Origin of the sequence: Brucella pituitosa, from assembly GCF_965577835.1 — a bacterium.
GTDB classification, from domain to species: Bacteria; Pseudomonadota; Alphaproteobacteria; order Rhizobiales; family Rhizobiaceae; genus Brucella; species Brucella pituitosa.
The window spans coordinates 634,388-865,073 of sequence record NZ_OZ264094.1 but is presented as its reverse complement, the minus strand read 5'-3'; the positions used below and the strand labels follow the sequence as shown (position 1 = coordinate 865,073).

Genomic DNA, 230,686 nt, shown 5'->3' with positions numbered 1-230,686 from the left:
GCGCCAATCCTCATTGTTCTCGGCATTATATTGGGACAGGCCTTCTTTTTATGGACGCGTCGCCGCGAGGCCAACAACAGGACGCCTCTGCTGCCGCTTCAGGTTCTGGATTCTCCGCAAGAGCGCGCTGCGGTATTTGCCATGTTTGCGGTCGTGGCGCTGGAAGCTGCGCTCAATTTCTCGGTTCCACTTTACATCCAGATTGTCCAGGGACGTTCGCCGCTTGCGACTGCCGTCGCCATGCTCCCATTCAACCTAACGGTCTTCTTTGCTGCTATGCTGATTGTGCGGGCCTATGGGAAGCTTACACCAAGGCAAATTGGCCGTTTCGGGTTTGGTCTTTGCGCGGTGGCTCTTATCTGGCTGGCTTTCGTCGTCCGCAATGACTGGAGTTCAGTCCCGGTTCTTTTCGGTCTGATCCTGTTCGGTATAGGACAAGGTTCGCTGGTCACGCTTCTGTTCAATGTGCTGGTAACGGCATCCCCTAAGGAGCTTGCCGGAGACGTTGGTTCGTTGCGCGGAACCACAAACAATCTGGCCGCCGCCATAGGCACTGCTGTCGCTGGAGCCCTGCTCGTCGGCCTGCTCAGCAGCGCCGTTATGCGACAACTGGCTCAGAATCCGACCTTACCGATAGAGATACAGTCGGAAGTCAATCTAGACAGCATTACATTCGTCAGCAACGACCAACTGGAGACCGTCATAAACGCCACGTCTGCAACGCCCGAGCAGAAAGCCGAAGCATTGCGGATCAATACGGAATCTCGTCTGCTCGCTCTTAAAATCGGCTTCCTAATTATGGCCGGACTAGCTCTCATCTCAATCCTTCCGGCCGGCCGATTACCGAATTATCGTCCCGGTGAAATCCCCGAGCCATAAATGCGAAACGATGTGGGCAGTTCTGACAATTCCGCTTAAGTCAGAACTGCTCTAGCAGCCATGATTTTCCTGCGCCATTCAATCGGCATTTCGGCAAAGGTTCTGATGGGGTGTACACTCCCATCAGAACCGATGTGCCAACAAGGTTTTTTACGCGTGTCCGGATCACATGCACCGGCCACGGTGCTTCGCCGCACGCCTATGGCGATATCACTCCGGTTTCCACCGCACGCTTCGTCGGCTCGGATGCTTTCACTGTCTCCGGACTTCCGATTGCCGAAGATGCTGCCGTTATCGACGCAGGGCTTGATTTCAAGCTGACCAAGGATGCCACACTCAGCATCTCCTATAACGGGCAGTTCGCATCCGGCGCCAGACAGAACGGCCTCAATGCTAAACTTAGCGTCAGTTTTTGATCAAGTAAGTGCAGTCAATCGATGGTGCGTTGGACCAATACCGTCGACAGAGTCGGGGTCACAGAACGGACGAAATTCAAGCAACTCCCCAAATTCGCGTCTGCAATGTGGCTCCAACCGGGCATCGTTCAAAATTAACTTATTACGGTGAAGTTTTTCCCATTCAGGCGCGTTTCACATTGCGGATCATGCGCAAATTGAGTGATCACGGGATGCCTCTTGCAGAGTTCCCGGAGGCGTCGCGTGGTATCCTTGTGCACGTCATAGCTCGCTGCCACCCCGTCAACGATACCGTCGATAAGGGCGCGTTCATTATAGGCTGCATCACCTGCAATCATAACTAAGTGGTCATCCTGCTCGATCACAACAGACTGATGACCCTCAGTGTGTCCGGGGGTCGGAACGATACGCACGCGGCCGTCTTTCGTGAGCTTCGTGCTGTGATCAAAGCTCTCCCACGGACCATCCTTGTGTTCGACCCGGGCAGGATTGAAGCCCTTGGGATAGTGCATGTTCAGGAACCCGCTAATCGGACCTGACCAGGCGAGAGACGCCGCAGCCTCAGGTGCACTTAGAACGAACTCACTTTTAGGAAAATTCGGGATGCCACCCGCATGATCACCATGCATGTGAGTCATCACTACCCAGCGCACGTCGGCCGGATCGAAGCCAAGAGCACGAAGCTTTGCACCGGCTTCTTCTTCTGGTCGTACCCAACGGCGTTCGCAGGTCTGCATGAATGGGTGCCACCAAGGCTGATAGTGGTAGTAGTTCGCATGAGAACTTTCACCCGTATCTACCATGATCAAGCCCTCTGGATGCTCGATCAGCCAGCAACCAATTGGGAGGAGCGGAGTCCAGTCTTTGTCTTTCAAAACGTCCCATGTGCGGGCTGGTCGGGTAATTTTACGCGACACCGCATGCAAACTCTTAATTTGCACATCACCTGTTTGAATGTAGTGGATGTTCATGATATCACCATTATAGCAACATTTGTTGCGTTAAGATCTATAAGTAAAGGAAGACAATGTCAACTCGACCAAAAGCGGCTGAATTTGATCAGGTGAAATCAAGGCGCGGGGGACGCAGTAGCCGCGTACGCGAAGCCGTGATGGAAGCCGTGCGAAAAGAGTTGGAAATCAAGGGCTACAATGGAATCTCGCACCGAGGAGTCGCTGCTGCCGCCGGAGTTGATCATGTAACCATCTATCGTCGATGGCCGACACGCGCCCGTCTTGTGGTCGACATGGTTCTGGATATTGCCGACGGCTTCGTTCCAGTGCCAGACACTGGCACTCTAGACGGTGATTTGCGGGCTTATATGGCACACATCATCATAATGCTGGCTGATCCTGCTGCTATGCCTTTACTGCGCGCACTCTTTGCTGCATCGATGGAGGGAGATGAGGATGTCCGAACCAGCTTGGCAGAAATCTGGAACGAGCGATTCACGAATGCCTACATCATGATAGATCGCGCGATAGAGCGGCGAGAGGTAAAGCCTACCATAGAGCGGGAACGAGTTCTTGAAGCACTTGTCTCACCCATTTGGTTCCGAACCTTTGTTCGCCGAGCGCCACTGGATGAGAAGTTCATGAATCTTGTGATACGCGATATCAAGTCATTCGTGCATCAGGAGTAAGTAAGCGGCTTGATCGCGGACCGTTTCAAAGGCGCAAAGCTACGAATATCAAGATGGAAGCCCTCAACAGTCCATCAGCTATCAGAATGTCAGAAGCTACCTGAAGATCGAGATCGGGCGCAATGCGGCCATGGGCATCAATCGGCTTTGACAATAACAAGCTCGCCGTTCAGATCCACTCCGGATGCGACCTTATTTATTGAAACTCTTCTCTGGGAGACAATAGCGCTGGTCGGACGGTGTAAGCGATCAATTTCACGATCGCTGAACATGACTGCCAGTTACAACGATGGAATACTCACACCTGCGATAAGCCAGGCCATGGGAATTGATCTGCGCTCATCATACCAACTATGAGCTCGTTCTGCAGTCTCTTTAGAACGACCTCCGCCGTGAAACTCACTTTTCAACGTTCAAGTGCACTCCACCGGAGTGTTTGCGCGTGGCCCATTTCTCGTTCAAACTTGGAAGTTTCCATTTTTCGACAAAGGAAGAAGTTGTCTTTTAGAAAAAGATAAACTGACTGCTGTACGAAACAGCAAAATGACTGATAGTGAATGCGCTCGTTGTCAAAGCGCATAGTATGAACGTTTTGATATGACAACGAGCGCTTACATAATGGACGAAGATGGTTCCGCCTACACAAGTCCAAGCCGCTTACGCAGCTCTGCATTTTCTGTGCGGAGTTTCTCAGCCAATTCTTTACGAAGTCGCTTGTTTTCTGCTTCGAGTTCAACAAGATTCTTCAACTCATCACTCTGGTGAGAGACAACCGGTGTGTTTTCCTTGGCCTGATTTTTCCAGTTATAGTAAGTCTGTTCGCTGACGCCCGCTTCTTTAAGAGCGGCCTTCACTGTAGTCTTTCCACTCTGGATTTGCTTTGTTACCGCCGCAAGCAAACGAGCGCGTTCAGCTGGTGAGCGTCGAACAACTTTCGAGGACTCGGCCTTAATGATCGGCGTTTCTTCTACTTTTGCCTTCACCCGCTTGCTAGGTGTTTTGGCTTTGGATTTGGTAGCTTTAAGCGAATCTTGCACTTTTTCAGTTGCCTGGTTTTCTGTCGCTGTAAGGTTCTCGTTAGCCATGCCGATATCTCCTGAAATGAAATTAAACTCTATCATATGTACGAGTATAATATATTCCATTACTTTAAGGTTGGTTTACAACTGGAAAGGTGTATGTGCGCTCTATTCGACTGTCATTACGCTGCCACTCACAGGGTCACCAGCATTTCGGAGATAGGTTGCGTACTTCATCGGGCACCGTTAAATTACTCATAGACATAGTTGGTCGACCAACCTGATCAGGACGATAGTTTTAGCATGAAATTTCCAGGCAAACGTTTGATAGTCGAATATAAAAACCGTCGCTCGCATAAAAGCGGGAATTCGTTATGGGGGGATATCAACCTCAAGGAAATCGCGCGTGAAGTTGAAACAGATCTGTCTTTACCTGAGAACGCCGAACCGACTGACCTTGAAAAAGCAGTGACAGATCCCATCACGCACTCTGCTCATTCGACCCAGATTTCGCCAACGCAGACCGAAGAAAAATCCTCCATTTCGCAAGATAGCGCTATTGCTGAGGACGATACAGCCGTTGAACCTTTATCTGAGAATGACATCAAACCTATATCTGTAAAACAAAAAGCAGCATCTCAGCGCAAGCAGAAGATACCAAACGGCACTAAAGCAGATGCTTTGAAAATAGAACATGACAGCGTCAAACTTCATGATGCAGAAAGTGTTCGGGCTGCGAATACTCAGCCCTTATCATCATCCGGTTCAGTTTCATCGCCGCCGCAAGCCAAAGCGAGAACTATTGTAACCCGGCGCTCTAAAAAGCGAACGACGGCCGACGATATGATGCCCTTGCCAACTCCGAAGACGGCGGCAGGAAAAGTGCGTCGCACCAAGCAGCTTACCCGACTTCCAATTGCTGACTCTCATGCTCCGCTCCTGATACAAGATCCCGAGCTTAATTCATTGGAAGTGGAGAACAGACAATTGAAATTGCTGCTCGTTGAGCATTTACGGGCGGAAAATGCGCGTCTTGAACAGATGATACTTCGTGCCGTCCAAGTCTTTGATGTGGTGGATGAGAGCGCATAGAGCAGCAACGCATTGAACTGTGTCGCATAGTTTAGATCCCGAACTCACGATAAGCTGGACTAAGAGTGAATAATCAGCCACTTAACAGAGAGAATATCGATGGCGATTAAAGATACAAATATAAGCAGCGAAATTTCTTCACAATGTAGCGCTGTCGCTGCTGAGCAGGTCGAGTCAAAGGCGCGCGCACGCAAGACCTCGGCAGCGAATGAAGCTCCTTCCTCAACTAATACTGCTGGGAACGTATCGCGTAAGAAATACTCCCTCACGGACAGAGCCAAATTACTGGCCTCAATCTCCAAAAATTTGAAAAGCAGCGATACCACTGTTAAGGCGGCATTGGCGAAAGTGGGTATCAGCACACCCGAGTAATGAACTTAAAGCTTTGGTTGAACTCGAAGCCGAAAACCATCGGCTGCGTAAGGTTTTAGCAGAAAAACTTCACGCCGAGAATGCGGAGCTCCGTAAACGCCTTGGGTTGTACTGACGATCAGTTGTTCGCGCATGGGGTGAAATACGAATAACCACCCTCTTTATCGCCTTTCCATACATTGTCTGCTAACCTGTTTCGATAAAAGCGATAATGACATTCTTGAGGAACAAGTTTGTATTTTGAAATAATCACTGTTGTGCTGCTAACAATTCTTAACGGCGTACTTGCTATGTCGGAACTGGCAGTAGTTTCATCGCGCCCCGCAAGGTTGCGTGTTCTGGCAGATAAGGGCAGTCGAGGTGCCCGCATGGCCATAGCGCTGGGAGAGAACCCAGGCCGTTTTCTGTCGACTGTTCAAATTGGAATTACCCTGGTCGGAATTTTGTCAGGGGCATTTTCTGGTGCCACACTTGGCGCGCGCCTGACCGGCTGGCTCATTACTCAGGGTGTGTCCCCCTCACTCGCTGACGCCTTTGGTGTTGGTTCTGTGGTGGTCGTCATTACTTATCTGTCTTTGATTGTAGGCGAGCTGGTTCCTAAACAGATAGCACTGCGTGAACCAGAAGTTATCGCGAGCCGCGTGGCACCCAGCATGGCGGTTCTTTCAAAACTGGCCGCGCCACTGGTGTGGCTTCTGGATACGTCTGGTCGACTTGTTTTGAAATTACTTGGCCAATCGGGCAAAACAAGTGACGGCGTCACGGATGAAGAAATCAAAACCGTGCTTGCAGAGGCACACCATGCAGGAGTGATCGAGACCGAAGAATCTCGGATGATTGCCGGTGTTATGCGCCTCGCCGATCGCACTGCGCGTGGACTGATGACACCACGTCTCGATGTTGAAATGATAGACATTGAAGACAATATTGAAGCTATTCGTGATCAACTACAAAAGTCCAGCCGATCCCGCCTCCCCGTTCGGGGAGAAAATTCCGACGAAATAATTGGCGTCTTGCAAGCCCGAGATTTCTTTAATCAGCTTTCGTTAAAAGGTAGTGTCAATCTGCGTCAAATTCTAAGAGACGTACCAGTTGTCTCTGATTTTTCCGATGCTCTGGATGTCGTAGAGGCTATTCGCGGCACACCCACCCATATGGTGCTCGTTTATGATGAATACGGCCATTTTGAAGGGGTAGTCACGGCTGGCGACATCATGGAAGCAATCATTGGCGCTATGCAGGAAGATCATATTGAAGAACAAGCCATCGTGCGCCGGGCTGATGGCTCTTATTTGGTTTCAGGCTGGATGCCCATTGATGAATTTTCGGAGTTCATGCGCTTTCCCATCGAAGACGATGTCGAATACAATACAGTTGCAGGCTTCGTGCTCGAAGAATTGAAACACCTTCCCGACGTTGGTGAAACTTTCAGCAAAAATGGCTGGATATTCGAGATCGTTGATCTGGACGGTCGGCGCATAGATAAACTGCTTATTAAATCTGAAGAGCCACAAATCGAATAGTTCTTCGCGCGTGCTCTAACATCTTGTTTTAAAGTGCATCTTGCCCGAAAACCGTTTCACAATTTTCGGGCAAGATGCACTCAAATAAACACGCGCGAAGCCACTTCTCTATCTCTTATGATGGACAGTCTGCAATTGATAGACCGGTGTCTCTATCTCCTCCATACGAGCCTTAAGCTGGAGCGACAGGTATTGCGAATAATGACGGGATTGATGCAGGTTGCCTCCGTGAAACCACAGCGCTTCCTGCTGAGTGGGTTTCCACATGTTACGCTGTTCTCCTTCCCACGGCCCCGGGTCCTTGGGTGTTTCAGATCCCAAGCCCCAGACCTTACCAACCTTGTCCGCGGTCTCCTGATCGATGATATCTTCGACCCAGCCATTCATTGAACCATAGCCCGTTGCATAGACGATGAGATCGGCAGGCAATTCAGTGCCATTGGCCAGCCTGACGGACGTCTCTGTGATTTCTTCGATCTGTCCCGAGGCGAGCTTGATTTTACCGTCGATGATCAATTGAGAGGCACCAATATCAATGTAATAACCGGACCCGCGCCGCAAATATTTGAGGAAAAGCCCCGATCCATCAGAACCGAAATCCAGCTGAAAACCAGCCTTTTCGAGCGCCGCATAGAAATCAGCATCAAGCTCACGGATCTTATCATAGATGGGTTTCTGGAACTCATTCATGATACGATATGGAAGTGAAGCGAATATCAGATCAGCCTTGGCCGTAGTGACACCGTTTTGCAGAGCTTCTTCAGAATAAAGCGCGCCGAGTCCATGTTTCATCAGCGGTTCTGACCGAACGATATGGGTTGATGATCTTTGAACCATAGTTACATCAACGCCCGCCTCACAAAGTGCGGCGCAGATATCATGAGCTGAATTGTTGGAGCCAATGACAACAACATTTTTACCCTTGTAACCATCCGGGCCCGGATGACGTGATGAATGCTGTTGCTCACCCTTAAAGCGGTCCTGGCCTTTCACGCTTGGAATATTGGGCTTGCCTGACATGCCAGTTGCGAAGACGAGTTGCTTTGGGCGCAGAATGACCATCTCGCCGTCGCGATCAATGACAACAGACCATTCCTTTTCCGTTTCGTTCCATTTTGCAGATTTGACTGTGGAGCGTGTCCAGTAGTTCAGTTCCATGACTTTGGTGTAGAATTCCAACCAATCGCCGATCTTGTCCTTTGGCGCGAAAACCGGCCAATTTTTCGGGAAATCAATATAAGGCAAATGATCGTACCAGACCGGGTCATGCAGACAGAGCGACTTGTAGCGCTTGCGCCATGAATCGCCCGGACGTTCGTTGCGCTCAACGATAATTGTCGGCACTCCGAGCTGACGCAGGCGTGCGCCGAGCGCGATACCACCCTGCCCGCCGCCTATAACTAATACATAGGGCTGCGTCTCATAGCCAAGCGTTCGAGCTTCCTCTTCGCGCTCTTCCTTCCATGTCTTGGCACCAAGGTCTTGACCGTGCTTCGCCCCAAGCGGTCGGGTAAAGCCGGATTTTTCCTCATGTCCTTTCAACTCCGACATAACCGTTAGAAGGGTCCATATCTTGCCACCCTTCAAGCGAATAAGACCATATCCGCGTGCAACATCAGTCTCGAAAGTTATCCAGCTTTCCGCAACGCCATCGGCATCCGTTGCGGCTTCGCCGGGGGCCACGAGCCACTTGGTTGGTTTGACGAACTGCAGCTGTGATTGCAGCATATCACGCACTTCATCATGCCCCTCGACGGTCTTAATATTCCATGTAAAAGCAATCAGATCGCGCCAGTAACAATCATCAGCAAACATCGAAACGGCCTCATCGATCCGGTCAGCTTCAAGTGATGCGCCGAACTTATCGAGAAAGGTCTGAACCCGCACTGTTGGTGTTTTCTCAAGCATTATAATTCCTCCCATGGAAGTTGATGTCAGGCTCTCCCAAGCCCGACAGTGAAGTGATGTTATCTTTTCAGTTCGATCAGGATTTTGAGCTGGGTGCCAGCTGGATCAAGCAACCGGTCAAAGCCTTCAACAACTGCATCCTCCAACGCAATTGTTTTGGTCACGATCTTGCTTGCGGGTATCTGACCGCTTGCAATCAGACGAGCTACACGCGGCCAATAATGGGTGGGATAAGCCCACGAACCTCGAATATCGATATCCTTGAATGTGACATCAAACCAGTTGAGGGGGTTCTCATGAGGGTGCAAGCCCGTCTGCACCACCACGCCTTGTTTACGGACGGCATCAGTACAATTCTTCAATGCGTGCTCATTGCCGACGCATTCAATAGCGACGTCACAACCGACATTGCCTTCCGTTTCCGCGCGAACTACCTCACCGACATTTTCTGATTTCGGATTGATGGTGCGAACATCACCGAGTTTTTCACGTGCCAGCTGCAAACGTATATCATTGAGGTCCGAAAGGAATATTTGCGACGCCCCTGCGGCCCGCGCCGCCATCGCGGTCAAAATACCAATCGGCCCAGCACCAGTGACAAGAACGCTGTTACCAGCCGTGACGCCACCACGATCACAGGCATATACTGCCACCGCGGTTGGCTCAATAAGCGCTGCTTCTTCGTCGCTCAGATCGTCCGGGATCAGCTGTACATTGTAGCCGTTCAACAATGCCAGTTCTGCCATGCCACCCGAGTGCCAGGAAAGACCGGCCAATGCCAGACTGGTACTCAGATGATAAAGACCACGATCGGCAAAATAGTCCCCAGCGCGAGGCATGATGAGCGGCTGCACCGATACACGATCGCCAACTTTTACATGCGTTACATTACTCCCCACAGATTTGACCACGCCGCCAAATTCATGTCCCAGGATCTGGGGAGCTGTTGCCTTGGTGAAAGGATGCGGTTCGGTCGGAATAAAAATTGGTCCATAAGCGTATTCGTGCAGATCAGTCCCGCATATCCCACAGTAGCGATTTTCAATCAGCACTTGGTCTGGTTCAAGATTGGAATCGGGATCGGCTGGTGGTGGCACGTTCTCAACACGCAGATCTTTGGCAGCATAAAAGCGCAATGCACGCATACGTAACTCCTCCATTTGCATCGTCAAATGAGAAGAGCAAGCTGCATGCCAAATGCAGGTCAATATCTAAGCGATTGATTATTATTTATTTTATGTGAGACCCGATATCCATCGAGTGAATGGTGCAACAGTTGTTGTGCAACACATGTTGCAACTGTTGCATTCTCAGTGGGTGTGTTTCAAACGGCGGTGTATCGTTGAACGATTGACACCGAGTTTTCGCGCTAACGCGGAAATATTATTGCCGCATTCATCAAGCTGGCTGCGCAAGGTGTCCGCATGACTTCGAAAATTTGAGGCCGGACTATCAGCCTGAAAATGATCAGGCAGACAGTCGACCGTGATTGATGCCTCTGTTGCAACCGCTGCCGAGACACGTAACGTATTATCCAATTCCCGGAGATTTCCGGGCCAGTTATAGGCCGCCAGGGCCTTTCGTGCGATGCGATCAATCGTGATTGTTTCATCTTCCTCTTCGCCAATACGGCGCAGAAGATGATCAACTATACCGTCAAAATCCTGCCTTTGGCGCAACGGCGGCAGAACCAGTGTCGCGGCATTAAGCCGATAGAGCAGATCTTCACGAAAACCGCCTTCAGCAACCAATACGGCAAGATCACGATGAGACGCGGACAAAAGCCGGAATTTGACTGGCTTCGCTTTGAGCGCCCCAACAGGTTGGATTTCATTTTCAGAAAGAACACGCAGCAGACGACTTTGAAGGGTTAACGGCATATCCCCGATCTCGTCCAGAAACAGTGTGCCGCCGTTGGCAGCTTCAATAAGGCCGATCTTCCCCTTTTGCATCGCACCGGTAAAGGCACCAGATACATAACCAAACAGCTCGGATTCAATCAGTTGCTCTGGAATTGCAGCGCAATTTACCGCAATGAAGGGACCGGGCTTCGCACTACTATCATGAATGGCGCGGGCCAGATATTCCTTGCCACTGCCCGTTTCACCTTTGATGAGGATAGGCAGATTACGATCTGCCAATTTTGCGGCCCGGGCCTGCAGAGCTTCCATGACAGGGTCACCGAAACTCAAATGGCGCAACGCCGACGGTAACCTCACCGATGCAACGACCGGCGATGCTCTGAAACTACTGACGGGCGCAATGGCGCTTGCAAATAATGCCAGACCATTGCGCGCACGAACCAGACGTTCGCCGTTCGGACGCCCCCGCATAAGAGTTGGCAGCTGATCTATGTCGATATCAAAGACATCAGAAATCGGCTGACCAATAAAGTCTTTGGTGGCAACATTGTTGAGGTTCATCCCGCGTGCGACGACACCAAAGCCTCCATGCGTCATTCCCGTAATGAAACCATTTCCATTGATCGTAATTGCAGCATCAGGATCGACATCGAGAAAATCTGGCAATTTCGCCAATCGCAATACCCAGTCCTCGTGCGCTCTGGTCATCAGATTGGCAAGCTCGATACGCCGCGCGGTAGAAGCGACCAGATGAAGTGCGAGTTGCTGGCTTGCCTTTGCAGTCGGCGAGCGCAGTTGCGAGATATCAAGAACTGCCGACAAGTCACCAAAAGTGTCAAAAATCGGAGCTGCGGTGCAGGTCAGGCCGATGTGGCATGCATCGAAGTGGTCATCTTGGTGAATGATGACGGGCTTTCCAGACACCATGCAGGCGCCTACTGCACAAGTCCCCGCCCGGACCTCAGACCATTCCGATCCAAGATAAAGCCCAGCTTTTCGAAGTTGATTATCGAAGGTCGGGTCGCCCATAAATTCGACCGTGACTCCTCTCGCATCCGAGAGCAATAACACGTAGCTTTGATCCGCCACTTGCCTGAAAAGGGCTTCGAGGCCCGTTCGTCCGATGCGTATGAGTTCTTCTGACTGCTCGCGATGCTCCCTTAGCAGAGTATCCGGTACGATATAGGCTTCCTGCGTCTGGGCAGGGTTGAGCTGGTATTCGTTGAGGCATCGCAGCCAAGATTGGATAACAGGACGATCACGATCGGAAGCGCCGCCCATAGCGACACGCTCAATCTCTTTGATGTGCGACAGTGTCGACACCATGACCGTCCTCCTCTGCCCAAATGCTTGCATAAGAACTACGAAGACACAAGAAGTGATATGCAACTTGAAACATGAAGAAACTCACTTTGTTCCAATCATGCATTCACGACTTGCCACTCGGCATGAAGGTGATAAAATTACTCATCTTTAATGTGTTCGTTCGGTAAAGCCGAAAGACGATTTTTATTGGGACGGTCAAAACGTTGAGCTTCTGGCACTCTATGATTTGGAACGCCGACGGCATTCGTGTCACCGCGCCCGTAAAATGGCGTGTTTTGGATGGAATGGTGAGCGTTTATTGGGAAGCAGAAAGCCCCTCGGGTGCCTCAGGCTACTTTTTATCCCATGACCCCCGGATCATGATTTTCTTTCAGGATGTTTCATCCAAAATCAGGATATCAAACAAAGACGGATGGCAGTCTCTGCACCAGCGTCCCATGACGCGAGCAATCTACATTCCCGCAGGCGTTCCCCTTTGGACGAGTACAATTGCGACGCATCGTTTCTCTCATTTGAATTTGCACTTCCATCAGGATCGCTTGCTCAAGTACCTGCGTCCGTCACTGGGCATGTCGCTCGCTATGACAACGGTGCGCAGTCCTGTTGAGTTACAAGATATAGGATCGCTTGACGCCCTCGCGCGACTACTTGAAGAAGAGGTATCCAATCCAGCACAGCATTCGCTTTATGTTGAGAATCTGATTGGCACCATTCTGGCCCGCTTGCTGGTTACAGCCCGGATTGAAGACAAGCAGGGCAATGGTCGGCTCACTCAGGCACAGATGAACAAGCTCAACGCCCGCATTGGTGTTTCCAATGATGGCCGTCTTAGTGTTTCCGAGATGGCTGCGACCGTTGGGTTATCGGAGAGTTGGTTTGCGAATGTCTTCAAACAAACAACAGGTCAAACCCCACTCCAATGGCAGCTTACAAAACGTATTGATCGCGCTCAGAAATTGCTATGCCTGGGCGATGCGACAGTTGCAGGTGTCGCCGCTCAGCTTGGCTTTACCGATCAGGCTCACTTGACCAAGACATTCAGACAGATCGTTGGTGAAACACCGGCGGCATGGCGTCGATTGCAGCAAAACGGGCAATAACCATCGCAAATAGCAACGCCACAGCCCGGATTACCGGCCTGTGGCGATTTATTTTACCAGGTACGACGCAGAGTTGCTGTAATTTCGCGGCCCGGATTATAGAAATCGGCACCGAAGCCACCATACGCGACATACTTTTTGTCAAACAGATTGCTGACGTTCACTTCCAGCGTGGAATTGTCCAGGAATTCGTAACTGAAAGCAGCATCGAAGACGACATTACCACCCGCACCTGATGTATTCGCGGCCGTGAAATAATAGGCTCCCGTATAACGACCACCCAGACCAAACGTCATATCGCCAATTTTACCGCTGCCGGGCAAGGTATAATTTGCCCAAAGTGAGGCGAGATGCTGAGATACAAATTGTGGTCGATTGCCTTCGGTTCCATCCCCGCCGTTCTCGACAATTTCCGGATCCAGATAGGAATATGCTGCAGTAAGACTAAGATTATTTGTGAGTTCGGCTTTAGCTTCAAGATCAATACCGCGAACCCGCACCTCGCCAATCGTACTTGGTTGAGCCGTAATTGGATCAGTTACTGAGATGTTATTCTTGGTGAGGTTATAAACTGCGAGGCTGAACAAGGCCGGGAAAGCGTCTGGTCTGTATTTGACTCCAACCTCGTACTGATTACCACGTTCCGGATCAACTCCGATAGCTGGTGGCGCGACTGACTCCGCATAACTCGCATAAACTGCCCATTCGTCAGTGACTTTGTAAGTCAGACCAAAGCGACTTGTGAACTCGTTGAAGTCCGCTTCAGTGGTACTGTTGTTCAAATTGTTTGTTTGCTTCAGATCAAGCCAGTCATTGCGCAGACCAACGGTTGCAATCCACTGCTCAGCAATGGTGAAATCTTGCTGCAAGTAGATTGCCTTTGTCTTCTGCTTGTTTCCGATATTACTTAGAAGGGGCACGTTAACGGGCGCTCCGGTATAGACCGGGTTTGCCCAGTCAATGCTTGGCGCACTACCCCACCAGGTCGCGTTGTTGCCAGTATAATTATTATACTGGAACCCGAGCATCGTGCGACTTTTGACGTTTGCAAAATCGGTTTCGTATTGCACATTGGCATCACCGATGAAGTTTTCACCTGATGCTTCATTGCCGAAGAATGAACGCCCGGCAAGCGTTGATCCATCATTCGGGGTAGAGGAAATATAGGCATAACCGAAATCGGTATTCTGCTTGCTGTAACGCCCATTGACGCTCACGCTAAAGCCATTTCCGAAATCATGGTCGAACATCGCACTGACCGTATTTCGATCAGTACCCCGATAATTATAATCGGGCTCACCGAAGAAGCGGCTTCTTTTAAAATCAGTGCCAACCGGGTGTCCTCCGCTCCCGGGAACACCGTTCTTATGCAGATGATCAAAGACGATCGTCAAATTGGTGGCGTCATCCGGACGCCAGGTCAGACCTCCCATGATGAACTTCTCATCATCACGTGAATAATCATATTCGGCATCGGCATCTCTGAATTTGCCCGTCAGTCGATAAGACAACGTATCATCCGATGTCAGATTATCGCCGAAATCAAATCCGATTTCCTTATGGCTGAATGAGCCGCCCGTCACATAGGCCTCTCCGAAACGCTCACTCCTTGGACGCTTGGTGACGTAGTTGACTGATCCGCCCGGATCCGACACGCCAAATACCGTGGAATTGCCGCCCTTCAATACCTCGACACGTTCAAACGCGTAAGGTTCCTCGCGAATACCGCCAAACGGACGCCCCAGAGGAAGGCCATCACGATAGGTGGTGGCATCAAAACCACGAATTTTGAAGAAATCAAATCTGTCGTCCGAGCCATAGAAATCGGTTGAAACACCTGCTGTATATTGCAGGACCTGTTCCACATTCTGAGCGCCGCGTTGCTGAATTTCCTTAGCGGTGATTACTGATACGGACGCCGGAGTATCAAGGATATCGGTAGGCATCTTGCTACCGCTCGTGATTTTTGTTGCGACAATAGAGTTCCTATCGTCATCCTCTCCAGCCTTACCATCGACGGTGATTGTTTGAAGCACCACAGGTGCTGTAGAAACATCCGTCTGCTGTGCGAAGGAAAGCGTTGGCATGAACATCACCAATGCAGAGCAGCTTAAAAGAACTGTTTTCCGCGCGCACATCTCAGCTTGTCGATTGCTAACAGGAGTGGTGTTGATGTCCATTGTCTAGTCCCGGAATCTCTTTTTCAGTTACAATCGGCCAACATTCCCAGTCTTTTTGGAATGTTGAGAGGTCATTTTTGGATACGTCCCGGTCCAGATCTTATGAATGGCTGTATTCTAGAGTGCATGCCCGTTTGTATCGCAATTTTCTGAACTCGCCACTAACTTGAGATTGATTGTCCAGTATTGTAGAAATCGGCATTATTGTAAAAAACCACGGTTATTTCGCCGCAAAATTGACATGGTTTAACCGCCGCCCTTGACGGCTTTCTGTTAACCTGAAAGTGAGTGGCAACTTTTAAATGATGGGAGTACACCCATGTCACGCTTTATCCGTTCTTTGTTCATATTGGCCGTAATTTTTCTGTTCGCAGGGCGAATGGGGGCAGCTGTGGCGAATGAACATCAAACCTATCCAATTGTTATAAAACATGCTTTTGGCACAACCATCATTGAAAAGCAGCCACGGCGTATTGCAACGGTAGCGTGGGCGAACCACGAAGTGCCCCTCGCGCTTGGCGTCGTACCCGTCGGAATGGCAGCGGCCAATTTCGGAGACGATGATGGGGATGGTCTGCTGCCGTGGGTTGCTGAGCGACTGGAACAACTCGGTGCAGATAAACCCGTGCTCTTTGACGAAGGCGATGGCATCGACTTCGAAGCTGTGGCTGCAACCAATCCGGATGTCATTCTGGCAGCATATTCTGGTTTAAGCCAATCGGATTATGAAACCCTGAGCCAAATCGCTCCGGTTGTCGCCTATCCTCAGGCAGCCTGGTCAACCGACTGGCGCGAGATGATTCATCTCAACAGTGCTGGAATGGGCATGTCTGAGGAAGGTGATGCGCTTATCAGGAAAATCGACGCTGACATCACACAAACGGTCAGCAGATACCCGCATCTCAAGGGTAAAACGGCTATGTTTGTGACACATCTTGATGCGACTGATCTTAGCACAATCAATTTTTACACGACGAATGACACCAGAGTGAAATTCTTTCAGGACTTAGGCCTTGTATCACCGGAAAGCGTTGTTGAGGCATCCAAGCCGGGTCAGTTTTCCGGCTCGATTAGCGCTGAGCGTATTGATTTGTTCGATGATGTGGATATCGTTGTAACATATGGGGGTGCCCAGCTCTTCACAGCGATGCGTGCCAACCCCCTTCTCTCCAAATTGCCCGTCGTTACCAACGATGCAGTTGTGATGTTGGGCAGAGATCCGCTGGGTACCGCTGCAAATCCGACACCGCTATCAATTTCCTGGGTACTGAAGAACTATGTTTCTCTTCTGGCGAATGCTGCGGAAAAGACCAAATGATTTCCGGCAGACTTAATCGATCGGATGCGCCTGTTTATCCACGTTCCTCTAATAGTATCCGATCGCTGTGGCTTCTGATTCTCGTGATCGTTCTTATCGTTGCTTGTTTTCTTTCTGTCGCGCTCGGCACAAGGGATGTGTCGTGGACAGAAATTCTAACTGCTCTCGGCGGCCATGACGACACCATCGGGCAGGCTGCTGTAGCCACGCGAATACCTCGAACTTTGCTTGCGCTGTTGGCAGGTGCGGCCCTCGGACTTGCCGGGGCCGTCATGCAAGGCATCACGCGTAATCCGCTTGCAGACCCCGGCATTCTCGGCGTCAATATGGGAGCATCGCTTGCAATAGTCATCGCTATCGCCTGGTTCAACATTGCTTCCGCGCACGTCTATATCTGGGTCGCAATCGGTGGTGCGGCTTCAGCTGCCGTCTTTGTCTACACCATTGGCTCTCTAGGCCGCGGTGGCGCGACACCACTTAAACTCGCTCTCGCGGGCGCTGCAACTTCCGTTGCTGCTTCCTCACTTGTAATCGCTATAATATTGCCTCGAGCCGATCTGGCAGGCGGAATACGCTCTTGGCAGATCGGCGGCGTTGGCGGCGCGACCTTCGACCGCATTTCCTATGTATTACCCTTCCTGCTTGCGGGGTTTGCCATCAGTTTGCTGTCGGCAAGAAAGCTCAATTCATTGGCGCTGGGAGACGAACTCGCGGCTGGTCTTGGCGAGAATGTCGCGATTACTCGACTATTTACGGCCGTTGGTGCGATCTTTCTTTGCGGCGCTACGACTGCGATATGCGGGCCAATCGGCTTCGTTGGATTAATTGTTCCTCATCTCTGTCGCCTTCTGGTTGGTGTGGATCATCGCTGGCTCCTTCCCTTCTCTGCGATAAGCGGAGCATGTCTCCTGTTATCTTCGGACATTGTCGGGCGTCTTATTGCCAGACCTGCAGAAATCGACGTTGGTATCATAACAGCTTTCATTGGAGCTCCGTTCTTCATCTGGATCGTCAGACGTCAACGCGTGCGGGAGTTGTGATCTTGTTCTCCCCGCTGATTGAAGAACTAACGCGTGGTCGCAAGCGCAGTCATCGCAGTCGCTTGCTACTGATTGCCGCTCTGACCACCGTTTTGGTGGCTTTTTTTGCCTTAACGCTCACGTTAGGACAGTCTTTCACGCCACCAGGCGATGTGATGCGTGTTCTTTTGGGGGAAACCGTTCCTGGTGCCAATTTCACGGTCGGGCAACTACGACTACCACGAGCAATATTGTCGGTCCTCGCCGGTTTGAGTTTCGGTTTGGGCGGCGTAGCGTTTCAGACCATGTTGCGTAATCCTTTGGCCAGCCCCGATATTATCGGAATTAGCTCGGGTGCAAGTGCGGCAGCTGTCTTTGCGATTGTTGTTTTGTCTATGAGTGGCCCAGCCGTCTCAATTTTCGCGGTCGTTAGCGGGTTGGGAGTTGCTTTACTGGTCTATGCTTTATCTTCTCGAAACGGCGTTGCCGGAACGCGTCTGATTTTGGTCGGGATCGGCGTTTCGGCGATGCTGGAGAGCTTTATTGCCTACATCCTTTCCAGTGCTCCGGCATGGAACCTTCAGGAAGCAATGCGGTGGCTGACTGGCAGTGTTAACGGGGCCAGATTGGATCAGGTTGCACCGCTGTTTTTCGCTCTCATCATTTTTGGCGGTCTGCTGTTGAGCCGGACACGTGATCTGGAGTCCCTGCGTCTGGGTGACGATACCGCATCTGCACTGGGAACAAAAGTTGCTCAAACGCGCATAATTGTCGTCATAGCCGCTGTCGGAATGATCTCATTTGCGACGGCAGTTGCGGGGCCTATATCCTTTGTCGCGTTTCTGTCAGGCCCTATCGCTTCACGAGTGTTGCGCAGTAACGGATCATTGCTTGTGCCTGCAGCATTGATCGGAGCAATTCTCGTTCTGGCTGGTGACTACATCGGTCAGTTCATGTTGCCGGGGCGTTACCCTGTTGGGGTCGTCACCGGGGCGCTAGGTGCGCCTTATCTCATCTATCTCATTGTTCGCGTCAATCGAACCGGAGGCTCGCTGTGACAAATCACACGCTCAAAGTCAGCCAACTATCGTCCGGCTATGGCGATACACTAATACTTGAAGGACTTGATCTGGACGTCCCTGCCGGAAAAATAACTGTCATCGTCGGTTCCAACGCATGTGGAAAGTCGACCCTTTTGCGCAGCATGTCACGGCTTCTTACCCCTCATCGGGGAACTGTGCTGTTGGACGGCAAGTCAATTCATAAAATCCCTTCCCGCGCCCTCGCTCGGTCTTTGGGGTTGCTTCCTCAATCACCTGTCGCGCCCGAAGGCATCACGGTTGCTGATCTGGTGAGTCGGGGAAGGCATCCCTATCAGGGCATTTTCTCTCGATGGACACATGAAGATAACGAAGCAGTAGCGGCGGCTCTATCGGCAACAAAAACTGCTGAGCTTGCCGAAAAGCCGGTCGATGAGCTGTCGGGCGGTCAAAAGCAACGCGTCTGGATTGCGATGGCACTAGCGCAACAGACAAACATTTTGTTGCTCGACGAGCCGACGACGTTCCTCGATATCAGTCACCAGATTGAAGTTCTGGATCTGCTTACAGATCTTAATCGGGCGCGTGGGACAACTATTGTAATGGTGCTGCATGATCTCAATCTGGCCGCAAGATATGCCGACCATCTTGTTGCTATGGCTGACGGGTGTCTTCATATCGAGGGTACTCCTGAAACGGTGTTGACCGAACAGAATGTTCAGGAGGTTTTCAATCTTGAAAGCCGCATTATCATCGACCCCACATCAGGTCGGCCAATGATGCTGCCAATCGGCCGAAACCGGATGCGCTCGACAATACCATAAAGGTTGCTATCGCCCTTGCCTGCTGCAGTTGTTTTGATTATTCCCAAGACGGGCGTTTGTGATACCCCAAAACGCATATAACAGGCATCGGGAAGATTAGAAGCACAATGGAAGATGCAATCATTCGTGTCGCTGACCTCTCCGTCATTTATGAAGGTACGCCGGCATTAGCTACAGTCAGCGTATCGGTCGCGCCGGGGAAAATTACCGTTATATGCGGGGCCAATGGTTCGGGGAAAAGCACCCTGCTGCGTAGCATGGCGCGCCTACAAACACCCTCGCAAGGCACCGTTTTCTTTGAAGGAACGGATATCAGCCATTTACGGCGGGTTGATCTTGCCCGAAAGATTGCAGTGCTGGGTCAGATGCCAGAAGTTCCAGCAGGATTGACTGTCGAGGAGCTGGTTGAAAATGGTCGGCATCCGCACCGTCGTTTGTTTTCACGGCTGGGGCCTGAAGATCGGGAACTTATTGCGGGCGCTATAGCTCAGGTTGGTTTACAGGACTTGCGCCGCCGACATGTTTCATCGCTTTCAGGTGGGGAACGGCAACGGGCCTGGGTCGCTCTCGCGCTCGCGCAAAATCCGTCTGTTCTCTTTCTGGATGAACCAACAAACTTTCTGGACATTCGTCATCAATCCGAACTCCTGACGCTGTTGAAGAAGCTTAATCGCGAACGACAGCTGACCATCGTTGCGGTGCTCCATGATCTCAATCAGGTGATTGAACTTGCAGATCGTGTAATCCTGATGCGCAAAGGTCGTGTCATGGCATCAGGTGAGCCGGGAATGGTTTTCACGAAACTGCACCTCAAAGAGGCATTTGATTTCGATATCGATATAACGCAACATCCGGTTTTGCCGATCCCCTTCTGCCTGCCGCGCTGGGTCGATCCTGACGACGAGCAGTCAAAAAATTGAGCATGAATTCAGCCCCAACTTTGAGATCTGGTTCTTTCGCACTTCCTGCGAGCCTGATCTTTCTTGGACTTATTTCGCTGCTCTTTCTCACATTCGCAGAGCTTATTGTCGGCAGCGCCAACGTCACAATGCAAGACGTATTACAGGCTCCCTTCAGACCGCAATCTGTTGCGCAGATTGTCATCGAAACCATTCGCCTTCCACGAGCACTGGCGGCCATATTTGTCGGTGCAGCACTCGCCGCAGCCGGCACCGTCATGCAGACAATTCTGCGAAATCCACTCGCCGCACCAGATATTCTAGCTGTTACCAGCGGCGCACAACTTGCCCTCGTCATATCGAGCCTCCTGTTGCCTTTTGCTTTTCCAGGTTTTGTGGCAACCATCCTGGGCGGTGCAATTGGCGGATTGGTTTGCTTGTCGGTCGGTGGTGGATTGCGCGCACAAACCGTCAGGCTGGCGCTGGCAGGAGTAGCCGTCTCGCTTGCGTTTTCAGCTATATCCTCAGCAATTATTCTGACTGCCGATGATCGGGCATCCGGGATTATTCTCTGGTCTTCAGGGATTCTGGATCAGACTGGATGGAGTAAGATCGCGCCGCTCGCTCCAATAGTTTTTGCGGGCATTTTGCTTCTGATCGTGCTTGGCAGACAATTTGATATCATGGCTCTTGGCAGTGATATTGCATCGAGCCTTGGTCTTGGAAAAACCACAGCCATTGTTGGGCTGCTGATTACGGTTATATTGTCTGGGGCGGCTGTTTCCATCGCTGGGCCTATCGGCTTTATCGGCCTCGCCGTCCCAAATTTTTTACGCGCTAGCGGTTTGATCAAACATCGTGTTCTGTTGCCCACAGCATGTCTTTGGGGCGCGGTGGCATTGTTAGTTGCCGACGTTATCGCTCAATGTTTGAGCCGTGAAGGCAGGGTAATACCAACTGGAATTCTCGCTGCGTGTCTTGCTGCGCCTGTTTTGATTTTTATCCTTCGAAAGGTAAAAAGCGAAACGAGCACACGCGCCAATATTTTGCTGGGGAAAGTGTTATTCGCGCGAAAGCTGCCACTCTATGTCACCCTCTTGTTGCTCTTATGCCTATCTGCTTTTGTGGGGAGCACTATTGGTGATGGCATCGCAGGCAGGCAACTAGACTGGAATACGGTCTACGCACTGCGAATGCCTCGCGTTTTCATAGCGATGGGTGCCGGCACATTGTTGGCAGTCGCAGGTCTGTTGCTTCAGGCAGTTACGCGCAACCCATTATCGGGACCTGAAACCCTCGGACTTGCTCAAGGCGCGGCGCTCGCAAGTCTCCTGGCGCTTCTTATAGGTTTTGTTCCGGGGAGCCCGCTCTTTGCTTTGTTCGCAGCCGCGGGTGCAGGTAGCGTCGTTATCTTGATATCCGTGCTCGGGCTTCGTTTGTCGCCGGTAAGCATTGCATTGACCGGGCTTGCAATTGCAGCCAGTCTTTCAGCGTTTAGCACGATTGTCGTTATTGAAGCCAAGCTACAGGTTGCGGAAGCCCTGTCCTGGCTGGCAGGCTCAACGCACGGCCGCAGCTGGCAAGACGTTGAAGCACTCGCGCCGTGGCTCATTCTTCTTGTAGCAGCAATGGCGTTTGCACAGCGGCTCGACATACTTGCACTTGGTCATGACGGCGCACAATCTCTCGGGGTTGAACCGTTCTCGACGCGGATGTGGGTGATGCTGATAGCAGCCCTATCTGTCGCGGGCGCCGTGGCTGCTGTCGGCGCTATAGGATTTGTTGGGTTGATAGCGCCACATGCCGCGCGCCTTTGCTGCGGTGCGCGTTATCGCCATCTCCTGCCAGTTACAGCGCTGATAGGCGCAATCCTCACCGTATCGGCAGATATGATAGGACGATCTGTGATCGCGCCATACGAAATTCCAGCGGGAATAGTGACGGCCTTTATTGGCACGCCGTTGTTCATCATGTTGATGCGCAAACAATCAGTTTAGAGCGATGATATCGCTCAGTAAGCCGGAACAAGATCAAATCAGATTGCTAAGGCGCTTGTTGTTTTTTCCACAAGTCGCAACATTGATCGCGTGGACCCGAAAGGCCAGATATTACGGCCGATAGTGTAGACTTGTCGGGAAGCGACCATCGGCAAAACAGGCCAGATGGCACTTTGGCTTAGCTCAATCGGCACTGTCTCATCGAGCATCAAGAGCTTCGTATCGGCGCTCAGTGTTGCCAACTCTTCCAACCCAAACGTCGTAAAGCCAAAGGATTGAGTGCCACGATCAATTCCTCCTGAGAACCCAGCTTTTGCAAGCGTCCTCATGATCAGAGAATTGGACGTGAAAATACGGAGCCGGGCAACTCCAGGCAATGGCTGTGCAACAATTACATTCACGGAGTTGCGGTTCTTCTTTTGAACAGCAACAAGCTGCTCCTCAAATGACTGCCATTCGGCCAGTCCGGTAGCTGCATGGCCGATGGCTTCTGCAACACTTAAAAGACTGAGCCTGGTCGCTTCATAAAAGTCTGCAGTGTCAGAGCCTCCATCCAGTAAAATGGTTGGGGCAATTTCTTTCAGTCGAGAAGCAATCGCACCGTGGCGCAGCGCAGACGTAACGATAAGATCAGGCTTTAAGCGCATGAGCGCCTCAAGACTTGGTTGCTGGCGACCACCCACGTCAACGGCATCAGCAAGCTTTTCATTCTCAATACCTACCCACTGACGATAGCCAGCAAGATCGGCCACTCCCGATGGAATAAGCCCCAGCGACAGAACCATCTCTGTCTCGGCCCATTCGAGGGTAACAATTCTAGGTGGTGTTTGTGCACCGACAACGCGCGTGAGAGCGGCCAAAGCCGCTCCCACCAAAATCTCGCGCCGTGAAAACGCTGCTACCATCGAACACTCGTCGTTGCGACAACGGATCTGCCCTGGCCAAAATAGCATTGGCTTGTTGAATTACATCCTGCCACATATTTCTTGTCGCCAAGATTATATGCATTGACCTGCAAGCGATAGTTACCAAGGTCGTAACGCAGGAACGCGTCAACAAGAGTATAAGACGGGACGTAGAAGGTGTTGAGTGTATCGCCCGCCGTCTTACCGATGCGGCGTACACCGCCACCGACAACCAGATTGCCATTCATGCTGTCTGGCAAAGGCACATCATAGCTCAGGAACAACGACTGCTGGTTCTTTGGAACCGTGTAAGGCAGCTTGCCGATTTGAGCTGGATTCTGGCTTTCGCCGACTTCCGGGTCCTGGAAGCTCAATCCCCCAGTCACATTCAAACGGTTCCACAAGCGTGCCGTTCCTTCGAGTTCTACACCGCGAACACGGACTTCATCGGTCTGATAATAAACGCCGGAGATACGATTGACGACATTCTGCTGTTCGGCTTCAAATGCAGAGAGCGTTACCGAATAATCTTCGCCTTCGGGTGCATATTTCAGACCCACTTCCTTCAACGTACCCGTTGTCGGCTTTAAAGGTGTGTCTGCAAGCGTAAGCGTTGGCAAGAAAGATGTCGAATAGAGCGCATAAGGCACAAAGCCTGAATCGAAGACATAAGCCACACCGACGCGGCCGGTAAATTTGTCTGGATTTTGATCGTAATCCACGGTGCGACCAGTAGAAAGTGTCGTTTGCTCGGAATCGATGCGGGCGAAATCCTTACGCCCACCAAGCGTTACGCGCAAATTACCTGCTTCGATCTGATCCTGCACATAGATGCCGGTCTGATACTGCTTTTGCAGGAGGCGCGTCGTGGGCGAAAGCCTGGCAATAGATTTGTCGTAAGTCGGGTTGAAGAGATCTTGAGAAGGGCCACTCGCAGAAGCCGTGTAGTTGTCCAACCGCTGCCACTGCTGATCTACGCCAAAAAGCAAGGTATGAGACAACGGACCGGTATCGAAACGGGATTCCAACTGCGTGTCGAATGCAATTGCATCAAGTTCTGGCTGCGCGAGATAATTGGTGCGCGGAATGGTGTGGCCATTCCATCCACTCGTCGGCAAAACGCCTGTAAACAGATTGCGATAATCGGTTTTCATGTGCGAATAGCGGAAATTCTGACGCAGCGTGAAGGTGTCGTTGAAGCGATGTTCAAACGCATATCCTACGTAGCCAATCTCCTTTTTATAGACGGCGTTTCGTGGGTCACCATCCGAGAAATCACGTGATATGCTCTGCCCTGACGGGCTCGGCAGGACACTTCCGTAAGCTGGAATGATAACGCCAGCCTGACCCATATCGTCTTTGAGATAGCCGCCCGATACGATCAGGCTCGTGTCAGCATCAGGGCGCCACGCGAAGCTAGGATTGATGGCAAAACGGTTGTTTTTGCCAAAATCATAAGAGGTATCGCTGTCGCGGAATATACCGTTAAGGCGATAGGTAAATCGCGGATCATTGTTGATCGACCCAGTGGTGTCGAAGCCCAGTTCCTTGCGGCCAAAGCTTCCGCCACGCAAATAGATCTCATGGGCCGCTTCAGCCTGCGGTTGTTTACTGACCATATTGACGATGCCGCCAACGTTGCTCTGGCCGAACAGAGCGGAACTTGGGCCACGGAGAATCTCCACGCTTTCCAGCGAATAGGGTTCCACAACAAAACCGGAATAACCGCCCGACTGGCTCGCAATCTGAGGAATGCGCAAGCCATCGAGATATAGATCTGCAGGGAAGCCGCGAACCGTAAAATAATCAGAACGGACATCAGCACCGTAACGCTGAGCGTTAACATTGGCGCTGTACAGCATTGCTTCACTGACAGACTGAACCGCCCTGTCATTCATATTATCGCGGGTTACGACAGAGATTGATTGCGGAGCTTCGCGAATGGCAATGTCGCTCTTGGTAGCAGCACGGCTATAATCGGCAATGTATCCCTTAACAGGCGTGCGTGGACCCTTACCTCCAGTTGTCTGAACCTCAATAGTTTGCAGCTGGATGACGCCCGCTTCCTGAGCAAGAGTTGGCTTGGATACGGTAATGGTAGCAACGCCCGCCATCAGCGCCGCTTTGAAAAGGGTGTGTGCACCGAAACACACTGTCTTGATGTTAAAGTTTGTTTCGCGGGCAGCGGTGCTACTCGTATTCAATTCGGCTCTCCTGGTCGTTTAGCAAGTAAACGAGATGTGTCCCGCTGACGATAACGACCGCAGGCTTTAACTATCAAATTTGATGTTGCGTAATCGTAGAATTCAGAATAATTCTAAATTACGCCAGCATATCAATGCGTTGCGAAGCAGAATATATTCATCATCACTTGTTGAGTCAGGCCAAACTCGGTTGCAATCGGGTCAAAATTCTGCAATTTCCATCAAATATGACTTTTTTAGTCAAATTGGGCCAAATGGAACACTGAATGCGACCGAAACATGCAATTGATTATCAGGACATCAAACGGCCTCTGGCTGTGATGCGTCGTGAATATACGGTTAGTATGAATTTCGGCTGGCACAGTCACCGACGTGGACAGCTTCTTTATGGCAATAGCGGCTATATGACGGCAATGACTGAAGAAGGCGCGTTTATGCTCCCCAGCGGTTACGCTATTCTCATCGCACCCGATCTGCCGCATGCAGTTCAAACCTTCGGCGAAACAAAAATGCATTCTGTCTATCTGGAAGAAAGCGTTTTACGCGATGTTTGGGAACCCACACGGATTCTGAAAGTTTCAGCGCTACTTGATGCAAGTATACAGGCGCTGGCAAATGAACCAGTGCTCTACGATGAAACCGGCAGAGGACAACATCTTTCGGCGCTGATCCTTGATGAAATTCGCAATGCCGATCAACAGCCTTATACGGTCCCGTTGCCTTCCGAAAAGCAACTGCGCAAACTCTGCCGGGATTTGCTCGATAATCCTGGTAACGACCTCACCATTGACGACTGGGCTGATAAAGTCGGCATGAGCCGTCGTACAATGACGCGCAAATTCCGCCACGAAACAGGCATGAGTTTCGTCGAATGGCGGCAGCGATTAAGGGTCTCGCACGTCATGCGGCGTCGGGCAGAAGGCGTGCCGTTGGCCCTTGCAGGACTGGAAGCAGGCTATCAGAGCCTGTCCACTTTGCGAAAAGTGTTAAAGACCTGGGCACCTTAGTTTTCTATGCAAATAATCTAAGCGTATATGATGACGCGTTTTTATCCATTTGCCTATTTTATGAGCAATGAATTGCCAGGTATTGAACCGCTGGATTGCGCTTAGCGCAATCCCCAGCACCTCCCAACCGCAATCATCTGAACCTAAGCACGCCTTATCTCGCGTTTTCTCCATCTGGCATGACACTTGCTTCTGTTAAATCAAACGCATTGACGGACATATGACAAGTAGGCCGCAATGTTGGGAATTGGTTTAATACGCAGAACAAAAGAGACTAGGCGATGACAAAATATAAGCTCGAATATATCTGGTTGGATGGCTACACCCCTACCCCGAACCTGCGTGGTAAAACCCAGATCAAGGAATTCGAAACATTTCCAACCCTTGATCAGCTTCCTTACTGGGGCTTTGATGGTTCTTCCACGATGCAGGCGGAAGGCCGCAGCTCGGATTGCGTATTGAAGCCTGTTGCAATTTATCCTGATCCGGCGCGCACCAACGGCGCACTCGTTATGTGCGAAGTCATGATGCCTGATGGCGTGACGCCTCATCCATCGAACAGCCGTGCGACTGTTCTTGACGATGAAGACGCATGGTTTGGTTTTGAGCAGGAATATTTCTTCTACGAAAATGGTCGTCCGCTTGGTTTCCCCGAACAAGGCTTCCCTGCACCACAGGGTCCTTATTATACCGGCGTCGGCTACAAAAACATCGGCTCGATCGCGCGCAAGATTGTAGAAGAGCATCTTGACCTCTGCCTTGCTGCAGGGATCAATCACGAAGGCATTAATGCTGAAGTGGCCAAGGGTCAGTGGGAATTCCAGGTTTTCGGTAAAGGCTCAAGGAGCGCTGCAGACCAGATCTGGATCGCTCGTTACCTACTTCTGCGTCTTTGCGAACAGTATTCTATCGATATCGAGTTCCACTGCAAACCGCTCGGCGACACCGACTGGAATGGCTCGGGAATGCATTGCAACTTCTCGACCAAATTCATGCGCGAAGTGGGCGGAAAAGCCTATTTCGAAGCTCTGATGGCTCAGTTTGACAAAAACTTGCAGGATCATATCGACGTCTATGGTCCTGACAACCATATGCGCCTGACCGGCAAGCACGAAACGGCACCTTGGAACAAGTTCTCCTATGGTATTGCTGATCGCGGAGCGTCGATCCGTGTACCACATTCATTTGTGCAGAATGGTTATAAAGGCTATCTGGAAGATCGCCGCCCTAACTCACAGGGCTGCCCTTACCAGATCGCCTCTCAGGTTCTTAAGACCATTTCTGAAGTGCCAACGACAGCTGACGAGGCACTTGCAGCTTAAATAGACAAATAGAACGAGTATGAAGGCCGGCCGGGTTGCACCCCGGTCGGCCTTCAGTTTTCTGGTTTCATGCAGTTTTCACCCTTGCAGCGAGCTGATCAAAATAACCGCGACCCTCTGTCATACTGCAGCACGCAGAATAAAATCAGAGCAAGCTCGCAATGCAACCGTGTTGCATCGCAACAAATGAGACCGTCATAAAGCAATAAGCCCCGAAGCGCCGGTTTTTGATCCGCACTTCGGAGCCTGATTATCTCACGGTGTCTGGTGGAGTTAAAGATTTAGCCTGCCAGATAGTTTTTCAGGAATGTACGCGTTCGCTCCTGCTGAGGATTACGCAGGAGTTCATCGGGGGCACCCTCTTCAACGACCACCCCGCCATCCATAAACAGGATCTTGTCTGCAACTTCACCAGCAAAACGCATTTCGTGCGTGACGATCAGCATTGTCATGTGCTCTGCAGCAAGCTGTTTCATGACGAGATTGACCTCATCAACCAGTTCCGGGTCAAGTGCCGATGTTGCTTCATCAAACAGCATCACCTTGGGCTGCATGGCCAACGCGCGCGCAATAGCAACACGCTGTTTTTGTCCACCCGACAGACGCGACGGATAGACATCCGCCTTATTAGCCAATCCAACTTTGGCAAGCAGCTCCAGTGCCAGCTCACGCGCTTGCGGCTTACTCATGTTCTTCAATTTAATCGGACCGAGCGTAATGTTCTCAAGAACAGTCAGATGTGGAAACAGATTAAAATGCTGGAACACCATACCCATTTGCTGACGCACGGAGTTTATATGCTTTTCAAAGGCCTGCCCTTTGAGTGGCTGATTGACTTGCATACCGTCAAGCCAGACTTCGCCGCCATTCAAGGTCTCAAGATGATTGATCGAGCGCAGAAGCGTACTCTTTCCTGAGCCGCTGGGACCTATAATTGCAATGATTTGTCCACGGGATACAGAAAGATCGATGCCTTTTAGAACCTCCAGTGCGCCATAGGCTTTGCGGGCACCTTTAACTTCAACCATTGGCTTCAGCGTGCTCATCGCGTGACCTCCACTTTTCTTTCAATATGTCGCAGCCCTGCTTCCATAACGAGGTTCACCAGATAGTAGAGTGCAGCTGCAGTAAGATAAAATTCAAAAGGACTATAGGTTTCGCTGATAGCGATCTGCGCGCTATTGACCAGCTCGGCAATCCCGATAATTGAGACAAGCGACGTGTCCTTGAGCAAGACAATCATGTTGTTTCCGATGGGAGGAATGGTGCTCCGGATTGCCTGTGGTACGATCACATAACGTAGCGCCTGTCCCCGGCTCAAACCGATGGATCGTGCACCTTCTGTCTGTCCGGGATCGACAGAAACGATACCCGCACGAATGACATCCGCATTGTAGACCGCGAAATGCAGGCTGAGACCGATAATGCCCGCAAAAAGTGCCGGTATATCGATACCGATTTGCACAAGCCCATAATAGATGAGGTAGAGCTGCAACAATAAGGGCGTTCCCATGAAAAGCCACATGAAGAAGCGCACCGGATATGCAAGTATGGATGGCGCGTAAAGCACAATCAGAGCGAACAGAATACCGAAGGCAAAGCTGAGAACACTGGATGCAACGGCTAAAACAAAGGTCCACCAAAGTCCAACCAACAGGAGGTCGTAATAAGGAACAACGATACTGAAATCGAGTGTTGGCATAATTTGTCCTCCCTCAACGCGGCGCAAAGCGCTTGTCGAGCAGATCGACAATCATGACGACGACATAAACAATGATCATGTAAAGCACAGCAGCGACTGCAAAAATCTCGAAAGGCTTGTATGTCGAGCTGATAAAGCGCTGCGCTGTATAAGTCAGTTCCACGACCGAAATTGTTGAAACCAGTGCCGACCCTTTAACGAGTGCGACGGCATTGACGCCCAGTGGTCGGATCATGAGACGCGCAGCTTGCGGCAGAATGATCAAACGTAACGTTCTTTCACGATCGAAACCTATTGAGCGAGCGGCCTCCGTTTGTCCGCGGTCCACACTGGCAATCGCACCACGAATGGACTCAGCCATGTAAGCGCCAATGTTCAACCCCAGACCGATGACGCCTGCTGAATACGGCTCCAGTTCCAGGCCTATCTGGGGGCCACCGAAGTACAGGACGAACAATTGCACCAGACAGGGTGTACCGCGAAATACGCTGACATATGCCCCGGACAAAAAACGCAAGATCGCAATGTTTGAGAGGCGACCGATCACCAACAGGCCTGCAACGACGAATCCCAGCAGAAGAGCAAGCACAGAAATCTGCACAGTGACCCATGCAGCTTCCAGGAAGAATGGGAGGACGCGCTGCATTAACGCAAGATCCATAAAGATACTCCGGAAAGTCATGTGAACCGGCCCGGAAAAACCGGGCCGGATTTAAAATCGATTAGCGAATGTCGCTACCGATCCACAGCATCGAGATCTTTTCGTAACCACCATCAGCGAGCATATCGTCGAGGGTCTTCTGCATTGCAGCTTTCAGTTCCGGATTGTTTTTACGGATTGCAATACCGAGGGCAACGCGGCCACCTTCGATGTTTGGTGTATCCAGAATACGAACCTTTTGGCCCGTTTCCTTCACAGCAATCATGACCGGGATGCTATCCATGACGAGCGCATCGATACGACCTGCTTCCAGATCGATCAGCATTTCAGGCAAGCCCTTATACGTACGAACGGTCAAATCGCCCTGCGCTTTTGCCCATTTTTCATGCGCGTCACCCATTGTGACACCAACGGTCTTGCCGTTCAGTTCTTCTAGTTTCTGAATGGATGAGCTGTCTTTTACAACGATTGTGCGGCCTGCGTGGTAGTAAGGACCGACAAAGTCTACGGCCTTTTCACGCTCTGGTGTGATCGTCATGGATGCAACAACTGCATCGTATTTCTTTGCAAGAAGACCCGCGATAATACCATCGAACGGCGTGGTAACGATCTTTGGCTTCATGCCCATGCGGTCCGCAATTTCGGCGCCAATCGATGCGTCAAAACCAACCACTTCGTTTTTCTCGTTTGTGAAGCTGAACGGTGGATACTGACCGCTCATCGCAATGCGCATCTCACCCGTTTCTTTGAGCTTTTCCAGCTCGTCAGCTTGCGCTGGCACGTTCGAAAAACTTGCAGTAATCGCAACAGCTGCGATTGCAATGAGGCTCTTCAATTTGGAACTCATGACTTTCCGTTTCCTCTGGATTTGTCTTTTTGTTTTAGGGTTATGGTTTGCCACTAACCTTCATTTAGGAGCTTGGCACAGGCTCAGTTCGCAAGCATCCTGCAATATGTCTGCGCGCCCGACACATTGCCGGAATCTACCGGCATATTGTCGGCGTCTCGCATGGACGCTTTGACGATGATTATCGGAGCTCAAGTCACTTCCTGAGTGGACACCGAAAGTGAGTAAGCGAAACAAAAGGCCGTATTCTCGCCCGGATTGTCCGGCGAGAATACGGCCTTCAGATCAAGCCTTTCGGCTGCTCTTACCGCAGAGCAGCTACAAAGCTATCGTTCAGGACGCTGAGCAGATGATCTGCATTGTCACGACTGAAAACCATCGATGGGCGCATCTTCAGTACATTATCATGTGGCCCTTCTGTACCCATCAGAATACCGCGTTGTCTTGCGCCATCATTGATACGTTTTGCCAGAGCAGTTGCGGGTGCTTTCGTCTTACGATCTGTAACCAGTTCAATCCCCAGGAATAAACCTTCACCACGAACATCGCCGATAATGTCAAAACGCGTCTGCATTTCGCGAAAGCCAGCAATAAGGTAGTTACCGACATCAAGCGCATTCTTACGCAGGCCATCTCTTTCGATCACATTGAGCACTGCGAGGCCTGCGGCACAGGAAACCGGATTGCCACCGAAGGTGTTGAAATATTCCATGCCATTGTTAAAGCTGTCTGCCACTTCCCGCGTTGTGACAACCGCAGACATTGGATGACCGTTACCAATGGGTTTGCCCATAGTGACGATGTCAGGGACAACATCCTGCAACTCGAAAGCCCACCAGTGGCTGCCTACGCGACCAAAGCCGACTTGCACTTCATCGGCGATACATATGCCGCCCGCCGCACGAACCATAGCGTAGACTTCTTTGAGATAGCCTTCCGGCAGAAATACCTGACCGGCAACACTTGGAATGGATTCAGCCAGGAAATATGCAGGTGCCCGGCCCTGGCTGCGCATGGTGTCAATATGCTCGGCAATGTTGCTGGCAAAGCGCTTGGCGTGCTCTTCAACAGGCCAATCTTCCGGAGCATGATAGCTGTCAGGAATGATGCCTTCAAAGACATGCGCAGGGCGACCCTTGCCACCTTTGCGCTTATACTTATAAGGGCTGAGATCGATGAGTTCCTGCGTTGTCCCATGATAAGCCCAGTCAAGCACGATTGCTTCGTCGCGACCAGTATGATTGCGCGCCATTCGCAACGCCAAGCTGTTTGCCTCGCTGCCTGAGCAAGCAAATGATGCAACGGTTAGGCCTTCTGGCAATGTCGCGGTAAGCCGTTCGGCATATTCAACGATATTATCGTGCAGATAGCGTGTGTTGGTGTTCAACAATGCTGCTTGCCGGGCGATGGCTTCAACCACCTCGGGATGAGCGTGGCCTATGTGACAAACATTGTTAAAGCAATCGAGATACGCCCGCCCGTAATTGTCGATAAGCCAGGCGCCTTCTCCGCGTACAAATTTTATCGGTTCGGAATAGGAAATAGACAGGTTGGGCAGCAGGATTTCTTTGCGTTTTTCGACAATTTCCGCCCGTGTGCGACCATCCTGATGGAAGGTTTCTGGTGGAATACCTGCCAGTTCAGCCACATCCGGGAATAAATCCGCCCACACGTCCAGATATGCGGCTTCGCCCACACCCAGAATCTCGGTTGCTGTGAGATTGACGTCTGCCGTCATTTCGAAATGCAGATGCGGCGTCCATCCGCCATTCTCATGAATACCGCCCATATGACCGACGAGATCACCAGCCTGCAGCTCCTGACCAGGCTTCAGACGTTCCAGTGCCTCATGCGCCATATGCCCCCAAAGCGTCACGAATGGCGGACAGCCTTCAGGGCGGTGTTCCAGCTTGACCAGACCGCCATATCCAAGCGGCTCGTGTTCGATTTCAACGCTTATGACGGTTGCCGCCAGTGGTGTGTAAAGCGGAGTACCTGCTGGCATGAACAAATCCACACCGAGGTGATGGATGCGGCGCTGTCCATCAATGAAGCGCGATTCAAAAGCCTTATCGGTATAGACAGTTCGCTTCTCGCCCCAGGAACCAATGCCAAGATCAACGTTATTCCGGGCACAGAAGTCGTCCCACCATTGCGTGGCCTCTGTTGCACGCTGTTCAGCGGATGCGACTGTCATAAAATGGGATGCGTCGCCATACGGGACAATCGCTTTGGTCATGGTCGCGGGCGCGGGACGCACGATTGGAGCAAATGTCCTGGCATTGTCAGATATCCATTTGCGGATAGCGCCTGCGCCATCTATGGCGTCAAATCCGCACGCTTTGCGCAAAATGGCTGTCGCAAAACGTGAATTCATTGCGTCCATCTTTTCCAAAAGACGCCACGCTGGTGCTTCGCTAATGGCGAGATAAGGATTATCGCCTGTCTTCTCACGACGCGAGGCAGAAATCGTAACGCTTGTCACAAGCCGCATGGCAACAAGGTCGAACAGAAGATCAATTTCTTCTGCCTTGAGCGGGTATTTTTCATGAAAACCCGATGCGAGTGCCGCAGCGGCACCAATTGGATCGTCCGTGTCCAGCGCGGAATAAGCACAGGCGATAGCCACTTCCGCGATCAGTACAGTGTGAACGGCATCACCAAAGTCGATAAGGCCTGCAATCTTTTCATGGTCTGTGTTGTCGACCAGAACATTCCAGTCATTCGCATCATTATGAATGACCTGCGCGCGCAAACCCGCAAGTTTGGGCTCAACAAGGGTTTCAAAGCGAGCGATGAACCGATCAAGCAATGCTCTTTTGTCGGCATCGTCTATGAAATGCAGGCGTGTACGCGCGCGGCCTGCATAACGGAGGTCCCAATCCAGATCGCGGAGCGCGCCCGGATGAATGAAGCCTTGCAAAGCATGATCGAGCTCGCCCAATGAGCGGCCGAGATTACGCATCAAGTCGAATGTTCTGGTAACCTGTGCAAGCGGTGTTCCCGGTAGCCAGCCAACCAGGCGCAGTGCATGTTTTTCTCCACCGCCAGCAACGGTTGAAGCAAGTACATCACCGGCAAGACTTGGTTTGAGATGCGGCACCGCCAATTTGGATTTCGCATTGGACAGGTGATTCAGCAGAGCCGTCTGGAATTCGCTCTCGACTTTCGGTTCGCTGGCGTTGACGATCTTTAGAATCCAGTCGGATTCCGTTCCAGTTTTCAGGCGGAAATTACAATCGCGCTCACTATCAAGCTCAGATGCGCTTGCGCTTACACCAAAAACTTCCTTGGCAAGCCTTTCGGCATCAATGGCTGAAAACTGGGGAGCGGGATGGGAGAGATCGGTCATAGTCAGTATTTTTCCAGGTTACATTTCTTACCCGCAGCTTGGCATGCAAAGGATTTTCGGGCATCAAGTATCCTGTCGGGATAACCGGCACTTTGTCGGAATAGACCGACATATGTCCGGCCATGTGAATAGGGTAAAGATGCGCGAACTTGATGCGAAAGATCGTGAAATACTGGCAATCCTGTCGAAAGAGGCGCGTATTGCGTTGAAAACGCTGGCAGGGCGTATTGGGTTGTCGCGTAGTGCCACGAGTGAACGCGTCACAAATCTTGAGCGCAGCGGAGTCATAAGAGGATACCGTGCGGATATCGGCGAAATCGACGCAAATGTTATTCGTGCGGCCTTTTTGATCAATCTGCGACGGACCCCAGCACATGATCTGCTGGATATACTGGCACGTCACCCGGAGGTGCGTCGCGTATCATCCGTGAGCGGGCAGCTTGATCTGATCGTCGAACTGGAGACCGGCTCAATTGACGGCCTTAATCGAGTGCGCGACTTGATAGCAGGACATGACATTGTGGAAGATCTCACAACCGCAATCGTTCTAAGACGCGATATTGATCGCGAGTTAAGTTAGGATCTGTGCAAGCCTTGAATGCCGCTCAAAATGACGCTATATTACGTCATAATTAATGGCTTCACGGATATGGAGGCAACATCATGGGTCTCACACAATATTCAGATAACGGTCTGTTCGCACCGCGAAAAATTGCTGATGCGCTGCGCACAACGAGCGATGAAGTCGCCCGTTCCGCAGGATTGGGACGTGACGCAGTACAGCGCAAAGATCGCGTGCAATCTGACAAAACGCAAAAGCGGCTACGCGAGATGGTCGAGATTTTGAACAAGGTCGAACCGCGTTTTGGTTCAGCGCTTATGGCTTATGCCTGGTATCGTTCGGAGCCGCTGGCTGGCTTTTCGGGTCAGACTGCGATGCAACTCGTGCTCAATGGCCGAGCCAGCGCAGTGCTCGATTATATTGATGCGATCGACGCCGGGGTTTATGCCTAACCGTGTCAATCCGCTATCGAGATAAACTTTATCGGGCTTTGAATCCCGTCTTTGCCCGGGAACCTCTTTCCGGGCGGGGCGCCGAGCTTTATGGCGGACGCTTCAATCCCAAAGGCGTTCCCGCGATTTACGCGTCTCTGAGCATCATGACGGCACTTCGCGAAGCAAACCAGGCCGGTAACCTGCAACCAACGACAATCGTATCTTATGATGCGGAGATCGAAACCATATTCGATTGCAGGGATGATATTGCATTAAAGGCAATGGGACTGGACGCTGCAATGCTTGGGCATGATGGCTGGCGGGAGCAAATGCGATTGAAAGGCCAAGCCGCAACGCAGATTTTTGCAAGACGTTTGATTGCAGATGGTTACAGCGGCTTGCTGGTTCGTAGTTTTGCAAAGGGCGCCAGCCAGGATGATCTCAATCTCGTTTTATGGCGGTGGGGTTCATCGTCCCCTTCCCGCCTCACCTTGATTGACGATGAAAACAGGCTCTCCCGCTAAGGCGCGCCTTCGAAACCATTCACACTTCTCGCGGCATCCGCATTATTCTGCGAAGACACTGCCCGGATTCATTCGGCCGCTCGGATCCAACACACGACGAAATGATCGCATCAGCTCCATACGAACCGGGTCCGAACGCGTAGCGAGTTCTGTGACCAATTTTCGTCCAATACCGTGCTCCGCAGAAAACGTACCACCAAGTTCGTCAACAACGTCATGAACGTGTTTCATAACATCGGATGTTACTTCTGCAGGGTCAGCAAACCCGGCCCATTCATCATGGGTGAAATGCGCAATGAAGTGGATATTTCCATCTCCGATATGAGACACAATCAGGATCGTTGCTTCGGGATAAATTGCATGAACTGCAGCCGTAGCACGTTCAATCATCTTTGGTACGAGGGCTGGACGCACGGCAATATCATGCGACAAACTATGCCCATGAAGTTTGTTGGCTTCTGATACTGAATGCCTCAAGTGCCAGATATCAGCAGCATGTGCTTCGCTTTGAGCAATAAAGGCGTCTTCAACCAATCCTGCCTCAAATTGCTCTGCCAGCCATTCTTCAAGAGCCACATGAAGTTCTGCCGCAGCATCTGTACTACCAAGTTCGACCAGCAATGACCATTCCGGACGGCTTTCAAGCGGATGCCGAGCGCGCGGAATATGTTGCATAACCAGATCAACCTGATTACCGGACAACAACTCAGCGGCTTGTACTGCAGTGTCGAAGCGATCCTGCAAACCCATCAGGATGGTCACCGCAGCATCCAGATTTGGTAAAGCAATCCAGGCATGCCCAGATGACCGTAGCATGGGCTGCAAACGCAAAGCCGCCGCTGTGATAATTCCCAACGTGCCTTCGGCACCAATAAAAAGGTTCTTTAAGTCATAACCCGTGTTGTTTTTACGTAATGCTTTCAAATCGCTCAATATGCGACCGTCCGGCAGAACAACTTCGATGCCACAAACCAGCTCACGAATGGGACCATAGCGAAGAGCGCCGGTTCCCCCGGCATTGGTCGATGCAAGGCCACCGATCTGTGCACTGCCTTCGCTGCCAAGATGCAACGGAATGCGACGATCGACCGTGGCTGCGGCGTCATGAGCCGCAGTCAGCGTTAGTCCGGCTTCAACCACAATTACATTCGACGCTTTATCGATATCGCGCACCGCATCCAGTCGGCGCAGACCCAAAACAATGGTACGATCCCGCCCGAGAGGCACTGCGCCCTGACACAATCCTGTGTTCCCACCTTGTGGAACAATCATGCTGCTGTGCTCGTTCGCTATCCGCATGACGGTCGCAACCTGCTCAGTCGTTGCGGGTAGAACAACCGCAATTGCCTGTCCGGTTTTATAGCCACGCCAGTCTGTCAGGAAAGGCTCTTTATCGTGACCATCCGTCAGTACGTATTGGCTACCAACTGCCTGACGAAGGTCGTTCAGGAAAGCTTCATTGGAGCTGGACTTGGACAACATTTTATTACCTATGAATTCAAACAGCGTATTTTCGAAAAAGTGACGATCAGCCGATCCATTCCGATTGACGGAGTGCGGCGACATTCTGGGCACCTGCAAAGCCGAGAAACAAGCGGAGTTCGTCCCTTAACTGCTCAATCATATCCACGACGCCATCGGCTCCCCCTGCTCCCAGGCCGTAGAGTGGTGCGCGCCCGAGAAACACGCCATCAGCCCCCGCGGCCAGCAGCTTTGCTGCGTCTGAGCCGCGCCTTACACCACTATCTGCCAGAAGCGTTTTATGGGGCCCAACAGCATCCCGTATCCTTGGCAACACATCTATTGGCAAAACGGCACTATCGAGATTGCGGCCCCCATGCGCCGACACCACAACGCCATCACAACCCAGATCGAATATCTCGATTGCGTCATCTGCAGACAAAACCCCTTTAATCAGAAGTTTGTACGGCCATCGTTGACGAAGCTCCTTGACGAAGTCTCGATCAAGTACTGTGTCGAGAGCGAAACGCGGATCGCGGATGGAATCTGTTACAGCTTTGGCAACATCACCCGGATAGTGCGCGTAAGAAGGGAAACCCTGCCGCAACAGATATCGCCCCATGACGCCAAGTGTCCAATGCGGATGAAGCATCAGGTCCACTGCCAGCGTCGCTGAAAACTGTAGTGGCACTCCAAAACCGTTGCGCCGGTTGTGGACTTTCTTGGGTGATGCTGGTGTATCGACGGTCAACACCAGAGTATCAACACCACATGCTTTTGCACGTTCAAGCAGTTTCCAGGTTTCGGACCGATCACGCCAAACATAGAGCTGGAACCATAAATCACTGTTGGGCGCACCTGCGGCAATCTGCTCGATACTGGTCGATGACTGCGTTGCGACGACAAAAGGCAGCCCGGCTGCTTTTGCCGCACGCGCCATGAGAACTTCACCGTCGTAGCGAACCATGCCAGCCAGAGCTGTAGGAGCAATCACAAACGGACAGCTATGCGTGCTCCCAAGATATTGAGCCGACAGATCCGGGGCGGAGACCGGACGCAGAACGTTTGGAACAACGCGGCGCGTAGCGAAGCCGTCATGAAGTGCCACGAGGGCTGTTTCAGCTTCCGTTCCTCGATCAATATATTCAAACAAAGCGCGGGGGAGAAAGGCTTTTGCTTGTTCCCGCGCTTCTGAAAAGTCCAGAAATCCCGCCCCGCCTGCCATAGCCTATACGATCCCTTCGGCGCGCAGACCGTCAATAGCTTTGAGTATGAGCGCCTGGGTTGTGTCATTCGGTGCCTTCAAAGGCAAAGAAACAGGCCCCACTGGCAACCCCAACTGAGCCATCATGGCTTTTAGCGGACCGGGATTAACTTCATTAAACAGAGCTGCGAATGTTGGGAGGAGCTTGCGATGCAGAGCGATTCCATCGGCATAATTTCCGTCTGCAAGCTTATCGTGGATCTGTGTCCAGTAGGCAGGCAGCATAGGCGCGCTGGCAAGAATCCCGCCCTTGGCACCATGCATGATGTGAATGGCGTACATCATGTCGTCGCCGGACAACAGCGCAATGCGATCACCAATGGCGGCAGATAACCGATTAAAGTAATAGGCATCGGTGTTGCAAATCTTTGCACCGATGATCGTACCGTCTTCTCCCAGAGCTTTCAGCGTATCGACCGCAGTTACAAAACTGGTCCGCGCTGGCACATCATAATAGACCAGTGGCAAATCGACGGTCTTCCGATACGCGCGGAAATAGTCGATGACGCCCTGCTGGCTCGGAATGACGTAAAACGGGGTTACGAGTAGCAGAGCATCCGCACCTGCTTCCTTAAACGCCTTGCCATGATCTACAGCTTCCGCCCAGCCGGGCGAAACAACACCGGCAACAACCGGAACGCGACCATTCACAATGCGGACGGTTTCCCGGACAACTTCGATCCGCACATTGGCGGAAAGAGCTGTGAATTCACCTGTGCCTCCGACGGGCGCAAGACCCTTTGCGCCGCCAGCCAGATTAGCCTCAATAAGGTTTTCCAGCTTTGCAACATCGGGCTGTCCATCTTCGGTCAATGGCGTCGGAATTGCGGGATACATTCCCTGCAGATCATAATGCTTCATTGTCGACTATCCGCTTCTGTCTGGTATTTTGATCAGAGCGCATCCCGAAAAGTGTGAACCGGTTTTCGGGCAAGATGCGCGTTAGAATATAAGGTTAGAGCGCCGATCTGATTCAATCAGATCGAAACGCGCTCTAATGCTCGACCTTGGAAAGGAAGCTCTTCAGGCGTTCAGTTTTAGGTTGACGCAACACCTCTTGCGGTGCTCCGGTCTCGACAACATGCCCGCCTTCCATGAAGATGACTTTTGAAGCGACGTTGCGCGCAAAGCTCATTTCATGTGTGACGACGATCATTGTTGTTCCGTCAGCAGCCAATCCCTGCATCACGTCAAGCACCTCACCAACAAGCTCTGGATCGAGCGCCGATGTTGGTTCGTCAAACAACATGACTTCAGGTTCCAGGGCTAATGCACGTGCAATAGCCACTCGCTGCGCCTGCCCGCCGGAAATCTGATGTGGGTAAAGGCCGATTTTATCTGCCAACCCAACTCGCTGAAGGAGTTTCATGGCCAACTCTTGCGCCTGAGGCTTCGTCTTCAGCTTGTTAAGCAGTGGTCCCGACATGACATTCTGCAGAACAGTCATGTGGGGGAAAAGATGAAACCCTTGAAAAACCATACCGGTTTTAGCGCGAAAATCTGCTTTTACCCGCTCTGAGAACTTGCTCTTTGGGTGAAAGTCCAGACTTTTGCCCGCAATCTCAATGAGACCTTCTGTTGGCTGCTCGAGCAAATCGAGACAACGAAGCAATGTAGATTTCCCGCAGCCCGAAGGTCCGATAAGAACGGCCACGTCCCCACGATCAACCGACAAATCAATCCCTTTGAGGACTTCATGCGTACCAAATGTTTTGCGCAGGCTTTTGACTTTGATCATCGCACGATCCTCAATGTTTGATTTCGAAACGGTTCGCAATCAACGTCACGGGAGTGAGGATCGCCAGATAAAGCAATGCTGCAAAGGTGTAGACCTCAAGCGGCCTGTAAGTCTCCATGGTCAGACTGCCGGCCGCATACATAAGATCAGGCACTGCAACTACCGAAAGAAGCGATGTGTTCTTCAGCTGGAGGATTGTCTGACTGACAATTGGCGGGATCATGCGTCGCGTTGCCTGGGGCAGAATAATGTGGCGCATCTTTGTATAATAGGAGAAGCCCAATACGGTTGATGCTTCCCATTGGCCGCGATCGATAGAGATCACACCGGCCCGGAAAATTTCTGCTGCGAAAGCGCCCATATAGAGCGTCAGGCCCAACCCGGCGGCAAACCAATCTGGCAACGTATATCCAGTGAGCATTGGCAGCGCATAGAAGAACCATACAATCTGCACGAGCAGTGGCGTGCAGCGGAAAAGATGTATGTAGGCATTGATGATCCAGGTCAGAACCGGCATACGCGATACCAGGGCGAGACCTAATACGACACCGATGAGAAGACCAGCCACTGACGTAACAAAGGCATAAGCCACCGTCACACCAATAGCATTGAGCCACAATTGTCCGTCCTGAATTACGGACCAGTCAAATTGGTACATCCGAATGTACTCCCATTTTTGCGGCCGTGCTGAATCCGGATCAGGTGGCCTTTTTTTCGCAGCTAGCTTGATTCGAAGTCGAAGAAAAGCTTTTTCACTCAAATTATTATATTTTAATCGTATTCCGATTATTTTTAATTGATATGAGAGCTTATTTGTTAATAATATGGAAAATTACAATTTAAATTCCTGACTTAGTACCCCATAACGATTTTTCACTTGTCGTAGATAATTAGAAAGAGACAAGGTGTAGCCGGGCAATTTAAAGCTCTCCAGAGAAGGGCACTTGAAGGGAATAAGATATGATGAAGATGGTTGCAGCTGCGCTTTTGGCTTGTGCGAGTATCACAATGAGTGCGCCAGCAATGGCTGAATCGGTATGGGACAAGATCGAACGTACCGGTGAAGTTGTGTGCGGCGGCGTGAGAAATTATCCACCGACATCGTTTCACGTGGGAGGTGAACTTGAATATGCTGGCTACGGCCCGCGGGTCTGCCGGAAAATGGCAGCGGATCTCGGCAAAGCCATGGGTAAAGAACTCAAGCTGAAATGGCGTGAAGTGACATGGCAGAGCATTGTTCTCGACCTGCAGTCCGGTCGTCTTGATATTTTCCCAGGCATGACCGCAACTGAAGAGCGCAAAAAGGCTTTGGCCATGGCAGGACCCGTCTGGCAGATGTCGGATTGCGTTATTGGCGCCAAGGGCAAAGAACCAAAGGCGACATGGGCAGAGTATAACTCCCCCAATGTTACCTTCGCTATGGTGACGGGTGCTGCACAGACTGCGTTCATCAAGCAGGATATGCCAGATGCTAAAATCATGAGTCTCAAAGAAATGAGCGAAGCGATCATGGCCGTACAATCTGGCCGCGCTGATTACATGCTTCAGGAACTGCCGATCTGTATAAAGACCTTTGAAAGCGCCCGTGGTGTCTTCTCAAGCTACACTGTCCCAGAACCTGTACACGGCATCCCTGTTTCAGCGGCTACACGCAAGGATGAAGATGGCCGCGTTCAGGAGTTCCTCCAGAAATGGGCCGACGAAAACCGCGCAAACCAGACTATTGTTCCACTGCTCCTTGAAGGTTTCAAAGATGCAGGCATGGATACGTCAGCTCTGCCGGAAGGCATTCGCTTCTAAAAAATCTGGAAAGGTGCCGGGACTCGGCACTTTTTCCTTTCCATTGCAGAATTGTCGGCTTTCGATCTTTGGGCAAATGGAAAATTCTTTAGCTATCTGAGAACAAATAATAATTATTGACTAGATGAATGGTATCGGGAATGCCATGTCAAAGGCAGAGGATAGGCTTGAAATGGCAAAAAGCGATGAAGAACATGATGACCCTATGATGGTCAGAGCGGTTGAAAAAGCTTTTCGTGTTCTTGAAACTTTCGACCCTCTTCATTCTCGCCAGACTTTGACGCAATTGGCCCAACGAGCTGGCATCGACCGTTCAGCAGCCCAGCGTTTTGCACATACATTGCTCAATCTCGGCTACTTACAGAAAGTGCCAGGCAGTAAAACATACGAGCTGGCGGCCAAGTCTTTGAATATGGCCTACCGATACACACGCTCGAGCTTACTCGTGCAGAGAGCTCACCCCTATCTGCTTCATCTCAATCGCAGCACCGGAGAAACGATTTCTCTCACCTTGCTCGACGATACGGATATCATTTATCTTGCACGTTATCTGTCATCAAACACGCTTGATAATGACGTCATTGTTGGTAGCAGGCTACCGGCATATTGCTCAGCGGCGGGATTGGTCTTTCTGGCTGGTCTTGATGACGCCCAAATCCACGACATTCTGGCGCGCAGCGACTTACGAGCCTATACGCCCAAAACGGTTTTTGATCCGGAGAAAATCTGGCGACGCATTTACGAAACACGCCAACGCGGATTTGCTATCGCAGAAGAGCAGGTTTACACCAACGATATTGCATTGGCTGCACCCATTTATTTACCCGATGGACACACAACTGCAGCTGCAGTCCTTGCAGCTTCGAACCTGCGCTACAATGAAGACACGCTGATAAGGCAATTTGTCCCCATGATGATTTCGGCAACGCGTTCAGTTACACAAATTCTGGCGTGAACATCTTCACTAAAACTAGGAAGAAGCTGTTTCAACGCAGTTTTTGCCCTGCGATTTCGCTTCATAAAGCGCCATATCAGCTTTGCGCAAAATACTATCGAATGTCGACGATGTATTCTTCTGCTTAGCCACACCAATCGATACAGTCACTTTTATTTTTACATCTCCGATGGCGAAGACATCGCGTTCTATTTTTTTCGGATCGCCTCCGTGGCCGTTGTGGCCAATTCGCTGTTGGCCTCACCGGAGATAATCACAAACTCTTCCCCACCAGAGCGCGCAACAAAATCCCCCTGCTCCATCGAATCCTGCAGTTGAAAAGCGACATGTTTGAGTACTTTGTCACCAACATCGTGACCATGACTGTCGTTGATCAGCTTGAAATTATCGATATCAAGAACTGCCACCGCGTGGTGAGTTTCTCGATCGCTGGTGGTTTTAAATCTTTCGCTACCAACTTCATTCAATGTCCAGCGATTGGGGGCCCTGTCAGATAATCATTAGAGGCAGCACGCTCCCAACGACGCCGTACTTGATCCGTGCACATGAGTATAAAAGTGGTAGTTCCAATAATAGGGAGAATTGCAAGAAACAGTGGCGTGACCGAGTTCATCCAGTTGGAATTATTTGTAATATCTAACACTGCACTGGGGCTTACGCCCAGGTAAAAAAGTGCCCGTGCTGCGGTAGCACTTAAAGCAGCTATGTACAGTGAAAGCAGCATCACACGGCTGCGCGATCCATCTCTGTAACGACGGCTGGCAAGGATGCGAATGCTCGCGGCCATCAACCATATCCAGACAATGGAAACAATCACGATACGCGCCAGTGTGTTTGGCGAGAAAATCACAAAATACGTAAAAGGCATCATCGCCAAAATGAAAAGAACCCAAGGAAACAGGGTGTCTTTCAGATTATGAAACTGCCTGATTGCCGTATAGTACAGGCATACGCCTGCAAAAAGACAGGCGTTCGCCACTGTCACCGTAACGCTGGGCGGCACGATTTTGCCAACCGCAAAGGTGGCACATCCCAGTGCAACGAACAGCGTTGCCCACATCTAACTCATGGCAGCAGGTCTCAGCGCGACCGGAAAATCACGATTGATTGCGCTCAGCATGCCGCCATTGACGAGAATAATCAAAGTGACGGTTAAAAAAACCGATTTGGCGTCCACTTTTCCTTCCCCCCATCAAACCTCCCGCCTCATGTTGATTGCCATTAAAACCGTCCAACCGAGTGCTTTGTTCCAAACTAATCGGTATTTCATAATTTTATGATTAATGTATTTCAAAACATATGAGCACACTCATGTTCAGCAAAGGTTCATAAACTTTTAGCTAACGAATTCGTGATGTCGCCTGACTTTGCTCTAAATCAGCAAATAATGATGGCGGCATCAAACGTCGTGTTTGATCAGGATTTGATGAAACAGGGCGTGCAGTTTCTGCCTTCCTAAGGAGAGGGATAATGAGTATTCGTTCCAAGCTTTTAGCAACCGTTGTTTTGCCGGCATTTTCAGCAACCATCATGATGCAGCCGGTTCAAGCAGAAACGTCTGGAGCGCCAATCATCCTCGCGCAGGATAGCGGTGAACAGCCTTCCGACGATCAATCGCTCCGCCAACAACAGGCGGAGGAAATGGAACGGGAAGCAGAGGAATCCCGCCGCCAAGCTGCAGAACAACAGCGCGCCGCCGAAGAGGAAAACCGACGGATAGCCGAAGAACAGCAGCGTGCGGCACAGGAAGAAGCCGACCGTCAGGCAGCCGAGCAGCAACGTGCAGCTGAACAGGCGGAGCGCGAGGCCGCAGAACAACAACGCAAAGTCGATCAGCAGAATGCAATCGAAGAAGAAGCACGTCAAAAAGAAGCCGAAGACGCTGCGCGACAGGCTGCTGAGCAACAGAAAGCAGCTGAAGAGGAAGCCAGACGCGTAGCAGAACAGCAGCAGAAAGCGGCTCAGGAAGAAGCTGATCGGCAGGCGGAAGAACAAAAGCGTGCGTCCGAGCAGGCACAGCGTGATGCAGCCGAACAGCAGAAAAGTGCCGAGCAGCAAAAGGCAATCGAGGACGAAGCCAAAAAGCAAGCCAATGAGGCTGCGAAGCAGTCCAGACCAAAGGAAAATCCGGATCAGCAATCAGAACCCGCTCAGTCTGAAGAGGTCCCTGCGGCCCCGACTGATCAGGAACCGGTAAAGCAGCCGGAAGAGCCAGCTGTCCCTCAGGTCCAGCCCGAGCAGCCTGAACCACAATCACCCGCTCCCGATGAAAAGCCTCAGGATGTTGAACCCGTTCCAGCAGAACAGCCGGATCAGCCACAGCCACAACCCGAGCAAGAAGCGCAGCAGCCTGCAAATAATCCGGCGCCAGAGCCCAAGGCTGAAATTATCGACGAACGAACAACCGAGCAGAAGCAGGAAATCGCGAAAGACCCTGCCAGCACAGATGAAACTGTCGTTCTGCCCGTCGAAAACGGAGCTGCCATTCTTGATAGTGACAAGGATGCTGACAATTCCGGGGGCAATCAGTCTCGAGAAGAGCGCCGTAAACAACGTGAACAACAACGTGCTGCCGACGAACAAAAAGCACCACCGCCCACGGATGATGCCGCGGCTCAGGTTGAAATTCCTGCGGAGGTGAAAGCCGCCCTGCCACAAAAAATCGAGGCTAATCTCAAAGAAGAAGGCACGCGTATCAAGGATGCACCAGCTTTCGTGGTTCCGGACACCACCAACATCGTCAACAACACGGTTATAAATAATACCGTCATTAACAACAACACGGTCAACAATGTGACGAATGTGAAGATTGTCGAACAGGTTGATAACCGCGTCATTCTGGAGACAGGCGACCGCATTTTTGTTCGTGGCGATGATCGCCCTCGCCTGCGTCGTGACGCAGAAAGCACTTACTATGATGAGTTGCCGCGTGGCCGTCTGCGCGAAACCATCGTTCGCCCCGGCGGCTATGAGATCGTGACTGTTTATGACCGTTATGGCGATATTTTACAGCGCTCGCGTATCGACCGTGATGGAAATGAATATCTGATGATCTATGCGCCAGAATATGATGACAATCCGCGCGCTGCGATCTTCGACGTTGGATATGATCTGCCTCCGATGCGGCTGACCATTCCTGTCAATGACTATATCATTGATGTGGCAGCGGACCCTGAACGCGACTTCTATGATTTCCTCGCCTTGCCGCCTGTCGAGCGTGTCGAGCGCGTCTACACAATTGATGAGGTTCGCCACTCCGCTCGCTTACGTGACAAGGTCCGCCGTATCGATCTCGACACGATCCATTTTGCGACCGGCAGTGCAGAGGTTTCGTTGTCTCAGGCCAAAACCTTGCGCAAAGTGGCGAATGCAATGCAAAAAGTGCTCGCCAAGGATCCGGGTGAAACCTTCTTCATCGAAGGTCATACAGATGCCGTCGGCTCGGATCGGTCAAATCTTGTACTCTCGGACCGGCGCGCGGAATCCGTGGCAAGCCTGCTTACGGAAGTCTACGATATCCCGGCAGAAAACCTCGTAACGCAAGGCTATGGCGAACGGTTTTTGAAAATTCGCACGCAATCGGCGGAACAGGAGAACCGCCGCGTAACGATCAGGCGTGTAACGCCGTTAGTGCGCCCTGTTGCTCAAAGATAAACCTTAATATGTTCGGCCGGCCAGGCGTAAACAGCCTGACCGGCCGAGCATATGCACTTGGCTTAGGCCTGGACGAACTGCACCTTCATCGTGGCGGGATCGCCACCTTTTTTTGTAAAGAACGGCAGCATTTCTTCAATAGGCAGGCGATGTGACACCAGACGGGCCATGTGGCCTTTATCCTTTTGCAGAATTTCCAATGCTTGCGGAATGTTGCGATTAAGCGAATGCGAGCCTGCAATGCGTATCTGGCGACGGAATATCTCAAACGGCGCCACCGAAATACGTGCGTCAGGTGCACAAACACCAAACACCAGCACAGTGCCACCATCTGCCGTGAAGCTGACCATACCTTCCGCAACCTTGGCAATGCCGGTTGCATCGGCGACAAAATCAAAACTCCTTTTCCGCGCTTCAAGTGCATCTGAGCCCGAAACCAACGGTTCAAGTCCAAGGCTCTCGGTGAATGCCAGACGGTGCTCATTAATATCCGCAACGGCAACTTTCGCCACACCTTGCGCTTTGAGCGAAAGCGCAAGCAGCAAGCCTATCGGCCCGGCGCCAAATATCAGTGCTGTCTCAGCTCCTTGCGGGCCGGTTTTCAGTTCGGCTGCCCCAAGGCCGTTAAGCACACAAGCCAGCGGCTCCGCCAAAGCGGCAACATCGAAAGGCAGGTCGCCAATAAGATGCAAGTGCTGTGCGTTGACGAGACTTTTGTCCGCAAAGCCGCCATTATGGGTAACGCCGTAGGCCTTAAGGTCGGCACAGAGATTGGTTAGCCCTTTCTGGCAGGCGCGGCAGTGTCCACACGGTATGTTCGGATCAATCGCCACGCGATCCCCTGGCTTTACGTTGGTCACATCTTCAGCAACCGCAAGCACAACACCCACATATTCGTGCCCCGGCACGAGTGGAAATGCGCTTGAACCATAGCGTCCATACAGCACGTCTATATCAGTGTGGCAGAGACCGGACGCCTTTACGTCAATCAAGGCATGGCCGGGCTTTAGTTCCGGGTCTGCCAGTTGAGCAAGTTCCGCAATGCCATGTCCGGTAAAATATATGGCTTTCATTTCCGCACCTTAGAGCGCATCCCGAAAGCTATGAATGAGCGCTCGGAAAAGATGCGCGTTGGAAAATCATCAGAACACCTATCTGTTTCGATCAGATCGGTGTTCTGATGGATGGCTCAGGCCATCCAGTTGCCACCGTCGACGCCAAAAGTCTGGGCGAGGATATAATCGCTGTCAGACGACGCAAGGAATACGGCCATGCCTGTAATATCTTCAGGCGTCGCAAAGCGACCAATTGGAACCGACTTCGCCACCGCAGCTTTTTTCTCTCCGGGCTTGAGTCCCTCCCATTTGGCAAAATTGGCATCGACCACTTCCCAATGCTCGCCATCAACAACGCCCGGTGCAATCGCATTGACCTGAATATTATGCTTAACGAGAGCAAGCGCTGCCGATTGGGTTGCTGAAATAATCGCGGCTTTGGAGAGGCAATAGAGCGTCACCAATGCTTCGCCACGACGGCCAGCCTGGCTCGCCATATTGATGATTTTACCGCCGCGCCCGCGCGCGATCATCACATTGGATACCGCTTTCATCATGAAAAGCGGACCTTTGAGATTGATACCGAGGACACGTTCATAACTGTCTTCGGTGATCGCATTGATAGGTGCCATATCGAAGATTGCGGCATTGTTGACCAGAATGTCGATGCCACCATATTCCTTATCGATATCTGCCACGACTTTCTCGATATCTGCAAGATTGGTCACATCGAGTTTAACCGCTTTCACGGCGCCGCCCAGGCTACGCGCCGCCTCTTCCGCACGCTCAATATTGATGTCGGCGATGATAACTTTCGCACCCTCGCGCGCATAGGCTTCAGCGAAGCCTAGACCAATACCGCGTGCGGCACCGGTGATAAGGGCAACTTTGTCTTTCAGTCTCGTGGGCATGCTCATGGGAAGTCTCCGGGAGAGTTATTCTCTGCACTCAACGGTGCGTTTTCTTTTCGGAAAGCAGAAGCGGATGACGTTCACGCCGCTCGAGCGCCAATCCATCAGATTTAAAAAGATGGGCGTCAGCCGGGTTAAAGCCAAGATTGGCGATTTCATGCGCGCGCGCGGTGCTGCCGCCACCTGCTTCAGAAACAATCAGATCTTTCGCAGCAGAATTCTGGACGTAAAGGTAGGTTTCACCACCCAGACGTTCCACGACCATGATCTCACCATCCAAAGTGCCATCGGGGGCTGGATGAAGATGTTCAGGACGTATACCGAGAACCAGAGGTGCTCCGATATCGACACCAACGTTCTTGACTGGCACCGTCACACTATTGCCGTTCGTAAGCACGACCGTAACGCCGTCTGCATCGAGTGCTTTCACCTTAACATCAATGAAGTTCATTGTCGGAGAGCCTATGAACCCTGCAACGAACTGATTGACAGGATGATGATAGAGTTCAAGCGGTGAGCCAAGTTGCTCAACCATACCATCACGCAGGACAACAATCTTATCAGCAAGCGTCATCGCTTCTACCTGATCATGCGTCACGTAAATCATGGTTGCATTCAGACGATCGTGCAGACGAGCAAGCTCGATACGCATCTGCACACGCAACGCGGCATCAAGATTCGACAGAGGTTCATCAAAGAGAAAAATCTTCGGCTCGCGTACCATAGCGCGACCAATGGCAACACGCTGGCGCTGACCACCAGAGAGCTGGCGTGGCTTACGATCCAAAAATTTATCGAGCTGGAGCGTCTTCGCCACCTCTTCGACCTTGCGATCACGCTCTGACTTGGAAACGCCTGCCAGTTTAAGCGCAAAACCCATATTGTCGCGCACATTCATATGCGGATAAAGCGCATAGGTCTGGAATACCATCGCCAAACCGCGTTCATCAGGCGGCACATCATTGCATTGCTGACCATCAATCGTAAGATCACCACCGGTTATTTCCTCAAGCCCGGCGATCATGCGCAAAAGTGTGGACTTACCCGATCCTGACGGGCCGACAAACACCACAAACTCACGGTCTTCAATATTGAGATCAACGCCTTTGATGACATCGACATTGCCGTAGGATTTGGTGGCATTATGAAAAGAAAGCGTAGCCATAGGGTTCCCTTTATTTCACAGCGCCGAAAGTAAGACCGCGCACCAGCTGACGCTGGGTGATCCAACCAAAGACAAGAATTGGCGCGATGGCGAGCGTGGAAGCCGCCGAGAGTTTTGCCCAGAAAAGTCCTTCCGGCGATGAGAAGGACGCGATGAATGCTGTCAGCGGACCTGCCTTGGATGCCGTCAGATTGAGACTCCAGAATGCTTCGTTCCAGCAAAGAATGATCGAGAGAAGGGCCGTTGACGCAATTCCGGGCAAACTAAGTGGCAGCAACAGATAACGGATCTGTTGTCCCACTTTCGCGCCATCCATGCGGCTGGCCTCCAGAATTTCATGGGGGACTTCCTTGAAGAAGGAATAGAGCATCCAGACGACAATCGGCAGATTGGACAATGTAAAGATGATGATGAGACCCGTGCGCGTATCAAGCATTCCGCTGTCGCGAGCAAGCAGATAGATCGGCACCAAAACACCCACAGCTGGAAGCATTTTAGTTGAAAGCATCCAAAGCAGAAGGTCCTTGGTACGCTTGCCCGGAAAAAACGCTGCTGCATAAGCTGCCGGCACCGCGATGACAAGCGAGAGGATCGTTGCACCCAAGCTTTCAACGACACTATTCATCGCGTAGCGAAAATAATCCGCGCGCTGATTGACCGCTGTGAAGTTTTCAAGCGTTGGCGAGAAGAAAAGCTTCGGCGGAGCCACAGCGTCGATTTCCGTTTTGAACGCTGCGAGTAACATCCAGAGGATGGGAAAGAACATCAGGAGCGCCACTACCCAGCCGATGATACCGGCAGAGACTGTGGCTTTGTTGAATTTACGTTTTGCAGCCATCTCAGCCTCCTAGTTATCCAGATTACGCGCGACGGTACGGATGAGGAAAATGGCGACGATATTGGCAAGAACGATGGCAATTACACCAGCCGCCGATGCCCCGCCGATATCCCACTGCAAGAGCGCTTTGAGATAGATGAAATAGGTGAGTGTAGTGGTAGCAATACCTGGACCACCTGAAGTGGTGACAAGAATTTCTGCAAAAATCGACAGAAGGAAGATCGTCTCGATCATGATGACAACCGAGATCGGTCGTAAAAGATGCGGCAGGATGATGTAGTAAAACATTGCCGGGCCTTTGGCCCCATCAAGACGGGCAGCTTCCATTTGCTCGCGATCCAGCGACTGCATCGCGGTCATCAGAATAAGCGTTGCAAAAGGCACCCATTGCCATGAAACAATCATGATGATTGAAGCCATTGGGAACTGCGAAAACCAGTCGATCACCGGCAGGCCAAAGCTACGCGAAATAAACGCGAAGAAGCCATTCACCGGATGCATCAGTAAGTTCTTCCAGATCAGTGCTGACACTGTCGGCATGACGAAAAATGGCGCAATGACCAAAAGCCGCGCTATGTTTTTGCCGAAGAAATCCTGATCGAAAATAACTGCAAACAAGACACCCATCACAATGGATATGACTAAGACAGACCCAAGCAGGATCAATGTGTTAGCAATTGCAGACCAAAGTCCTGGATCAGAAAGAAGAAACGAATAGTTTGAAACACCGGCAAAGCCCGTCACGAAGGGATTTATCAGATTGTAATACTGGAATGAAAACCACAGGGTCATCGCCAGTGGCACGATCATCCATAAAAGCAACACAATCACTGCTGGCGCAAGCAGAGGGCCGGTACGGATACTGCGGCGCGACCTGGATGCAAAACGAGGTTTGGTGCCGGTGACGGCAACATTGCTAGATGGCATTGAATGCCCCTCCCTTTCCGCTGATACCCTCACTCCACTAAGAGCCTGCGAAAATTGGAGCAGTTCCGATTAAAGTCAAAACGTCGGAACTGCTCTAACTGATTGGTTCGTTGCATTATTCCCCGCAAAAAATGGTCTACACTTTTGCTGGAAATGCTCCAAACCTGCTGCCCATTTTTAGATCGGCAGCAGATATCGGCAAGTTCTGACTACTTGATATAGCCGGCCTGCGTCATCATTTGTTCAGCCTGTCGCTGTGCGCCGTCAAGCGCCGCATCAACACTTTGCTGGCCAGCCACAGCCGAAGAAATCGCCTGACCTACAATCGTCCCGATTGCCTGAAATTCCGGGATCGCTACGAACTGGATGCCTGTGTAGGGAACCGGGTCCTTGGTAGGCTTTGTCGGATCAGCGGACTCGATAGCTGTGAGAACAGTTTCAGCGAAGGGTGCAGCCTTTTTGTAGTTCTCATTGGAGTACGTTGATTGGCGTGTGCCCGGGGGAACTGCGACCCAGCCTTCCTTCTCACCGACCAGCTCCACATATTTCTTGGAGGTCGCCCATTTGAGGAATGACTTTGCGGCTTCCGCCTTGCTGGTCGATGCCGGAATCGCAAGGTTCCACGACCAGGCCCATGCCGAGCCATTCGGCGTCACTTCAACAGGCGCTTTGGTGAAAGCTACCTTGTCGGCTACCTGGCTCTGTGTCTTGTCGTAGATGCGTCCGGCTGCAGATGTCGCATCAATCCACATCGCGCAATGACCGGTCGAGAAAAGTGCCTGATTTTCATTGAAGCCATTCGACGTAATTCCGGGAGGGCCTGCTTCTTTCATCAGGTCGACGTAGAAGTTAATTGCCTTCTTCCATTCGTCTGAGTTTATCTGCGGCTTCCACTGCTCATCAAACCAACGGCCACCAAATGTGTTTACGAGCGTGCCCAGATAGGCCATGTTTTCGCCCCAGCCCGGCTTGCCGCGCAGGCAGAGACCGTACTGCTCTTTGGACTTATCGGTGAGCTTGGTGGCGAATTCCTTGATCTGCTCGTAGGTCGGCTCATCCGGCATTTTCAGGCCAGCAGCATCAAACAGATCCTTGCGGTAAAGTGTGAATGAGCTTTCTGCATAGAATGGGACGGCATAGAGCTTATCCTCAACCGTCAGGCCTGCACGGACGGGCTTGATGAGATCGTCATAGTCGTAATCGTCACCAAGGTCATCGACTTCAAGCAGCCATCCGGCCTTGCCCCAGATCGGCGCTTCGTAACCACCGATGGTCATGATATCGAACTGACCGCTCTTAGTCGCGATGTCAGTAGTCACACGCTGACGCAGGACGTTTTCTTCGAGAACGACCCAGTTAAGCTTGTTGCCGGTTTCCTTTTCCCATTCCGACGACAGCTTCTGCATAATGATCATGTCAGCGTTATTTACAGTAGCAATAGTCAGCTCCTCAGCTGAAGCAGCCCCAGAAATAATGGCTAGCCCCGCAACTGACGCAATTAGCCCAGCTACATAAGATTTGGTTCGCATATCGTCTCCTCCTTTACGAATGCATAGCAAAATTCTTACATGTGTAAAATTTATGAACAGTAGTTTGCTGCTTGTCAAGCAAGGCTTTTATGCAAATTCTGAGGAGTGATATGCTATCAGCAAAAGCTCATATACGATAAGAAATATTCTGTTTTACTACCCAAAAATAGGTAGACCTCTGTTCGTGTCTTTTCGCAAAAGCGAAATTATTAATTTGAATTCAAATATCTACGCCGAATACGCAGTGCCAAAAAATCTGAATATTGGTGGAGATTACGCGATGTATAACTTTGGCCGCAATCTCTGTGCGAACCAATGATCAGAATTTGGTATTAGAGCGCATCCCAAAAAATGTGAAACGGTTTTCGGACAAAGATGAGCGTTAAAACAAATATTTAGAGCGCCGATCTGATCCATTCAGATCGAAACCCGCTCTAAGCTGAACCGCGCATAATAAGATGGCTATCAAGGCGGCGTACTTCCGTTTCAATGGCGGCACCGCTTTCTTGCGCATTGATGCGTGAGAACAGCATATCAAGCCCGAGCTGGGCGATATTGCGATAATCCTGAGCAACTGTTGTCAATGGCGGACAGGTGAAGCGACTAAGGGGGTGATCATCGTGACCAGCCACACGAAAATCGCAGCCTTCCTCACGCCCAACATGGCGTCTGCGCTCAAATGCAGCAGAGATCACTCCAAAAGCAAGGCGGTCGTTCGCACAGAGTACGGTCCGGGTTGGAAAGCCGCCACGATCAAGAATCCGACCTGCTTCCTGATATCCCAATTCCTCAAAATTCCAGTTCTTCGCCGTCATCGGCAAAACAATTGGTTCAGTGCCAAGTCGTTCCATTGTCGCTATATAAGCGGCGCGACGGTCAAGCGCATTCTGATTGACGGCAGGCATTTCCAGAAAGCATGGATGCTCTCCAGTCCGGCACAAATATTCCGTTATGTTGCCTATACTCTGTCGATTATCCGTACCGACAAATGGCTGATCTTCACTGATACGGTTATCGAGAAAAACCACTGGCATTGAATTTGAAAGACTGGCCAGAAGCTTGGCGTCAGTGTCAAAACCCAGCGGCGCCATGAGAACGCCCGCGATCTTAAGCGACATCAGCGTGCGCATCGCACGCGCCTCCAGTTTTCTATCGCCGTGTGAGGACAACACAATTGTCCAATACCCTTCTGCAAGACAACGCATTTCGATCTGACGGATTATTTCCGCATAAAAGGGATCCGAAATATGCGGAACAATGACGCCGATGTTCTTTGGCTTCTTGCGGTTAAGGCTTACAGCAAAGATATTGGGCTGATAGTTGTAGTCTTTAAGAGCCTTTTCAATGCGGGCACGGGTAGAAGGTTTAACGCTCTCAGGATTGTCAAAATACTTGGACACAGTGGGACGAGACAGGCCGCTTGCCACGGCAAACTCCTCCATCGTCCTGATCTTGTTATCACCCATTATGCGCTCTTCCCGATCCAACCAGATTGTCAACTGGCAGGCCCATTTTCTTTCTATGCGTAAAATTTTTTTTACACAGAAGCAACCCGAATTTATATTTCATACCGTTTCGACACTGATTTTTCATACAAATTTCGTAAGAATTTCGTGATTATGCAGCGTTTAAATCGTTATAATTTTTACACGTGATAATTTTTATATTGACTCGCTGAACAAGCTCTATCATGTCTAGGGAAAGCCCCGCTTCGGGCTAAAGGAGGAACCTGCCCTTCAGGGAGGTTTCATGATCGGCAACGGTCTTGAGCCAGCAGGAAACCATTTTTGTGTCCCAAATCAGAAGGACGATCCGGCGGGTGCCGGTTCTATTCGGAGGAAATCATGTTTCGCAAATCGATCGGCCGTATTCTCTTTTCCGGTGTAGCCCTTGCCATGATGGCGGGTGCAGCTTCTGCTGAAGGTATCGGCGCATCGCTTCTCACCCAGCAGCATCCATTCTATATCTCGCTCGCAGACGCGATGAAAAAGGAAGCGCAGGCCGAGAATGTGCCGCTTGAAGTGTCTATTGCCAATCAGGATCTGAGCAAGCAGCTCGCCGATGTAGAAGATTTCATCACCAAAGGCGTTGACGTCATCATCATCTCGCCCGTTGACAGCAAGGGCGTACGATCGGCAATCAACAAGGCGGAAAAGGCAGGCATCAAGGTCATCACAGTTGACGTTCCTGCCAACAATATCGAGGTCACATCTTTCGTCGGCACAGACAATTTCGCTGGCGGCGAGAAGGCAGGCGATCTGATGGCAAAATCGGTCGGTGAAAAGGGCAATGTTGCCGTGATCGAATACCCGACCGTACAGTCTGTGGTAGATCGTGTTGAAGGTTTCAAGAAAGCCATCGCCAACTATCCGGACATCAAGATCGTATCGATCCAGCCGGGCATCACTCGTTCTGAAGCCCTGGCTGCGGCGCAAAACATCATTCAGGCCAATCCCGATATCGTTGGCATCTTCGGCTTTGGTGATGACGCAGCTCTCGCAGCAGCTTCTGCTGTGAAAGCGGCCAAGCTCGAAAACCAGGTCAAGGTCATTGGCTTTGACGGTATGGAAGAAGCCCGCAATGCTGTTAAGAACGATCCGGTTATGGTTGGCGTTATCGCCCAGTATCCGGACCAGATGGGCAAGGTTGCCGTTGAAACTGCTGTGAAGGTAATCAAGGGCGAGAGCGTTCCTGCCAAGCAGCCGATCGTACCAGGCGTTGTCACCAAAGACGGCGAAACCAAGTAACACCGCGTGGAACGGCGGCACTCCTCCCAGTCGCCGTTTCCATTCCGCGCGCGGCAGCTTTTGCGACACCACACGCCTGAGCTGCCGCAGCGTCTTCATCGACAGCAGATCCTGAGCGCTCATCGTTTCGCCGCGCGGGCATTTGCAATATAACGGAGAGCGGAGGCCCAAAATGACAGCCACCAATTCCGCCCAAGCCATAAGCCCGGATTTGATGAACGATACAGTGCTTGAAATCCGCGATATCGCGAAATCGTTCGGTCCGGTGATTGCGCTCAAGCGTATGAACCTGACTGTCCGTCGCGGGCGTGTTCACACGCTTCTCGGCGAAAACGGTGCCGGCAAATCAACATTGATGAAAATCCTTGCGGGGGTTTTCAAACCAACATCTGGCTCAATCACGCTCAAGGGAGCAGCCTATACACCCAGGAACCCGCGCGATGCACGCTCCCATGGCATTTCGATTGTGTTTCAGGAACTGAGCCTCTGCCGCAATCTCTCTGTTGCAGAAAACATTTTTGCAAATAATGAACCAAGCAGGTTTGGTTTTATTCGCAACGCTGAACTGAATGCAGAAGCCGACAGACTGATCGACGAACTCGGCCTGCCCGTCGATGTGCGCGCCAAGGTCGGCGATCTTTCAATTGCGCAGCGACAGCTCGTTGAAATCGCCAAGGGGCTGAGCCAACCCGCCGACGTCGTCATTCTTGATGAGCCAACGTCTTCACTTTCCGACAGTGAAGCAGAAATCCTTTTCTCGATTATTGAGCGGCTAAAGGCACGTGGCACAGCCGTAATCTACATTTCTCATCGCATGGAAGAAATCATGCGACTTTCCGACGACATTACTGTCGTTCGTGATGGCGAATATGTCACTACCATGGAAAAAGGTCAGACCAGCATAGACAAGCTGATTGCACTGATGGTCGGACGCGAGATGAGTGACATCTATCCGCCGCGTGAGGCTCCTCGTCCATCGGCAATCGTTCCGCCAATTCTCGCAACCAAAAATCTCAACGTGCCCGGCAAATTTCACGATGTTTCCATCGATTTGAAACCGGGCGAAGTACTGGGATTATTCGGGCTCGTTGGTTCAGGCCGTTCAGATGTCATGAAGGCTTTGTTTGGCATGCTCCAGCCAACGGGCGAGATCCTGCTGGACGAGAAGCCGATAACATTGGCTTCACCAGCCGATGCCATCCGCAATGGCATCGCTTTTGTGACCGAAAACCGCAAGGAAGAAGGTCTGGTTCTGCCACACAGCGTAGAACGCAACATCAATATGGTGGCGCTTGGTCAGCTTGCAGGTCCATTTGGCATGATGCGCTCATCTGCGGAACGCTCGAGCGCGAAAGCGGAGGTACTGCGCCTTGCCATCAAGACTGCTTCGCTTGACACCATTGCGGGCTCACTCAGCGGCGGCAACCAGCAGAAAATCGTACTTGCCAAATGGCTCCAGATGAAGCCACGCATACTGATCCTTGACGAGCCAACGCGCGGCGTCGATGTCGGTGCGAAATTCGAAATCTATCGCATCATCCGTGAACTCGCCGCCAATGGCGCGGCAATCCTGATGGTTTCCTCCGAACTGCCGGAAGTGCTGGGTCTCAGCGACCGTGTGGCTGTCATGCATAACAAGCATGTCGCCGCCGTTCTTGATGCCGATGGCCTCACGCCCGAAACCGTCATGAGCTACGCAGCAGGAATGCACAAATGAGCAACGCACAAGAAATCCAGAAAAAAGCCGCGGATGCCGAAGTCCGTCGCTCGCTGTTCTCCTCACCGATGATCCGCCAATATGGCGGTATTGTCATTTCGCTAGCCGTGCTCTGCATAGTCTTTGCTGTGTTGAATCCGCGCTTCCTCGCCTTCAACAATTTCATGAACATCATGCAGCAGGTGGCGGTGATCGCGGTTGCCGCTTACGGCATGACCTATGTGATCCTGCTCGGTGAAATTGATCTTTCCATCGGTTCTATTATCGCTGTTTCCGGCATGGTGGCAGCGCAAGCCTTTGCCATGGGCTTCGGTTTTGCACCCACAGTCATATTCACGCTCGCAGCCGGTGCAATCATGGGCGGCCTGAATGGTGTCCTGTCAGCCAAGCTGATGTTGCCGTCTTTCATCGTAACCGTTGCGACTATGGGCATCTATCGTGGCATGGTCAGCCTGCCAACCAATGGCGCGCCGGAGATCATCGAGAATGATACATGGCTTGCCATCGGATCTGAAAGCTGGCTTGGCCTGCCGATTATCATCTGGATCGTCGGCGTGCTCTTCATCGTCAATTATGTCCTGCTATCCAAGACGGTATTCGGCCGTCGCATTTATCTGGCTGGCGGCAATAAGGAAGCCGCCATCTATTCCGGTATCCGCGTTGATCGCATCAAGATCATTGTTTTCATGCTCTCGGGCGTCATGGCGGCCATTAGCGGCATTCTTCTGTCATCACGCCTTTCTTCTGCGCAGACCAATGCCGGCATGGGCTACGAACTCGATGCGATTGCAGCTGTTGTTCTTGGTGGCACGTCGCTTGCAGGCGGAGTTGGCACTATGGTGGGCACCATTCTCGGCGCGCTCATTATCGGCGTCATCAACAACGGCATGAACATGCTGTCCGTGCCCTATTTCTATCAGCTCATCGTCAAAGGTGTCGTCATTCTTGTCGCCGTCTGGCTCGATGTCCGCTCCAAGTCCGTCAGAACATAAGTAACGGTACACATAATGAAAAAGATCATCACCATCGGCGAAATCGTCGTTGAGATCATGGCCATGGAGACGGGCAACGGCTTCAAGACTGCCATTCCACTGATCGGGCCTTTCGCATCCGGCGCACCTGCAATCTTTATCGATCAGGCCGCAAAAATGGGCCAGCCTTGTGGTATGGTCAGTGCCGTTGGCAATGATGATTTTGGTGCTCTCAATATTGAGCGACTGCAAAAAGACGGTGTTGATGTGTCCGCCATCGGCATACATCCGACTGCAGCCACCGGCAGCGCCTTCGTGCGTTACCGCCCGGATGGTAATCGTGATTTCATCTTCAATATCAAGCACAGCGCTTGCGGTGCTATTGAACTAACGCCGGAAGCAGAGGCGTTGATCGAAACTGCCGATCATCTTCACATCATGGGTTCCGCGCTGTTTTCGGACGGCATCGTTACGGCGATCCATGAAGCGACAGTCCGCATCAAGGCCAAAGGCGGCACCGTTTCTTTTGATCCGAATATCCGAAAAGAAATGCTGGACCTGCCCGGCATGCGTGAAGCACTTGCCCATGCGCTCGAAAATACCGATCTGTTCATGCCAAGCGGTCCGGAAATTTTCCTCTTCACCAAAGCGACAGAGGAAAAGGCCGCAATAGAAGAATTGCTGGAGCGCGGCATCAAAGCAATCGTCGTCAAGCGCGGAGCTGAGGGTGCAAGCTATTTCGACCACTCCGGCGAAGTGTCTTCCCCCGCATTCAAAGTCGAAGAAATCGATCCGACTGGCGCAGGCGACAGCTTCGGAGCGGCCTTCGTCACATGCTGGTTACGTGATATGAAACCTGCGCAAGCGCTGCACATTGCCAATGCAACGGGCGCGCGGGCGGTCGGCGTAAAAGGTCCGATGGAAGGCACATCCACTATGGCTGAAATTGAATCTTTCATTGCAAATAACGGAGTTTCGTCATGAGCAGCACCCAGACCCTGAGCACCCTTCCCGCCCGTTTTTCGAGCGGTGCACGCGGAGGCATCACCTCGATCTGCTCGGCACATCCTCTGGTCATCGAAGCATCATTGCTCGAAGGCATTGCGACCAATACCGACGTTCTGATTGAAGCCACCTGCAATCAGGTCAATCAGGATGGCGGCTATACCGGCATGACACCGGCTGATTTCCGACGCTTTGTTGAGGACATCGCCGCCCGTCTTGGCTTTGATACCAAGCGCCTCATTCTGGGTGGCGATCACCTTGGTCCAAATCCATGGAAGCATCTGACCGCTGAAGAAGCCTTGATAAAGTCCGAAGTCATGATGGACGGCTTTGTGCGTGCAGGCTTCACCAAAATCCATCTTGACACGTCCATGGGCTGCGCCGGTGAACCAGTTGCCCTGCCCGATGCAATTACCGCAGAACGTGCCGCACGTCTTGCCAGGGTCGCAGAAAAAGCGGCCGCTGAATCCGATTTTGATCTGCCTGTCTATATTGTGGGCACTGAAGTTCCGATCCCCGGCGGCGCGATGGAAGAAATCGAAGAACTGGAACTGACCACACCGCAAGCAGCCCTTGAAACCGTTGCCATTCACCGCAAGGCTTTTGCAGCGCTTGGACTGGAAGATGCATTTGCGCGCGCCATTGGTGTGGTCGTGCAGCCGGGTGTGGAATTTGGCAATGAGAATGTCGTCTATTACGATAGCGACAAGGCAACAGCGCTGAGCAGCACGCTCAATGAAATGCCGCAATTTGTCTTTGAAGCCCATTCAACCGACTATCAGCCGGTGGAAGCGCTGTCGGCTCTGGTTCACGACGGCTTTGCCATTCTGAAAGTCGGACCGGGGCTGACTTTCGCACTGCGTGAAGCGCTTTATGGTCTCGATCAGATTGCGGCTTTTCTCGATAAGCTTCCGGAAGAAGAGACAGTTCGCGGCAAGCTTGAAAAGCTGCTTCTCAGCGAGCCTAAGAACTGGGAGAAATATTATCATGGCGATGCAGAAGAGCTGCGTCTTCAGCGCCATTTCTCCTATAGCGACCGCATCCGCTATTATTGGCCGCATCCAGAAGCAGCCGCTGCCGTCGATTCGCTGCTAAAGCGTCTTGAAGGCCGCAAGATCCCGGAAACGCTAATCAGCCAGTATCTCGGCACGCTTTATCCAGCGGTCGCATCAGGCAAGGTTGAAGCAACTCCACATGCGCTGATGGTCGAAGCCGTCCGCAATGTCATTCGCACGTATGGCAAAGCTGTCGGTACGCATTGACAGTTTACACTGGTCAAGGAAAGGGCGGCCAAAAGGCCACCCTTTTTTCTTTATGCATTCAGAGATGCTATATCGATTACGAACCGATAGCGCACATCGCTTTTGAGAACGCGCTCATAAGCTTCGTTGATGTCCTGGATATTGATCATCTCGATTTCCGAGACAATGTTGTGTTCGCCACAGAAATCCAGCATTTCCTGTGTTTCCTTAATCGAGCCGATCATCGAGCCCGCAAGGCTCTTGCGGCCAGGAATAAGCGAGAACGCATGTACTGGCACCATATCTTCCGGCGCACCAACGACGACCATTGTGCCATTTACTTTGAGCAAACCAAGATAGGCGTTCCAGTCAATCGCTACACCCACCGTGCAAATGATCAGATCAAATGTTCCGGCAAGCGTCTCGAATGTTTTGCCGTCACTGGTAGCATAATACTCTTTTGCTCCAAGCTTCAGTCCGTCGTCCTTCTTTGAGAGCGATTGGCTAAGCACGGTGACATGCGCACCCATGGCATTTGCCAGCTTCACGCCCATATGACCAAGACCACCCATACCGACGATCGCGACCTTTTTGCCGGGGCCGGCCTGCCAATGACGCAATGGTGAGTAGAGCGTAATGCCAGCACAAAGAAGAGGTGCTGAGGCATCAAGCGGCAGATTGTCAGGTATGGATAAAACATACCCTTCCCTGACGACGATCTGATCCGAATAGCCACCTTGTGTCGGTGTCTTTCCGTCCGCATCGACACTGTTATAGGTCTGCACCAGACCAGGCAAATAATGTTCATTGTCGAGATCGCGCGTGGCACAACCGACACAGGAATCGACAAAACAGCCAACGCCAACCTTATCGCCAACCTTGAATTTGGTTACATTGGAACCAACAGCCGTTACGACGCCGACGATCTCATGTCCTGGCACAATCGGATAGACTGCATTTTTCCATTCGTTGCGAACGGTGTGAATATCAGAGTGGCAAACGCCACAATATTGGATTGAAATCACCACATCGTCCGCATTTGGTTCGCGGCGTTCAAACGTGAACGGAACCAATGGTTGATCCGCATCAGTAGCGGCGTAACCTCTTGCAATAGCCATAATGAACTCCAATCATTGCAGTGAAATTGGGGAGAGAAGGGACGCTGCAATATGAACCAGTTTCTTAAAAGGAGGTAGACCGATCCTACAAGCTTCTTGCACGATCCTGCAAAAATTGGTGTATCCTCCTGGCAAGCTGATCTGTCAGGCATACATAAGTTGCGGTTCAATCAGTTCCGAAATGAGGTTATATGAGATCACCGGCAGACGCATATAGCGAGCTTGCATCCCTCGCGGCGCGCTTTGTAAAAGAAGACGGTGAAGTACGAACGGCTATCGACGGGCTGTCATTAAGCAGACGTTCGGCGCCAAGTATTCCGTGTCACAGTAGTTATAGACCTTGCCTCGCAATGGTTCTCCAAGGCGCAAAGTCGTTGCAGCTCGGGTCTGCAACAATCAACTATACCACGGGTGAGTATCTGGTGACATCGCTGGACTTGCCCGTCACATGGCGCGTTTCTGAAGCGAGCCTTGAGGCACCACACCTTTGCCTGTCGCTGGCAATTGACAACGAAAAGCTCGTTAATCTCCTTGGGCAGATGGATATTCGGCGCAATTCGAACACGTCCGAGGTAAAAAGGGGCATAGCTGTTAATGCTGCCCCCACTGAGCTGCTCGATGCTACGATCCGGTTATTACGCCTTCTCGATACACCCAGTGAAATTCCTATAATGGCACCTCTTGTGGAACAAGAGATCCTATACCGGTTGCTGACTGGGTCGGATGGTGAGAGGCTTATCAATATAGCCACTGTCGATAGTCAGGCAAACAGGATAGCGCGCGCGATTAACTGGCTACGGCAGAACTTTGCTCTTCCGCTCAGGATAGAACAACTTGCTGAATACGTGAACATGAGTGTTTCATCATTTCACCATCACTTCAAAGCAATCACTGCAATGACGCCAATACAATACCAAAAGCAGCTACGGCTTAATGAAGCGCGGAGATTGATGTTGGTTGAGCGACTCGATGCAGGTACGGCAGGGCATCGTGTAGGCTATCAGAGCCCTTCCCAATTTAGCCGCGAGTACAGTCGATTTTACGGCAACCCACCGCTTCGTGATATTGAAGCTGCTTAAGCCTGACATCGTGTGGTGGATTTGAAGTTCCTATGACTTGTCTTTTCGTCACGTTGGGGAACTTCAACTCTGTAAACTACGTTATATCCAGAGCCACACTTGATTATCTGCTCATGAGGCATATCCCGAAACTGAATTCTCTGCAAACCCTGAAGCGTCGATCTGATTGAATCAGATCGACGCTCTAACTATTTGCGTTGAGGCATGTCTTGAATTAAGCGGCGCGCGCAAAAAGCCAGACGCTCTCGCGTGGGATATCGACCCAGACCGGACCTTGCGGCAAAGCCTTTGGACCAAAGGCTTTGGCTGCAAAATCTCCGGCGCGCAACCGATATTCCCAACGGTCACCGAGATACAAGCAAGCGTCGAGATGCATCTCCTTACGGTGCTGACCAGGGGCATCGTGCACGGCAATCTGCTCAACCCGGATCACGGCCTTATCATCCTTTTCGTCGCTTTTCCCAACGATCACACCATCCAACTGCCAGTTGGGTCCGTGGATGCTGGCGGCTTCGCCTGTCCGACGTATCTCACCATTGGCGATATTATTGGCCCCGAGAAAATCGGCCGCATAAAAGCTTTTCGGCTTGGTGTAGATATCTTGTGGTGTTCCTTCCTGCACGATGGCACCGTTGCGCAACAGCAGGATGTTGTCGGATGCAGCAAGAGCTTCCGATTGATCATGGGTAACAAGAACACCGCAGATTTCGAGATCAAGGATCAGTTTACGTATCCAGTAACGCGCTTCTTCGCGTAGCTTTGCATCGAGATTGGAAAGCGGTTCATCCATGAGAAGCACACGCGGTTCATAGACCAATGCACGACAAATGGCGACGCGCTGCTGCTGTCCACCAGAAAGCTGATCTGGATAACGCTCGGCCAGATGGCCGAGCCCGATCTTTTCCAGCGTTGCCTGCACGCGCTTACCTGCCTCCACCTTGTTGACCCCACGCAGTTTGAGGCCATAGGCGACATTTTCCATCACGGTACGATGAGGCCAGAGCGCGTAAGATTGAAACACAAGGCCGATATTGCGGTTTTCCGGAGCAACAGTCAGTCCTTTGCTGCCATCGAGCATCGGCTTGCCGCCGATACTGATCAGGCCTTGCTCAGGTTGTTCAAGGCCAGCAATGCAGCGCAGCAAAGTCGTTTTGCCGCTGCCCGATGCGCCAAGCAGCGAGACAATGGAGCCGCGTTCAGCCGTGAAGGAGGCTCCTTGCAGAATATGCAAGCCACCGAGATATTTGTGAACGTCACGTACAACGAGTTCAGTCATGGATTTTTGCTCCCAGACGAAGGGCGAGACCAAGGCCTGCGCCGGTAAGAACGATACTGACAAAGGCGAGTGCTGCAATCGTGTCCATTGCACCCGACTGGATCATCGACACCATCAGAGAGCCGATAACTTCGGTTCCAGCGCTCATGAGATAAATGCCGGTTGCGTAGTCGCGTAAGAAGACGATCATGATGAGCGCCCATGCGCCAACAAGTCCCGGACGCACGATAGGAATGACGACATCACGCCAGGTCTGACCAATGGTTGCGCCGGTCGTGCGCGCTGCTTCTTCCAGTTCCGGGCTTACCTGAATGAGCGTGCCTTGCAGAAGACGAAGACCATAGGAAAGACCCACAATCAGATAAGCGATGAACAGGCTTATCAATGTCGTTCGCAGTGGCACGAGGAACGGGATGAACAGGAAGAGCCAGAAGAATGCCAGACCGATAATCAAGCTGGGCATGGAGCGTGGTAGCAGGACCATATAGTCAAGAACGGTATTGGAAACGTCACGATTGCGATGACCGGCAAGCCCGACGACCAGATAGAGCGCGACCGCTACAGCTCCGCCTACAACCGCCAGAATGATCGTATTGAGAACGCCGCGATAAAGGCTCGGCACTTCAAAAAGAGCGTTGAAATGCTTTGTTGTGAGATGAGCAAACGGATTGACGCCCTGCCCCCATGCATCAACGAAAGCGCGCAGTATAATGCCGCCAATTGGCAAGATAACCGACAGGAAGAGCCAGAAACCGATAATGGAAAGCGCGATAATCTGCCCTGCCCGACCAAGGCGCATGACGGTTGTACGCGAGCCTTTTCCGCCCAGTGCCGCATATCGGCGGCTATGGCGCAACAGGCGACGCTGATACCATACCAAAGGCAAGGTCAGGAGCACCAGCAACACAACCACAACGGCCATCAGCTGATAGGTTGGAACACCGAACAACGTGGTAAGCTTATAGATATAGGTCGTCAGAACATTGATGCCGCTTGGATCACCGAGCACCAGAGGTACACCAAACATCTCAAAGCCGATCAGCAGGTTAAGTGCTGTTGCGAAGATCAGTGCAGGCAGGACCATCGGAACCGTAACATCCCAGCAGACACGCCAGATGGGCGCGCCGGTAATACGCGCTGCCTCTTCCAGATCGGAAGGCAGGTTGCGCATGGCGGCCGATACATAAAGATAGACATGCGGAACATGGGCAAGCCCGGTAACCAGTACAATGCCACTCAACGAGTAGATATTCCATGGTACGAAACCGAAGATGTCGCGTACAAAGATCGACACAAATCCGGATGGCCCGATAGCGACCGTATAGCCAAACGCCAGCACCAGTGCTGAAATAAACATCGGAACCAGCACGATAACTTCCAGCGCCTTGCGAAACCGGACGTCTGTACGAGTGAGCAAGAAGGAGAGCGCTGCGCCAAGAGGAACCGCGATCAGCACCATGCCCACAGCCATGATGACTGTGTTCCACAATGCATCGTAAAACATCGGATCAACGAGGATGTATTCATAGGCGCTTAGCCCCAATTGCGCATTCGCACTGAAAAACGGGCCATCGAGAAAGCTCTGATAAATAATCAGGCAAATAGGCGTGAGGACGCAGAGAGTCAGCAAGCCAATCACAAGACGCCTGAAGAGGAGCGCTTCGCCCGGTGCGCGAGGGGTCCTCAGACGCACGTGGCGTGGCACTTCGTGGGTCAGTTTTTGGGTATAGGTATCCGCCGGCATGGATTGTAACCTCCGGGAAACAAGCGATTTACAAGAATGGAACTGCCTGAGGGCAATGTTGCTCCGAGAGCGGGCCAGGCATCACTGTCTTTACGGGGGAAAAGACTTGATGCACTGGCCCCGTCCCGGGAGGAGCCGTTTTAAGCCAACAGGGCTCAGATAATGATCAACCCTTCAGCGCTGCGCGCCATTCATTGAGGAATTTCAGTCGCTTCATGGGATCCATGAACTGAAGAAGCGTTTCATCAAGCGCGATTGGTTTGAGGTTACCACCAACCAGCTCATTGAGCGTGTCGATGTTATAACCTTCTGTTGCATCCTTACGCAGTGCAGGCATTCCCTTGGAAGCAAGGGCTGTCTGGCCTTCCTGAGAAAGCAGAAAATCGATGAACAGCTTTCCAGCGTTCGGATGCGGCGCATCTTTCAAAACACCCGCAACCCGTGAGAAGGCGGGCGTATAATCCCTGCCGAAGGCAACACCGAGATTTGGCGCACTCTTCACCCAATCCAGGGCGTATGAACCGATCAGATTGTAAGCAAGAACATTCTCGCCCGAAACCACGGTTTCACGCATCGAGCCGGTCGAGGAATAAGATTTTCCCTTAGCGGCGCCGAGTGCTTTGGTCAGATCCCAAAAATTTTTGGTATTATCCAGATCGTTGGTCTGAATAAGGAAGCCGACGCCCGACTTCTCCGGATCAAACGTCGCGATACGACCGCTATAATCGCCGCTGGAAATGAAATTGATCAGATCTTCGCGCGTTTGCGGAACCTTGTCCTCTGGCAGCGCTGTTTTATTGTAGATCATGCCGATTGGCTCGATCGATGTCGCATAAACGATATCTTTATAGACTGCCCAGCTCGGCAGTGACGAACTCTCAGCTGATTTATATGTGTCCAGATATCCATCGACTGCGAGCTTCACGCCCTGATCCATTGCCGAGGTCCAGAACACGTCGCCACCCACTTGCTTCGCGGCGGCTTCCGAGATCACACGATTATAAACGCCGTTTGTACCAATATCGTTATAGTCGACGCGGATACCAGGATACTTTTTTGCAAATGCATCAAGCGCTGCCTGTGCCTGTGCCTGATCAGTCGCCGAATAAATGGTGACTGAACCCTCTTTGCGAGCCGCTTCCACGAGGTCCTCGCCTGCCGCCAGCGCTGGCATGGCTATAGCCAAAGTTGCCGCGCTTGAAATCAGGGCATAAGAAAAAGAATGCTTCACTTCCGTAGTCCTCCCAAAATGATTTCTAATCTCAAGGAAGGACTCACTGCGCGAGCTGGTAAGTTTTATACTTACATCCGAGCACTTTGCATTTCGATTTTACTGGGCAAAGCAATAGTATTTCCGCTTCATATGAAGCAGACTAAAGTTTTCAGCAAATCGATATCCTCCCAAGGATATAGGAAAACTCTTCGCTCCCACGAAAAGCTCGCCATAATACATAGAATGATTGCCTAAACTGTCAGCAACCTGTCAAAATCGGACAGGATTTTGTTGCGAGTGATAATTTTTCGTGCAATTTATGAACTATGCGCATCCTATTGGTCGAAGACACACGGGATGTCGGGGAGGCAATCAATCAACGGTTGGAGCGAGTGGGACACTCGGTTGATTGGGAGACAGACGGGTTAGCCGCGGCTGAAATTCTCGACTTTACCGATTATGATCTAATCATTCTTGACGTCATGCTGCCCGGGCTTGGCGGCTTTGAGATATTGCGTCGTGTGCGCGCCGCGAAGAAAGTCGTCCCAGTTCTGGTTCTAACAGCGCGCTCTGAGATCGAGGATCGGGTAGGCGCTCTCGACCTTGGCGCAGACGACTATCTGGTCAAGCCCTTTGATTTTCGTGAACTGGAAGCGCGCGTACGTGTTTTGCTGCGGCGCAACAGTGGTGAAACGACCAATATCATCGCTTGCGGCAATTTGCAGCTCGATAGACAAAGCCGCAACGTGCGCATAGGCAATCGCGAGGTTCAGCTGAAACGACGCGAAATTGCTATTCTAGAGGTTTTCGCTACCCGTCCGGGCCGACTGTTCAGCAAAGATGAGCTGATGGATACTTTGTTCGGTTTTGATGAGGGCGTCAATCACAACGCAGTCGAGCTTTACATCTCCAGAATACGCAAGAAAATCGAAGGTTCGGGCGTATCGATTATCACTCAGCGCGGTATTGGCTATCAACTGGTGATCGATGAGAATGCGTGAACCATCGCTCTTTTCGCGCCTTGTCGTTCGCGTCGGAATGGTTCTGCTGATCGGAGCGAGCATCCTGATCACAGCAGCATGGTATTATGGTCAGACCGCCGCCAATAAAACCTATGATCAGCTGTTGCGCGGCGCGGCCCTTCAGATCGCCGACGGCATTACCCAGATTGATGGCAAGCTGATCGTGAACCTGCCGCCTTCTGCTTTTGAACTTCTTGGCTTTGCCGAAAGAGACCGCATTTTCTATCGCATCGTTGGTCCTGATGGGATGGTCGTCAGCGGTTATCCCGATCTCAATATCGACGACGACTTGGTTGCTGCGCGTCGCGATCCGAAACTGGAGACAGAAAAATATCGTGGTGCGGAAGTTCGCATTATTACCGTCGCTCGCGCACTTGCCGATCAGGCGCAAAGTGGATGGATTTATGTTGTTCTGGCCCAGACCACTGAGGCGCGGCGGACGCTTGCCAGCGAGGTGACGCAAGGTGCCGTGCTCATTGTTAGCATCATGATTTTACTTGGGCTTGGCGGGACATTTCTGGCTGTGCGCTATGCACTTAAACCTGTAACAAGCCTCGCCCATGCGCTGCGATTGCGAAATCCGGAAGACTTGACCCCGATGCAGACACCTGCGCCGCAGGAATTGCTGCCATTTGTGGGTGCAATCAATCATTTCATGACACGACTGGACCAACGTGTTGTGCGGCTTCAGCAATTCATTGCCGATGCCGCACACCAGATACGCACGCCCCTGACTGCTCTTTCCGCTCAAGTTGATATGCTGGACGAAGATCGGATGAACCAGGCGGACCGGGAACGTACTCAACGTATTAAAACGCGCACGGGCGAACTGGCACAATTGACCAATCAACTACTCAGCCACGCCATGGTCATCCACCGTTCAGGCATCATCAAGCTTGAGAAAGTCAACCTTGTTGAAGTGGCCCGCATGGCGTTCAATCACACAATTCCCCTGACGATAGATCCGGATATGGTCATTTCTTTTGAGGCCGGGCAGCCCAGTTTGATTGTTAACGGTGACGCGGTGAGCTTGCGGGAAGCTATTGCCAACATCATCAGCAATGCGCTGCGCCATGGAGCAATCTCGCGTCTTGATGTGCGCGTCATGCAATTCGAACAGCGTATCTGCGTTGAAGTCGAAGACGACGGTCCCGGCATTCCGCCGGAGAATTGGGATCAGATGTCACGTCGTTTTAATGCCGCTTCCTCTAAAGCTGCTGCCGCGTCAGGCCTTGGTTTCGCCATAGCGGCAGAAGTTGCGCTGGCACATGATGGTCTGATCCGCTTCAGGGAAAAAGGTTCAACAGGCTTTACTGTGATACTCGATTTGCCATGTGCATCGGAGAATGCATCTTGAAAGTCTATCTCCTAGCCACTTTTTTCACAATCATAACAATGGGCATGGCACACGCTCAATCAGATGAAGGCACAACGACGCACTTCCCGGCATTGCGCGAAGAGACCGGCCGGCTTGTGATCAATGGGGCTGCGGACACCTCGGCCTTAAAACCATTGGTTCGGGATTTTCAAGAAGTTGAACCACATATCGCTGTTGAGTACACTGATTTTGTCACCAATGACCTCTACCGTGAGGCTGATATAGCTTGCCGCGAAGGCAAGAGTTTCGGCGATCTTCTGATGTCATCTTCTGTGGACCAGATGGTGAAACTGGCCAATGACGGATGTGCTGTACCGCATGTCTCTGCTCAAACGCGGGCAATAGAGAACCACGCCAATAATTGGCGCGACGAGGTCTATGGCTTCACCTTTGAACCATCTGTCATTGTATATCACAGTGATTATGTCTTGCCGCAGGATGTTCCTCATACGCGTGGTGAGCTCGCTGATCTGCTGCGGCGTAAACAGGAATACTTCAGAAGACATGTTGCTACCTATGACTTGCGCCAATCCGGGGTTGGCTATCTTCTCGCCTTCCTCGACGCAGAACAAAACTCTACCGCTTATGGACGATTGCTGGAGAGTATGAGCCGTGTCGATACTCAGCTTCGCTGTTGCAACAACTCGATCCTGGCCGATATTGAAGATCAAAAAATATATATAGGATACAATATCATAGGATCTTACGCCTATGCAGCGAGCCTGCGTAATCCAAAGCTGAAAATCGTACTACCACGCGATTACACTCTTGTTTTGAGCCGTGCTACGCTCATTCCGCAGAAGGCTAGCCATCCTGAACTCGCAGCGCGTTTTATCGATTATCTTTTGTCTGAGCGTGGACGGCGAGTTGCAAGGGAAAAGGCATTCTTCTTCTCACGAGATGGTGCGCTGCCTGCAGGGGTTGATGGCCCACCATCGCTCGTTGAAAGCGGTGTCGGCCGCCCTGTTCGTATTGGCCCAGCCCTGCTTGCAACTCAGGATGAAGCCCAACGCAAACGATTCATTGATGACTGGACTGATGTAATGGCTTCAAAAGACAACCGTACAACCAAGTGATCACCATACAAATTTAAAATGCGTTTGTGCTTTTGTAGGCGAACTGTCCGATTATACCGAAGCGATCTGCTTGCTTTATTTCAGATGTGTTCCGGCAGACAAACTCTTCTAAAAATGGCCTTGACCGTGTCGCTATAGGGGCCCGCTGCAGGTGCTCTAGCAAGCGAAGTAACAATTTGGGCGCAGACCTGATGATTGTAAATCGCTTTAACAGTGTTGCCGATACCGGTAAGGACAGATGTCCTATCCCATGGAATATTGCAGTTCGGTGAGGGTCGTTGCGACCCGTCAGCCTGGGGCCTACTAGGCTCCATTGAATTACGTGTCTTGCCGATCTCACAGATTTTCTTCGTTCGGACTGGCAACGAAGGCAATCCCTCCATTAAAAAAGGGGGACTACCTAACCTTTTGACAAGTTTACTGCTGTAATGAAATAGAACCCCTAAAATTGGCATCAATTGCACCGGCTTTACTGCGCATTGTCGAGGGTGTCATCCCGAAGCGCTGACGGAAAGCCCGGTTAAAATATGAAAGGTCACCAAATCCCATCTCATAGGCAATCGAACTGATTGCTGTTCGGCCTGAGCTCATAATAAGCATCCGCGATGTATCCAAACGGCGTTCGAGCACGTAGCGGGTAAAAGTCGTCTCTTCCGCTTGAAATAATTTCTGAACTTGTCGAGGCGTGACACCAAAGGTCGAAGCGGCCAAAGCGAGATCAAACGAACTGTTTGTCAAATTACATTCTATAAAAGCTTTGATACGCGAAAGACTTATTCCTGATCGAGCATCATTGCCTTCATTCCTAAAAAAATCGAGCACCATAGGCAGCACTTGCCGGAAATGGGCAACAACAAGTTCGGCTTCTCCCGGAGCATGCCCCCCACGCATCAACAAATACGCGCCATGGGTGATAAGGAGCTTTAGTGGAGGATAGGCCTTCGGGATCGGACGCATGAAAAACTCATCCAGCGATCTGCGTGCAAAAGGAAAATATCCTGCTGGCAACCTGCCACAATCAATGCGTCCGCCTTGTGGAAGTTGCCATTCAAACGGCAAACTTGCCGACAGGAAAACAACTTCACCAGCCTCAACATTCAGTGTCCTCCCCGATTGAAGAATACTGAGCCGACCTTCCATGCTTCTAACCATAATAATCTGATCTGACAGATGTTCTCCCTTCGCGCTGAGCACAATTTTGCAGCGGGGGAAAAAATAGGTCATAAGCCTCAGCTCGCCTACCAAACAATAAATGCCTCGAACAGCACCATGTCCTGTTTCTTCGACGGAGAGGCAGACATCACCAATAATCGTGGTGAGCGCCGAAGCACAGAGTTTCAGACTCTTCTCATTCCCCAATTCGGCAATATTGAACTGCTGCGGAACTATCGTTTCGATCTGCTTAGACGGGTTCATGATGCATCCTTGCAACACGGGTAAATGACCTCCGGTCAGTTCGTCCTGGTCCTATCAATTTTCGCATAAAACCAAGCCGAATACGCAGGCCTCCCTATAAGTTGACAATAATGATCTAGTTTAAACAACTTTTATCGTGACAGCCAGTGCTGTCTGCGCCCGATAACGGCGGAACGAAAGCGGAGATATTTATGGACGGTCCTTCTGCTCGATCACCATGTCCTTCGCGTCCGGGGACAACTGCAACTGGCGGATGGAAGATTAGCGTAGCTGACACGCTACCCTTCGGATTTCATTGACTATTCTTACTTGGGGAAGAAGATGAACAGGCAATTTATAGTTCTGCTGCTCTCAGGCTGCGGATTAACGACAACAGCATTTGCACAGGAAACTGCAGGCAGCGAAGCAGGGGTTACGCGGCTGGACCAAATTATCATCACCGCCGGACGCAATGAGAGCTCAATTGCCGCTGTTGCTCAATCCGTTCAGGTGATTGATCGGGAACAAGTCGAAGAAGCGATGCGAATCTCGCCGAATGCCAGCGACTTGATTTCGCGCCTGGTTCCCGGTTTCGCACCAAGCAACCAGACCATATCCGGCGCGTCGGAAACATTTCGCGGTCGCAGCGTTCTAATCATGGTCGACGGTGTACCCCGCAATACGCCGCTGCGCGACCTGTCACGCATCCTGTCGATGATCGACCTTAATTCTGTTGAACGCATTGAGGTCGTGAACGGAGCTTCGAGCCTCTACGGTGCTGGCGGGACCGGTGGAACGATCAATTTCATCACCAAGCGAGGGACCAGTGACAAGCCGACCATCACGGTGCGCACCGGCCTTTCCGGCTATACGGAAAACCTCGGCAAATCGACAGCGCCGGAAACGAGCATCTCCATTGAGGGACGAAAAGACAAGCTCGACTATTACTTCTCCGGAACCGGCGATTGGACCCGCCGCACCTATGACGGACATGGCAATGAAATGCCATCCGACGCCATGCTTGGGCAAGGTGGCGGCGACAGGATGGTCAACGGCAATTTCTTCGGTGTCGTAGGCTACGAAAGCGGTCCGCGCCGATTTGAAGTAAGCTTCGACTGGACCTACGCCAAGCAGAAGCCGGAATGGTTCACAGACTACACAACCAACCCGGTTTCACCGAGATTCGGTTCAGCTTACACCGGCGAACCACTTCGCGAGGATTCCAAATATCTGACAGCAAAATATACCGATCAGGATTTTGCGCTCGGCAATCTGGAAGTGAAGGCTTTCTATAACAAGATCTTCAAACAGTCCCCGTTCACCGAACTTTCGGCTGTGAACACTCAGGTCTATTATTCGGGAAATCCCCGTCAGCCGACCGCATGGTTCAACCAGTCGAAATATGATTTTGACCGGACGGGCGTGAACATGACCATCACGACACCGATGGATTTCATCACCAACGGCAGCAAGCTGACCTGGGGCGTGGACTACGCTTACGACAAGGTGGCGCAGACCCTCCTGAACGACGAAGATGCAATTGCCCCGATGACGCAGAATTCCATCGCGGCTTTTGCGCAAGCCGAAATTCCCGTTACAGAGCGGTTCCGTCTGCAGGGCGGCGCACGTTTCGACCAGTTTTACCTCGATGTAAATGACTTCACGCGACCAACAGCAGTTGCGTGGCCCGCGCGGTCACTGGCGAATATCTATCCGGCGATCAGTGTGCTCGGTGGCTCGTTCGACTACAACGCATGGACCTTCAACGCTGGAGCCGTGTACGACGTCACGGAAGAGGTGCAGGCCTTCGGCAATTTCTCGCAAGGCTACAGCCTGACGGATATTGGCGCATTTACACGCCGCGCGGGCGTCAATTCACTTGCAGAAATCTGTGATGCCTACGGCTCGATAGCTGCCATCTATGGCTGTAGCGGCACGCCTGACTACACGATCAGCTATGCAGACATCGCGCCAAAGCCTCAACTGGTCAATACCTATGAAGTGGGCCTGCGCGGCGATTGGGGCGATCTTCGCAGCACCGTAAGCAGCTATATTTCCACCTCCAAGGATGGCGTGAACTACGACATCGCGGCAAACCGTGTAAGCCAGCAGAAGGAACGTATCTGGGGCGTGGAGGCACGAGCCGACTACGACATCAATTCGATGTTCACCATCGGCGGTCTGGTTGCCTATCAGGAAGGCAAATACGACGCCAACGGCGATGGCAGCATCGGTTCTGACGAGTACCTTCCTAACAACCGTATTCCGACCACATGGAAGGGGCTCGCCTATACGACGGTGTCATTCGAAGGTGGCTACAAGGTCCGTGGCGAAGTTGAATATTTCTCCGGCCGCGACCGCATCAAGGAGCAGGAGATAGAGGACGCCACGCTGGTGAACATGGCCTTCTCAAAAACCTTCGAGAACGGCAGCGAAGCAAGCCTCGCCGTCCGCAACGTCTTCGACACCTATTATATCAACCCCACGGCAACGGCCACGCGTAACGCACCCGTCGCAGGATTGGGACGCAGCGTTTTCCTCTCCTACAAAGTAACGTTCTGAGACGGGGTCGTGCGATGAAGAAGCTTATCAGTACCACGGCCTGCTCGGCAGGCCGGGAATCCGACAGGGGCTATCGGCGATGACGATTACCCCCTCTTCCATCGCCCGCCCCTCCTCACGAACACGGTTGTTCTGTGTCCTTGCGGGGCTTTATCTGGCTCAGGGCATTCCGACCTATCTGTTTGCTGCCGCCCTGCCTCCCATCTTACGAGAGCAGAATGTGTCACGCACCGCGATCGGTATGTTTTCCATTCTACTTCTGCCCATGGTCCTGAAATTTGCATGGGCACCTTTGGTCGACCGCTTCAGGCCATGGGCACGCTCTCACCGTGCCGGTTGGGTCGTCCTTACGCAAAGCGGGATCATTGCAGCCATTGTGTGTCTCATCCCGCTGGGACCGGATAATGTAACCGGGATTTTCGTTGTCGGCTTTATCGCATCGCTTTTGCTCGCCACACAGGACATCGCAACCGACGGCTATGCTGCAAAATATCTTGATGAGACAGACAGGCCTCTTGGCAACGCCATCCAGGGTGGTGCGGTCGCATTCGGCGTGCTGATCGGCGGAACGCTGGGACTGGTTCTTTATCACCACGCAGGCTGGGCGATCATGCTTGGCACGATCGCGTTTCTTTCGCTCATTCCTCTGATCGCCGCCTTGTCGATGCGGGAAACCGATCCAGCACCTTTGCTCGACGGGCAAGCTCTTTCACGTCCCTCGATCATGCATTTCCTACGCCGCACCGAAGCACGGCAGATCCTGTGGATCGCACTGATCTATCGGGCCAGCGAAGGGCTGATGAAAGCCATGGAGGGACCTTATCTGGTGGATGCCGGCGTTCCGCTCGACGTGATCGGCTACCTGTCGGGTGCCGCCGCAGCAACCGCAGGCATTGCCGGCTCTGCTATCGCCGCCGTTCTTCTTAGGCGCAATGGTGTCGCCGCTGTGCTTGGGTTTCTGGGGGGCTTGAGAACAATCTGCTTCCTGCTGTTCACCCTGCATGCCTTCGGCGCACTGGGTGGAATCTGGCCGCTTTACGGGGCATCGGCATTTCAGACGATCATCCGGTACATGGAGATCGTTGCGCTCTACAGCCTTTTCATGAGCGTCACATCGCCCGATCAGCCCGGAACTGATTTTACGATCCTCGCCTGCGCGCAGATTGTTGTCTATCTGGCTGGCTCGATGGTTTCAGGCATCCTTGCAGATCGACTGGGCTACGGCCTTCTCTTCGCTCTGGCCGCAGCGCTTTCGGGGCTGGCCGTTCTCGCAACGATTAGCATGCTCAAGACACTACCGACCACAGGTGCTGTTGCCATTCGCAGGGAGCAGTCATGATCCGGCATCCCTCTTCTTCATGCATCTCGTGCCCTCATCGTGAAGGCGAGAAGCGCCGCCGTGGCAGCAAGGGTCGCGCTGGCAAAAAGCGGTGCCTGCGCAGAGACTGTGAAAAAATAGCCGCCGGAGATCGCGCCCGCTCCCTGGCCAAGTACATGCGCACTTGCAAGCCAGCCGGCAGCAGCACCCTGTTCTCCCTGCTCCATCCGGCCGGTGAGCCATCCAAGATAGTTGGGCGTGGCAATCGCCATTCCTACGCCCCCCATCACCAGTCCGCTCAAACTTGCATATGCGAGAGGTGTCGCCGCCACGAGCAGGACACCAGCAGCCAGAAGAACTGTGCCAAGGATAACACAGCTCCTATTGCCGAGCCGCAACCGGGGAATGACCAGTATCTGCGTCGCGATCATCGCGAGCGCGACGACGATCAGCGTGATCCCCGAAGCAGCCGTCGCCTCGACCGGACCGATAGCAAGACGCAGTTGCAGCAACGGCCCGAGGATCATCTGAACGTGTCCGAAAGACATCGTGACCAGAAATCCAAGTCCGAGAAACGGCAGCATGCGTCCGTCGAATGGAGAAAGATATGCTCTGCTATCGGAACGCGGATCAGCTTTGCCAACAGTGTCGTTCGCAGCAGGCACCAGCAGGAGACTGAGCGGACTTGCAACAAGCAGCATAAGTGGCAGAAGCGGCGTGACACTGGCGGTCACTGCCGCAGCCGAACCCAGAATGCGGCCAATGCTGAGACCAGCACTGAGCCGTGCCAAAGCAACGGTGCGCTCCTTTTGCGGCAACAATCCGGAAATCCAGGCTTGAGCAATCGGCATAATTCCAGCGGATGCCGCCCCATAGACGAAGCGCGACATTACGAGCAAGCCGAGAGCCATCACATAGGGCAGCGGACCTGTCATCATCAGCACCAGAAAGATGAGCTGCGCCAGCAGAAGTACGAGCCCCAGCCAATACAAAGCGCGCCGCGCACCAATTCGAGTGCCGAGCATTCCGCACAAAGGAGCACTGACAACGAAGGCCACTGCACCAAGACCCGCCGTAAGACCGATTTCACCCGTTTGCAGACCCGTCGCAGTCGCGATGAGTGGGACAAGGGCAATGAATGCTGTCTGATTAAAGCCAATAGTCGAAACGGCAATCGAGAGACGAGAAGATATTTTACGCGCAGTCGCATCGATAATCATGGAAATCACCGCATGTTTAATTTTCGATACCGTTAGCAACGTCAACATAACATGTAAATAAAAATCTGAAATTATTTCGGAGAAGCGAAATGAACAGAGTAATTAATACGAATTACTTCGCTGTATCGGAAAATATATTACTTAATTCTCTAATAAGAGAATGGGAAAATTGGGAAATAATAAAAGAAAGCCTGTCAAATCCGTACAAAATCACAAAAAAATTCCTGCTTCTGAATCTTGCAGCTTCAGATACAGAGGTCAGGGTGCCTGTAATTTTCTGGTCGCTTGCCGGATATCATTGTTTCGGCACGCCCATGTGGAAATCTAATGGCGGCCGGCTGGAACCCATAAGTTTGCCGGAACTGGCGCTTCTGCTACTCAAGGAGAATGAGATCGGCGGCGACGTTTTCCCCGATGCGAAACTACTCTTCCAGCAAAGAGTACTGGACAGCATGCGGTCAATCACCCGCCTTCTCCGGGAAACCGCCGATGAACGACCTTTTGCTGAATCCGATCCTGATTTCATCACAGCCGAGAAAGCGTTGCGGTTCGGCCATGCAGTACACCCGTTTCCACGTAGCCGGGATGAATTCACTGACGAAGACAACCGTCGCTTCGGTCCGGAATATGGCAATGCCTTTGCTTTGCGGTGGTGGGCGGTCGAACCGGAACTGCTGGCACAGGGAGCGGCTGATGGCTTCGACGTAGCCGATGCTATCGCATCCATCGCGTCGGATTCCCGACTGATTGAAAAAGCAGCCGGACAACAGCTTATTCCATTGCATCCATGGCAGGCGGCTCGCCTTTCGCTACGCCCGGATATCCAGCAACTGGAGCGTCAGGGCACGTTGATCGATCTTGGCAGCGGCGGCCCCGACTGGCGCGCGACCAGCTCGTTACGCGCTATATATTCCCGCGAGAGCGACTGGATGCTCAAGTTCTCGCTCAGCCTCCGGCTGACCAATTCGCGCCGCATCGTAGAACCAGGCGAATGCCTGCGGGGCATCAACGTCCATCGGCTCATAACGGGAACAATCGGCGAAGCTTTGAAAAAACGCTTTCCAGATTTTCACATCATGGGCGAGCCGGGCTGGATATCCCTGCGTTTGCCAGACGGTTCCATCGACAATGAAACGATTGCAGTTTTCCGGGAGAACCCGTTTCGCGGTGAACAGCAACCGCACGCAGCCGTTCTTGCAGCGCTCTGCGAACGCCATCCAGATGGGAATGGCAGTCATGTCGCAGACCTCATAAGCCGGATCGCTGCATCGGAGGGCGCTTCAGAGACCGATGTAGCGAAGCGCTGGTTCGAACGCTTTCTGGATATTGCCATTGCACCTTTCATGATTGCCCAGGGTGATTACGGCCTGCTTTTTGGCGCTCATCAGCAAAATCTCGTTCTTGGTCTCCAGGACGGCTGGCCGAATGCACTCTATTTCCGTGATTGTCAGGGCACGGGTTACGTCCGCTCGTTCTTGCCGTTTCTGCAAGAACACCTGCAGGAAGCAGGTGCTGCGACCGACCATGTCTTCGGCAGTGACGAAGCTGCTCAACTGGTTGGGTATTATCTATTCATCAACGGCGTTTTTGCACTTATCGCCGCGCTCGGCTCAGCGCGTTTCATGGATGAAAGCGAACTTTTTGCGGCCCTGCGGCGCTTTCTGGAACAGCTTAGGAAGCAGCCTGTGCGGGACAAGACAGCGCTGGATTATCTCCTTCACAGTCCCACTCTGGTCGCCAAGGGAAATTTCATGATCTCGGCTGGAAACGTCAATGAAAACACCGACGTGACCGATCCCCTCGCCTCTTACATCCGGTTTTCCAACCCCCTTTTGACACGGTGAATCCATGAATGTTCAAACGAAAAGCAGTGACTATGAACGCATTTCGCCAAGCACGGAAATAGGTGGTGAATTATCCTGGCATTATTGCGCGACGAATTCCGCGCGACTTGCTGCAAGGCTGGACAAGAGTGGACGTATATCCCTGTTCGGAGAAGCAGGAGCGTTTCGCGCCGAAGCAAACCTCAATTTCGACCGGCAGACAATCACGCTGCGAGATGTCAGACTCGATCCGTTGCATAGCGATGCGACCGTGCTGCTTGCTGCCCTGTTGGATGCGGTGTTTCTGCGTTTTCCCGACATTCCATCTTTGGCGTTGCCGCCGGCCAGCGAACTTCCTCAGGTCAATACTTTGGCTCTGCGGGAAGCCGAAGGGCTGTCCATAGTGGATCGCAATGTTTTACGCCAGTTGCCCTTGCTGTGGCGCAAGCAGGCTGCGCATATGCCTTATCCCAATATCCGATCGGCGCTTGGCCCGGCTGACCGGCTGCCATTACTTCGTCCTCCTCGTCCATCCGGTGTGTTTTACGAACGCTGGATACCGGAATTGAACAAGACCGTTTCCTTCCGTCCCATTGATCGCCGTACGGATATGGACCTGTTCTATGGCTGGATGAACCAAGGACGCGTCTCATTTTTCTGGGAGCTTGCACAAAGCCCGGAGGCGCTCGAGACCTATCTTCTGGACCAGGAGCGTGACCCGCATATCTTTGGTGTTATCGCGACTTTTGATAACGAGCCGACTGGCTATTTCGAATTCTACTGGGCGCGTGAGGATCGTCTCGGTCCGCATTATGAGAGCGAGGATTTCGATCGCGGCTGGCATGGCCTGATCGGCAATCCCCGGCACCTTGGCCGCCCCAAGACGCTCGCACTTTTCCGCTCGGTCACCCACTATCTTTTCCTTGACGAGCCTCGAACGCAACGCATCGTTGGTGAGCCACGGGCATCCCACCAGAAGATGCTCAGCTATTGCGCAGATGTGGCCTATGACAAGGTGAAGGAATTCGATTTTCCTCACAAGCGCGCCGCCCTAGTGTGCTGTGAACGGGACCGCTTTTTCAAGGAGGTGCCGTTATGAACCGTCAACCAGTCTCCGGGGCTCTTCTTGGCCCGCTTCCGGGCCGCAAAGCGGTTGATGACGAGATATGGGGAATAGTGAACCGAACAACCATTGCCAAAACCATCTCGGAATTATCGTATGAGGAAGGCTTTGCGCCCGTGGCTTTGAACAAGGCAGAAACGACATGGAAACTGGCGCTTGGCGATGCTGTTTCTTACCGTTTTGAAGCGCACCGTCGCATCTGGGGGCAATTGCACATAGATCCGAAAAGCCTTGTCCGGGTGACACCGGCAGAAGAAGCCCCGGCAAATGACGCAGTCCGCTTTCTGGCCGATGCGCGTGGTATTCTGGAGATTTCGCCAGCCACGTTCTGCACTTATGCAAAGGAGCTTTACAACACGCTGATGGCAGATGTCCGCATTATGGCGCGCCGCGCTACCTTTGATGCGGATGAGCTGGCAAGCCTGTCCGATATGGAGTTGCAGACGCTTCTTGACGGCCATCCCAAGGCACCGGCAAACAAGGGACGGCTGGGCTGGGGATTGCAGGATATTGAAGCCTATGCGCCGGAATTCGACGCGCCGATCCAGCTTTTCTGGCTCGCCGCAGCACGCAGTCATTGCCAGTTCGCACTTGCACACGATCTTGCAGAGCCTGAGTTGCTTGGCGAATGCCTCAGCACAGGAGAACGAGACAATCTGCTTGCTGCGATGAGTGACGCGGGTGTCAGCCTCGACACGCATATGCTGCTGCCCGTCCATCCCTGGCAATGGCAATCGATGATCGTCAGCCAATATGCCAGTGAGATCGCTGCCGGACGACTAGTGCCGCTTGGTTATTTCGGCGATGCCTATATTGCGCAACAGTCCCTACGGACACTCGCCAATCAGGTTCGCGGACGAGCCCTTCATGTCAAACTGCCGCTCACCATCCTGAATACGTCTGCCTGGCGCGGCGTCCCCGGAAAATATATGCGGATCGGACCAAAGCTGTCTCACTGGCTGGCTGAAACAGCCGAAAACGATCCGGCGCTGAAAAATGTCCGGATTCTGCAGGAAATCGCCGGTGCGTTTTACCCTCATCCGCACTTTGCAGCACTGAAAGGCGCACCCTATCAGTTTTGCGAGATGCTGGGGGCCATCTGGCGGGAGAGTCCGGAAAAGCACTTGCCGCAAGGGTGGCGTCCCATGATGATGGGAGCGTTGGCGCAGTCTGATAATGCGGGGCGTCCCATTATAAGCGCCCTGATCGAACGATCCGGCCTGTCCCATGATCAATGGCTCGAACGTCTCTTCGATGCAGTCGCAGTCCCGCTTTACCATTTCTTGTGTTGTTATGGGGTTGGGTTCATTGCGCATGGCCAGAATATCACGCTTCTTCTGGACGGCGACATTCCTGCCGGTGTGGCGATCAAGGATTTCCAAGGTGACACCGATCTGATTGACCAGGAATTTCCAGAGCTGGCAACACTCCCCACAGATGTAAAGTCGACGTTGAAGCGTCGACCGGCGCCCCATCTGCAGCAGCATCTCCAGACCGGACATTTTGCGAGCGTGCTGCGGTTTCTTTCCGAAGCACTGGTCGCTCACGATAGCTATCCCGAATTATCGTTCTACATGCACCTCTCGGCTCGGTTGAGGCTTTATCAGCAACGCCACCCGGAACTGACCGAACGATATACAATTTTTGATCTGTTTCTTCCGAAAATACCGCGCATAGCCATTAATCGTGTTCGTCTGGCGATCGGCTATGGCGACGCCAATGAACGGCCTGTTCCCGCTCTTGGCACCGAACTGAACAATCCTCTTTACCTCGCGGAAATGGCGTCCCTCTCCTCCCGGAAGACGCAAACCAATATCAATGAAGGAGTTTCAGTATGACACATTCCATTCTTGATCTGTGTGGAATTGGCGTTGGTCCATTCAATCTCAGCCTCGCAGCACAGCTGGATTCAATCGACGGCGTAAACGTCCAGTTTTTTGACCGCAAACCCAATTTCGACTGGCACCCAGGCATGATGCTACCCGGCGCCGAGCTCCAGACCTCTTTCATGAAGGATCTGGTTACGGCCACGAACCCGACGAGCCCGTGGACATTTGCAGCCTATCTGGTTGCTCATAAACGGTTCTATGAGTTTCTCAACGCTGACTACGACGCCATTCCCCGCAAGGAGTTTGCGCGATATCTGTCTTGGGCTGCAGGGAATATTCCGAGCCTGAACTTTGGTCAGAATATCCGTGAGGTTACGTTTAGCGGCAACCATTTCCAGCTGACTTTCGATAATGAGGTCCGAACGGCCCGCAATCTCTCCCTCGGTGTGGGATTGAAGCCCTATGTACCTGAATGGGCCGGATCGGTAATCGGTGATCGCGCATTCCATTCAAGCGAAGCCGTACAGAAACTGGATAAGCTGAAAGGCAAGAGGATTGTGGTTATCGGCGGTGGGCAGAGCGGTGCGGAGATATTCCAGCACCTGCTGGAACGAAGAGATTCCGATAACGAGATTAGCTGGATTAGCAGACGACCGAACTTCCAGCCGCTTGATGATTCACCGTTTACTGACGAGCACTTCACACCGCAATACGTGGCCAAGTTCCATCAGCTTGCTGAACCGCGGCGGCATGCAATCGTCGAGCATCAAAAGCTTGCAAGTGACGGCATTTCCGCTTCGACGATCAGGGCTATATATCGGCGTCTCTATGAACAGCGTCATCTGGATGGCGATGCCCTACAGGCCACCCTGCTTCCATACCGGGAAGTTCTTGACCTCAAGCAGGATAGCGCAAGCCTGTCGATCGTAATGCGCAACGGTTTCGACGGCACGATCGAGATGCTGAGCGCCGATCATCTGATCTTTGCCACAGGCTACAAATTTTCGCTGCCTGAGTGCCTCTCTGCAATTCAGGACCGGCTGTCAATTGTCGAAGGCAGGTCTTTGCGTGTCGGCGCGGATTTCGCTCTCGACTGGAACGGGCCAGCCGACCGCCGGATCTTTGTGCTCAACGCTGGCAGGCATTGCCACGGCATCGCCGAGCCGCAATTAAGCCTGATGGCCTGGAGAAGCGCTGTCATCACAAATGCGCTTCTAAAGCGCGCGCATTTCGATCTGGAATTTCCCGGCACCGCTTTTAGATGGGCGACGAGTGGCGTTGATGCGAACTGCTCTGCGTCAGCCATTTCGTAACAACTGCGGCTCGTAATATTTCAAAATCCATCGGAGGTACAGATCGTAGCTCTGATGGCATCAAGCCCCCTATGTTAGGGGCCACTCAACAATGCGGGTAACGGTGATAACTCAAGATATCGCGATCATTAGCGCTGAAATTATTGCTTCGCCAGCGAGCATGCAACCAGGAGCTAAATACAAGGGCACCCTGGTGTCCATGGTTTCAAGGCCGATATTAGTGCCAGAGCAGATGCGGCAATTGCCAGCAGACCGCCATCATGCCCACCAATATCAACGACGATTAGGCTTGCATTGGATGCGAGGGCGAGGAGGTAGGTAGCCAGGATATGCGTTCAAATTCGCCTGACCACCATCGCCTACAATATGAAACGGAGCTCAATGATCATCGCGACAGCCATATAAGTTGAATAATGCGGCCGCGAGGGCGGCCTATGATCGCCATACACGTACATAGAAGTGAAACCATCTGTTGCAAAATAAGGGAGAAGATGGACCGGAACAGGTTAAACCGTTGGATGTTTCCAAGATCAATAATCGCATCTAAACGAAAGATTCCTTGCAGTTTAGTATCTCCAGGACCTTTAATTTCTGCAAGGGGATCGGGTCATGCCATTTACTAGCGAGCTTTATAAGACCATCTTTACGCCAGATGAGCTCAAATGCGTACAAAGATCATACACTCTTTGCTGCGAATTGTTGGGCAGTATTCCTCACTCCTCCGAAAGCGAAAATCTTTTAGCACAATTCGTTTTGCGTGCGTTCGAAGATTCGAAACACGATCCAGAGCTGGCGGCTCAACGCGCCTTCGAAATGGTTCGGATGCTGCAATAAACCTCGCGCACTTCCAAAACACCGCGGCCAGCCAGCAATGTGTGGTCGTCCGCTTTGACACCCGCCGAACCGACTTATCCAGCGATCGCGTCGATAGAAGCTATCACAAGTGATGTCGCGAACCATGCGGAAGGCAGACGGGAGTGGGGCATTTCATTTTACCGACCGGTCATTTTCAGAACGGCCTCAGGCAAACGCTCGCCCTTGAGTTTGATCTTTGAAGCCTTGGCATCAATTTCTACAAGATCGTCCGCTGTCAGATCAAATTCAACCGCCCCAAGATTTTCGTCCAAGCGATGAAGCTTCGTCGTCCCTGGTATCGGTACAATCCAAGGTTTCTGCGCCAGCAACCAGGCGAGCGCGATCTGGGCAGGGGTAACACCTTTGCGATCAGCAACACATTTCACCACGCCGACCAATTCCATATTGGATTTCCGGAACTCCGGCGCGAAACGCGGCACGATATTTCGAAAATCCCCCTGCTCGAAAGTCGTATTCGCATCGATCTTACCCGTGAGGAAACCTGCCCCAAGCGGGCTGAAGGGAACAAAGCCTATGCCGAGCTCCTCAAGGGTCGGAATTAGTTCCGCCTCTGGGCCGCGCCAGAACAGTGAATATTCGCTTTGCACCGCGGTGACGGGCTGGACGGCATGAGCGCGACGGATGGTCTGGACACTGGCTTCCGACAGTCCGAAATGCTTGACCTTACCGACCGCAATCAACTCCTTAACTGCTCCCGCGACATCTTCGATTGGCACTTCGGGATCAACACGGTGCTGGTAAAAGAGATCGATGCGATCTGTCTTCAAACGCTTCAGTGCCGCATCTGCCACCGCTTTGATATGATCAGGCCGACTGTTAGTGCCGCCGCTGCGCGCGCCCGTTTCGAGGTCTATATCGAAGCCGAACTTGGTGGCGATTACTACCTTGTCACGAATTGGCTGCAGCGCTTCACCGAGCAGCGTCTCATTGGCGAACGGCCCATAGGCTTCGGCAGTGTCGAACATCGTGACCCCACGGTCATGCGCAGCGTGGATGAGCTTAATCATATCGCCCTTTTCGGCGCTCGTTCCATAAACTCCCGTCATACCCATGCAGCCGAGGCCAAGGGCTGAGACTTCGAGGGCATTTCCAAGTTTGCGTAGCTTCATAGACTTTCTCCAATCATGTACTTTGGCCTGGCTTTAACGTCGCGACGCGGCCAGCCATCTGGTCACTTGTGTGAGTGTTCGACGCTCTTGGTCAGCTTCGATAGAAAAACTCTCTTTGAGGAGCGCATCGGGGGCATGTTCGGCGAGTACTGACTGGCTGTTGCCAAGCCCGTAACCACCATGTGTGACGAAGGGCACCAGCCTTTTGCCCGACAGGTCGTGGGCTGAAAGAAAGGAGCGAATTACCGGCGGAGCAGTCTGGCTCCAGATTGGAAAGCCGAGATATACCGTACGGTAGGTGGACATATCTGCGACCGTCTCTAACAGCTCCGGCTCAAAGCCCGCGTCACGCTCGCGCTGTGACTGCGCAACCGTTTCCTCGTAGTCTTCCGGATAGGGTTCTGTCGGCTTGATTTCAAAGAGGTTTGCGCCGACAGCACGACAAATTTGACGCGCAATCACGGCGGTGTTTCCGGTTCGCGTAAAATAAGCGACACACGTTTCCGACCCGACGTCGACAAGCTCTTCGCTAACCGTCGCGACGGAGTTGTCAGCAAAGGATAACAGCGCCGGCGTCGCCAGCATTGTTCGGCGAGTGATCTTGACCAATGGCTTCACCTGGTACGTCCTAACTCACTTGATCTCTTTATCCATCGTTAACTGAAGTTTAGTGCCTGCTGATATCCGCGATAAGATGCTATAATTCGAATAGGCCTTTTAGCGGAGCTAATAAATCAAGATGGAAAATCTGAAAGATCTTGCCGTATTCGGAACCGTTGCCCGGGAGCGCAGCTTTACCCGCGCTGCCGCAAAGCTGCGTGTTTCACCTTCCGCGCTCAGTCAGACAATCCGCAATCTCGAGGAGCGACTGGGAGTGCGGCTCCTGACCCGCACGACACGCAGCGTTGCTCCAACCGAAGCTGGCGAACGCCTGCTGCGAACCATCACCCCCCGCTTCGAGGAAATAGAAGCCGAACTGGCCGCACTGAGTGCGTTTCGCGACAAACCAGCCGGTACTATACGCATCACGGCTGGCGAGCATCCGGCAATCTCGGTCCTGCAACCGGCGCTGAAAAGTATCCTGCCGGATTATCCCGATATCAAGGTCGAGATTATCATCGACTATGGCCTCACCGATATCGTCAAGGAAGGCTTTGACGCAGGCGTGCGCATGGGCGAGCAGGTAGCAAAAGACATGATCGCGGTACCTATCGGCCCCCAGATGCGAATGGCAGTTGTCGCTTCGCCCGAATATTTCAAGCGATACCCGATCCCAAAGACACCCCAAGACATGACCGCGCATAACTGCATCAACATACGCCTGCCAACTTATGGCGGAGTGTTCAGCTGGGGTCTGGAAAAGAAGGGCCGTGAAGTGAAGGTTCGCGGCGAAGGACAGCTCATATTCAACAGCCTCGCCATGCGGTTGTCATCAGCCCTGGATGGTCTTGGCATAGCCTATATGCCCGAAGATCAAGCGCTCCCCTACATCACCGACGGGCGGCTCATCCGGGTTCTGGAGGATTGGTGCCCCTGGTTTCCCGGCTATCATCTCTATTACCCAAGCCGACGGCAGCAATCGCCGGCGCTGGCACTCCTAGCGAACATTCTTCGTTATCGCGGCCGCTGAAGCCATTTCATCATATAGCAGGTAAGCCCGATGGGGAGGCCAGCGATTGCACGCCACGCCCATGCGCAACGGCCAGCACAGGCCGGAGATCACGGCAACGATCAATGGTTTCGTCGCTCATTTCGGAACCCTTTCCACGCTGCGGATGGCGGGTTCACGACCTCGCAAAAGAGGTCGCTATGTCGTTCCGTCAAGCTTCTTTTCGGTGAGAAATTTCGATATCTGGTCGGCGATCTCGGCATTGTTCAGGTCGGACATGAGGAAGTGCGTGTTACCGCGGATGCCGATATCTGGCAGGTGCACCAGCCTGGCATCGCCGCCGCGCTTGTTGATCGCCTCAACCCAGACCTTCGCCATGGCGAGCCGCACACGCCAGTTGTCCTGGCCACGTTCCGTGGTCGGCTCGACCGGAAAATTGTCCCCGTAGTAGATGATGATCGGGATGCGGGTGAGCTTCTCGAAATCAGCCAGAGGCACGGCATCGGGCTTCAGCGTGCCAGCGGCGCTGGGCATTTCCGGGGGCAGCTCGCCCTCAGGGAAGATGAAGCCGCTACCGGGTTCCAGCGCGACGATCCCCTTGACATTCTGGCTCTTGATGGCCGCCAGCCAGCCGGGACCACCCGCCTGCGAGTGCGAGAACAAGATGCCGGGTCCGGTCCTTTCGAACAGAGCCGCCAACGCATCTGAGATGACCACAGCGTCGTAGGGTCCGATGTTGGGCGTCACCGAGCGAAGGAATTGGTCCAGCGTCTCCGGCTTGCGGTCGAACTGGACGCTCTCGAAATAATCAGGCCATTGGCCGATACGGAACTGGTCGAAGAACAACTGGTCGAATGGAACAGGCTCGACGCTCGCAGCGACGGTGCTGTTGCCCGCCCGGCCACGGCGTGGCTGATCCACGACGTAGACAGGAAAATGCCGGCGCAGAAACATTGTCTGGAAACCTTCGCGCCCATCCGACGTCGTTTCCCAGCTGCGACCCGACTGGTAGGCACCATGCAACATGACGATCGGCAATGGCTTCGGATCCTGGGGAATCTGATAAAAGGCATAGAGGTGATCGCCATGGAAGCTCTGCCCTTCGGCGGTCGGATTGTTATTGTTGCACCTGCCTGGCGTCCTCACCACCGTCCCGCCAACGGCCAGGCTTCCCTGTTCCTGAATTGTCAGGGGCTCGAACTTTGCTATCTGTTCAGCCATAGAAGCGGCCGGAGATAGCAGGGAAGCCACCACCATCAGGGACGCGATGAATTGATTGCATGAGTGCAAAGCATTTATCCTTCTCGGTGTTGTTGCGCCAGGAAAGATAGAGGCAAAGCCATCCCGCAATTAGATGACCATATCCGGATGCGTCTTTAAGGATAGCTTCATAATAAAGGTGGACGGACGCATCGTCTGCAAGCTCGTAATGGCAAAGAAATTGTAAGCACAGTGTATATCGCCAACGGAGGCCCTGTAACCTTAATGTCGTTGTAATTTGGACGAGGAATTAAGCGCAATGCATCCGTCTCTTTCCTCGCTTTATCACCGCCTCGCTTTCAAGCCGCGATTATTGCGAAAGCCGTATAGCTATATTTCGGGTTTCCGCTGATCTTACGTATAGTGGAAGATATGCTGGCTTACCGGGTGGGTCTCGCGATCCATATGACAGTACTTGAATGGGCTTGGAAGTTCGACCGTCTATGCCAACAATATCCCTCGTCGGACACCACTCCTAGGTAATAAATGGAACCGGGATGAGGTTGTCATTACGATCAACAGTGAACACCATTTTCTGTGACGTGCAGTCGATCAGTAGAGTTTTGCGTTGAATAGCATTGAGAAATGTCCTGTTGCTACATCAACTGTGTGCTCATATTGCAGCGCTCATTCATCTGCTTTCCATGATTTTCCTCGGCGGCACTGACCCTGATTGATAGAATTCACAGGGCACAGCTGTGTTCCGAATGGGGCGAAGCGGCACTCGGAACCTTCCGCGCACGTCGAATTGCTGAGCGCAAGTCAGCCAGTATGTGCAGGCTTGGATAGTGGCTAGTTTCACTTTTCCCCGGACGTCAGGCCGTGGCTCCGACACGGTCGCCTCGTTATTTCAGCTCCTGTTCCGACATCCAAAACGAGGTCGGATAGGACAAAACTTTGAACGAGCAAAAGTGGAGTTAATAAGTATAGTATTGCGTGACGCGTTTCTTTTGACTAAAAGCATGCCCGATTGTGATATCCCAACTCAAGGCATTCATCGCACATGACGTTACAGTCAACCGAAAACACGCATGAGCTTATTTCAGTTTATCTCCGACAACTGAAATGGCTGCGTGACACGCTTAAAAGGCGTGTCAATTCTCATGAATTGACGGAAGATGCGCTGCAGGAGACTTGGTTCAGACTTTGCTCAATAAAAAGTAACCCTCAGGAAATTCGCGACCAACGCGCTTTTATCCTCAGAATTGCAGGCAACATAGCAATTGATCTGGTGCGCAAAGATAGACGTCATAATGCACTTTGCATCAGTGACGAACAGGTGCTTGAGGTGATAGCCGATAGTTATCCATCACCCGAAACTTTTGCGCTGGATCGCGACAATCTTCGCCAACTTGCAATTGCGCTTATGCAGCTTCCCCAAAAGGCACGTTCCGCGCTACTTCTTGCTCGATGTGATTGTCTTTCTCACAGAGAAATTGCCAATCAACTTGGGGTTTCTGAAAGCATGGTGGCGCGCTATCTGGCGCAATCGCTTCGCCATTGTCGAGATCATTTTAGGAATCTTCAATAATTTTGCACTGTGCGGTGCAAGTTTCGATCTATTGTTTCGTCATATAAAGGGTAAGTGCGTTTCAGGCCGTCTGGCGAAATTGCATGTTTTTCGAGCACTAATCATCACATGGTTCATGACAGAAAAAAGTTTGACGTCGATATCGGTCTTAGCAACGCAGCGATTGACTGGGTCGTTAAACTGAGCTCAGAACGCGCTACTTTAGACGATCACGCCCAATTCAACCTATGGCGTCAACAAAGCAATGAACATGAACTGGCTGCGCTGGAAGCTGAGAGCCTTTGGCACGGTATTGGTGCGACGGAGCGACGGACACACAAAGCTCAACGCAATGGACGATTCACACGCAGAGCCATTCTGGGTGTGGCACTAATTGGCGCAACCGGGTTGGCCTTCCAACGTGTAGGCTTTTTCGGACCACGCCTTTATGCCGATTATGTAACCAGTACAGCCCAACAAAAGACGGTGCTGTTAGACGATGGCTCGACCGTGGTTATGAACGGAAATTCAGCTTTTTCGATGGAGTTAAACAGGCGGGAACGTCGTATTTTCTTATTTGAAGGACAAGCATTGTTTCAGGTTGCGAAAGACGCATTACGTCCTTTCATCGTTGAAGCAAATGGCGGCGAAACCCGTGCTGTCGGAACCGAATTTGACATCGATATACGTCCCCGGCAGGTCGTTATTACAGTGTCCGAAGGCATAGTCGATGTTTCGAGTGGGGTAAGGACTACGGAGGCCGATGGACACTCTGTCAGAGCACACGCTAATCAGCGTGTGACCTACCGGCCCCATGGCGCGCCATCAGCGCCGGAAGAAATTGATGCAGATGTCGAGACGGCCTGGCGTCGTGGGAAACTGATCTTCAATGCCAAGCCGCTTGGTGATGTCGTTGCAGCTTTATCAAGATATCGCTCTGGCAAAATTCTTATTGCCGACAACCAGCTGAGCTCTCTGGAAGTAACGGGCGTATTTGATCTGGCGCAGCCCGAAACCGTGCTCGAAACGATTGAGAAGACTTTACCTGTATCCGTCACGCGGATGCCGTTTATAACCATCTTACGATGAGACATCATGTAGGCTCAGAGCTTAGATGACTGGTATAATCAAGTTTTTTATTATTTCTGGTGTAAGATTCAAAAATTCGTTTCGTCCTTGAGACTGTGAGGGCTGTTGAGGCTGCATAACGCAGCGGATCAGCTGAAAAAAATGATCAGGACGGGCGAAATTCCATGCGCAAAGCAATAACAAGTAAACGCAAGCGGTCGATTTCAAGGAGCGCAATTAAGGGCGGCCTGTTCGCATCCGTCGCGATCATCAGCACAATTCCGATGGCTCAGTTTAGCGCAGCATATGCTCAACAGGCCTCCGCACAAACTATCGCGTTTAACATTCGTTCGCAAAACATGGGCACTGCTCTGACTGCTTTCGCAGATCGCGCAGGATTGAAATTGTTGCTGCAGTCGAGTTTGGTGGCAGGAAAAACAAGTCCGGACGTTCATGGTTATTTTACACCTGAACAAGCACTCTCAAGACTGCTGTCGGGGTCAGGTCTAAAGTATAGCATTGACGGCACAACCGTCACGATTGCTGATCCAACACGCGATATTCAGTTATCTCCGGATGCCTTAAACACCACTTTGCTGGACACAATAACGGTCACTGGTGGCAATGGCATTTTGGCTACAGAAGCACCTTACTACACAGCGGCACCAACAGCTTACATTTCCGAACAGTCCATTGAGCGTTTTAGAGGCTCCAGCCCTGCTGATATCTTCAGAGGTACAGCTGGCGTTATGTCTGCTGAAGCACGCAATGGCGCTGGTTCTATCGATGTAAACATCCGCGGTATGCAGGGGATGGGTCGCGTTAAAACGACGATTGATGGCGCTGAAAACGCGATCAATATCTATCAGGGCTATCAGGGCATTTCGAACCGCACCTTTGTCGATCCGGATTTGCTTGCAGGCATTGAAATCCAGAAAGGTTCGGACGCAGCATCAAGCGGTATCGCCGGTACTGTCGCGATGCGTACCGTGGAAGCTGGTGATATCGTCAAGGAAGGCAATCGTTTCGGCATTCGTGTGAAGGGCGGCTTTGGTACTAATTCAAGCAAGCCTGTTGCTGACACGGTCGCTGGATATCAGGTGATTAATAAAGGTTATGCTGGTCCCCAGATTAATGACCCAGAGTTACCCGATTACGATAGCCTGTTCGTTCCATCGGTTACATCCAGTGACGATACAATGAATAGGCCACCATTTCTGGAGCCAACGAACGGCTCGGGAAGCATCGTCGCTGCTATGAAAGAAGAGCAGTTCGAACTGTTGGCAGGCTATGCATATCGGAAACGCGGAAATTACTATGCTGGCAAACATGGCTCGGCAGCCGAGGTTATTGAACGCGGCCCGTCATCCGTCTGTTCAACATTGTCTTGTCAGCTAAATCCCAGTGATCCTTATAACTGGATGTGGTATCCGCAATATATGGAGCATACGGGGCTCACAAACTATCGTGCGGGGGAACAGGTCCTCAACACGCAACTTGAAACCAAGTCCTGGTTGATCAAAGGCAAGTTCAAGTTTGGCGATGGGCATAGCGTGCAACTCGGCTATACCGGTTTCCAAAGCATCGCGGGCGACCGTATGGCATCTAATCTCAACGGGCTTAGCGCCAGAGCTCGCCAGCAGAGCAAGACCACTGATGCCGACATTCATACCGGTACATTTAAATATCGCTGGAACCCTGAAGATAACGACTTGATCAATGTCAAATCGAATATCTGGGTCACGCGTCTTGAACAGCGCAGCCCACCTGCTTATGGCGGCAGTGCCGGTGCTCCGGCAGGTTTCAAGTCTGGTCCGGATTTGTGGACCTGGGGTGCAGATATCAGCAACGAATCCCACCATGCTACGGCCTATGGCGACCTCGACCTGACTTACGGTGCTTCCTACAAACTGGAAGACACATCTCCGTCCGATGGCACGCGTAAATGGGATACTTGGCTTGATCTGCGGGATGGCAAGCGCGAAGAAGCTGCAACGTATATTAAGGCAGCATACAAGCCAATTGATTGGCTCACGCTGAACGGCGGCCTGCGCTATTCCTATATGTGGTCGAAGGACAGAAGTAATCCTACGGTTATTTTGCCCGAGATGGATTACTCTATGGCAGCCGTTAAAGAAGGGGGCTTCAGTCCGTCCGTCGGTGTAACGATCGAACCGGTCAAAGGCACACAGTTTTATGCAAATTACTCCAGCACTCTTCGCGCTCCAAGCATTATGGAATCCGTTACGGCTTTTAGTATGAATGTAAATGCCGATACGAAAGCGGAGCGTTCAAACAACTGGGAAGTTGGTGTAAACTTTGTTGAGGATAGTCTCATCGCTGATACCGATCAGGCAATGGTGAAGCTTGGTTACTTCAACTGGGATGTGCACGATTACATCGCCCGCGAGTGGTACAGGGATCCGAACAAAATTTATCCGGGAATGCGTATTTTCAATATTGATCGCGCTAAATTCTCCGGACTTGAGCTTTCCGCACGTTATGATCTGGGTGGATTTACTGCAGAGCTTGCAGCAAATTATTACCTGAATGTCGAATTTTGCAGAACTTCAGAGACCTGCGAAGACAAATCGCTTTATGCGGATTATTCAACCAATGCTGTCCCGCCCAAATATGGTATCGACATGACTTTGACCCAGAAGTTCCTCGAAGAGGCTCTTACCCTAGGTGGTCGGGTATCTCATGTTTCCAATCGTGCAATCGGTCACGGCGACGCAACTGCGCAGGGCATGTCTCAATTCATAAGGCAGATCGAATGGGAGCCATATACGCTCGTTGATCTGTTTGTTGAATACAAGCTCAATGAGAATTATACAGCCGCAGTCAGGGTCGAAAATCTTACCGACAAATATTATGTTGATCCACTCAGTCTCGTTCAGCAGCCGGGGCCCGGCCGTACCTTTTATGCATCTTTGACTGCTAGCTTCTGAATCTTCTTGCACCCAGTCCGTTCTCAGAGAACTCGTCCGGATTGTTTGCCCGGACGAGAAAAGCTGGACAAGTGTGTCCAGTTTAGCCTTCTGGGATTTTATGGTCCCTTTAAAGCCGGGAATAGCGAGAGCACTTCGGCAGAAAGGACTTAGTAAATCGAGCAGAATTCGGAATAATCAGTCAGGCATTCTACATGCCATTGATCATGCCGCTTGAAGCCGCTTATCAATTTTCGTAGCTTCGCATCGGGTTCAAGAATCGGCGGTTTACCCGTTGTGGGCAGAAATAGGTAGCGGAGACCCTAGCGCGTGTCAGGTCCGTCATTCTCTTTATTCGGGGCGTATTTTCCTTCATGGATGCTTTGTCTTTTAATCGCAATAATCATCACACTGTTGCTTAGGGTTGTGTTTATTCGGTTTGGCGTGGATGACCTGCTTCCATTCCGCCTGACGGCATATACCGCACTCGCAATAGCGGTCGCCTGCGGCCTTGCTTTATTTGTGTATGGGCGATGATATGACGAGCAACGCTTATAGCAATAGAGAATTCAGTATCGTCGGTGTGATCATAACCGGCACTCTCATCATCGCCGCCTTTGCGATGGCATGGCTTTATCTTCGTGATGTGCACAATAATCCCCTTTCGGACGACGCTGTGATTGGCGCCAATCTCGTCAATATTGCAGCAACTGTTCCGGGCAGAATTGTTTCGATAGCGGTTCAGGAGAACCAGTCCGTAAAGAAAGGCGATATGCTTTTCTCCATCGACCCCGAACCTCTTCGGCTTCTGGTGGAGCAAACAACTGCTGATCTTGCGATCGCTGAAGCAGCGCTTGATTCCCAAAGACGTGCTGTGAAGGCAGAATCGCAGAATGCTTTGATTGCGGACCAGCAAGTTGCGCGCGCCCGAACAAATCTGGATCTCGCGGAAGCGACGCTTAAGCGGCTTGAGGCACTGGGTCCGAAAGGTTACGTCACCCGCCAGCAGATTGATGACGCCAGGACAGTGCGTAACGATGCTCAGATCAGTCTGATACAAGCACGGAAGCAGGCTGAGGCGGCCAATGTTTTGGTTGGTACGCTCGATAGTGCCCAGGCGCTTGTGCGCGCAAGGCAGGCGGCGCTGGCATTGGCCCAGCATAATCTCGACAACAGCGTCGTACGCTCGCCCCACGATGGTCGTATTGTCGGTGTGCTCAACGGCACCGGGCAGATTATTGCTCCGGGCCAATCTGTTTTCACCCTCATCGACACATCCAGCTGGTTTGCGTCAGCCACCTTTCCAGAGACCGAACTTGCCGGCATCAAAGTGGGCGATTGTGCTCATGTGCGAATTCTTGCCAACAGCTCCATCATTGTCAAAGGCACGGTTGAAGGTATTGGCTGGGGTGTCTCGTCAGAGGGGCTTATCAACATTCCACGCAATCTGCCCTATGTTCCCAAGAACCTCAACTGGGTGCGAATTGCCCAGCGCTTTCCGGTGCGCATTAAACTGATCAATCCGCCAGAAGAGTTGGCGCGGTCGGGAGCATCAGCTGTTGTGACAGTGTTACATGGCAACAAGTGCTAGAACGACCACCCGGGGTGTAGTCCGCGAAAGTTTAGCGGATCTGGCACCATTTCCCGGGCGCCTTGCAACGTCCTGGCGAGTTGCAGCAGTATGCGCGCTGGTTGCTGGCATCGCCATGATGTTTCAGATCCCGGAATCCGCGATCAGCTGCTATCTTGTTATATTCCTGATGAAGGCCGATGGGGCCGAAAACACCATCGTTGCGACCGCTGCCATCATCGCGATTACTTTGCTTGTTGCCCTGATGATCCCCGTGCTGCAGTGGACCGTTGAATCGGCGCTGCTGCGTATCCTTGTAATGATCATCGTATCGTTCATTTTCATTTTCATCGGTGCAGCGAGTAAGCTTGGTGAAGGGGGCAGCATCGTTGCTTTGATCATTGCGTTCATTCTCAGCCTGGTGAATGAAGTTCCGATCAATGGCGTGATTTCATTTGCTCTGCGCTATGCCTGGGAGATGGCAATTCTCCCGATGTTTGTAATTGCTGGCTTCAGCCTGTTTTGCGGGCGCTGGAGCCTATCCTTGCTGCGTGCAGAACTTCGCTGCCGCTTGCTGGTTGCGCGTGATGCCCTGTTTTTGAAAAGCCCTGGCGCCTCGCTCCCATTGCAGGAAAAGCTGGGCTCTGCCAATGACGATGCGAACAAGCAGGCAATGCTTGTTAAAATTTTGCATCAGACTTCTCGTGCGAAAGCAGCCAGAATTCAGTCCGACATTCCCGCTTCTTATCAGTTGCTTTTTGCGGTATCGGCTCTTCCGTCTGACACGACGGACGAGAACAAAAAAGAGTATGTTCAACACATCGATGAAATGATTGAAGCTCTTGATAAGGGTGCGGAAATTCCGTCGCCTGAGCAGGAGCTTGGACCGTTACATAGCAGACAGGAAGCAGGTATTCTTCAGGCTTTTCGCAGTATCGCGGGCAGCGAGAATACCACCTATAGCAAAGGAACCGGCGGCAGTTTTTTTGCTCGGGATGCCTTTACCAATCCGGTCTACCAGCGTTTTGCGCTCAAGACCACATTGGCAGCAATTCTCTGCTATATGTTCTACGCCGCGATAAACTGGCAAGGCATCCACACTGCAATGGTGACATGCTATGTTGCAGCTATGGGAACTGCGGGAGACACAATTCATAAACTTGCTTTGCGCATTACGGGTTGTCTGATTGGTGCAGCAATCGGTATTGCTTCGCTCATCTATCTCATGCCGCAACTGGAATCGGTCGGCGGTCTGATGGTGCTTGTTTTTTGTGTCGCTCTCTTTGCCGCCTGGGTAACAGCGGGGAGCGAGAAGGTCTCTTATGGTGGCGTTCAGATTGGTCTCGCTTTCACACTCACTGTTCTGCAGGGTTTCGGCCCAACAACCGATATGGACACGGCCCGCGACCGTATCATTGGTATTCTGGTTGGTAACTTTGCAGTCTATATCATATCGACCCTGGTATGGCCGACACCGGTTACAACAGTCATTCGTCGAAAGCTTGCTGATGCAGCACGAAAAGTAGCCGAAATTGCTGCAGCACCCGAAAACCAGCGTATGAACATGATTTCGACTGTCGCAGAAACCGAACGCCTCCTCAACGAGGTGCGCTATTGCTTTTATCTGCTGCCTTTCGAACCGTCCGGCTTAAGACCGTCTGCTAAGCTTGAAAAAACATTCACTGTTGCGGTCGACCAGCTTGCCTCGCTGAACAAGGACGTCTACTTCTCTTCTGAAGCGATACCCGATGCTGCGGCCAGATTGAATATCTTATCATTGCAAATCGGATCTATCGGCAGGCAAGAAGAAGGTTTATCGGACGATACGACTTCTTTGGTTGTTGAAATGAAAACTGCAGGGGCAAAGCAAATCGACATGCATCTTACACATCTGGAACAAGCTTTAGCGGATGGTAAGGTATGATCAAACCAGCAAAGCCCTATGCTGTATTTTTGACTGTCATTTCGGCCGTGGCGCTTAGTGGCTGCGCGACAGATGCGCTGAAGCTTGCTCCCGAAGCCGCCGATAAGCCCTGGAAAGAAGCCGGAAAACCCGGAACACCCTCCCCCGGCCCCAGTGAAGCAAAAGATTTCGGTGTCACAGCCAATCCAGAACTTGCTTTGATTTCCAGCCCTGTGTCCGTCGATACAGATGCGGAATATGATCTGGCGCAATTGATCGACATTGCGCAGCGCAGTAATCCCACCACACGAAATGCATGGGAAAAAGCGCGTCAGGCTGCCCTTGCGGTGGGGATGGTCGAGGCAACGATGTTACCGATCATCACCGCCAATGTGATTGGAGGAGCTCAGAAAACGACCACCCCTGTCGATGTCCCGCTGATCGGACGCCGGGATATCGATACCACCTTGAAAGGGGTTACGCCGTCGGTGGCGCTGCAATGGCTGGTTTTCGATTTTGGCCAGCGGGCCGCCTTGGCGGATGCTGCAAAACAAGTTTCATTTGCGGCCAATGTAACCTTTAACGCCATGCATCAGAAGGTCATTTTTGACGTGGCGCGCACATATTATGAGCATTGCGCATCGGTTGCCGCCTCCCGGATCGCGGAACAAGCCCTGCGCAACAGCAAAGCGGTGCTGGCTGCAGTTCAGGCAAAATTGAATGAAGGCCGTGCGACGACCGTTGAACTGGCACTCGCCCGCCAACAAGTCGCACAGTCGGAATTGAGAATCGTCAGGGCACAGGGCCAGCAACAAAACACCTATCAGGCGCTACTCGCCGCCATGGGTGTGAATGCTATGGTCAAGATCAGGGTCGAAGGCTCGATGAAGCAGAAACTGCCTGCAAGTTTTGACGGTGTGACGCAGTCGGTTCTGGAAACAGCATTGTCGCGGCGCCCGGATGTAATTGCAAGCTATGCAGCGTTGCAGGCGAGCAAATCTGGCGTCAAGGTTGCACAAGCCGAGTTCATGCCAAAGGTTTTCGTCGCAGGCACTCTCGCATCCACTTCCAACAGCTTTAATGCTGGCAGCCTGCCGTCTATCGGCAATCAATCGTCAGGCGCAGGCATTCTCGTCGGCGCGACAGTTCCACTTTTTGATGGTGGTCTTCGCGCTGCACAGTTGAAAAATGCGCAATCTTCACAAAGCGCCGCGACGGAAACATTTCGAAAGATTCAATTGGACGCAGTTGCGGAAATTGTCGTTGCATCGAATGCCTTGAAAGCGGCCCTCGCCGCCAATAAAGCCGCTGGCGTTCTTGTCCAGACGTCGGCAACTGCATTTGACGCTGCGCTCGAGTCCTATAAAAATGGGCTAGGCACGATTACGGTTGTAAACGAGACCAACAACGCTCTGCTCGATGCGAAACTCGCACAGACCGATGCTCAGGCAGGAGCGCGTATTGCTGCAGCCAATCTGGCATTCTTTACCGGCGCGCTGACATCAAGCAAAGCCCTTACTGGCGTGAATAATGAGTATTGAACTGCTCGTTGCATATGCGCAAATACGAAGCATAATGGCATCAGCTTAGGCTGATGCAGAACCACCCAGAGCATATGGAGCAAATGGGCTCGCTACAGGAATGAGATGCCGAAATACTGGATAGCCGCCGGGATAGCTATTCTCTTTGTCATCGCAGCCTTTGCGACATGGTTCCTGATGCGCCGCCGGCACGGTTTGAACCAGAGTATTTCCGTGCACCTGGTGTTCATTGCAATGATATTTGGCGCGATACTGACAATCAGACAAGTCGCCTATATGCTGCTGGAAGATTATCGGATTACTGAGATTACGCCTGAGATGGTCAAAACAATCTCAGGTTTTGCTATGGCAGTTTTGGCCATGCAACAACTCTTTGCGTTGATCAACCGCCTCACGCATGCCCAGATTGATCGCGGCAACGATGTAACGTCCGCACGCATGATTGCGCGTATTCTGAAGCTGATAATCTTTCTGATCATCATGCTGCTTTTCGGCGAGCACTTTGGGATTGGTCTTTCCGGACTGCTGGCTTTCGGTGGTATCGGCGGCATCGCCATCGGGGTGGCCGGGAAGGATATACTCAGCAATCTTTTCTCCGGCGTCATACTCTATTTCGATCGGCCATTCAGCATCGGCGACTGGATCAGTTCACCCGATCGCTAGATTGAAGGAACCGTTGTCGAAATCGGTTGGCGTATAACCAAGATCAACACTTTTGAAAACCGCCAGCTTTATGTCCCAAATGCCGCTTTTTCCACCATCAGCGTGGTCAATCCCGGCCGCATGACGAACAGGCGCATCACAACGACAATCGGTCTGCGTTACCAAGATGCAGATAAACTCTCGACAGTCGTTGAGAGCATTCGCGCCATGTTGATGAACAACAAAACCGTTGATCAAACGCAGACCATTCGGGTCTATTTCGATGCATTTGGTGACTCTGCTCTCAACATAATGGTTTACTGCTTTACCAAGACAACCGTTTGGGCAGAGTGGCTGGCTGCTCAACAGGAAATCTACCTGAAAATAATTGATATCGTGCACTCCTGTGGTGCCGACTTCGCTTTTACCAGCGAAACGCTTTACTTACAGCCTCCCTCAGAAGACGCACAACCACCACAAACCGGCGGCGCAACGACAGCGACGTGAACACGCCACACCGACGCCCCAGGGGCCGTTTGATTGCCGATAATGGGGAGATAAAATGAGAATCTGGCCATTTGTTACCCGAAGCGTCTATACCCTTCAGGGAAAGAAAGTAGTCTGGCTTTCGCGGATGCATCGCAAGGGACTAACGTTCGAAAACCAGCTTCTGCGAGCAGATCACGTCCCTTTTTGGAGGACGGAAGCTTACAACAAAAATATCGGCGTATCTTTCGCAGTGGGCGCTGCGCTCTTTGCCCTCACAAGTATTCTAATGTTCATTTCACTTGCACGGCCTGCGCTTTCCAATCTCACAAATCTCACATTCTTTCTTGGATCGGTCCCGTTCACCATTGAGGACCGAACAGGGCTTGCCTAGTTCGTATGTTCGGTTCGTGAAGGTAACCCATTCCCGAAGTAAGGTGGGATCGGGGGAAGCCTTTGCAAGGGGTGATCACCTATTCCCACGCTTAAGCAAAAGCGCTCCGTGGACAATCATAGCTTCGTCTTCACCGGCCCTGACGCATCAAAACCCAAGATCTTTTTCGTCAAGCGGATCACCAAACTCATACTGGATTTTTTCTGTTTCATTCAACCCCGGCAACCATCGCGGGTAATGAAGTACACATAAATCGTGTTTTCTTTCATTTAGTTTGTAAAAGCTTGAATATGCCATAAACAACTGATACCTCTAGAGAATAAGCGTTTCACTATGACCAGGCTTGTTATTTTCGGGGGCACATACAATGTCTTTTCTATCAGGTATTCTGCCGTTTTTTGCTGATTTGCCGACGCCTCAGATGTCATCCGAGTTTTGGTTTGCGTGCACGGCTCTTTTATTTCGGGATGCAAATGCCGGTGCGTATGCCGGACGCACCATGGAACTGTCTATGGAATTACCATATGTTGTTGCGTCGATCCCGAAAGGACATCAGTTTACATCAGTTGTAGACGGCCATAATCCACTCGAATTTGAGACAAAATATTCAATTTTTGCAATTGCTGTGCCCAATGGCAGCCTCGCTGATCTCAAAATTGTTGAAGGGGTCAATGAAAAGGGTTTGACTTTTAGTGTGCTCGCTTACGCGGGAGCATCAGGACCAGCCGACAATGCAGCCAAAACAAAAGCAATGCTTGCTGCAATTGATTTAGGCGCATGGGTGCTTGGTCAGTTCGAAACTGCTAGTGAGATTAAAGAAAAGCTCTCTGGTGAGACCGTTATTTTGACATCACTTGCACCGTTGCATGGTGCAAAAACACCTTTTCATTTCGTTGTTCATGACAGGTCTGGAAGCTCAATAGTGATAGAGTTTTCGAGTGAAAAACAGAATGTGTATGATAACCCCGTTGGTGTGATGACGAATGGCCCTGAGTTCACTTGGCATCTTACCAACCTGAATAATTATACTTTTCTGACCAATCTGGACCAGTCGACTGGCAAATTTGGTGAACTGGAGGTTGCTCAACCGGATTCCGGAATTGCGACGGCTGGGCTGCCGGCATCAAACACTTCGGTCGGGCGGTTTGTACGCGCAGCCTATTACTCGACATTCGCTGAAAAAGCAGAGCCCGACAAAGCAATCCGCGCACTTGCGCATATCATGAACAATTTTGACCGCCCGCGTGGTCTGACTATTGACCCTGCTCAGTCTGGTGGGTTGAATATTGAAGGCATTTCGACCCCCAACCAGCAGGAATACAAGACAGAATATACGTCATGGACGGTGCTTGCCGATCTCAATAAAAATGAATTCTATGTGCGTACCTATAGCGGTCTGAATTTCGTCAAATTCGATCTTGAACGATTATTTAGTGTTGCAGCCGTCAAAGTGGCTTCGCTCGAGACAATATCGAGCATGAATATTCCCGATGCAACGGACATACTTCTGAAGTAAAGAGTGAAATGCAGACAGAAAGCAATTTAGAGAGCATCCGAAAATGTGAAACGGTTTTCGGACACCCAAAAGGTGTTTTTTTCTCAATGAGGGCCCTTAGTCGTCCCCCATTTTTCTTTGAGTATAGTTGGGAGGTGCAATTGAATTGTATAGACCATTAATGCTACAGCCCAACCAAACATCAAAATACCACTCGCCGCAGTCATAGGCCCAAAGAGGCGCGTTTTTGTAATTTCCTTTGTACCGCCAGGCCCGAGAGTCGTGTAATTAAGCATAGCGGTATAGAAGGCATCACTAAAATTACCAGCAAACCCCATTTGATAATAGGTTATCGCCCATATACTAACGCTCATACAAACACATATAAACAAAACGAAATATAATACGACAAGAGATAGTGCAAGAAATAGTATTCTATTCTCGCTTATCTTTTTCCCAATCATGTGAACAAGATAGTATATTATTAGCGTAGATGCGAGATGAGCTATCATTACAGCTAATCCCACCGCTGACCCAATAATAAAATCTGAAAGCATATTCACCCTCTAACATGAAGCGGCCAACGATGTTGGTGGGCCCTTCAATAATAGAGATAGATTAACCTTCTCTTGATGCCTCTAATGACCAATTCAGAGACATACTCCCCTTGTGCGTCCGTGTAATACACCCCGCTTGATCGAACACTCGATTCAGGTCGGTTTAGTTCAACCGAACTGGCCAATAATGGATGGGTTTATGCGCCGTCTCCAGAGTGAACCAGCCCCAAGCTGAAGACCTTGAACCATGGCAATCAAAAGACAATGAAACGTGAGATTTGAGCATGTTCGTAGGACAAGCAAGCTCTGTCCATTTCAATAGGATTTCAGACAGGGCGGAGTATGAGAGCGCATCCCGAAAAGTGTGAAACGTTTTTCGGGATGCGCGTTAAAACAAACAGTTAGAGCGGTCTGTTCTATCGCGTGAAAGGCGCGTTAATTGACGATGATGTGATGCGGCGAACGGGCACGCGGGTGCATGAAGAAATGTCCATCTGGTGCGTTGTGCAGTTTAATCGGAACTAGGGTGACATTGGTTTTCTTGCCGCGTTTAACGTGTAGCGCGTAGACGACAAACGGAATCACGAGAATAACAAGGAAGCTGACAATGAGCAGCGCCACATAGGTCTTGTCAGCAGTTTCACCCCCGATGGATGTGGGCGGATAAAATGAAACGAAGAACGCTATAACCGAGACGAGGAAGCCGATAACTGCAACACTAGTCTTAACGCCGTTGCTGCCAGGAACACGGAATGTACGCTTGAGTTCAGGCTGCCTGAGAATAAGCTGAATGTAACCAAGGAACATCAGGAAGTAAGTGCACAGATAGATGACAACGGTGAGTGCGAGAGCAATCAGGAACGACATATTGCTACTGCCACCTGTGTTGGTAAGAACGATAATAGCGATCGACGTCAGTAGCAACTGAGCAACAACGAGCGCAACTGGTACACCATTTTTATTTACCTTCGCAAAGGCAGTCGGAAGAATTCCTTTTTGTGCAGTTACATACATACCGCGGGAGGGGCCAACGATCCATGCTGCAAGTTCTGCGAGCACGCCGAGCAGTTACATAACAGGGATAGGGTCCAGAAAACCTTTACCCTCAGTTTATATGCTGAAAGTCGATAAATCTGGTGGTTGCAGCAAATGGCCTGAGAAGTTGCTTCCGATCACAAATATCTGAATTACTCCCGATTTAATATCAGAACCAGATCTGTCATTAACTCTCTGTCTCCGGAAAAAACATTCCAGAAAATTAAAAATTACAGTCGTGACAAAGTACTGAGGTGGCTCTCAGTTATGTTGCTACTGAAGCATTTGTCGCGTAGTGAATGTTTTAAGAGGTGGTGGCGCGCTCTTGCCGCAGCCAAAACTCGATTGCTCAGCGCAACGTCCATGAACTATCCGATCATGGGACAATAAAAGGTTGTCTATGTTTCTACTCCTGCTCCACCTTGCCATTGTGGTGCCCTGCAGCCTCCATATTCTTCTCCGGAAGCATCGTCAGCCGGAATCGCGGGTAGCATGGTTACTCCTGGTATTTTCGTTTCCTTACGTTGGGGCGCTCATATATTTGTTGGTGGGGCGCACCAGCATAGGCCACGGTCGCATTGCAGAGCTAAAACAAGTTTTAACTCTGTTACCTCGCCCCGAATGCGCATTGAGCACCGCAATAGTACGGGAAAGCGATAAAAATTGCCGTTACACTGGTTTATTCAGTACTGGTACATCTATCAGCGGCTACCTGCCGGTGAACGGAAACCACGCCAAGCTCATGGCGGATTCCAATAGTACGATCGATCACATGATCGCCGATATCGATTGTGCCATAGACACTGTTCATCTGCTATTCTACATCTGGTTAAACGATAACAACGGTACGAAAATGGCGGAGGCGCTAAAGCGTGCCGCTGCTCGCGGTGTTGTTTGCAGGGCTATGGTTGACAACATCGGTTCGCGCGCCTTTATTCGTAGTCATTTATGGAAAGAGTTGGCGGATGCTGGCGTCCATACCTTGACCGCACTGGGACATGGCGCGCCATGGCGCGGTGTTTTTAACGGCCGCATTGATCTGCGCAATCATCGCAAGATCTTAGTCATTGATAACAGGATTACCTATTGCGGGAGCCAAAACTGCGCCGACCCGGCGTTCTACCCAAAAGCTAAATACGGGCCATGGGTTGACGCGGTATTTCGCTTTGAAGGGCCTGTGGTACGACAAAACCAGCATCTTTTCGCAAGCGACTGGATGGCAGGTGGGGGTGATGATTTTTCGGATGTTCTTCGATCTCCCTTACCAGTCACCAGACCCGGATTTACGGCTCAGGCAATCGGGACTGGTCCGACATTTCGCAGCTCAGCTATGTCGGAGATGTTTGAAGCCCTGATCAATGCGGCACAAAGCGAATTATGTATTACAACCCCCTACTACGTACCTAACCCCTCCTTACAGGCAGCTCTCTGCGCAAGCGCAAATCGCGGGGTGGTGACCTCTATTATTTTACCTGCGCGAAATGATGATTTTGCGGTTCAAGCGACGAGCCGAAGTTATTATGAGGAGTTAATTCTGGCCGGTGTAAGAATTCACGAATTTCTTCCTGGCCTTCTGCACACAAAATCTATCACGCTTGACAACGAAATTTCTTTGATTGGTTCAGCGAATATGGATCGTCGAAGCTTTGACTTAAACTATGAAAACAATATTCTACTGCATGATAAAGCAATCACTCTCCAAATGCGGGAAAGACAACAATATTACATTGCTAACAGCCGGGTGATAACACTTGATGACGTGAGGTCCTGGAGTGTATCGCGGCGCCTGTTGAATAACGCCGTCGCTATCGTTAGCCCGCTAATTTAGCCTGTTGCAAACAACCGCCGGGAGTAATGGAAAGAAAGATTGCAAGCCGTTTCATGTCCTTTATAGTGGCAGAATCCATCAACTTTAGTGAGCTCAAGCCAGAAAGCAGTAATTATTTTGAAGAGAAAACACATTTCGTTGAGTGTAATCGTTGCCTTTATATGTATCGGACTTTTGGTGGCCTACAACGTAGACCTTGGCGAATGGAAGGCCGATCAGGTAAATACTGAATAGGTTAGCTTGGTCTCAAAATGCCGCGGCTCTACTTTACGGAACGGACTTCGTTCGAAGATATCCCAAACTCGGCATTTCAGGTAAACTTCGATATCCCGGCTCATTCAACCACCATTTTCATATTAGTAGGCAGCCTCCGCATCCAAGAAGTCGCTTGTGGCCGATCGGAGCCGCTTGCTTGGAGGTACATCCAACTTTAACGTGCAACGTAAACACCTGAATCGTGCACAATCTGTTTTAAGCGATAGACCGCATCTTCATAGGTGTGTTGTTGAACCCCTGAGCATAGATGATTACCCACCGACGGCTGGCAGATACGGATGCACCCAATTGCGGGCCGCTTAACCGCTCTTGAGAGTTTTCGCGTCGTCGCAACAAAAACATTTTACCACAGTAGCATTTTACAGTCTCTCCAAAGGGTTGGAACACGCCAGTCGGACCGCCCCTGCACAGCCGACAATTACTTTGAAGCTCACACTAAGCACGAGTAAGAACGAACGTTGGCGGATAAATTCCCAGGGGGAGCAATGCTGTTTGATTAGCAATTAATTTGAACCCATGGGTCGATAATGCCTCTTTAAGAGCATCCAGTCCGCATTCCAAAATTTGTTAAAACAACGGCCTGCGCGAGATCGGTTCACACGCGCCTTTACCTGACAATCGAGTCATAGTCCCGAGCAATGTCCTTAGCAAATCAGGCATGGCTATTCAAAAGAATTTGGCTGACGTGGATGATATAGGTTCCCTGCAGCATTTCAGCCAGCCGCCTCAGAAATCCTAATTGTCTTGGAACCAGAAAATGAACTGTCATCGCTAAAGTTGCATAGCTAGTATGACTGATAAATAGATGGTTGGACCGACGATCAGCAAGGATGACTTTTAAATGCTTTTTGGCGGAAACGGACCGTCTCGTTACGGCCTTGAGCTGCTGATGAAATTATTAGGGCGCGAGCTGGACAACATGTTGTCCCAACGAAATCGGCGCGATGACAATAGCCGATCTTGCAGAAAGCGATGACGGACCTGATCGCTGTCCTAAACCTCATTAGCAGTTCGCCTGGACATGGCTTCAAAAGATCTGATTGGCTTTAATCAGGGAGAAAGCCAACATTCAAACTCAAGCATCACGGCATCGCCACGCTAGAGCATTTCCAGTTTAAGTTGAGCCATTGGAAATGCTCTATATCTTTGTGTTTCCGCGCATCTTTTTCCGAAAACCGTTTCACACTTTTCGGGATGCGCTCCAGGATCAGCAGTCAAACTCTCTTCATTAGTGAGGCTCAGCCTGAAAACGTTCCGATCTTCTTCTGTTGCAAGAAAATCCTTACTCGTCGTTTCACTTTCGTCGCCCAGCCCCCGCTCTGGCCGATCGCGAATGATCGCCTTCGACTGATCGGGTTTATTACGGCGACACACCGGATACAAAGACGTCTGGATATGATTTCAACACCTATGCCGCAGTTCTGGCCGGTGTTACCAAAAGCCATCAACATGTCAAAATAAAAGGCGGTCATGGAATTCACCAACGTCCCGGATTTCATGCGCTAGACTCTCGACCTGCAGATTTTTCAGATTTGAGGCCCCGGACGATTTTGAGCTCTCCTATTCAGCTTGTTTAGTAAATTGTTTCTCATTCGTCGTTCGCTGCAAAACGTCAGGTGCTTAATAGCTGACGAATATTAGTCTATAAATTTTATAGGATTTAATTGTCGAAAGCTCATCATGACTATCACACCGCGCGAACAGGAGTTTTGGCTGCAAGCCAGTGATAGCTCTCACTGCGGGCAGGTTCAGAAAAACATTCTGCGCAAATTGCCTCGTCGTCGGTGCGATATTCGCCCATCTTTTATCCTGCAAAGGCTTGGTGCGACGGCGATTTCCGTCCTTGGTTCAGTTTCTCTGGTTTTCTTCCTGATTTTTGCAACCGGCAGCCCGGCAACTCTGCTCGCTGGCGGGCAAGCAACAAAAGAAGAAATCGCAGCACTGAATGCGAGCTATGGTTTTGATCGCCCCGTGATCGAGCAATATGGGCAATTTCTGTTCAACAGCCTGCGTGGCGAGTTTCCAAAATCACTGCGTTTTGACATCCCGGCGATTGATGTTCTGGCACCTGCCATACCCCTGACGCTTGTTCTGGTTCTGACGGCACTTTTGATCGGTTCGGCAATAGGGCTGATAGCTGGCTATCTTTCGGCTACGTCCGCAAACCGCTTTCTCCGTGAAGGACCACTGGCACTTTTGACTGTTGTGCAGTCAACGCCGGTTTTTGTGACCGGCATCCTTGCGGTTTTGTTCTTCTCGCTGACGCTCGGCTGGCTGCCAACGGGAGGCAGTGGGAGCCTGCGTCATCTCGTTTTACCCGCGTTGACTTTGTCTTTGTTGATTGCTCCGCCCGTAGCGCGGCTGTTTCGCACCAGTCTCAAACAACAGCAGGGCGCTGACCATGTGCGCACGGCTTTATCGAAACAGATTTCGCTTGGTCGCGTGCGGTTCCGACACATCGCAATCAATGCGCTTGTGCCAGTGATTGCACTTTTGGGCACACAAACGGGGACGCTGTTGGGCGGAGCTGTTCTGACGGAAACAGTCTTTGGCTGGCCGGGTGTTGGCACAGTTCTGGTTAGCGCCGTTGGCATGAAAGATTACCCGGTCATTCTGGCGGCGATAGTGCTGATCGCGCTGACCGTCAGTCTCTGCAATCTGCTGGCCGATCTTTTCATTGCTGTTGTTGACCCACGAAGCGGGGTGACCAAATGAGTGAGATTTCCAATCCAGAATTCATTGATTTCTCGCGCAACACTTCAAAGCCAAAGCTGGCTTTGAGAGGTAAGATCGGTTTTCTGATCATCCTTCTCTGGGTCGCTGCTGCCATTTTTGCACCACTCCTTGCACCTTATGAGCCGAACACAAGCGACTTAATGGCGTTTCTGCAAGAACCGTCATTAAATAGCGGGCATTGGCTCGGCACCGATGATCTCGGTCGAGATATTTTAAGCCGGGTTTTTTACGGCGCGCGACCTGTGCTGCTGGTTGCAACCATAGCAACGCTTCTTTCCGCTTTGATCGGAAGCCTGCTGGGTATTGTTGCAGGATTGAGCAATCGTTTGGTCGATCAGATCATTGCCCGGATCGCTGAAATTCAGCTGACAATTCCCGGTCTGGTTTTGGCGCTTCTTGCACTGGCATTGTTTGGTTCAAGGCTTGAAAACCTGATCCTTATTCTGGCGCTTGAAAGCTGGCCTCTGCATTTCCGTGTCGCCCGTTCCTACACGCTGAACGCGCGCAATCAGGGTTACATGGAGGCTGCATGGCTTGCAGGTGTGCCACTATGGAAGTCCGTTCTGCGCCATATCGTGCCCGGTCTCTTGCCGCTGCTGATTGCAACGTCAACGATAAGTGCTGCCTTCATCATCATGACAGAAGCGGGTCTCAGCTTCATTGGTTTGGGTATTCAGCCGCCAACAGCCGATTGGGGCCTTATGATCGCTCAGGGAAAATCGCAGCTAGGCGCCGCTTGGTGGCTGTCGCTGATGCCCGCTTTTGCTTTGCTCAGCCTTCTCTTTGGTGTGCAGCTTTTAGGCGACGCTCTTTCAAGCAGGCTTTCCGCGCGTGAAACAGGAGAGCCGGCATGACACTCATCAACACACTTCTGTCCGTTGAAGGGCTGGTTGTCAGGTCAAATGAAACGGCACTTGCAGGTGCGGTGTCATTCACGCTGAAACAAGGCGAAACGCTTGGGATTGTGGGGGAATCCGGTTCCGGTAAAACACTCACAGCAATGGCTGTTGCCGGACTTCTGCCGCAAAATCTTAAAGCTGATGGTCAGGTCTATCTCGATGGAGCGCCACTCGCGCTTGGTATATCGGAGCGTGGTCGCGACTTCAGAACGTCACAGATTGGCGTGGTTTTTCAAAACCCGACAACAGCTCTTAATCCGCGGTTGAGCGTTGGCGCTCAGCTGTTTGAAGCCCTACCGCCTGCCGTGCGCCGTGATGAAGCCAAGGCTGCGAATATCTGCCTGCACCTTTTGGAAGAGGTGGGCATCAGCGAGCCCGTGAAGAAGCTGACCGCGTGGCCACATGAACTTTCGGGCGGTCTGGCGCAGCGCGTTGTCATTGCCATGGCTTTGGCGCGGCGGCCGAAACTGCTTATCGCGGATGAGCCGACGACTGCACTTGATGTAACAGTTCAGGAGCAAATTCTTGATCTCATAGCCCGGCTGCAAAAACGTCATGGGTTTGGTGTTCTCCTGATTACCCACGACATGGGGGTGATCCGGGATCGAGCAGATAGCGTTGCTGTCATGGATGGCGGGGCGATCGTTGAAAGCGGCGCTACGCGCGATCTTTTTGAAAATCCGACCAGTAGCGCTGCGCGATCACTTCTGAAGGCGAGCGAACTGACTTTTGCGACTGCGAGTGTCCCGCTTCACGATGTTGCTTCCCAACCTCCACTTGTTGAAGTGAAGGCACTTCAAAAGACATTCCGCAATGGTCCGCGCGCGCTTGGTGGCGTTGATATCTCGGTGAAGGCTGGAACGACACTTGGGATTGTTGGCGAGAGTGGGTCGGGTAAAACCACGCTGGCGCGGATTATTGCCGGGCTGGAGCGCGCAGATGACGGCCATATCCTGATTGACGGTAACGTTCGACCTCCGCGGACACGTTCAGATCAAGTCCAATATGTGTTTCAGGACCCGTATTCGTCTCTCGATCCACGCATAAGTATTGTGGACACAGTGGCGGAACCCTTGCTTGCCAAAGGGCTTCGCAAAGCTGAAGCTTTGAGAATTGCGCAAGGCTTACTTGAAGAAGTCGGTATCCATCCGGCTTTGTGGCATCGCTTGCCGGGGCGTCTATCGGGAGGACAGCGCCAGCGCGTAGGTTTCGCGCGGGCGATTGCACCCAGCCCCAAACTCCTCATCGCCGATGAGCCTGTTGCGGCACTCGACTCCACATCGCGGGAGCGCGTGCTTGCCTTGATGGAAGACATGCAGCGTCGGCATGGCACTGCGCAACTGCTCATTTCTCACGATCTATCGGTGATTGCGCGGCTTTGTCGCGAGGTCGTGGTGATGCGTGGCGGTGAAATCGTCGAACGTGGCGAAACCGGCCGCATCTTTGAAGCTCCTGCTCATCCTTACACCCGACAGTTGCTTGCGGCCATTCCCGGCAGGAAGCCGCTTGTCGCTCCCAAGTTCTGAATCTGAACACAAAAACTGGAAAAGACACATGATTGTAAAACGATCATTGCACGCATTGAGACTGATGGGAGCAAGCCTGCTTCTCATGTCTGCAACGCTATCGGCGACCCACGCGCAGGCACCTGCGGAATATGGCAAGACACATGAATTGGTGGTGGCACTGCCCTATGCTTTGCAGACCCTTGATCCAGCTGTTGGGGGCAATTTGCGCGGCGATCTGAGCATCATCGCCTCAATCTATTCGCCACTGACGCGCCTTGATGGTGAAGGCAAACTGGTGGGTGTTCTGGCCAAAGATTGGAAGCAGGAGTCGGATACGCGTTGGGTGTTCGATCTGCGCGACGACGTGGTTTTCTCCAACAATGTTCCATTTGATGCTCACGTCGTTAAGTGGAACATCGAGCGCATTCTATCTTCCGAAAAGCCAAGCTGGATCGTCTCGTCGATGAAGGCGGTTGATAAGGTTGAAGTCCTTTCACCGCATCAGGTTGCCTTTACGCTGAAAGCGCCCGACATTGAGTTTCCCAAGCGGCTGGCAGGCATTTTCTATCTGGAACCGGAATGGGCCAAGTCACACAATCCAGCGATTGAGGCTCTTGGCACCGGCCCCTATAAGCTGGTGAGCTATAATCCAGAGGGCGAAGTTCGCCTTGAAGCCAATGAACATTATTTCGGCAAGGCAGCACCGTTCACCAAGGCGCAGTTCCGCGTTGTGGTCGATGCTGCAGCCAAGATTAACGGCCTGAAATCCGGCGAGATTGATGCCGCAGCGGTTATCGCGCCGCAGGATCTCGCACAGCTCGAAAGCAATGGTAATCTGGTGGCAGGTGCGCGCCCAAGTACGCGCGTACAGATCATCCGTTTCAACACCAATATCAAGCCGCTTGATGATGCGCGTGTGCGGCAGGCTTTGAACTACGCCATTGATAAGGAAGCTATTACCAAGGCGCTGTTCAAGGGATTGGTAAGCCCCGCCAACAGCCAGATCATCACCAGCTTTCATGAGGGCTATAACACAGACCTGAAGCCGTGGCCTTATGATCCTGAGAAGGCCAAAGCGCTGCTTGCGGAAGCGGGCTATCCGGATGGCTTTGATGTCGAGATGGTGTTTGGCAAAGGCACCTATGTCGGTGGAGAGCAGGCAGCGCAGATTATCGCGGCACAACTGGCAGCGGTTGGTGTGCGTGCGCAGCTCAATATTCTGCCTGCTTCATCCCATGCCGAGCGTGCTGCATCCGACAAAGCCGCTGGCCTGACGTGGTTTGGTTACGCCGATACGGCAAGCATTGCAGCCGAAACACTGACCTATCTCGGCAGCACGCATTTTCAGACGATTGGACCTGTTCCAGCCGCCTTTGACGAAGCCGTGAAGCAGGCAAAAGGCGCACTCACCAAGGACGCCGAGCTTGCATCGGTCAAACGCGCGACCGAAGTGGCATCTGATGAAGCGCTCGCCGTTTTCCTTTGGGATCTGCCGCAAACCTATGCCTACAACAACAAAGTCGTATGGGACATCCGCCGGGATGACTGGACGCTGCCATACGAAATCAAACCTGCTGAATAAGCCTTTCTTCCAACATACTGAATACAGGAAATACCCATGACCAGTGGTCTGACGAAATATATTCGACACAAGAGAAAGCTGCACGACGCACGAAAGGGACAGCCTGCAGGCACCGGCCAGCTTTCCGCCCGCGTTGTTGCCGAAGGACGCAGCGGTATCCGTCGTCTTTTCATTCGTGATTTTCAGATTATTACCGATGGATCGCCCGCTGGCGGTGGCTTTGATCTTGGTCCGGCCCCAGGTGAATTGCTGATCGGTGCTGTTGCTGGTTGCCTCAATCATGGCTTTCTTATTCAGGCGTCACTGCTCGATATCGAGATTGATGCGCTGGAAGTTGTCGCTGAAGCCGTCAGCAAACCGGGACAAATCGGAACAGGCTCAAGCGAGCCCGTTGATCTGGAGCTTCGTTACACTGCAAAAATCCAGTCTCCCGCCTCTGACGCTGAGCTGGAAGACCTGCGCCAGCGCGTTGAACTCAACAGCTTTGTTTATAATGTCGTTACCCGCGGCGCTTCGATTGCAGGACGTCTGGAAAGGATCACCGCATGACCATTCGAGTTATCGAGACAGATAAGGCAACTTCCGGCGGTCTGCGTTTCGCAACGCGAGCGACCCCTGAGCCGGGTTATGGGGAAGTTCTTATCGATGTCACACATACTTCTTTGAACTTCGGTGAAACCCGACGTGGTGTGCGCGGTCTTGAGGCTGATGGTACGGTTCTTGGATGGGATGCGTCCGGTGTAATTGTAGCCTTTGGCCCACAAACCAAAGCGCCGCCCATTGGAACATTGGTTGTCACACGCGCCCCACTCGGTGCCTGGGCTGAAAAGCGCATTGCACATGTTGAGGATATCGCGGTCATTCCGGAGGGTGTCGATCCGGCGGAAGCTGCGACGCTTCCGACGGCAGCTGTCACGGCGCTGGCGACCTTGCAGCTTGGTGGGCCTATTCTGGGCAAGACAGTTCTGATCACCGGTGCTTCTGGCGGTGTTGGCCGCTTTGCAATTCAGCTTGCACGGCTGGGTGGTGCGCGCGTTATCGCGTCTGTGGGGTCAGAAGCCAGTGCAGCGGGTCTGACAGAACTTGGTGCGGACCTTGTTGTGACCAGCCTTGATGATGTGAAGGAAGGTATCGATCTGGTGATCGAGAGTGTCGGCGGGGCGCAGCTCGTGCAATCTTTCAAGCTTCTTAACCGTCATGGCAATGTGCAGAGTCTCGGCTGGGCTTCAGGGGAAGACGCAGTGTTTGGTCATCTCGGCACAGTTGGTCCGGTTGGGCGTCACATTCATGGCTTCCTGATTTCCGAGTATCGGGTGGGCTCTTATCTCACGGCACTGCTGCGATGGCTGGCTGAGGGCAAGCTCAAGACAGAAGTTAAGTGGCGCGGCGACTGGAACCAATTTGACCAGGCTGTCGCGGCCCTTCTTGACCGGCGTTTGCATGGTAAGGCAGTTCTGGATGTGAAATCATGAACGCACATGCGCAATCCTTCCGGCATACGCAATGGTTTGATCCGCCAACCGAGGCGGACATCCGGGCGCGTGTCGAGCAGGTGAAAACTGAGCTTGCGCCGCATGTGATAGAGCGGGACCGTAAAGGTTCCGCCCCCGTTGAGGAGGCATCGCTTCTGCGCCAGTCCGGACTGGCAGCACTAACCATCGATGATGGTCTGGCGCTGTTTCGCAAAGCTGACGACCGCCGGGAAGCGATAGGCGCACGCTGGCAACATGCCCTTTTTGCGATCAGGGAGATTTCACGCATCGATTTATCGAGTGCAGCACTTCTCGGATATAATTACATGCATCTTCTGCGTATTGAGATTGCCGGGCGTGGGCCGGTGTTCTCAAAAGCCGTAGCAGATTCGTTGCAGACGCCGACACTTTGGGGCGGTGCCAACAATCCAGGGGGGCCTGCCGCAGACCTAAAGCGGGTTGATGGCGGATATATTGCCAATGGCAGGAAAAGCTTCGCAACCGCTGCACAAACAGCTGACCGCCTAGTTGTCGGCGAAAGCTATCGCGCGCCGGATGATCGTGAACAACGTCTGACGTTTGTTCTTGATGCGTCAACGCCGGGCATTATCCATGCGGATGACTGGGATGGCATTGGTGCGCGTCGCTCGGCATCCGGCAGTCTGGTATTTGAAAATGTGTTTATCCCGGATGACGCGATTTTCAGCACATCGGCAGCCGATCCAACAAAGCGTCCAATCAATGAATCGATAGGCTCGCTGGCCTTTCAGATCATGTTCGTCAATTTTCTCAATGGAACGGCGTTAGGGGCAATTGATACTGCATTGTCGCAATTGCACTTGCGCAAAAACGGCCAGAACGCATCTGTGCCGGATTATATTGCCGATACAATTGGCAATTCTATCACCTCAGCCAACGCATCTTTTGCGCTTTCAACTGTCGCCAACAGGGCGTTTGGCGAACTGGTCGCAGACATTGATGAGAACCGTTTGACACCGGAACGCCGTGGCGAGATTGCTGATCTCATATCACAGGCCAAGGTTGCTTCGGACGCAGCAGCGCTCTCAGTAACATCGCGCATTTTTGAAGCCGTTGGCGCGCGTTCCGCGACTTTGAAGCAAGGGCTGGATCGCTATTGGCGTGATGCCCGCATCTACACCCTGCATGATCCTGTGGCTGTAAAAATCCAGGAAATTGGCAGATATGCCGTTGATCTTGAGTTGGCGACGCCTTCGGCGAACAGTTGATTTTGTCAGCACTTATCTCATAAGTATCGTCCAGCTTTCAAAGCTGGACGGGCCTGTCAAGCAAAGAGCGAACTGATGGACATAACTGACGCAAAATCCAAGCATCCGAAAGAACGCCGGAAAAAGGGAAGCTGGCGCTTTCTGTTCCGCTCGGACAGTGTTGCGCTCAATCTTGTTGCGACCGTCGCTGCTTCAAAAGACAGGGCCAAGGGTATTGACCGTTTTTCAGAGCCTTCACTGCTGGACAGATGGCTTTGTGAAGCGGAGTTACCACCGCTTGCAGGTTCTGTGACGGACGAGGAACTTGCAAAGACAAAGTCTTTGCGAGAGGCAATATTCAGGCTGGCCGATAATCGTATTAATCAAAGCGATATATCGGTATCGGATATTGCTTTGATCAACGCTCATGCCCGTTCAGGTATGCCGGTTTTGCGTATCGCCTGTGACGGCTGCAGCACCGAGCCGCCTGATGCAGCCGAAATGAACGAAATTCTTGGCCTGATCGCGCGTGATGCGATCGACGTTTTCACCGGGCCATATCGCACGCGCATCAAGCAATGCGCTTCACCACGCTGTCATGTGATGTTCGTGGATAAATCACGGGCAGGGAACCGGATTTGGTGTGCCATGTCTCCCTGCGGCGACCAAGCAAGCGCTCGCGCGTATCGACGACGCCGACAGCAGTCGCTCTCTCGAGCCCATTCCTAAAAGCTCTTCAATGACACTTAGCCTTATTGCTGCCACTCAACATTCAGGCAAATTATTGACTCTTAATCAACGTACTGCCCTTTAGGTGTTCGCGGTAGTTCCCTGCAAGCCGAGAACTTTCACGAGTGTCAAGCACCGGTAAGACAGATGGGGATGGCTGCTTTGCGCCCTCGATTTAGGCGGTTTAAGTTAGCCAACCGGCCTCTTGGAAACCAATGATCTGCTGCACTTACTACCATAGGGAATTTAGTTGATTTCCTCTCCATCGGCATAATCGGAGTTCGTCTCGGTTGCGAATAGATTGCAAGCCATGAACTCCACAAATACACGAATTTTAGGCGATAAATAGCGGTTCGTCGGCCAAAGAACACGAAAGACACCCGCCTCTGCGATAAATTTATCGAGTATCGAAACCAGCTTACCTTCTGATATCTGTTGGTTCACCGCGAAATGTGGCAAGCAAGTTAGGCCAAAGCCGTTCTCAGCAAGATGGATGAGCGGTTCAAGGGTACTGGCCACCGTTGTCGTAGGCAGGGCAACACGAATATCCTTGCCATCTCTGACCAGCGGCCATGGTTCAAGTTTGCCCGAGTTTGCGTATCGGTGATGCATACAGCGATGACACAGCAGATCTTCAGGAATCTGCGGCACACCTTTTCGTTTTAGATAATCGGGCGATGCGACTATTCGATGTTTGAAGGATCCAAGCTTTCGGCTCATCAGTCGTGTATCACGCACTTCACCCGTGCGGACAACAGCATCAAATCCCTCTTCAATCACGTCAACCAGGCGATCGGTAAAATCCAGTTCCAGATTGATAGCGGGATAGGCTTGCATAAATGCTGCTATGGTTGGCATCAACAGCATTCCCGTCAACGGAAAGCTTACGCGCAATAGGCCGCCCGGCGTGGTGTGAGATCTTGAAAGCTCTGCTTCTGCTGCTTCGAGTTCGGACAGTATGCGGCGGCAAGTATCTAGAAAGAAGCTTCCTTCCTCCGTCAGCGTCATACTGCGTGTTGAGCGATGAAAGAGACTGACTCCGACCTCTTGCTCAAGACGCGCTACTGCTTTGCCCACAGCTGAGCTGGAGAGCCCCATTCGTTGAGAGGCCGCAACAAAGCTTCCACCTTCAGCTGCTTGAACGAATACCTTGAGCGTACCCAGCTTATCCATACCAATCTCCATTAGGGAATTAAATTCCGCTCTTATTGGAATACAGGACCATTTATCACTTATATCAAAATCAATATCCAGTGTGGCTCGGCGCTCAATGCCGATTTCACACAAGGAATACATAATGGATACGAAATCTCCCGCCGGATTTGTCATCTCGCCGGTGCCAACCACCTTTATCGTAAACGTCATTCATGCCTTTCCAGGCAAGCAGGATGAAGCATTTCAAATTATTCAGGACGTGGTTCATTACGTTGCGGAAAGAAAACAGGGATTCCTCTGGAGCACTCTGGCCAAGAGCACGGACGGATTGACTGTGGTCAACATTGAAGCGATCCAAGGTGCGGACAACGTGGAGGAGTTTTTCTCTGATCCGGATTTCGTTGAAAAATTTCGTAAACTGGAAACTGTTTCAACGAGTGAGTTCCACACCTACAGTGTCGGTGATCTGGTTCTGCCCAAACTCGGACAGATAGGCTGAGCAGAATGTCCAGTTCGATTTCAGAAAACCGCAAAATAAGTGAAGAGCCTGACAACACCAGATTGCCTATGGCTCCTTTACTTGCCCTCGCTATGGCAGGTTTCATTACAATTTTGACAGAGGCCCTGCCAGCGGGACTTCTCCCACAAATGAGCATGGGGCTAGGTGTTAGCCCCTCCGCTATCGGTCAACTCATCACGGCATATGCTGTAGGTTCGCTGATGGCAGCAATTCCACTTGTTGCTGTCACCCAACATTTTCCCCGCAAGCCGCTTCTTCTTTGTGCGATTGCAGGTTTTGCGGTTGTAAATACCATAACAGCGACGACGGGAAGCTTCTATATCATGCTTTTGGCGCGCTTCGTTGCTGGTGTTTGCGCCGGCTTGCTTTGGGCAATGATCGCCGGATATGCGGCACGTATGGTCACGGATCAACTTAAGGGGCGTGCGATCGCAGTTGCGATGGTCGGTACACCGCTGGCATTATCGCTTGGTATTCCTGCAGGAACCCTGATGGGATCGGTCATTGGTTGGCGAAGTACATTTTCAGCAATGACCGCTCTCACCATAGCTTTGATCGGCTGGGTATGGGCCAAGGTGCCCGATTATTCGGGCACTACGATCAGTGGCCGGGCTTCCATTGGAGGTACGTTAGCGATCAGTGGGATCAAATCCATTTTGACAGTGACCCTGCTTTTCGTCTTGGCGCACAATATACTCTATACTTATATTGCCCCGCTTGTTGTTCCTGCAGGATTAGCCGGGAAACTCGATTTCGTTCTGCTGGTGTTCGGAGTAACTGCAATCGTGGGGATTTGTATTGTCGGATATCTGGTCGGACGATGGTTGCGAGAACTTGTGTTGGCAAGCATTGTGCTTTTCGGAGCCGCCGCGTTAATGCTCGGCATATGGGGCGATCTACCGGAACTGTTCTGGTTAGCAACCGGCATGTGGGGATTGGCTTTCGGTGGTGCCGCCACACTGTTTCAGACGACAGCTGCGACCACCTCCGGACAGGCCTCGGATGTAGCACAGTCTATGATCGTCACAGCTTGGAACTTGGCGATTGCGGGCGGCGGCACAATCGGTGGCTTATTGCTCGAACACTCGGATATCAGCTGGCTCGCTTGGTCGGTTTTGGTATTATTGTTGCTCGCCTATGTCATCGCCTTCCTGGCAAAAGACCGGGGATTTCCGTCAAGCCAATCAGCTTTGTGATGTTCGGTTGTGGCCGCCTGCAGTCGTCGGCAGAACGAGTGGCAATGCTGGATCGGCTTTGGCGGCCCTTCTCATCAACCGACCCAAACCGGCAAACACAAATCCTGATGTCGAGGGGCCAAAAAGAAACTCGTGAACCGCATTAGCATAATGGCACCATCTGTTAATCTCTCATGTCTAAACCTAATTTAAGACAAAATATTGCTTCGTATTTTCAAGGTCATAAACAATTGGCTGATTGAGGAACCATCTTGCGTTTGCCATCTAAAAGGGTCTTGAAACGGACAGCAGTCGTGTCAATTATAGCTGCCATCATTTCGGTCTCGTTCTCCACTGGCATTCGTGTTGTCATGGGTGTTCATTCCGACACCATCACCATAATTGTCAGATTGACATTACCTTTGCTAATTGCCGTTCCAATCTGCTTAATATGGTTTAGTAAGCTTGATCAGCTTGAGGTCGCATATCGCGCACTTGTAAAACAAGCCAACGAGCTTGCACGAACGGCGAGCAGTGACCCTTTAACGGGCACACTCAATAGACGCAGCTTTATTGAGCAATTCGACCACGCCATGGAACTAGGCGTGCGGGGATGGTTTCTGATTGCAGACATTGATTATCTGAAAACGATCAATGACAATTATGGTCATCTTGTCGGTGATGATGCTGTTATCTCCACAGCCGACGCGTTGGTGCTGGTTTTACCAAAAGACAGTTTGATTGCGCGCATCGGCGGTGATGAATTTTGCGCATTCGTACCCTCAGTTACACGGGAAGAAATGCAGACGCTCTCCAAACAAGTTAGCGATAAGGCAGGAAGTAAATTTAGAGATTCTGTTAAGAATGACGTTACCGTTCTGTCGGTTTCTGTTGGCAAAATAGCTTGTAGATCAAAACAGACGTTCAAGGATGTTATGAGTCAGGCTGACGAAAAACTTTATCGGAAAAAACGAATGCGCACCTTGAGCTAGCGAGCCGGTGAGATTTACCGACCAACGCCAAATACTCCCGAACTGATCGACCCGGAAGCCCTTAGCCTGCCTATGGAAAGGACCGATCAGCACGTATGGGAGTCCAAAATGTGGTATCACGATCTTTCGTGAGAAGCGTCGGCAGTGCATCATGCCACGCCTCCCGATAGGCCCGCTGTAACCGCACATTCACAGCATCGTCAAAATCTTCCCACGTCTCATGGAGCAAAAAGCGGTTTTCAGACTCTGGATCACGATGCAAGAACGCCTCGTGAAACGTGGGCTCATCGCGCTTCGCTCGGATGTATCAGCCCGTCACCTCGGTTTTGTCGAAACAAGTCGGGCGTCTCCAGGCCGTGCACTTGTACTCCGCCTAGCACATGAACTCGACGTTCCACTTCGCGAAGGTAACGTATTGCTTGTCGCGGCTGGTCTGGCACCAATGTTTGGCGAAACGTCTATCGAATTGACGCTCGAGGCACACAAACCGTTCCCGGCGTTCGCCATTAACCGGCATTAGAACATGGTTCTTTCAAACGCCCGCAGTGCCCGAACTCTGTGAAGGTGTCAGTGCCAAGCTTCTGGAAATGCCTATCAACGTCATATGTCTAACGTTTCACCCGGTAGGTCTTGGGCAACGTATCTCTAATCTCATGCTCGTCAGAAAAGGTCAGTTAATTGTCGCTTGGCTGTCCGGTAATCAGCGGTGTTGGCGGACAGCGCCCGACGAAGATGAACACTACGAGTTCATAATTATGATACCAATGAACATCAATGAACTTGCCCGGGAATTGGCGGTAAAAACGAGCTTTTGACAGAGTTGCGATGGCCAAACGCAATCTCGATTGTGACAGGTTTCATGTCGGTTCGGCTTTTACCAGCCACGCTCTTATTCGCAGTCAAATGTTCATCTGCATGGTATTGACATACGATACGTATGTGAATTAGACATACGTATCGTATATTAAGTCATGCGCACCCTGTGAAGGAGCGCCATGCATAGGAGGTAGTTCCAGATGACCAAACCAGCTCCCGTCTTCCCCGCTGATCGGCACGCCCTTTACGAGGCACATGGATATTCTGCAGCCATCCGCTCAGGCGATCTGCTTTTCGTTTCCGGTCAGGTCGGCAGTCGCAGTGACGGCAGCCCCGAGCCCGACTATTCAGCCCAGGTCCGGCGCGCCTTTGCGAATCTGGAAGCAGTCCTTACAGCGGGCGGGTGCGGCGTTGCCGATATCATTGACGTGACCAGTTTCCATACAGATCCAGAAGCTCAGTTTGCGGACTTTATGGCCGTAAAGAACGAGGTTTTCCCAGCGGCACCCTATCCCAACTGGACAGCAATCGGTGTAAACTGGCTTGCTGGTTTCGACGTGGAGATCAAGGTCATCGCCCGTATCCCGCAGCAGGGTTGAACCTGCCCCCCACCCTTGTTGCGCATATTCGACCGCCAGTACGCAGCCATCCATAACCATCGAGGTTATCATTGGGTGGCGGTCGAGTTTGCGGCGTGTTTGGGTGATACCATTGAGGTGACATGTGATCTGGCTGGACTGTCATAGCCTCTCACAGCACGGCTGGCATAAATATCGACCATTTGGTCAAGAATGGCGCGGCTGGGGTCGTCACAACAATAAAAAGGACCGTGTTCGAGAGCACCAATGTGGAGTTCTTCATCGCTCATGTGGATATAACGCTCATCAATCAACCCGGTACGTTTGAAGAACCAGCCCACGACACATCGGAGAATCTGAACCCATTCGACGCTTTAGGAGAACCCTTAAGAGCCTTGCGTGGAGGTGGCGTGGAATTTATCACGTTAGCAGGCATGGTTTTGTGATGGATACCAATCGTCTTGTGACGATCGCACAATGTCAAACTTCAACACACTACGGCAGTCACGACCGCCGTAAATACAGTCACTATACAGATATACAAGCAAAGGTAAGACACCGGCTGGCAACACTCACATTTGCCGTATGAACAGCTGCCAGCCTCCTTCTCCACTTCTATCACGGGCCTTTGCTACGATGAACGCAGACAGAACGATCGTTACACCAATGACCCAAGTAAGTCGCATTTCAGTCCGGCAATTTTCAACCTTTGGTGGCAGACATTCGGGGCTACGCTTTCCAGTCGGACGATGGAATGGTATTGACCATCCATGGAATGCCAAACCTGTCGACCAGAGACCCAAAACCGGGCGACCAGAAGGTTTCACCGAACGGCATGACCGTTTTACCACCTTCGGACAGCTGATCGAACCAGCGCTGGCCCTCGGCCTTGTCGTCGGTGTGCAAGGTGACGTCGAAGCCGTTTTTGGGCTTGTCGATATTTCGTGCCCACTGAACGTCCATATCTGCACCCATCAGGGCCTGGTCACCAACCTCCAGCCAACAGTGCATCAGCCAGGTTTTGTACTTCTCATCTGTGATCGGCATGTCAGGAGGCCCATCGCCGTAGGGCATTGCAGCGGTAATCTTTCCGCCCAAGACCCTGGCATAGAATTCGAATGCTTCACGGCATTGGCCCTGAAAGCTCAAGCTGGTCACGATCTTCATGGTGGTCTCTCCCATTGGAATTTGATGTGTCAGGCGAGATAAATGCCGGTCTTCCCGCCCACTAGAGATTGCACATTTGCCCGGTATGCTTGCCCGGGGAGTTTCGGAAATGGCTGTATCGTCAAAACGATTGCTACATTTTCCAACAATCCTCAGTTCAGCGGCCAACGACTGAAATTGAGGCCCTTTATATTGATTGATATCAATGTAGTTGCGCCTAAATGTCAACCTTGCTGGTCCATTCTCCTGCCAATTCTGGCTTCGAAACGCCCATTCTGAAGCGTGATGCCTGCCGGGATGACCTCCGGCACAGCGAATTTTAGTGTACACAGGAGTCGCGAGCGCCTTGAATCCTAATTCCTGAGTGCTGGCTGCCCTCTCATTTAGGCTGACCGTTTATAGGGATGATATTTTCAACCACTATGTGTCATGCGTTGATAGCCTTCTCAACAAAGTTGATAAAGTTTCATTGGGACTCACATCAGACTGGATGCAGTCTATACCATCAGTCCGTAAAGTGGACTTGCGGGCATTGCTTGGGCTGTAGCCGAAATGTTGGGTGAAGGCCCGGGTGAAGTTCGCAGCTGTCTCAAAGCCAAGCCACTGGGCAATATCGGAAACTTTCCGGTTCTCAGAGAGATCAGCAAGCATTTCATGCGCGGCAAGCAAGCGCCTCTGACGAATATAGTTGAGTACTCCTCCGGAACTTTCAAATAATTGATAGAGGTGGGTACGAGAGATTGCTAGTTCTTTGCTCAGAACATCGGGATTCAAATCACGAGACATGAGGTTCTTCTGGATAAAGCGTCTCGCCTTGGTCATCAGGCCCATCGAAGCGACGTGCTCACTCGCATTACCGTCTCTCACCAATGGAGCAATAGCATCGAATACGATCTGCCTTATTGCATCCCGCAACTCGGGTAAGTCCTCACTTGTTATCTGACTTAGTCCCATCTGAAGACTGGAGATGAAATCGATCAGAAGATTGGCCCGATAGCCTCTAAGTGAAGCATTGTTGCTGGCCTCGGGCATTCCCCCGAGTCCCGCAAACTGGTCGACGGGAATAATCAGCATCACCGCTTCTGTCGCGAGCGCCCGGCCACGAAATGGATAGCCAAGTGAACGGATGTTGATCATGCCTGGCTCGTTTTCAGCAACGCGTCCATCCACTGCTGTCCAAGTACGCCCGCTACGCAAAAAGCTGATATGCCAATGATCGATCGGACTGAAACGAACCTGCTCTGGCGTGCGCTCATAGCTGAACGGTGGCGCGTTTTGCTCTATAAGCAACATACCATGAAGATCCCAGACTTTCTGCAATACAAGAAAACCATCACGCGCATTAACGCCATCGGGCATACGCACATCATAAAGAGCCGCGATATGTTTTTTCCACGCAGAAAACTGCTCTGTGGCTCCCAGTGAATTAGTAGAAAATATCAGTGGGGCCAGAATATTGGTGCTGCGACTACTTTCGCCGAGCGGCGTAAGTTGTACTCGCGCAGACTGGCGACGCTCAACAAATTCAGACTTAAGATCGCGCGCAGCCTTGTCGCTTGGGGTCGTCATGGCAACTCCTCAAACCAACTCACAGGTCCAAGGTACGCGGAACGCCACCCAAGCCCCTGGCGGGATATTAGCACTTGAGCAAGTAAAATCCAAGCAACTGGAACAATACAGTCTATTCGTTGGTTAATCCGTTCAGTTGATCATGGCATCCATCGACGCCACCATCACATAGGCGTCGAAAATACTGCACTTACGGTGATAGCTTGCGAGTATGACTAGCGTTCAACGAGGTTTCTGCCACCTAACGAAACTTCAGAAGAGGTGCTGGAATACATTTGATGGAATGACCTGACTGTGTCGGATTTGATGAAAATTGTCATGAATATCCGGCCGGAGTTTTAACTCGTGTCCGATAAAAAGCACGGTAATAACAACCGGAGGCAATCGTATGAACAATGTATTTGCATATACTGTGCGCCGCGAAAGCTTGAAATGGGCTGCCGCTATTGTCGTTGGACTGTCCGCTTCATTATGCCTGACGGCAGGCGCCGAAGCCAAGGATGCCCGCAAGCAGAAAAGCGAAACGGTTTCCGTTTACCTCGTCAAGTACAAGGTGAATAGCCAGGCACGATACAACAAGCCTGCAGCGGCCAAGGTCATCAGGGTTTCCGCCACGCAATATGCGGCCGGTACGCCCTATGTGTGCACGCCGAGCGGCTTCGGGCAGAAATCCCGCTGCTTCATCCGCGACTAGACCGCATATCGGTCTGATTCAATCAGATCGGCGCTCCAACTTTTTGTTTTGAACCGCGCATCCCGAAAACTCTTGTACATTTTTCGGGATGCGCTCCATGGCACACCGGCTCACAAGAACTCCATACAGATCAGCAGGCCGGCATGCTTGCCTGGCAATCATCTCGCTTCGGCTTTCATGATTGCCAGCCCCTTACTGACACGGTCGCCTCGCAATAGCTTGGCGGCCTCATCGGTCGGGCGTGGCGGATTGTTGCGGAAGACATACCAACTGCCGCCCAGTGAGCGCTTCTGATAGATGACGCCATCTTTCTCACGATGGAGGAAGCAGGTCGTATCGCTGCCGCCGCTCATCTTGTTGACCCAATAGGCCTGCAGGCAAAGCTTGCCGCGATTGGTGGCATACCAGCGCCCCTGCCCGTAAGACCAGGCCCTGCCTTTCTGCGACCACGCGATGAAACGATGTCTGTCGGCAGAGAAATAGCCGCCGCCATCCTTCCATTCCCATGATTTACCGGAATAGAGCGCCTCAAGCGCGTCGGCTGATAGAGGTGCAGCCGCCGCAGCCTTGATGGCGATCGGGTCCTCGGTTTTCTGTTTCGGCGCCGCATCGGCAGCGCCTGCCAGAAGAAGTACGGACAGCGCCGCACTTACGGTTCTCAAACGGATCGAAAACATTGTCGTATTCCTGTTCAGACGTTGGAGCATTCCCAGCAAAAATGCGAAGCGGTTTTGCGTGAGGTAAATGCGACATCAATCAAGCGGATGGTTCGCAACCCGCCAGTCAGGCCGCCCGACACCCCGTGGCCACGGATAGACTTCGCGGTCGTTGAAGTAGACGGTCGCAGTCAGTTCCGGAAATTCGGGCTGCGGCTTGTTGGTCTCCTGTGCCCAGGCCCGGACATAGGCGTCGCTTCCTTCATAACCGAGCTCGGCGATAACAATCGGCTTCTTGAAGCCTACCACCCGGTCGTATCCCGGTTTTGTCCGTTCAACGAATGTGGACGCATGTCCCAGTTCCAGCATATCGTAAGGTTCGTAGCCGAACACCGACAGGCCGATCACATCGACATAACCATCGCCCGGATAATAGGCCTCAAGCCCCGCATCTCCCTTCGGCGACCACATATATTTGGCGTTCGGCAATGACTTGCGGCAGACATTGACCGCATGCTGATAGGCGCGGACATACCCCTGTGCCGACCAGTAGGACCAGGTGAACTGACCCGTCTTGTCGTCCATTTCCTGCGCCCAGCGAATGGTCACAGGGCTCTTCAGCTTCGAAGCAGCGGAGCAGACGGCGGCCATGTTTGTATCGTAATGCCCCCGCACGATTCCGCTCAGGAGATCATCCGGTGCAACGCGCCAGTCGCGAGCCCACGACCAGGGTTCGACGGTGATCAGCAATTCGCGGCCCCGTTCCTGCGCATAGGCATCAGCGGTTGACAGGCTCGTCAGGTCCACATCCTCCCACGGAAGGAATAGATGTTCGATGCGGGAATTGGGATCGTTGGTGAAATCCCCGTGCGGATCATAGGCTCCGAACGTGATGGATTGCGGTGTTATCACCGGGCGTTTGTCGTGGAACATATTTCGAGTGTCGACATTGGCACCCGAAACACCGCTCGCCGCGTAAACAGCGGTTGAAAGCAGCCCACCGCAAAGAATGGCCGTTGCTATTTTATATGAGGTTTTCATCGCCGCCTCCTTTATTGTACGGGCGATTGGGCAACGGGCAACGCCAGATTCAGCGCTTCCGTTTTGGGCGTTATTGTTTCGATGGAGAGAAGCTTGCGTGCTTCGTCATCCTTGTTTCCGCCAGCATGGCGGAAGACGTACCAGACACCGTCCGGCTCGCGTTTCTGATAGATCGTCCCATCGGCGATACGGTGGGAGAAACAGGTCTTGTTCGGGAAGACGCCCTGATCCAGATGCCATTTCGCATCGAAGCACATCTGGCCCGACCAGGTGATCCGCCAGCGGCCTTCGGCCCATGCCTTGCCCTTCTCGCCAGCGACACGGGCGGTGAAACGGCGGTTCTGGCTTTCCATCCGGCCAGCACCGTCGGCCCACTGCCAGTTCTTGTCACGATAGAGTAGGTATATCTCGGCAGGCGTCATCACACGGGCGCCGTCGGGCAAACCATCTGTCGGAACCGTTGCCGCTCCAGCCGGTCCGCTTAGCCCCGCAAGCAGGACAACCAGCGGCAGAACACATCTGCTCCGATCAGTGTTCCTACCAGATCGGCACCGTTGGTCTTCAAACATCACATGTTTCATTTGAACCTCCCACGACCTTCAGGTTGCGCGCACCCGCCAAGGGTTCTTGCGATTGACGGATGCGCGCGTGCGGCAGAACGTTTGTTGGTCTTGTTTCCTGCCGCTGTTGAACGGGACGGCCGATTGTCGAAATCCGGAAGCCCAGATTCCCGGCAATCGCCGGTGAAAAGACATTGCGCAGATCGACGAGTACAGCGTCCCGCATGAGCTGTTTCGTCCGAACAAGATCAAGCTTGCGGACACTGTCCCATTCGGTCACGACCACCGCCGCATCGGCAGTGCTCAGGCACTCGTAAGGATCGTCGTAAAACTCGACGTCGCTGAGAAGACGGCGCGCATTCTCCATTCCGGCCGGATCGTAGGCCCGGATGCTGGCACCGAAGCGCTGCAAGGTTTCGATGAGCGGGATGGATGGTGCGTCGCGCATATCATCCGTATCGGGTTTGAACGTCAGGCCGAGGACAGCAATCGTCCGGCCTTCGACACTGCCGCCGAGCGCATCCAGAACCTTCAGCGCCATGCGACGCTTGCGCGCTTCATTGACGGTGACCGTTTCCTCGACCAGTCGCAGGGCAACCCCGTAATCCTGGGCAGTGCGCAACAGCGCAATCGTATCCTTTGGAAAACACGAGCCACCATAACCCGGTCCCGCATTGAGAAAACTGGTGCCGATACGCTTGTCCAGCCCCATGCCGAGCGCCAGCTCGGTGACATCGCTGCCGACTTCCTCACACAGATCCGCCAGTTCGTTGATGAAGGTGATCTTGGTGGCAAGAAAGGCGTTGGCTGCATATTTAATCAGTTCCGATGTCCGGCGCTTCGTGATCACGATTGGCGTCTTTGCGGCCTCAAGCGGCGGAGCATAAAGGGCGACAAGCGCAGAACGAGCGCGCTCATCTTCCACGCCGATGACGACGCGATCGGGCTCGAGGAAATCGCGGATCGCGACACCCTCGCGCAGGAACTCCGGATTGGACGCAACGGAGAATGTTCCAGGCCTGCGAACCGAGCCGATGATCTTCTGCACCACATCGCCTGTGCCGACCGGAACGGTGGACTTGACCACGACGACGCTATGGTCTTCGATCAGCGGCGCAAGCTCGCGAGCGGCCATATAGACGAAGGACAGATCGGCATCGCCGTGCCCGGCCCGTGCCGGTGTGCCGACGGCAATGAAGACAAGTTCCGCACCCTTGACGGCTTCCGCCAGATTGGTGGTGAATCTCAGCCGGCCAAAGGCGAAATTGCGTTCCACCAGCTCATCCAGTCCCGGCTCGTAGATCGGCACGATGCCGCGCTCCAGCCGGACAATCTTCTGGGCATCCTTGTCGACGCAGACGACCTCGTGTCCCCATGCCGCAAAACACGTGCCACTGACCAATCCGACATATCCCGTACCGATGACAGCGATCTTCATAATCGTCGCGCCTTTTCCGCTAGTTCGTTCCACTGGCGGTATTCGTGCGCCAGCGTGGATTGAAAATTGTCCTGTGGACGTCACGTCCGCCTACACCGGCACCGGCAACCGAGAAGCGGTCGTCAAATACCGTGAAGCTTTTCGTGCCCCAGCTCAGTGCCTCGATGCCGTCGCGTCCGCGCTCGACAGTGGTAAAGCCGGTCAGCGCGACCAGCGCCGTAAAACTGCATGCCATTGCCGGTCGATAGAGGCGGCTCGTCATCCGCACGTGATTTTCGCGTGTGTGCTGGATCACAATCATCGCCATCAGGAACAGGTAGAAGCACGCATTGATGATGGCGAAGATGAAGAAGCCTCGCGTCTGATCGGCTCCGCTGACCAGGAGGACCGGCAGAATGGACAGACCGGAGATCAGCGCATAGGGAGCGATCACCCGCAGTGGCACCGGATCGACCTCGGATGAGCCTTTCGGCGTGACGCGAAAATCGACAAAGGAACCGGTCAGCCAGTCACGGAAAGCTGCGAAGGTTCCAGCCAGAACCCAGGGCCACCGCGCCAACAGGAACAGCATTGCTTCCCAGCTGAAGATCCTGCCGTCGACCGGGCGGAACGTCTTGCTCGACCGCCACCAGAATGCCAGCGCCAAAATCACGAGCGATTGCGGCATGAAATGCGTCAGAAAGGCAGGATAGGTAACGCTGACGAAATTATCGCCATAAGCCAGAATGGCTATCGGCAGAACGAATGTCAGCGCCAGAAAGAACGCGTAGAGAGGATACCAGAGCTGCGAGAACAGGAACTGGATCTTCAGACGCAGCGGCAACCGACCGATCAGCTTCGGCGTATATTGCAGCAGGATCATCACAAGACTGCGCGACCACTGGAATTCCTGCGTCACAAGATCGGCGAATGTGCGGGGGCCGTCGCCATGGGCAATGGCATCCAACGCATGAACACCCCGCCAGCCATGCGCATTCATAAACAGGGTCGTGGAATGATCCTCGGCCAGTTCTGGTCCAAGACCGCCGATTTCCTTCAGCGCCGCCGTGCGTACCGCATAATGAGAGCCGATGCAGACCGGGGCAAAGCCGCCATTGTAACCGGCCTGTAGCGAGCCATGCATGCTGGCTTCCACATAAAGACGCCCGCGGGCCGACCAGCTTTCATGCGCGTTGCGATCACAAATGCTTGGCGCGGAAACATAACCGACAGCGGGATCAGCGAAGGGCCGCAGCATATTGAAGAGATAACCCGGCTCAGGCACATGGTCGGCATCGAGCTGCGAGACGAAATCATAGCGCTCATAGCCATAGTGATCGTAGAAGAAGGCGAGATTGCCTTCCTTGCACCGGGTACGGCGCGGCCAGGTCTGCCGATGATAGTCGGCACGGCCCTTGCGCGTGGAAACGAACACGCCATGCTCAAGGCACCAGGCAAGTGTCGAGGGTGAAGGATCCTCATCGGCAAGCCATGTATCGTGCGGCACATCCTGCGCCAGCATGGCGCGCAATGTTTCAGCCACCACCTCGAAAGGCTCAGACGGAGCCTTGGTGACGACCATGGCGACGCGGCTTCCGGCGGGGATGCGAAGCGGGCCGGTCGGGCGCGCTGCGTGGAAGAAAATAGTGATGAAATAAAGCGGCAGGATCGTTATCCAGGCCAGCAGCGCGGTCACCAGAATGGAGCCGAGCAGATGATTGTGCTTCGCGCTGATGAACCACCATTGCCAGAAATAGGTGATAGCGAGCGCCCACAGGATGATGCCCACCACATATTCCACCCGCTTGCGGCCAGTGAAGATGGGCGCCAGCAATGGTTCCCTTTCGCCGTTGTCGCCGTCAATGGCCGGATGAAATTCGCGCCGTGTCATGTTCGCATCTCCAGACCAAAGAAGGGCGCAGCCGTGCGGATGATCGTGTCGAGATCGGAATGGAGTGTGCGGAACCCAAGCTTCGCTGCCGCTTCAGCCGGGTCGGCATAAAGCACCGGCGGATCACCAGCCCGGCGCGCGCGCATTTCGACAGGCACCTTGCGTCCAGTAAGCCGGTCTATCGCATCCACGATTTCCTTGATGGATGTTCCGCGCCCGGTTCCCAGATTAAGGACCAGATTACCGCCGCCATTCAGCAGATGCTCGACCGCAAGCACATGCGCCCGCGCCAGATCGACCACGTGAATATAGTCGCGAATGCAGGTGCCATCCGGCGTTTCATAATCGTCGCCATAGACTTCCAGACAATCCGCCATGCCCGCCGCAGCCAGCATGGCGCGCGGTATCAAATGAGTTTCAGGATCGTGCTTTTCGCCCAGTTCGCCATCCAGATCAGCACCGCAGGCATTGAAGTAGCGCAGTGCCGCATAGGGCATGCCATAGGCTGCCGAATAATCGGCCAGCATATGTTCCGCGATCAGTTTTGTGCGTCCATACGGGTTGATCGGATTCTGCATTTCGCCTTCGCGGATCGGCAGCACATCCGGAATGCCATAGGTGGCGCAGCTCGACGAGAAAATGACCGGGCGTCCACCAGTCAGGCGGCTGGCCTCCAGAACGGACTGGATGCCGCCGACATTGTTGCGATAATATTTTGCGGGGTCCGTGACGGATTCACCCACATAGGCCGAAGCCGCAAAGTGGATGATGGCAGCCGGATCGAAGGTCCTGATAGCAGCGATAAGCTGTTCCTGCGAAAGCGTGTCGCCCTCGACAAACTCGCCCCAGCGCACGGAAGACCGGTGGCCCGTCGACAGGTTGTCATAGACGACCGGCGAGAATCCGCTCTTGTGCAGAAGCTTGGCGGTATGGCTGCCAATGAAGCCAGCGCCACCGGTGACGAGTATATTTTGCCGGGTCATCTCGCCACCTCGAAGAGCTCGCCCGATGGCCTGACCAGCTGGCGTTCAAAATAGGCGATCGTCTGCTTCAGCCCTTCGACAAGTGCAATCTGTGGTTCCCAGCCAAGTTCACGCTTGGCGAGCATGATGTCGGGGCGCCGCTGGCGCGGATCATCAGTGGGCAGCGGGCGATAGACGATGCGCGAGGACGAATTTGTCAGCGCAATGATCTGCTCGGCCAGCTCACGCACAGTAAACTCGCCCGGATTGCCGAGATTGACGGGCTTCTGAACCTGGCTGCTCATCAAGCGGCTGAAGCCTTCGATCAGGTCATCGACATAGCAGAAGGAACGGGTCTGTGAGCCGTCGCCATAGATGGTGATGTCTTCGCGCTTGAGGGCCTGAACGATGAAGTTCGACACGACACGGCCATCGTCGGGCCGCATGCGCGGGCCATAGGTGTTGAAGATGCGCACGATACGGATGTCGACGCCATACTGCTTGTGAAAATCGTAGAACAGTGTTTCGGCCGAGCGTTTGCCTTCATCATAGCAGGACCGGGGTCCGAAAGAGTTCACATTGCCCCAATAGGCTTCCGGCTGCGGATGCGTTTGCGGGTCGCCATACACTTCCGAGGTTGAAGCCTGAAAAATCCGTGCCTGATAATGCGCTGCAAGTTCGAGCAGATTGAGCGAGCCGATGACGCTCGTCTTCATCGTGTGCACCGGATCGGCCTGATAGTGCGGCGGCGAAGCGGGGCATGCGAGATTGTAAATCTCATCCACCGGCAGATCGATCGGGTTGACAATATCGTGGCGCACGAAGCTGAACGTGTCGTAGCGCAGGAGATTGCGCAGGTTCTCAAGCCGCCCTGTCGAAAAATTATCGACGCAGATGACAAAGTTTCCTTCGTTCAGAAGACGCTCGCAAAGATGAGAACCGAGAAATCCTGCACCGCCTGCCACAAGAATGCGTCGTGTTGACATGCGCTCTGCAGATATACCCGATGATCTGAAATTTATATTCACGAGATCCTCCAACACTACTCGTTACGGGCGTCCTTTGTTGAAAAAGAACAGCATTTCCCTCTGCGGATTCGAATTGAACCGCACTAAATTGTGTTTGTTGAATGCTTTACCTGATGATTGAACGTAACTGCGTTGAAGGCCAGAGTCGTTATCTTAGAATCCTAAAACTTATCCGCGCGTCCATTTTTTAGGCTTTGATAACCTCACGCTCGGCATGTTCGGATCAACCGAAACGGCGTATCCTATTGGCCTAAGTCGGTGGATTTAGGCGCAAGCCGCTTTTGTTGTCCAATCCAGAACACGGCTCTCCCACTCAACTGTGTTAATCGTCATCACCAGCGCCGGAGCATCTGCCAAAAAAATTTACGAGGGAGGGATTCCGTAGAATTTGCGCAGCCATTTTCAGTTTCTGTGCGGGTGTATCGAAATACCCCCGATCAGAATGCCAAGAAAATTCTACCTTTAAACCCTAACAATTACAGGGCGGATTACCCACCCGCCAGTGGGCTGGTTCGCCCATCATAGAAATGTGAACAGCTTCACATCTAAAGTCGTCAGCATATGACGCGCCATAAATCTTATGCTTAGTGGCCATTAGTCTTCAAGAAGGCGGAATCAAACTGTCACACGGCCAGGTATCGCTGCGATCATTATGTTCAGGTTCTAAGGATAAACGTCTCGATACTTGGGTGTGGAGAGGCTTTCCGTTGCAGAGCATTTATTGCGACACTTTCGGCTTTCCAAACTTTCCAACTGAAAAATCCAGGAAGGTTCTTAACTTCGGTGTCATTCGCCTGTCGGCAGCATAAAGTGCGTGAAGCTGACGCGCAGGCGGTTCATAATCCTGCAGGATGCGACGCAATCGACCCGATACCAACTCGTCAGAAACCAGTTCGAGCGGTTGAAGTAACACGCCCATGCCAGATATCGCGGCAGCGCGCAGTGCTTCCCCGCTATCGGTAGCAAATCGACCTTTGATTGGAATCTCGATTTTCCCGTTAGGGCCATTGAAATTCCAGTTTGCGCGAAGCGACGTATGCGAAAATACGAGGCATTCGTGCTCCTTTAAGTCTTCGGGTGTTGATATTGGACTTGCCGATTTGAGATATTCAGGAGCCGCACACAACACGAGACGAAGTGGGGCAAGCCGACGTGCCGCAAGTGAGCTATCGGGTAACTCGCCGGTCCTGAAAACCACATCAAAGCCATCTTCTATAAGGTCCACCGGACGATTGCTAAGGCTAAGATCCACGGACACTTCGGGGTGATCTGCCAGATATTCCGGTAACTCAGGCGCCAGTGCCCGGCTGCCAAATGTAACAGGTGCACTGATGCGAAGCCGCCCGCGAGCTGTTGATCTGGTCTCGGCGATCATCATTTCTGCTGCTTCGAACTCAGCAAGGATCGTCTTCGCGTGTTCATAAAATATGCGGCCGCTATCGCTTAAGCTCTGTTTTCGTGTGGTGCGGTTCAGCAGCTTTATTCCTAAAGTCTGTTCTAAGTGCCTTATGTGCTTTCCAGCCAACTGAGAAGAGATATCGAGTTCGTTGGCGGCTGCAGAAATCGAACCAAACTCAACGGTTTTCACGAGAATAGCCAGCGATTGCAATCGATCCATTAGAAACACCACATTGTTAGTCTTAAAATAATAAGCCAATTTATATCATATTATTTCAAATGTATATGTAGCGCCATCTCAAACGAATATCACTTTAAAAGTTCAGACGAAGGAACACGGAACATGTCCTCCTTTACAAGGAAAGTAGTAATGGCCGCAGCACTTAGCAGCAGTGTAGTTTCAGCTAACGCATCCCAGATCACACAGACAGAAGCTGAAAAGCCGACGATTGTGCTCGTTCATGGAGCGTTTGCAGATGGATCCACATGGCGAAAAGTAATCCCCCTGCTGCAACAGGAAGGCTTGAATGTGGTTGCAGTTCAGAACCCGTTGACATCGCTTGCCGATGATGTGGCGACTACCCGTCGCGCATTGGATGCACAGACTGGTCCAGTCGTTCTCGTCGGCCATTCCTGGGGCGGAGCTGTTATAACCGAAGCGGGGGAACACGAACGGGTCAAAGCTCTGGTATATGTGGCAGCGTTTGCACCATCGCAGGGGCAGTCAGTTGTCGACATGTCCAAGAACTATCCGACCCCGTCTGGTTTTGCCCATATCAATGCCGACAAGGAAGGATATTTGACATTGACTGCCGAAGGCGTAGCCAATCATCTGGCGCAAGATCTTCCGGCGGAAGAAACCAAGGTGATGACTGCACTTCAAGGTCCGGTGCGCGGAACAAACTTCGAAGATAAAGTTAAGTTTGCCGCTTGGACAACAAGACCCTCTACATACATCATCAGTGAAGATGACCGGATGTTGCAGCCGGAATTGCAAAAAGAGATGGCGAAAAAAATCTCCGCAAAAGTGGTGAGCTTGAAGGCTGGACATGCCCCTCATTTGTCTCATCCAAATGAAGTTGCGAAAGTCATTCTTGAGGTTGTCAGCAATCTGGAGAATTGATTGCACAAAGCAATGCAGGCGCGGAACACGAACAGCCGCGCCTGCAAATTTTGCTATTTCCTGCAGCCCATCGCCAAAATATATGTCACCTATAGTTATACTTTACTCGTTTCATTCTTTGAAACTGATTTCAGAAAATCCCACACTACACGCATTCTTGTTATGCGTCTAAGTTCTAAAGGCATCAACATCCAATAAGTTCGCTGGAAGCTAACCGTTTCACTTAGAATGGGTTGAAGGCCATAATCCGCTGCGAGATAGCCAGGTAACAATCCTATTCCTCCCCCGCAGCTGACTGCTGCGAGCTGCGAAAAAATGCTGGTGCTTCGCAAACTCACATTCGCTCCAGGAACCAAATCTGTGATCGACGGCAAGTCCTTCGCAGGACCAGTTTCCCCGAGATATCCAATAAACCGGTGTTTCTTTAGGTCCGATAAATTGTATATCGGTTCATTCTGTTGGAGATATTCGGGAGCAGCATAAAGCTTTAAAATATAGTCACATAATTTTGTGATAGTATATGGACCACGTTCGGGACGGTCCAGCGTGATTACGATATCAGCCTCATTTCGCGAAAGGTGAATGGGGCGAGGCTGAACAATCAGATCAATCGATAACCCCGGGTGACCTGACAGGAAAGCGGGAATCTGTGACGAGATAGAACCAACCGCATATCCCTCAACGCAGCCGACTCTTACAACGCCGGTTACATTTTCATCAGTTTTCTCAGAGCTGGTGTCGATACACGAAAACTGGTCCTCGATCGATTGAGCAATTGAAAGCAGGGCTTCTCCCTGCAAAGTCAAAGAGTAGCCATTTTTGCTACGCGTAAAAAGTGGAGCTCCCGTCGCAATTTCAAGTCTCTGCACACGTCTGGAGACTGTCGTGTGTTTTACTTCCAGCCGCCGTGCAGCCTCAGTCAGCGTCTTCACACGTGCCAATTCGAGAAAATACCGCAGGTCATCCCATTCCACGCGAGAACCTCATCTTAAACGGCCAAGCATATATCATTTTTCTGCCTGGCCGTTAGCTGACTACATTGCGCATTAACGACGCAAAAACTGATCATGAGTTTTCAACGGCCCATTGTCCATTGGTTATTTGGCAACGCTAATGACTACTCTTTGACTGTATTCAGCCAAGCCCAATGCACCATAGTCTGCTCCCAATCCTGATTCTTTCGCACCTCCGAACGGCACGTGTGGCGCGATATGGAGATGCTGATTGATCCAAACTGTTCCAGCTTGAAGCTGTTGCGCAACTTCGCGCGCCTTCACGAGATCGCTGGACCAGACAGACCCACCCAAACCATAGGTCGTCGAGTTCGCACTTTCGATCGCATCAGCCAAATTCTCGTAACGAATTACAGGTAGAATAGGTGCGAATTGTTCTTCATCGACAAGTATACTTCCGTCTTTGATATCGCGAACAATGGTGGGTTCGATGAAATAACCGTCGCCTACCCCACACTTACCGCCCGCAACAATGGTGCCGTCTGTTTCCGCTATCTTCAAGAAATTCTGAGCCTTTTCGAACTGCGCTTTGTTTTGAACAGGTCCAATTTTTATCCCTTGTTCAAAACCGCTGCCTATGGTGGCATCCTTTGCGAGTTTCGCCAGTTCATCACACAACTCATCATAGATTGAAGAATGTGCGTAGACCCTTTTTAAGGCAATGCAAACCTGGCCGGCATTGGTGAATGCAGCGTCAAAAATCTTTGATGCTGTTGGCTGGATGTCTACATCATCCAGTACAATGCCAGCATCGTTGCCACCCAGCTCAAGCGTTAGACGCTTTATTGTCTCCGACACGGTTTTATATACCTTCTTGCCGGTCTCTGTAGAGCCTGTGAAAGAAACCTTCGCGACGTCTGGATGGCTGGTCAGAAGAGAACCAAGGTCATTTTCATCCACAATAACGTTGACAACACCGGCCGGGAACACCTTCTGCGCTAACTCCCCGATGAGCAAAGCGGTGATTGGTGTGGTTGGGGCTGGCTTCAATACAAAAGTGTTTCCCATCAGAGTAGAAAAGGTCAGCTTGTTTAAATTTAGCAGGAAAGGAAAATTCCATGGTGTTATGCCTGCAACGACGCCAAGCGGTTTATGATGCAGCTCAATGTGCATCTGTTCGTCATTCTGGATAACTTCGACGGGTAAGTCGATTGTTGCCAGTTCCCTCATGAACTGAGCAGTGTTATCAACTTCCCATTCGGCTTCCGCTAACGGCTTTCCCTGTTCCTTTGTCAACGTTCGAACGAGCTTTTCCCTCTCGACATCGATCAGGTCAGCGAGCTCAACAATCTTTGCGCGGCGCTTTTCCAGAGGTGTAGTAGACCAGCCGCGAAAAGCGCGCTTTGCTGCGGCTACAGCCGCTTCCAGTTGCTCAACCGATGCGCGCGGCACATGCGCAAAAACTTTCCCGTCTGCCGGATCTATCACTTCAAGGAAGCTATCACCGTCAATCAGTTTGCCATCGATCAATAGTTTGTAGCTCGTGTCCATTATTCGGCTCCTCCCGATTATCAAAACTCTCAGTCCCCTATGGCCTCCGCCATTGGCCCGCGTTCTGAGATGCTATTCACATTCACCGGCAAGCAGGATGCGCAATACTTCAACGCAATTGAATAGACCAAAAAAGCACAATCGCTGAACATGGGAGGGTGTTTCCGTTCATAGGCTGCAATGGTAGCGTCCCGATATGCAGCATCGCTCTGTGCTGCCAGAGGCAATTCTCATTTTCAGATTCATGATGAGAAGAAAGGTTGCTGAGAAGGACCTAAACATTACAGGTCAATTTCAGGAAAGAGCGACCGCCAGATCCATAAAACGATGCAAAACCAACGTGTTGTAGCGGATGGTTAAACCCTATGTCGGGTAAAAAAAATGAGCTTAGACGAACCCAACTTGGGAGGAGGAGGATTAATGAAGATTGCATTTCTTGGACTGGGAAATATGGGATGGGCCATGGCGCAAAATCTGCTCCGCGCCGACTTTGACGTCATAGGATTTGATGTGAACGATACAACCGCCAACTTGTTTGAACAGCATGGCGGGCGCATTGCCTCTTCCGCATCCGCTGCTGTCACTCAAGCGGATATTGTTTTCACCATGTTACCGAATGATCAGACATTATCGGATCTTTTCTTCAACAATAACTCTGTACTGGAGCGTGTAAAGCCGGGAATGTTGTTTGTCGATTGCTCAACCGTTTCGGTGCAATTGACGAGAGAAATAGCAAAAGCAGTGAGTTCTGCAGGTGGTGATTATTTGGATGCCCCTGTTTCCGGCGGACAATTAGGCGCCAAAGAGGGAACACTGACATTCATGATCGGGGGAGAGAAGCCAGCATTCGATCGGGTTCGGCCCATGTTGGAAGCCATGGGCAAAACTTATGTCCATATGGGAGACCACGGCACCGGTCAGGCAGCAAAGCAATGTAACAACATGCTTGCTGCGATCATTATGGCTGGAACGGCGGAGGCTATCGCGCTTGGCGTCAATAATGGCCTCGACCCACTTGTGTTGAGTCAGGTTATGCAAACAAGCACTGGTGGGAGCAATATCCTGAGTAAATGGAATCCTTGGCCCGGTGTCGACAACAAAGTGCCGTCAAGCAATGTTTATCAGGCCGGCTTTCAGATGAATCTGATGCTGAAAGATTTGGATCTGGCTATGGCGAGCATCCAATCCTTAAAGTTCGGCGCTCCGATGGGTTCACTTGTCCGAAACCTGTTCACCATGTGCATAAAAAGCGACCCAACTGCTGGCATGAAGGACTTTTCCTACATTCAAAGCCTCTATGATCGCAGCGTTTGCGAGCCATTAGAAAACTGAAACTCCTCTAAAGGATACGCGCTATGAATGTCGAAACATTTCTGCAAGCAGATCGCCTCCGCCATGATGCATTCATTGCTGGAGACACGGATGTCCTAAATCGCTTAATGGCCGATGAATGCCTCTATATACATACAACCGGGAACATTGATCGCAAGGATGAATTAATAAACAAGATCGCCAGTCGAGCATTAATCTATCACGCGATCGAAAATTCAGTAGACCACGCCATTCTGTATGAAAACAATACAGCAATTATTGCAGGGCGATTGAGAATGAGCCTGGAAAGAACGGGCATCCCCGCCGCGGTCCATATAAGATATTGCTGTGCCTGGAAACACGACACTACCGGCCCACAAATGATTTCCTGGCAATCTACTCCTCTGGCAGCGTCGTGATTGGTTGCTCTCAGCGCTTTGCGAAAGTGTCTTGCAAAGTTTGTACTAAATAATCACGAACCAGTTTCACGCGCGGCAGCACGTGCGAATGTTCGTGGGTGAGCAGCCAAAGATCCGACGCGAAGCGAGACAACTCAACGGGCGCTGGCAAAAGTCCTGATGGGATTGCGACGAAGTCAGGCAGGATAGCCCACCCTGCCCCACTCCGCGTTGCAGAGAGTTGTGCACTGAAAGACGTGAGCTGAAGTGAGGGCTGGACTCCGGGACATACGCTTTCAAGCCATGTGGCCATGGTTAGATAGCGCAAATCCATCGGCCAGCCGACAATTCTATGTCGATATAGGTCTTCGGGATGGTTGGGAGCACCGTGACGTTCGACATAAGCTGGCGAGGCGTAAAGCCCGAAGCGGATTTCGGCAACTTTCCTTATTCGGTAGCTGCCGTGATCAGGGCGAACCAGCCTGAGAATTATGTCCGCTTCCTCCGAGGTCAGTTGTACGGGCACAACGGAACTACGCAGCTCGACCCGGATTCCCGGATACATTTCCATGAACTGTGTCATCGTCGCCAACAATACGTCTTGTCCGAGTAACTCGGGCGCGTCGATACGCACCGATCCGGCCAGATCATCATCGCTTTCGCTTGCTGTGCGTTCAAAAAAACGCATTTGCGCTGCGGCACGTTCAGCGCTCGGCAGAAGGCTCAGGCCTGCTTCGGTCAGTTCATAACCATCCCGACGAGATTGGAACAGCTTTACCTGCAATGCTCGTTCAAGTGTCTCGATACGCCTGGAGACCGTTGAGGCACTAACCTTCAGATAGCTTGCAGCAGCCGTCAGCGACTTGCCGTGGGCAACTGCCAGGAAAAATTTCAGGTCGTTCCAGTCCATCAGCTTTCCATTTTTGCAAGATCATTGTGCGGAAACAGAAGTCGACAATACCGGCAGAATGGCGAAAACTTCACCGAACAACAAGGATATTTTGTCATGCCTCAATTCGTTGATACCGTCCGATTTTCTGAATATGGAGGGCCAGAGGTGCTATCTTTTCAGAAAATGGAATTGCCATCGCCCGGCTCAGGAGAGCTTCAGATTAAGCATCTCGCTATCGGGGTCAACTACATAGACATCTATCATCGCAAAGGTGTATTTGCGGCAAAACTGCCGCTTCCGAGTGGCCTCGGCGTTGAGGGGGTAGGAGAAATAGTCGGGTGCGGGCCGGACGTAGCCGGTTTTGTTATCGGCGACCGGGTGGCCTATGTCGGCGGTGCGCCGGGCGGATACTCGGCATTCCGTAATATTGCCGCCGCCAGGTGCTTGCGCGTGCCAGAAGGTTTGGACAGTGAAACAGTCGCCGCGACGGTGTTCAAAGGTTTGACCGCCGAATATCTGACCCACCGCTGCGTGTCTCTCAAGCAAGGCGATACAGTCCTCTTTCATGCCGCCGCAGGTGGCGTCGGATCGCTGGCAACTCAATGGTTGAAATCCCTCGGTGTCAGTGTGATCGGGACTGTCAGCACCGATACGAAAGCTGAAATTGCGCACACGCAGGGTTGCGATGACGTCATCATTTACAGCCGCGAGGACTTCCGGCAGAAGGTGAGCGACATCACAAGTGGTAAGGGCGTCCGCGTAGTATTCGACTCAGTGGGTAGTGATACTTTTGCGAAATCGCTCGACTGCCTTCAGCCGCGTGGCACTCTGGTTAGTTTTGGAGAAAGTTCGGGACCGGTAGACCCTTTACAGGTCGGGACGCTTGGAGCCAAAGGATCACTCTTTGTCACGCGCCCTTCCATAGCCCACTATACGTCAGATCGGGCGGAATACGAACTCGCCGCACAACGACTGTTCTCGGCTCTCGAAACCGGCGTGCTCAAAGTCGCCAAACCGACGATTTATCCGCTCGGGGACGTGCAGCAAGCGCACGCTGATATGGAGGCTCGAAAGACAAGCGGATCAGTTATACTGCAGCCTTGAAAATATATCCGCAGGCATCTGCGGATATATTTTATTTCTACCCACGGCTCTCTGATGCGCTAATAATAGTGTCGAGTTAAAATTCCAGCCTTTTTTTCAAAAAGGAGCACTTAAGAACGTTTACAGAATAATCATCGATCGCATCGGTGCACGCTGTGCAACAATTTGACGATGCGCAGATGCAATTCTGAGGGGATAATTATTGGGAGAAGTTACACAACTGACCAATGTTACGCTATTGGAAGGCGCACAATCTGAAACTCGGCTCTCGACATTTGATGAGTGATTGCGCCTTATGGTCAAACTGAAAGTTATGCCTAAATAGCGATCAAAAGCCATATGCGTTATTCGCAACTTTCTCACATTACAAAGCAGGCAAAAGAATAAATCCTGCCTATTTTGTTTAGGTCTCCGAATCTTCCCGTAGTATCTGTTCTATCTCTGCTATCCGCGCATTGCGACGGATGAGTCTTTTACTTGTACCCCTAAAAAATCTTCTTCTTGAGGTTGCCTGACGGCTGGCTTGAAGCTGTTCAATATAAACTTCGTCAGTGAATTCGTTCTTGAAGCGATCAAAGACCCAGCAAAAGGACACGGGCAGCCGCGATATTGTAAGGGTATCCAGCATCTTTTTTTCCAAGATATTCTGCAACGTCACCTGATCCCAGACGTCCGGGTCCTTATCACAGGCTTCTTTCCATTCACGAAGCAAACTCAAAACCTCAGGCGTGTCAGCAAGGTAGATAGTTGCAGATATGAGCTTTCCGTCGCTGGAGTAAAAAACGCCTATGTCCGACTTCATATCGGAGAGTGGTGGCCAGGGATCGCGATGAAAAACTGCATCGACATCCACATACAACAAAGGTCCCCGCAGTCTTTCACGTGCTTCCAGTAAAAAAGTAGGCTTCAAAGCAGCATTTCTAACCCACGATCCAGCACTTTCAACAGCAGTTGTTTCAATCACGAGGCCCAAACGGCGGGCCGTTTTCTCCATCCTTTTCGCTTCATCTTCATAGAATGAGCCACGCGTGTAAAACCCAACCACGATTCCCGAGGGCCCAGAAGACTTCTGTATCTCTTCAAATTTTGGAAACGGGCGAACAAACCGCTTAAATTCGGGCGTAACCGCGAACAACTTGCGACGAATAAAGCCTATCAACGACATGATGGATCCAAAAATTTAGGCTGCTACCGGAAGACTTTCAGTATCGGCCCGTATTAAAACGGTTTTCAATTTGGGTCTATAGTGTCGGCCGCTTTGTGCAATGCTTAATGCTACCCTTCAGAAGAATCGTTCGTCAGGCAACCTGCTATGTCATCCGAGATTCTTGCTCAGCGCTCTGCAACTTGGTCAACCACGGAATGGACAGTACCTTCCACTATTCTGGCGATCTTTCATTTGAAGGAAATGACGCGTGGAATAGGTCTATAGGGTAATGTCTGCTTCCGTCTTCGGCCGTCGCCAATTTCTTTCGCTTGAGATTGACTTCCCTTTCACCAGGCGCGGAAACACCGAACGGCTTCACAGTGAAGCGCCACATTATAAGCAATGCGGCCGCCAGGAACATGCAGAACTTCTTGGGATGACCGCCGGTTAATCCCATCAAACAGAAAATTGCTCAATGCACCCGTACCGAATAGAGAAAAACCAATATTGGGGCCGATTGACAGTGACGTAATAAGGGGCTTTGATACGGGGCAAAAGGTTAACAGGCGCAAACGTGATAGTGCCGCTGACCTTCGGGTTTACTTTGCAGATATCCAGGACAGGACGGTGCGCAGGATGTCTCGAAAACTATTCTCAAACGCTAGCCGTGATTACGGTATATCTTTTCAGATGTGGCTTTCTTATTCCGCGATCAAAAGCGATTGAGAGGGCAAGCCCGGTCAGATGGCCAGATCGGTGAGTGTACATTGCATAACAGGAATGATGCTTGAGGTAAGTAAAGACTTCAGAAAAATTTCGTCTTTTCTGAAGCATGGGCTAAGTCACGGACGTCGTTTTACTCTGTGGCCGATCAAAAGGCCCTGGTATCATTGAATTCATCATAGTTCAGACGTTGTGATGTCAGAACCCGATTGAAGTCACACACGAAGAACCGTGTTCAGCACAAGTTCGAGGACTTTCATAATTCCCTAATGAAAAATTGGGAACGACGCGAGAAACGGGTTGTTGAGGTGCGCTAGTCCAAAGTTTTGAAATAAATATGCCTGTTCAAAGTTGTGTTTATTGAGGAGGGAACATGTTTCGACTAGGTGGAAAGTATCAGCATTTCATTCACGGAAACGGCTGTGGTTGTTCCAATCCGATATTGCAGCAGGTTTCCCAGCGTCTGGATCGGTTATCGCGAAGACATTTCCTTGCGGGTGCAGCAGCGACAGCGGCAGCAACGATGTTGGCGGACAAATCTCTTGCACAATCACCATCCACAAAAACTCTTCTGACACGCGTACGGGTTTTTGACGGAAAAACTGACAAGCTAACAAACGGCGCGCAGGTTCTGATCGAAAATAACCTTATTACCGCGATCGACATTACGAACAGTTCACCACCTGATGGTGCGACAGTTATCGACTGTGGCGATCGCGTGCTCATGCCTGGTTTGATAGATGCTCACTGGCATAGCGTTTATGCTGCAGTACCGCTACCGGTTCTTCTGGAAGGTGATCTGGGTCTGATTTTCGCAACATCGACAGCAGAGGCGGAACGCACGTTGCTACGCGGTTTTACGACCGTTCGTGATCTCGGTGGACCGACTTTTTCATTTAAACGAGCAATCGACACGGGAATAATATCCGGCCCACGCATCTATCCTGCAGGTGCAATGATTACGACGACAGGCGGTCACGGCGACCTTCGGCTGCCAACAGAAATTCCGCGCGACGGCGCCAGACTCAGCACCGGCGAACTGATGGGAGCTGCGGCGATCGTCGATGATAAGGGCGACCTGAAGCTGCGAGTACGTGAACAATTATTGCAGGGCGCATCACAAATCAAGATTGTTGGTGGCGGTGGCGTTTCGTCGCCACGCAGTCCGCTTGATATGTCCACATTCAGCGAAGACGAAATCCGTGCGGCTGTCGACGTCGCCAAAGACTGGAACACCTATGTCACGGTTCATGCCTATGCACCGGGTACTGTTCAGCGAGCCATCAGGGCGGGAGCTGCCTGTATCGAGCATGGGCATCTGATGGATGAGGAAACGGCGCGCATGTTTGCGGAAAAGGAAGTCTGGCTGAGTGCCCAACCTTTCTTGACAATGGATGATGCTGCACCTCAATCGGGACCGGCTCTGGAACGCATCCAGCAGCTTTTTTCTGGTACACCGCAGATCTACGCCTTTGCCCGTAAATATGGCATCAAGACGGCCTGGGGATCAGATCTCCTGTTCTCACCCGCATTGACCTCGCGCCAGAATTTCATGCTGACACATCTGAGCCAGTGGTACTCGAATGCGGAAACGTTGCGTGCTGCGACGTCGGTCAACGCCGAACTGCTGGCGCTTTCCAACCTGCGTAATCCTTATCCTGGGAAATTGGGGCTCATTGAGCCTGGTGCCTTTGCCGACCTTCTGGTTCTCAACGAAAGTCCGCTCGACGACATTCATGTCCTTGAAAGACCGGAACAGACGCTGGCAATCGTCATGAAAGATGGCAAAATTCACAAGAATAGCCTGGGGACGTGACTTGACTTTTACCCATAGGGGACAGTGGGGGACTTTATGCCAAAAGGTAGTAACGCAGCCCTAATTCTGATAGCTGGCTGCAGCTTGATTGCATTGCTTTCTTATGGTAGCGCCGTGATCGCTCCAGTTATCTTTGCCTTATTCATTATAATTCTCGTTTGGCCGCTTCAACGCATCCTTTCATCAGTATTGTCACGTTATCTGGCATTGGTGATTACATTTCTTTTGGTGGTCCTTCTGCTGCTCGGATTTGGATGGCTGATCGCGTGGACTGTCGGACAGATTGGACGCCGTATATTGATTGATGCTGCACGATACCAGCTCCTTTATGAACAACTTCGGATATGGCTTGATGCACATGGCATCGCAGTCTCAGTTCTATGGTCAGACAATTTTAGTGTGAGCTGGGCCTTGCGTAATCTTCAATCAATAGGTAGCCGCCTGAATAATACGTTTAGCTTTTGGCTTGTGGCACTGGTTTATGTCCTGTTGGGGCTGGCCGAAACTGACGAGTTTAACTCTCGGATTAAACGACTGAAAAATCAAACATCCGCAGACACATTCGTTCGGGGCTGTCGTGTGGCCGCAGCGAAAATTCGACACTATATGCTGCTGAGAGCTGCGATGAGCTTGGTCACCGGACTATTCGTTTGGGTGTTCACCCGTTTCATCGGACTACCGTTTTCCACTACGTGGGGATTTGTGGCATTTATTCTGAATTTTATTCCGTTTGTTGGGCCGCTTGCAGCGACGCTTTTTATTACCGCCTTTGCATTCACCCAACTTGCTGTTTGGCAATCTGTACTTGCAATTTTCGTGGGCTTGAACGTTATACAATCTGTCATCGGTAGTATTCTGGAACCGCGTCTCGCTGGAAGCACCCTTTCATTATCGCCGGTGGCCGTACTTTTTTCGGTCTTTGCATGGGGCGCTCTTTGGGGGGTATTCGGAGCCTTCATCGGTGTTCCCATAACTATTGTTTTGCTTACTTTCAGTGCACAACATCCAGCGACCAGCTGGTTCGCTGAAATATTTGGCTTCCCCCCAGAACAAAAGCTGGAACGAGAGGAACGCCCTTCCCTGCAATAAGACCAAACAAACTGTAAAGACTACGCCGCGTACAATCATTTTCCCGGGAAGTCACAAGAGCCTTGGTATAAGCGCACTGACAAGCCTTATGAGGTTCCAGCGAAAACTAGGTCGTGCACTCATAAATAGTCTAGCTATTTGAATGGATTAGTGATTCAAATGTCTCGGATTTGGAGGTCTTTGATGTCACGTCGCCGCTATGAACTGACAGAACGCGAATGGTCGATTATTGCGCCGCTGTTGCCATGCAAACCGCGTGGTGTACCCCGCGTCGATGATCGCATGGTACTCAATGGCATTCTATGGCGCTTCCGCACAGGATCGTCATGGTCTGAAATCCCTGAGCGCTATGGTGTTGCAACGACTTGCTACAACCGGTTCGTTCGTTGGCGACGTGCTGGTGTCTGGGATCGACTGCTGGAGGCCGTCTCTCAAGCCTATGACGGTGATATTGTGATGATCGACAGTACCTGTGTCCGCGTTCACCAGCACGGAGCCACAGGAAAAAAGGGGATGCCGACGATGGTTGCATGGGACGTTCCCGTGGCGGCCTCACAAGCAAAATCCACGCGATTGTTGATGCAGAAGGCCGTCCGATCAATCTTTGCCTGACAGGTGGACAGGCCGCTGATTGTTCACAGGCTGAGGGGCTCTTAGAATGCATCAAAGAAGGCGGCACGCTGCTTGCGGACAAAGCATACGATACCGATACGATCCGGAAGACCGCAGCGGAACGGAAAATCTGGGCCAATATTCCTCCCAAATCAAACCGTAAGGACGTATTTGCGTTCTCGCCATGGGTATATCGCCAGAGAAACTTGGTCGAGCGCTTCTTTAACCGCCTCAAGCACTATCGCGGCATTGCAACACGTTACGACAAAAACCCGGCCAATTTCCTGGCTGCTGTCAAACTCATCGCTGTCCGCATCTGGTGCATCAGTTTATGAGTCTACGCCGTAAATCATAGGAACCGCTCCATCTATCGATCTTTACGCGTTTCCCATGCAAAACCGCTTCGTATGCTTGTTGGGAATGCATCAAAACCGGCTAAGGCCATTGCCGTCCAGATCTTGATAATGCGGATTTTGTCCTAACCGATTTGACACTGCTGTTCGCAGAAAACGCCTCGTCTTGTACACCAACTTGTCCAAATTGTAAGATCGAGGGGAAATATCACACTATGATATTCGCAGTTAACGGCGGTGACTTGATCTGTTCATCACGGTCTGGAGAAAATACTCCAGCTATCCTCTTTGGGCACTGAGCGTATCGTTGAGCGGCTTCCAGATTCTATAACGAATTTCAAAACCATCGTTCGCGTAAATAACAATCGGAAGCCGACTGTTATAGCGGAGCATGAAATTGTTACCTCTGACCGGCACAAAGGCTTTGTGGCTGCTATTCTGCGGACACGCCATACGCGTGCTTATCATGTGATCGCTTGCCGCGAGGGTGTAATAGTCGAAACCCCATCCATCGATGGTGCTTGTGTTTAAATTACCCGCAAACCAGCTAATGTTACAGTCCACCATCGCAATGCGACCGGCGATGATTTCAACTTTGGCATGCTGTTCCTCGTCGAGCGGGGGAAGATGAATAACATACCGTTCAGAACCAGCTGGCGCTGCGGGGAAAGCAGTAAGGTTTTTCTCAGATTCAGTCTTGCTCTGCGCAGACGCATTATAGGCGAGGCTGCAGCAAACAGTGAATATTGCGATCTGTAGAAAATGTCCGATTTTCATGAACACGATCCGCCCTTTGCAGGTTTAACAAGCTTGCTCATAACAGTCTGAATCATTTGTACGGGCGCATTTCGTCAATACGCATATTACTGATTATTCTCTTCACCTTGTCCAGGAGTGCGCCTTTCAAAATAGTGACAGGAACCTTCCAATACCGGCTTAACCGCTGGTGACAATAAACACAGTCATGTCATCGTATCAATCGACATTCAGCGATGTCGTTTGGATCGTTAAACCCGTTCCCAGACCAAAACTTTATCCATTGCACATCCTGGTGGTTCTCCTCAACTTTGAGGGGGTTGCAGTTGCTATAGATTGCCTACGTCAATCTTACCCTCCTTCTCTCGCTGCTTCCCCAGACGTTCCGTCATCCGTTGAATTACGAAATAAAGACCAGGCGTTAATAGCAAGCCGATCGTCGTCGCTGCGACCATGCCTCCGAATATTGTCACACCAACTGCCTGACGAGCGCCAGCGCCAGCACCTGAGGACAAAATCAGGGGAAGAATTCCAAGAATGAATGAAACCGCTGTCATCATCACAGCCCGAAAACGCTGTTCTGCACCTGTTCGGGCCGCCTCCATTGCAGTCAGTCCGGATTCACGTTTCTCCTTGGCGAATTCCACAATCAGAATGGCGTTCTTGGCTGCAAGGCCGATCAGCAACACCATGGCAATCTGAACATAAAGACTGTTTTGAAGGCCAAACAATTTCAGAGCTACAACAGCACCCAATAGTGCTGCGCCCAGCGAAAGAATAACCACTGCGGGCAACGCCCAACTCTCGTATTGGGCGACAAGGAAAAGATAGGCAAACAGGAAAGCCAGCGCAAAGACAATTGCTTCCTGACCGCTGCTTCTGCTTTCCTGAAACGATAAGCCCGACCACTCATAGCCATAACCTTCAGGAAGGACTTCGGATGCCAGGGTCTCAATTGCTGCCATGGCCTGACCGCTACTTGCACCCGGAGCCGGAACCGCATTGACCTGCGCCGACACCGAGAGATTATAGCGTGTTATAACGAAAGGTGCCAAGACCGTCGTTAGCGACACAACGCTTCGCAGCGGGACCATGGTTCCGTTTCGATTCCTGACGTGAAGTTTAAGGATATCTTCGCTGTGCGCCCGGAAGTCGGAGTCCGCCTGGAGATTGACCTGAAACACCCGTCCGTTCAGGGTAAAGTCATTGACGTATCGGGAGCCGAAATTTGCACCTATCGCGGCATAAATATCCGACACGCTCAAACCGAGCGCTTCAGCCCGCGAGCGATCAACATCGACATAAATTTGCGGCACGTTTGCATTAAACGTTGTAGCCGCACCGCCAATCTGTTTGCTCCGGTTAAAGTAACCAAGCAGCGCTCCAGCAACCTGAGCTATTTCCTCTGGCGGCTGCCCCTGCAAGGCTTGCAGTCGAAAATCAAGACCGCCCACTGCGCCAATACCTGCGATTGCAGGTGGAGCGAACACAGATATGTTTGCACCTGGAATCTGCGCAAACTGAGCTCGCAAAGCGTTGATAATATTATTGAGCTGCAACGCTTCAGTTTCTCGGTCTTCCCAGGGCAAAAGGGCAGCTACGGCCATGGCGCCATTCGGTGTACTCGTCGACTGCAGAATACTGAAGCCAGCAACCGTTATAACATCCTGCACACCTTTGGTTTCACTCAAGACTTTGCGAACATTCTCAACAACGAGGTTGGTCCGATCAAGCGAAGCTGCACTTGGCAGCTGGATGTCCACAAATAGCGCACCTTGATCCTCGTCAGGCAAGAAGGTCGCAGGCAGATTGACAAAAACGAGATAGGCTCCGGCAAAGCAAGCGATAATACCGGCGAGTGGTACAAACCAGTATTTCACCAGAAAACCGACGATTTTGCCGTAACCGGAGCGGGTTTGTTCCATAAACCGGGTAAACCATGCCAGTGGGCCACGCTTGAAACCGCTATCACCACGCCTGAGCAAGAGCGCGGCCAGAGCCGGGCTAAGGGTCAATCCGACGAAGGACGAAATAACAAGTGCGGATGAAATCGTGACTGCGAATTGTCGATAGAGTTGCCCGCCAATCCCTTCCAGAAATGCCGTCGGTGTTACGACAGCCAGCAGCACAAGCGTCGTCGAAATAATCGGCCCGGTGATTTGGCTCATTGCCTTGCGTGTTGCATCAACAACAGAAATATCCGGCGTATCGTCCAGCACATGCTTGACATTTTCGACAACAAGGATGGCATCATCGACAACAAGACCAATTGCAAGAACAAGTGCCAGCAAGGATATCATGTTGAGCGAATAACCAACGGCCAAAAGCACCGCAACAGCGCCAAGCATTGAGACAGGTATGGCAAGGGCCGAGATAAGTGTTGCTCGCCAATCTTGTAGAAAAATGAATGTGACCGCGAGCACAATTGCAAATGCTTCAAAAAGCGTTCGGGTCGTCAACTGAAGACTAGCTTCCACAAATCGGGTCGCATCGTAAACGACATGATATTGCAATCCAGCGGGAAATCTGGAAGACAGTCGCTCGAGTTCAGCCTGCACTGCTGTTGCTGTTTCGATGGCATTAGCGCCCGGCGATTGGTTTATTTGCAACATCGCGGATTCATGGCCCGCGAAACTTGCTCTGGATGCATAATTGCGCGCGCCCAGTTCAATTCGGGCAATGTCTCGTAGATATACCTTTGCGCCGTCCGCACCGGTGCGAACAATAATGGCTCCGAATTCATCAATGTTCCCAAGACGGCCTTCTGCAATAAGCGTAAACTGAAGTTCGGACCCCACCCGCATCGGAGGTGCTCCGGCCTGTCCAAGAGTTGCCTGAATATTCTGGCGCTGGATCGCGGATGAAACTTCATCAACTGTTATTCCCAGCGCATCCATTCTTTGCGGATTGAGCCAGACACGCATCGAATATTCAGACGCTCCGACAACACTCGCCTCACCAACGCCCCCAACACGGGAGATCGCATCGACAATCGCCGTCGTAGTAAAATTGGTGATTTCAAGTGCGCTAAGGCTGTCGTCCGGTGAATAAAAAGCTATACCCAACACGAAATCAGGTGAGCGTGAGCGGACGGAAACACCTTGCTGAGCAACCGCAGCCGGCAATCGCGAGATTGCCAGTTGTGCGCGGTTCTGCACATTGATTTGAGCAAGCTCGGGATCCGTGCCGACCTCGAATGTTACCGACAATATATACTGTCCGGCATTGGAACTTGTCGATGACATGTAGATCATGTCATCGACGCCATTGATCGCTGTTTCCAGCGGCCCGCCCACGACATCCGCAATCACTTCTGCGCTGGCTCCGGGATAAAAAGCTGATACTGTGACCGTCGGAGGAGCGATTTGTGGGTATTGCTGGATAGGCAACGAGAATATGGCAATCGCACCGGCGATAGAAATAAAAACCGAGATAACGATGGCTAGTCGTGTCCGTTTTACGAAGACTTCGGATATCATTGTCCGGCCCCCACTTCACCAGCGATGCGATCATGCGGCTCAACGCTCTGGCCGTCCGTAATCCTCTGAAGGCCTTCTACAACAATTGTTTCTCCTGCTTTTAAACCGTCAGCGACTGCCCAGTTATTACCTATCCGGGCACCCGTTACTATTGGGCGCCGGGAAACTTTATTATCCGCATTAAGCACGAAGACATACCTCCCCTGCCGATCCTGCAACACAGCCGACATGGGTATTATCGGCAAATCAATGGCTGAATCATCAAGCAGAGTGACAGCAACTATCTGTCCGGGAACCAGCAAATGATCCCCATTACTAAATATAGCGCGCACAGCGACTGTTCCCGTCTGAGCGTTCACCTCGTTATCGATGAATTGGATGCGCCCTGGTTGTTCATACTGGGTCCCGTTAGAGAGCGTCAGTGTAAGTCTAAAGCTTTCAGGATCAACTGTACCTCCCCCGGCCTCCTTTTGCCGAAGGTCCGTGAGAGCGCGGTCAGTAATAGAAAACACAACTCGGACAGGATCCAGTTGCACGATCCGAGCAAGTGGACCAGTACTTGGACCCACTAAATTACCAACCGTGAACAAGGATCGCCCTATTGTTCCGTTTATGGGCGATCTGACCTGAGTGTAGGAAAGGTTCAGTCTGGCAGTATTGCGCACAGCTTCTGCGTTTTGAACATCGGCAGTGGCTATATCAAAAGTGGCCTGTGCATCATCAAGGGATGCTTGAGACGCCGTGTTGCGATTGGCGAGAGTTCGCGTGCGAGACAAAGACTGGCGAGCAGCATTCTGTGCAGCTTGGGCGCGCGCAACTTGCGCCTCAGCCTGTGCGACGGCGGCTGCCATCTGGTCGGGTTCTATTTCGAAGAGACGGTCGCCAATTTTGACAGCCGCACCCTGTTCAAAGGTTTTTTCCTTAAGAAAGCCCGTGATGCGCGCCTGAATGTCAACGGATTCAATGGCCTCAATCTGCCCATTAAACCGCAATGGTGCAGCCGACGACGCTTTCTCAACTGTCTGGGTGATGACTGGCGGCGCAGGTGACGCAGAGGAACCTTGCTGCGCGATTGCGATCTGGGGGACCAGAAGCAGACATACAGCTAGTATAACGGTTGATATCGAAGGACCAAAAAACCTCATTATCACTTGCGCATCCTTTCGCGAGCCCATCATTGTGGCCGTTAATTCACGCATTCCGGGTACTTAAAGCACTTCCAAGATAAGCAATTCCTGCGATTAAGAGAGCTATTCCCGCAATTGAACCTGATGGCAGATCCCTTGTCAGAGGCCATTTGAGAACGAGAGCCGCACTGGCAGTCAATGCTATCAATCCCGAGAGCGTGAACCACCACCAGCCACCCTCAGGTCTGATTTTCATAGACATCGCAATCTGGAGGAAGCCATGTACAAATACGACAATGGCGATAAGGAGCGTAATAGCGAGAGCACCTTTAAGCGGATTTAGATAAATCATTACTCCACCAACCAGCTCCACCGCGCCCGACAATTCCTGCCAGACAAATCCGGCCCAACTTTTTACCCAAAGCGACTGGATAATCTTGACGACACCTATTGCCATGAGGACGAAGCCGAAAATTGTACTTGCTGCAAACTCGGAAAAGACCGGTAAGAGCAAGCAAAGGAACCCGCCCGCTAAAAGCAATATGCCAAGCCCAAGAAAACCTTTCCATTTCCGCCGTTCAATGAACTTGCGATTGATTTTCAGCAGATGATGAGTGTCCATCCCTCGACCCCTCGCGCCCCAGCGGGGCTATATCACTACTTTAACTTTCAAAATATTGTTTATATAGGCATAAGAACACGGTATCGTTTATTAGTACAGGATTCAATATCAAGAAGTTTAACACGGAACATTCAGCTGGCGTTCTCGAGTTTCACCCAACTTGACGATATAATACTCAAACGCAAACTAAGTTGCGTTACAAGCGCCTCAACAAGTCGGTCATCCTCCTTACCGGCAAACAACGTCGCGTCAATTTCAATTTCATTGCTACCCTCAATAAGCTGACTTTTAATAGCATGAAATCTCAGTTTCTTCAGATCGAGCGACTGGATCAATAGCGCTCGTACAGCAATTTCACTTTCGGCCGGGCACCGAAACTTCACAAGATAGAACTGCTCAGTTTCGGGCACAATGAAAGAATAGCGATCCACGAGCGTAGCAATTCTAGGTAAAGAAATGTTCAGACATACTATGAAGAAAGCTGTTTCAACAGCCAGAAACCAAAGGCCGTAACCCGTGAGTACCCCCACAGCTCCTGTACTCCATACAGTAGCCGCTGTACTTAAGCCTTTAATGCTGGCCCCGTCTTTGATGATAAGGCCAGCCCCCAGAAATCCGATACCTGTTACAACCTGCGATCCCATTCTAAGATCGGCTTGAAATCCGAAAGCCTCAGGAAGGGAACAATACGCTGCGGCTCCCAATGCAACGAGCCCGTGTGTCACAAGCCCAGAATGGCGCTGTTTTAATTGTCTCTCCAGGCCAATGGCAGACCCAAGCAGCAGCGCTACGCCAAGATTGAACATAATGGACTGCATCGCTATCAGCTCTGACATTCGATGGGATCTCCAGAGTTACCTTACTAAAGTCAAATAATCAGAGTTGTTCCGTTTTCTCGCGTGCGCCAAAAACCATAGAATTAAGATAGCGGTCTCGGGAGTCTTTTTGATTTGCGAATTTATGATTCTATATTTGAGAAAATTCCCTATATTTCAAAAGAGAATTTGTTAACTTTAGACACCTCTATACCACCTAAAACGCGATAAAAAAACCTATAAATAAAAAGGAAAACTGCAATTTGATACTTGAATTATCTCAGTGAAAGTTGTTTCATCAAGAAAATTTCGATCGCATACTCTCCTTTATCGACTGAGGGGTCAGATAACATGGGTTTGCTTGGAATATTAATGGGCCTCGCGCTTCTGATGTGGTTTGCGTACCGCGGATGGAGTGTACTTTTGCTCTCTCCAGTCGCTGCGTTACTTGCAGCGCTAATTTCCGGTGAACCACTTTTGGCTAACTGGACCTCGACCTTCATGACAGGCACTGCGAGTTTCGTGGCACGATGGTTTCCGCTCTTCCTGCTTGGTGGAATTTTCGGCAAGCTGATGGATGATAGTGGCTCCATCACCGCGATTGCACAGTATATGACTGAACGGCTCGGTGTGAAACGAACGATGCTATCTGTTGTCCTGGCATCAGCTGTTGTGACCTATGGTGGCGTCAGCGTATTCGTTGCCTTTTTCGTGCTGGTGCCTATGGCTCGCGAAATGTTCAAAGCAGCCAATATACCTGCGCGCCTTATGCCAGCTGCAATCGGACTGGGGGCCTTCACTTTTACCATGTCCGCGATGCCGGGAACACCGTCCACCAACAACGCAATACCGATGCCCTATTTCGGAACGACAACCTTCGCGGCACCCGGACTGGGGATAATCGCCTCTCTCATCACATTAGCTTTTGGCATGTGGTGGTTGCAACGCGCCGAAGCCAAGGCCAGAGCTGCCGGTGAAAATTACGTGGATGATGTCGGCGATATTGAAATTACAGAGAAAGCCAGGGAACAGTCGACCCTTTCAGGTGATTTCGATCCAGCTGAACTTGACAAGGGGGCTCGCACGGACCAACAGCCTCCGTTCTTTTTGGCCCTTCTTCCCTTGCTCGTTGTCATCTTTGTTAATTTTTTGATGGCGCTGATTATTCTTCCACGCATTGATTTTTCGTTTCTAGAGCAGCAACCCTGGGGCATCGATGTCTCATCGTCAATTGGATTATGGGCAGTTCTCATTGCTCTTGCTGCCGCTATAATCACATTGATCGCAGTTAATTTCAGTCGGCTTCGGGCTATCAGGGAGAGCCTCGACGCCGGCGCTAATTCTTCCGTACTACCAATCCTTACGATTGCAAGTCTTGTCGGGTTTGGAGCAGTTGTCGCGGCTATGCCTGCTTTTTCTTTAGTCCGGGATGCGGTTCTCGAAGTGCCCGGCGGGCCACTCGTTTCTCTAGTCGTTGCAATGAATGCACTTGCGGCACTCACTGGAACAGCTTCTGGTGGCATGGCTATCGCCCTCAATGCTCTGGGCGAGCAGTATATGCAACTTGCAGTCGAGTACGGCATCAATCCCGAGCTTATGCACCGTCTGACGGTGATCAGTGCCGGGACGCTTGATGCCCTTCCTCATAACGGGACGGTACTTCTACTATTGCAAATTAGCAGACAAACACATTCTTCAAGTTATCTGGATATGGTCATGACTGTAATTGTCGGTGTGATCATATCTCTTGTTGCGGTCTTTGTGCTTGGATCGATGTTTGGTTCCTTCTGAGCATATTCAGATATAAAGGAAGCGAAAATGAAAAGATCTTTGGTTCTCGCTACTCTCGTCCTCGCTGTGACGGTGAGCCCGGCCTTCGCCCATCTCAATCCGGCCGAACACGGCTCTTTTGCTGCGGGCTTCTCACATCCTCTGTTTGGAGTCGATCACATCCTGGCGATGGTGGCAGTGGGTCTGTGGGCATCCATGTTGGGGGGAAGAGCGCTTATTCTTGTTCCCATGAGTTTTGTGGGAGTAATGCTATTGGGTTTCCTGGCAGCACTTGGCGGCATATCGTTGCCATTTGTGGAACCTGTCATTCTTGCATCTGTCATTGTACTGGGTCTTTTTGTAGCTACCGCGTTTCATGCCTCCACACTGACAGCAGCGCTTTTAGTGGGTTTCTTCGCCTTTTTCCACGGCTATGCCCATGGAGGTGAGATTGGTGGAGCAGCGTTCCTATCTTATGGTGCTGGGTTTGGGCTTGCTACAATATTATTGCACGCAGCCGGTATCGGAATCGGTATTGGAGCCGGCAGAGTACTAGCCGGTGGTCCTGGTCAGGTTGTGATGCGGATGGCAGGTGGCATAACTGCCCTTGCTGGACTCTATCTGATGGCAACCTGATGTGAAACCTGCTTGCCGAAACAACGCACCCAGATTAAGCATCTGTAGAACATCAGGTTGATATGGATTTGCATAGATACGCCATGGGACATGGCATGATCCACCTCATGCGTCTTGTAAGTCCCAATCAACCGGTAGGAGCGTTCTCCTACTCGCGCGGACTAGAATGGGCTGTTCATGCTGGCATAGTTAAAGATAGAGAGAGCTGCGCGTGTTGGGTCTTTGGCCTGCTTGAACACAGTTTTGCAGCTCTCGATGCCCCCCTTTTCTTACGGATGATGAGCGCGCTGGAACAATACGATGAAACGGAATTCTTTCGATTAAATAATTGGTTGGCAGCAAGTCGAGAGAGCCGGGAAATCGAGCTGGAAGATCGCCGGATGGGCGAGTCTCTGTTAGCTATTCTCATTGAGCTCAATGTAGAGCGGGCTACAAATCTCTCTCCACAATGTCGTTTGACTTATCCCGCAGCTTTCGCGATCGCTGCAAATAACTGGAGTATAGCAACTCTCGATGCTCTGTGCGGCCTGATGTGGAGTGTGGTCGAGGGGCAAGTCACTGCCGCAATACGGTTGGTGCCCCTTGGCCATACAGCAGGTCAAAAAATCCTGATCGAAGCCCCCCTTTCAATCGAGCGCGCTATCGAAACAGCGTGTGGGCTTAACGAAGAGGAAATCGGCAATACAGCGCCATCATTGGCGATGGCCAGTGCATGGCATGAGACGCTCTATAGTCGATTATTCCGCTCCTAAACGGCGTTTTTCACGATATCGCTTGAGATTGTCTTCAGGAGTGGTCACCTCCGCTGGCGCGACTGGTATCAGCACCTTAAAGGCCTGCTGACCAATCAGCATGATCCATGTTACGATGACAAATGTAGAGGTCAGGACCGGCATTCCAATCGGCTTCAGGAAAATGGCAATGGAAGCCCATAGCCACGTTGCGATGACAGAACCGAAGATCGCATAAAGAAAACTGCTCCAGTTGAAAACAAGGAAAAAGCCACCAAGCGCTATTGCCGTGAGAGCCGCATTATAACCAAAAAGCCCATCCCGTATGGCTCCTTCCGGGCCACCAAAGGCGGCGGCCACCAAGGCTCCAACCACAGCGCCCAGCAGCCCCATAAATGCGCTTATTCGGGAATTAACTGCTATGCCTACGAGAATGACGTAACCAGTAATCCAATTATCCTGGAAGAAAATCTGCCCGATAGAAGTTCCAATACCCATATACCAGGTTGGAAGCATATAAGGGACCGCATAAGAAAACTGCTCTGGCGAAACCGGCTTTGCCATTGGACCAGCCTCTATTGCATCAAACTTAAGAATTGCGAATAAAAATAGCCAGCCAACAAGCACGAAGGGCATTGTCAGGGGTGCGACCTTATGCTGACCGAGCAGCGTAGCCATGCTGGCAAAAGCCATCGTCGAAAAGGCTGCACCAAACACAAGATATATCGTCATAGCGGGTGACGGCAGCGCTCCACTGCGAAAATCCGCACTCGTGAAAGCGATCAGAGCGAGGGCAACTAAAGCGCCGTTAAATCCGAACAATCCATCCCGGATCAGGCCTTTATCGGCCTTCAGAATAATTGCGGTCAGCGTACTGGCGACAACACCCAAAACACAGATTACCGCATAGATCCACGAGTTGATCAAAATAGCGAAGAGAATAACAAGGCCTGATAGCGGATTGTTTTGAAACACGACCTGTCCGATTCCGCGCAGTACCGTGTCAAAGAAAGCCCAAAAAGGGCGATCCCGGAACGCATTGAGTTGCATAACCTTTTACCCTTCTTATTGTGAACTATCGTATTCGTGTATCAGGAGCCGTGTGGATTTTAATTTCGCTTGCGACCTGCATCGTTTTTCTGAAAAGGCGAACAGGCTCCAATAAGATTGAGCTTTTCCAGGAGTTGTCCGGGAAATTCAAAGCCGAAAATCTGTCATCCCCCAAAGAATAAAGTGCAAATATTTCAGCATTGCTCCACTGAAGTAACCCGGAGTCCGCACGCCCGTAAGGCCAGCAACATCAGTGACTTAACGTGTCGGCTGTACTTACTTCAGATATTATACTCGCCTTATGTCTCGCGTTGCCCGCAGTTTGTCCGATAGGAAGTCCACTTCATTTTGTATGCGCTTTAGAACAGGAAATAACGCTGAGCCATTGGGAGAATGTCCGCTGGTTCGCAAGTGATTAGTTCACCATCCACCCGCACCTGATAGTTCTGAGGGTCCACTTCCAGCTTAGGCGTAAGACCATTGTGGATCATGTCCTTCTTTCGTATGGTACGGATACCTTTGACTGCGACAAGCTGTTTATTAAGCTTCAACTTCTCGCCAATACCATCGTTCAGTGCAGCCTGTGAAACGAATGTGACGCCCGTTGAACCAATTGCCCGACCTAACACACCATACATTGGTCGATAATGAACTGGTTGTGGAGTCGAAATTGATGCGTTGGGATCGCCCATGGGCGCCATAGCAATCATGCCGCCTATCATCACGAGACTTGGCTTCACGCCGAAAAAATCCGGCTTCCATAGTACCAGGTCGGCACGTTTTCCCTTTTCGATCGAACCGATCTCGTGCGCAAATCCATGTGTAATTGCTGGATTGATCGTGTATTTGGCGATATAGCGCTTGGCCCGGAAATTATCATTTCGACTACTGTCCTGGCTCAACGGTCCGCGTTGAACCTTCATCTTATGCGCAGTCTGCCAGCAGCGTAACGTTGTTTCGCCTATACGGCCCATTGCCTGAGAATCTGATGACATCATTGAGAACACCCCGAGATCATGAAGTATGTCCTCGGCCGCAATGGTTTCTCTTCTGATACGGGATTCTGCGAAAGCCACATCTTCCGGAATTTTAGAGCTCAGGTGATGGCAGACCATCAGCATATCCAGATGCTCATCCACGGTGTTGATCGTATAGGGACGGGTAGGGTTTGTGGAAGAGGGAAGTATATTTTCTTCACCCGCTGCTGTGATAATATCAGGTGCGTGCCCTCCACCCGCACCCTCTGTATGGAAGCTGTGAATAGTCCGGCCCTTCATTGCTGCAAAGGTGTCTTTTACAAAACCGCTTTCGTTAAGTGTATCGCTATGGAGAGCAACCTGAATGTCTTCTTCGTCAGCAACATTTAGACAATTATCAATCGCAGCCGGCGTTGTTCCCCAGTCCTCATGTAACTTCAGTCCAATCGCACCCGCACGGATCTGCTCATGAAGTGGTTCGGGCTTACTTGCATTCCCTTTACCCAACAATCCAACATTAATTGGCAAAGCTTCGACCGCTTCAAGCATCCGATGTATTGCCCATGGGCCAGCGGTAACCGTCGTAGCAAGGGTACCAACTGTAGGGCCTATTCCACCCCCGACCAGAGTTGTGGTGCCGCTCGCCAAAGCCTCTTCCGCCTGTTGTGGCGCAATGAAATGAATGTGAGTGTCAATGCCGCCTGCAGTGAGGATTTTCCCTTCTCCCGCGATAACATCGGTGCCCGGCCCTACAACAATATCTACGCCAGGCTGAATATCAGGGTTACCGGCTTTGCCAATACCCGAGATGCGTCCATTCTTAATGCCAACATCCGCTTTGATGATCCCCCAATAGTCAAGTATGATAACATTGGTAATGATCAGATCCGCAGTTTCAGCGGCTGGCCTTTGCCCCTGCCCCATACCGTCACGGATAACCTTACCTCCCCCAAAGGTCACTTCCTCGCCATAGATACAGCGATCCTCTTCAATCTCGATGATAAGTTCTGTGTCCGCGAGACGCAGTCGGTCACCTGTTGTGGGGCCATAAAGCTCAGCATAGGCCTGTCTTGAGATCGTCCCCATCCGCTTCTCCTAGAGTTTGCCGTTGATCTTTGCATTAAACCCATAGACTTCCCGTGCGCCGTCCAGAGCAACCAGTTGGACTTGCCGGTCTTGCCCCGGCTCAAAACGAACCGCCGTTCCCGCAGGGATATTAAGTCGAAACCCTCGGGACTGTTCCCGATCGAATACAAGCGCATCATTGGTTTCGTAGAAATGGTAATGCGACCCAACCTGAATGGGCCTGTCGCCAGCGTTCTCAACCGTTAGATTTCGTGTTTCGCGACCACTATTGAGTTCGATCGATCCGTTCTCGATAAAATATTCTCCGGGTATCATCTTCACCCCCTAAGGAATTGGATTGTGCACGGTCACGAGCTTGGTGCCGTCTGGAAATGTCGCTTCCACCTGAATATCGTGTATCATCTCCGGCACGCCGTCCATCACATCGTCGCGTGTCAGCAATGTCGCGCCAAAGGACATAAGTTCAGCAACTGTTTTTCCATCTCTTGCCCCCTCCAGTATCTCAGCAGAGATATAGGCCACAACTTCTGGATAGTTTAGTTTCAGCCCGCGGGCTTTCCGCCTTTCCGCGACAAGCGCTGCCGTAAAAATCAGGAGTTTGTCCTTTTCGCGTGGCAATAGTTCCATTCGCTCACCCTCTCGAAATCATTATGTTGCCCATATGCGCGGAGCGGCGGCCGACTTTCCCAGCCCGGCCTCCCGCAATATTTCCCAAACCTGTCTGAAGAATGCTTTCGCCTCTGACATGCGCCGCCCCAGATATCGACAGACAACAACGCGTTCTAGCTGAGAGATAGAGAATAGCCCTGCCGCCTTTTCACCAAGCGCTTCACGCACCCGATCAACAGCGCTTTCCTCTAACGGACCTGTATAGACCATCGTTCCCAATATTGGTTGCTCAGCAAGTCCGAATGAGGCATTGATAATGGCATCGCCTCCTGACAGACGAAACTGCTCAAACCATATCAGATGTCCATTTTTCAGTATTTTTGTGCATTGGTGAAATTGACCCGCTTTAAAAGTTTCGCCACAAGCCGGCCGACCAAAACTGATAAACTCCCACCCCAGATAAGTCGCATTTTCTGCCAGACTGATCGTGGTATTTATCGAGGCATTTGCACCGTCAAAAATTATGGTTTCTTGTGGCAAGTACTCGCATATACCACCGGATTCGACATCAATTTCTGTCTTTAGAAGACTACGGCCTTGGTTGCTTTTGTAAAACTTTGTTGCACCGGGTGTAGTAAGAACCGTGCGCGCATCACGACCGAGAAAACACCGCACATTCAGTTGATCGCCACCCGCCACCCCCCCAGGAGGATGAAGAACGTAAACATGTGCTGCACCGTCTGTTTCGGGATAAAATGGACGCTGCACAGCCAAAGGACCGACGTGCTGTCGTCGCATCAACCGTGTCGCATTGTGATTTTGCTCAAACCAAAGTTCAAGCTTGGCATGCCAACCTTCGACCATTAACAAATGCCACTTCAACGCTCGAGAAGAACTTCAATGCGCTAACGACGTCGAAAATAAATAGGCAATACAATATTTTTATCAGATTAACTCGACAAGATGATCTCGACAAGGTTAAATCTGTACTTGTGCCAATATATAATCACGAATAAATTCAGCTGTCATTATTTTTTGGAAATGATGGATATGCTGGTGCAAATTGCGACCGCGATCAGACATAATTCAAATGGGGTTCTCGAAAATGATGCACTTATGCAGATCGTGAACACAAAGAGTCTTCAGACCATCGCTACGATTAGTTTCACTTTTACAAACCGGTGAATTGAGTTGTGCACCTGAATGCCGGCGGACCAAGTTATTGCTTCAAACGCCAAATTCAACAACCTGCACATCACTCACCCGCTCGTTACTAAAATGAGCAGCGTCGTTTAAAAGCTCTACATTTCAAGCGTTTTATAATTGGCAGTATATCTCGGGAACAAACCGTTCGTGCGCAGTTAATTGAGGAATCTGAAATGGCATCACAGAATGGTCCACTACGGGTAGGAATAGGGGGGCCGGTTGGATCGGGTAAAACGACACTAACCGAAAGGCTCTGCAAAGCATTGCGCGATCGTTATTCGATCGCTGTCATAACTAATGACATATACACCAAGGAAGATGCGCTTATTCTTGTTCGCAAACAGGCTTTGTCTGAAGAGAGGATAATGGGTGTCGAGACTGGCGGCTGCCCTCACACAGCTATCCGGGAAGACGCGTCAATTAATCTTCAGGCAATTGCCGAGATGAACCGGAGAATCCCCGATCTCGATATCGTGTTCATTGAATCCGGCGGGGACAACCTCGCAGCAACGTTTTCTCCCGATCTGGCTGACCTGACCCTTTATGTCATTTCAGTCTGTCAGGGTGAAGAAATTCCTCGTAAGGGTGGTCCAGGCATCACCCGGTCAGATTTTCTTGTGATAAACAAAAGCGATCTCGCACCATATGTGAATGTTGATTTAGAGGTGATGCAAAAAGACACCGAACGGATGCGAACAGGCCGGCCCTTCGCATTTACAGATCTCATTCGGGACAAGGAGCTCGATACAGTGATAGATTTCATTGTAGAGAATGGGGGGGGCGCCAACTGAGTATGCCTCAAAAGTCTGGTCTGCCACACCTAACGTGAGCTTAAACGATCAACCACCCGAGCGGGCAGGTGAAGAGCCAGCGAGGCCTGCTCAAACACCCCATGTCCGGCGGTTACGAATGTATCATCCAGGCCTGCATACTCGTCTGTAATGAGGCGGTGCAGGAGATGACCGGACCCGAGAATCTTAATCAGCGTACTGGAGCTTGCAAAAATCGTATGGCCGCCGCCGTCGACCTGGGAAGTGTCGAGGACCTGTATATTTTTGTTCTGCAATAATGCAATGTCAGCACCACTACCGACACGGGCATCGCCCCCGGTCAACCGCCTAGATATATCAAGCGCCCGATCCCTGCGTGATACGATAATAGTGAACGGTTTTGGAAGTTGGGTAATGTCGGACAGCTGACTGCGAAATAAATCCGGATCGAGATCGGGAGCAGCAAGCAGTACCCCTGTGATGCGTTTGAGTACATCATTCCGTTTACTGATGGATAAAGTACGAAGGGCCTCCATGACAACAACTGCTCCCATAGAGTGCCCGACAATAATTATGCCGGTGGTTTTTGTCCGCGATGCCAGATCAAGCGTTTCTGCCAATCCATTTCGAGCAATAAATGCACTATCTCTATCGTAAAGATACCGCGTGAAATTGCCTGCAGAAGCCCAGGAAAAGTGAATTGGCAACGATCCTATGTCATAATCGTGCACAATCTGTGCATTGCGGAAAAGCCCCTCGGCAAAGTTATTGTTGTATCCGTGAACAAAGATAAATAGTTCGCGTTGTGAGGGAGGTCGTCGAGCTAGTCGGCTATTGATTTCGCTGATCATCGCTTGCCTGTTTGCAAGCTTAGAGTAGTTGGCAGCTGAGAAGTGTCGTCGTGGATCAGGTTTCGATGATGAAATTGCTACCCTTCCAGATTGATGTGTCAGCGGGATCGCAACATCAACGGTAGAAAAATTCACATCGTCCGACCGATCCCGTGAGTATACGAGGTTTGAATCGTCAGAGCGGCTCCGTACCGTTGCAACCATAAGCGTAACAACGGGGTTCGGTTGGGTATGGATCGTCGGTGTTGTGTCCAATCCCAGCACGGCCCTGGGACCAGCACAACCGATCAGCATCTGAAAAGCAAGAATGATCGCAAGTGTTAGCTTCATTCACTTCCTTGATATACGCACCTGACGAGAAAGGACATGAGCTCGTCAAAACGCATTTAGACATTTTCAGAACGGCTCATCAATCGCTCCAATTAAAGGCTTTTCCTTAAGCGACTCAAAAAGCAAGATCATTTCTTTAAGCTTGCTCTGACTGGATTTTTAAAACCGAAGTTTCCACGGTCGCCAATCGTGCGCCGCACTGTATCGTTAGCGACGCCACCTTACCAAGCGCATATTCGTTATTCTTCCATCCCGAGCACGGACAGTGATATCATAAGTGCGCCCGACGCGGTTGCCTCGGTAAAGAAAATGGCTTCCTCTGCAATCTAAAGCTCGAACATTGTGGAAGCCACGCGCTCGCAGCAATCGCGTCCCCTGGTTACAATGAATTCTGTGACCATTGTTTATGCGCGCCCCTACTGCAGCCAACTGATGCTGGCTAAATGCCGGGGCAGGAACAGTCACTATTCCAGAAATAAATAACGCTGCAAACGTAAAAATAGTAGCAACGGAGCGTAGCATCATCAACTCCTATTACAACAGATCTCTTGAACAGCCATTTGGATCAAACAGCGTCTACCCATCGCCGAAGCCAATAGTTTCATGACCGAACCGAAATTACCAACTTATCTGTATTAGCGGCATGCTGCTTCATACACGCGACCGTGCCTATCACGATACCGACAATACTGAACGCCGTTACGTGTTTGCGCCACTCCGATCAATGTACCTGCCGCCGCGCCAATCGCTGCGCCAGTTAAGGCACCACGTGTATTGCCGCCGATTGCAGCACCAGCAAGTCCACCGATTGCTGCTCCGCCCACACCGTAACCGGCGGTCCTTTGTTCAGCTGTTGTGCAACCTGATGAGGCCATAGCAATAACCGAAACGGTCAGGGCACTATAGATAAGCGCTTTCATGGAATGTTCCTTCCCAACTTTTAGAGCGATTCTTGATCTGACTGAGCCAGATCGGCGCTCTAATCACTCATTTGCATCCAAACTGTAGAGATCACCACTAGCATCGCGTTCACGATATAGCGTATTTATAACTTATTCTTTTATTTCACGAACATACTACAAGTCAGATTGATTTTGGAAATTCGCACCATAATAATTGCATAATAAAAAAATTAGCAACAACAAATTGTTATTACTCGTGGGAATCGACTTGAAGCATTCGTCTTAGAATGGCTTCCCGAAAGAGGACCAGTTCATTTTTTTGAAATAAAAGCAATTGGTTCACCATACTGACAGTCGGGAATTTAACGATAGGGTTACACTACAATCGGAATGCGAGCAGGAAGATCATTTCGCTATTCAACAGCCGCCATTGAACCATACACGGAGGAACGTACGAATTTGCTTCAGCTTAATCGAGAGAACAGCGATAAGGGCCTCCGAAATTTCCATCAGCGCGTCAAAACAAACGGTTAGAGCCCAGCCTGATTCAATCTACAATGGGCGCGAGATCACGGTGACGCAGCCCTTCTTCGAGCTTCGATGAACATCCTTCACGGATTACTGCAGAATGCCTCTTCCCCTTTACATAAATTTGGACTTGTCTGCTGGACGTTCGGCATATATCTTAACGTAATGCCTGATCATTCATCCGGACCTTCTTCACTGCCTATACTCCCAATGGATCCGCTAAGCGAAGTCTTGCGCGACTTTCGCTTGAACGGTGTTAATTATGGCCGCTGCGAGCTTCGACATCCATGGAGCATCGCCTTTCCAAAGCAACCATTGCTTCGTTTTCACTTCGTCAGCCGAGGCCCATGCTGGATTCATACCGAAATGCAGGGCTGGCAAGAACTGCATGATGGTGATCTGGTGCTGCTGCCGCAGGGCATTGCCCATAAACTGGCCAGTGCGCCGGACATTTTGGGCGACTCGCTCGTAGACTGCCAAATAACCAAGTCGGAGAGCAAAGTCTGCGAAGTGGTGCGGGAAGGTACGGGCGCGACCAGCACCCTTTTCTGCGGCTCCATGAACTTAGGCGCCTGCGCACTTAACCCATTGATCAGTTTGATGCCACCCATCATCAGGGGCTGCGACGTAGCAGGCAACGACCCTGTCATTGGCCCCTTGCTGGCAGCTATGACAGCAGAGACCGCACAACCACAGATGGGCAGTGCAACTATACTATCCCGCATGGCAGACTTGCTGACAGCCCGGCTTATCCGTTGCTGGGTCAATTGCAACGGAGCTGCAACCACAGGCTGGTTGGCCGCCATCCGCGACCCTCATATCGGGCGTGTACTCGCTGCCATGCACAGAGACCCCGGTCATAACTGGACTTTGGAAAGCCTTGCCAGTCTGGCGGGCCAATCGCGCTCGGTTTTCGCAGAGCGTTTCAGCATGATATTGGGCGAAGGCGCTGCACGCTATCTCGCCCGTCTTCGTATGCAGCTTGCCCGGGAATTGTTAGGGCAAAACGGCATGTCGGTTGCCGAGGTTGCTACCCGTTTGGGCTATGAATCCGAGGCGTCCTTCTCTCGCGCGTTTAAACGCATCACAAATGTCTCTCCGGGCGTTGTACGTCGCACAGTTTCCGGACGAATAGATATGCAATTCGGATTTTAAGATACATATCATCCTGGATTGTTCGTTTATGAAGTTCTCCACACTTTGGAGATATTTCAATGACGGACACCACTCTACAACTTGATGATGCGGTAACAGAGCTTGATGCTGTGGCACCGGCAGCATGGAGCGCTTCAACCTGGTTCGCGGTTCTTTCAATGGCGGCTACCAGTTTTGCATTGGTATCAGCCGAATTCCTGCCTGCAGGCCTGTTGACGCCCATGGCGCGCGATCTGGGCATCAGCGAAGGGACCGCCGGACAGGTCGTAACCGCCACCGCTTCCGTTGGCGCGGTGACGGCGATGTTAAGCAATGTTCTCATAGGACGGTTGAACCGGAAGATCGTGCTGGTTGGTCTCAGCGCGCTTGCCATCGCTTCCAATATTCTTGCAGCGGTTGCAACCGATTTCTGGTTATTGTTGTTGGGCCGGGCCGGGCTGGGCATAGCTCTTAGTGCCTTCTGGGCGCTTTCAGTTGCCGTTGTAGCGAGGCTGGTTGGCACCAACGCGACTGGTCGGGGCATGGCCATTGTCACCCTTGGCGTCTCGCTCGCCACCATCGCCGCACCCTCGATGGGTGCGTTGATCAGCGACTGGCTGGGATGGCGTAGTGCAATGGCCATGACAGCGGGGCTGGCCGCACTTGCGATGTTGCTTCAATGGATTAGCCTGCCGACCCTGCCCGCAAGTACAAGCAACAGTCTCACCGACGTCCTTCGGTTGACACGGCGACGTGGTATTCAACTTGGGATGCTTGCTATTCTTTTGCTAATGACAGGGCATTTTGCCGGCTCCGTCTATGTGCGCCCTTTCCTCGAACAGGTAACGCTTCTTACGACCGGCCCGATCGCTCTGGCTTTGCTTGGCTTTGGTATCGCCGCTGTGATTGGCAATATGGCCGGGGGCCGCATGGCCGATACCAATATCCGTACGGCCCTCGTAACAACAGCTGCGTTGATGGCACTTGCCGCACTCGCTTTGGTACTCTGGGGCGCACATATTGGTGTTGCCTTCGGCTTTGCCACATTATGGGGGTTTGCCTTCGGCATGGCGCCGGTGGTGCTTCCGACCAACCTGTCCCGTGCAGCACCTGACGCGCTGGAAGCAGCGGGCAGTCTGATGGTTACCTCTTTCCAGATTGCCATAACTATCGGCGCAGTTGTGGGCGGCTATGTCGTTGATACCTTTGGGGCAACCGCGCCCTTAACTCTTACGGCTGTTCTTGCAGCAGCAACAGCTTTGCTGGCAATACTACAGCCCCGCAGCTAAATGAAATTCCTGCGGCGGACGCAGCCCCCAAATGGTTGAAGATGCGGTGAAAATCCGCCGCATCTTCAAGACATAACGCCTACGGGATCACCACAGTATTCAAAGTCCGCCTGATGTTTTCGAAATGGCGTTAGCCAACACATACAAAATTCAGGTCATTTTGCGGTGAACTGAGGGGCAACCCACGATCAATGTTCTGATAAATTCTGATTCCGTTTGACCAGCAAGCCCTCCAAAAAAGTCCGAAATGCTCTAACAGCCCGCTTTGAAGTGGTTTCAGGTTCGCTTGAGTTAGCAATCCATTGCGCAGCACTGCTGCTTGCAGCATTAATAAGCCGTGCGGCTGCCTCCGTATCAATCTCGACAATGATTCCATCTTCACGCAATGCATTAAGGCTTTCGGCCACTGTTCTGATGCAGCCGCTGGCATTTGGCCATCCTGAAGGATCACCAAATACCGCCGGGCCGTCACGAAACATGATCTGCTGGATCTCGGGTTCAAGTGCCATTTCAATATAAGCTGCATTTTCATCAACGAAACCTTGCCACGGATCGGTAGCGTTTTTAGAAATCGCACACAATCTTGTCGCCATCTCCAAATCAATTTCGTTGATAACGGCCTGCAGAAGGCCTTTCTTGTCGCCGAAGTGATGATAAAGGGCCCCCCGCGTTAGTCCGGCGGATGCTGTAAAATCATCCATCGACGCCTCTGCATATCCCACGGAACCAAAGGCCTTGCGGCCTGCAGCCACCAGTTTCGCCTTTGTTTCGACAATCATTTCGCTCCGCGGCTTACGCATAGTCTCTCCTTTATTCAGATACGCCGCGTATATTAGTTGACATACGCAGCGTATTAACTATGTAATTAACATACGTATCGTATGCATGTTTCATATATCATCACTCAGAGGCTGCCCTGATGTCCAATCCGTACAGAGAAATTTTCAGCGCTCCGGGCGCTGTACGCTTTTCAACCGCGGCTTTCTTCGCGCGCCTGCCTTTTGCAATGGCGCCGGTGGGTATCGTCGCCATGCTCGCCCAAACCCATGGGGAATATTGGCTTGCAGGAGCAGTATCTGCCACATTTGCACTAACCAATGCATTTGTGGCACCACAGATATCACGGCTTGTCGACCGGTTCGGTCAAAGTCGTATCGTCATGCCCACGACCGTTATGTCGGTAATCGCATTTGCTTTTCTGATTATCGCCACAAATCAGAGTTGGCCGAACTGGACGTTATTTGTCTCGGCGCTCTTTGCCGGCTCCATGCCCAGTATCCCCGCGATGGTTCGGGCAAGATGGACTGAGATTTTCCGCAACCGCCCTGAGTTAAATACCGCATTTGCATTCGAATCTGCCGCGGATGAACTTGTGTATATTTCGGGAGCGTCTCTTTCTGTTGCATTGGCGGTGTCGCTGTTCCCGGAAGCCGGGATGCTTATCAGCACAGCCTTTCTGGCGGTGGGCACAACCGCCTTCCTTCTGCAACGATCAAGTGAACCTCCGGTTCGCGTGATCGATCACACGATCCCGCAACGCTCGGCAATCTGGTCGCGTCCAGTTCAGATTATTACGCTTGCCCTCATATTCGTTGGTTCTACATTTGCAACGGCAGAAGTTAGTGCCGTGGCAATCACCAGAGAACTAGGTCAACCCAAAGCAGCCAGCATCGTTATTGGTGTCTATGCCATAGGATCATTCATCGTCGGTATAACGCTCGGGGCACTCGCGCTTCGCATGCCTCTGCATCGCCAGTTGATGATTGCTGTAGGTGTCCTGGCTCTGACCGCCCTACCGCTGCCCTTTGCCGGAACATCGACTATGGTTCTTGCAACGGCCGTATTCATCAGCGGCATCGCCATATCTCCGACATTCATAACGGCCTTTGGATTGATCGAACGTCGTGTTCCTGAAACAATGCTAACCGAAGGAATAACCTGGGTTATGACCGGCATTGGCATAGGAATGGCGTTTGGTGCTTTCGTTTCCGGGTTAGTAATCGACCGGTTTGGCGCAGCCAATGGGTTTTGGGTGTCAGTGCTGGCGAGCTTCATGGCAGCTATTACCATCGCGCTTGGCCAGGCCAGCCTCTCGGGCGCGAGCAGGAGCGCGAGCTATAACCCTTCTTGCGTAATTGAGCCCGGCGAATAAGGATCGCCCAGACGCCTTGTTTGGCCACAAGAATGAATAGGCGCTATTATTTATCTAAAGTCGGGCGCAGTGATGCGCTTGGCTCTCCCAGCCAAAGCACCAGCGCGCGCCCTAACTTGCTAATCCTGGGCGGTCGTGACATCGCCCCATAACAGGTTATGGACCAACCAATTACACTTCCTCCCGGACCTCCAGAATACGGTCGATGATACCCCATTCCAGTGCCTCTTCTGCCGTTAAAAACCGGTCACGGTCCATTCCTTGCTCAAATTCTTCATAGGAACGGCCACAATGCTCCGCGTAAAGCCGTGTCATGCGTTGTTTGATCTTCAGGGTTTTCTCGGCGTGGATCAGAATGTCGGAAGCCTGCCCCTGACCGCAGTGAGATATTTTCCGTTAATCGTGTGCGTCGTTTTCCTCCTTAAAACTCAGTGCTTAATACTCTGACCCCGGTCAAGTGCTCGACGTTGACGTTCCGCTATAATTTGCTCCGCACTTCCCATGCGAACGATGTGTTGCAAGATTTTCAGACGTTCCTGCATTGTCCCGAATGCTCGGCGCTGTTGTGGCGGCACGACGTTGACGACCGACCTCTCCCCGCTCCGGACGGCATCATAACCGAACCTTAGATCGAGCGCGCGACTGACAGTGGCGAATTCCTGCAAGATATTGTTACCGACTAATCCGGCTTTCGCCTTAGGATTCGCGTCCTTCTTCATTGTCTGTGTAAGTTCACGCAATGTCTCTTCAGCCGCAGGCGACAATCCTGGAATAGCAATTCCCATACGCTGGCGCTCCCCGCTGATCTTGTTGGTCTCGTTGCTGAGCGCCGTCACGTAAGCTGCACCCATTGACCGAACACGGCTTTCTGCTTCGGGAATAGCCAGAAGGGCTTCCTTTCGTTCACGCCCGGATGCCAGAAACTTATCCATGATGCGGCCAGAGCCACGCAATGCGCCATAGGCTGCGGGATCGTTGGCGACTGCCGCCGCGATGCGCTCAGCCGCAAAACCTTTGATGATCAAGGCTTCAATCTTGTCGACGACATCTGCTGGATCACGCCAAATCTGCGAGGCTGTTTCAGCCAGGGCTGCGCGATTGTGCTTATAATGGTTGGCGGCAAGCGCGCTCGTCTTTGCCTCGTCTTCTATCGGCGTTTTGAACTCCGTCACGGCTGCAAGCATCGGAAGACGGGGATTGCTCTCCTTGCCAGGCTCAACACTGGCAGCTGCAACTATTTTCGAGCGGTCTTTCGTTTCGGCAAGATGCTGCTCGTCTGCAAAGCGGCGCACAACAGCAAACAGGCGCGCCAGTTTCTCGCGCCGATCTGGATCGAAGTTCTCCGGCATGCGCTCGAAGATATTACGTTCAGCCACGGCATTAGCTTTGTCGGTAAAGGCCGACCAGCCAAAACGTGCTGTCAACGCCTCATTGACTGCCTTCACTTCTTGAACCAGCAGACGATCCTCTGCAGCATGGGCAAAAGCGGTCTTATAGGCGTCGGGTCCACCGCGTTCGTGCACGTTCTCGATTTCGACAAGGCGGGCCATTGCTGATTCAGAGAGCGCAGGGATCGATAGGGCCATATAGACGCGGCGTTGCTCTTCGCGCTTGCTAAAGCGTTCTGCCTGACGCCGGAATTCTGTCGCATGCGCACGCGCCAACGGAACAAGTTCAGAAAGAGCGCCAAGCGCAGCCTTGCGTTCATCGCGGGCAGCACCGTCGTCAAAAAGGCGATCCGATCCCCGGAACTGACCAAGTCGCTGCGGCGTGCTCGCAATATTCTCCGCAAGGTGCCGCGGCTCTGTTTGGCCGTTCGAAGCAAGTGCATTGAGCCTGGCAAGCGCCCTGTCAGGATTTAAATAAATCTTCTCCAGCACAGGGCGAAGAATGACCTCCCGCTCCTTCCAGCAATCCGAGTGAAGCTGCGTCCGGCGCGCTGCCTCCTCGAGGCTACGGCCAAACCGGATGGTCGGGGCAATGAGACAGGACCCGTTGTCGCCTCGTTGCTCTGATGTTTCAGGTGATCGTGCTGCAAGGTGTTTCGAACGTTCTTCGTTATAGGAAACGCTTCTTTCGCGTTCGATCACGATATCAAGCGCCAGACTGGCCCGTTCCCAAAGCTTTGCCACCTGCCCGCGCTTGTCGTCGAGCCACGCCAGCTTTTGTCCGACACGCTCTTCTATGCTCGCCACAACTCCGGCAAGCGTGTCGATACCACGCCGGCGGGCAAAGTCATGCGCATGCGCCCGATAACCAGCTTCACTTTCAAAATCGAGCGTCGTGGTTTTTGCACCTGAACGGCCAAGACGTTCAACCAGTTGCCCGAACAGTTCCGGACGGTGGCTTTCACGCTCAATCCGCTCACTTCGTATAATGGCAGTTTCGCGCTGTTTTGCCGTCCAAACGTTTCGCCCGACCTCGCGTTCCTTAAAACTCTTCCGGCCAGTTTCCTTATCTGTGACAGGGATTTTGACCTTGACGATTTCAACGCCATCTTTTTTCAAAAGAACAGTATCGCCTTCCGATACGCCTCCGTCGGACAGTGCCTGGGGCAGGCTGACGCCCCAGAGCCGATGCACTGTCCCGTCATTCGTCTTCACATCAGCATAGGGACTGTCATCCGCATCCTTATCTTGTGGCCGGAACTTCGCCATTCCGGTTTCAACCAATTCCCCGGAAACGCCTGCCGCATGATCAACACGCGATTTCCTGCCCCATTGCGGTTTTGGCTCAAAGTCCTCGCGTGCGGCATAAAGATCAGCGTGATCACGATGTCGGGTCATCGACACATAGGTCAGATGCTGGTCCATCATGCCGGTGGCAAGCACGAAGGTCCGGTCAACAGTCGACCCTTGCGCTTTATGAATGGTCGCAGCATAGCCATGGTCGATATTGCGATAGCTGTCCTCGCTGAGCACCACATCCCGGCCATTGTCGAGACGGATCGATAACAGCGGACGACCACGCTCGTCACCGGTCGAAACGACAGTACCGAGCATACCGTTTTTGACATATTGCGGGCCAGGGTGCTTTGCGCGCTTTTCGACAAAACGGGCATTTTCCAGAAAGATGATCCGGTCGCCAGCTGCAAATTCCCGAACGCCGCGCTCCGTGCGAAACGCACGAGCGTTTGTCAGAGCACCTTCCCTGTTCATCACCGTCCGGAGGGATTCATTGAGGCGTTTTACATCTTCATTGGTATGGGCGAGCACCAGCATCTCGTCGCCGCGCAGCTTTCCATCATTGCCTGCCGTCCGCGACTGTGCGATCGCCTCTCTGCGCGCTTTGCTCCAGTCAGCGACGAGGCGCTCGACTGCTTCGGCACGGTGTTCAACCGCCACTATGTGCCCCTTTTGAGCATAGGCATCGAGCCCCTCTTCGACCTTGCCGCGTGCGAAGAGCCTGGCGGCATCACGTGCCCAGACTTCCCGCTGACGGCGAACACCGGCAAGCTCAGTCGAACCAATCCGCTCCGCTATGGCCCGGAAGGCTGCACCGGCCTGGATTGGCTGAAGCTGCATCGCATCTCCAACCAGAACGACTTTCGCACCGGCATCCTCGACGGCTTTCAGAACACGCGCCATCTGCTGCGACGAAACCATAGCTGCTTCATCGACGACAAAAACGTCACCCCGTTTGAGAAGATCGCGGCCACTCTCCCAACCAAGTTCCCACGAGGCAAGGGTTCGCGATTTGATGCCAGAACTGTCCTCCAGACCTTCCGCAGCCTTTCCTGCAAGAGCCGCTCCGAAGACACGACGATGCTCTTGTTCCCAGGCAACACGGGCAGCGGCAAGAAGCGTCGACTTGCCAGCACCCGCAAGTCCAACAACAGCAGCAATGGCGCTGTCACCAGCAATATGACGGACGGCGTCAATCTGCTCCTGATCAAGCCTGAACGGTTTTTCCGGATCCGCCGTTTCGATGCTCCGGACGGCAGCTGCAACCTTTGCAGCCGCAACTCCAAACCCCTTGCGCTTTGACAAAACCGCCGCTGACTGCGCCATGTCATATTCGATACGCAGGATTTCGCGGGTCGTGAAGATTGCAGGTTCGGTTGCCTTGCCGGTCTGCCGATCCACCTGCTGTGGCTTCAACAGCACAAGATCGTCGGACGCCATCAGGCTCGCGCGGATATTGGCGAAGTCGGACGGATCGTCGACATAGCGATGCAGCGTTTTTGCGATATCCTTCTCATCAAAGGTCGAGCGTTCGTTGCCAAGTTGCTTCAGGAGCAGTTCGGGATTGGCAAGCAACAAATCAGCCATTTCTTGCCGACGGGCAAGTTCGGCTGGCGCAAAATACATCTCCACGCCCTTACGCGCCAACGCCGCCTTTTCCTGTCCGAGATGTTTCTGGCCAATTCCATCGAGGCCCTGCTCGGCATAAGAGCGCCCATCAAGGCGAATATCATGGCCAGCAAGCGTCAGATGCCGGTTGGCTGTTTCCGCCCAGGCGATCTTCCAGGCTTTCATCGTTTCCTTGTCGCCAGCCCAAAGCTTGTAAACGATCTTCCCATTCGGTCGATCCGGCGTGACCACACGCAGCGGCTCGCCATCCCACCCGAGCACCGGCACGTTCTTTCGCCCAAAACCCTCTTCGGTCAGCGGCCGCAACGCTGTCATCAGGTGGATGTGAGGATTGCCGTCCTTATCGTGATAGACCCAGTCAGCAATCATCCCCTTTGAAGTCAGATTGTCCCGAATAAATTCCTGGACAAGGGCTATGTTCTCCCCCCGCGTCAGTTCCTCCGGCAGTGCAATGATGAGTTCACGGGCAAGCTGTGCATCCGCCCGCGTTTCAAATGCATCGACAGCATTCCATAATGCCTCACTTGCTTGAGCGACAGTTTTGCCTTCGATTGCCAAACTCAGCCATGCTGGGATCTGGTCCGGTAACGCCAGTTCTTCATGCTTGAGTTCACCGGCACCACCACGATAGCTAAATGAAGTTCCAGTCTGTTCATCCATCATCCGAGCACGATGACGATATGCGGCAGCCGAGACGATGCTACGCCCCGCCCCTCTGCTGATCACCTGTGCTCTGATGAACATAATCGCCACGACTGTTCTCCGGTCTCCCAGGCACGTCGCACAAGCGACGTATATTGCGCCCTCAAATCAATCGGGCTGCAGACCCGATGCAGCTTTTCCGGAAGACGGCTCAAGCCGAGATTCCGGCATCGACGTTTTTGGGATCTTGCACATGGTAGCTTGTTTTACTAATTGTTTCTAGTTAGTTTAATCATCAATTGGCGAAACAATCTATGAAAGGAAACGCATTATGGCCGCCAAGTCGTCAATCATAGATATCGACACGCAGATCGAGAAGCTGCGTGAACGTAAAAAACTCTTGATAGTAAAATCAGCAGACCGTTTTGCGCGCGCGGCCACAAAGGCGGGGCTCGCCGAGATGGCAATTACCGATGAGGAAGTCGATCACATCGTTGAAGAGATTGCTGCGCGATTTCGTGAAAGGGACAAAAAGGAGGCTCGTGGCGGAAACACTGCGCCGCATAGACAGACAAATGGTGGGGCTGGAACGACGGCGGAGGTTTCTCATGACAGCTGACCGCAAGAAAGAAGCCCACCAAAAATTCCTGCTCGGCGGGATTGTCATTCGTGCGGGTTTATCAAATGTCGATCGGGCATTCCTGCTCGGCGGCTTGTTGGAACTGGCGCGACTGTCGCCAGAGACATCGGAATATCGACGCTTGCAGGTTATGGGCGAGATTGCTTTTCGGGTTCCTGTTTCTATTGGCGCATATCGCCCTGTCGTGGATGCAAGCGAATGACGGCGCGATCCAAACTGCACCCAAGCCAGTTGCTCGTTTTCGTACCGATCATCATTTCCGGCTTTGCGTTTTATTTAGCGAACTGGCGCTGGCCGGAATTGGCCGCAGGCATATCAGGAAAAACGCAATACTGGTTTTTACGGGCGTCTCCTGTACCAGCCCTCATGTTCGGTCCGCTTGCCGGGCTCCTGACTGTCTGGGTGCTCCCGCTGCATCGGCGGCGGCCGATCGCGCTGGCAAGCCTTGCTTGCTTCCTGCTCGTGGCTGGCATTTACGCATTGCGCGAAATTGCCCGCCTTTCGCCCTTCGTGAAGAGTGGAGCGGTGAGATGGGAGCAGGCGCTCTCATACCTTGATATGATTGCGGTCGTCAGTGCTGCAATTGGCTTTGTCGCGGTCGCGGTCTCAGCACGCATGTCCAGTGTCGTACCTGAACAGATAAAGCGGGCCCGGCGCGCAACATTCGGCGATGCAGACTGGCTGCCAATGCGTGCCGCAGCACGACTATTCCCGGAAGGTGGCGAAATCGTTGTTGGCGAACGCTATCGCGTCGACAAGGAACTGGTTCATGAACTGCCCTTTGATCCCAACGACCCAGCCACATGGGGACGCGGCGGCAAGGCGCCCCTTCTCACCTATAGTCAGGACTTTGATTCAACACATATGCTGTTTTTTGCAGGGTCGGGTGGTTACAAGACGACGAGCAATGTCGTGCCGACGGCGCTGCGCTATACCGGTCCGATCATCTGCCTCGATCCTTCGACCGAAGTGGCGCCAATGGTCATTGAACATCGCCGCAAGAAACTTCGACGCGACGTCATGGTACTCGATCCGACCCATCCGGTCATGGGCTTCAATGTCCTTGACGGGATTGAGACCTCGACCAGGAAGGAGGAAGACATTGTCGGCATCGCACATATGCTGCTTTCAGAAAGCGTGCGCTTCGAAAGCTCCACAGGCTCCTTTTTCCAGAACCAGGCACATAATCTGCTGACAGGGCTTTTGGCTCACGTGATGTTGTCGCCGGAATTTAGCAATCGGCGCAATTTACGCAGCTTACGCCAAATCGTTTCCGGACCCGAGACGTCCGTGCTCGCCATGTTGCGTAACGTCCAGGAGCATTCCGCTTCGGCCTTCATTCGCGAAACGCTCGGCGTGTTCGTTAACATGACAGAGCAAACCTTCTCTGGCGTTTACTCTACCGCATCGAAGGATACCCAGTGGCTGTCTCTCGACAATTATGCCGCCCTCGTCTGTGGCGATAGCTTCAAATCCGCTGAGATCGCGACAGGCAAAAAAGATGTGTTTTTGAATATCCCCGCATCAATCCTGCGTTCCTATCCGGGGATAGGGCGTGTGATCATCGGCTCGCTGATCAATGCAATGATCGAAGCAGATGGTGCATTCCAGCGCCGGGCCTTGTTCATGCTCGACGAGGTCGATCTGCTTGGCTATATGCGCGTTCTGGAAGAGGCCCGTGATCGCGGCCGCAAATACGGGATCAGCATGATGCTGATGTATCAGTCCGTCGGCCAGCTTGAGCGACATTTCGGCAAGGATGGCGCAGTCTCGTGGATCGACGGATGTGCATTTGCAAGCTATGCGGCAATCAAGGCGCTCGACACCGCACGAAACGTCTCAGCGCAATGCGGAGAAATGACGGTCGAGGTGAAAAGCAGTTCACGCAATATCGGCTGGGATACGAAAAACACCGCTTCGCGAAAATCCGAAAACCTCAATTTTCAACGTCGCCCGCTGATCATGCCGCACGAAATCACGCAATCGATGCGCAAAGACGAGCAGATCATCATTGTACAGGGACACAGTCCGATCCGCTGTGGTCGTGCGATCTATTTCCGGCGAAAGGAAATGGACGAGGCCGCAGAAGTTAACCGGTTCGTCAAAGCGGACAGATAGTGAGGCTCCGGCAAGCGATTAGCGCCAATCGGGGCGTCGGTATCGTTCTGCAGGATCGTCCGTATCCGGCGGCGCGAACCAATCAACGAACCTTGAATAGCCCATGGATGTCGCAACAAAGCCAACAGCCATCAAAAGAAATACCCAATACGGCATGCCATGGGCGACCTCAGGCTTGACAAAAGCCGCAAACGCAGTTGGCAGCATGATGACCCCACCAATCATCGATACATCAACGACCGGGCGAAACAGGCAAAGCAGGAAGTAGCTGAGATGCCAGATGCAAAGGAAGGCTGCATATAAAATTCCCGCTACCAGAGCGCTAACCACACGAACGACATAACGCAACATCCCGAAGACTAGGTTTCGCTTCTTCGACCATGCATGCGTATCGATGTTTGGTCGCTCAACGATCACAGCGCTTAGATCCTTAGTTTCAAAGAAACGCCATCGACAGGCGGACAGCGCAAACTCCTGTATTTTAGTGAGACTAGTAATGCTCGAACCACAGGGCAAGCGCGGATCCATGACGTGGGCGATTTTCACGGGACGATGTCTCTCTCTTCACGCGGGAGGAACGCTACGCGCATCGGCGTAAACTGCTTGCAGGCTCCATAAGCAAGGCACGCAGCACGGGGGCCTTGAAAGCGGCCCACCTGAACATGGGCCAGGCAATACAGAATTGATCATCAAAATGAATCATTGCGCCGTCACCGATTCATAAATGTCGTTGGACGCCATTTCGTCAAAAGGCGATTCTCGACGCCATGTTGAAACAACCCTATCGACTTTACGTCGAACGCTCCGATCCGATCAGAAACATGGCGCGTTTCTATGCGCTTTCTATCGAACCCACGCTGTTTCGGGCTCCATGTCTGATACGCAGATGGGGCCGCATCGGCGCAAGCGGACAAACAAAGACACATCACTTCCAAAGGGAAGAAGAAGCGGTGTCAATGTTCCTCGATCTATTACGGGCAAAACGAGCACGAGGATATAAGACAAGACCGCTGGATCAGAACCGGATCCATTGTGCTGATGGGTGTTCGTCATAAAAAGAGGGAAAGCAGGTTCGATACCTGCTTTCCCTCCACTTTCAGCGCAGACACAGCCGAAGTTGGCACAGAGGGAAGCCGGCCCCGATTTCGGGGCCGGCTTATTCGTCGTTCAGGTCGGATTGTTCCAGAGGATGACTTTCTTGCTCGGATCGCCGCCGGGAGCCTGTGCGAGGTTGCCGAAGATCACGCCTATTTCCGGGGCTTCCAGCTTGACCGAGAGGTACTCTTCGCCGGTCTGGCGAGCGATGCGGTTCCAGCCTGCGCCAATCTCGAAGCCGGTGCGGCGGTGAACGACGCGGAAATCGGGGGCTTCCTCACTCGCCTTGGTGGCGTTCGGGACGATGGCGATCGGGGCATTGACCCGGATGGTGGCGAAGACGCCCTCGAAAGTGCCGTCGGTCTTCTGCGTCAGGGTTGCGATTGTGGTGGCCATGGTTCTGTTTCCTTCAGTTGCTCGGGACCATTCCCGATGGCGCACGAAGAGACGATGGATCTGCTGCGGTCAGCTCGCCCGCAATTTTTTCAAAATTCTATTTTCCGCGTTCAAGTGAGGGCGCACTTCTGCCCGCCTGCAGGTGAAAGTGCCTGCCCTCGCATAGAAAACTGAAATCGAATTTTTTAAAAATTTCGGGTGAGTCTTACCCCGTCAGGGGTTGGCCGCAAAAGCAGGCCCTCGTCTATACGAGCGACATACAACGGGAATGGTTTGGAGTAACCGATGAAGCGGCAAATCATTCTGGCCACCCAATTCGCAACCTCGCGCGTGGCATGCCACGACATTTGGGCTCTTTGTCCGCATCCGGCCAGCATTGCACCAACCGTTCGTTCGAGACAGCGCCGGGCGGATATAGCCCCTTCTCGGCGCCCGTTCTCCATCATCGGCTCGCAATTGAAATGCAGGCGTGACGTCATCGCTTGCCAATCCGAGCGTAACACTCAATGAAGCCGTTAATGCCCGCGGGCAGATTGCGATCTTTGCAGAATTCGTTCTCCCCGTCGCGCGCAACAACATAGGCGCCCCTCAGATGCACGAACATGAGCAAGCGCACGGCATTCCGGAATCAGGGCCGGCTTCGTGGGCCGTTCGCAATATGATATTTCGCTGCGAAAATCAGATGGCAATCAGATTGCTGCGACCCTGACTGGCTGGCTTTCAGACACGAGCATACTTCCTGTCGATGATAGCCTGAACCTCATCCATAACCTTACGATGCGGTATGGTCAGGCCAATATCTTCCATAGCTTCTCGAACCTTAGCCTGAAACCATTTGTCATCGGCCTCAGAAACAGAACCGCCAACATGTTCGCGCTCTAGCGCCGTATCTTCCTTCAGCTTCTTGTCTATCTCGTTTTCGAGCATCGACGTGCAAGTGGCCATATCGGTTTCTCCTGATGAGAAAACGAGTTGTATCGCATTTGAGATGCAGATCAAATCAGCGTCTGAATATACTCGTCGACCTTCCGCCGAGGCTGTACCCATTCGTCAGTCAGACGATCGGATATTTCCAGCACCTTGAAATGAATGGCGACAAATGGCATATAATGAACGACAAGTGACGCAGGAGCAAAATCATGGGTATCGCGGCAAAAGCACCTTCGCCAGTGACCGGCGGTGGTGAACTGCAAAAAATCGAAGCTTTGCTGGGAGGTCCGCGTGTTCTGACGCGTCACCTGACCAATACGCTTGAAGCCCACGAGTTGCTGTTACGCGGCCTGCCAACGCTCGCACTGGATCATCTTGTCGGTAATCTTGCCATCATCAGCAAGAACGAATCCCTCGAAAAAGCGATCGGCATGAGCCTGCGTACATGGCAAAGGCGCAAGGATACGCCTTCCAAACCGCTAAGTCAGGAACAGAGCGGCCGGACCTGGAAATTTGCTGAGATCCTTGCAAAGGCAACGGATATATTCGGGTCGCAGCTGGAAGCAGAACAATGGCTGGAGCGTCCAGCAATTGGCCTTGATCAGCGTCGTCCGATTGATCTTCTTGGTACGCCTGCCGGATTTGAGCTGGTTGAAGATCACCTCAACCGCCTCGAATACGGCGTTTATGCATGACGCTCCGACCAGTGGCGCTCAGTGGGAGCGAACTTGTTGCATGGAGGCTCGATCAGGCAATTCACGCATCAACATGGGACAGTGGCGAAGGAGCCTATCGGGTTGGTGGGCGTTGGAACAGCAAAGGTATCCGCGCGGTTTATTGCTCGCTTGATCCTGCGACAGCGATCCTTGAAGTCGCGGTCCACAAGGGATTTCGGGCACTCGATACAGTCGCGCATACAATGACGGCGCTCACCGTTACTGATCCTGCCGAGGTCCATGTAGTGGAACCGGGAAGTGTTCCCAATTCCAATTGGTTACGCCCCGGCATTCCCGGTGCTGGGCAGCAAGCTTTCGGCGACGATTTGCTTCGGCGTCATCGCTTTGTTGCACTTCCAAGCGCAGTCTCCCCGCATAGCTGGAACCTGATTTTTGCTGCGGATGTTTCAGAACAAGGCTATTCTCTGAAATTTCAGGAACCCTTTGCTCTCGACACAAGGCTGCACCCGCCTGCAAGTTGAGCCGCGTTTCTCCTTCCATTTCCACGCTGCGCCGACCCTCCGCATCCGATCCGCCAAAGCTATTGATCAGGACGTTCCGTAGTTCCGCTGATCCGATTTTCTGGCCATGTTTTAGAAACGACAATAGCGCATGGCCAGCATGGAAAATTTTATTAGCCCGATCGAGATGATCAGCAGCTACAGTCGGGCTCGTACCCGTGTTCAGGGCAGGTGAATAGATCGCGTTCATGGGAAATCCTATCGAGAGCCAATAAGGTCCGAGCCAGGCCGGATGCTCTCAAGACCCGGCAAGCCACCCCTTCCCGGCCCTTCTCTCCCTCCAAAGCGACCCTACATAGAACATGGTGGACGTTCGGACGTGAGTTTCAGATATCCCTAAACCAGTACGCCTGATGAGTGCCGCATCTGTTAGCAAAAATGCGCATGAAGCGATTGATGTTCGATTTCATGACCGCTTTGCGCTTTATTTCTGACGATCCCAAAAGCCGCAGGTGATCCTAAAAGCCGCAATTTGGTTTATTTAAGCTGATTGTCCTGCCTTGGTGATAAATGGACTTGCATATTTGGGGCTGACCGCGCTTGTAAGCAGTCCTGAATAGCTGCCAATCCCCGTATGAGCCCGTCGAAGGATTTGCTCAGCTCTTTCGACTCACTATCCTGAAACGCGGTGACGAACCGGGCGACGTCGGAGCCTATCGATCAGGCGTCGGAATTACCTGCCAATGACTTGTCGCGAAGGCGCGCATCCTGCACGAATTTGCGTTTTCGACCGGAGTCGAGGCCGATAGTTCTTCGTAACTTCTACGTAATTTTCGGCAGCCATACGTCTCAGTCTCGGTGCTTATCAACGGTCGACGGACGGCCGTAGTGGCAATGGATCGAAAGGACAGGCATGAAAAAGATCATTTCAGGCGTACTCGTTTGCTTGACGCTGACAGCGTGCAGCCAGACGGAAAAGGGCGCCGGCATTGGTGCTGCGGGCGGCGCTATCATTGGTGGGCTGGCAAGCGGTACCTGGGAGGGCGCTGCAGTGGGAGCCGCCGCAGGTGGCGCGGGCGGGGCCGTGGTAGGAAACATCAGAGAACGTAACAACAGAAACAGCCGCGACCGCTGGGAACAACGGGACCGCCGGAACTACGACTGCAGATACAGGGATAATTACGGCCGCTGCCGATAAAGATTGCGGCCTGGGTGGCGCACCTCAAAGGCGAGATGGATACCGGACGGGCTTCGGTTTCTCCGGTCTCCACGTCCACTGCGGTTTCATGATGTCCAGCAACCTGAGGATCAGGACGTCACGACCGTGAGTTTACCTGAACCAGAGACATCGTTTTGCTGTAAAGACTATCGGGAATGATAGTCCGAGACTTGACCGATTAGGCGACTATGAAACTTCTACTTATCGAAGACGATCCAGAAATGACGGATGCGTTGAGAACGGCCCTCTCGCAGCATGGCATCGTTCTTGACGCCGTTGGTGATCTGGCGACGGCGCGGGAAGCAATCGCTATGGCGGATTACGATATCGTCCTGATCGATCGGCAACTGCCGGATGGTGATGGCAGTACTTTTCTCGCCGATTTGCGTCGTGCGGGTTCAAATACGCGATCAATCATCATCTCCGCTCTGAGGTCGACCGACGAGCGAATTTCTGGCCTCAATGACGGTGCTGATGACTATTTGCCCAAACCGTTCGAAATTCCAGAGCTGATTGCCAGAATGAGCGCAGTGCTGAGGCGCGCGCCGACAACCACCCTATCCGTCTTGTCAGCAGGAAATGTTACCTATGATCGCGTTTCATGCGATGTGTATGTCAACGGTTTCCGGGTTTCACTCACTCGCCGGGAGTTGCTCATCATGGAAACGCTTCTAAGAAACCGCGGTCGCACCGTGTTGCGCTCGTCCCTAGAAGGTCAGGTCTATTCCTTTGATGATGAGATTCAGTCGAACTCACTGGAGTCCAATATGTCTCGACTGCGCCGAAAGCTTAGCGAAGCGGAGGCCGACATCGTCATCAAGAACATTCGCGGCATAGGCTACTATCTTCATGAGCAGAAATAAGATGTCCAGCACATCTCTTCGCTGGAGATTCACTCTTGGTTTTATTGTGCTGCAGCTCTGCGCAGTCATCGTCTCACTCGGCTTGGTTTTCTATCTCCTTTCCGGCATCAAACCCGATGTGGCGATTACATCCATCTGGCTGTCCCAAGAAATCGCCGATTCAATCGATCTTGGTCCGGATGGTCGGGCCCGTCTTGAGCCGACAGACAAACTGAAAGAGATGATAAAGGACGCGCCCAACTTGTGGTTTGTGGCAGACTTGGGCGATGGCGGCGTCCTCTCACATGGCGCAACTCCACAGGTCATTACCAGCAATATATCGTTTCTGAAGACATTTAGAAATGTCGAGCTTCATGGCAATCTGGATGATCCGCTTAGCGTTGCCCGAATGGAGCGTTTCGACACCCAAGCTGGTGAGGCGACGATTTTTGCTGGCGGTGTTTCGATGTCCCAATATGGTGTGACCGTGCTGTTGGGGAACCTTGCCATCGGCGTGCCGGCACTGATCCTCGTCGCCATTTCCCTTATTGGCGTTCCGTTTGTCACACGCTGGGCGCTGCGGTCCTTCAACGATCTGACCGAGCGTCTCGACAGGATTGATCTCGACACACGTGGTGCCCTGGTGCAAGAGCATGGCTTGCCCAATGAGGTGCTTCGCCTGGTACGCGACATTAACAGAGCGCTGCGTCGTCTAGACAGCGGCTTCGAGACGACGGAACGTTTCTTCGTTAACGCCGCGCATGAACTTCGTACGCCGATCGCTATTCTGCAAGTGAGAATTGATACCCTTTCACCAAGTGCGGACAAGACGCACCTGCAGATGGCCAACAAGCGACTTACAGCGATCGCCAACCAGCTTCTCGAGACAGAGAAGTACCGGCAGAAGCCTCAGCAGAATGCACCTGTCAATCTCAACAGCGTTGTGTCTAAGGTGATCGCCGACCTTGCTCCCCTGGCCATCGCTGAAGGCTACGAGATTTCATTCGACAGCGACGCGGAAGACCTGTTCGTTCGTGGTGACACCGAAGCTTTGGAGCGCGCATTCATCAACTTAGTGCGCAATGCGATCCAGTACGGAGGAGGAAAAGGACAGATATCCGTCGGTATCGAGGTTGACGGCAGCGTGATGATAGCCGATCAGGGCTGCGGAATTGCCGTCGATAAACAATCTCGCATATTCGAACCGTTCTACCGGGTCAGCCCTCATGGCTCCGGAGCGGGCCTGGGGCTCAGCATGGTCGACGAGATATTGACCCGTCACCGCGGCTACATTGAGCTTTCGTCTGCTCCAGGCAAGGGCAGTACATTTGCTGTACGCTGGCGCGAGAGGAGCGTTTTCCGGCAGCCGTAGAGCCGGTCGCTCGCGCTAAACGGATTAGACGCGGCGAGGACCAACGCCACTTTTTCAAACGCCTTTTGGCAGCAACAACCCCGTCCCCGTAATGTTGGTGCAATTTTCGTGACAGAGAAAGCCCGCAATTTTTAATAGCACGGACCAAGGCTTAATGACACGATACATTACCCGCAAGCGTCTGATCCTGGCGGCGGCGACCCTTGTCGGTTTGCTGGTCGTCTGGCACCTATTTCTGCGGCCACCGGCGAAGCCAGAACTGGTGACGGCGCAAGCGAAAAAAGGCGACATTGAAGAAGTCGTGCTGGCGACCGGGGTTCTCGAACCGCTCGAGCTGGTGCGCGTCGGCGCCCAGGCCTCGGGTCGCGTTGAGCGCCTGGCCGTCGAGATCGGTGACGTCGTCGAGGCTGGCCAGTTGGTGGCCGAGATCGATTCACAGACCCGTCGCAACACCTTGCGGGACCGGGAGTCCGCCCTGGCTAACATCCGCGCCCTCCGTACCGCACGTATAGCCGGTCTGGTGAAAGCCGAAAAGGATTTCGAGCGCCAGCGTGAGCTGCTGGCAGGCGGTTCGACGCCACGCGCCCAGCATGACGCGGCTGTCGCCATGCTAGACAGTGAGCGGGCACAGGTCCAGGCGCTGGACGCACAGATCAGCCAGGCGCAGGTCGCGTTGGAGTCTGCGGGTATAGAACTGGGCTATACCCGCATCACCGCCCCTATCGCCGGCACCGTGGTGGCGATCGTCACCGAAGAAGGTCAGACCGTGAATGCCCTGCAGACCGCGCCGACCATCGTCATGATCGCACGATTGGACACAATGACGGTGCGTGCGGATATTTCCGAGGCTGACGTCGTGCGCGTAAGGCGGGGCCTGCCGGTCTGGTTCAGCATTCTTGGCGACCCGAAGCGGCGTTTCGATGGAGAGTTGCGCCAGGTTGAACCAGCCCCCGCCTCCATCGCCAACGAGGGCAACGCCGGCGCGAGCGGGATTGGCGGAACCAACGGCGCGGTCTATTACACCGGGCTGATCGACGTCGCGAACGCGGACGGGGTTCTGCGGCCCTCCATGACAGCGCAGGTATCCATTGTTCTGAGCCGCGTCAGCGATGCCGTACTGGTTCCCCTGAGTGCAGTGGAAGGCGCGCCGCAGGTCGGCGACACGGCGCGCATCCGGGTACTCGACGCGGCCGGCGAGTTGCAGATGCGGGAGGTGCAGGTCGGCATCGACAACGGCGCGAATATCCAGATCCTGAGCGGTCTTCAGGCAGGCGAGATCATCGTCCTGGGAGCATCCACAGACGAACGTGCAGATGGCCAGGCTCAGCTGGCCGCCGCGCAGCGGTAAGGCAAGCTATGACAGAGCCACTGATCCGCGTACGTGGGGTATCCCGCGCTTTCCCCGCAGGCGACGAGATGGTGCGGGTATTGAAAGACGTCGATCTCGACATCGAGGCCGGCGAGATGATGGCCATCATTGGCGCCTCGGGCTCTGGCAAGTCGACCCTGATGAACATTCTAGGCTGCCTCGATCGTCCAACGACCGGCAACTACTGGATTGAAGGACGCGAGACGTCAAAGATGACCGTAGACGAACTGGCTTCACTACGCCGTGAGCGGTTTGGTTTCATCTTCCAGCGCTATCATCTGCTTGGAGACCTCAGCGCGGCCAGTAACGTCGAGGTACCAGCCATCTATGCTGGACGCAGCCGGTCCGACCGGCATAAGCGAGCCATTTCATTGTTGACCCGCCTGGGCCTAGCCGAGCGGATGGGCAATATCCCCGGCAAGCTGTCGGGCGGCCAGCAGCAGCGGGTGTCCATCGCCCGTGCGCTGATGAACGGCGGCGAGATAATTCTGGCCGACGAGCCGACCGGAGCACTGGATACGCATAGTGGTGCCGAGGTTATGAAGATTCTGCGTGAGCTTCACGCCGAAGGGCACACCATCATTCTGGTCACTCACGACAAGAAGATCGCCGACCACGCGGATCGGGTTGTCGAGATCAGCGACGGCGTTATCATTTCCGACGAGCGTAATATACCCAAGTCCGCCGCGACTGCTCGTCCCATCCGCGAATACGGTGCGGATGCTGGCTGGCGCGGCGCAATCGATCGGATGACCGAAGCCTTTCGTATGGCGGGCGCCGCAATCTGGGCGCACAAGATGCGCTCGCTTCTGACCATGCTCGGCATAATCATCGGCATCGCCTCGGTGGCGGCTATCTCGGCCCTTGGAACTGGCTCGCAGCAACAAATCCTGAACAGTATCAGTTCGCTCGGCACCAATACGATCGAAGTGCGGGCCGGGAAAGGCTTCGGCGATCTGGAAGCGGGGCGAATACGGACCCTGGTGGCCGCCGACGCAGAGGCCTTGGCGAACCAGCCCTATGTCGACAGCGTGACGCCTAGCGTCGCGACGAGCATAACTGTCAAGCGCGCTGCCGTGGCCGTCAATGCAACAGTTACCGGGGTCGGCGCCGATTTCTTTCGTGTACGGGCCCTTGAGTTGGCGCATGGCCAACTATTCGATGCCCGGGATGTTACCGGTTACAGCCAGAATGTGGTGATTGATGCAAACGCTGCGCGAGAGCTGTTTCCCGACCGGGTGAACCCAGTAGGACAGGTCATCCTTCTGGGCACAATGCCGGCGAGGGTCGTTGGCGTGACAAAACAGGAGAACTCCTTCGGACCGGCGATTGATACATTGACCGTTTATGCGCCTTACACAACCGTCATGGGCCGCATGCTGGGTCGTCCGAATGTCGATGGCATAACGGTCCGCATCAGCGACGATGTCGATCCGGGCAATATCGAGGCAGCAGTTTCGCGCCTTATCGAGCGTCGGCATGGCGCGAAAGACTTCTTCCTTACCAACTCGGCGACCATTCGCGAGACTATCGAGACCACCACCAGAACCCTGACCCTACTGATTTCGTCAGTCGCTGTGATCTCGCTGATTGTCGGCGGCATCGGCGTGATGAATATCATGCTGGTGTCCGTGACCGAGCGCACAAAGGAGATCGGGGTTCGTGTGGCCGTCGGCGCGCGCCGCAGCGACATCCTCTCCCAGTTCCTGATCGAGGCCATTCTGGTCTGCCTTGTCGGCGGCTTCATGGGAGTTATACTCGCCCTCGGGATCAGTGCTCTTTTCAATTTGCTGAGCGCCGACTTCAAAATGATCTTCTCTTCGGGCTCCATCATGGTGGCCTTCGCCTGCTCGACCCTGATCGGAATCGTCTTCGGCTTCCTCCCCGCCCGCAATGCGGCAAAGCTAGACCCGATCGAAGCCTTGGCGCGCGACTGATGACCCGCAAACGTCTGCTCGGTAGCGATGCAACGACAGCAAATGTCGAAAGCTGCCTGGTAGGCCTGCCCGCGTTGCGGCTCGTTTGTGATTATTGAAGCTGGCGCGGCGTCACGAGACTGACGCCCGCAAAGCTGCATTGAGCGCCCTGCGCCCATCACCAGCAAGCCAGGACGCAAAAGTCAGCAGGTCGGGGTTGATTTCCTGCATGAGTTTCAGATCGACCTGCTCGGCAAGCGGCCCGTCTTCCAGACTCTTTGCCATATGCGCGAGATCAGCGTTTGCAGCGAGTACGTCGTCGGGAAACCGTTCATAGGTTATCGGGCGACCGGCTGCTTCACTGAGGGCCACCTCTAGTTCGCGCCCGGTCAGGCGGTCGCTTGCGATCTTAAGAATCCTGCCACCAAAGCTGGGTTTGTCGGCAAAAACGGCAGCAACAAACTTGCCGATGTCTTCCACGGCGGTAAGCTGAATAGAATGGTCCAATTGGATCAAGGACACCAACCGGCCCTCATCGAGACCGAAGCCAGGCCGCACAAGCATCTCCATGAAAATCATCGGTCGGATGATAGTGGTAGTCATGTCAAGCTGTCGAATATGGGCTTCGATACGAGGTTTGGCGTCGAAACGCGGAACGCCTGTCAGTTCATTCCCCACGCTGGCACCCGACGAATAAACAAAGTGATTGACGCCGATTTCAGCAGCGATATCCGCAACCGATATACCATAACGAACTTCATCCTCAGCGGCTAAGTTTGCTGGCAGCACGCTAAAGACGCCATAAGCGCCTTTCATCGCTGAGCGTATAGCATCGGTCTCTTCAAATGAACCCTGCACAAGTTCGACCCCCGCATTTCTTAATTGTAAAGATGTCACTTTGCTGGAATCCGGAACGATCGCGCGAACCGGCCATCCCGCCTTCAACAAGGCTTTGGCAACAGATCCTCCCTGTCTTCCGGTAGCGCCGAAAACCAGAATGGGGTGCTTGCTCTTGGTCATTTGAAACCCTCGCGTTAAACAAGGACAGTCTATATATACGAATGTAGTTTTGCCGGAAGACGGCACATTTTTCAGCGTCAGGCACAAGGATGATACCCTTGGATGAACAGATTGATGCCGGCACCGCGCGCGGATCAGAGAACGACAGGCAATTCAGGCCCATCCCGTCAAACGGGGTCTGCAGCTTGCTGAGTGACAAATGGACTGTGCCGGTTCTTTGGCGCCTTTCTCTCGCCGAGGATCATCGGCTCCGCTTTTCAGAATTGAATAAAGAGGTGGGTAAAATCACCCAGCGCATGCTGACGCTTACGCTGCGCAATCTCGAGCGTGACGGATTCGTCATACGTCACTATTTTCCTGAAGTGCCCCCACGTGTCGAGTATGAGTTGACGGATATCGGCCACGGTGCCTTGCACGCCCTTGAGGGGTTCAACTTCTGGGTCCACGACAATCTGGACGCCATAAAGGCGCGCCGACGGGCTTACGACCAGACAGAGTTGTAAATCCAGATCCTCAAGCTGAGTTCAGAAACTGAGAAGACGCTTAGGTTAGCAACGCTTGGCTACGACCGCTTTCTGCATATTCATTGCTGCTTTTGGCGGCCAATTTTAAAGACCGATAGCTGCGAGCCTGTTAAGCGTGCCATTTTAGAAATTAACTTAGCAGGCCCACGCCCTCCAAAGCGGTCGTCCAATTACAATGCTGTCAACGTCCGCGGGTGGTTATCAAGCTGCATTGAACGCAATTCCGATAGTCAAGCTTGCTTTCGAACGTCTCACAAGTGTCTGTTCGCTTTTTTCTGTCTGGATTTCCAAATCGCGTTTTGAGGCGGTCCAGATTGCAGGTCTGTCAAAACGATTAACGGGTTGGTCGTATCTGTGAAAGAGCTTCTGCTTTGACGTAAATTCCACATCGAATCCGGATTTCTTCGATGTGTGAGGTGCTTGGTTTTGACCGCAGGTCCTATTACAAACCTGCCTCATCCATCCAAAGCTCTGCGTCCGCGCCACCGGGGATACGCAGTGGGGCAAACGGGTCGGTGGCAGCCCGCCAAATTGCCTCTGCTACGTCAGGTGCATACGTCACGGGACCTGTGTCTTCCTGCACACTCTTTATGAATTGCTGCAGAAGCGGCGCATAGTCCGGGTCGTCCATGCCGCGCAGATGCGGACGGGCGTTAGCGCCGAAGCTTGTTTCGGGTGAACGGCCCGGCAAAACGATATGGACGCGCACACCAAATGGCTTCATTTCCACCGCTAGCGACTCGGTGAAGGCGTTTACGGCCGCCTTGCTCGCGCGATAGACCCCGACGACCGGCAATGTCTTGACCGTTACCGTGGATGTGACGTTAATGACGACCCCAGCCCGGCGTTGGCGCATTTGCGGCACGACAGCCTGAACCATCGCCAATGTTCCAATCGTATTCGTCTCAAACAGTGCCTTTACAGTTTCTGGTGCTGTCAGTTCAACTGGAGCTGGCGCGCCGAAGCCAGCATTGTTGACCAGAACGTCTATGCGGCCTGCCGCTTCCACTGCCAGGGCGACACTCGTTGAATCGGTGATGTCGAGCGCAAGTACACGCAGGCGATCGGAGGACGGCAACAGATTTTCGTCTGGTGTTCGCATCGTCGCGATCACGTCCCAACCCCTTTCAAGGAACAGTTTTGCGGTTTGCAAACCAAAGCCCGACGAGCAACCAGTGATCAATATCGTTGGCATAAACATCTCCCTATAAGATCAGATGCTATGGTAGCGAACAGACAAAGGACTTAATATAAGTGATAGTCTACATTTCTTTAGCATGAGTCCTGATATTGACCGTCGATCCTCTCGCCGAAATCGTCACTTTGCTGCAGCCTGCCGCTCGCTTCTCGAAGTTGGTGGAATGCGCGGGCTCGTGGCGAATTCGTCGTGAGGCTACAGGCGAACCTTTTTATTGCGCGATCCTGGAGGGGAGTTGCCGCGTTACGTTCGGCGGCCATCGGTCATTCGTGCTTCAGGCCGGCGACTTCGTCCTTGCGCCGGCGATGCAGGACCTGGTCAACGAGAGTATCGATGCGCAGATTGGTCTGTCCGCCACGTTGCCGACACAGGTCAGTGAAGGGAATTTCCGGGTGGGACGCCATAGCGGTCCCGCCGATCTGCGCATGCGGATCGGCCATTGCAGCTTCGGCGCGCCGGATTCAGCCCTGCTTGTCTCACTGTTGCCGGATGTGGTTCTCGTTCGTGATCGGCCCCGGCTTGCCACGCTGATGCAGTTAGTGGATGAGGAAACGCGTGAGCTGCACGCGGCACGTGAGCTCGTACTGGAACGACTTCTCGAAGTGTTGTTGATCGAGGCGCTGCGATGCGGAACGGAAACCACCTCCGCGCCTGGCCTGAGCCGTGGACTAGGTGACGAACGTCTGGCAGCCGCACTTCGTGCGATGCATGCTCGGCCCGAGCATGCATGGACTGTCACCGATCTTGCAAACGAAGCCTCACTATCCCGTTCGGCCTTCTTTGCGCGTTTCAATCGCATCGTCGGTCAATCTCCGATGGGATATCTGCTGGCCTGGCGCATGGCGCTCGCAAAACAGTTGTTGCGGAACCGGAAACTCGGAATCGAACAGGTCGCAGAACGCGTGGGCTACGGATCGGCAAGCACCTTCAGTGTCGCGTTTGCGCGATATGCCGGAATGTCCCCGGCTCGATATGCACGCACGGCAACCTAAGAAGTGAGAATAGAAGCAATCGCCTATTGGCACCGAGGGTCGTTTTGTTGGGCCAATAGGAAAAAGGGGCACGAGTGGATCAATTTCTACGGATCAGACATCTGCTTAGTGCGCAATTCCGGTTATTTGAATGATTTTAGCCCCCCAAAAGCGGACGGTCTGCTGACACCTCAGTAAACGTCTGAAGGAGGAAACGGATTGGCAGCTTTCTGACTGGCAACGTGTGCGAGAGATCTTCTGGTCCTGCAAATGGCTGCGTGGCAAGGCAAACTCTCCCAGCCAACGTATGCGACAGAAATGTCGCGGATGTTTTAGTGTCTGCAATCTTGGCGATACAGCCAGGAATTAGGCAATAAAGGGAGGTTCGCGCCAAGGGTTATTCAAAGCCGGCTTGCGCATCTGTAACCGTAATCGCGGATGATTAACGGTCCCGGTTCTTGAGATATTTCGCCGGCGATGTGCCAAGCGCTTTCTTGAACATAGTGATGAACGCAGACACCGATTCATATCCAAGGTTGCCAGAAACCTGCTGCACCGTCGCCCCGGCTGCAAGGCTTCGGAGTGCGATGATCAACTGCAGCTGCTGTCGCCAACGACCGAAAGTCAGGCCGGTCTCCTGTTGAACGAGACGAGCGAGCGAATTCTCGCTCAACGCTACTCGCGTCGCCCATTGCGCTATCGTGCTACGGTCGGAAGGATCGTCAACCAATGCGCGCGCGATCCGTTCAAGTCGAGGTTCATCCGTCAGTGGCAGATGCAGATCCTCTACTGGCATACGCGACAGAGCCGATAGAAGCAGCGTGGTGATGAGTTCAGCATCGGCCATCGCGACTGCGGACTGGTCAGCCATCTCGATGATAAGTTCCCTGACAAGTGGAGACAAGGAAAGTGTGCAGCATCGGTCCGGAAGGTCGGCAGCGCCTGGCTCAATGAACAAGAAGAACAAGCGAGCATTGGCGGTCGCAACATTGCTGTGCAGCATACCCCCTGGAACCCAGACGCCACAATGAGGGGGTACCATCCACATCCCGCTCGGAACGCGGCAGGTCACTCCTCCCCGCAAAGCCAGAACGAGTTGGCCCTTACGATGGCGATGCTCAGGTGCTTCGCGTTCATTCTGCGACACATCGATCCTCACAGCACTCGCCCGCGCCGTGGACTTGTCGAGATCATGATCGTCCCGAGCCCAGGAAAGGGACATCGGATGTTGGCTGAATTTCGATATCATGTGAGAGAATAACTAAATTCCTCGATCTGATTTGTCGATAGGTTTTCGAATGGATATGACGTTCGGAGAAGACCATGGCATCTCAACAACACCATCATCATTATACCCCGTTCTCGTCAATCGAAGCCTCATTACGGCTGTCGAGGGCCGGGGCAGCTCGAAGGCACCTCCCCACTACTCTGAGGAGAACGAGCTCCTTCCTCTCCTGGTTCCGTGCCTTACTGACTTCTCCGGCGACAAATACGCCGGCCATTTCATGTGTGGACCCTGCAGAAGCTTATCTGCACGCCTGCGTTGCGGCGCCGTTTTTTTGCTATGTCCCGCCTGCGATCTACGGCCTCACCGGCACCATTGATGAGCGCGGAGTCATGCGAAGCAATTCACAGTCAGGAGATGAGGTTTGAGCGCTCGGCCGGTTGTCACCACCGGCACAGTCGTCTTTTCATTGAAGACATTCCTGGCAGCAATGCTTGCCTATTATATCGCCGTCAGTTTCGATCTTCCTCGACCGTTTTGGGCGGTGGCAACCGTCTACATCGTCGCTCATCCGCTTTCGGGCGCGATCTCCTCGAAGTCGGTCTATCGATTGCTCGGAACCCTCATCGGCGGCGGTGCAACGATCGTCATGGTTCCGAACCTGGTGAACGAGCCGATACTGCTTTCAGCAGCGATCGTTGCATGGGTATCGGCATGCACTTTCATCAGCCTTCTGGACCGCACGCCTCGAAGCTATGTCCTGTTGCTGGCCGGATATACGGTGCTTCTTGCGGGACTGCCGTTGGTTACGGTTCCGGCGAACACGTTCGACACAGTCGTGTCGCGCATTGAAGAGATCGGTCTTGCAATTTTATGCGCGTCGATCGTCAGCCATGTCGTCTTTCCAGCTCATGTGGGTACCGTTATCGTCAATCGGATCGACGGATGGATGGCCAGGGCGCAGCCGCTCCTCATTGCAACAGCGGTCGGAGAATGTGACGAAAGCCAGAGCAGAATGGAACGACTAGGTCTGGCTGCGGATGCGGCAGACTTGCGGTCGTTTACAACCCATCTTCAATATGATGGCTCCAGATATCGACGTGCAATTTCGTTGGTGCGATCATTGCAGCACCGCATGGTATCTCTCCTTCCACTCCTGGCAGAATTAGAGGATTTACGTCGATCACTGGTCAAGCTTAACACGCCCGGCTCGGAAGAGGCTTTGTCGTTGATTGCGGCCGTCGGTTCGGCGATCGGCTCTGGATCAAAGAATCCCACTGGAAGCTTCAAGACAGAAATTTATGCGCTAGACCGTTTTGATGCGCCCCATTCTTGGGAAAAGCACCTTCTTGCAAATGCCGCTCGGAATCTGCGGGATATTCTTCGGATCTCCGATGACTGCGGCACCCTTCGCGAAGCCATAGAAGATGAGAACACGGCGAGAGCGGCTCGCCGCTTCGCTGCTCTCGACCAGACGCCAACCCATCATCGTGACGTCGGCATGGCTTTGTTATCAGCGCTGGCAGTCGCGATTTGCTTGTCGTCATCGGCCTTTTTCTGGATCGCTAGCGGCTGGCCTGACGGAATGACATTCACACAGATATCAGGCGTCCTTTGTTGCCTGCTTGCAACCATGGACGATCCAGCCCCTGCCATGCGTAAGTTTGTCGGCGTGACAATCGGTGCGCTTGTCGCAGCGTTCGTCTACTGCTTCGCGGTCCTTCCGATGATCGACGGATTTATGCCGCTCGCCGCAGCTCTCGGGCTGTTTCTGATCCCGGCTGGGATATGCCTTGCTGTGCCTTCCCTGGCAGTCGTCGGGATGGGACTGTGTATAAACTTTCCTCTTCTTCTCATGCTCCAGTCACACCAGAGCAGCGACTTCCTCACATTCGCGAACACAGGAATCGCGACCATTCTTGCGATGATCTGGACGATTGTGGTCTGCAGGCTCTTCCGATCCGTAAGGGCTGAGACAAACGCCAGAAGGCTTTTTTTCGTTGCACAGAAGCATGTTGCGAAAATCGCAGCCGGCAGACATACCGACACCCACGTCACGCATCATCGCATCATCGATGTTGCCGGCCTCTTTGCTTCCAGAGCTGCAAAACTTCCACCGACTTCCGATGCCGCAAATGCCGACCTTACACGGGATCTGCGGACGGGACTTCATATGATGGCGATGCAGATGCTTACTGATGAAGCGTCCAGCTCTATCCGCTGTAAAGCGGAAGCAGTCTTCGAGGTGCTGGAAGGAGTGTACGACCTGAAGTCCTGTGGCCGTCGCGGATCTTTGGAAAGTGCCCTTAGGATTTTGGACGATCTTATTCTTTCCGCTCCGGGGAAGATTACATCAACTGCGGAAGCGGAGCTTTTGGTGAGCGCGGCCGGTCTTCGCCTTTGCCTCGCCCCGGATGCTGATCCGCCGGTTTTAACAACACCACCTACAAGGAGGATCGCCGCGTGACCGGACAATTCGATCTCTACGGCGTCTTCCTGCCGTTGTTCGCAGGGGTGGCCCTTTTCGCGTACGGCGTGTTCCGCGTTCTCACATCGGTTCTCGACAATGTCGGATTTTATCGACTGGTATGGCATCGCCCGCTGTTCAATCTAGCAATCTACGTCACCCTCCTTGGTGGGTTTTCTGTCGCTATAAACTGGTTTCAAAGATGAAGAATGTCACCATCATTTCCGGACGAGCTCTTTTGACACTTTCTATGGTGGGCTGCGCCGCGATACTGAGCTGGCACCTATGGTCCTTCTACATGGACGCGCCATGGACGCGCGACGCTCACATCCGTGCTGATATCGTGCGACTTGCGCCGGATGTCTCCGGCCCGGTCACTGAGGTTTTCGTGTCGGACAACGCCCGGGTGGAGAAAGGGGCGCCGCTGTTCCGCATAGAAACAGATCGTTTCATGCTTGCACTCCGCGAAGCGGAAGCTCAGACACTGAGCATGAAGGCCGTGGCGGAGCTGGCGCGGACGGATTTCGAACGATATCAACTGCTCGCCTCTAAACAAGCAGTTAGCCTAAAACAGCGGCAGCAGGCGGAAAGCCAGATGCATCAGGCAGACGCAGCATATCAATCAGCACTTGCAGCGCGGGATCTGGCCAGACTCAACCTTGAGCGGACAACCGTGAAGGCGCCGGTTTCAGGAGCGATTACGAACTTCTCTCTGCGCAAGGGGAACTATGTTACTGCGGGAAGTGCGATCGGTGTGCTGGTTGAAAGAGAATCCATCTATGTCGCAGGATATTTCGAAGAGACAAAGCTTCCCAGAATCCATGTCAACGATCTGGTGAGGATCGATATTATGGGTGAGCCGGAACCGGTGATCGGACATGTTGCAAGCTTCGCCGCCGGTATCGAGGATCGGGAGCGAAGCGACTCTGTCGGCTCCCTCGCAAGCGTGGCTCCGACATTCTCATGGGTCCGTCTGGCCCAAAGGATTCCGGTACGGATCGAGATCGATGACATCCCGGCGGCCGTCCGGCTCATTGCGGGCCGCACTGCAACAGTTTCAATTGAACCGACGCGCGACTAATAACTTGAACTTATCTGACCCCGCCAAAGGCATCCCATGGTTGATAGGATTATTCTGTCGCAAGATTTCCAAAAAAGCTGCGACTGTCGATTGCCGTCTGCTTCGCAGCGAGGCAGCCGACTGAAAGAATGTCTCCGATAGGCTCGCAAAACTGCCCGTCAGTAACGCGTTTATTCTGGTCAGTGGAATTTTCGCGGGGCACACCCAACAGCGGACATTCTACATGCGCCTCAGTAAATGCCTGTGAAAGTGTGATCAATCCGACGGCTCTTGGAATTCGCAATAGATATGCTGCCTTTTGAGAAAACGGCTACTGATGTTTCTCAACCAATTACGGCGCCTGCACCATGTGTGTAGGCGCCGACGCAGGTTAAGCGGCGAGATGCTGATTGAAGAAACTGGTCAGCTTGTCGAACGGGATCAGGTCGACCTTGTCGTAGAGATCGACATGGCTGGCGCCCGGGATGATCATCAGTTCCTTCGGCTCCGCAGCCGCCGCGAAGGCGGTTTCGCTGAAGTAGCGCGAATGGGCCTTTTCACCGTGGATGAACAGGATCGGCCGCGGCGAGATCTCGGCGATGTAGGTCAGGATCGGCAGGTTCATGAAAGGCAGGGGCGTGGTCTGCGTCCAGGCGTTGCCAGAATTGACCGCACGCTTGTGGTAGCCGCGCGGCGTGCTGTAGTAGTCGTGATAGTCGATCATAAACTGAGGCGAGTCCGACGCGACAGTGGCATTATATGCTGCCTGATAGGCCGACGTTCCGGCTTCGGCATCCGCCCAACGCTGCCGGCTCAACTGCTCCAGCGTCTCGGCGAGTTGCTCCAAAGTCACGCTGTCGTTGTAGCCCTTCGACATGACGCGGGTCATGTCATACATGGTACTGGCGACCACGGCTTTGACGCGCTTGTCGACCGCGACGGCGCTCAACGCCATGCCGCCCCAGCCGCAGATGCCGATCACGCCGATACGCTCGCGGTCGACAGCATCGTGCAGGCCGAGATAGTCCACGCCGGCCATGAAATCCTCGGTGTTGATGTCGGGGGATGCAACATTGCGCGGCTCACCGCCGCTTTCGCCGGTATAGGATGGATCGAAGGCCAGCGTGGCGAAGCCGCGCTCGGCCATGGTCTGCGCATAGAAACCTGAAGACTGCTCCTTCACCGCGCCGAACGGGCCGCTGACGACGATGGCGGGGAGACGGCTGTTCGCCCGTTCCTTTGGCAGATAGAGATCGCCCGACAAGGTGATGCCGTAGCGGTTCTTGAACGATACTTTCAGGTGGTCGACTTTTTCGCTTTTCGGGAAAACCTTGTCCCAGTCCTGTGACATCGTCTGAGCCTTTGCTTCTGGAGTGCTGAGGAACGACGCTGCGCCGAGGGCCGCGACACCCACGCCAGCAAGTTTGAGGAGATCACGGCGGCCCGTGTCGGGTGCGTCCTGTTCGGTTGCGTTTCGGGGAGTGCTTTGCTGATTCATGTCAGATTCTCCTTGCTGTTTATCGGAAGCCCTCGATCAATGAGGGCAAAATTGGCAGTGGGGTGCGCAGCACTGAGGATCAGGACAGTGCCTCAACGCGCAGCGGGAATTCGCCTCGCACCATGAGGGGCTCAATGCCGCCATCCAGACGACCGAGGCGGATCAGGCCGCGCGACCATCGATAAGGGGCGTAGAACATCACGAGGTTGCCCCAGGGCGCGTAATAGCAAAGGTCGCCGACCGCCTCGTTACTGATGCGGCTGCTGCCGTCTCCACTCAGCTTGCGCGGCAGATAGGCGATCTTCTCGTTGTCCGCGTAGTCGCTGATCTTCAGGTCGAGCGGCAGCACCGAGAACAGGTCGCGGGCGGGCGCGGTATTCTCCAGCGTTGCCGTGAAGACCTGGTCGGCGAAGGTGAATCTGAGGCGCATGGCGGCTCCTTCCTGCGCCCCGGCCTTGCCCGTCAGCGCGGTAATCAGTGTGGGGATGGCGAGGCTTGCCGCACCGGTGGCCAGCAGCGAACGCCGGGAAATTCGAGAAGCCACCGTCATGTCAGGCCTCCTTCGGCTTCAACAGGCGCTGGCCGTTGCCGATCAGCATGACCGCGAGAACGGCCAGAACCACGCTGCCGATAAAGGTGGCCTGGATGGAGATACCATCCAGCAGGAAGCCGCCCACCACCGCGCCGAGCAGGATCGAGGTCTGGATCGCCGCAACCATCAGGCTGCCGGCAGCCTCAGGCGCGTCGTCCGCGTTCTGCGACATCCAGGTCATCCAGATGACGGAGAACATGGTGTTCATCGCGCCCCAGATCGCCATGAAGAGACCTGCGGCTGCGATCGAGAAGCCGAGCAGCAAAAGCCCGACGGTCGCACCGCCCATGATCAGCGCCGGCAACTTCAGGAGGGAGGTGACATTGCCCTTGATGAACCGGCCCGCGGCCCATGTGCCGATGAAACCCGCACAGCCCAGAAGCAGCAGGAGCACCGAAAGCATGGTCACATCCACGCCCGTCACCTGCTCCAGAAACGGGCGCAGATAGGTGAACATGGTGAAGGCCGAACCCCAGGACAGCATGCAGGCCACGAGGCCGCGCAGGAAATATGGGCGCTTCAGCAGGCCGAACATGGCACCGAAGTTCTGCTTCCCGCCGGCAGGCAGGGACGGCAGCGCGATCACATGCCAGACGATGTTGACGGCGACGATCGGCGTCAGCGCCCAGAAGACCTCGCGCCAGCCGAACATGCCGCCGAGATAGCTGCCGACGGGGGCCGCGAAGGCTGCTGCAATCGCTTGGCCGCCATACATCAGCGCAAGCGCGCGCGGCACGTCCTCAGCCTGAACCAGCCGCATGATGACCGCGGTGGCTAGCGCCCAGAAGCCGCCGATGCAGATGCCGAGCAAAGCACGGCCGATCATCAGGACTGTGAAATTCGGCGCGGTGGCGACCAGAACCAGCGACAGCAGCATGAAACCCGTCAGCGCGATCAGCACCGACTTCCGGTTCAGCTTTCCGGCGGCGGTGGTGACAAGCATGCTGGCTATGACGGCGAACAGCCCGCTGATCGAGATCGCCTGTCCGGTTTGCCCTTCGGTCGCGCGCAGCCCTTCGGCCATCGGCGTTAACAGGCTGACTGGCATAAACTCTGATGCGATCAGCATCGCCACGCAGAGTGCCATCGAAAGAACGGCGCCCCAGGCGGCAACGGCCCTGCTACTTGCATCTGCTGTGAGGGCATCCATACTATCCACTTTCTTCTGAAATTTTGCTCGCATGTAACTATCGGCTTTGTGATAAAGCGATTACCCGCTAAAATCCGCATGAACCAATCGACGTGGTCGATTAATGTTTTCATGGATGCAGCAGGTGGGACACATGGAGCAAACCGATTTCAACCACCTGACCTGGTTTCGGATCGTGGCCGAGGAGCGGAGCTTCACAAAGGCAGCTGCACGGATCGGCGTAGCGCAATCGACGCTCAGTCATACGATCAAGCAGCTCGAAGCGCGGATGGGCATCCGCCTTCTGACCCGCACGACGCGCAATGTGGCAACGACGGCTGCGGGCGAGCGCCTGCTTCGAACGATCACGCCGCGCATGGCAGAGATTGAGGAGGAGATCGGCGCGCTGATGGAGTTTCGCGACAAGCCGTCGGGCTCGATAAAGCTAACCCTGTCCGACCATGCGCTAGAAAGTGTCGTCTGGCCGAAGCTGAAGTCAGTCCTTAAAGACTATCCCGACATCAGTGTCGAATTGCTGCTGGACAGCACCTTCCGCAATATCGTCGAAGAAGGATTCGATGCTGGCGTGCGCTTAGGCGAAAGCGTCGAGAAGGACATGATTGCGGTCCGCATCGGACCGGACTGGCGGCTGGTTGCGGTAGCATCGCCGGATTATCTCGATGCGCATGGCGTGCCAGCACACCCGAAGGATCTCGTCCGGCACATCTGCATCAACATGCGCCACGAGACCGCAGGCGGTCTCTATGGTTGGGAGTTTGCAAAAGACGGTGAGGAGTTACGGGTTCGTGTCGGTGGCCAGCTCACCTTCAATAACTCTTACGCAATGATCGACGCCGCTTTGAATGGTTATGGCATCGCCTATGTGCCGGAGAACATTGTGGAGCGGCAGATCGCTTCGGGCGAACTGGTCCAGGTTCTCGACGACTGGTCGCCGTTTTTCGATGGCTATTTCCTCTATTATCCCAGCCGCCGCCAGAACCTCCCGGCGTTCAAAGTCATTGTGGATGCGCTGCGGCACCGTGGGTAGAGAAATACAATGTCATACCTTGGTTTATAGAAATCGTTACCGGGTCGCAAAAAATGATCTTGTGGGTGGGAAAGCAGCTTTGTGCAGACCAATTGCTCACAGTCCAAGCTGTACCGTCGGTCTTCCCAGACGAACGGCAGGCTTCGGTTGTAACTCGTAGCCTTGGGAACGGCGACCATCAAGGTCGAAAGCTGCCGGACTGTTAAGCGCTTTATCTCAGTCGTTAGCGTAGTATTCTCACGCGTTTCAAACCAGTCGTTCCACTATAATGCCATCAACGACCAGTAGGGGGTGGAAAACAGACCGGCAGCGAACGGCTCGCTATGCGAAATAGCCGCCGTTCGTGCTTCGACCTGCTTTGCTAACGGATCAGACCTGAGCCATGCCGCCGTCCGCGAAGACCTCGCTTCCGGTCATCACGGCGCTATCGTCTGATGCAAGGAAAAGACCGACTGCAGCGATGTCGTCGGGATCGGCGATCCGCCCCAAAGGGGTCTGGGCGATCAGCTGCTCATAGATCGCGTCTTCCCCGCCGGCCACCGCAACGCCGTGCAGACCAGGGGTCGCGGTGGCCCCAGGCGACAGGACGTTCACGCGAACGCCCGTGCCTTTTAGGTCCAACGCCCAGCTGCGCGCCAAATTGCGGATCGCTGCTTTCGTTGCGCTGTAGATGCTGAAGGCCGGCGTTCCCATCGTTCCGGTGGTCGAGCCGGTGAGGATGATGGACGCCCCGTCGCCCATGAGCGGCAGGGCCTTCTGCACGGTGAAAACAACGCCCTTAACGTTCACGCCGAACGTCCGATCAAAGGATGCTTCCGTAATTTGTCCCAGCGGCTCCAGCTCGCCCACACCCGCGTTGGCGAACAGCACGTCAATGCGCCCGTGTTGGGTGCGCACCGTCCCGAAAAGACGATCCAGATCCTCAAGCCGAGACACGTCACCCTGCACCGCCGTCACGTCGGAGCCGATCTCCGCGACCGCTTTGTCGAGCTCCTCCTGCCGACGACCCGTGATATAGACGTGGGCGCCTTCGGCCACGAACCGCTTGGCAGCAGCGAGGCCGATACCGCTATTTGCGCCGGTGATGACAGCGATCTTTCCTTCTAGTTTGCCCATGACAACCTCATTCTCCTTTATTGTGGAGAGGTTGAACTAGGGGTAAACTGCCTGTTATTCTAGTATGCACCATTTGGTAAGTACCAAAATTTGATGGAGCGCGTGTAATGACAAGTCCCTTCACCTGCGGTCTGGATGCGGTCCTGTTTGTGATGGGCGGCAAGTGGAAACCGCTGATCCTCTATCACCTCATGCACGGCGCATTGCGCTACGGCGAACTGCGCCGCGCGGTCGGGAAGGTCAGCGACAAGGTGTTGATCCAGCAGCTCAAGGAGTTGCAGGCAGACGGGATCATCGACCGTCTCGACTTTGGCGAGATCCCGCCCAAGGTCGAGTATTCGCTCACCAGCTTCGGCCGCAGCCTCGCACAAGCCCTCGTCCAGCTTTGCGAATGGGGAACCCGACATACGGACGAATTGACGTCGATCGTCAAGCGGCGTGTCGATCCGTCATTGCGCTCGACAGCTTCCGGGGCCGCAGCGCCAGCTCTTGACCGGCATTGATGGGTCGCAACCGGCCGATCGGCAACGCGCCTTTTATCGGTCATTGGAATGATTGTCGGGCACACCCAAAAGCGGACGGTCTGCCTACACCTCAGTAAATGTCTGAGAAGGGGTGGACACCTGACAGTCCGCTTTGGAGATGGTAGCTACCCAAAGCTGCCAGAAATTTCCCGGAGATCATCCTACCGATGAAGAATATTTTTGTGATAACGCACACTCAATCTTGTCATCATTTGGAAGGCAAGGTCGGCGGTTGGTATGACACGAGCCTTACTGCCGATGGCCTCCGAGATGCAGCCGCAACGGGGGATCGGCTCGCCAAGATTGTGGGAGATCGGAAAGTTGAAGTATTCAGTTCCGACTTATTGCGCGCATCACAAACTGCCGGCGCTATCACCGGACACTTCGGTGGAACGGTAATCGTTTCACCTGATCTGCGTGAGATCAGTTACGGCGAAGCGGAAGGAAAACCGCAGGCCTGGCTGGACGAGCGTTACATACCAGCACCTGACGACAACCGGATGGACCATCAAGTGGGCATAGTCGGTGCCGAAACACGACGGCAGGCAGCACAGCGTATCTATCGAGCTGTTGATAAGATTGTGGCGCGTCCAGAGGAAACGCAGATCATCGTCACGCACGGCTTTACACTGACGCTGGTTATCTGCGCGTGGATGAAGCTACCTATGGATGCAATCGGGTTTGCAAGCTTTCCAGCGGGATCGGGGAGCATCACGCATTTGGAACAGGACGACTTTTGGCGGAACCGCGCCATCCGCAGTCTTGCGGACAGATCGCATCTACATCGAGCGCCGAGCTAGGTAGTCCCACTCCATCAGCAGCCAAGCTTCGCCAAGCAACAACAATGGCCGATTTCAAAAAGGTATGCCGAGCCCGCGAACGTCCACAATGGTGAAGGGTTTCGGGTGCCGTCAGGCGTACGAAAGCCCCTCATGCAGGAACCCGCGGGCCAGATTGTAATGGTTATGGGGATTTCGATTTTCGGCTGACGTTGGTGATAGGGATGGCATTTCCGGAAAGCGCCTGGATAGTAACAAACGGATTGCCTGGTTGTTTCTCATCCTGATGCTGTGTGTGCTTCGCGTCGGTGAATGTAGTCTTATCGGTACCGATGGTCACCATATCCGCACACGGCTCCGTTGCCGGAAGTGTGGCACCTGCGGCTGATGTCTGAATGCTGTCACACCGGGTCATGGTGAGGTCTCCCGGTATGTTGACGCTGCATTCGGAGGTCCGCGTGGCTTTCTACAGCATTCGAACACTTCGATGACAATCATGCGTCCACCGCAGCAGGGACATGGGGTGCGGGAGTCGTCCGGTGTATCGGGCGTATCGTCATCGGGCGGTGCGGCGACGTTGAGGAGTTCACGGGCAAGTGCAAGGCTGGCCTTGCGGGCGGAACTGGCGAGCAACCCATAGTGGCGGATACGATGGAAGCCGTGCGGCAGGACATGGATCAGGAAGCGGCGAATGAACTCGTCAGCCGTGATCGTCATGATCTGCTGGCGGTCGCAGCTGTCGCGGCGGTAGTCCTTGTAGCGGAAGGTTACACCACTCTGGTCGAATGCGATCAGCCTGCTGTTCGAGATTGCGACCCGATGGGTGTAGCGCGACAGATAGGCTAGCACCGCCTCGGGCCCTGCAAACGGTGCCTTGGAATAGACCACCCAGCGTTTCTTTCGGGCTGGAGAAAGGTAGCGCAGGAATGCCCGCCGCTCGGTGAGGTGTGTCATCAATCCATAGAAGCCAAGCCGCCCGGCGTCGTGCAGGGCAACCAGCCGTGTGAGGAACAGTCGTCGAAACAGTTTGCCGAGCACGCGTACGGGAAACAGAAAGGCCGGGAGCGATGCTATCCATCGACTTCCGTCCCTGGCGATGCCCCCGCCAGGCACGACCATGTGGACATGTGGATGATGCGTTATCGCGGAACCCCATGTGTGAAGGACTGCGGTGATGCCAATGCGCGCGCCGAGGTGCTTGCGATCAGCCGCGATGGTCAGCATCGTCTCTGATGCTGCTTTGAACAGCAAATCGTAGACGAGCGCCTTGTTCTGGAACGCAATATCGGCGATCTCGGTTGGCAGCGTGAACACAACATGGAAGTAGCCCACTGGAAGCAAGTCTGCCTCTCGTTCGGCCAACCACGTCCGCGCGGATGCGCCCTGACACTTCGGACAGTGCCGGTTGCGACAGGAGTTGTAGGCAATACGCCAGTACCCGCAATCCTCACAGGCTTCGACGTGGCCGCCGAGCGCTGCGGTGCGGCAGTTCTCGATCGCCGACATGACCTTGAGCTGGGTGAGGCTAAGGTGCCCGGCATGAGCGGTACGGTAGGCAGGCCCTGCTGCACGGAAAATATCGGCAACCTCAATCGAGGCACGCACGGCTCAGCTGTCGGGTGTCTTGCCTTCCATCAGCGCCATCAGCCGGTCGAGAGGCCCCGCGACCGCGTGGATCGTTCGGGTGGAGACCTTGGCGTAAAGCGCGGTTGTCTCGAGCTTGCTGTGTCCGAGCAGAACCTGAATGATCCGGATATCGGTTCCGTCCTCCAGAAGGTGGGTGGCAAAGCTGTGGCGTAATGTATGCGGGCTGACGCGCTTGTGGATACCGGCAACCTCGGCGGCTTCCTGCACCGCACGATGCAATTGTCGCGACGAGATCGGACCGGTGCGGCTGCGTCCCGGAAACAGCCAGCCATGGGGCAGCATGACGCCGCGCCGCTTGCCTTCGCGCCACCATAGCCGCAAAAGTTCCAGAAGTTGCGGAGAAAGCATGGCATTGCGGTCCTTGCGTCCCTTGCCCTGCTCGACCCGGATCAACATGCGCGTTGAATCGATATCATCGACCTTGAGATGGGCGACTTCGGAGACACGCAAGCCCGCACCATAAGCGACAGCGAGTGCCGCCTTGTATTTGATGCCTGGTGCCGCCTCGAGCAACTGTGCAGCTTCCTCTATGCTCAGCACATCGGGTAGTTTGCGTGGATTGCGGGTTATCACCAGCATTCGCGCCAAATCCCGCCGCTTCAGCGTCACCGTGAACAGAAAGCGGAGCGCCGAAACTGTGCTGTTGATTGTGGCCGGTCCCACACCATCATCATGTTGGTACAGTTGGTAGCGTCGGATATCCTCGGCATCCGCAGTGTCGGGAGGTCGCCCGAGGAAAGCGGCAAAGCGACGGACATGTCGAATGTAATCATGCTGTGTATGGGATCCCAGGCCCCGCATCACCATATCTTGCTGCATACGCTGGCGAAGTGGTGTGGTAGGGACATCATTGTGAAATATGGTCATTGCGAGTTCCTCCTGTTGAAAGGAACTCCATGTTCTAACCATAACCCCTATTTGCCCAGTGCTTCAGACTAAAACGTCAAACCTTGCCACATGCGCCCTCCCGCGTAGCGGGTTCGTGCATGGGGTCGAAAGTTGTCGGTCTGTAATGCGCTCTATTGCCGTTATCCCGCTCCCAATTGCGGCTTACTGTGAGTTGACATTATCGCAGCGACATCAATCTCAACAGCATTGCGACCCCGAAAGCGGCAGAGAGAGCCAAAACATAGAGACTCAAGCTCGCACCAAAATTCGCGATACCAGAAGCCATCGCGAATGGCGCAGTGGCCGAAATGATTAGTCTGGCTGACATGATCTTGCCTTGCATGGCACCGTAGCCATCACTGCCGAATAGTGACAGCGGCAACGTTCCGGAGACAATACTGAAGAGACCGTTTCCGAAGCCAAAAAGACAGGCAAACATCATCGTTGCAACAATGGATGGAGCACCGAATAGCAGAACAATGAGGGCTAACCCCATCAATGAGGCAGAGATTACTGACAGACTGATCGGAGCGAGGTTTTTGCCACCGAGCATGTTGATCATGCGGCTCGCGACCTGAGAAGGTCCGAATATCGCGCCAATAAAAGCCGCAGAACCTGTAAGACCGAGTGCACCCAACATCGGCACCATATGGACCAGAATGGCCGCCGCAACGAGGGCTTGCAACGAGAATGCTACAAGAACCAGTACGAAACCTTTGCGCCGTTGATGGGCGGGAAGATCGCCTGAAGAGGCGGTTGCGACTGTTCCATTCGTTGATCGCTTCCGACCACTCTTTGCAATAGAACGCGCGAGCAAAAGGTGTACCGGCACGCACAGAAACAAATGGAGGAAAGCGAACAGCAAATAGGTCTGTTGCCAGGTAAGCCAATGCTGAAGCGTTGTTGTGATGGGCCAGAAAATTGTCGAGGCAAAGCCTGCAATCAGTGTCAGATAGGTAATGCTACGCTGGGCAACATTTGGGGCTAATTGCACCAACAATGCAAAGGCTGCTCCATACTGTACGAGATTTGCGGCGATTTCGATGATCGTCAGCGCGCCTGCAAACGCCAAAGCGTTGGGAGAAAGCGAACACAGTATGAGAGAGACGGCGGCCAGTATCGAGCCTATCGTCATCATGCGACCTGCGCCGTAACGATCAATCCATTTGCCTAACCAGGGAGCCAGAAAGCCCCCTGCTAACAGGGCAACTGACAGCGCTCCGAAAATCCATTCGTTGGAAACGGAAAAGTCCCGCGCCATGGACGGCGCGAGAATGCTGAAGGAATAATATAAAGTGCCGTAACCGATATTCTGGGTCAGGCCGAGACCGGCGATGGCCGCAATGGGAAGCCGTTCAGCGCTCATATTGATTTCAACGAAACACGCTTTTCGAGTTTGGCAGCTTCTTCCTTGCGCTCGCTATAACGGTCTGTGAGATGATCCGAGATGCCACGCGTCAGAAGTGTAAACTTCATTAGTTCTTCCATCACATCGATCACGCGATCATAGAACGATGAAGGTTTCATCCGTCCAGCGTCGTCAAATTCCTGCCATGCCTTTGCGACGGATGACTGGTTTGGAATGGTGATCATTCGCATCCAGCGCCCAAGAATGCGCATCTGATTGACAGCGTTGAAGCTCTGCGATCCGCCTGAAACCTGCATCAATGCCAGAGTTCGGCCCTGCGTCGGACGAATTGCTCCACCCGGCAATGGAATCCAGTCGATCTGCGATTTCATGACAGCGCTCATGGCTCCATGACGTTCTGGACTGGTCCAGACTTGCCCTTCTGACCAAAGCATTGCCTCACGCAATTCCTGAACCTTCGGATTCTCTGCTGAACCGTCGTCTGGCAAAGGAAGACCATTGGCATGAAAGATACGCGTTTCAGCCCCCATCGCATCGAGAAGGCGCTGCGCTTCCAGCGTCAGAAACCGACTATAGGAACGGTCACGAAGTGAGCCATAGAGCAAAAGGATACGAGGCTTATGCTTTGGAAAGTCGGCGCGTAATGCATCCAGATCAGGCAATGCGAAGGAAGTCTGATCGAGGTTCGGCAGGTCCATGTCAGCGCGACTTTCTTTCATAGGTGATGACTTCTCCGTCCTCTTTGGTGAATGACGACACCGGGTTTTCCAGAATGTCGAGAACCAGTTCTGACGGACGGCACAGTTTGGTGCCAAGCGACGTTTCCACGATTGGACGATTAATCAGGATAGGATGCGCCATCATGAAGTCGACCAGTTCGTCATCGGTCCAGTTTAGATCGGACAATCCCAATTCGGCATATGGTGTGCCTTTCTCGCGAAGGAGTTGGCGAGGCGTCATCTGCATTGCAGTGAGCAGTTCGACCAGTCGTTCTCGCGGCGGCGGATTTTGCACATATTCGATGACAACAGGCTCTTCGCCGCTGGCACGGATCATCGCCAATGTGTTACGAGACGTGCCGCATTTCGGATTGTGATAGATCGTAACTGACATCAGAGTTTTCCTGTTTCGGTGACGGGCTTTTGATTGGAACCGCGTTCGTACCAGCCCTTGGAACGGTTCACGATCCAGACAACGGAGAGCATGACAGGCACTTCAACAAGAACGCCAACAACTGTTGCAAGTGCTGCGCCAGATGAGAAGCCGAAAAGGCTGATTGCGGCTGCTACTGCCAGTTCGAAGAAGTTGGATGCACCAATCAAAGCCGAGGGTCCGGCAACGCAATGTTGCTCACCTGAAATTCGATTCAACAGATAGGCGAGGCCAGAGTTGAAATAGACCTGGATGAGGATCGGCACGGCCAGCATCGCAATGATCATGGGCTGTGCGATGATCTGCTCTCCTTGAAACCCGAATAGCAGAACAAGTGTCGCCAAAAGCGCAATCAGAGACAGCGGTTGTAGTGTCTTCAGCATTGCATCGAAGGATTGTTGTCCGCCGCTGGCGAGAATGCTTCTGCGCAGGATTTTTGCGATAATCACCGGAATGACGATATAGAGGACAACCGAAAATACCAGTGTGTCCCATGGCACGGTAATTGCCGACAGTCCGAGCAGTAGCCCCACGATAGGGGCAAATGCCACAATCATGATCGCATCGTTCAGGGCGACCTGGGACAGCGTGAAATGCGGCTCCCCCTTGGTCAGGTTGGACCAGACAAACACCATTGCCGTGCAGGGGGCGGCCGCCAGAATAATCAGCCCGGCAATGTAGGAATCGATCTGGTCTGCAGGCAGATAAGGGCGAAACAGCCAGCCGATAAATAGCCAACCGAGAAGTGCCATAGAGAATGGTTTGACGGCCCAATTGATAAAGAGTGTGACGCCGATGCCACGCCAGTGCTCAGTGACCTGTCTCAATGCGCTGAAATCGATCTTCAGCAACATGGGGATGATCATGAGCCATATGAGAATAGCGACTGGAATGTTGACCCTGGCGACTTCAGCAGATCCGATGGCATGAAATGCTGTCGGAAAGAAATGGCCCAGAGCTACGCCAGCGACAATGCAAAGAGCCACCCAGACCGTCAGATAACGTTCGAATGTGGACATCAGTTATTCTCTACATTCCAGATTGTCTCGCCCAAAACTGAACGCACGACGTTGTCCGAACTCAAGCAGAGCACGCTATAAACCCTAGTTGTCATCGTATCAGTCCGTTTGGTGGAAGGCCGAATTCATCGGTCTCGTGTTATTGTGTGGTCGCTTTCGGTTCGCAACAGGGCGTCAGGCTTTGTATGAGAGGTGCGCAGAGTTCAGCACTACCGCCGCAACAGTCCTTGATCATGAAAAGGGTCAGTTCGCGAAAACGGTCGAGGTCGGCGCGATAGATGATTGAACGGCTCTGACGTTCACCTTTCACAAGTCCGGCGCGAGATAATGTCGCCAGATGCGCAGACATCGTATTCTGCGGCACATCCAGCATGCGCGCCAGTTCCCCGGCAGGAATACCCGCAGGTTCGTGTTGCACCAACAGACGGAATGTATCCAGTCGTGTCGGTTGGGCCAGAGCAGCGAAAGCGGTTATTGCTTCTTCTTTTTCCATATATCCAGAATAATGGATATAATTGAGCTGTCAATAGGCAAAGCTGTTTCGACACATTGTCGCCAGTCGGTAAATTGTCGGAACTGGTACATTCTATTTTAAACTGCAACATGCCAATGAATTCATGTAGTTAGCCATGGTGGAAATTGGATGTCGAATTGCTATTCGCAGATCACTTTGCGTGAACGTCGCCGTCTTTTCGAACTTAAACAGCTCAAAGTCCCTCTCGGCGATATTGCGCGGCTGATGGGTCGTCATCGCTCGACGATCTATCGCGAGTTCCAGTTCGTCCGCAGCCAGGGCATCGGCGGCAGCCTTGTTCTCTTCGCCGATAACGAGGATGGGCTTGAGATAGCCGTCGAGGTGGCCGATATTCAGTTGTACGTAGTCGGCGTTAAAAACGCGGATCTTTCTGGCGGCGGCGGCACCGTGTCCTAGATCGCCCGTTTCAGACTCAATCTTGAATTCGAGTGCCGGATACTCGTCATGGCCGCCCGTTTTTAGACAGTCGAAAAGCCTCGAAAGCGTGGTCTTTCCCGACCCATTTTCGCCGAACACGATATTGAAACGCTCGAATGCGGGCAACCCGGCATCCCAGGCATAGTCCGAGAACACCCCAAGATTTATAACGCGATTGATCTTTAAAAGCATTGTGCCCCCCCTGGCATATTCTTTTTGTGTCTCGGCTCCCTACGCGTTCTTCGCCGCGCGTTTTTTTCCGGCGTTTAGTGATCGCTGATTCCCAATACCGTAGCCAGTCGTTGAGCCAGCCCGGCCCTTATGTCATCGCTTAGCTTATCCAAGTTGAACTGCTTGAACTTCACGGCTGGCAATTCTGCCGCTCCGGTCAGCCCTAGCTTGTCCCAATCAGGCGCACCCTTCTTGAACCCGATCAGGAATTCCCGATGCGCGGCCGGCATGGCGCCGATCAAGATCTCAACCAACTGTTCCCGTGCAAGGAGAAGGTCGGCGAGCGGCACATAATCCTCGGTCATCCCGGCGAAGTTTTTCTCGTACTCTGCCGCAATATCCTTCTGGCCGGAGGCGATGACTTCACCGATAGGCCTGCCGTGGCTGATCAGGTAAACGATAAAGGCCTGGCGCAGTTCGCCGCTGATCCCCTCGTTGGTCAGCAAATCCCTGATATCGAAGAGGTCGCGGGGATGCTGCCTGTCGAGGGCAGCCATGATCTTCCCCGCATATAAATCCGCAAACGATACGACCTGAATCTCCGCGAAGCCGAACTCATCTTCAACGGCTTCCGACACGGACCGCGTCTCTGGGGCGAAGACGCAACCGCGCAGAACCGGTGTGACTTCGATCTTGATCAGCGTTTTGTCCTTGTCCTGAATGACAAGCCGCGTGAGAGTGCCGTCGCTCTGCCTGCTTTCGTGAGCGCGCGCGCCCTTGATCGAGGCCTCGATCCTCTCTTTGATCCGCAGGAGTGCCGCTTCGATGGCGGCCAGCGATTCATCGCGCGGCATGACCGGCAGGAATGTCAGGTCGATATCGACGGACAGACGCGGCATGTCGCGGATGAACAGGTTGATGGCGGTACCGCCCTTGAGGGCGAAGTCCTTCTCTTCTGCGACAGCAGGGATGCCCTGTACCAGCAGGGCGACCTGCTTCCTGTACCGCTCATTGACCGGCATATAATTCCTCCGGCACGGTAATCAGATAGGTGGGATCAAGACGACCGCCCGGCACAAGCATGCGCTTGCCCGTTCCTAAATTGATGGCCTCTTTGTCGAGGTTCTTGCGCCACGCGTGGTTGTGGCGGTCGGCGAAGAAGAAGAAGAGGCGTTTGACCTTGATGCTCTTGCAGTTAAGGAGCAGCTTTTGCAGTTTGCGCGGACTGAGGGTTGTTAGCCCTTCCATGATTTTGTCGGCCTGATCGAAGCTCTCATGGGCAGGTAGTCCGTCCAGCATTTCAAGGATGGCACGCTCGGGAGTCGATAGGGTCAGCGGCCAGTCCCACTGTCCCCACGTCATGATCTTGAAAGAGCTGCCATTGTAACTGGCGACGTTGACGGGGCTACCGTTATTCAGATTCCAGCCCAGGCTTGTCAGCCCGAAATGTATCGGCTCATTGTGGAACAGCGCCCCACTGTTGTGAGAGACGAACGTCACCTGCAGGGGCAGCTTGCGCAGCCAGGTGGGCGCTTCCTCGGGACCGTAGAGATGGACCTCTTTTTCTTCCCGTCTCAGGTAATGCGTGAAGCCGTGAAGGGATAGCGCCGTGCCGCCGCCGACCAGCAGGGGTTTCATGAGCAGGGTCTGCAGCGATATGACGACATGCTCCCACAGGAGTTTGCCGCCGGGCTTGCGATAAACGCCGTGGGCCACACGCTCCAGCCAGCCGTTAGTGACATACTTCCGGCAAAGCTGCGCAGAGTAGCCCCGCGCCTTCAACCATGTTGAATCCACGACCAGCCCTTCAGGCAGTTCACGCTGGAGTTGGTTTAGCTTTCCTGAAAATTCTTTACTCATGGTTTATATTATAGACATTTTATAAATCGACGGTCAAGTTTGGATTTTTTCCTATTTATAAACCCATAGGATATAAAATTGCTTTCTTTCAAACCTGACATCCCGAAACTTAATGAGCCTGCTTCGTCTGGAGCCGTCCGTCGCCTCACAAGAGGCGGGCGACGGCGGGGACATCGGCCAACTCCATAAGCTGCTCACCAGCCCCACCTACAAGGGTGAGTATGTCTTCAATCGTAAGGTCTGGAAGACCAAGGAAGAAAAGCCGGACGCAGAACGGGTATGCATGCGAAGTCTTGTCCACCACACTCGGCGTGGCAGACCGCTTCATGACAGTCAAGCGCCAACGAGACAGCGCACGTTTGGAAGCCGACGTGCTTGAGCGCCTATCCGAACGCGACGCACTGACGGGATTATTCAACCGGCGGGCAGTCGAACAGAATTTCGAGAAGTTCCGTGCCGAAGGCTACCGCACACTTGCAGTGTTCGGCCTGGATAACTTTAAAGCAATCAATGATACTCACGGCCACACTGTCGGTGACGCCGTGCTGAAAGTCGTGGCCAAAGCGCTCCAGGCGGACCCGCACGTTCATGCGTTCCGTCTTGGCGGAGAGGAATTCGTACTGCTTTTGCGCGGAGACGATGCCCAGGCTCAGGCGGAGCGTCGGCGCCAGGCGATCGCTGCAATCGTCGCCAATGCCCGTTCCTGGCCTTGGGCGATCCGTAACTGCCAGCATGGGCATGACAAATACGCGGGCTGATGAGGAGTTCGCAGAGCTCTACGAACAAGCCGACCGGCTGCTTTACAACCCCAAACTTGCTGGCCGCAATCGAACCAAAATAGCAGTGGCGCAAGGATCGAAGAATGATGCGGATGCAATCTTTGATACTGCGGCTAGAATTGAAGCGCGATTTGAACAGTAGCTCAAGCGCGCCGGCTGAGCTTCCGGTGTTGGGATGTACTACGGATGGCCAGAAATGGCAGATTCGCGGCGCCCAGCATTGTCATTGGCGATGTCTGCTTTCGGGTGAGGCAAAATTTACCTCTACGTCCGAGATGGTGAAGGGTTTCGGGTGCCGTCAGGCGTACGAAAGCCCCTCATGCAGGAACCCGCGGGCCAGATTGTAATGGTTATGGGGATTTCGATTTTCGGCTGACGTTGGTGATAGGGATGGCATTTCCGGAAAGCGCCTGGATAGTAACAAACGGATTGCCTGGTTGTTTCTCATCCTGATGCTGTGTGTGCTTCGCGTCGGTGAATGTAGTCTTATCGGTACCGATGGTCACCATATCCGCACACGGCTCCGTTGCCGGAAGTGTGGCACCTGCGGCTGATGTCTGAATGCTGTCACACCGGGTCATGGTGAGGTCTCCCGGTATGTTGACGCTGCATTCGGAGGTCCGCGTGGCTTTCTACAGCATTCGAACACTTCGATGACAATCATGCGTCCACCGCAGCAGGGACATGGGGTGCGGGAGTCGTCCGGTGTATCGGGCGTATCGTCATCGGGCGGTGCGGCGACGTTGAGGAGTTCACGGGCAAGTGCAAGGCTGGCCTTGCGGGCGGAACTGGCGAGCAACCCATAGTGGCGGATACGATGGAAGCCGTGCGGCAGGACATGGATCAGGAAGCGGCGAATGAACTCGTCAGCCGTGATCGTCATGATCTGCTGGCGGTCGCAGCTGTCGCGGCGGTAGTCCTTGTAGCGGAAGGTTACACCACTCTGGTCGAATGCGATCAGCCTGCTGTTCGAGATTGCGACCCGATGGGTGTAGCGCGACAGATAGGCTAGCACCGCCTCGGGCCCTGCAAACGGTGCCTTGGAATAGACCACCCAGCGTTTCTTTCGGGCTGGAGAAAGGTAGCGCAGGAATGCCCGCCGCTCGGTGAGGTGTGTCATCAATCCATAGAAGCCAAGCCGCCCGGCGTCGTGCAGGGCAACCAGCCGTGTGAGGAACAGTCGTCGAAACAGTTTGCCGAGCACGCGTACGGGAAACAGAAAGGCCGGGAGCGATGCTATCCATCGACTTCCGTCCCTGGCGATGCCCCCGCCAGGCACGACCATGTGGACATGTGGATGATGCGTTATCGCGGAACCCCATGTGTGAAGGACTGCGGTGATGCCAATGCGCGCGCCGAGGTGCTTGCGATCAGCCGCGATGGTCAGCATCGTCTCTGATGCTGCTTTGAACAGCAAATCGTAGACGAGCGCCTTGTTCTGGAACGCAATATCGGCGATCTCGGTTGGCAGCGTGAACACAACATGGAAGTAGCCCACTGGAAGCAAGTCTGCCTCTCGTTCGGCCAACCACGTCCGCGCGGATGCGCCCTGACACTTCGGACAGTGCCGGTTGCGACAGGAGTTGTAGGCAATACGCCAGTACCCGCAATCCTCACAGGCTTCGACGTGGCCGCCGAGCGCTGCGGTGCGGCAGTTCTCGATCGCCGACATGACCTTGAGCTGGGTGAGGCTAAGGTGCCCGGCATGAGCGGTACGGTAGGCAGGCCCTGCTGCACGGAAAATATCGGCAACCTCAATCGAGGCACGCACGGCTCAGCTGTCGGGTGTCTTGCCTTCCATCAGCGCCATCAGCCGGTCGAGAGGCCCCGCGACCGCGTGGATCGTTCGGGTGGAGACCTTGGCGTAAAGCGCGGTTGTCTCGAGCTTGCTGTGTCCGAGCAGAACCTGAATGATCCGGATATCGGTTCCGTCCTCCAGAAGGTGGGTGGCAAAGCTGTGGCGTAATGTATGCGGGCTGACGCGCTTGTGGATACCGGCAACCTCGGCGGCTTCCTGCACCGCACGATGCAATTGTCGCGACGAGATCGGACCGGTGCGGCTGCGTCCCGGAAACAGCCAGCCATGGGGCAGCATGACGCCGCGCCGCTTGCCTTCGCGCCACCATAGCCGCAAAAGTTCCAGAAGTTGCGGAGAAAGCATGGCATTGCGGTCCTTGCGTCCCTTGCCCTGCTCGACCCGGATCAACATGCGCGTTGAATCGATATCATCGACCTTGAGATGGGCGACTTCGGAGACACGCAAGCCCGCACCATAAGCGACAGCGAGTGCCGCCTTGTATTTGATGCCTGGTGCCGCCTCGAGCAACTGTGCAGCTTCCTCTATGCTCAGCACATCGGGTAGTTTGCGTGGATTGCGGGTTATCACCAGCATTCGCGCCAAATCCCGCCGCTTCAGCGTCACCGTGAACAGAAAGCGGAGCGCCGAAACTGTGCTGTTGATTGTGGCCGGTCCCACACCATCATCATGTTGGTACAGTTGGTAGCGTCGGATATCCTCGGCATCCGCAGTGTCGGGAGGTCGCCCGAGGAAAGCGGCAAAGCGACGGACATGTCGAATGTAATCATGCTGTGTATGGGATCCCAGGCCCCGCATCACCATATCTTGCTGCATACGCTGGCGAAGTGGTGTGGTAGGGACATCATTGTGAAATATGGTCATTGCGAGTTCCTCCTGTTGAAAGGAACTCCATGTTCTAACCATAACCCCTATTTGCCCAGTGCTTCAGACTAAAACGTCAAACCTTGCCACATGCGCCCTCCCGCGTAGCGGGTTCGTGCATGAAGCGCATAGCGGCCGCTCTGCATCTGAATGTATTTCCACCTCTACGCCAATATCTCGGCGATATGTGCCTCTCTTTTTCCAAAACTTGCATTAAGTAGGGCTGTAGAGGGCTATGGAGTAGACATAGTTCTCATCGCTATCCCGCATGTCCCGCCATCCCGCCGATTGCCCTCTATAGCGCGATATTGCCGCCGATCACCGCCGATGGCCGTAACGTCACCAAGTAGCATACGCACCGTCGATCACCGCCGTTTCTACGCTACAGTCCGACATATCAGCGTCTATAGCGATGATAATCTCAATGGGTTGTCGTGATAGACCGTGTTTCTGCGACGGGCCAAAGGGCGAATGCGATCGGCAGGGGTTCCGTCATTGAAGGCGGGAAGAATACTGCTACGAACCTTTTGCGTGTACGCGCCCATAATGTTGTCGACCGTTATTTAAGAGCACTTACTTTAGCTCAACGCCTATTTAAGCCAAAAGCCAATTGTTTAAATAAGGCCGCTCCCGCATAGTGGAAGCATGTCCAAATCAGCATTCATCTTCCGGCTAGGCCGCTTTGTCGAGACCCCTGTTGCGGGAGAAATCGTGCGCGCCTTCGTGCCGCCCTCACTGCCGCCCAAACCGCCGATCGACGTGCTGGCCCCTCTGGAGCGGCTAGCTCCTGACGCGCATGATCATTGGTGATCGAAAACGCCATGATCTGGCCAACCTTCATTTCGTCATTGGCATAAAGTTCCAGAAGCCGAGACGAAACTGACGCCAACCGCAGTCGCTGTTTCACCGTTGCAACAGACATATGAAAGCGGGCGGCGATTTCTTCTTCATCCAGTCCCTGTTCGCGCAAATCCAGAATTGCCCGAAACTCATCGAGCGGGTGAAGCTCAACGCGGGTGAAGTTTTCGGCAAGAGAGTTTTCTACCTCAAGAGTTTCACCACTGCTGACAATGCAGGGAATGCCTACCGTCTTCGAGAGCTTCTTCTGACTGACCAGTAATTCCAGAGCGCGGTAACGGCGTCCGCCTGCTGGAATGCGATAGATGCGGTCTCTTTGCCATCAGCGTCAAGTTCCGCACGCACGTTAAGGCTAGTCAAAAGCCCGCGGTTGGCAATGTCGTCCGCCAGTTCTTCAATCGAGACGCCCGCCTCGGTCTTGCGGACGTTTTGCCGGCTGAGAACCAGTTTATTAAAGGGGATTTCCCGTCCCGTGTTGAGCGATATTTTCTGATTGGCCTGTGCCATGTCATTTCTCCGTGGCGGCCTGGCCGGAGCCTCTCTCCGACCACCACAAACCGCCACGAAATTTGTCTCCCCCCCCTCTCCCTCCATACCTGTCCGCCTCACCATTTTCGGCCAGCTTAAAGGCCTTCCCTGGTCAGGTTTCGAGCTACATTACGGCCGTTCATCGTTATGAATGACTTTCTTTGAAGCGGGCGCTAAGATGACTGGAGTTGTCGCAGATTTTGGGGATCGATGCGCCAAGAAAGACAGGAAATTGACAGCAAAACCAAAAAATTTATATGGCCCTCAAGCACAGACGGAACGTGAAATGATGCGGAAGTTGGCGGTTATCCTCAGTGCCATTGTCTTGGCGTATTCTGTCCCCGCGAAGGCTGATCGACTAGTTTGTTCTCAATCAGAACATCTGCGCTACATGAAAATGGTCGGCGAGGTTGGCGAGATGGGGATCGACCGTGACCCTGTGGGGGAAGATGTTGCGGCTTTCGAGAGGTTAACAGCCGCATATGAAAACCTCAACCCGAAGGGACCGAAGACCTCGCTTTTCGTCGCGTATGTTCCCACCGGTCAGATTTATAGTAAGGTATGTGCGCAAGAGCGCTGCACGATGGAAGAAATGGCAGCACCAGAGCAATCCTGTCTGATCGATCATATGAACCAATGCAGCTATGTTGCACTTCGCTTCCGGGGCGAAGAGTTCTGCCTACTCCGTTCGCCGCAAAATTAGGTGTGTGGTCCCGGCATTTGATGGATTTTTGCGACACTGGCGGCCGCTTCTAACCTCTCTCTGACCGCAAGCAGACTGACGGGTTTCGGGAATTTGCGAAACGCATTCCAGTGAGCGAAATGAAAGCGATTCCTGCCATGCTGTCGCTGTCTCAGATGAACGTTCGGAATTCTCGATCCTAAAATTCACCAGAATTTAATTGGGCAGCAGCCGGTGCGCTATGAGAGGCATTTCACGCCTATCCGGAACCGATTCTTATGAGGATGGTTGCTTTTACTGATCATATTTTAAATAGTAAAAGACCTGCCACTCGGTCAGACTGAGCGAAACAAGAGGAGAAACGTTGTGCGAAGCTTCACAATAGGCGACCGGATATTTGCAGAATCTTCCCCCGAATTTCTCGCCTTTCTCCCCGAAGCCTATGAGAAGCGACTGCGTCCAATGTGCATGTGCAAGGCAACCCCGATACCAATGTATATTGCTCGGGGCGATGATCAGTATCTCATCAAGCGCATGCCGCTGACCGGCCGCGAGCATGATCCAGCCTGTCCGTCCCATCAACCGCCCTATGAGCTTTCCGGGCTTGGGCCCCTGATTGGAAACGCGATCCAGCTCGACGCCAGCGGCAGGACAAATCTGAAGCTCGACTTTTCCCTGACCAAGCGTGGGCCACGGACGGCAACTGTTGCGTCAACAGAACCGGCAGAGTCCAGCATTCGAAGCAAGCCTGATAAATTGACGCTTCGGGCTATGCTTCATTTTCTCTGGGAGGCAGGCGAATTGACGGAATGGCGGTCAACCTGGACAGGTCGACGTGGCTGGGGACGTGTGCGCAACAGTCTGGTCAATGCTGCATCGCAAATGACCACGCGACGCGGCCCTCTCGGCGATATGCTCTATATACCGGAAGTGTTTCAGGCACAGGACAAGGATGGAATTACTGCTCGACGCACAGAATCTCTAAAAAATGCACAGGCGACAAGTTCCGGCCCCCGCAAGCTGATGATGATCGTTGCAGAAGTAAAAGAGTTTTCCCCCGCACGAGAAGGGCAGAAGATCGCCATTCGCCATATGCCCTTCCCGCTGATGATCGATGAGAGTGCATGGCGACGGTTGACCAACCGCTATAAAACCGAACTGGATCTGTGGCGGTCAAACGACGCGTTTCATCTGATCGTCATCGCAACTTTCGGCATTTCCAGTGCCGGAATTGCGGCCATTGAAGAAATCGCCCTGATGGTCGCCAATGAGCACTGGCTGCCATTTGAGGACGTCTATGAACTGCGGCTCCTGGAAAAGCTCGGACGGCTGAAACGCAAAAGTGTGAAGGGGCTTCGCTTTAATCTGCCACGAAAAGCACCAATCGTGTCAGTGATGCTACCAGAGCAAAAACCTGCGCCTGTTGCGATGTACATTGTGCGGGCAGGGGCCGGAGACGAATATGAAGACGCGCTTAACGACATGATCAAGGCTAGGCCAGAGATTAACCCATGGGTTTGGCGTGTGGAAAAAGGCGATATTCCAGAATTCCCCCGATAGGGAGGCATTCAGCTCTCTCCCAACGGCCATATGGATAATAGTTGATAAAGACTCCATTTAAACATCTGTCTTCCATCACAGGAGTGCCTGGTCATGATTCGTGCCGAATTGGGAAAAGCGCTCGAGAACTATATTCAAAAGCTCGTGGATACGGGTCGCTATGGCTCGAAAAGCGAAGTCTTGCGCGAAGGCGTTCGCTTCATCCAGGATCGTGAAACTCGCTTTGTCGCTCTCGACGCTTCAATTATGCGTGGAGTTGCTGATGCTGATGCGAACCGCACGCGTGCTGCCGAGCATGTCTCCGGCGAACTGCGGACCCGCTATGAATCCGTGTTGTCGGACAATCACGATCTCTCCACCGGCCCTTCCTCAGGTCCACCGGAATATTGGCTACGCTATTCGCCGAAAGGTTCTTGAAAATCACTTGATTTTCTGCCGAGTAGAAGACGAGAAACTTATGATCCCTCCTATCTCCAAAGGGCATCCGATTAAGCAGCGAGGCTCTACCGGTTCGGGGTCGCCGCCTGGTCCGGCACAACGCCACAAATCATCGTGCGATTTCCGCGCCATATCCAGGCTTTCTGACTTGATTTATTGCGCCGCGCGTCTCCAGCCCCTCGCGTTCATCGCAGATAAATGCATCCAGCCTGGAGATGCCCCGACCGAGGTCAAAGACGCTGCTGTTGGTCCCGAAATTGAAAGGACACCGCGATCATCCCGCTCATCACTATTCGAGGGAAATCGCTCTCCGACAAATGCATTTTGCGCGGCCGGATCGATGTCCACCCAGAATCCCTCAGTCGCGATCAACAACGTCTCATCTCGCGCGTCGATCATTGTCAGATCGGGAGCAATGAAGCTCCGAGAACGGAAACTTCGCGCGAGAACATACTGAGCGTTCGATTCGCGAGAACATCGTGCGGAACAGTCATGAGCGCATTCGCGAGCGTAAGAAGCAGTAAGAGCCATGAAATCGGCATCGCCGTCGCGGCTGCCCAAAAGGCAATCCTCGGCGTGCAATATTAAAGTTGGCAGTGACGCCTGCGCATATACCAGAACATAGATTGCCGAGTCTTCCTGAATCCCGTGGCAAGGGACGCATAGGTCGTGCGAAGTTGTTCCGTCACGGTCTCGGCGGTAATCTCGGTGTCCACGGTCACAAACCAGTCGACGACGTGACGAGCAATCTCGCGCGCAAACAGACCGCTGGCCGATCCTGCTGTTGATCCATCGAGAACGATTGCCAGGATTGTATCGCCGCGAATGCCGATACCAGTATGACCGCGATTGTCAACCGATCGCGTCCCCTGCTGACAGTGCCATTGTATTGCGAACGCCCTGTCAGAGACTATCCAGCTGGCTTATCGCGATGAGGCGCTCGTAGACGATGTCAGCACGGCCGGAAGGTCCCCGGACATTTCCTTGAAGGAAATGCTCGAAGTTGGGATCTTCCAGCATCGCCGTTATTTGCTCGGAGCTATAGATTCGGATCTCGGAAGCGGCCGCTGTGATCTCCTTGACGAGCTCCTCTCGGCCGTCAACGAGCAAGAGGATGTCCTCCGCCACGCCCGCGATACGCCTCCAGCTTCGTCGCGACGAAGAGAGGAGGCGTGAGGCGACGGATCTCGAGCGCTTCGTCCAGCATTGCCGGGACCGCCGTCTCGATTCCTTCGGCATACCAGCGATTGGTGAAGCCAAGGATCTCCGCATCGTCCGGCATGAAGTCGACCTTGAGGTCGCCAAGTTTCATGCGGCAGATGACATCGTCTTCCGCCGCCTCCGCAAAACCACGCTCTCGTAGCCGATCCACCAGTTCCGCCCATTCCGCAAAACCGGCGAGGTCCACGATCAGGTCGACATCATCCGTCATCCTGACGCCCTCCAATATGATCGCATCGGTAATGTAGAGAGCGGTCGTACAGCCGCCGACAAAGACAAGACGCGCCCGAAGCTCATCACCGAGCGCCACAGCGACGGCCTTCAACATTTCCTTCAAATGGCTTTGTACTGTCATCCCAACCTCTCCGTCAGCAGGTTGGTTGCCACACTGGCCTCGCGTTGATTGCCGAGGCGAATGGCATCGGTAAGCGCCAGATAAGCGTACAGGCGCTCGTCCTTTTGAGCAGCTTCCGGGACTGTTTTGAAGAGCGGCTTGATCGATTGGCCCATTTCCTGGCCACGTGCATAGGGCCACACATTGATGAGGCTTCCGGCACTATACAGGGATTCCTGAAGCACGGGCGCGGCAAATGCAGTCGGCATACCGCGCTGCATAGCGCCCGGCTTTGCCGGAAAAACGGACTTCAGACCATGGACGATGAACGGAGTATCCTTTAATTTGTCGGATGGCCCGAATATAATACTTCCTTACCATCCGTCCTTGGTCCCAGGACACCGGACACGCAAAACTAGCGGACTTCAATGTGTCCACCGCAGCCCCAGGAACCTCATTCGAGCAAAATTCAAATGTCAGCACGAACTGCATCCCGATAATAGATTTCTGTTGCTCTAAACGCACCATCAATCCGCTTGCATTGGACGATGATGTCAATGGCAATTCGCAACGACGAAAGCACATCAGAACGTTCAAGATCACGTCCTGCTTCCGACTCCTTCACCAGTGTTGCCAGTTGCTCGAAAGCGAGTTGCGCCGATCCGGCATGAACAGTGGTTATTGAGCCGGGATGCCCGGAATTGACGTTTCGAATGTAGTAAAAGGCGGTTCCGTCGCGAAGCTCCTGCAAAAGAATGCGGTCCGGTCGCATGCGAAGGCACGATTCCAGAAGTTCGCGCGGCCCGGCGCCGGAAAGCCCCTGGGCACCCTTGGAATAATAGAGACGCACATGATTGGGCTGAGAAATGACCAGTTCCGGCGTGTCCTCAATGGAGATCACCCGTTCATTTTGGGGAATGTGCTTGATGAGGGCTTTGGAAAGCGTGGTTTTGGCGGACCCCGTTGCTCCTGAGATGACGATGTTCTTTCGTGCAATGACAGCCTCTCGCAGGAACTGCATGTAGGCGCCATCATGATATAGCTCAGACAGCTTCATATCCTGCCTGGATGATGTGACGCCCGTGCGCCTCGCTTCGCAAAAGAACCCCTTTGCCTCAAGGTCTGTTAGCGACAGATCCACAGATGACGGTTTTCGGATCGTTATGCTGACCGTTCCATTCGTTGTGGCTGGCGGTATGACGATCTGAATACGCTCATCATCTGGCAGTGTTGCCGAAAGAATGGGGCGGTTTTCATCAATGGACTGGTTGGAAACAGTTGCAATGGCTCGCGCAAGGCGCATCAGCTTTTCAAACGTCAGCTCCGGGGTGTCATACACCTGCCAGCCATTTGGTCCTTCGGTAAGTATCTCACCGGGCCGATTAATAATCACCTCATAAAGCGATTTATCTGCAAGGAAAATCGCAAGTGGCGATAACAGTTCGCGAACGACGGCAGCGTCGGTTCCATCCGTCATCAAGTAATCCTACTTCGTCACGATCTTTGAATCCGGGATAAAGTCACCCTGCACTGCCCTGTCGAATATCCGGTTCCCTGGTTCGGTTACACGCAGACGGTAGACGCGGGAGAAATCAAGATCACGCGCCACGAAGATCGAGACGAGTTCTCCCTGATGTTTGTTCAAGGTCGGGGGAATGTTGATCGACTGCTCAACGGCAATTGCTGCTGCCTGCTGGCCAGCACTCGCGGTATTTTGCGCATCAACATCACTGTCCTGCAAACGGCTGTTGGCATAGCTTGTTGCATCGCCGACGATGGACAAAAGCAGCGCACTTCCAAACCTCTCCCACCAATGCGTATCGACATGGCCGTCAACACCGGCACGACCGAGCACATCCGTTGCGGGAGAGGCGAGCGTGACAATCACGCCTTTGGGTGTTTTTGCCCTGTTCCACAGCACGAACAGCCTCTTTTGGCCGCGCTGAAGGCCGCCACGATACTCCCCAACAACCTGCGTCCCCTTTTCCATCAAAACAACCCGGCCATTGTCGGAAAGAACATCGCGATTGATCACACAGCTCGTAAAACCTGGCTGATCAGAGGCCAGCGCCGTTTCCAGCACACAAGGAATGGAAGAACCCATCGCAACGATGAAATCCCGATTGCCAAGCGTACCGGCACGCGAGCCTTCAAGCTTCGTCGGTCGCAGGAGACCATCGAAGCGTTGTTGATCACTATTGGCCTGGCTTTCTCCCGGCATGTTACCGGCAAGAGGCACAAAGTTGCTATCCATCGATGCAGATTGATCACTGGCAGCCTGACGTGACTGCGCACTATTTTGTCCCCGGCTATAGGCAATGACTGGTGCGCGCCGCGCGGAATCAAGTAAATCGTCCTTTTCTGGCGCAACAGGTTGAAGCGCAGGTGTCGGAAGTGCCACCTTCGCCTCTGGAACGGACACAACCGGCTCCGCCGTTTCCTTTACCGGCTCAAAATCATTGGTCTGGCGAATGACAACACGCTCAGGCGGGTTCCGGTCGTCCTTGTCCTTTTTTCCCGAGGTTGACCAGATGGCAAAGCCTACGAACGCTACGACAGCGAGCGCGACCGCGCTGCGTTTGAGAACCGGATTATTGTCAATGCGCCGACCGACAGTCGTCTCGGCGCGCTCACCGGGGATAGGGGTTTCTTCTTCCTGTGCCATGATTATATCCCTCCCCTATTGCACCGCTGGATCAGTTTTCACGACACGCTCGACCGAGGGCGACGTCGTACTGGTATCGGGATTGATGCCAACGCGGTTATAAGCTTCGTTGAAAACGCAAATGACATCCTTGCCCCGGCGCAGAATAAACTTGCGGCTGATCGCGTGAACCATGACCAGATTGCCATCGACAGATTTCGGCACCAGGCTTTCCGAACCATCAGAATTTTCCATATAGATTGCGGGCATTTCCTGGTTGTCGACAAAGACAAAAGTCGTGATCTTGCCATTGTCGTAGACACTTTGCGGTTCAAGCGCCTGAGCGCCTTGCGCTGAATAGTGCCAGTTGCGCGGACCATAAGCCTCATGAAGCGCCAGAACATCGGCGGCGGCCTTCGCCTGCGCTTCGCGGGCGCGAGATTGAGCCTGTAGGCGTCGGGCCTCTGCTTCATCGCCGGGATATCGGAATTTCACATAGAAGTAAGTGTTTTGCCCGGCTTCGACAGGTCCTTGCCGCACGGTCAGTTCCATCTGATAGCTGCGGATCGAACCATCACGCCTTGTCGTCACAACGGAAATATTCGTAACCGGCTGCTTTTCACGCGGCTTTAAAAACAGGATATTGCCGGCAGGAGCAACTTCCCAGGCCACGCTGTTTCCGAGTGCTACATGCGCGATCTCCTCGTCGGCCGCAAATTCCACCTGCACGGAAGAACGCAGCGAGCCAACAATCTTCGTGATGTTATAGGGCTGGTAATTGACGAAGCGGACGCGGCTATCTTGTGGACCCCCGCGTGGAATATCGAGCGCATGCGCGCTGGAAATGGTTGCGGCAGTGAGCGCCGTGAAAATGAGGATTTTTCGTATCAATTGATTGCCTCCGGATCGGAGCGATATTCGCTGACCACGAAACCAAGCGGATTGACCAGCCGGTCTGTCGAAGACATCGGCGCGTTGGCGTAGGAAAAAGTGAGTGTCGCAACCCAATGGGTCATGCGAACGTCATCGCCGCGGGTCACGGTGCGCATATAACGAACGGACACGACGTTCTGGTTGATCAGCGATATGGAGGCAATACTGATCTTCGCTGTCGCCGCGCGACCATAGGTGACCTGCGGAGATTCTGGATTGCTGCCGCGATAATGGCCCGCAAAACGATCCTGCTCAGCCTGCACTGACAAAAGTGCAATCGTCCTGAAATTCTCTTGCGCCTCGCTCCAGACATAACCCTCGCGAGCGCGAACATATTTTGCGGCAAAATATTTGGTCACCGCTTCATCATAGGTGCCAGCCGTCGAGGTCAGTGCGGAAACCACATCAACAATACCGGTTGAATTATCGACCCGGACAACAAAGGGTTCTACGGTCTTGAGCGGTGTCAGTCCGGCAATCGCAAAGACCGAAACGGCAGCAACAAGACACGCGGCTATCGCGATCGACCAGGCAATACGGTTCGATCGCTCAATCTGGATCAACCGGTCCTGGTCGAAACGGCGCGCCTTTTCAAAATAGCTCTTGAGATTATCTGTTGAGACCATGATTTCACTCCGCGCAAGGACCATAGGAGCCGTCAATATCGAGGTGGTCGAAGGCAGCTGCTCCCTTCGACTGCCCCATATAAGGCATGACCGGACCCGACGACCCCGCGTTCGATTGCTGCGATTTCAGGTTTTGGTTGCCTTCCCATTGCCACATCGAGCTATTGAGCGGACGACGGGAATAGCCGTTACACTTCGGCAAGGGATAGCTCAGCGAGGCGCAGCCACTCAAAATGAGCGCAATCGCAAGCAACAGGGAAAGCCTGATCATTGGGGAGGACCCTTTCTGATTTTATGAGAGCGTTATCGACCCAAAAATGTGGAACGGCCTTGCGTCATGCCCCCGTTTCTCTGGAGCCAATCGTTCGTCCGACCAAACGAGCGGTGCGCATAACAAGACGCCCTGAACTCCTGGTGCCGCGGGCAAGCATGCCTTCATGCGCATCACGCGCCGTGCTGTAGCCATAGGCAAGCGACGCTCCACCGGAAGCAAGTGCCGATGCAATGCCGGGGAGCTGATAAAAGACGTAAAGTGCGGCAATTCCGATGGCGCAAAGTGCAATGGGGCGCATGAGGACATCGGAATAGCCATCAATTGCCGTGAAGGTTGAATCGATGCATGAGATCAGCAGCGAACCCACCGCAACAACAAGGACCTGCAGGATGACGAAATTGGCAAGTTGTCCGATCCAGGCCTCGGTAAAACGTCGGGTCGCCTGGAACATGGCAAGTGCGATGAAGATCGGACCAATCGCCAGCACGATGGCAAGCGCAAGACGCGCATATAGTGAAACCACATAGCCGATGCCGGCGACAAGGAAACTCACCGCAATCACCATCATCCCGGCAACGCCGGTGACGATATCGATCGGCCAGGCGGCGCGCGACCAGATATCGGTTGCCGATGCCTGCCCCTTGTCGAGAAGGCTGTCAAAGGTGCTGGCGCTTGGCGATGCGCCGGAATTCAATGCCTGCGCGATTTCATGCGGCAGCACATTGAAGAAGATGTTCGTGACATAGGTCTGGTATTCACCTGCATTTCTGACCAGCATGACGATGATCGCGAGCTTGATGGCCCGGAAGACAAATTCGACGATCGGATCACTAATCGAACCACGCAGCACCAGATAGCCATAAAGCACGATATAGAGGGTCACTGCGGCCGTGAGTGGGCCCGTCACCCATTGGGCTATGTTTGATGTACCATCGGAAACGAACGTCTCCAATGGTCGCTGGAACTGACTGTCGATGAAGTCGAATACCTGATACATGGCATCAGTTCCTGAGCGCTTCGCGCATGTTCCGGAGCCGCAGCCTGCCATCGGCAGCTTGCGCATTCACACAATTGCTCGTGGCATTGAGATCGCCTGGATTGTTACGGCATTCGGTGAGAATACGGCTCAGCAAACTTTCATCTCGGATGAGCTCTTCGACGGTATAGGTCGAGCCAATATCGTCGGAACAACCGGCAAGAAGGCCAAGAACTGTCATGGTAACAAGCGCCCTCATTTAAGCGCCGCCTTCATGCTGTCCATGCGCTGGCGCCAGTCTTCCGCCTTGCGCTGTTCATCGACCTCAGTTTGCGCGCGCTGCACCATTTGCAGCCCCTCCATCCGAAGGACATCCGTCTGGAGAAAAGCCTGTTCCGCCTGAAGCCGGGCTTGCAGGTCAGCGATACCTTTGGCGTCACCTGTCGATGAGATTTTCTCACGCAACTCGTCAATACCGTCGATACGTTTCGTTGCAGCATCATAGATCTGCTGACCGAGGCTCATCTGACCGGCATTCTTGTTCTGGATACGCGATAGCTCCTTCGCATAAAAATCATCAGCGCCCGTTTGATAGCTCGAATTGCTTTCGAGAAATTTTGATGCGGATTGCCCGATGCTGCCTGATCCGTTGCCTTTGAACAGACCTTCAATAGAAACGAAATCTGAAGGCAGTGCCTTTCGTATCTCCGGATCGTTCAGGACATTGGCGACATCCGCTATATCGGTCAGCTTGTTGAGCGAGCCATAAAGTTGCTGTGCCTGATCAATCTGCTGATGAAGCGCATCGAGTTGGGATTTCAGCTGGGTGATGCTCTCTATCTGTTTTAGAATAGAGGTCTGGTCGACGACCGGAATTCCCTGTGCAGCCGCTGCACTAAGTGAGAAGAGCATCACACAAGCAACTGCTGGTCCCTGAAGTCTGTTTACCGCCATCAGCTTGCACTCCTTCGTTGCTGGAAAACCGGAAGCCAATCATCCAGCCTGTCGCCAACTTCCGCGCGGATGCTATCTGCAAGTTCGACATTGGCTGTGCGTCCGGAAAGAATGGCGAGCTCGTCGTCAAAGCCATGGAGGTTTAGCTCCGCCACGACGCTTTTGTGCCCCTGTTTCAGGACAAAACGTCGGCTTTCGACGGAAAGCTCGCGCGCAATCAGGTCGTATTCACGCTCTGTCAGTTTAAAGCCATCGACATAATCCGCATGGCTGCCCCGCGAATTTGGCAAAAAGATTTGCGTGGGGCATTGTTCGATGATGGTGTGGGCGATCGGCGAATTGATTGCGTCACGCGGGCTTTGCGTTGCAAACAGCATCAGGCCATTTTGCTTGCGGATCGTCTTCAGCTTGTTTTGCGCCAGATCCCGAAAATCCTCATCCTGCAAGGCTTTCCAGAATTCATCTATGACGATGATGATACGCCGACCGTCGATCAACTGCTCGACGCGATGGAACAAATAGGCCATCAGGGGTGTACGGATTTCCTCATTGTCCAGAAAATCGGTCATGTCGTAACCGGCCATGTTTCCGCCAACACCGATTTCCCCCAAACCGATATTCTCGCCTGGATTGTCGAAGACCCAGCCAAGCGGGCCTCCCCTCTCCCATCGGCGCAACCGGGCAGCGATGCCTTCAGGGTTCGTATTATCAAGAAAAGTCCGAAGCGCACCGATCGTGCGTTGTTCAGCGGACAAATCGGCAAGTCCGTCAATTGCAGCGGCGATATCGCGCAATTCGGTGACAGATAATTCCCGTGTCCCCGATCCGACGAGCTTCCCAACCCAGTTCGCCAGGAAGACCTTGTTTTCCGGTGTCAGCTCGAGCGCCTTCAGCGGCGCACAGCCGGTGGGCTTCCCATTCCTGAGCGAATGATAGACGCCGCCTGCGGCGCGCACGTAAAGTTCTGCGCCACGGTCCTTGTCAAAAAATACGACATGCGGATCATGTTTTTCGAGTTGCGACAGCATGAAATTCAAAAGCACCGTCTTGCCGGCACCAGACGGGCCGCAAATGAACGTGTTGCCAAGATCACTGTCATGGAAATTGAAGTAATACGGCGAGCCGGATGCGGTTTTCAAAAGGGCTACTGCAGCACCCCATTCATTGCCGTCTTTCTGACCGACCGGATAAGAATGGAACGGCGAGAGCGCTGCAAAATTGCGTGAGGTAATTGCACCGGACCGGGCTCGATATCTGAAATTGCCTGGAAGCTGCGCCCACCAGGCAGCTTCAAGGCCAAGATCCTCACGCGCGACGACAGCACCGCCATTGGTCAGACTGGCGCGTGCCTTGGCAAGATGATCAGTCAGGTCTTTCACGGTTGGAGCGAAGACTGCAAGGGACAGATGATGTTCACCAAGAACAAACCGGTTCGATTCCAGATCGTCCATCGCGTCATCGAGTTCTTCGATCTGCGAAGCAGCCTTATCTCCGCTGCTCAGCATTTGGTTTTGCTTGCGGCCCAAGATGGTCCGGGCATCAGCCTTGGAGACGAAGGAAAAGGACTGTGACAGGATCAGTTCAAAAGGGCTGGTTAGAACGCCATCCAGCATACCAGGCCTTGTGGCGGCGGGATATTCCTTGAAACTTAGCATTCCCGCAAAACGGCTCGCAGCCTCATGCCGGATTTCTATTGTCTCACGACCGACAATAACGCGATCGGAATAGATCGCAGATGCAATACGCCCCCCGGTGAGCGGAACCGCTTCCGATCGTCCGCCGACGAGTTGGTGCAAGACTTCACTCGGCTCAGAAAATATAAGATCATCCTGTTCGTAGAGCGAGAGGACCCGCGGCTCGAACCGCTTCAGGCCCGCCGTAATGTCGATGACCTTGTCGCGGAGCTGCTTTATTGCCTCCTCGTCGAGTTCGATACCTGCCCGTCGTGTACGCCGGAGGCGAGACAGCAGCTTTGCCGCTTTTTCTGCAGGATCGCGCGGTGGCGACCAGACGATGGCGAGATAGAGATCATTGCAAAACAGATCCTCACGCACCATGCGCTCGCGATATTTTTCGTTGAGTTGGGCTGAAAACGGCGCTTTAAAGGTTCCGTCGGGATAGCTGTTGTCGCGTCGACGGATCAGATGCGTCCAAAGCGCAAGTCGCTCGTCAGCAATGTTCCTGTGAAGCGTATTGAGATCACGGTGCAGAGCGTTGATATCCAGAACATCTGCGGTCTCGAACGAAACGCCGTCGAGTGCAATGATCACCATCAGCGCCCGTGACTCCAGCGCAATTGTATTCTCGTCAACGTGGCGCAGATAGGGGATGAATGTCTCCGGGCCAAGCTCCCGGGATTTCAACGTTGCAATGCTAGGCAAAACCAAGATCCCTTTCATCAAACCGACGCGACAGTTTCAGCGGAGAGATCGAGCTGCCACCCCAATGGGACGTGTTTCGGGATCGCCCGCGTGTCTCTACCCATGCAAGCAAGATGCGAAACATATTGTGGTCATGCTTTACGAGCGCGCGGAAGATGAAGTGAAACACGGTGCCAACAAGCGCATAGGAGACAGAACCGGCCACGAGGTAGAAGATCGTCGTCGCAATGACATTGATCCCCATCGCCTCCATCGTGACGCCTGCAAACATTGCAGGCCGGGTACAGGCGACAAACAATGTGTCTCGTTCAGGCATAGGTGGAGAGATCATCATCGGATCAGCTTCCGACAATCGTGCTAACCAGTTCGGAGGAGCCGGCAATCACGCCGATTCCGACGATCCAGTAGCCAGCGGTACGCAAATCCATGTAGCCAAACATCCATCTAATCGCGATTATGATCACCGCTATCGTCGCTATCAGCCTGAAAATATTGCCCGTCAGCATATCGACAACGTTTTGAAGGATCGATTCAATGCCGGCAGCCTGGGCGAAGGCTGGTTCGGCAAGCGTTGCAACGATGGCGATTGCCATCAAGATGGAAGCTGCAACCGACCGGGTTCGGGAACCGATAGTCATTTTATTCTGCTCCATGCTTGTTTGAAAAAACGAGGATCGAAGACCGTCGCCGACTGCTGAACACATCCCACAAAGGTGACGCTTCGTCAGAGGCGCGCTCCTCAATGGAATTCTCGGCCACGGCATCCGTGACACTGTTCGGCGTGACCGTGACTTGCTTCTTGTCACGACCATCCTGGTGACCGACAATGGTCAGTTTCGCTATCGTTGGCTTCAATCGTTGGGTTTCGCGCCGGACCTGGCTGTCATATTTGACCATTGCACCGATGGAAGGATCGCCTCGACCGTAAAACGACTGCAGCATGACTTGTCCCGCCATCGCCTTGTCGTCACCGATCCTGATGGCAAACCGATAGTAGCACTCAAGCAGGGTCGCGGTGGCCTGGAGATTGGCGCATGGATCGAACGCGTCAGAAACGGAAAGTTTCAGTTTCTTCAGTTCATCGATACTGATCCCGCCAAGACCAAGCTGGATATCCTGATGGTCGGCGGCAAGTGTCGTGACCATTTCTATCGCCTCGGCTTTCGATGCCGGTTGTTCTTTTAACGGAGGACCGCTGTTGATACGGATATTGAGTGGTGCAAAGCCGCTTTCGAGGCTGACAACGCCAGCCAGCGTTTCCGAAGCAATCATCGGCGCGCAGCTCTGGGCAAGATCGACAAAGGGTACCGGCATCATCAAAACCACACCCGCTGCTTGCCAACGCCGTCAATCGTGACATCGATATAGTTCGGTTGTTCCCGCACAAGCGGGCGCGCTGTCAGGTAGCCCGTACATTGCAACTGG

Annotated in this window: 208 protein-coding genes and 5 pseudogenes (2 of these 213 cut by a window edge); 101 read left to right on the top strand and 112 right to left on the bottom strand. The window is 52.8% G+C overall.

The window, feature by feature from the left end; genetic code table 11:
• Nucleotides 1-879, top strand: partial view of an MFS transporter gene (locus ACSME1_RS23310; protein ID WP_024898636.1) — the 3' portion only. It extends 735 nt beyond the left edge of the window; 879 of the gene's 1,614 nt are visible here — the last part of the coding sequence; its start codon lies beyond the left edge, outside the window; it ends in the stop codon at nt 877-879.
• A 134-nt stretch (nt 880-1,013) separates the two neighbouring features.
• The gene (locus tag ACSME1_RS23305; protein ID WP_435655608.1) at nt 1,014-1,295 is read left to right on the top strand and encodes an autotransporter domain-containing protein; all 282 of its coding nucleotides are present in this window, start codon (nt 1,014-1,016) and stop codon (nt 1,293-1,295) included.
• Between the two features lie 134 nt (nt 1,296-1,429).
• Here ACSME1_RS23305 and ACSME1_RS23300 read toward each other — a convergent pair whose 3' ends face one another.
• Nucleotides 1,430-2,266, bottom strand: a complete 837-nt coding sequence (locus tag ACSME1_RS23300; RefSeq protein ID WP_435655607.1) for an N-acyl homoserine lactonase family protein — start codon at nt 2,264-2,266, stop codon at nt 1,430-1,432.
• A gap of 56 nt (nt 2,267-2,322) precedes the next feature.
• On the opposite strand from ACSME1_RS23300, the gene ACSME1_RS23295 reads away from it, so the two are divergent.
• Nucleotides 2,323-2,937: a TetR/AcrR family transcriptional regulator C-terminal ligand-binding domain-containing protein gene (locus ACSME1_RS23295; protein ID WP_435655606.1), complete on the top strand. Its 615-nt coding sequence runs from the start codon at nt 2,323-2,325 to the stop codon at nt 2,935-2,937.
• Between the two features lie 638 nt (nt 2,938-3,575).
• Here ACSME1_RS23295 and ACSME1_RS23290 read toward each other — a convergent pair.
• A complete protein-coding gene (locus ACSME1_RS23290) occupies nt 3,576-4,022 on the bottom strand; it encodes a transposase (RefSeq protein WP_435655605.1) in 447 nt (148 codons plus the stop codon).
• Nucleotides 4,023-4,259: 237 nt separating this feature from the next.
• Between ACSME1_RS23290 and ACSME1_RS23285 the strand changes: the two genes are divergently transcribed.
• From ACSME1_RS23285 to ACSME1_RS23275, 3 genes are all read left to right on the top strand, one after another.
• Entirely contained in the window at nt 4,260-5,048 is a 789-nt protein-coding gene (locus tag ACSME1_RS23285) for a hypothetical protein (RefSeq protein WP_435655604.1), read from the top strand.
• A 99-nt stretch (nt 5,049-5,147) separates the two neighbouring features.
• On the top strand, nt 5,148-5,420 hold the full coding sequence (locus ACSME1_RS23280) for a hypothetical protein (RefSeq protein ID WP_435655603.1): 273 nt from the start codon (nt 5,148-5,150) through the stop codon (nt 5,418-5,420).
• Between the two features lie 233 nt (nt 5,421-5,653).
• Nucleotides 5,654-6,943: a hemolysin family protein gene (locus ACSME1_RS23275; RefSeq protein ID WP_435655602.1), complete on the top strand. Its 1,290-nt coding sequence runs from the start codon at nt 5,654-5,656 to the stop codon at nt 6,941-6,943.
• 108 nt (nt 6,944-7,051) lie between these two features.
• Here the strand turns inward: ACSME1_RS23275 and ACSME1_RS23270 are convergent, their stop codons facing one another.
• The 3 genes from ACSME1_RS23270 to ACSME1_RS23260 all read right to left on the bottom strand — a co-directional run bounded on the left by ACSME1_RS23270 (nt 7,052) and on the right by ACSME1_RS23260 (nt 12,039).
• Nucleotides 7,052-8,851 carry an NAD(P)/FAD-dependent oxidoreductase gene (locus ACSME1_RS23270; protein WP_024898631.1) on the bottom strand — a complete coding sequence of 600 codons (1,800 nt, stop codon included), beginning with the start codon at nt 8,849-8,851 and terminating at the stop codon, nt 7,052-7,054.
• A gap of 59 nt (nt 8,852-8,910) precedes the next feature.
• Complete coding sequence (locus tag ACSME1_RS23265; protein ID WP_024898630.1) at nt 8,911-9,996, bottom strand: 2,3-butanediol dehydrogenase; 1,086 nt, start codon at nt 9,994-9,996, stop codon at nt 8,911-8,913.
• Nucleotides 9,997-10,161: 165 nt separating this feature from the next.
• Nucleotides 10,162-12,039, bottom strand: a complete 1,878-nt coding sequence (locus ACSME1_RS23260) for a sigma-54-dependent Fis family transcriptional regulator (protein ID WP_024898629.1) — start codon at nt 12,037-12,039, stop codon at nt 10,162-10,164.
• A gap of 203 nt (nt 12,040-12,242) precedes the next feature.
• Between ACSME1_RS23260 and ACSME1_RS23255 the strand changes: the two genes are divergently transcribed.
• Complete coding sequence (locus ACSME1_RS23255; protein ID WP_200869473.1) at nt 12,243-13,139, top strand: helix-turn-helix domain-containing protein; 897 nt, start codon at nt 12,243-12,245, stop codon at nt 13,137-13,139.
• Between the two features lie 53 nt (nt 13,140-13,192).
• On the opposite strand, the gene ACSME1_RS23250 is transcribed toward ACSME1_RS23255, so the two are convergent.
• A complete protein-coding gene (locus tag ACSME1_RS23250; protein ID WP_435655601.1) occupies nt 13,193-15,319 on the bottom strand; it encodes a TonB-dependent siderophore receptor in 2,127 nt (708 codons plus the stop codon).
• A 319-nt stretch (nt 15,320-15,638) separates the two neighbouring features.
• On the opposite strand from ACSME1_RS23250, the gene ACSME1_RS23245 reads away from it, so the two are divergent.
• From ACSME1_RS23245 to ACSME1_RS23220, 6 genes are all read left to right on the top strand, one after another.
• Nucleotides 15,639-16,637 carry an iron-siderophore ABC transporter substrate-binding protein gene (locus tag ACSME1_RS23245; RefSeq protein WP_435655600.1) on the top strand — a complete coding sequence of 333 codons (999 nt, stop codon included), beginning with the start codon at nt 15,639-15,641 and terminating at the stop codon, nt 16,635-16,637.
• On the top strand, nt 16,634-17,677 hold the full coding sequence (locus ACSME1_RS23240; protein ID WP_111785982.1) for a FecCD family ABC transporter permease: 1,044 nt from the start codon (nt 16,634-16,636) through the stop codon (nt 17,675-17,677). Before ACSME1_RS23245 ends, ACSME1_RS23240 begins: the two co-directional genes overlap by 4 nt.
• A gap of 2 nt (nt 17,678-17,679) precedes the next feature.
• On the top strand, nt 17,680-18,714 hold the full coding sequence (locus tag ACSME1_RS23235; protein WP_024898624.1) for an iron chelate uptake ABC transporter family permease subunit: 1,035 nt from the start codon (nt 17,680-17,682) through the stop codon (nt 18,712-18,714).
• On the top strand, nt 18,711-19,520 hold the full coding sequence (locus ACSME1_RS23230; protein WP_435655599.1) for an ABC transporter ATP-binding protein: 810 nt from the start codon (nt 18,711-18,713) through the stop codon (nt 19,518-19,520). The genes ACSME1_RS23235 and ACSME1_RS23230 overlap by 4 nt, the downstream gene beginning before the upstream one ends.
• A gap of 107 nt (nt 19,521-19,627) precedes the next feature.
• Nucleotides 19,628-20,440 (top strand): ABC transporter ATP-binding protein, encoded by an 813-nt coding sequence (locus ACSME1_RS23225; RefSeq protein WP_024898623.1) that lies wholly within the window; start codon nt 19,628-19,630, stop codon nt 20,438-20,440.
• Nucleotides 20,441-20,442: 2 nt separating this feature from the next.
• Nucleotides 20,443-22,416 (top strand): iron ABC transporter permease, encoded by a 1,974-nt coding sequence (locus tag ACSME1_RS23220; RefSeq protein WP_435655598.1) that lies wholly within the window; start codon nt 20,443-20,445, stop codon nt 22,414-22,416.
• Between the two features lie 38 nt (nt 22,417-22,454).
• Here ACSME1_RS23220 and ACSME1_RS23215 read toward each other — a convergent pair whose 3' ends face one another.
• Both ACSME1_RS23215 and ACSME1_RS23210 read right to left on the bottom strand, forming a co-directional pair.
• Complete coding sequence (locus ACSME1_RS23215; RefSeq protein WP_100557861.1) at nt 22,455-23,321, bottom strand: iron-siderophore ABC transporter substrate-binding protein; 867 nt, start codon at nt 23,319-23,321, stop codon at nt 22,455-22,457.
• Nucleotides 23,315-25,525, bottom strand: a complete 2,211-nt coding sequence (locus tag ACSME1_RS23210; protein ID WP_435655597.1) for a TonB-dependent siderophore receptor — start codon at nt 25,523-25,525, stop codon at nt 23,315-23,317. Before ACSME1_RS23210 ends, ACSME1_RS23215 begins: the two co-directional genes overlap by 7 nt.
• Before the next feature lie 266 nt (nt 25,526-25,791).
• Between ACSME1_RS23210 and ACSME1_RS23205 the strand changes: the two genes are divergently transcribed.
• Both ACSME1_RS23205 and ACSME1_RS23200 read left to right on the top strand, forming a co-directional pair.
• Entirely contained in the window at nt 25,792-26,532 is a 741-nt protein-coding gene (locus tag ACSME1_RS23205; RefSeq protein ID WP_105535093.1) for an AraC family transcriptional regulator, read from the top strand.
• A 281-nt stretch (nt 26,533-26,813) separates the two neighbouring features.
• Nucleotides 26,814-27,854 (top strand): glutamine synthetase beta-grasp domain-containing protein, encoded by a 1,041-nt coding sequence (locus ACSME1_RS23200; RefSeq protein WP_435655596.1) that lies wholly within the window; start codon nt 26,814-26,816, stop codon nt 27,852-27,854.
• 281 nt (nt 27,855-28,135) lie between these two features.
• On the opposite strand, the gene ACSME1_RS23195 is transcribed toward ACSME1_RS23200, so the two are convergent.
• From ACSME1_RS23195 to ACSME1_RS23175, 5 genes are all read right to left on the bottom strand, one after another.
• The gene (locus ACSME1_RS23195; protein ID WP_105535091.1) at nt 28,136-28,900 is read right to left on the bottom strand and encodes an amino acid ABC transporter ATP-binding protein; all 765 of its coding nucleotides are present in this window, start codon (nt 28,898-28,900) and stop codon (nt 28,136-28,138) included.
• Nucleotides 28,897-29,556, bottom strand: coding sequence for an amino acid ABC transporter permease (locus ACSME1_RS23190; protein ID WP_105535090.1), 660 nt, complete (start codon nt 29,554-29,556; stop codon nt 28,897-28,899). The genes ACSME1_RS23195 and ACSME1_RS23190 overlap by 4 nt, the downstream gene beginning before the upstream one ends.
• Before the next feature lie 13 nt (nt 29,557-29,569).
• The gene (locus tag ACSME1_RS23185; protein ID WP_024899129.1) at nt 29,570-30,217 is read right to left on the bottom strand and encodes an amino acid ABC transporter permease; all 648 of its coding nucleotides are present in this window, start codon (nt 30,215-30,217) and stop codon (nt 29,570-29,572) included.
• A 61-nt stretch (nt 30,218-30,278) separates the two neighbouring features.
• Complete coding sequence (locus tag ACSME1_RS23180; RefSeq protein ID WP_435655595.1) at nt 30,279-31,064, bottom strand: ABC transporter substrate-binding protein; 786 nt, start codon at nt 31,062-31,064, stop codon at nt 30,279-30,281.
• Between the two features lie 304 nt (nt 31,065-31,368).
• On the bottom strand, nt 31,369-34,416 hold the full coding sequence (locus ACSME1_RS23175) for an aminotransferase class III-fold pyridoxal phosphate-dependent enzyme (protein WP_435655594.1): 3,048 nt from the start codon (nt 34,414-34,416) through the stop codon (nt 31,369-31,371).
• Between the two features lie 139 nt (nt 34,417-34,555).
• On the opposite strand from ACSME1_RS23175, the gene ACSME1_RS23170 reads away from it, so the two are divergent.
• The 3 genes from ACSME1_RS23170 (at nt 34,556) to ACSME1_RS23160 (ending at nt 35,936) form a co-directional block, all read left to right on the top strand.
• Nucleotides 34,556-34,996 carry an Lrp/AsnC family transcriptional regulator gene (locus ACSME1_RS23170; protein WP_024899125.1) on the top strand — a complete coding sequence of 147 codons (441 nt, stop codon included), beginning with the start codon at nt 34,556-34,558 and terminating at the stop codon, nt 34,994-34,996.
• Nucleotides 34,997-35,079: 83 nt separating this feature from the next.
• A complete protein-coding gene (locus tag ACSME1_RS23165) occupies nt 35,080-35,430 on the top strand; it encodes an MbcA/ParS/Xre antitoxin family protein (protein ID WP_024899124.1) in 351 nt (116 codons plus the stop codon).
• An 8-nt stretch (nt 35,431-35,438) separates the two neighbouring features.
• Nucleotides 35,439-35,936, top strand: a complete 498-nt coding sequence (locus tag ACSME1_RS23160; protein WP_435655798.1) for an RES family NAD+ phosphorylase — start codon at nt 35,439-35,441, stop codon at nt 35,934-35,936.
• Between the two features lie 42 nt (nt 35,937-35,978).
• Here ACSME1_RS23160 and ACSME1_RS23155 read toward each other — a convergent pair whose 3' ends face one another.
• The 5 genes from ACSME1_RS23155 to ACSME1_RS23135 form a co-directional block, all read right to left on the bottom strand.
• The gene (locus ACSME1_RS23155; RefSeq protein ID WP_435655593.1) at nt 35,979-37,418 is read right to left on the bottom strand and encodes an FAD-binding oxidoreductase; all 1,440 of its coding nucleotides are present in this window, start codon (nt 37,416-37,418) and stop codon (nt 35,979-35,981) included.
• 46 nt (nt 37,419-37,464) lie between these two features.
• Nucleotides 37,465-38,622, bottom strand: coding sequence for an alpha-hydroxy acid oxidase (locus ACSME1_RS23150; protein WP_435655592.1), 1,158 nt, complete (start codon nt 38,620-38,622; stop codon nt 37,465-37,467).
• A gap of 3 nt (nt 38,623-38,625) precedes the next feature.
• The gene (locus ACSME1_RS23145) at nt 38,626-39,522 is read right to left on the bottom strand and encodes a dihydrodipicolinate synthase family protein (protein WP_435655591.1); all 897 of its coding nucleotides are present in this window, start codon (nt 39,520-39,522) and stop codon (nt 38,626-38,628) included.
• Nucleotides 39,523-39,655: 133 nt separating this feature from the next.
• Entirely contained in the window at nt 39,656-40,399 is a 744-nt protein-coding gene (locus tag ACSME1_RS23140) for an amino acid ABC transporter ATP-binding protein (protein ID WP_435655590.1), read from the bottom strand.
• A 10-nt stretch (nt 40,400-40,409) separates the two neighbouring features.
• The gene (locus ACSME1_RS23135) at nt 40,410-41,057 is read right to left on the bottom strand and encodes an amino acid ABC transporter permease (protein WP_435655589.1); all 648 of its coding nucleotides are present in this window, start codon (nt 41,055-41,057) and stop codon (nt 40,410-40,412) included.
• A gap of 302 nt (nt 41,058-41,359) precedes the next feature.
• On the opposite strand from ACSME1_RS23135, the gene ACSME1_RS23130 reads away from it, so the two are divergent.
• Both ACSME1_RS23130 and ACSME1_RS23125 read left to right on the top strand, forming a co-directional pair.
• Nucleotides 41,360-42,199: a transporter substrate-binding domain-containing protein gene (locus ACSME1_RS23130; protein ID WP_024899117.1), complete on the top strand. Its 840-nt coding sequence runs from the start codon at nt 41,360-41,362 to the stop codon at nt 42,197-42,199.
• A 172-nt stretch (nt 42,200-42,371) separates the two neighbouring features.
• The gene (locus ACSME1_RS23125; protein ID WP_036567869.1) at nt 42,372-43,154 is read left to right on the top strand and encodes an IclR family transcriptional regulator; all 783 of its coding nucleotides are present in this window, start codon (nt 42,372-42,374) and stop codon (nt 43,152-43,154) included.
• Nucleotides 43,155-43,169: 15 nt separating this feature from the next.
• On the opposite strand, the gene ACSME1_RS23120 is transcribed toward ACSME1_RS23125, so the two are convergent.
• From ACSME1_RS23120 to ACSME1_RS23110, 3 genes are read right to left on the bottom strand one after another with little or no spacing between them, the layout of a single operon-like run.
• Nucleotides 43,170-43,325 (bottom strand): diguanylate cyclase, encoded by a 156-nt coding sequence (locus ACSME1_RS23120; protein WP_435655797.1) that lies wholly within the window; start codon nt 43,323-43,325, stop codon nt 43,170-43,172.
• Nucleotides 43,326-43,342: 17 nt separating this feature from the next.
• Complete coding sequence (locus tag ACSME1_RS23115) at nt 43,343-43,621, bottom strand: GGDEF domain-containing protein (RefSeq protein ID WP_435655588.1); 279 nt, start codon at nt 43,619-43,621, stop codon at nt 43,343-43,345.
• On the bottom strand, nt 43,618-44,214 hold the full coding sequence (locus tag ACSME1_RS23110) for a hypothetical protein (protein ID WP_435655587.1): 597 nt from the start codon (nt 44,212-44,214) through the stop codon (nt 43,618-43,620). The genes ACSME1_RS23115 and ACSME1_RS23110 overlap by 4 nt, the downstream gene beginning before the upstream one ends.
• Before the next feature lie 410 nt (nt 44,215-44,624).
• Here ACSME1_RS23110 and ACSME1_RS23105 point away from each other — a divergent pair, with 410 nt between their 5' ends.
• Nucleotides 44,625-46,808 (top strand): OmpA family protein, encoded by a 2,184-nt coding sequence (locus ACSME1_RS23105; RefSeq protein ID WP_435655586.1) that lies wholly within the window; start codon nt 44,625-44,627, stop codon nt 46,806-46,808.
• 62 nt (nt 46,809-46,870) lie between these two features.
• On the opposite strand, the gene ACSME1_RS23100 is transcribed toward ACSME1_RS23105, so the two are convergent.
• The 7 genes from ACSME1_RS23100 to ACSME1_RS23070 all read right to left on the bottom strand — a co-directional run bounded on the left by ACSME1_RS23100 (nt 46,871) and on the right by ACSME1_RS23070 (nt 54,699).
• A complete protein-coding gene (locus ACSME1_RS23100) occupies nt 46,871-47,881 on the bottom strand; it encodes a zinc-dependent alcohol dehydrogenase family protein (RefSeq protein WP_435655585.1) in 1,011 nt (336 codons plus the stop codon).
• A gap of 116 nt (nt 47,882-47,997) precedes the next feature.
• Entirely contained in the window at nt 47,998-48,774 is a 777-nt protein-coding gene (locus tag ACSME1_RS23095) for an L-iditol 2-dehydrogenase (RefSeq protein WP_024899080.1), read from the bottom strand.
• A 37-nt stretch (nt 48,775-48,811) separates the two neighbouring features.
• On the bottom strand, nt 48,812-49,939 hold the full coding sequence (locus ACSME1_RS23090) for an ABC transporter ATP-binding protein (protein WP_207489444.1): 1,128 nt from the start codon (nt 49,937-49,939) through the stop codon (nt 48,812-48,814).
• Between the two features lie 10 nt (nt 49,940-49,949).
• Complete coding sequence (locus tag ACSME1_RS23085; protein WP_105535080.1) at nt 49,950-50,777, bottom strand: carbohydrate ABC transporter permease; 828 nt, start codon at nt 50,775-50,777, stop codon at nt 49,950-49,952.
• 9 nt (nt 50,778-50,786) lie between these two features.
• Nucleotides 50,787-51,704: a carbohydrate ABC transporter permease gene (locus tag ACSME1_RS23080; RefSeq protein ID WP_435655584.1), complete on the bottom strand. Its 918-nt coding sequence runs from the start codon at nt 51,702-51,704 to the stop codon at nt 50,787-50,789.
• A gap of 209 nt (nt 51,705-51,913) precedes the next feature.
• Entirely contained in the window at nt 51,914-53,233 is a 1,320-nt protein-coding gene (locus ACSME1_RS23075) for an ABC transporter substrate-binding protein (RefSeq protein ID WP_024896999.1), read from the bottom strand.
• A gap of 434 nt (nt 53,234-53,667) precedes the next feature.
• The gene (locus ACSME1_RS23070) at nt 53,668-54,699 is read right to left on the bottom strand and encodes a LacI family DNA-binding transcriptional regulator (RefSeq protein WP_024896998.1); all 1,032 of its coding nucleotides are present in this window, start codon (nt 54,697-54,699) and stop codon (nt 53,668-53,670) included.
• 378 nt (nt 54,700-55,077) lie between these two features.
• Between ACSME1_RS23070 and ACSME1_RS23065 the strand changes: the two genes are divergently transcribed.
• The 5 genes from ACSME1_RS23065 (at nt 55,078) to ACSME1_RS23045 (ending at nt 60,935) form a co-directional block, all read left to right on the top strand.
• Nucleotides 55,078-55,980, top strand: a complete 903-nt coding sequence (locus tag ACSME1_RS23065) for a substrate-binding domain-containing protein (RefSeq protein WP_024896997.1) — start codon at nt 55,078-55,080, stop codon at nt 55,978-55,980.
• Between the two features lie 172 nt (nt 55,981-56,152).
• The gene (locus tag ACSME1_RS23060; RefSeq protein ID WP_435655583.1) at nt 56,153-57,697 is read left to right on the top strand and encodes a sugar ABC transporter ATP-binding protein; all 1,545 of its coding nucleotides are present in this window, start codon (nt 56,153-56,155) and stop codon (nt 57,695-57,697) included.
• Nucleotides 57,698-57,765: 68 nt separating this feature from the next.
• Nucleotides 57,766-58,689 (top strand): ABC transporter permease, encoded by a 924-nt coding sequence (locus ACSME1_RS23055; protein ID WP_100558089.1) that lies wholly within the window; start codon nt 57,766-57,768, stop codon nt 58,687-58,689.
• 15 nt (nt 58,690-58,704) lie between these two features.
• A complete protein-coding gene (locus ACSME1_RS23050) occupies nt 58,705-59,652 on the top strand; it encodes a tagatose kinase (RefSeq protein WP_435655582.1) in 948 nt (315 codons plus the stop codon).
• Nucleotides 59,649-60,935 carry a D-tagatose-bisphosphate aldolase, class II, non-catalytic subunit gene (locus tag ACSME1_RS23045; RefSeq protein ID WP_435655581.1) on the top strand — a complete coding sequence of 429 codons (1,287 nt, stop codon included), beginning with the start codon at nt 59,649-59,651 and terminating at the stop codon, nt 60,933-60,935. Before ACSME1_RS23050 ends, ACSME1_RS23045 begins: the two co-directional genes overlap by 4 nt.
• A gap of 50 nt (nt 60,936-60,985) precedes the next feature.
• Here ACSME1_RS23045 and ACSME1_RS23040 read toward each other — a convergent pair whose 3' ends face one another.
• Nucleotides 60,986-62,032, bottom strand: coding sequence for an NAD(P)-dependent alcohol dehydrogenase (locus ACSME1_RS23040; RefSeq protein ID WP_435655580.1), 1,047 nt, complete (start codon nt 62,030-62,032; stop codon nt 60,986-60,988).
• 191 nt (nt 62,033-62,223) lie between these two features.
• Here ACSME1_RS23040 and ACSME1_RS23035 point away from each other — a divergent pair, with 191 nt between their 5' ends.
• On the top strand, nt 62,224-63,111 hold the full coding sequence (locus ACSME1_RS23035) for an AraC family transcriptional regulator (protein WP_207489443.1): 888 nt from the start codon (nt 62,224-62,226) through the stop codon (nt 63,109-63,111).
• Between the two features lie 214 nt (nt 63,112-63,325).
• Here ACSME1_RS23035 and ACSME1_RS23030 read toward each other — a convergent pair whose 3' ends face one another.
• The 3 genes from ACSME1_RS23030 to ACSME1_RS23020 all read right to left on the bottom strand — a co-directional run bounded on the left by ACSME1_RS23030 (nt 63,326) and on the right by ACSME1_RS23020 (nt 67,362).
• Nucleotides 63,326-64,387: an ABC transporter ATP-binding protein gene (locus ACSME1_RS23030; RefSeq protein WP_100557877.1), complete on the bottom strand. Its 1,062-nt coding sequence runs from the start codon at nt 64,385-64,387 to the stop codon at nt 63,326-63,328.
• On the bottom strand, nt 64,380-66,131 hold the full coding sequence (locus tag ACSME1_RS23025) for an ABC transporter permease (RefSeq protein ID WP_435655579.1): 1,752 nt from the start codon (nt 66,129-66,131) through the stop codon (nt 64,380-64,382). The genes ACSME1_RS23030 and ACSME1_RS23025 overlap by 8 nt, the downstream gene beginning before the upstream one ends.
• A 166-nt stretch (nt 66,132-66,297) precedes the next feature.
• The gene (locus tag ACSME1_RS23020) at nt 66,298-67,362 is read right to left on the bottom strand and encodes an ABC transporter substrate-binding protein (RefSeq protein ID WP_435655578.1); all 1,065 of its coding nucleotides are present in this window, start codon (nt 67,360-67,362) and stop codon (nt 66,298-66,300) included.
• A gap of 308 nt (nt 67,363-67,670) precedes the next feature.
• Between ACSME1_RS23020 and ACSME1_RS23015 the strand changes: the two genes are divergently transcribed.
• The 3 genes from ACSME1_RS23015 to ACSME1_RS23005 are packed head-to-tail and all read left to right on the top strand — an operon-like array spanning nt 67,671 to nt 70,820.
• The gene (locus ACSME1_RS23015) at nt 67,671-68,345 is read left to right on the top strand and encodes a response regulator transcription factor (protein ID WP_435655577.1); all 675 of its coding nucleotides are present in this window, start codon (nt 67,671-67,673) and stop codon (nt 68,343-68,345) included.
• The gene (locus ACSME1_RS23010) at nt 68,338-69,723 is read left to right on the top strand and encodes a sensor histidine kinase (protein ID WP_435655576.1); all 1,386 of its coding nucleotides are present in this window, start codon (nt 68,338-68,340) and stop codon (nt 69,721-69,723) included. The genes ACSME1_RS23015 and ACSME1_RS23010 overlap by 8 nt, the downstream gene beginning before the upstream one ends.
• Nucleotides 69,720-70,820 (top strand): ABC transporter substrate-binding protein, encoded by a 1,101-nt coding sequence (locus tag ACSME1_RS23005; RefSeq protein ID WP_435655575.1) that lies wholly within the window; start codon nt 69,720-69,722, stop codon nt 70,818-70,820. Before ACSME1_RS23010 ends, ACSME1_RS23005 begins: the two co-directional genes overlap by 4 nt.
• Nucleotides 70,821-71,237: 417 nt before the next feature.
• On the opposite strand, the gene ACSME1_RS23000 is transcribed toward ACSME1_RS23005, so the two are convergent.
• The gene (locus tag ACSME1_RS23000; RefSeq protein ID WP_100557882.1) at nt 71,238-72,236 is read right to left on the bottom strand and encodes a helix-turn-helix transcriptional regulator; all 999 of its coding nucleotides are present in this window, start codon (nt 72,234-72,236) and stop codon (nt 71,238-71,240) included.
• A gap of 321 nt (nt 72,237-72,557) precedes the next feature.
• Between ACSME1_RS23000 and ACSME1_RS22995 the strand changes: the two genes are divergently transcribed.
• Both ACSME1_RS22995 and ACSME1_RS22990 read left to right on the top strand, forming a co-directional pair.
• A complete protein-coding gene (locus ACSME1_RS22995) occupies nt 72,558-74,777 on the top strand; it encodes a TonB-dependent receptor (RefSeq protein WP_435655574.1) in 2,220 nt (739 codons plus the stop codon).
• A 79-nt stretch (nt 74,778-74,856) separates the two neighbouring features.
• Nucleotides 74,857-76,116: an MFS transporter gene (locus ACSME1_RS22990; protein ID WP_435655573.1), complete on the top strand. Its 1,260-nt coding sequence runs from the start codon at nt 74,857-74,859 to the stop codon at nt 76,114-76,116.
• 17 nt (nt 76,117-76,133) lie between these two features.
• Here the strand turns inward: ACSME1_RS22990 and ACSME1_RS22985 are convergent, their stop codons facing one another.
• Nucleotides 76,134-77,315, bottom strand: coding sequence for an MFS transporter (locus ACSME1_RS22985; protein WP_435655572.1), 1,182 nt, complete (start codon nt 77,313-77,315; stop codon nt 76,134-76,136).
• A gap of 314 nt (nt 77,316-77,629) precedes the next feature.
• Between ACSME1_RS22985 and ACSME1_RS22980 the strand changes: the two genes are divergently transcribed.
• Genes ACSME1_RS22980 through ACSME1_RS22965 form a run of 4 tightly spaced genes read left to right on the top strand, consistent with a single transcriptional unit; the run spans nt 77,630 to nt 83,403 of the window.
• The gene (locus ACSME1_RS22980; protein WP_435655571.1) at nt 77,630-79,159 is read left to right on the top strand and encodes an IucA/IucC family protein; all 1,530 of its coding nucleotides are present in this window, start codon (nt 77,630-77,632) and stop codon (nt 79,157-79,159) included.
• Between the two features lie 4 nt (nt 79,160-79,163).
• Entirely contained in the window at nt 79,164-80,237 is a 1,074-nt protein-coding gene (locus tag ACSME1_RS22975) for a GNAT family N-acetyltransferase (protein ID WP_435655570.1), read from the top strand.
• The gene (locus ACSME1_RS22970) at nt 80,234-82,099 is read left to right on the top strand and encodes an IucA/IucC family protein (RefSeq protein ID WP_435655569.1); all 1,866 of its coding nucleotides are present in this window, start codon (nt 80,234-80,236) and stop codon (nt 82,097-82,099) included. The genes ACSME1_RS22975 and ACSME1_RS22970 overlap by 4 nt, the downstream gene beginning before the upstream one ends.
• Nucleotides 82,096-83,403 carry a lysine N(6)-hydroxylase/L-ornithine N(5)-oxygenase family protein gene (locus ACSME1_RS22965; protein ID WP_100557889.1) on the top strand — a complete coding sequence of 436 codons (1,308 nt, stop codon included), beginning with the start codon at nt 82,096-82,098 and terminating at the stop codon, nt 83,401-83,403. The genes ACSME1_RS22970 and ACSME1_RS22965 overlap by 4 nt, the downstream gene beginning before the upstream one ends.
• A 992-nt stretch (nt 83,404-84,395) precedes the next feature.
• On the opposite strand, the gene ACSME1_RS22960 is transcribed toward ACSME1_RS22965, so the two are convergent.
• Nucleotides 84,396-85,388: an aldo/keto reductase gene (locus ACSME1_RS22960; protein WP_435655568.1), complete on the bottom strand. Its 993-nt coding sequence runs from the start codon at nt 85,386-85,388 to the stop codon at nt 84,396-84,398.
• A 33-nt stretch (nt 85,389-85,421) separates the two neighbouring features.
• Nucleotides 85,422-85,997, bottom strand: coding sequence for a flavodoxin (locus tag ACSME1_RS22955; RefSeq protein ID WP_435655567.1), 576 nt, complete (start codon nt 85,995-85,997; stop codon nt 85,422-85,424).
• Nucleotides 85,998-86,127: 130 nt separating this feature from the next.
• Between ACSME1_RS22955 and ACSME1_RS22950 the strand changes: the two genes are divergently transcribed.
• Complete coding sequence (locus ACSME1_RS22950; RefSeq protein WP_435655566.1) at nt 86,128-87,018, top strand: LysR family transcriptional regulator; 891 nt, start codon at nt 86,128-86,130, stop codon at nt 87,016-87,018.
• A gap of 177 nt (nt 87,019-87,195) precedes the next feature.
• Here ACSME1_RS22950 and ACSME1_RS22945 read toward each other — a convergent pair whose 3' ends face one another.
• A complete protein-coding gene (locus ACSME1_RS22945; protein ID WP_435655565.1) occupies nt 87,196-88,218 on the bottom strand; it encodes an alpha/beta hydrolase in 1,023 nt (340 codons plus the stop codon).
• 1,042 nt (nt 88,219-89,260) lie between these two features.
• On the opposite strand from ACSME1_RS22945, the gene ACSME1_RS22940 reads away from it, so the two are divergent.
• From ACSME1_RS22940 to ACSME1_RS22895, 10 genes and pseudogenes are all read left to right on the top strand, one after another.
• Nucleotides 89,261-89,788, top strand: coding sequence for an RNA polymerase sigma factor (locus tag ACSME1_RS22940; protein ID WP_100557894.1), 528 nt, complete (start codon nt 89,261-89,263; stop codon nt 89,786-89,788).
• A 108-nt stretch (nt 89,789-89,896) separates the two neighbouring features.
• On the top strand, nt 89,897-90,856 hold the full coding sequence (locus ACSME1_RS22935) for a FecR family protein (protein ID WP_435655564.1): 960 nt from the start codon (nt 89,897-89,899) through the stop codon (nt 90,854-90,856).
• Between the two features lie 164 nt (nt 90,857-91,020).
• A complete protein-coding gene (locus ACSME1_RS22930) occupies nt 91,021-93,786 on the top strand; it encodes a TonB-dependent receptor domain-containing protein (RefSeq protein WP_435655563.1) in 2,766 nt (921 codons plus the stop codon).
• Nucleotides 93,787-94,095: 309 nt separating this feature from the next.
• Nucleotides 94,096-94,302, top strand: a complete 207-nt coding sequence (locus tag ACSME1_RS22925; protein WP_100557897.1) for a YtcA family lipoprotein — start codon at nt 94,096-94,098, stop codon at nt 94,300-94,302.
• A 1-nt stretch (nt 94,303) separates the two neighbouring features.
• Complete coding sequence (mdtN, locus tag ACSME1_RS22920) at nt 94,304-95,356, top strand: multidrug transporter subunit MdtN (RefSeq protein WP_435655562.1); 1,053 nt, start codon at nt 94,304-94,306, stop codon at nt 95,354-95,356.
• 115 nt (nt 95,357-95,471) lie between these two features.
• Nucleotides 95,472-97,259: an FUSC family protein gene (locus tag ACSME1_RS22915; RefSeq protein ID WP_181151637.1), complete on the top strand. Its 1,788-nt coding sequence runs from the start codon at nt 95,472-95,474 to the stop codon at nt 97,257-97,259.
• Entirely contained in the window at nt 97,256-98,779 is a 1,524-nt protein-coding gene (locus ACSME1_RS22910; RefSeq protein ID WP_100557899.1) for a TolC family protein, read from the top strand. The genes ACSME1_RS22915 and ACSME1_RS22910 overlap by 4 nt, the downstream gene beginning before the upstream one ends.
• A 105-nt stretch (nt 98,780-98,884) precedes the next feature.
• Nucleotides 98,885-99,496: pseudogene (locus ACSME1_RS22905) on the top strand (mechanosensitive ion channel domain-containing protein); the annotation flags it as partial.
• A gap of 66 nt (nt 99,497-99,562) precedes the next feature.
• Entirely contained in the window at nt 99,563-99,928 is a 366-nt protein-coding gene (locus ACSME1_RS22900; RefSeq protein WP_342749937.1) for a hypothetical protein, read from the top strand.
• Nucleotides 99,929-100,668: 740 nt separating this feature from the next.
• Nucleotides 100,669-101,817 carry a linear amide C-N hydrolase gene (locus ACSME1_RS22895; protein WP_435655561.1) on the top strand — a complete coding sequence of 383 codons (1,149 nt, stop codon included), beginning with the start codon at nt 100,669-100,671 and terminating at the stop codon, nt 101,815-101,817.
• Between the two features lie 83 nt (nt 101,818-101,900).
• Here ACSME1_RS22895 and ACSME1_RS22890 read toward each other — a convergent pair whose 3' ends face one another.
• Nucleotides 101,901-102,353, bottom strand: a complete 453-nt coding sequence (locus ACSME1_RS22890) for an ion channel (RefSeq protein WP_435655560.1) — start codon at nt 102,351-102,353, stop codon at nt 101,901-101,903.
• A 435-nt stretch (nt 102,354-102,788) separates the two neighbouring features.
• Entirely contained in the window at nt 102,789-103,412 is a 624-nt protein-coding gene (locus tag ACSME1_RS22885) for an amino acid permease (RefSeq protein ID WP_435655559.1), read from the bottom strand.
• 376 nt (nt 103,413-103,788) lie between these two features.
• Here ACSME1_RS22885 and cls point away from each other — a divergent pair, with 376 nt between their 5' ends.
• The 9 genes from cls (at nt 103,789) to ACSME1_RS22840 (ending at nt 115,644) form a co-directional block, all read left to right on the top strand.
• Nucleotides 103,789-105,216: a cardiolipin synthase gene (gene cls / locus ACSME1_RS22880; RefSeq protein ID WP_435655558.1), complete on the top strand. Its 1,428-nt coding sequence runs from the start codon at nt 103,789-103,791 to the stop codon at nt 105,214-105,216.
• Nucleotides 105,217-107,172: 1,956 nt separating this feature from the next.
• A complete protein-coding gene (locus ACSME1_RS22875; RefSeq protein ID WP_435655557.1) occupies nt 107,173-108,207 on the top strand; it encodes an ABC transporter permease in 1,035 nt (344 codons plus the stop codon).
• A complete protein-coding gene (locus tag ACSME1_RS22870; protein ID WP_435655556.1) occupies nt 108,204-109,082 on the top strand; it encodes an ABC transporter permease in 879 nt (292 codons plus the stop codon). The genes ACSME1_RS22875 and ACSME1_RS22870 overlap by 4 nt, the downstream gene beginning before the upstream one ends.
• A complete protein-coding gene (locus ACSME1_RS22865; protein WP_435655555.1) occupies nt 109,079-110,653 on the top strand; it encodes an ATP-binding cassette domain-containing protein in 1,575 nt (524 codons plus the stop codon). Before ACSME1_RS22870 ends, ACSME1_RS22865 begins: the two co-directional genes overlap by 4 nt.
• Nucleotides 110,654-110,681: 28 nt before the next feature.
• Nucleotides 110,682-112,217, top strand: coding sequence for an ABC transporter substrate-binding protein (locus ACSME1_RS22860; RefSeq protein ID WP_435655554.1), 1,536 nt, complete (start codon nt 110,682-110,684; stop codon nt 112,215-112,217).
• 36 nt (nt 112,218-112,253) lie between these two features.
• The gene (locus ACSME1_RS22855) at nt 112,254-112,766 is read left to right on the top strand and encodes an OsmC family protein (protein ID WP_100557910.1); all 513 of its coding nucleotides are present in this window, start codon (nt 112,254-112,256) and stop codon (nt 112,764-112,766) included.
• Nucleotides 112,763-113,689 carry a zinc-binding dehydrogenase gene (locus ACSME1_RS22850; RefSeq protein WP_435655553.1) on the top strand — a complete coding sequence of 309 codons (927 nt, stop codon included), beginning with the start codon at nt 112,763-112,765 and terminating at the stop codon, nt 113,687-113,689. Before ACSME1_RS22855 ends, ACSME1_RS22850 begins: the two co-directional genes overlap by 4 nt.
• A complete protein-coding gene (locus ACSME1_RS22845; protein WP_435655552.1) occupies nt 113,686-114,936 on the top strand; it encodes a hypothetical protein in 1,251 nt (416 codons plus the stop codon). The genes ACSME1_RS22850 and ACSME1_RS22845 overlap by 4 nt, the downstream gene beginning before the upstream one ends.
• A 75-nt stretch (nt 114,937-115,011) precedes the next feature.
• Nucleotides 115,012-115,644 carry a CGNR zinc finger domain-containing protein gene (locus ACSME1_RS22840; protein WP_435655551.1) on the top strand — a complete coding sequence of 211 codons (633 nt, stop codon included), beginning with the start codon at nt 115,012-115,014 and terminating at the stop codon, nt 115,642-115,644.
• Between the two features lie 246 nt (nt 115,645-115,890).
• Here ACSME1_RS22840 and ACSME1_RS22835 read toward each other — a convergent pair whose 3' ends face one another.
• Nucleotides 115,891-116,817, bottom strand: a complete 927-nt coding sequence (locus ACSME1_RS22835; RefSeq protein ID WP_435655550.1) for a LysR family transcriptional regulator — start codon at nt 116,815-116,817, stop codon at nt 115,891-115,893.
• Between the two features lie 124 nt (nt 116,818-116,941).
• Between ACSME1_RS22835 and ACSME1_RS22830 the strand changes: the two genes are divergently transcribed.
• The 3 genes from ACSME1_RS22830 to ACSME1_RS22820 all read left to right on the top strand — a co-directional run bounded on the left by ACSME1_RS22830 (nt 116,942) and on the right by ACSME1_RS22820 (nt 119,486).
• Nucleotides 116,942-117,298 (top strand): antibiotic biosynthesis monooxygenase, encoded by a 357-nt coding sequence (locus tag ACSME1_RS22830; RefSeq protein WP_100557915.1) that lies wholly within the window; start codon nt 116,942-116,944, stop codon nt 117,296-117,298.
• Between the two features lie 5 nt (nt 117,299-117,303).
• Nucleotides 117,304-118,515 (top strand): MFS transporter, encoded by a 1,212-nt coding sequence (locus ACSME1_RS22825; RefSeq protein ID WP_435655549.1) that lies wholly within the window; start codon nt 117,304-117,306, stop codon nt 118,513-118,515.
• A gap of 251 nt (nt 118,516-118,766) precedes the next feature.
• On the top strand, nt 118,767-119,486 hold the full coding sequence (locus ACSME1_RS22820; protein WP_435655548.1) for a GGDEF domain-containing protein: 720 nt from the start codon (nt 118,767-118,769) through the stop codon (nt 119,484-119,486).
• A gap of 70 nt (nt 119,487-119,556) precedes the next feature.
• Here ACSME1_RS22820 and ACSME1_RS22815 read toward each other — a convergent pair whose 3' ends face one another.
• Nucleotides 119,557-119,748, bottom strand: a complete 192-nt coding sequence (locus ACSME1_RS22815) for a putative quinol monooxygenase (RefSeq protein WP_435655547.1) — start codon at nt 119,746-119,748, stop codon at nt 119,557-119,559.
• Between ACSME1_RS22815 and ACSME1_RS22810 the strand changes: the two genes are divergently transcribed.
• Nucleotides 119,743-120,006, top strand: a complete 264-nt coding sequence (locus ACSME1_RS22810; protein ID WP_111786005.1) for a hypothetical protein — start codon at nt 119,743-119,745, stop codon at nt 120,004-120,006. The genes ACSME1_RS22815 and ACSME1_RS22810 overlap by 6 nt on opposite strands.
• Nucleotides 120,007-120,502: 496 nt before the next feature.
• On the top strand, nt 120,503-120,901 hold the full coding sequence (locus ACSME1_RS22805; RefSeq protein ID WP_435655546.1) for a RidA family protein: 399 nt from the start codon (nt 120,503-120,505) through the stop codon (nt 120,899-120,901).
• Nucleotides 120,902-121,609: 708 nt separating this feature from the next.
• Here ACSME1_RS22805 and ACSME1_RS22800 read toward each other — a convergent pair.
• Nucleotides 121,610-122,047: a VOC family protein gene (locus ACSME1_RS22800; protein ID WP_100557922.1), complete on the bottom strand. Its 438-nt coding sequence runs from the start codon at nt 122,045-122,047 to the stop codon at nt 121,610-121,612.
• A 420-nt stretch (nt 122,048-122,467) separates the two neighbouring features.
• Entirely contained in the window at nt 122,468-123,616 is a 1,149-nt protein-coding gene (locus tag ACSME1_RS22795) for a helix-turn-helix transcriptional regulator (RefSeq protein WP_435655545.1), read from the bottom strand.
• A 388-nt stretch (nt 123,617-124,004) separates the two neighbouring features.
• Here ACSME1_RS22795 and ACSME1_RS22790 point away from each other — a divergent pair, with 388 nt between their 5' ends.
• On the top strand, nt 124,005-124,310 hold the full coding sequence (locus ACSME1_RS22790) for a hypothetical protein (protein ID WP_435655544.1): 306 nt from the start codon (nt 124,005-124,007) through the stop codon (nt 124,308-124,310).
• Between the two features lie 158 nt (nt 124,311-124,468).
• Here the strand turns inward: ACSME1_RS22790 and ACSME1_RS22785 are convergent, their stop codons facing one another.
• From ACSME1_RS22785 to ACSME1_RS22750, 8 genes are all read right to left on the bottom strand, one after another.
• On the bottom strand, nt 124,469-124,987 hold the full coding sequence (locus ACSME1_RS22785; RefSeq protein ID WP_435655543.1) for a DUF995 domain-containing protein: 519 nt from the start codon (nt 124,985-124,987) through the stop codon (nt 124,469-124,471).
• 75 nt (nt 124,988-125,062) lie between these two features.
• Nucleotides 125,063-126,007: a glycoside hydrolase family 26 protein gene (locus ACSME1_RS22780; RefSeq protein ID WP_105535035.1), complete on the bottom strand. Its 945-nt coding sequence runs from the start codon at nt 126,005-126,007 to the stop codon at nt 125,063-125,065.
• Between the two features lie 11 nt (nt 126,008-126,018).
• Entirely contained in the window at nt 126,019-126,576 is a 558-nt protein-coding gene (locus tag ACSME1_RS22775) for a DUF995 domain-containing protein (RefSeq protein ID WP_425427585.1), read from the bottom strand.
• On the bottom strand, nt 126,569-128,005 hold the full coding sequence (locus ACSME1_RS22770) for a UDP-glucose dehydrogenase family protein (protein ID WP_435655542.1): 1,437 nt from the start codon (nt 128,003-128,005) through the stop codon (nt 126,569-126,571). The genes ACSME1_RS22775 and ACSME1_RS22770 overlap by 8 nt, the downstream gene beginning before the upstream one ends.
• A gap of 19 nt (nt 128,006-128,024) precedes the next feature.
• Nucleotides 128,025-129,875 carry a glycosyltransferase family 2 protein gene (locus ACSME1_RS22765; protein ID WP_435655541.1) on the bottom strand — a complete coding sequence of 617 codons (1,851 nt, stop codon included), beginning with the start codon at nt 129,873-129,875 and terminating at the stop codon, nt 128,025-128,027.
• Complete coding sequence (galE, locus tag ACSME1_RS22760; RefSeq protein WP_010660576.1) at nt 129,872-130,858, bottom strand: UDP-glucose 4-epimerase GalE; 987 nt, start codon at nt 130,856-130,858, stop codon at nt 129,872-129,874. The genes ACSME1_RS22765 and galE overlap by 4 nt, the downstream gene beginning before the upstream one ends.
• Entirely contained in the window at nt 130,855-131,823 is a 969-nt protein-coding gene (locus ACSME1_RS22755) for a UDP-glucuronic acid decarboxylase family protein (RefSeq protein WP_010660575.1), read from the bottom strand. The genes galE and ACSME1_RS22755 overlap by 4 nt, the downstream gene beginning before the upstream one ends.
• Nucleotides 131,824-132,583: 760 nt before the next feature.
• The gene (locus ACSME1_RS22750; RefSeq protein WP_435655540.1) at nt 132,584-133,522 is read right to left on the bottom strand and encodes a LysR substrate-binding domain-containing protein; all 939 of its coding nucleotides are present in this window, start codon (nt 133,520-133,522) and stop codon (nt 132,584-132,586) included.
• Nucleotides 133,523-133,633: 111 nt separating this feature from the next.
• Between ACSME1_RS22750 and ACSME1_RS22745 the strand changes: the two genes are divergently transcribed.
• Nucleotides 133,634-134,386 (top strand): alpha/beta fold hydrolase, encoded by a 753-nt coding sequence (locus ACSME1_RS22745; RefSeq protein ID WP_210202171.1) that lies wholly within the window; start codon nt 133,634-133,636, stop codon nt 134,384-134,386.
• Between the two features lie 95 nt (nt 134,387-134,481).
• On the opposite strand, the gene ACSME1_RS22740 is transcribed toward ACSME1_RS22745, so the two are convergent.
• Entirely contained in the window at nt 134,482-135,360 is an 879-nt protein-coding gene (locus ACSME1_RS22740; protein ID WP_105706990.1) for a LysR family transcriptional regulator, read from the bottom strand.
• 123 nt (nt 135,361-135,483) lie between these two features.
• On the bottom strand, nt 135,484-136,890 hold the full coding sequence (locus ACSME1_RS22735) for an aldehyde dehydrogenase family protein (RefSeq protein ID WP_105706989.1): 1,407 nt from the start codon (nt 136,888-136,890) through the stop codon (nt 135,484-135,486).
• 420 nt (nt 136,891-137,310) lie between these two features.
• On the opposite strand from ACSME1_RS22735, the gene mmsB reads away from it, so the two are divergent.
• Nucleotides 137,311-138,222 (top strand): 3-hydroxyisobutyrate dehydrogenase, encoded by a 912-nt coding sequence (mmsB, locus tag ACSME1_RS22730; RefSeq protein WP_162693553.1) that lies wholly within the window; start codon nt 137,311-137,313, stop codon nt 138,220-138,222.
• Between the two features lie 23 nt (nt 138,223-138,245).
• A complete protein-coding gene (locus tag ACSME1_RS22725; RefSeq protein ID WP_105706985.1) occupies nt 138,246-138,620 on the top strand; it encodes a nuclear transport factor 2 family protein in 375 nt (124 codons plus the stop codon).
• 10 nt (nt 138,621-138,630) lie between these two features.
• Here the strand turns inward: ACSME1_RS22725 and ACSME1_RS22720 are convergent, their stop codons facing one another.
• Entirely contained in the window at nt 138,631-139,509 is an 879-nt protein-coding gene (locus tag ACSME1_RS22720; RefSeq protein WP_105706983.1) for a LysR family transcriptional regulator, read from the bottom strand.
• Between the two features lie 96 nt (nt 139,510-139,605).
• Here ACSME1_RS22720 and ACSME1_RS22715 point away from each other — a divergent pair, with 96 nt between their 5' ends.
• Nucleotides 139,606-140,595 carry a quinone oxidoreductase family protein gene (locus ACSME1_RS22715; RefSeq protein ID WP_105706981.1) on the top strand — a complete coding sequence of 330 codons (990 nt, stop codon included), beginning with the start codon at nt 139,606-139,608 and terminating at the stop codon, nt 140,593-140,595.
• A gap of 403 nt (nt 140,596-140,998) precedes the next feature.
• Here the strand turns inward: ACSME1_RS22715 and ACSME1_RS22710 are convergent, their stop codons facing one another.
• The gene (locus ACSME1_RS22710; protein ID WP_247880253.1) at nt 140,999-141,760 is read right to left on the bottom strand and encodes a putative nucleotide-diphospho-sugar transferase; all 762 of its coding nucleotides are present in this window, start codon (nt 141,758-141,760) and stop codon (nt 140,999-141,001) included.
• A gap of 1,078 nt (nt 141,761-142,838) precedes the next feature.
• Between ACSME1_RS22710 and ACSME1_RS22705 the strand changes: the two genes are divergently transcribed.
• The 3 genes from ACSME1_RS22705 to ACSME1_RS22695 all read left to right on the top strand — a co-directional run bounded on the left by ACSME1_RS22705 (nt 142,839) and on the right by ACSME1_RS22695 (nt 146,317).
• Complete coding sequence (locus ACSME1_RS22705) at nt 142,839-144,281, top strand: metal-dependent hydrolase family protein (RefSeq protein ID WP_105706979.1); 1,443 nt, start codon at nt 142,839-142,841, stop codon at nt 144,279-144,281.
• 36 nt (nt 144,282-144,317) lie between these two features.
• The gene (locus ACSME1_RS22700) at nt 144,318-145,370 is read left to right on the top strand and encodes an AI-2E family transporter (RefSeq protein ID WP_105535021.1); all 1,053 of its coding nucleotides are present in this window, start codon (nt 144,318-144,320) and stop codon (nt 145,368-145,370) included.
• 183 nt (nt 145,371-145,553) lie between these two features.
• Nucleotides 145,554-146,317, top strand: a protein-coding gene (locus tag ACSME1_RS22695) for an IS5 family transposase (RefSeq protein WP_435655539.1) whose coding sequence is annotated in 2 segments (ribosomal slippage) — nt 145,554-145,875 and nt 145,875-146,317 — 765 coding nt in all. Because the reading frame shifts where the segments join, the coding sequence is not laid out codon by codon here.
• 297 nt (nt 146,318-146,614) lie between these two features.
• On the opposite strand, the gene eco is transcribed toward ACSME1_RS22695, so the two are convergent.
• From eco to ACSME1_RS22670, 5 genes are all read right to left on the bottom strand, one after another.
• Nucleotides 146,615-147,112, bottom strand: coding sequence for a serine protease inhibitor ecotin (gene eco, locus ACSME1_RS22690; RefSeq protein WP_105706977.1), 498 nt, complete (start codon nt 147,110-147,112; stop codon nt 146,615-146,617).
• A 308-nt stretch (nt 147,113-147,420) separates the two neighbouring features.
• Nucleotides 147,421-150,570 carry an efflux RND transporter permease subunit gene (locus tag ACSME1_RS22685; protein WP_435655538.1) on the bottom strand — a complete coding sequence of 1,050 codons (3,150 nt, stop codon included), beginning with the start codon at nt 150,568-150,570 and terminating at the stop codon, nt 147,421-147,423.
• Nucleotides 150,567-151,769, bottom strand: coding sequence for an efflux RND transporter periplasmic adaptor subunit (locus ACSME1_RS22680; RefSeq protein ID WP_435655537.1), 1,203 nt, complete (start codon nt 151,767-151,769; stop codon nt 150,567-150,569). The genes ACSME1_RS22685 and ACSME1_RS22680 overlap by 4 nt, the downstream gene beginning before the upstream one ends.
• Complete coding sequence (locus ACSME1_RS22675) at nt 151,762-152,319, bottom strand: HdeD family acid-resistance protein (RefSeq protein WP_105535018.1); 558 nt, start codon at nt 152,317-152,319, stop codon at nt 151,762-151,764. Before ACSME1_RS22675 ends, ACSME1_RS22680 begins: the two co-directional genes overlap by 8 nt.
• A gap of 131 nt (nt 152,320-152,450) precedes the next feature.
• Nucleotides 152,451-153,155, bottom strand: coding sequence for an MgtC/SapB family protein (locus ACSME1_RS22670; protein WP_105706974.1), 705 nt, complete (start codon nt 153,153-153,155; stop codon nt 152,451-152,453).
• A gap of 330 nt (nt 153,156-153,485) precedes the next feature.
• Here ACSME1_RS22670 and ACSME1_RS22665 point away from each other — a divergent pair, with 330 nt between their 5' ends.
• The 3 genes from ACSME1_RS22665 to ACSME1_RS22655 all read left to right on the top strand — a co-directional run bounded on the left by ACSME1_RS22665 (nt 153,486) and on the right by ACSME1_RS22655 (nt 156,292).
• Nucleotides 153,486-154,925, top strand: a complete 1,440-nt coding sequence (locus ACSME1_RS22665; RefSeq protein ID WP_105706972.1) for a GntP family permease — start codon at nt 153,486-153,488, stop codon at nt 154,923-154,925.
• 27 nt (nt 154,926-154,952) lie between these two features.
• The gene (locus ACSME1_RS22660) at nt 154,953-155,540 is read left to right on the top strand and encodes a HupE/UreJ family protein (RefSeq protein ID WP_105706970.1); all 588 of its coding nucleotides are present in this window, start codon (nt 154,953-154,955) and stop codon (nt 155,538-155,540) included.
• 95 nt (nt 155,541-155,635) lie between these two features.
• The gene (locus ACSME1_RS22655) at nt 155,636-156,292 is read left to right on the top strand and encodes an urease accessory protein UreF (protein ID WP_345772717.1); all 657 of its coding nucleotides are present in this window, start codon (nt 155,636-155,638) and stop codon (nt 156,290-156,292) included.
• Here the strand turns inward: ACSME1_RS22655 and ACSME1_RS22650 are convergent.
• The 5 genes from ACSME1_RS22650 to ACSME1_RS22630 form a co-directional block, all read right to left on the bottom strand.
• Nucleotides 156,278-157,321: an urea transporter gene (locus tag ACSME1_RS22650; protein WP_105706967.1), complete on the bottom strand. Its 1,044-nt coding sequence runs from the start codon at nt 157,319-157,321 to the stop codon at nt 156,278-156,280. The two genes, ACSME1_RS22655 and ACSME1_RS22650, sit on opposite strands and share 15 nt — an antisense overlap.
• Before the next feature lie 359 nt (nt 157,322-157,680).
• Nucleotides 157,681-159,384: an urease subunit alpha gene (gene ureC / locus ACSME1_RS22645; RefSeq protein ID WP_105706964.1), complete on the bottom strand. Its 1,704-nt coding sequence runs from the start codon at nt 159,382-159,384 to the stop codon at nt 157,681-157,683.
• A gap of 9 nt (nt 159,385-159,393) precedes the next feature.
• A complete protein-coding gene (locus ACSME1_RS22640; protein ID WP_105706963.1) occupies nt 159,394-159,699 on the bottom strand; it encodes an urease subunit beta in 306 nt (101 codons plus the stop codon).
• A gap of 9 nt (nt 159,700-159,708) precedes the next feature.
• Nucleotides 159,709-160,011 carry an urease subunit gamma gene (ureA, locus tag ACSME1_RS22635; protein ID WP_100557943.1) on the bottom strand — a complete coding sequence of 101 codons (303 nt, stop codon included), beginning with the start codon at nt 160,009-160,011 and terminating at the stop codon, nt 159,709-159,711.
• Nucleotides 160,012-160,032: 21 nt separating this feature from the next.
• Nucleotides 160,033-160,857, bottom strand: a complete 825-nt coding sequence (locus ACSME1_RS22630) for an urease accessory protein UreD (RefSeq protein WP_105706961.1) — start codon at nt 160,855-160,857, stop codon at nt 160,033-160,035.
• Between the two features lie 515 nt (nt 160,858-161,372).
• Between ACSME1_RS22630 and ureG the strand changes: the two genes are divergently transcribed.
• Nucleotides 161,373-161,990 (top strand): urease accessory protein UreG, encoded by a 618-nt coding sequence (gene ureG, locus ACSME1_RS22625; protein WP_105706959.1) that lies wholly within the window; start codon nt 161,373-161,375, stop codon nt 161,988-161,990.
• Between the two features lie 29 nt (nt 161,991-162,019).
• On the opposite strand, the gene ACSME1_RS22620 is transcribed toward ureG, so the two are convergent.
• The gene (locus ACSME1_RS22620) at nt 162,020-163,150 is read right to left on the bottom strand and encodes an alpha/beta hydrolase (RefSeq protein WP_105706957.1); all 1,131 of its coding nucleotides are present in this window, start codon (nt 163,148-163,150) and stop codon (nt 162,020-162,022) included.
• Nucleotides 163,151-163,785: 635 nt separating this feature from the next.
• Nucleotides 163,786-164,070, bottom strand: coding sequence for a glycine zipper 2TM domain-containing protein (locus ACSME1_RS22615; protein WP_105535006.1), 285 nt, complete (start codon nt 164,068-164,070; stop codon nt 163,786-163,788).
• Between the two features lie 675 nt (nt 164,071-164,745).
• Between ACSME1_RS22615 and ACSME1_RS22610 the strand changes: the two genes are divergently transcribed.
• Both ACSME1_RS22610 and ACSME1_RS22605 read left to right on the top strand, forming a co-directional pair.
• Nucleotides 164,746-165,735 (top strand): AraC family transcriptional regulator, encoded by a 990-nt coding sequence (locus tag ACSME1_RS22610; RefSeq protein ID WP_105706955.1) that lies wholly within the window; start codon nt 164,746-164,748, stop codon nt 165,733-165,735.
• 59 nt (nt 165,736-165,794) lie between these two features.
• The gene (locus ACSME1_RS22605; RefSeq protein WP_105706953.1) at nt 165,795-167,003 is read left to right on the top strand and encodes an MFS transporter; all 1,209 of its coding nucleotides are present in this window, start codon (nt 165,795-165,797) and stop codon (nt 167,001-167,003) included.
• Between the two features lie 188 nt (nt 167,004-167,191).
• Here ACSME1_RS22605 and ACSME1_RS22600 read toward each other — a convergent pair whose 3' ends face one another.
• The gene (locus tag ACSME1_RS22600) at nt 167,192-167,803 is read right to left on the bottom strand and encodes a TetR/AcrR family transcriptional regulator (RefSeq protein WP_105535004.1); all 612 of its coding nucleotides are present in this window, start codon (nt 167,801-167,803) and stop codon (nt 167,192-167,194) included.
• Between the two features lie 119 nt (nt 167,804-167,922).
• On the opposite strand from ACSME1_RS22600, the gene ACSME1_RS22595 reads away from it, so the two are divergent.
• On the top strand, nt 167,923-169,155 hold the full coding sequence (locus ACSME1_RS22595; protein ID WP_105706951.1) for an MFS transporter: 1,233 nt from the start codon (nt 167,923-167,925) through the stop codon (nt 169,153-169,155).
• Between the two features lie 171 nt (nt 169,156-169,326).
• Here the strand turns inward: ACSME1_RS22595 and ACSME1_RS22590 are convergent.
• Together ACSME1_RS22590 and traA are read right to left on the bottom strand one after the other, a co-directional pair.
• Nucleotides 169,327-169,530, bottom strand: a pseudogene (locus ACSME1_RS22590) (ATP-dependent Clp protease proteolytic subunit); the annotation flags it as partial.
• A 53-nt stretch (nt 169,531-169,583) separates the two neighbouring features.
• Nucleotides 169,584-174,221, bottom strand: a complete 4,638-nt coding sequence (traA, locus tag ACSME1_RS22585; protein ID WP_435655536.1) for a Ti-type conjugative transfer relaxase TraA — start codon at nt 174,219-174,221, stop codon at nt 169,584-169,586.
• 220 nt (nt 174,222-174,441) lie between these two features.
• Between traA and ACSME1_RS22580 the strand changes: the two genes are divergently transcribed.
• The 3 genes from ACSME1_RS22580 to traG are packed head-to-tail and all read left to right on the top strand — an operon-like array spanning nt 174,442 to nt 176,868.
• The gene (locus ACSME1_RS22580) at nt 174,442-174,729 is read left to right on the top strand and encodes a TraC family protein (RefSeq protein ID WP_105706947.1); all 288 of its coding nucleotides are present in this window, start codon (nt 174,442-174,444) and stop codon (nt 174,727-174,729) included.
• The gene (locus ACSME1_RS22575; protein ID WP_105706945.1) at nt 174,719-174,952 is read left to right on the top strand and encodes a conjugal transfer protein TraD; all 234 of its coding nucleotides are present in this window, start codon (nt 174,719-174,721) and stop codon (nt 174,950-174,952) included. Before ACSME1_RS22580 ends, ACSME1_RS22575 begins: the two co-directional genes overlap by 11 nt.
• A complete protein-coding gene (traG, locus tag ACSME1_RS22570) occupies nt 174,949-176,868 on the top strand; it encodes a Ti-type conjugative transfer system protein TraG (protein WP_105706943.1) in 1,920 nt (639 codons plus the stop codon). The genes ACSME1_RS22575 and traG overlap by 4 nt, the downstream gene beginning before the upstream one ends.
• Before the next feature lie 18 nt (nt 176,869-176,886).
• On the opposite strand, the gene ACSME1_RS22565 is transcribed toward traG, so the two are convergent.
• Complete coding sequence (locus ACSME1_RS22565) at nt 176,887-177,285, bottom strand: hypothetical protein (protein ID WP_146113573.1); 399 nt, start codon at nt 177,283-177,285, stop codon at nt 176,887-176,889.
• A 350-nt stretch (nt 177,286-177,635) separates the two neighbouring features.
• Between ACSME1_RS22565 and ACSME1_RS22560 the strand changes: the two genes are divergently transcribed.
• Entirely contained in the window at nt 177,636-177,923 is a 288-nt protein-coding gene (locus tag ACSME1_RS22560; protein ID WP_105706940.1) for a WGR domain-containing protein, read from the top strand.
• Between the two features lie 112 nt (nt 177,924-178,035).
• On the opposite strand, the gene ACSME1_RS22555 is transcribed toward ACSME1_RS22560, so the two are convergent.
• Together ACSME1_RS22555 and ACSME1_RS22550 are read right to left on the bottom strand one after the other, a co-directional pair.
• Nucleotides 178,036-178,359: a DUF736 domain-containing protein gene (locus ACSME1_RS22555; RefSeq protein WP_105706938.1), complete on the bottom strand. Its 324-nt coding sequence runs from the start codon at nt 178,357-178,359 to the stop codon at nt 178,036-178,038.
• Nucleotides 178,360-179,079: 720 nt separating this feature from the next.
• Complete coding sequence (locus tag ACSME1_RS22550) at nt 179,080-179,304, bottom strand: type II toxin-antitoxin system antitoxin, RelB/DinJ family (RefSeq protein ID WP_105706935.1); 225 nt, start codon at nt 179,302-179,304, stop codon at nt 179,080-179,082.
• A 194-nt stretch (nt 179,305-179,498) separates the two neighbouring features.
• On the opposite strand from ACSME1_RS22550, the gene parS reads away from it, so the two are divergent.
• From parS to ACSME1_RS22515, 7 genes are all read left to right on the top strand, one after another.
• Nucleotides 179,499-179,984, top strand: a complete 486-nt coding sequence (gene parS / locus ACSME1_RS22545) for a type II RES/Xre toxin-antitoxin system antitoxin (protein ID WP_105706933.1) — start codon at nt 179,499-179,501, stop codon at nt 179,982-179,984.
• Nucleotides 179,981-180,487 carry an RES family NAD+ phosphorylase gene (locus ACSME1_RS22540; RefSeq protein WP_105706932.1) on the top strand — a complete coding sequence of 169 codons (507 nt, stop codon included), beginning with the start codon at nt 179,981-179,983 and terminating at the stop codon, nt 180,485-180,487. Before parS ends, ACSME1_RS22540 begins: the two co-directional genes overlap by 4 nt.
• Nucleotides 180,488-181,379: 892 nt before the next feature.
• Nucleotides 181,380-181,664: a YMGG-like glycine zipper-containing protein gene (locus ACSME1_RS22535; RefSeq protein WP_128094653.1), complete on the top strand. Its 285-nt coding sequence runs from the start codon at nt 181,380-181,382 to the stop codon at nt 181,662-181,664.
• 209 nt (nt 181,665-181,873) lie between these two features.
• Nucleotides 181,874-182,548: a response regulator transcription factor gene (locus ACSME1_RS22530; RefSeq protein ID WP_105708087.1), complete on the top strand. Its 675-nt coding sequence runs from the start codon at nt 181,874-181,876 to the stop codon at nt 182,546-182,548.
• Nucleotide 182,549: 1 nt separating this feature from the next.
• Entirely contained in the window at nt 182,550-183,899 is a 1,350-nt protein-coding gene (locus ACSME1_RS22525; RefSeq protein ID WP_105708088.1) for a sensor histidine kinase, read from the top strand.
• 154 nt (nt 183,900-184,053) lie between these two features.
• Nucleotides 184,054-185,247: an efflux RND transporter periplasmic adaptor subunit gene (locus ACSME1_RS22520; RefSeq protein WP_105708090.1), complete on the top strand. Its 1,194-nt coding sequence runs from the start codon at nt 184,054-184,056 to the stop codon at nt 185,245-185,247.
• Nucleotides 185,248-185,255: 8 nt separating this feature from the next.
• Nucleotides 185,256-187,205 (top strand): MacB family efflux pump subunit, encoded by a 1,950-nt coding sequence (locus ACSME1_RS22515; protein ID WP_105708092.1) that lies wholly within the window; start codon nt 185,256-185,258, stop codon nt 187,203-187,205.
• A gap of 111 nt (nt 187,206-187,316) precedes the next feature.
• Here the strand turns inward: ACSME1_RS22515 and ACSME1_RS22510 are convergent, their stop codons facing one another.
• A complete protein-coding gene (locus ACSME1_RS22510) occupies nt 187,317-188,204 on the bottom strand; it encodes an NmrA/HSCARG family protein (RefSeq protein WP_105708093.1) in 888 nt (295 codons plus the stop codon).
• Between the two features lie 89 nt (nt 188,205-188,293).
• On the opposite strand from ACSME1_RS22510, the gene ACSME1_RS22505 reads away from it, so the two are divergent.
• The gene (locus tag ACSME1_RS22505) at nt 188,294-188,707 is read left to right on the top strand and encodes a winged helix-turn-helix transcriptional regulator (protein ID WP_105708095.1); all 414 of its coding nucleotides are present in this window, start codon (nt 188,294-188,296) and stop codon (nt 188,705-188,707) included.
• Between the two features lie 463 nt (nt 188,708-189,170).
• Here the strand turns inward: ACSME1_RS22505 and ACSME1_RS22500 are convergent, their stop codons facing one another.
• Entirely contained in the window at nt 189,171-189,923 is a 753-nt protein-coding gene (locus ACSME1_RS22500) for an SDR family oxidoreductase (RefSeq protein WP_105708098.1), read from the bottom strand.
• A gap of 95 nt (nt 189,924-190,018) precedes the next feature.
• Between ACSME1_RS22500 and ACSME1_RS22495 the strand changes: the two genes are divergently transcribed.
• Nucleotides 190,019-190,918 (top strand): AraC family transcriptional regulator, encoded by a 900-nt coding sequence (locus tag ACSME1_RS22495; protein ID WP_105708099.1) that lies wholly within the window; start codon nt 190,019-190,021, stop codon nt 190,916-190,918.
• Nucleotides 190,919-191,339: 421 nt separating this feature from the next.
• On the opposite strand, the gene ACSME1_RS22490 is transcribed toward ACSME1_RS22495, so the two are convergent.
• Complete coding sequence (locus ACSME1_RS22490) at nt 191,340-192,146, bottom strand: AraC family transcriptional regulator (RefSeq protein WP_111786035.1); 807 nt, start codon at nt 192,144-192,146, stop codon at nt 191,340-191,342.
• Between the two features lie 400 nt (nt 192,147-192,546).
• Here ACSME1_RS22490 and ACSME1_RS22485 point away from each other — a divergent pair, with 400 nt between their 5' ends.
• Genes ACSME1_RS22485 through ACSME1_RS22475 form a run of 3 tightly spaced genes read left to right on the top strand, consistent with a single transcriptional unit; the run spans nt 192,547 to nt 195,670 of the window.
• Nucleotides 192,547-194,589, top strand: coding sequence for an FUSC family protein (locus tag ACSME1_RS22485; protein WP_105708100.1), 2,043 nt, complete (start codon nt 192,547-192,549; stop codon nt 194,587-194,589).
• On the top strand, nt 194,586-194,795 hold the full coding sequence (locus ACSME1_RS22480; RefSeq protein WP_105708102.1) for a DUF1656 domain-containing protein: 210 nt from the start codon (nt 194,586-194,588) through the stop codon (nt 194,793-194,795). The genes ACSME1_RS22485 and ACSME1_RS22480 overlap by 4 nt, the downstream gene beginning before the upstream one ends.
• Entirely contained in the window at nt 194,792-195,670 is an 879-nt protein-coding gene (locus tag ACSME1_RS22475) for an efflux RND transporter periplasmic adaptor subunit (protein ID WP_105708103.1), read from the top strand. The genes ACSME1_RS22480 and ACSME1_RS22475 overlap by 4 nt, the downstream gene beginning before the upstream one ends.
• Nucleotides 195,671-196,040: 370 nt before the next feature.
• On the opposite strand, the gene ACSME1_RS22470 is transcribed toward ACSME1_RS22475, so the two are convergent.
• The 3 genes from ACSME1_RS22470 to ACSME1_RS22460 form a co-directional block, all read right to left on the bottom strand.
• A complete protein-coding gene (locus ACSME1_RS22470) occupies nt 196,041-197,147 on the bottom strand; it encodes an alpha/beta hydrolase (RefSeq protein WP_435655535.1) in 1,107 nt (368 codons plus the stop codon).
• 79 nt (nt 197,148-197,226) lie between these two features.
• Nucleotides 197,227-197,697, bottom strand: coding sequence for a cyclophilin-like fold protein (locus ACSME1_RS22465; RefSeq protein ID WP_435655534.1), 471 nt, complete (start codon nt 197,695-197,697; stop codon nt 197,227-197,229).
• Nucleotide 197,698: 1 nt separating this feature from the next.
• The gene (locus ACSME1_RS22460; protein ID WP_435655533.1) at nt 197,699-198,826 is read right to left on the bottom strand and encodes an MFS transporter; all 1,128 of its coding nucleotides are present in this window, start codon (nt 198,824-198,826) and stop codon (nt 197,699-197,701) included.
• Between the two features lie 196 nt (nt 198,827-199,022).
• Between ACSME1_RS22460 and ACSME1_RS22455 the strand changes: the two genes are divergently transcribed.
• Nucleotides 199,023-199,916 (top strand): LysR family transcriptional regulator, encoded by an 894-nt coding sequence (locus ACSME1_RS22455; protein ID WP_435655532.1) that lies wholly within the window; start codon nt 199,023-199,025, stop codon nt 199,914-199,916.
• Nucleotides 199,917-200,285: 369 nt separating this feature from the next.
• Here the strand turns inward: ACSME1_RS22455 and ACSME1_RS22450 are convergent, their stop codons facing one another.
• Nucleotides 200,286-201,032, bottom strand: a complete 747-nt coding sequence (locus ACSME1_RS22450; protein WP_435655531.1) for an SDR family NAD(P)-dependent oxidoreductase — start codon at nt 201,030-201,032, stop codon at nt 200,286-200,288.
• 107 nt (nt 201,033-201,139) lie between these two features.
• On the opposite strand from ACSME1_RS22450, the gene ACSME1_RS22445 reads away from it, so the two are divergent.
• Both ACSME1_RS22445 and ACSME1_RS22440 read left to right on the top strand, forming a co-directional pair.
• Complete coding sequence (locus ACSME1_RS22445; RefSeq protein ID WP_435655530.1) at nt 201,140-201,535, top strand: winged helix-turn-helix transcriptional regulator; 396 nt, start codon at nt 201,140-201,142, stop codon at nt 201,533-201,535.
• A gap of 188 nt (nt 201,536-201,723) precedes the next feature.
• Nucleotides 201,724-202,356 carry a histidine phosphatase family protein gene (locus tag ACSME1_RS22440; RefSeq protein ID WP_435655529.1) on the top strand — a complete coding sequence of 211 codons (633 nt, stop codon included), beginning with the start codon at nt 201,724-201,726 and terminating at the stop codon, nt 202,354-202,356.
• Nucleotides 202,357-202,519: 163 nt separating this feature from the next.
• Here ACSME1_RS22440 and ACSME1_RS22435 read toward each other — a convergent pair whose 3' ends face one another.
• The 8 genes from ACSME1_RS22435 to ACSME1_RS22400 all read right to left on the bottom strand — a co-directional run bounded on the left by ACSME1_RS22435 (nt 202,520) and on the right by ACSME1_RS22400 (nt 208,903).
• On the bottom strand, nt 202,520-202,750 hold the full coding sequence (locus tag ACSME1_RS22435) for a hypothetical protein (RefSeq protein WP_435655520.1): 231 nt from the start codon (nt 202,748-202,750) through the stop codon (nt 202,520-202,522).
• The gene (locus tag ACSME1_RS22430; protein ID WP_435655519.1) at nt 202,747-203,940 is read right to left on the bottom strand and encodes an IS91 family transposase; all 1,194 of its coding nucleotides are present in this window, start codon (nt 203,938-203,940) and stop codon (nt 202,747-202,749) included. Before ACSME1_RS22430 ends, ACSME1_RS22435 begins: the two co-directional genes overlap by 4 nt.
• Nucleotides 203,941-203,943: 3 nt before the next feature.
• The gene (locus ACSME1_RS22425) at nt 203,944-204,849 is read right to left on the bottom strand and encodes a tyrosine-type recombinase/integrase (protein WP_435655518.1); all 906 of its coding nucleotides are present in this window, start codon (nt 204,847-204,849) and stop codon (nt 203,944-203,946) included.
• A gap of 199 nt (nt 204,850-205,048) precedes the next feature.
• Nucleotides 205,049-206,236 carry an arsenite efflux MFS transporter ArsK gene (gene arsK, locus ACSME1_RS22420; protein ID WP_435655528.1) on the bottom strand — a complete coding sequence of 396 codons (1,188 nt, stop codon included), beginning with the start codon at nt 206,234-206,236 and terminating at the stop codon, nt 205,049-205,051.
• Complete coding sequence (gene arsH, locus ACSME1_RS22415; RefSeq protein WP_435655527.1) at nt 206,233-206,958, bottom strand: arsenical resistance protein ArsH; 726 nt, start codon at nt 206,956-206,958, stop codon at nt 206,233-206,235. The genes arsK and arsH overlap by 4 nt, the downstream gene beginning before the upstream one ends.
• Nucleotides 206,939-207,352: an arsenate reductase (glutaredoxin) gene (arsC, locus tag ACSME1_RS22410; RefSeq protein ID WP_435655526.1), complete on the bottom strand. Its 414-nt coding sequence runs from the start codon at nt 207,350-207,352 to the stop codon at nt 206,939-206,941. The genes arsH and arsC overlap by 20 nt, the downstream gene beginning before the upstream one ends.
• A complete protein-coding gene (gene arsB, locus ACSME1_RS22405) occupies nt 207,352-208,410 on the bottom strand; it encodes an ACR3 family arsenite efflux transporter (protein WP_435655525.1) in 1,059 nt (352 codons plus the stop codon). Before arsB ends, arsC begins: the two co-directional genes overlap by 1 nt.
• Nucleotides 208,411-208,549: 139 nt before the next feature.
• Nucleotides 208,550-208,903 (bottom strand): ArsR/SmtB family transcription factor, encoded by a 354-nt coding sequence (locus ACSME1_RS22400; RefSeq protein ID WP_435655524.1) that lies wholly within the window; start codon nt 208,901-208,903, stop codon nt 208,550-208,552.
• A 150-nt stretch (nt 208,904-209,053) separates the two neighbouring features.
• Here ACSME1_RS22400 and ACSME1_RS22395 point away from each other — a divergent pair.
• A pseudogene (locus tag ACSME1_RS22395) lies at nt 209,054-209,188 on the top strand (helix-turn-helix domain-containing protein); the annotation flags it as partial.
• Between the two features lie 18 nt (nt 209,189-209,206).
• Here the strand turns inward: ACSME1_RS22395 and ACSME1_RS22390 are convergent.
• The 4 genes and pseudogenes from ACSME1_RS22390 to ACSME1_RS22375 all read right to left on the bottom strand — a co-directional run.
• Nucleotides 209,207-209,554 (bottom strand): annotated as a pseudogene (locus ACSME1_RS22390) (AAA family ATPase); the annotation flags it as partial.
• A 74-nt stretch (nt 209,555-209,628) separates the two neighbouring features.
• Entirely contained in the window at nt 209,629-210,555 is a 927-nt protein-coding gene (locus ACSME1_RS22385) for a nucleotidyl transferase AbiEii/AbiGii toxin family protein (RefSeq protein ID WP_435655523.1), read from the bottom strand.
• On the bottom strand, nt 210,542-211,393 hold the full coding sequence (locus tag ACSME1_RS22380; RefSeq protein ID WP_105708144.1) for a type IV toxin-antitoxin system AbiEi family antitoxin: 852 nt from the start codon (nt 211,391-211,393) through the stop codon (nt 210,542-210,544). Before ACSME1_RS22380 ends, ACSME1_RS22385 begins: the two co-directional genes overlap by 14 nt.
• 145 nt (nt 211,394-211,538) lie before the next feature.
• Nucleotides 211,539-211,721 (bottom strand): hypothetical protein, encoded by a 183-nt coding sequence (locus ACSME1_RS22375; protein ID WP_435655522.1) that lies wholly within the window; start codon nt 211,719-211,721, stop codon nt 211,539-211,541.
• Here ACSME1_RS22375 and ACSME1_RS22370 point away from each other — a divergent pair.
• Nucleotides 211,720-212,151: a GGDEF domain-containing protein gene (locus tag ACSME1_RS22370; protein WP_435655521.1), complete on the top strand. Its 432-nt coding sequence runs from the start codon at nt 211,720-211,722 to the stop codon at nt 212,149-212,151. The genes ACSME1_RS22375 and ACSME1_RS22370 overlap by 2 nt on opposite strands.
• 371 nt (nt 212,152-212,522) lie before the next feature.
• Here the strand turns inward: ACSME1_RS22370 and ACSME1_RS22365 are convergent, their stop codons facing one another.
• Genes ACSME1_RS22365 through ACSME1_RS22355 form a run of 3 tightly spaced genes read right to left on the bottom strand, consistent with a single transcriptional unit; the run spans nt 212,523 to nt 214,852 of the window.
• A complete protein-coding gene (locus ACSME1_RS22365; RefSeq protein ID WP_435655520.1) occupies nt 212,523-212,753 on the bottom strand; it encodes a hypothetical protein in 231 nt (76 codons plus the stop codon).
• A complete protein-coding gene (locus ACSME1_RS22360; protein WP_435655519.1) occupies nt 212,750-213,943 on the bottom strand; it encodes an IS91 family transposase in 1,194 nt (397 codons plus the stop codon). Before ACSME1_RS22360 ends, ACSME1_RS22365 begins: the two co-directional genes overlap by 4 nt.
• Before the next feature lie 3 nt (nt 213,944-213,946).
• A complete protein-coding gene (locus ACSME1_RS22355; RefSeq protein ID WP_435655518.1) occupies nt 213,947-214,852 on the bottom strand; it encodes a tyrosine-type recombinase/integrase in 906 nt (301 codons plus the stop codon).
• A 645-nt stretch (nt 214,853-215,497) separates the two neighbouring features.
• Here ACSME1_RS22355 and ACSME1_RS22350 point away from each other — a divergent pair.
• The gene (locus tag ACSME1_RS22350; protein WP_435655800.1) at nt 215,498-215,662 is read left to right on the top strand and encodes a hypothetical protein; all 165 of its coding nucleotides are present in this window, start codon (nt 215,498-215,500) and stop codon (nt 215,660-215,662) included.
• Here ACSME1_RS22350 and ACSME1_RS22345 read toward each other — a convergent pair.
• Nucleotides 215,637-216,217 (bottom strand): annotated as a pseudogene (locus ACSME1_RS22345) (ParB/RepB/Spo0J family partition protein); the annotation flags it as partial. The gene ACSME1_RS22350 and the pseudogene ACSME1_RS22345 sit on opposite strands and share 26 nt — an antisense overlap.
• A gap of 199 nt (nt 216,218-216,416) precedes the next feature.
• On the opposite strand from ACSME1_RS22345, the gene ACSME1_RS22340 reads away from it, so the two are divergent.
• From ACSME1_RS22340 to ACSME1_RS22330, 3 genes are all read left to right on the top strand, one after another.
• Complete coding sequence (locus ACSME1_RS22340) at nt 216,417-216,941, top strand: hypothetical protein (protein WP_435655517.1); 525 nt, start codon at nt 216,417-216,419, stop codon at nt 216,939-216,941.
• 345 nt (nt 216,942-217,286) lie between these two features.
• On the top strand, nt 217,287-218,480 hold the full coding sequence (locus ACSME1_RS22335; RefSeq protein ID WP_435655516.1) for a DUF1173 domain-containing protein: 1,194 nt from the start codon (nt 217,287-217,289) through the stop codon (nt 218,478-218,480).
• Between the two features lie 93 nt (nt 218,481-218,573).
• The gene (locus tag ACSME1_RS22330; RefSeq protein WP_435655515.1) at nt 218,574-218,897 is read left to right on the top strand and encodes a type II toxin-antitoxin system ParD family antitoxin; all 324 of its coding nucleotides are present in this window, start codon (nt 218,574-218,576) and stop codon (nt 218,895-218,897) included.
• A 924-nt stretch (nt 218,898-219,821) separates the two neighbouring features.
• On the opposite strand, the gene ACSME1_RS22325 is transcribed toward ACSME1_RS22330, so the two are convergent.
• From ACSME1_RS22325 to ACSME1_RS22250, 16 genes are all read right to left on the bottom strand, one after another.
• Nucleotides 219,822-220,028, bottom strand: coding sequence for a hypothetical protein (locus ACSME1_RS22325; protein ID WP_435655514.1), 207 nt, complete (start codon nt 220,026-220,028; stop codon nt 219,822-219,824).
• Nucleotides 220,018-220,494: a hypothetical protein gene (locus ACSME1_RS22320; protein WP_435655513.1), complete on the bottom strand. Its 477-nt coding sequence runs from the start codon at nt 220,492-220,494 to the stop codon at nt 220,018-220,020. Before ACSME1_RS22320 ends, ACSME1_RS22325 begins: the two co-directional genes overlap by 11 nt.
• The gene (locus ACSME1_RS22315; protein WP_105708221.1) at nt 220,491-220,754 is read right to left on the bottom strand and encodes a hypothetical protein; all 264 of its coding nucleotides are present in this window, start codon (nt 220,752-220,754) and stop codon (nt 220,491-220,493) included. The genes ACSME1_RS22320 and ACSME1_RS22315 overlap by 4 nt, the downstream gene beginning before the upstream one ends.
• Before the next feature lie 188 nt (nt 220,755-220,942).
• Nucleotides 220,943-221,950 (bottom strand): P-type DNA transfer ATPase VirB11, encoded by a 1,008-nt coding sequence (gene virB11, locus ACSME1_RS22310; protein WP_435655512.1) that lies wholly within the window; start codon nt 221,948-221,950, stop codon nt 220,943-220,945.
• A 9-nt stretch (nt 221,951-221,959) separates the two neighbouring features.
• Nucleotides 221,960-223,138 carry a type IV secretion system protein VirB10 gene (gene virB10 / locus ACSME1_RS22305; protein WP_105708225.1) on the bottom strand — a complete coding sequence of 393 codons (1,179 nt, stop codon included), beginning with the start codon at nt 223,136-223,138 and terminating at the stop codon, nt 221,960-221,962.
• Nucleotides 223,139-223,153: 15 nt separating this feature from the next.
• Entirely contained in the window at nt 223,154-224,008 is an 855-nt protein-coding gene (virB9, locus tag ACSME1_RS22300) for a P-type conjugative transfer protein VirB9 (RefSeq protein WP_435655511.1), read from the bottom strand.
• Complete coding sequence (locus tag ACSME1_RS22295) at nt 224,005-224,676, bottom strand: virB8 family protein (RefSeq protein WP_105708273.1); 672 nt, start codon at nt 224,674-224,676, stop codon at nt 224,005-224,007. The genes virB9 and ACSME1_RS22295 overlap by 4 nt, the downstream gene beginning before the upstream one ends.
• Nucleotides 224,677-224,680: 4 nt before the next feature.
• On the bottom strand, nt 224,681-224,947 hold the full coding sequence (locus ACSME1_RS22290; protein ID WP_105708226.1) for a hypothetical protein: 267 nt from the start codon (nt 224,945-224,947) through the stop codon (nt 224,681-224,683).
• A 64-nt stretch (nt 224,948-225,011) separates the two neighbouring features.
• Nucleotides 225,012-225,947, bottom strand: a complete 936-nt coding sequence (locus tag ACSME1_RS22285; RefSeq protein ID WP_207489307.1) for a type IV secretion system protein — start codon at nt 225,945-225,947, stop codon at nt 225,012-225,014.
• A 4-nt stretch (nt 225,948-225,951) separates the two neighbouring features.
• On the bottom strand, nt 225,952-226,185 hold the full coding sequence (locus ACSME1_RS22280) for an EexN family lipoprotein (protein ID WP_105708229.1): 234 nt from the start codon (nt 226,183-226,185) through the stop codon (nt 225,952-225,954).
• Nucleotides 226,182-226,880, bottom strand: a complete 699-nt coding sequence (gene virB5 / locus ACSME1_RS22275) for a P-type DNA transfer protein VirB5 (protein ID WP_105708231.1) — start codon at nt 226,878-226,880, stop codon at nt 226,182-226,184. Before virB5 ends, ACSME1_RS22280 begins: the two co-directional genes overlap by 4 nt.
• On the bottom strand, nt 226,880-229,279 hold the full coding sequence (locus tag ACSME1_RS22270; RefSeq protein ID WP_181153698.1) for a VirB4 family type IV secretion system protein: 2,400 nt from the start codon (nt 229,277-229,279) through the stop codon (nt 226,880-226,882). Before ACSME1_RS22270 ends, virB5 begins: the two co-directional genes overlap by 1 nt.
• Nucleotides 229,254-229,595 (bottom strand): type IV secretion system protein VirB3, encoded by a 342-nt coding sequence (locus ACSME1_RS22265; protein WP_105708232.1) that lies wholly within the window; start codon nt 229,593-229,595, stop codon nt 229,254-229,256. The genes ACSME1_RS22270 and ACSME1_RS22265 overlap by 26 nt, the downstream gene beginning before the upstream one ends.
• 4 nt (nt 229,596-229,599) lie before the next feature.
• Entirely contained in the window at nt 229,600-229,899 is a 300-nt protein-coding gene (locus ACSME1_RS22260) for a TrbC/VirB2 family protein (protein ID WP_105708234.1), read from the bottom strand.
• A 1-nt stretch (nt 229,900) separates the two neighbouring features.
• Complete coding sequence (locus ACSME1_RS22255; RefSeq protein WP_105708277.1) at nt 229,901-230,575, bottom strand: transglycosylase SLT domain-containing protein; 675 nt, start codon at nt 230,573-230,575, stop codon at nt 229,901-229,903.
• A gap of 2 nt (nt 230,576-230,577) precedes the next feature.
• On the bottom strand, nt 230,578-230,686 hold the final stretch of the coding sequence (locus ACSME1_RS22250; RefSeq protein WP_105708235.1) for a hypothetical protein. It continues 431 nt past the right edge of the window; only the last 109 of its 540 coding nucleotides appear in the window; its start codon lies off the right edge, out of view; the stop codon is at nt 230,578-230,580.

What these genes read in the sequence shown, in the direction of transcription:
- ACSME1_RS23300 (WP_435655607.1), bottom strand. Translation starts at nt 2,266, where the DNA reads ATGAACATCCACTACATTCAAACAGGTGATGTGCAAATTAAGAGTTTG.
- ACSME1_RS23295 (WP_435655606.1), top strand. Translation starts at nt 2,323, where the DNA reads ATGTCAACTCGACCAAAAGCGGCTGAATTTGATCAGGTGAAATCAAGG.
- ACSME1_RS23290 (WP_435655605.1), bottom strand. Translation starts at nt 4,022, where the DNA reads ATGGCTAACGAGAACCTTACAGCGACAGAAAACCAGGCAACTGAAAAA.
- ACSME1_RS23285 (WP_435655604.1), top strand. Translation starts at nt 4,260, where the DNA reads ATGAAATTTCCAGGCAAACGTTTGATAGTCGAATATAAAAACCGTCGC.
- ACSME1_RS23280 (WP_435655603.1), top strand. Translation starts at nt 5,148, where the DNA reads ATGGCGATTAAAGATACAAATATAAGCAGCGAAATTTCTTCACAATGT.
- ACSME1_RS23270 (WP_024898631.1), bottom strand. Translation starts at nt 8,851, where the DNA reads ATGCTTGAGAAAACACCAACAGTGCGGGTTCAGACCTTTCTCGATAAG.
- ACSME1_RS23265 (WP_024898630.1), bottom strand. Translation starts at nt 9,996, where the DNA reads ATGCGTGCATTGCGCTTTTATGCTGCCAAAGATCTGCGTGTTGAGAAC.
- ACSME1_RS23260 (WP_024898629.1), bottom strand. Translation starts at nt 12,039, where the DNA reads ATGGTGTCGACACTGTCGCACATCAAAGAGATTGAGCGTGTCGCTATG.
- ACSME1_RS23250 (WP_435655601.1), bottom strand. Translation starts at nt 15,319, where the DNA reads ATGGACATCAACACCACTCCTGTTAGCAATCGACAAGCTGAGATGTGC.
- ACSME1_RS23245 (WP_435655600.1), top strand. Translation starts at nt 15,639, where the DNA reads ATGTCACGCTTTATCCGTTCTTTGTTCATATTGGCCGTAATTTTTCTG.
- ACSME1_RS23240 (WP_111785982.1), top strand. Translation starts at nt 16,634, where the DNA reads ATGATTTCCGGCAGACTTAATCGATCGGATGCGCCTGTTTATCCACGT.
- ACSME1_RS23225 (WP_024898623.1), top strand. Translation starts at nt 19,628, where the DNA reads ATGGAAGATGCAATCATTCGTGTCGCTGACCTCTCCGTCATTTATGAA.
- ACSME1_RS23220 (WP_435655598.1), top strand. Translation starts at nt 20,443, where the DNA reads ATGAATTCAGCCCCAACTTTGAGATCTGGTTCTTTCGCACTTCCTGCG.
- ACSME1_RS23215 (WP_100557861.1), bottom strand. Translation starts at nt 23,321, where the DNA reads ATGGTAGCAGCGTTTTCACGGCGCGAGATTTTGGTGGGAGCGGCTTTG.
- ACSME1_RS23205 (WP_105535093.1), top strand. Translation starts at nt 25,792, where the DNA reads ATGCGACCGAAACATGCAATTGATTATCAGGACATCAAACGGCCTCTG.
- ACSME1_RS23200 (WP_435655596.1), top strand. Translation starts at nt 26,814, where the DNA reads ATGACAAAATATAAGCTCGAATATATCTGGTTGGATGGCTACACCCCT.
- ACSME1_RS23195 (WP_105535091.1), bottom strand. Translation starts at nt 28,900, where the DNA reads ATGAGCACGCTGAAGCCAATGGTTGAAGTTAAAGGTGCCCGCAAAGCC.
- ACSME1_RS23190 (WP_105535090.1), bottom strand. Translation starts at nt 29,556, where the DNA reads ATGCCAACACTCGATTTCAGTATCGTTGTTCCTTATTACGACCTCCTG.
- ACSME1_RS23185 (WP_024899129.1), bottom strand. Translation starts at nt 30,217, where the DNA reads ATGGATCTTGCGTTAATGCAGCGCGTCCTCCCATTCTTCCTGGAAGCT.
- ACSME1_RS23180 (WP_435655595.1), bottom strand. Translation starts at nt 31,064, where the DNA reads ATGAGTTCCAAATTGAAGAGCCTCATTGCAATCGCAGCTGTTGCGATT.
- ACSME1_RS23175 (WP_435655594.1), bottom strand. Translation starts at nt 34,416, where the DNA reads ATGACCGATCTCTCCCATCCCGCTCCCCAGTTTTCAGCCATTGATGCC.
- ACSME1_RS23170 (WP_024899125.1), top strand. Translation starts at nt 34,556, where the DNA reads ATGCGCGAACTTGATGCGAAAGATCGTGAAATACTGGCAATCCTGTCG.
- ACSME1_RS23165 (WP_024899124.1), top strand. Translation starts at nt 35,080, where the DNA reads ATGGGTCTCACACAATATTCAGATAACGGTCTGTTCGCACCGCGAAAA.
- ACSME1_RS23155 (WP_435655593.1), bottom strand. Translation starts at nt 37,418, where the DNA reads ATGTTGTCCAAGTCCAGCTCCAATGAAGCTTTCCTGAACGACCTTCGT.
- ACSME1_RS23150 (WP_435655592.1), bottom strand. Translation starts at nt 38,622, where the DNA reads ATGGCAGGCGGGGCGGGATTTCTGGACTTTTCAGAAGCGCGGGAACAA.
- ACSME1_RS23145 (WP_435655591.1), bottom strand. Translation starts at nt 39,522, where the DNA reads ATGAAGCATTATGATCTGCAGGGAATGTATCCCGCAATTCCGACGCCA.
- ACSME1_RS23140 (WP_435655590.1), bottom strand. Translation starts at nt 40,399, where the DNA reads ATGATCAAAGTCAAAAGCCTGCGCAAAACATTTGGTACGCATGAAGTC.
- ACSME1_RS23135 (WP_435655589.1), bottom strand. Translation starts at nt 41,057, where the DNA reads ATGTACCAATTTGACTGGTCCGTAATTCAGGACGGACAATTGTGGCTC.
- ACSME1_RS23130 (WP_024899117.1), top strand. Translation starts at nt 41,360, where the DNA reads ATGATGAAGATGGTTGCAGCTGCGCTTTTGGCTTGTGCGAGTATCACA.
- ACSME1_RS23125 (WP_036567869.1), top strand. Translation starts at nt 42,372, where the DNA reads ATGGCAAAAAGCGATGAAGAACATGATGACCCTATGATGGTCAGAGCG.
- ACSME1_RS23110 (WP_435655587.1), bottom strand. Translation starts at nt 44,214, where the DNA reads ATGTGGGCAACGCTGTTCGTTGCACTGGGATGTGCCACCTTTGCGGTT.
- ACSME1_RS23105 (WP_435655586.1), top strand. Translation starts at nt 44,625, where the DNA reads ATGAGTATTCGTTCCAAGCTTTTAGCAACCGTTGTTTTGCCGGCATTT.
- ACSME1_RS23100 (WP_435655585.1), bottom strand. Translation starts at nt 47,881, where the DNA reads ATGAAAGCCATATATTTTACCGGACATGGCATTGCGGAACTTGCTCAA.
- ACSME1_RS23095 (WP_024899080.1), bottom strand. Translation starts at nt 48,774, where the DNA reads ATGCCCACGAGACTGAAAGACAAAGTTGCCCTTATCACCGGTGCCGCA.
- ACSME1_RS23090 (WP_207489444.1), bottom strand. Translation starts at nt 49,939, where the DNA reads ATGGCTACGCTTTCTTTTCATAATGCCACCAAATCCTACGGCAATGTC.
- ACSME1_RS23085 (WP_105535080.1), bottom strand. Translation starts at nt 50,777, where the DNA reads ATGGCTGCAAAACGTAAATTCAACAAAGCCACAGTCTCTGCCGGTATC.
- ACSME1_RS23080 (WP_435655584.1), bottom strand. Translation starts at nt 51,704, where the DNA reads ATGCCATCTAGCAATGTTGCCGTCACCGGCACCAAACCTCGTTTTGCA.
- ACSME1_RS23075 (WP_024896999.1), bottom strand. Translation starts at nt 53,233, where the DNA reads ATGCGAACCAAATCTTATGTAGCTGGGCTAATTGCGTCAGTTGCGGGG.
- ACSME1_RS23070 (WP_024896998.1), bottom strand. Translation starts at nt 54,699, where the DNA reads ATGGGTGATAACAAGATCAGGACGATGGAGGAGTTTGCCGTGGCAAGC.
- ACSME1_RS23065 (WP_024896997.1), top strand. Translation starts at nt 55,078, where the DNA reads ATGTTTCGCAAATCGATCGGCCGTATTCTCTTTTCCGGTGTAGCCCTT.
- ACSME1_RS23060 (WP_435655583.1), top strand. Translation starts at nt 56,153, where the DNA reads ATGACAGCCACCAATTCCGCCCAAGCCATAAGCCCGGATTTGATGAAC.
- ACSME1_RS23055 (WP_100558089.1), top strand. Translation starts at nt 57,766, where the DNA reads ATGATCCGCCAATATGGCGGTATTGTCATTTCGCTAGCCGTGCTCTGC.
- ACSME1_RS23050 (WP_435655582.1), top strand. Translation starts at nt 58,705, where the DNA reads ATGAAAAAGATCATCACCATCGGCGAAATCGTCGTTGAGATCATGGCC.
- ACSME1_RS23045 (WP_435655581.1), top strand. Translation starts at nt 59,649, where the DNA reads ATGAGCAGCACCCAGACCCTGAGCACCCTTCCCGCCCGTTTTTCGAGC.
- ACSME1_RS23040 (WP_435655580.1), bottom strand. Translation starts at nt 62,032, where the DNA reads ATGGCTATTGCAAGAGGTTACGCCGCTACTGATGCGGATCAACCATTG.
- ACSME1_RS23035 (WP_207489443.1), top strand. Translation starts at nt 62,224, where the DNA reads ATGAGATCACCGGCAGACGCATATAGCGAGCTTGCATCCCTCGCGGCG.
- ACSME1_RS23030 (WP_100557877.1), bottom strand. Translation starts at nt 64,387, where the DNA reads ATGACTGAACTCGTTGTACGTGACGTTCACAAATATCTCGGTGGCTTG.
- ACSME1_RS23025 (WP_435655579.1), bottom strand. Translation starts at nt 66,131, where the DNA reads ATGCCGGCGGATACCTATACCCAAAAACTGACCCACGAAGTGCCACGC.
- ACSME1_RS23015 (WP_435655577.1), top strand. Translation starts at nt 67,671, where the DNA reads ATGCGCATCCTATTGGTCGAAGACACACGGGATGTCGGGGAGGCAATC.
- ACSME1_RS23010 (WP_435655576.1), top strand. Translation starts at nt 68,338, where the DNA reads ATGCGTGAACCATCGCTCTTTTCGCGCCTTGTCGTTCGCGTCGGAATG.
- ACSME1_RS23000 (WP_100557882.1), bottom strand. Translation starts at nt 72,236, where the DNA reads ATGAACCCGTCTAAGCAGATCGAAACGATAGTTCCGCAGCAGTTCAAT.
- ACSME1_RS22995 (WP_435655574.1), top strand. Translation starts at nt 72,558, where the DNA reads ATGAACAGGCAATTTATAGTTCTGCTGCTCTCAGGCTGCGGATTAACG.
- ACSME1_RS22990 (WP_435655573.1), top strand. Translation starts at nt 74,857, where the DNA reads ATGACGATTACCCCCTCTTCCATCGCCCGCCCCTCCTCACGAACACGG.
- ACSME1_RS22985 (WP_435655572.1), bottom strand. Translation starts at nt 77,315, where the DNA reads ATGATTATCGATGCGACTGCGCGTAAAATATCTTCTCGTCTCTCGATT.
- ACSME1_RS22980 (WP_435655571.1), top strand. Translation starts at nt 77,630, where the DNA reads ATGTGGAAATCTAATGGCGGCCGGCTGGAACCCATAAGTTTGCCGGAA.
- ACSME1_RS22975 (WP_435655570.1), top strand. Translation starts at nt 79,164, where the DNA reads ATGAATGTTCAAACGAAAAGCAGTGACTATGAACGCATTTCGCCAAGC.
- ACSME1_RS22970 (WP_435655569.1), top strand. Translation starts at nt 80,234, where the DNA reads ATGAACCGTCAACCAGTCTCCGGGGCTCTTCTTGGCCCGCTTCCGGGC.
- ACSME1_RS22965 (WP_100557889.1), top strand. Translation starts at nt 82,096, where the DNA reads ATGACACATTCCATTCTTGATCTGTGTGGAATTGGCGTTGGTCCATTC.
- ACSME1_RS22960 (WP_435655568.1), bottom strand. Translation starts at nt 85,388, where the DNA reads ATGAAGCTACGCAAACTTGGAAATGCCCTCGAAGTCTCAGCCCTTGGC.
- ACSME1_RS22950 (WP_435655566.1), top strand. Translation starts at nt 86,128, where the DNA reads ATGGAAAATCTGAAAGATCTTGCCGTATTCGGAACCGTTGCCCGGGAG.
- ACSME1_RS22945 (WP_435655565.1), bottom strand. Translation starts at nt 88,218, where the DNA reads ATGGCTGAACAGATAGCAAAGTTCGAGCCCCTGACAATTCAGGAACAG.
- ACSME1_RS22940 (WP_100557894.1), top strand. Translation starts at nt 89,261, where the DNA reads ATGACGTTACAGTCAACCGAAAACACGCATGAGCTTATTTCAGTTTAT.
- ACSME1_RS22935 (WP_435655564.1), top strand. Translation starts at nt 89,897, where the DNA reads ATGGTTCATGACAGAAAAAAGTTTGACGTCGATATCGGTCTTAGCAAC.
- ACSME1_RS22930 (WP_435655563.1), top strand. Translation starts at nt 91,021, where the DNA reads ATGCGCAAAGCAATAACAAGTAAACGCAAGCGGTCGATTTCAAGGAGC.
- mdtN (WP_435655562.1), top strand. Translation starts at nt 94,304, where the DNA reads ATGACGAGCAACGCTTATAGCAATAGAGAATTCAGTATCGTCGGTGTG.
- ACSME1_RS22915 (WP_181151637.1), top strand. Translation starts at nt 95,472, where the DNA reads ATGATGTTTCAGATCCCGGAATCCGCGATCAGCTGCTATCTTGTTATA.
- ACSME1_RS22910 (WP_100557899.1), top strand. Translation starts at nt 97,256, where the DNA reads ATGATCAAACCAGCAAAGCCCTATGCTGTATTTTTGACTGTCATTTCG.
- ACSME1_RS22900 (WP_342749937.1), top strand. Translation starts at nt 99,563, where the DNA reads ATGACGAACAGGCGCATCACAACGACAATCGGTCTGCGTTACCAAGAT.
- ACSME1_RS22895 (WP_435655561.1), top strand. Translation starts at nt 100,669, where the DNA reads ATGTCTTTTCTATCAGGTATTCTGCCGTTTTTTGCTGATTTGCCGACG.
- ACSME1_RS22890 (WP_435655560.1), bottom strand. Translation starts at nt 102,353, where the DNA reads ATGCTTTCAGATTTTATTATTGGGTCAGCGGTGGGATTAGCTGTAATG.
- cls (WP_435655558.1), top strand. Translation starts at nt 103,789, where the DNA reads ATGTTTCTACTCCTGCTCCACCTTGCCATTGTGGTGCCCTGCAGCCTC.
- ACSME1_RS22875 (WP_435655557.1), top strand. Translation starts at nt 107,173, where the DNA reads ATGACTATCACACCGCGCGAACAGGAGTTTTGGCTGCAAGCCAGTGAT.
- ACSME1_RS22870 (WP_435655556.1), top strand. Translation starts at nt 108,204, where the DNA reads ATGAGTGAGATTTCCAATCCAGAATTCATTGATTTCTCGCGCAACACT.
- ACSME1_RS22865 (WP_435655555.1), top strand. Translation starts at nt 109,079, where the DNA reads ATGACACTCATCAACACACTTCTGTCCGTTGAAGGGCTGGTTGTCAGG.
- ACSME1_RS22860 (WP_435655554.1), top strand. Translation starts at nt 110,682, where the DNA reads ATGATTGTAAAACGATCATTGCACGCATTGAGACTGATGGGAGCAAGC.
- ACSME1_RS22855 (WP_100557910.1), top strand. Translation starts at nt 112,254, where the DNA reads ATGACCAGTGGTCTGACGAAATATATTCGACACAAGAGAAAGCTGCAC.
- ACSME1_RS22850 (WP_435655553.1), top strand. Translation starts at nt 112,763, where the DNA reads ATGACCATTCGAGTTATCGAGACAGATAAGGCAACTTCCGGCGGTCTG.
- ACSME1_RS22845 (WP_435655552.1), top strand. Translation starts at nt 113,686, where the DNA reads ATGAACGCACATGCGCAATCCTTCCGGCATACGCAATGGTTTGATCCG.
- ACSME1_RS22840 (WP_435655551.1), top strand. Translation starts at nt 115,012, where the DNA reads ATGGACATAACTGACGCAAAATCCAAGCATCCGAAAGAACGCCGGAAA.
- ACSME1_RS22835 (WP_435655550.1), bottom strand. Translation starts at nt 116,817, where the DNA reads ATGGATAAGCTGGGTACGCTCAAGGTATTCGTTCAAGCAGCTGAAGGT.
- ACSME1_RS22830 (WP_100557915.1), top strand. Translation starts at nt 116,942, where the DNA reads ATGGATACGAAATCTCCCGCCGGATTTGTCATCTCGCCGGTGCCAACC.
- ACSME1_RS22825 (WP_435655549.1), top strand. Translation starts at nt 117,304, where the DNA reads ATGTCCAGTTCGATTTCAGAAAACCGCAAAATAAGTGAAGAGCCTGAC.
- ACSME1_RS22810 (WP_111786005.1), top strand. Translation starts at nt 119,743, where the DNA reads ATGCAAGAACGCCTCGTGAAACGTGGGCTCATCGCGCTTCGCTCGGAT.
- ACSME1_RS22805 (WP_435655546.1), top strand. Translation starts at nt 120,503, where the DNA reads ATGACCAAACCAGCTCCCGTCTTCCCCGCTGATCGGCACGCCCTTTAC.
- ACSME1_RS22800 (WP_100557922.1), bottom strand. Translation starts at nt 122,047, where the DNA reads ATGAAGATCGTGACCAGCTTGAGCTTTCAGGGCCAATGCCGTGAAGCA.
- ACSME1_RS22795 (WP_435655545.1), bottom strand. Translation starts at nt 123,616, where the DNA reads ATGACGACCCCAAGCGACAAGGCTGCGCGCGATCTTAAGTCTGAATTT.
- ACSME1_RS22790 (WP_435655544.1), top strand. Translation starts at nt 124,005, where the DNA reads ATGAACAATGTATTTGCATATACTGTGCGCCGCGAAAGCTTGAAATGG.
- ACSME1_RS22785 (WP_435655543.1), bottom strand. Translation starts at nt 124,987, where the DNA reads ATGTTTTCGATCCGTTTGAGAACCGTAAGTGCGGCGCTGTCCGTACTT.
- ACSME1_RS22780 (WP_105535035.1), bottom strand. Translation starts at nt 126,007, where the DNA reads ATGAAAACCTCATATAAAATAGCAACGGCCATTCTTTGCGGTGGGCTG.
- ACSME1_RS22775 (WP_425427585.1), bottom strand. Translation starts at nt 126,576, where the DNA reads ATGTTTGAAGACCAACGGTGCCGATCTGGTAGGAACACTGATCGGAGC.
- ACSME1_RS22770 (WP_435655542.1), bottom strand. Translation starts at nt 128,005, where the DNA reads ATGAAGATCGCTGTCATCGGTACGGGATATGTCGGATTGGTCAGTGGC.
- ACSME1_RS22765 (WP_435655541.1), bottom strand. Translation starts at nt 129,875, where the DNA reads ATGACACGGCGCGAATTTCATCCGGCCATTGACGGCGACAACGGCGAA.
- galE (WP_010660576.1), bottom strand. Translation starts at nt 130,858, where the DNA reads ATGACCCGGCAAAATATACTCGTCACCGGTGGCGCTGGCTTCATTGGC.
- ACSME1_RS22755 (WP_010660575.1), bottom strand. Translation starts at nt 131,823, where the DNA reads ATGTCAACACGACGCATTCTTGTGGCAGGCGGTGCAGGATTTCTCGGT.
- ACSME1_RS22745 (WP_210202171.1), top strand. Translation starts at nt 133,634, where the DNA reads ATGGCCGCAGCACTTAGCAGCAGTGTAGTTTCAGCTAACGCATCCCAG.
- ACSME1_RS22735 (WP_105706989.1), bottom strand. Translation starts at nt 136,890, where the DNA reads ATGGACACGAGCTACAAACTATTGATCGATGGCAAACTGATTGACGGT.
- mmsB (WP_162693553.1), top strand. Translation starts at nt 137,311, where the DNA reads ATGAAGATTGCATTTCTTGGACTGGGAAATATGGGATGGGCCATGGCG.
- ACSME1_RS22725 (WP_105706985.1), top strand. Translation starts at nt 138,246, where the DNA reads ATGAATGTCGAAACATTTCTGCAAGCAGATCGCCTCCGCCATGATGCA.
- ACSME1_RS22720 (WP_105706983.1), bottom strand. Translation starts at nt 139,509, where the DNA reads ATGGACTGGAACGACCTGAAATTTTTCCTGGCAGTTGCCCACGGCAAG.
- ACSME1_RS22715 (WP_105706981.1), top strand. Translation starts at nt 139,606, where the DNA reads ATGCCTCAATTCGTTGATACCGTCCGATTTTCTGAATATGGAGGGCCA.
- ACSME1_RS22710 (WP_247880253.1), bottom strand. Translation starts at nt 141,760, where the DNA reads ATGTCGTTGATAGGCTTTATTCGTCGCAAGTTGTTCGCGGTTACGCCC.
- ACSME1_RS22705 (WP_105706979.1), top strand. Translation starts at nt 142,839, where the DNA reads ATGTTTCGACTAGGTGGAAAGTATCAGCATTTCATTCACGGAAACGGC.
- ACSME1_RS22700 (WP_105535021.1), top strand. Translation starts at nt 144,318, where the DNA reads ATGCCAAAAGGTAGTAACGCAGCCCTAATTCTGATAGCTGGCTGCAGC.
- eco (WP_105706977.1), bottom strand. Translation starts at nt 147,112, where the DNA reads ATGAAAATCGGACATTTTCTACAGATCGCAATATTCACTGTTTGCTGC.
- ACSME1_RS22685 (WP_435655538.1), bottom strand. Translation starts at nt 150,570, where the DNA reads ATGATATCCGAAGTCTTCGTAAAACGGACACGACTAGCCATCGTTATC.
- ACSME1_RS22680 (WP_435655537.1), bottom strand. Translation starts at nt 151,769, where the DNA reads ATGCGTGAATTAACGGCCACAATGATGGGCTCGCGAAAGGATGCGCAA.
- ACSME1_RS22675 (WP_105535018.1), bottom strand. Translation starts at nt 152,319, where the DNA reads ATGGACACTCATCATCTGCTGAAAATCAATCGCAAGTTCATTGAACGG.
- ACSME1_RS22670 (WP_105706974.1), bottom strand. Translation starts at nt 153,155, where the DNA reads ATGTCAGAGCTGATAGCGATGCAGTCCATTATGTTCAATCTTGGCGTA.
- ACSME1_RS22665 (WP_105706972.1), top strand. Translation starts at nt 153,486, where the DNA reads ATGGGTTTGCTTGGAATATTAATGGGCCTCGCGCTTCTGATGTGGTTT.
- ACSME1_RS22660 (WP_105706970.1), top strand. Translation starts at nt 154,953, where the DNA reads ATGAAAAGATCTTTGGTTCTCGCTACTCTCGTCCTCGCTGTGACGGTG.
- ACSME1_RS22655 (WP_345772717.1), top strand. Translation starts at nt 155,636, where the DNA reads ATGATCCACCTCATGCGTCTTGTAAGTCCCAATCAACCGGTAGGAGCG.
- ACSME1_RS22650 (WP_105706967.1), bottom strand. Translation starts at nt 157,321, where the DNA reads ATGCAACTCAATGCGTTCCGGGATCGCCCTTTTTGGGCTTTCTTTGAC.
- ureC (WP_105706964.1), bottom strand. Translation starts at nt 159,384, where the DNA reads ATGGGGACGATCTCAAGACAGGCCTATGCTGAGCTTTATGGCCCCACA.
- ACSME1_RS22640 (WP_105706963.1), bottom strand. Translation starts at nt 159,699, where the DNA reads ATGATACCCGGAGAATATTTTATCGAGAACGGATCGATCGAACTCAAT.
- ureA (WP_100557943.1), bottom strand. Translation starts at nt 160,011, where the DNA reads ATGGAACTATTGCCACGCGAAAAGGACAAACTCCTGATTTTTACGGCA.
- ACSME1_RS22630 (WP_105706961.1), bottom strand. Translation starts at nt 160,857, where the DNA reads ATGGTCGAAGGTTGGCATGCCAAGCTTGAACTTTGGTTTGAGCAAAAT.
- ureG (WP_105706959.1), top strand. Translation starts at nt 161,373, where the DNA reads ATGGCATCACAGAATGGTCCACTACGGGTAGGAATAGGGGGGCCGGTT.
- ACSME1_RS22620 (WP_105706957.1), bottom strand. Translation starts at nt 163,150, where the DNA reads ATGAAGCTAACACTTGCGATCATTCTTGCTTTTCAGATGCTGATCGGT.
- ACSME1_RS22615 (WP_105535006.1), bottom strand. Translation starts at nt 164,070, where the DNA reads ATGAAAGCGCTTATCTATAGTGCCCTGACCGTTTCGGTTATTGCTATG.
- ACSME1_RS22610 (WP_105706955.1), top strand. Translation starts at nt 164,746, where the DNA reads ATGCCTGATCATTCATCCGGACCTTCTTCACTGCCTATACTCCCAATG.
- ACSME1_RS22605 (WP_105706953.1), top strand. Translation starts at nt 165,795, where the DNA reads ATGACGGACACCACTCTACAACTTGATGATGCGGTAACAGAGCTTGAT.
- ACSME1_RS22600 (WP_105535004.1), bottom strand. Translation starts at nt 167,803, where the DNA reads ATGCGTAAGCCGCGGAGCGAAATGATTGTCGAAACAAAGGCGAAACTG.
- ACSME1_RS22595 (WP_105706951.1), top strand. Translation starts at nt 167,923, where the DNA reads ATGTCCAATCCGTACAGAGAAATTTTCAGCGCTCCGGGCGCTGTACGC.
- ACSME1_RS22580 (WP_105706947.1), top strand. Translation starts at nt 174,442, where the DNA reads ATGGCCGCCAAGTCGTCAATCATAGATATCGACACGCAGATCGAGAAG.
- ACSME1_RS22575 (WP_105706945.1), top strand. Translation starts at nt 174,719, where the DNA reads ATGACAGCTGACCGCAAGAAAGAAGCCCACCAAAAATTCCTGCTCGGC.
- traG (WP_105706943.1), top strand. Translation starts at nt 174,949, where the DNA reads ATGACGGCGCGATCCAAACTGCACCCAAGCCAGTTGCTCGTTTTCGTA.
- ACSME1_RS22560 (WP_105706940.1), top strand. Translation starts at nt 177,636, where the DNA reads ATGTTGAAACAACCCTATCGACTTTACGTCGAACGCTCCGATCCGATC.
- ACSME1_RS22555 (WP_105706938.1), bottom strand. Translation starts at nt 178,359, where the DNA reads ATGGCCACCACAATCGCAACCCTGACGCAGAAGACCGACGGCACTTTC.
- ACSME1_RS22550 (WP_105706935.1), bottom strand. Translation starts at nt 179,304, where the DNA reads ATGGCCACTTGCACGTCGATGCTCGAAAACGAGATAGACAAGAAGCTG.
- parS (WP_105706933.1), top strand. Translation starts at nt 179,499, where the DNA reads ATGGGTATCGCGGCAAAAGCACCTTCGCCAGTGACCGGCGGTGGTGAA.
- ACSME1_RS22540 (WP_105706932.1), top strand. Translation starts at nt 179,981, where the DNA reads ATGACGCTCCGACCAGTGGCGCTCAGTGGGAGCGAACTTGTTGCATGG.
- ACSME1_RS22535 (WP_128094653.1), top strand. Translation starts at nt 181,380, where the DNA reads ATGAAAAAGATCATTTCAGGCGTACTCGTTTGCTTGACGCTGACAGCG.
- ACSME1_RS22530 (WP_105708087.1), top strand. Translation starts at nt 181,874, where the DNA reads ATGAAACTTCTACTTATCGAAGACGATCCAGAAATGACGGATGCGTTG.
- ACSME1_RS22525 (WP_105708088.1), top strand. Translation starts at nt 182,550, where the DNA reads ATGTCCAGCACATCTCTTCGCTGGAGATTCACTCTTGGTTTTATTGTG.
- ACSME1_RS22520 (WP_105708090.1), top strand. Translation starts at nt 184,054, where the DNA reads ATGACACGATACATTACCCGCAAGCGTCTGATCCTGGCGGCGGCGACC.
- ACSME1_RS22515 (WP_105708092.1), top strand. Translation starts at nt 185,256, where the DNA reads ATGACAGAGCCACTGATCCGCGTACGTGGGGTATCCCGCGCTTTCCCC.
- ACSME1_RS22510 (WP_105708093.1), bottom strand. Translation starts at nt 188,204, where the DNA reads ATGACCAAGAGCAAGCACCCCATTCTGGTTTTCGGCGCTACCGGAAGA.
- ACSME1_RS22505 (WP_105708095.1), top strand. Translation starts at nt 188,294, where the DNA reads ATGATACCCTTGGATGAACAGATTGATGCCGGCACCGCGCGCGGATCA.
- ACSME1_RS22500 (WP_105708098.1), bottom strand. Translation starts at nt 189,923, where the DNA reads ATGCCAACGATATTGATCACTGGTTGCTCGTCGGGCTTTGGTTTGCAA.
- ACSME1_RS22490 (WP_111786035.1), bottom strand. Translation starts at nt 192,146, where the DNA reads ATGATATCGAAATTCAGCCAACATCCGATGTCCCTTTCCTGGGCTCGG.
- ACSME1_RS22475 (WP_105708103.1), top strand. Translation starts at nt 194,792, where the DNA reads ATGAAGAATGTCACCATCATTTCCGGACGAGCTCTTTTGACACTTTCT.
- ACSME1_RS22470 (WP_435655535.1), bottom strand. Translation starts at nt 197,147, where the DNA reads ATGAATCAGCAAAGCACTCCCCGAAACGCAACCGAACAGGACGCACCC.
- ACSME1_RS22465 (WP_435655534.1), bottom strand. Translation starts at nt 197,697, where the DNA reads ATGACGGTGGCTTCTCGAATTTCCCGGCGTTCGCTGCTGGCCACCGGT.
- ACSME1_RS22460 (WP_435655533.1), bottom strand. Translation starts at nt 198,826, where the DNA reads ATGGCACTCTGCGTGGCGATGCTGATCGCATCAGAGTTTATGCCAGTC.
- ACSME1_RS22455 (WP_435655532.1), top strand. Translation starts at nt 199,023, where the DNA reads ATGGAGCAAACCGATTTCAACCACCTGACCTGGTTTCGGATCGTGGCC.
- ACSME1_RS22450 (WP_435655531.1), bottom strand. Translation starts at nt 201,032, where the DNA reads ATGGGCAAACTAGAAGGAAAGATCGCTGTCATCACCGGCGCAAATAGC.
- ACSME1_RS22445 (WP_435655530.1), top strand. Translation starts at nt 201,140, where the DNA reads ATGACAAGTCCCTTCACCTGCGGTCTGGATGCGGTCCTGTTTGTGATG.
- ACSME1_RS22440 (WP_435655529.1), top strand. Translation starts at nt 201,724, where the DNA reads ATGAAGAATATTTTTGTGATAACGCACACTCAATCTTGTCATCATTTG.
- ACSME1_RS22435 (WP_435655520.1), bottom strand. Translation starts at nt 202,750, where the DNA reads ATGACCCGGTGTGACAGCATTCAGACATCAGCCGCAGGTGCCACACTT.
- ACSME1_RS22425 (WP_435655518.1), bottom strand. Translation starts at nt 204,849, where the DNA reads ATGACCATATTTCACAATGATGTCCCTACCACACCACTTCGCCAGCGT.
- arsK (WP_435655528.1), bottom strand. Translation starts at nt 206,236, where the DNA reads ATGAGCGCTGAACGGCTTCCCATTGCGGCCATCGCCGGTCTCGGCCTG.
- arsH (WP_435655527.1), bottom strand. Translation starts at nt 206,958, where the DNA reads ATGAAAGAAAGTCGCGCTGACATGGACCTGCCGAACCTCGATCAGACT.
- arsC (WP_435655526.1), bottom strand. Translation starts at nt 207,352, where the DNA reads ATGTCAGTTACGATCTATCACAATCCGAAATGCGGCACGTCTCGTAAC.
- arsB (WP_435655525.1), bottom strand. Translation starts at nt 208,410, where the DNA reads ATGTCCACATTCGAACGTTATCTGACGGTCTGGGTGGCTCTTTGCATT.
- ACSME1_RS22400 (WP_435655524.1), bottom strand. Translation starts at nt 208,903, where the DNA reads ATGGAAAAAGAAGAAGCAATAACCGCTTTCGCTGCTCTGGCCCAACCG.
- ACSME1_RS22385 (WP_435655523.1), bottom strand. Translation starts at nt 210,555, where the DNA reads ATGCCGGTCAATGAGCGGTACAGGAAGCAGGTCGCCCTGCTGGTACAG.
- ACSME1_RS22380 (WP_105708144.1), bottom strand. Translation starts at nt 211,393, where the DNA reads ATGAGTAAAGAATTTTCAGGAAAGCTAAACCAACTCCAGCGTGAACTG.
- ACSME1_RS22370 (WP_435655521.1), top strand. Translation starts at nt 211,720, where the DNA reads ATGACAGTCAAGCGCCAACGAGACAGCGCACGTTTGGAAGCCGACGTG.
- ACSME1_RS22375 (WP_435655522.1), bottom strand. Translation starts at nt 211,721, where the DNA reads ATGAAGCGGTCTGCCACGCCGAGTGTGGTGGACAAGACTTCGCATGCA.
- ACSME1_RS22365 (WP_435655520.1), bottom strand. Translation starts at nt 212,753, where the DNA reads ATGACCCGGTGTGACAGCATTCAGACATCAGCCGCAGGTGCCACACTT.
- ACSME1_RS22355 (WP_435655518.1), bottom strand. Translation starts at nt 214,852, where the DNA reads ATGACCATATTTCACAATGATGTCCCTACCACACCACTTCGCCAGCGT.
- ACSME1_RS22350 (WP_435655800.1), top strand. Translation starts at nt 215,498, where the DNA reads ATGTCCAAATCAGCATTCATCTTCCGGCTAGGCCGCTTTGTCGAGACC.
- ACSME1_RS22340 (WP_435655517.1), top strand. Translation starts at nt 216,417, where the DNA reads ATGACTGGAGTTGTCGCAGATTTTGGGGATCGATGCGCCAAGAAAGAC.
- ACSME1_RS22330 (WP_435655515.1), top strand. Translation starts at nt 218,574, where the DNA reads ATGATTCGTGCCGAATTGGGAAAAGCGCTCGAGAACTATATTCAAAAG.
- ACSME1_RS22320 (WP_435655513.1), bottom strand. Translation starts at nt 220,494, where the DNA reads ATGACAGTACAAAGCCATTTGAAGGAAATGTTGAAGGCCGTCGCTGTG.
- ACSME1_RS22315 (WP_105708221.1), bottom strand. Translation starts at nt 220,754, where the DNA reads ATGCAGCGCGGTATGCCGACTGCATTTGCCGCGCCCGTGCTTCAGGAA.
- virB11 (WP_435655512.1), bottom strand. Translation starts at nt 221,950, where the DNA reads ATGACGGATGGAACCGACGCTGCCGTCGTTCGCGAACTGTTATCGCCA.
- virB10 (WP_105708225.1), bottom strand. Translation starts at nt 223,138, where the DNA reads ATGGCACAGGAAGAAGAAACCCCTATCCCCGGTGAGCGCGCCGAGACG.
- ACSME1_RS22295 (WP_105708273.1), bottom strand. Translation starts at nt 224,676, where the DNA reads ATGGTCTCAACAGATAATCTCAAGAGCTATTTTGAAAAGGCGCGCCGT.
- ACSME1_RS22290 (WP_105708226.1), bottom strand. Translation starts at nt 224,947, where the DNA reads ATGATCAGGCTTTCCCTGTTGCTTGCGATTGCGCTCATTTTGAGTGGC.
- ACSME1_RS22285 (WP_207489307.1), bottom strand. Translation starts at nt 225,947, where the DNA reads ATGTATCAGGTATTCGACTTCATCGACAGTCAGTTCCAGCGACCATTG.
- ACSME1_RS22280 (WP_105708229.1), bottom strand. Translation starts at nt 226,185, where the DNA reads ATGAGGGCGCTTGTTACCATGACAGTTCTTGGCCTTCTTGCCGGTTGT.
- virB5 (WP_105708231.1), bottom strand. Translation starts at nt 226,880, where the DNA reads ATGGCGGTAAACAGACTTCAGGGACCAGCAGTTGCTTGTGTGATGCTC.
- ACSME1_RS22270 (WP_181153698.1), bottom strand. Translation starts at nt 229,279, where the DNA reads ATGAAAGGGATCTTGGTTTTGCCTAGCATTGCAACGTTGAAATCCCGG.
- ACSME1_RS22265 (WP_105708232.1), bottom strand. Translation starts at nt 229,595, where the DNA reads ATGATGATCTCTCCACCTATGCCTGAACGAGACACATTGTTTGTCGCC.
- ACSME1_RS22260 (WP_105708234.1), bottom strand. Translation starts at nt 229,899, where the DNA reads ATGACTATCGGTTCCCGAACCCGGTCGGTTGCAGCTTCCATCTTGATG.
- ACSME1_RS22255 (WP_105708277.1), bottom strand. Translation starts at nt 230,575, where the DNA reads ATGCCGGTACCCTTTGTCGATCTTGCCCAGAGCTGCGCGCCGATGATT.